The 225022-nt window shown below is 64.3% G+C and carries 216 protein-coding genes, 3 tRNA genes and 1 riboswitch (2 of these 220 cut by a window edge); of the genes, 110 read left to right on the top strand and 109 right to left on the bottom strand.

The window, feature by feature from the left end; genetic code table 11:
• On the top strand, nt 1-118 hold the end of the coding sequence (locus BMW89_RS15950) for a hypothetical protein (RefSeq protein WP_092027928.1). 266 nt of this gene lie to the left of the window's left edge; only the last 118 of its 384 coding nucleotides appear in the window; its start codon lies beyond the left edge, outside the window; it ends in the stop codon at nt 116-118.
• Nucleotides 119-190: 72 nt separating this feature from the next.
• Here the strand turns inward: BMW89_RS15950 and BMW89_RS15945 are convergent, their stop codons facing one another.
• Nucleotides 191-826, bottom strand: coding sequence for a DapH/DapD/GlmU-related protein (locus BMW89_RS15945; RefSeq protein WP_092027926.1), 636 nt, complete (start codon nt 824-826; stop codon nt 191-193).
• 132 nt (nt 827-958) lie between these two features.
• Entirely contained in the window at nt 959-2071 is a 1113-nt protein-coding gene (leuB, locus tag BMW89_RS15940; RefSeq protein WP_092027924.1) for a 3-isopropylmalate dehydrogenase, read from the bottom strand.
• 133 nt (nt 2072-2204) lie between these two features.
• Between leuB and BMW89_RS15935 the strand changes: the two genes are divergently transcribed.
• Entirely contained in the window at nt 2205-3395 is a 1191-nt protein-coding gene (locus BMW89_RS15935; protein ID WP_092027921.1) for a YbfB/YjiJ family MFS transporter, read from the top strand.
• A gap of 21 nt (nt 3396-3416) precedes the next feature.
• On the opposite strand, the gene BMW89_RS15930 is transcribed toward BMW89_RS15935, so the two are convergent.
• From BMW89_RS15930 to BMW89_RS15910, 5 genes are all read right to left on the bottom strand, one after another.
• Nucleotides 3417-3803, bottom strand: a complete 387-nt coding sequence (locus tag BMW89_RS15930) for a hypothetical protein (RefSeq protein ID WP_143062771.1) — start codon at nt 3801-3803, stop codon at nt 3417-3419.
• 85 nt (nt 3804-3888) lie between these two features.
• Nucleotides 3889-4671, bottom strand: coding sequence for a molybdopterin-dependent oxidoreductase (locus BMW89_RS15925; RefSeq protein WP_092027917.1), 783 nt, complete (start codon nt 4669-4671; stop codon nt 3889-3891).
• A 14-nt stretch (nt 4672-4685) separates the two neighbouring features.
• On the bottom strand, nt 4686-5315 hold the full coding sequence (locus BMW89_RS15920) for a cytochrome b/b6 domain-containing protein (RefSeq protein WP_092027915.1): 630 nt from the start codon (nt 5313-5315) through the stop codon (nt 4686-4688).
• A 181-nt stretch (nt 5316-5496) separates the two neighbouring features.
• Complete coding sequence (locus BMW89_RS15915) at nt 5497-6051, bottom strand: fasciclin domain-containing protein (RefSeq protein ID WP_092027912.1); 555 nt, start codon at nt 6049-6051, stop codon at nt 5497-5499.
• Between the two features lie 309 nt (nt 6052-6360).
• Complete coding sequence (locus BMW89_RS15910) at nt 6361-7122, bottom strand: SDR family oxidoreductase (protein WP_092028071.1); 762 nt, start codon at nt 7120-7122, stop codon at nt 6361-6363.
• A gap of 94 nt (nt 7123-7216) precedes the next feature.
• On the opposite strand from BMW89_RS15910, the gene BMW89_RS15905 reads away from it, so the two are divergent.
• Nucleotides 7217-8746, top strand: coding sequence for a malonate--CoA ligase (locus BMW89_RS15905; protein WP_092027910.1), 1530 nt, complete (start codon nt 7217-7219; stop codon nt 8744-8746).
• A gap of 29 nt (nt 8747-8775) precedes the next feature.
• Nucleotides 8776-9273, top strand: coding sequence for a DUF3658 domain-containing protein (locus BMW89_RS15900; RefSeq protein ID WP_177196077.1), 498 nt, complete (start codon nt 8776-8778; stop codon nt 9271-9273).
• 176 nt (nt 9274-9449) lie between these two features.
• Here the strand turns inward: BMW89_RS15900 and BMW89_RS15895 are convergent, their stop codons facing one another.
• On the bottom strand, nt 9450-10310 hold the full coding sequence (locus BMW89_RS15895; RefSeq protein WP_092027905.1) for a sulfite exporter TauE/SafE family protein: 861 nt from the start codon (nt 10308-10310) through the stop codon (nt 9450-9452).
• Between the two features lie 508 nt (nt 10311-10818).
• Here BMW89_RS15895 and sdhC point away from each other — a divergent pair.
• From sdhC to BMW89_RS15845, 10 genes are all read left to right on the top strand, one after another.
• A complete protein-coding gene (gene sdhC, locus BMW89_RS15890; RefSeq protein ID WP_092027902.1) occupies nt 10819-11217 on the top strand; it encodes a succinate dehydrogenase, cytochrome b556 subunit in 399 nt (132 codons plus the stop codon).
• A complete protein-coding gene (sdhD, locus tag BMW89_RS15885) occupies nt 11214-11618 on the top strand; it encodes a succinate dehydrogenase, hydrophobic membrane anchor protein (protein ID WP_092027899.1) in 405 nt (134 codons plus the stop codon). The genes sdhC and sdhD overlap by 4 nt, the downstream gene beginning before the upstream one ends.
• A 3-nt stretch (nt 11619-11621) precedes the next feature.
• Nucleotides 11622-13451: a succinate dehydrogenase flavoprotein subunit gene (gene sdhA, locus BMW89_RS15880; protein WP_092027897.1), complete on the top strand. Its 1830-nt coding sequence runs from the start codon at nt 11622-11624 to the stop codon at nt 13449-13451.
• 24 nt (nt 13452-13475) lie between these two features.
• Nucleotides 13476-14258, top strand: a complete 783-nt coding sequence (locus BMW89_RS15875) for a succinate dehydrogenase iron-sulfur subunit (protein ID WP_092027894.1) — start codon at nt 13476-13478, stop codon at nt 14256-14258.
• Nucleotides 14259-14449: 191 nt separating this feature from the next.
• A complete protein-coding gene (locus BMW89_RS15870; protein ID WP_092027892.1) occupies nt 14450-16588 on the top strand; it encodes a hybrid sensor histidine kinase/response regulator family protein in 2139 nt (712 codons plus the stop codon).
• A 54-nt stretch (nt 16589-16642) separates the two neighbouring features.
• Nucleotides 16643-18613 (top strand): ABC transporter ATP-binding protein/permease, encoded by a 1971-nt coding sequence (locus BMW89_RS15865; protein WP_092027890.1) that lies wholly within the window; start codon nt 16643-16645, stop codon nt 18611-18613.
• Between the two features lie 103 nt (nt 18614-18716).
• The gene (locus BMW89_RS15860; protein ID WP_092028070.1) at nt 18717-19541 is read left to right on the top strand and encodes an FkbM family methyltransferase; all 825 of its coding nucleotides are present in this window, start codon (nt 18717-18719) and stop codon (nt 19539-19541) included.
• A gap of 21 nt (nt 19542-19562) precedes the next feature.
• Nucleotides 19563-19949: a VOC family protein gene (locus BMW89_RS15855; RefSeq protein ID WP_092027888.1), complete on the top strand. Its 387-nt coding sequence runs from the start codon at nt 19563-19565 to the stop codon at nt 19947-19949.
• A gap of 72 nt (nt 19950-20021) precedes the next feature.
• Nucleotides 20022-20264: a hypothetical protein gene (locus BMW89_RS38385; RefSeq protein ID WP_244547606.1), complete on the top strand. Its 243-nt coding sequence runs from the start codon at nt 20022-20024 to the stop codon at nt 20262-20264.
• A gap of 186 nt (nt 20265-20450) precedes the next feature.
• Nucleotides 20451-22499 (top strand): OmpA family protein, encoded by a 2049-nt coding sequence (locus BMW89_RS15845; RefSeq protein WP_092027886.1) that lies wholly within the window; start codon nt 20451-20453, stop codon nt 22497-22499.
• A gap of 78 nt (nt 22500-22577) precedes the next feature.
• Here BMW89_RS15845 and BMW89_RS15840 read toward each other — a convergent pair whose 3' ends face one another.
• The 8 genes from BMW89_RS15840 to BMW89_RS15805 all read right to left on the bottom strand — a co-directional run bounded on the left by BMW89_RS15840 (nt 22578) and on the right by BMW89_RS15805 (nt 30518).
• Nucleotides 22578-23729 (bottom strand): serine hydrolase domain-containing protein, encoded by a 1152-nt coding sequence (locus BMW89_RS15840; RefSeq protein ID WP_143062770.1) that lies wholly within the window; start codon nt 23727-23729, stop codon nt 22578-22580.
• Between the two features lie 70 nt (nt 23730-23799).
• Nucleotides 23800-24483 carry a DUF4019 domain-containing protein gene (locus BMW89_RS15835; RefSeq protein ID WP_143062769.1) on the bottom strand — a complete coding sequence of 228 codons (684 nt, stop codon included), beginning with the start codon at nt 24481-24483 and terminating at the stop codon, nt 23800-23802.
• Between the two features lie 106 nt (nt 24484-24589).
• Nucleotides 24590-25927: an argininosuccinate synthase gene (gene argG, locus BMW89_RS15830; protein WP_092027880.1), complete on the bottom strand. Its 1338-nt coding sequence runs from the start codon at nt 25925-25927 to the stop codon at nt 24590-24592.
• 93 nt (nt 25928-26020) lie between these two features.
• Nucleotides 26021-26797 carry a phosphatase PAP2 family protein gene (locus tag BMW89_RS15825; protein WP_092027878.1) on the bottom strand — a complete coding sequence of 259 codons (777 nt, stop codon included), beginning with the start codon at nt 26795-26797 and terminating at the stop codon, nt 26021-26023.
• A 56-nt stretch (nt 26798-26853) separates the two neighbouring features.
• Nucleotides 26854-27348 carry a hypothetical protein gene (locus tag BMW89_RS15820; protein WP_092027876.1) on the bottom strand — a complete coding sequence of 165 codons (495 nt, stop codon included), beginning with the start codon at nt 27346-27348 and terminating at the stop codon, nt 26854-26856.
• Nucleotides 27349-27513: 165 nt separating this feature from the next.
• Nucleotides 27514-28716, bottom strand: coding sequence for a dual-specificity RNA methyltransferase RlmN (rlmN, locus tag BMW89_RS15815; protein ID WP_092027873.1), 1203 nt, complete (start codon nt 28714-28716; stop codon nt 27514-27516).
• 193 nt (nt 28717-28909) lie between these two features.
• The gene (locus tag BMW89_RS15810) at nt 28910-29572 is read right to left on the bottom strand and encodes an invasion associated locus B family protein (RefSeq protein ID WP_092027871.1); all 663 of its coding nucleotides are present in this window, start codon (nt 29570-29572) and stop codon (nt 28910-28912) included.
• A gap of 106 nt (nt 29573-29678) precedes the next feature.
• On the bottom strand, nt 29679-30518 hold the full coding sequence (locus tag BMW89_RS15805) for an SDR family oxidoreductase (protein ID WP_092027869.1): 840 nt from the start codon (nt 30516-30518) through the stop codon (nt 29679-29681).
• Between the two features lie 221 nt (nt 30519-30739).
• Here BMW89_RS15805 and BMW89_RS15800 point away from each other — a divergent pair, with 221 nt between their 5' ends.
• The 3 genes from BMW89_RS15800 (at nt 30740) to BMW89_RS15790 (ending at nt 34164) form a co-directional block, all read left to right on the top strand.
• Complete coding sequence (locus tag BMW89_RS15800; protein ID WP_092027866.1) at nt 30740-31714, top strand: NADPH:quinone oxidoreductase family protein; 975 nt, start codon at nt 30740-30742, stop codon at nt 31712-31714.
• 566 nt (nt 31715-32280) lie between these two features.
• On the top strand, nt 32281-32994 hold the full coding sequence (locus tag BMW89_RS15795) for a hypothetical protein (protein WP_244547601.1): 714 nt from the start codon (nt 32281-32283) through the stop codon (nt 32992-32994).
• Between the two features lie 18 nt (nt 32995-33012).
• Nucleotides 33013-34164 (top strand): TAXI family TRAP transporter solute-binding subunit, encoded by a 1152-nt coding sequence (locus tag BMW89_RS15790; protein WP_092027862.1) that lies wholly within the window; start codon nt 33013-33015, stop codon nt 34162-34164.
• A gap of 163 nt (nt 34165-34327) precedes the next feature.
• Here the strand turns inward: BMW89_RS15790 and BMW89_RS15785 are convergent, their stop codons facing one another.
• A complete protein-coding gene (locus tag BMW89_RS15785; protein ID WP_177196076.1) occupies nt 34328-34720 on the bottom strand; it encodes a YkvA family protein in 393 nt (130 codons plus the stop codon).
• 101 nt (nt 34721-34821) lie between these two features.
• Nucleotides 34822-35124 (bottom strand): 4a-hydroxytetrahydrobiopterin dehydratase, encoded by a 303-nt coding sequence (locus BMW89_RS15780; protein ID WP_092027860.1) that lies wholly within the window; start codon nt 35122-35124, stop codon nt 34822-34824.
• 152 nt (nt 35125-35276) lie between these two features.
• Between BMW89_RS15780 and BMW89_RS15775 the strand changes: the two genes are divergently transcribed.
• Together BMW89_RS15775 and BMW89_RS15770 are read left to right on the top strand one after the other, a co-directional pair.
• On the top strand, nt 35277-36722 hold the full coding sequence (locus BMW89_RS15775) for a TAXI family TRAP transporter solute-binding subunit (RefSeq protein WP_092027858.1): 1446 nt from the start codon (nt 35277-35279) through the stop codon (nt 36720-36722).
• Between the two features lie 108 nt (nt 36723-36830).
• The gene (locus BMW89_RS15770) at nt 36831-38372 is read left to right on the top strand and encodes an alkaline phosphatase D family protein (RefSeq protein WP_092028067.1); all 1542 of its coding nucleotides are present in this window, start codon (nt 36831-36833) and stop codon (nt 38370-38372) included.
• 3 nt (nt 38373-38375) lie between these two features.
• On the opposite strand, the gene BMW89_RS15765 is transcribed toward BMW89_RS15770, so the two are convergent.
• Nucleotides 38376-38759 carry a response regulator gene (locus BMW89_RS15765; RefSeq protein WP_092027856.1) on the bottom strand — a complete coding sequence of 128 codons (384 nt, stop codon included), beginning with the start codon at nt 38757-38759 and terminating at the stop codon, nt 38376-38378.
• Between the two features lie 196 nt (nt 38760-38955).
• Here BMW89_RS15765 and BMW89_RS15760 point away from each other — a divergent pair, with 196 nt between their 5' ends.
• The 3 genes from BMW89_RS15760 (at nt 38956) to BMW89_RS15750 (ending at nt 43300) form a co-directional block, all read left to right on the top strand.
• A complete protein-coding gene (locus tag BMW89_RS15760) occupies nt 38956-39732 on the top strand; it encodes a Crp/Fnr family transcriptional regulator (RefSeq protein ID WP_177196091.1) in 777 nt (258 codons plus the stop codon).
• Nucleotides 39733-40019: 287 nt separating this feature from the next.
• Nucleotides 40020-41846 carry a translational GTPase TypA gene (gene typA, locus BMW89_RS15755; RefSeq protein ID WP_092027852.1) on the top strand — a complete coding sequence of 609 codons (1827 nt, stop codon included), beginning with the start codon at nt 40020-40022 and terminating at the stop codon, nt 41844-41846.
• A gap of 206 nt (nt 41847-42052) precedes the next feature.
• Nucleotides 42053-43300 (top strand): flavin monoamine oxidase family protein, encoded by a 1248-nt coding sequence (locus BMW89_RS15750; RefSeq protein ID WP_092027850.1) that lies wholly within the window; start codon nt 42053-42055, stop codon nt 43298-43300.
• A gap of 42 nt (nt 43301-43342) precedes the next feature.
• On the opposite strand, the gene BMW89_RS15745 is transcribed toward BMW89_RS15750, so the two are convergent.
• From BMW89_RS15745 to BMW89_RS15730, 4 genes are read right to left on the bottom strand one after another with little or no spacing between them, the layout of a single operon-like run.
• Complete coding sequence (locus tag BMW89_RS15745; protein WP_092027849.1) at nt 43343-43750, bottom strand: thiol-disulfide oxidoreductase DCC family protein; 408 nt, start codon at nt 43748-43750, stop codon at nt 43343-43345.
• A complete protein-coding gene (locus BMW89_RS15740; protein ID WP_092027846.1) occupies nt 43750-45069 on the bottom strand; it encodes an SDR family oxidoreductase in 1320 nt (439 codons plus the stop codon). Before BMW89_RS15740 ends, BMW89_RS15745 begins: the two co-directional genes overlap by 1 nt.
• A gap of 8 nt (nt 45070-45077) precedes the next feature.
• On the bottom strand, nt 45078-45545 hold the full coding sequence (locus tag BMW89_RS15735; protein WP_092027844.1) for a DUF2269 family protein: 468 nt from the start codon (nt 45543-45545) through the stop codon (nt 45078-45080).
• Nucleotides 45542-46444, bottom strand: coding sequence for a dienelactone hydrolase family protein (locus BMW89_RS15730; protein ID WP_092027842.1), 903 nt, complete (start codon nt 46442-46444; stop codon nt 45542-45544). The genes BMW89_RS15735 and BMW89_RS15730 overlap by 4 nt, the downstream gene beginning before the upstream one ends.
• Nucleotides 46445-46710: 266 nt before the next feature.
• Between BMW89_RS15730 and BMW89_RS15725 the strand changes: the two genes are divergently transcribed.
• Nucleotides 46711-47220 carry a GNAT family N-acetyltransferase gene (locus BMW89_RS15725; protein ID WP_014490714.1) on the top strand — a complete coding sequence of 170 codons (510 nt, stop codon included), beginning with the start codon at nt 46711-46713 and terminating at the stop codon, nt 47218-47220.
• Between the two features lie 178 nt (nt 47221-47398).
• Nucleotides 47399-47935, top strand: coding sequence for an inorganic diphosphatase (gene ppa / locus BMW89_RS15720; RefSeq protein WP_092027840.1), 537 nt, complete (start codon nt 47399-47401; stop codon nt 47933-47935).
• Between the two features lie 133 nt (nt 47936-48068).
• Here the strand turns inward: ppa and folD are convergent, their stop codons facing one another.
• Genes folD through BMW89_RS15705 form a run of 3 tightly spaced genes read right to left on the bottom strand, consistent with a single transcriptional unit; the run spans nt 48069 to nt 49613 of the window.
• Nucleotides 48069-48953: a bifunctional methylenetetrahydrofolate dehydrogenase/methenyltetrahydrofolate cyclohydrolase FolD gene (gene folD, locus BMW89_RS15715; RefSeq protein WP_092027838.1), complete on the bottom strand. Its 885-nt coding sequence runs from the start codon at nt 48951-48953 to the stop codon at nt 48069-48071.
• 10 nt (nt 48954-48963) lie between these two features.
• Nucleotides 48964-49308: a DUF167 domain-containing protein gene (locus tag BMW89_RS15710; protein ID WP_092027836.1), complete on the bottom strand. Its 345-nt coding sequence runs from the start codon at nt 49306-49308 to the stop codon at nt 48964-48966.
• A gap of 14 nt (nt 49309-49322) precedes the next feature.
• A complete protein-coding gene (locus tag BMW89_RS15705) occupies nt 49323-49613 on the bottom strand; it encodes a YggT family protein (protein WP_007598721.1) in 291 nt (96 codons plus the stop codon).
• A 220-nt stretch (nt 49614-49833) separates the two neighbouring features.
• On the opposite strand from BMW89_RS15705, the gene BMW89_RS15700 reads away from it, so the two are divergent.
• Nucleotides 49834-49909: transfer RNA gene (locus BMW89_RS15700), tRNA-Ala, on the top strand.
• 106 nt (nt 49910-50015) lie between these two features.
• On the opposite strand, the gene BMW89_RS15695 is transcribed toward BMW89_RS15700, so the two are convergent.
• From BMW89_RS15695 to BMW89_RS15665, 7 genes are all read right to left on the bottom strand, one after another.
• Complete coding sequence (locus tag BMW89_RS15695; protein ID WP_092027835.1) at nt 50016-50828, bottom strand: enoyl-CoA hydratase; 813 nt, start codon at nt 50826-50828, stop codon at nt 50016-50018.
• 125 nt (nt 50829-50953) lie between these two features.
• Nucleotides 50954-51748, bottom strand: coding sequence for a glutamine amidotransferase (locus tag BMW89_RS15690; protein WP_092027833.1), 795 nt, complete (start codon nt 51746-51748; stop codon nt 50954-50956).
• A 127-nt stretch (nt 51749-51875) separates the two neighbouring features.
• Nucleotides 51876-52655 carry an SDR family NAD(P)-dependent oxidoreductase gene (locus tag BMW89_RS15685; protein ID WP_092028066.1) on the bottom strand — a complete coding sequence of 260 codons (780 nt, stop codon included), beginning with the start codon at nt 52653-52655 and terminating at the stop codon, nt 51876-51878.
• A 227-nt stretch (nt 52656-52882) separates the two neighbouring features.
• The gene (locus tag BMW89_RS15680) at nt 52883-53371 is read right to left on the bottom strand and encodes a tellurite resistance TerB family protein (RefSeq protein WP_092027831.1); all 489 of its coding nucleotides are present in this window, start codon (nt 53369-53371) and stop codon (nt 52883-52885) included.
• A gap of 244 nt (nt 53372-53615) precedes the next feature.
• Nucleotides 53616-55025: an adenylate/guanylate cyclase domain-containing protein gene (locus tag BMW89_RS15675; RefSeq protein ID WP_092027829.1), complete on the bottom strand. Its 1410-nt coding sequence runs from the start codon at nt 55023-55025 to the stop codon at nt 53616-53618.
• Between the two features lie 50 nt (nt 55026-55075).
• Nucleotides 55076-56443, bottom strand: coding sequence for a cytochrome P450 (locus tag BMW89_RS15670; protein WP_092027827.1), 1368 nt, complete (start codon nt 56441-56443; stop codon nt 55076-55078).
• Nucleotides 56444-56477: 34 nt separating this feature from the next.
• The gene (locus BMW89_RS15665) at nt 56478-57848 is read right to left on the bottom strand and encodes a hydrolase (protein ID WP_177196075.1); all 1371 of its coding nucleotides are present in this window, start codon (nt 57846-57848) and stop codon (nt 56478-56480) included.
• Between the two features lie 172 nt (nt 57849-58020).
• On the opposite strand from BMW89_RS15665, the gene BMW89_RS15660 reads away from it, so the two are divergent.
• Complete coding sequence (locus tag BMW89_RS15660) at nt 58021-59709, top strand: MFS transporter (protein WP_092027823.1); 1689 nt, start codon at nt 58021-58023, stop codon at nt 59707-59709.
• Between the two features lie 56 nt (nt 59710-59765).
• On the opposite strand, the gene BMW89_RS15655 is transcribed toward BMW89_RS15660, so the two are convergent.
• Together BMW89_RS15655 and BMW89_RS15650 are read right to left on the bottom strand one after the other, a co-directional pair.
• On the bottom strand, nt 59766-59978 hold the full coding sequence (locus BMW89_RS15655) for a hypothetical protein (protein ID WP_092027821.1): 213 nt from the start codon (nt 59976-59978) through the stop codon (nt 59766-59768).
• Nucleotides 59979-60158: 180 nt separating this feature from the next.
• Nucleotides 60159-60464 (bottom strand): hypothetical protein, encoded by a 306-nt coding sequence (locus tag BMW89_RS15650; protein WP_092027819.1) that lies wholly within the window; start codon nt 60462-60464, stop codon nt 60159-60161.
• A gap of 252 nt (nt 60465-60716) precedes the next feature.
• Here BMW89_RS15650 and BMW89_RS15645 point away from each other — a divergent pair, with 252 nt between their 5' ends.
• Complete coding sequence (locus BMW89_RS15645) at nt 60717-61772, top strand: polysaccharide deacetylase family protein (protein WP_092027817.1); 1056 nt, start codon at nt 60717-60719, stop codon at nt 61770-61772.
• Between the two features lie 72 nt (nt 61773-61844).
• On the opposite strand, the gene BMW89_RS15640 is transcribed toward BMW89_RS15645, so the two are convergent.
• The 6 genes from BMW89_RS15640 to BMW89_RS15615 form a co-directional block, all read right to left on the bottom strand.
• Nucleotides 61845-62243 (bottom strand): hypothetical protein, encoded by a 399-nt coding sequence (locus BMW89_RS15640; protein WP_092027815.1) that lies wholly within the window; start codon nt 62241-62243, stop codon nt 61845-61847.
• A gap of 110 nt (nt 62244-62353) precedes the next feature.
• Entirely contained in the window at nt 62354-63979 is a 1626-nt protein-coding gene (locus BMW89_RS15635; RefSeq protein ID WP_244547600.1) for a glycosyltransferase family protein, read from the bottom strand.
• Between the two features lie 151 nt (nt 63980-64130).
• Nucleotides 64131-64206 (bottom strand) — tRNA-Thr (locus BMW89_RS15630).
• A 99-nt stretch (nt 64207-64305) separates the two neighbouring features.
• Nucleotides 64306-66090, bottom strand: coding sequence for a heme biosynthesis HemY N-terminal domain-containing protein (locus BMW89_RS15625; protein ID WP_092027810.1), 1785 nt, complete (start codon nt 66088-66090; stop codon nt 64306-64308).
• A gap of 35 nt (nt 66091-66125) precedes the next feature.
• Nucleotides 66126-67400, bottom strand: a complete 1275-nt coding sequence (locus BMW89_RS15620; RefSeq protein ID WP_502686392.1) for a COG4223 family protein — start codon at nt 67398-67400, stop codon at nt 66126-66128.
• Between the two features lie 65 nt (nt 67401-67465).
• The gene (locus BMW89_RS15615; RefSeq protein ID WP_092027806.1) at nt 67466-68242 is read right to left on the bottom strand and encodes a uroporphyrinogen-III synthase; all 777 of its coding nucleotides are present in this window, start codon (nt 68240-68242) and stop codon (nt 67466-67468) included.
• Nucleotides 68243-68405: 163 nt separating this feature from the next.
• Here BMW89_RS15615 and tsaD point away from each other — a divergent pair, with 163 nt between their 5' ends.
• The 4 genes from tsaD (at nt 68406) to BMW89_RS15595 (ending at nt 72202) form a co-directional block, all read left to right on the top strand.
• Nucleotides 68406-69479 carry a tRNA (adenosine(37)-N6)-threonylcarbamoyltransferase complex transferase subunit TsaD gene (gene tsaD / locus BMW89_RS15610; protein ID WP_092027804.1) on the top strand — a complete coding sequence of 358 codons (1074 nt, stop codon included), beginning with the start codon at nt 68406-68408 and terminating at the stop codon, nt 69477-69479.
• 2 nt (nt 69480-69481) lie between these two features.
• Complete coding sequence (locus tag BMW89_RS15605) at nt 69482-70462, top strand: NAD(P)H-dependent glycerol-3-phosphate dehydrogenase (protein ID WP_092027802.1); 981 nt, start codon at nt 69482-69484, stop codon at nt 70460-70462.
• Between the two features lie 108 nt (nt 70463-70570).
• Nucleotides 70571-71686 (top strand): alpha/beta hydrolase, encoded by a 1116-nt coding sequence (locus tag BMW89_RS15600; RefSeq protein ID WP_092027800.1) that lies wholly within the window; start codon nt 70571-70573, stop codon nt 71684-71686.
• Between the two features lie 102 nt (nt 71687-71788).
• Complete coding sequence (locus BMW89_RS15595) at nt 71789-72202, top strand: EVE domain-containing protein (RefSeq protein WP_092027797.1); 414 nt, start codon at nt 71789-71791, stop codon at nt 72200-72202.
• A 104-nt stretch (nt 72203-72306) separates the two neighbouring features.
• Here the strand turns inward: BMW89_RS15595 and BMW89_RS15590 are convergent, their stop codons facing one another.
• On the bottom strand, nt 72307-73476 hold the full coding sequence (locus tag BMW89_RS15590) for a DNA topoisomerase IB (protein WP_092027795.1): 1170 nt from the start codon (nt 73474-73476) through the stop codon (nt 72307-72309).
• A 410-nt stretch (nt 73477-73886) separates the two neighbouring features.
• On the opposite strand from BMW89_RS15590, the gene acs reads away from it, so the two are divergent.
• Nucleotides 73887-75839, top strand: a complete 1953-nt coding sequence (gene acs, locus BMW89_RS15585; RefSeq protein WP_177196074.1) for an acetate--CoA ligase — start codon at nt 73887-73889, stop codon at nt 75837-75839.
• Between the two features lie 425 nt (nt 75840-76264).
• A complete protein-coding gene (locus BMW89_RS15580; protein WP_092027793.1) occupies nt 76265-76780 on the top strand; it encodes a L,D-transpeptidase in 516 nt (171 codons plus the stop codon).
• 49 nt (nt 76781-76829) lie between these two features.
• Here BMW89_RS15580 and BMW89_RS15575 read toward each other — a convergent pair whose 3' ends face one another.
• On the bottom strand, nt 76830-77420 hold the full coding sequence (locus BMW89_RS15575; protein ID WP_092027791.1) for a thermonuclease family protein: 591 nt from the start codon (nt 77418-77420) through the stop codon (nt 76830-76832).
• Between the two features lie 244 nt (nt 77421-77664).
• Between BMW89_RS15575 and BMW89_RS15570 the strand changes: the two genes are divergently transcribed.
• The 4 genes from BMW89_RS15570 (at nt 77665) to cysN (ending at nt 85181) form a co-directional block, all read left to right on the top strand.
• Nucleotides 77665-79695: a methyl-accepting chemotaxis protein gene (locus tag BMW89_RS15570; protein ID WP_092027789.1), complete on the top strand. Its 2031-nt coding sequence runs from the start codon at nt 77665-77667 to the stop codon at nt 79693-79695.
• 148 nt (nt 79696-79843) lie between these two features.
• A complete protein-coding gene (locus BMW89_RS38620) occupies nt 79844-82315 on the top strand; it encodes an FAD/NAD(P)-binding protein (RefSeq protein WP_177196073.1) in 2472 nt (823 codons plus the stop codon).
• Between the two features lie 20 nt (nt 82316-82335).
• Nucleotides 82336-83286 (top strand): sulfate adenylyltransferase subunit CysD, encoded by a 951-nt coding sequence (cysD, locus tag BMW89_RS15555; RefSeq protein ID WP_092028063.1) that lies wholly within the window; start codon nt 82336-82338, stop codon nt 83284-83286.
• Nucleotides 83286-85181, top strand: coding sequence for a sulfate adenylyltransferase subunit CysN (cysN, locus tag BMW89_RS15550; protein ID WP_092027787.1), 1896 nt, complete (start codon nt 83286-83288; stop codon nt 85179-85181). Before cysD ends, cysN begins: the two co-directional genes overlap by 1 nt.
• A gap of 30 nt (nt 85182-85211) precedes the next feature.
• Here cysN and BMW89_RS15545 read toward each other — a convergent pair whose 3' ends face one another.
• On the bottom strand, nt 85212-85406 hold the full coding sequence (locus BMW89_RS15545) for a DUF1674 domain-containing protein (RefSeq protein ID WP_092027785.1): 195 nt from the start codon (nt 85404-85406) through the stop codon (nt 85212-85214).
• Nucleotides 85407-85596: 190 nt separating this feature from the next.
• Here BMW89_RS15545 and BMW89_RS15540 point away from each other — a divergent pair, with 190 nt between their 5' ends.
• The 3 genes from BMW89_RS15540 (at nt 85597) to purH (ending at nt 90577) form a co-directional block, all read left to right on the top strand.
• Nucleotides 85597-86943 (top strand): RsmB/NOP family class I SAM-dependent RNA methyltransferase, encoded by a 1347-nt coding sequence (locus BMW89_RS15540; protein ID WP_092027783.1) that lies wholly within the window; start codon nt 85597-85599, stop codon nt 86941-86943.
• A gap of 157 nt (nt 86944-87100) precedes the next feature.
• On the top strand, nt 87101-88819 hold the full coding sequence (locus tag BMW89_RS15535) for a heparinase II/III family protein (protein WP_177196090.1): 1719 nt from the start codon (nt 87101-87103) through the stop codon (nt 88817-88819).
• A 58-nt stretch (nt 88820-88877) separates the two neighbouring features.
• Nucleotides 88878-88959: riboswitch (ZMP/ZTP riboswitch) on the top strand.
• 25 nt (nt 88960-88984) lie between these two features.
• Nucleotides 88985-90577, top strand: coding sequence for a bifunctional phosphoribosylaminoimidazolecarboxamide formyltransferase/IMP cyclohydrolase (gene purH / locus BMW89_RS15530; protein ID WP_092027778.1), 1593 nt, complete (start codon nt 88985-88987; stop codon nt 90575-90577).
• Nucleotides 90578-90622: 45 nt separating this feature from the next.
• Here the strand turns inward: purH and BMW89_RS15525 are convergent, their stop codons facing one another.
• A complete protein-coding gene (locus BMW89_RS15525) occupies nt 90623-92011 on the bottom strand; it encodes an MFS transporter (protein ID WP_092027776.1) in 1389 nt (462 codons plus the stop codon).
• Between the two features lie 113 nt (nt 92012-92124).
• On the opposite strand from BMW89_RS15525, the gene ggt reads away from it, so the two are divergent.
• Entirely contained in the window at nt 92125-93876 is a 1752-nt protein-coding gene (ggt, locus tag BMW89_RS15520; RefSeq protein ID WP_092027773.1) for a gamma-glutamyltransferase, read from the top strand.
• Between the two features lie 100 nt (nt 93877-93976).
• Nucleotides 93977-95272 carry an MFS transporter gene (locus BMW89_RS15515; RefSeq protein ID WP_092027771.1) on the top strand — a complete coding sequence of 432 codons (1296 nt, stop codon included), beginning with the start codon at nt 93977-93979 and terminating at the stop codon, nt 95270-95272.
• Between the two features lie 10 nt (nt 95273-95282).
• Here BMW89_RS15515 and BMW89_RS15510 read toward each other — a convergent pair whose 3' ends face one another.
• Complete coding sequence (locus BMW89_RS15510) at nt 95283-95948, bottom strand: glutathione S-transferase family protein (RefSeq protein ID WP_092027769.1); 666 nt, start codon at nt 95946-95948, stop codon at nt 95283-95285.
• Nucleotides 95949-96099: 151 nt separating this feature from the next.
• Between BMW89_RS15510 and BMW89_RS15505 the strand changes: the two genes are divergently transcribed.
• The 4 genes from BMW89_RS15505 (at nt 96100) to panE (ending at nt 99883) form a co-directional block, all read left to right on the top strand.
• Nucleotides 96100-96696 (top strand): DUF2239 family protein, encoded by a 597-nt coding sequence (locus BMW89_RS15505; protein WP_092028062.1) that lies wholly within the window; start codon nt 96100-96102, stop codon nt 96694-96696.
• Between the two features lie 89 nt (nt 96697-96785).
• Nucleotides 96786-98135: an MATE family efflux transporter gene (locus BMW89_RS15500; RefSeq protein ID WP_244547599.1), complete on the top strand. Its 1350-nt coding sequence runs from the start codon at nt 96786-96788 to the stop codon at nt 98133-98135.
• Nucleotides 98136-98237: 102 nt separating this feature from the next.
• On the top strand, nt 98238-98846 hold the full coding sequence (locus tag BMW89_RS15495) for a 2-hydroxychromene-2-carboxylate isomerase (RefSeq protein WP_177196072.1): 609 nt from the start codon (nt 98238-98240) through the stop codon (nt 98844-98846).
• Between the two features lie 113 nt (nt 98847-98959).
• On the top strand, nt 98960-99883 hold the full coding sequence (gene panE / locus BMW89_RS15490) for a 2-dehydropantoate 2-reductase (RefSeq protein WP_092027764.1): 924 nt from the start codon (nt 98960-98962) through the stop codon (nt 99881-99883).
• A 16-nt stretch (nt 99884-99899) separates the two neighbouring features.
• Here the strand turns inward: panE and BMW89_RS15485 are convergent, their stop codons facing one another.
• From BMW89_RS15485 to BMW89_RS15465, 4 genes are all read right to left on the bottom strand, one after another.
• Nucleotides 99900-100493, bottom strand: coding sequence for a c-type cytochrome (locus BMW89_RS15485; RefSeq protein ID WP_092027763.1), 594 nt, complete (start codon nt 100491-100493; stop codon nt 99900-99902).
• 188 nt (nt 100494-100681) lie between these two features.
• Complete coding sequence (locus BMW89_RS15480; protein ID WP_092027761.1) at nt 100682-101950, bottom strand: PQQ-dependent sugar dehydrogenase; 1269 nt, start codon at nt 101948-101950, stop codon at nt 100682-100684.
• A 241-nt stretch (nt 101951-102191) separates the two neighbouring features.
• Entirely contained in the window at nt 102192-103187 is a 996-nt protein-coding gene (locus BMW89_RS15470) for an NAD-dependent epimerase/dehydratase family protein (protein ID WP_177196071.1), read from the bottom strand.
• Nucleotides 103188-103263: 76 nt separating this feature from the next.
• Nucleotides 103264-103338: transfer RNA gene (locus tag BMW89_RS15465), tRNA-Gly, on the bottom strand.
• A 274-nt stretch (nt 103339-103612) separates the two neighbouring features.
• On the opposite strand from BMW89_RS15465, the gene trxA reads away from it, so the two are divergent.
• The gene (trxA, locus tag BMW89_RS15460; protein WP_177196070.1) at nt 103613-104533 is read left to right on the top strand and encodes a thioredoxin; all 921 of its coding nucleotides are present in this window, start codon (nt 103613-103615) and stop codon (nt 104531-104533) included.
• A gap of 79 nt (nt 104534-104612) precedes the next feature.
• Nucleotides 104613-105290 (top strand): LON peptidase substrate-binding domain-containing protein, encoded by a 678-nt coding sequence (locus tag BMW89_RS15455; RefSeq protein WP_092027754.1) that lies wholly within the window; start codon nt 104613-104615, stop codon nt 105288-105290.
• Between the two features lie 2 nt (nt 105291-105292).
• Here the strand turns inward: BMW89_RS15455 and BMW89_RS15450 are convergent, their stop codons facing one another.
• The 3 genes from BMW89_RS15450 to BMW89_RS15440 all read right to left on the bottom strand — a co-directional run bounded on the left by BMW89_RS15450 (nt 105293) and on the right by BMW89_RS15440 (nt 106752).
• Nucleotides 105293-105886, bottom strand: a complete 594-nt coding sequence (locus BMW89_RS15450; protein ID WP_092027753.1) for a cytochrome b/b6 domain-containing protein — start codon at nt 105884-105886, stop codon at nt 105293-105295.
• A gap of 35 nt (nt 105887-105921) precedes the next feature.
• Entirely contained in the window at nt 105922-106200 is a 279-nt protein-coding gene (locus BMW89_RS15445) for a PepSY domain-containing protein (RefSeq protein WP_177196069.1), read from the bottom strand.
• 201 nt (nt 106201-106401) lie between these two features.
• Entirely contained in the window at nt 106402-106752 is a 351-nt protein-coding gene (locus BMW89_RS15440; protein ID WP_092027748.1) for a hypothetical protein, read from the bottom strand.
• A gap of 105 nt (nt 106753-106857) precedes the next feature.
• Here BMW89_RS15440 and BMW89_RS15435 point away from each other — a divergent pair, with 105 nt between their 5' ends.
• Together BMW89_RS15435 and BMW89_RS15430 are read left to right on the top strand one after the other, a co-directional pair.
• Nucleotides 106858-107388: a TetR/AcrR family transcriptional regulator gene (locus tag BMW89_RS15435; protein ID WP_092027746.1), complete on the top strand. Its 531-nt coding sequence runs from the start codon at nt 106858-106860 to the stop codon at nt 107386-107388.
• A 45-nt stretch (nt 107389-107433) separates the two neighbouring features.
• Nucleotides 107434-107631, top strand: a complete 198-nt coding sequence (locus tag BMW89_RS15430; protein ID WP_092027743.1) for a Trm112 family protein — start codon at nt 107434-107436, stop codon at nt 107629-107631.
• A gap of 208 nt (nt 107632-107839) precedes the next feature.
• Here the strand turns inward: BMW89_RS15430 and BMW89_RS15425 are convergent, their stop codons facing one another.
• Nucleotides 107840-109060, bottom strand: coding sequence for a ubiquinone biosynthesis hydroxylase (locus BMW89_RS15425; protein ID WP_092027741.1), 1221 nt, complete (start codon nt 109058-109060; stop codon nt 107840-107842).
• Nucleotides 109061-109196: 136 nt separating this feature from the next.
• Between BMW89_RS15425 and tesB the strand changes: the two genes are divergently transcribed.
• Nucleotides 109197-110060 carry an acyl-CoA thioesterase II gene (tesB, locus tag BMW89_RS15420; protein ID WP_092027739.1) on the top strand — a complete coding sequence of 288 codons (864 nt, stop codon included), beginning with the start codon at nt 109197-109199 and terminating at the stop codon, nt 110058-110060.
• A gap of 17 nt (nt 110061-110077) precedes the next feature.
• Here tesB and BMW89_RS15415 read toward each other — a convergent pair whose 3' ends face one another.
• The 4 genes from BMW89_RS15415 to BMW89_RS15400 are packed head-to-tail and all read right to left on the bottom strand — an operon-like array spanning nt 110078 to nt 115051.
• Nucleotides 110078-111040: a Bug family tripartite tricarboxylate transporter substrate binding protein gene (locus tag BMW89_RS15415; RefSeq protein ID WP_092027737.1), complete on the bottom strand. Its 963-nt coding sequence runs from the start codon at nt 111038-111040 to the stop codon at nt 110078-110080.
• A 48-nt stretch (nt 111041-111088) separates the two neighbouring features.
• Nucleotides 111089-112312: a CaiB/BaiF CoA transferase family protein gene (locus BMW89_RS15410; protein ID WP_092028061.1), complete on the bottom strand. Its 1224-nt coding sequence runs from the start codon at nt 112310-112312 to the stop codon at nt 111089-111091.
• 24 nt (nt 112313-112336) lie between these two features.
• On the bottom strand, nt 112337-113476 hold the full coding sequence (locus tag BMW89_RS15405; RefSeq protein WP_092027735.1) for an FAS1-like dehydratase domain-containing protein: 1140 nt from the start codon (nt 113474-113476) through the stop codon (nt 112337-112339).
• Between the two features lie 15 nt (nt 113477-113491).
• Nucleotides 113492-115051: an acetate--CoA ligase gene (locus tag BMW89_RS15400; RefSeq protein ID WP_092027733.1), complete on the bottom strand. Its 1560-nt coding sequence runs from the start codon at nt 115049-115051 to the stop codon at nt 113492-113494.
• A gap of 168 nt (nt 115052-115219) precedes the next feature.
• Here BMW89_RS15400 and BMW89_RS15395 point away from each other — a divergent pair, with 168 nt between their 5' ends.
• Nucleotides 115220-115999: an IclR family transcriptional regulator gene (locus BMW89_RS15395; protein ID WP_092028060.1), complete on the top strand. Its 780-nt coding sequence runs from the start codon at nt 115220-115222 to the stop codon at nt 115997-115999.
• Between the two features lie 92 nt (nt 116000-116091).
• On the opposite strand, the gene BMW89_RS15390 is transcribed toward BMW89_RS15395, so the two are convergent.
• Entirely contained in the window at nt 116092-116988 is an 897-nt protein-coding gene (locus tag BMW89_RS15390) for a DUF4339 domain-containing protein (RefSeq protein ID WP_092027731.1), read from the bottom strand.
• Nucleotides 116989-117249: 261 nt separating this feature from the next.
• On the opposite strand from BMW89_RS15390, the gene BMW89_RS15385 reads away from it, so the two are divergent.
• The 12 genes from BMW89_RS15385 to xth all read left to right on the top strand — a co-directional run bounded on the left by BMW89_RS15385 (nt 117250) and on the right by xth (nt 129177).
• Entirely contained in the window at nt 117250-117588 is a 339-nt protein-coding gene (locus BMW89_RS15385) for a P-II family nitrogen regulator (protein ID WP_007604102.1), read from the top strand.
• Nucleotides 117589-117711: 123 nt separating this feature from the next.
• Entirely contained in the window at nt 117712-119013 is a 1302-nt protein-coding gene (locus BMW89_RS15380; protein WP_092027729.1) for an ammonium transporter, read from the top strand.
• Nucleotides 119014-119055: 42 nt separating this feature from the next.
• Entirely contained in the window at nt 119056-119370 is a 315-nt protein-coding gene (locus BMW89_RS15375; RefSeq protein WP_092027727.1) for an ArsR/SmtB family transcription factor, read from the top strand.
• The gene (locus tag BMW89_RS15370; protein ID WP_092027725.1) at nt 119367-119720 is read left to right on the top strand and encodes an SRPBCC family protein; all 354 of its coding nucleotides are present in this window, start codon (nt 119367-119369) and stop codon (nt 119718-119720) included. The genes BMW89_RS15375 and BMW89_RS15370 overlap by 4 nt, the downstream gene beginning before the upstream one ends.
• 41 nt (nt 119721-119761) lie before the next feature.
• The gene (locus BMW89_RS15365; protein ID WP_092027724.1) at nt 119762-120364 is read left to right on the top strand and encodes an ATP-dependent Clp protease proteolytic subunit; all 603 of its coding nucleotides are present in this window, start codon (nt 119762-119764) and stop codon (nt 120362-120364) included.
• Between the two features lie 446 nt (nt 120365-120810).
• Nucleotides 120811-121149 (top strand): P-II family nitrogen regulator, encoded by a 339-nt coding sequence (locus tag BMW89_RS15360; protein WP_008142813.1) that lies wholly within the window; start codon nt 120811-120813, stop codon nt 121147-121149.
• Nucleotides 121150-121187: 38 nt separating this feature from the next.
• The gene (locus BMW89_RS15355) at nt 121188-122636 is read left to right on the top strand and encodes an ammonium transporter (RefSeq protein WP_092027722.1); all 1449 of its coding nucleotides are present in this window, start codon (nt 121188-121190) and stop codon (nt 122634-122636) included.
• Between the two features lie 205 nt (nt 122637-122841).
• The gene (locus tag BMW89_RS15350) at nt 122842-123246 is read left to right on the top strand and encodes a GFA family protein (RefSeq protein ID WP_092027720.1); all 405 of its coding nucleotides are present in this window, start codon (nt 122842-122844) and stop codon (nt 123244-123246) included.
• A 336-nt stretch (nt 123247-123582) separates the two neighbouring features.
• Complete coding sequence (locus BMW89_RS15345) at nt 123583-124797, top strand: aminotransferase class I/II-fold pyridoxal phosphate-dependent enzyme (RefSeq protein ID WP_177196068.1); 1215 nt, start codon at nt 123583-123585, stop codon at nt 124795-124797.
• Between the two features lie 9 nt (nt 124798-124806).
• Entirely contained in the window at nt 124807-127290 is a 2484-nt protein-coding gene (locus BMW89_RS15340; RefSeq protein ID WP_092027717.1) for a DNA translocase FtsK, read from the top strand.
• A 152-nt stretch (nt 127291-127442) separates the two neighbouring features.
• Complete coding sequence (locus BMW89_RS15335; protein WP_092028058.1) at nt 127443-128198, top strand: outer membrane lipoprotein carrier protein LolA; 756 nt, start codon at nt 127443-127445, stop codon at nt 128196-128198.
• Between the two features lie 163 nt (nt 128199-128361).
• Nucleotides 128362-129177 carry an exodeoxyribonuclease III gene (gene xth / locus BMW89_RS15330; RefSeq protein WP_092027714.1) on the top strand — a complete coding sequence of 272 codons (816 nt, stop codon included), beginning with the start codon at nt 128362-128364 and terminating at the stop codon, nt 129175-129177.
• A 2-nt stretch (nt 129178-129179) separates the two neighbouring features.
• On the opposite strand, the gene BMW89_RS15325 is transcribed toward xth, so the two are convergent.
• Complete coding sequence (locus BMW89_RS15325; protein WP_092027712.1) at nt 129180-129623, bottom strand: cyclic nucleotide-binding domain-containing protein; 444 nt, start codon at nt 129621-129623, stop codon at nt 129180-129182.
• 59 nt (nt 129624-129682) lie between these two features.
• A complete protein-coding gene (locus tag BMW89_RS15320; RefSeq protein WP_008142830.1) occupies nt 129683-130369 on the bottom strand; it encodes a response regulator transcription factor in 687 nt (228 codons plus the stop codon).
• 202 nt (nt 130370-130571) lie between these two features.
• On the opposite strand from BMW89_RS15320, the gene BMW89_RS15315 reads away from it, so the two are divergent.
• The gene (locus BMW89_RS15315) at nt 130572-131141 is read left to right on the top strand and encodes a L,D-transpeptidase family protein (protein ID WP_177196089.1); all 570 of its coding nucleotides are present in this window, start codon (nt 130572-130574) and stop codon (nt 131139-131141) included.
• Nucleotides 131142-131147: 6 nt separating this feature from the next.
• Nucleotides 131148-131933 (top strand): 2-keto-4-pentenoate hydratase, encoded by a 786-nt coding sequence (locus tag BMW89_RS15310; protein WP_092027707.1) that lies wholly within the window; start codon nt 131148-131150, stop codon nt 131931-131933.
• 133 nt (nt 131934-132066) lie between these two features.
• Here BMW89_RS15310 and BMW89_RS15305 read toward each other — a convergent pair whose 3' ends face one another.
• Nucleotides 132067-132756, bottom strand: a complete 690-nt coding sequence (locus tag BMW89_RS15305; RefSeq protein WP_092027705.1) for a YggS family pyridoxal phosphate-dependent enzyme — start codon at nt 132754-132756, stop codon at nt 132067-132069.
• A 109-nt stretch (nt 132757-132865) separates the two neighbouring features.
• On the opposite strand from BMW89_RS15305, the gene BMW89_RS15300 reads away from it, so the two are divergent.
• Nucleotides 132866-134563 carry a sensor domain-containing diguanylate cyclase gene (locus BMW89_RS15300; protein ID WP_177196067.1) on the top strand — a complete coding sequence of 566 codons (1698 nt, stop codon included), beginning with the start codon at nt 132866-132868 and terminating at the stop codon, nt 134561-134563.
• Here the strand turns inward: BMW89_RS15300 and BMW89_RS15295 are convergent, their stop codons facing one another.
• Nucleotides 134564-135604 carry a GGDEF domain-containing protein gene (locus BMW89_RS15295; RefSeq protein WP_177196088.1) on the bottom strand — a complete coding sequence of 347 codons (1041 nt, stop codon included), beginning with the start codon at nt 135602-135604 and terminating at the stop codon, nt 134564-134566. It lies immediately after the preceding gene.
• A gap of 193 nt (nt 135605-135797) precedes the next feature.
• Here BMW89_RS15295 and leuS point away from each other — a divergent pair, with 193 nt between their 5' ends.
• The 3 genes from leuS (at nt 135798) to holA (ending at nt 140065) form a co-directional block, all read left to right on the top strand.
• Entirely contained in the window at nt 135798-138434 is a 2637-nt protein-coding gene (leuS, locus tag BMW89_RS15290) for a leucine--tRNA ligase (protein WP_092027701.1), read from the top strand.
• Nucleotides 138421-138972 carry an LPS assembly lipoprotein LptE gene (gene lptE, locus BMW89_RS15285; RefSeq protein WP_092027698.1) on the top strand — a complete coding sequence of 184 codons (552 nt, stop codon included), beginning with the start codon at nt 138421-138423 and terminating at the stop codon, nt 138970-138972. The genes leuS and lptE overlap by 14 nt, the downstream gene beginning before the upstream one ends.
• 64 nt (nt 138973-139036) lie before the next feature.
• Nucleotides 139037-140065, top strand: a complete 1029-nt coding sequence (holA, locus tag BMW89_RS15280) for a DNA polymerase III subunit delta (RefSeq protein WP_092027696.1) — start codon at nt 139037-139039, stop codon at nt 140063-140065.
• A gap of 173 nt (nt 140066-140238) precedes the next feature.
• On the opposite strand, the gene BMW89_RS15270 is transcribed toward holA, so the two are convergent.
• The 7 genes from BMW89_RS15270 to hemJ all read right to left on the bottom strand — a co-directional run bounded on the left by BMW89_RS15270 (nt 140239) and on the right by hemJ (nt 148830).
• A complete protein-coding gene (locus BMW89_RS15270; RefSeq protein WP_177196066.1) occupies nt 140239-141126 on the bottom strand; it encodes a ParB/RepB/Spo0J family partition protein in 888 nt (295 codons plus the stop codon).
• A gap of 95 nt (nt 141127-141221) precedes the next feature.
• Complete coding sequence (locus tag BMW89_RS15265; RefSeq protein ID WP_092027689.1) at nt 141222-142076, bottom strand: ParA family protein; 855 nt, start codon at nt 142074-142076, stop codon at nt 141222-141224.
• A gap of 29 nt (nt 142077-142105) precedes the next feature.
• Nucleotides 142106-142738, bottom strand: coding sequence for a 16S rRNA (guanine(527)-N(7))-methyltransferase RsmG (gene rsmG, locus BMW89_RS15260; protein ID WP_244547605.1), 633 nt, complete (start codon nt 142736-142738; stop codon nt 142106-142108).
• 150 nt (nt 142739-142888) lie between these two features.
• The gene (gene mnmG / locus BMW89_RS15255) at nt 142889-144769 is read right to left on the bottom strand and encodes a tRNA uridine-5-carboxymethylaminomethyl(34) synthesis enzyme MnmG (protein WP_092027685.1); all 1881 of its coding nucleotides are present in this window, start codon (nt 144767-144769) and stop codon (nt 142889-142891) included.
• Nucleotides 144770-145240: 471 nt separating this feature from the next.
• A complete protein-coding gene (mnmE, locus tag BMW89_RS15250; protein ID WP_092027683.1) occupies nt 145241-146566 on the bottom strand; it encodes a tRNA uridine-5-carboxymethylaminomethyl(34) synthesis GTPase MnmE in 1326 nt (441 codons plus the stop codon).
• Between the two features lie 314 nt (nt 146567-146880).
• Nucleotides 146881-148146 carry a transcription termination factor Rho gene (rho, locus tag BMW89_RS15245; protein ID WP_092027681.1) on the bottom strand — a complete coding sequence of 422 codons (1266 nt, stop codon included), beginning with the start codon at nt 148144-148146 and terminating at the stop codon, nt 146881-146883.
• Between the two features lie 249 nt (nt 148147-148395).
• Nucleotides 148396-148830: a protoporphyrinogen oxidase HemJ gene (gene hemJ, locus BMW89_RS15240; RefSeq protein WP_092027679.1), complete on the bottom strand. Its 435-nt coding sequence runs from the start codon at nt 148828-148830 to the stop codon at nt 148396-148398.
• 455 nt (nt 148831-149285) lie between these two features.
• Between hemJ and BMW89_RS15230 the strand changes: the two genes are divergently transcribed.
• The 4 genes from BMW89_RS15230 to dnaQ are packed head-to-tail and all read left to right on the top strand — an operon-like array spanning nt 149286 to nt 152112.
• Nucleotides 149286-150125, top strand: coding sequence for a pyruvate, water dikinase regulatory protein (locus BMW89_RS15230; protein WP_092027675.1), 840 nt, complete (start codon nt 149286-149288; stop codon nt 150123-150125).
• Between the two features lie 8 nt (nt 150126-150133).
• Entirely contained in the window at nt 150134-150742 is a 609-nt protein-coding gene (locus BMW89_RS15225) for a Maf family nucleotide pyrophosphatase (protein ID WP_092027673.1), read from the top strand.
• A 23-nt stretch (nt 150743-150765) separates the two neighbouring features.
• Nucleotides 150766-151365, top strand: a complete 600-nt coding sequence (gene coaE, locus BMW89_RS15220) for a dephospho-CoA kinase (RefSeq protein ID WP_092028056.1) — start codon at nt 150766-150768, stop codon at nt 151363-151365.
• Between the two features lie 30 nt (nt 151366-151395).
• The gene (gene dnaQ / locus BMW89_RS15215) at nt 151396-152112 is read left to right on the top strand and encodes a DNA polymerase III subunit epsilon (protein WP_092027671.1); all 717 of its coding nucleotides are present in this window, start codon (nt 151396-151398) and stop codon (nt 152110-152112) included.
• Between the two features lie 8 nt (nt 152113-152120).
• On the opposite strand, the gene secB is transcribed toward dnaQ, so the two are convergent.
• A complete protein-coding gene (gene secB, locus BMW89_RS15210) occupies nt 152121-152606 on the bottom strand; it encodes a protein-export chaperone SecB (protein WP_092027669.1) in 486 nt (161 codons plus the stop codon).
• Between the two features lie 417 nt (nt 152607-153023).
• On the opposite strand from secB, the gene BMW89_RS15205 reads away from it, so the two are divergent.
• The 3 genes from BMW89_RS15205 to BMW89_RS15195 are packed head-to-tail and all read left to right on the top strand — an operon-like array spanning nt 153024 to nt 155825.
• Entirely contained in the window at nt 153024-153731 is a 708-nt protein-coding gene (locus BMW89_RS15205; protein ID WP_092027667.1) for a Tim44/TimA family putative adaptor protein, read from the top strand.
• Nucleotides 153709-155238: a murein transglycosylase A gene (mltA, locus tag BMW89_RS15200; protein ID WP_177196065.1), complete on the top strand. Its 1530-nt coding sequence runs from the start codon at nt 153709-153711 to the stop codon at nt 155236-155238. The genes BMW89_RS15205 and mltA overlap by 23 nt, the downstream gene beginning before the upstream one ends.
• Nucleotides 155235-155825: a Smr/MutS family protein gene (locus tag BMW89_RS15195; RefSeq protein ID WP_092027665.1), complete on the top strand. Its 591-nt coding sequence runs from the start codon at nt 155235-155237 to the stop codon at nt 155823-155825. The genes mltA and BMW89_RS15195 overlap by 4 nt, the downstream gene beginning before the upstream one ends.
• On the opposite strand, the gene BMW89_RS15190 is transcribed toward BMW89_RS15195, so the two are convergent.
• The 4 genes from BMW89_RS15190 to hslV are packed head-to-tail and all read right to left on the bottom strand — an operon-like array spanning nt 155822 to nt 159514.
• Entirely contained in the window at nt 155822-156946 is a 1125-nt protein-coding gene (locus tag BMW89_RS15190; protein WP_092027663.1) for a hypothetical protein, read from the bottom strand. The genes BMW89_RS15195 and BMW89_RS15190 overlap by 4 nt on opposite strands.
• A 28-nt stretch (nt 156947-156974) precedes the next feature.
• Entirely contained in the window at nt 156975-158279 is a 1305-nt protein-coding gene (gene hslU / locus BMW89_RS15185) for an ATP-dependent protease ATPase subunit HslU (RefSeq protein ID WP_092027661.1), read from the bottom strand.
• A gap of 49 nt (nt 158280-158328) precedes the next feature.
• Nucleotides 158329-158949: a DUF2585 domain-containing protein gene (locus BMW89_RS15180; protein WP_092027659.1), complete on the bottom strand. Its 621-nt coding sequence runs from the start codon at nt 158947-158949 to the stop codon at nt 158329-158331.
• Nucleotides 158950-158953: 4 nt separating this feature from the next.
• Nucleotides 158954-159514, bottom strand: a complete 561-nt coding sequence (gene hslV, locus BMW89_RS15175; protein WP_092027657.1) for an ATP-dependent protease subunit HslV — start codon at nt 159512-159514, stop codon at nt 158954-158956.
• A gap of 241 nt (nt 159515-159755) precedes the next feature.
• Here hslV and hisB point away from each other — a divergent pair, with 241 nt between their 5' ends.
• The 8 genes from hisB to BMW89_RS15135 all read left to right on the top strand — a co-directional run bounded on the left by hisB (nt 159756) and on the right by BMW89_RS15135 (nt 164849).
• Nucleotides 159756-160349 carry an imidazoleglycerol-phosphate dehydratase HisB gene (gene hisB / locus BMW89_RS15170; RefSeq protein WP_092027655.1) on the top strand — a complete coding sequence of 198 codons (594 nt, stop codon included), beginning with the start codon at nt 159756-159758 and terminating at the stop codon, nt 160347-160349.
• Between the two features lie 64 nt (nt 160350-160413).
• Nucleotides 160414-160944, top strand: a complete 531-nt coding sequence (locus tag BMW89_RS15165; RefSeq protein ID WP_092027653.1) for a DUF2628 domain-containing protein — start codon at nt 160414-160416, stop codon at nt 160942-160944.
• Complete coding sequence (hisH, locus tag BMW89_RS15160) at nt 160941-161591, top strand: imidazole glycerol phosphate synthase subunit HisH (protein WP_092027651.1); 651 nt, start codon at nt 160941-160943, stop codon at nt 161589-161591. Before BMW89_RS15165 ends, hisH begins: the two co-directional genes overlap by 4 nt.
• Nucleotides 161588-162325, top strand: a complete 738-nt coding sequence (gene hisA / locus BMW89_RS15155) for a 1-(5-phosphoribosyl)-5-[(5-phosphoribosylamino)methylideneamino]imidazole-4-carboxamide isomerase (RefSeq protein ID WP_092028054.1) — start codon at nt 161588-161590, stop codon at nt 162323-162325. Before hisH ends, hisA begins: the two co-directional genes overlap by 4 nt.
• 9 nt (nt 162326-162334) lie before the next feature.
• Nucleotides 162335-163111, top strand: a complete 777-nt coding sequence (gene hisF / locus BMW89_RS15150; RefSeq protein WP_092027649.1) for an imidazole glycerol phosphate synthase subunit HisF — start codon at nt 162335-162337, stop codon at nt 163109-163111.
• Between the two features lie 91 nt (nt 163112-163202).
• The gene (locus BMW89_RS15145; protein WP_092027647.1) at nt 163203-163529 is read left to right on the top strand and encodes a phosphoribosyl-ATP diphosphatase; all 327 of its coding nucleotides are present in this window, start codon (nt 163203-163205) and stop codon (nt 163527-163529) included.
• A 21-nt stretch (nt 163530-163550) separates the two neighbouring features.
• Nucleotides 163551-164507, top strand: a complete 957-nt coding sequence (gene coaA / locus BMW89_RS15140; protein ID WP_092027645.1) for a type I pantothenate kinase — start codon at nt 163551-163553, stop codon at nt 164505-164507.
• Nucleotides 164508-164609: 102 nt separating this feature from the next.
• Entirely contained in the window at nt 164610-164849 is a 240-nt protein-coding gene (locus BMW89_RS15135; RefSeq protein ID WP_092027643.1) for a hypothetical protein, read from the top strand.
• Between the two features lie 46 nt (nt 164850-164895).
• Here BMW89_RS15135 and BMW89_RS15130 read toward each other — a convergent pair whose 3' ends face one another.
• From BMW89_RS15130 to BMW89_RS15115, 4 genes are all read right to left on the bottom strand, one after another.
• Entirely contained in the window at nt 164896-165525 is a 630-nt protein-coding gene (locus tag BMW89_RS15130; protein WP_177196064.1) for a histidine phosphatase family protein, read from the bottom strand.
• A gap of 105 nt (nt 165526-165630) precedes the next feature.
• Nucleotides 165631-167850, bottom strand: a complete 2220-nt coding sequence (locus BMW89_RS15125) for a PAS domain-containing hybrid sensor histidine kinase/response regulator (protein ID WP_177196063.1) — start codon at nt 167848-167850, stop codon at nt 165631-165633.
• A gap of 125 nt (nt 167851-167975) precedes the next feature.
• Nucleotides 167976-168449 (bottom strand): hypothetical protein, encoded by a 474-nt coding sequence (locus BMW89_RS15120; protein ID WP_092027639.1) that lies wholly within the window; start codon nt 168447-168449, stop codon nt 167976-167978.
• 109 nt (nt 168450-168558) lie between these two features.
• Nucleotides 168559-170097: a YifB family Mg chelatase-like AAA ATPase gene (locus BMW89_RS15115; protein ID WP_092027637.1), complete on the bottom strand. Its 1539-nt coding sequence runs from the start codon at nt 170095-170097 to the stop codon at nt 168559-168561.
• 226 nt (nt 170098-170323) lie between these two features.
• Between BMW89_RS15115 and BMW89_RS15110 the strand changes: the two genes are divergently transcribed.
• Nucleotides 170324-170569 (top strand): PilZ domain-containing protein, encoded by a 246-nt coding sequence (locus BMW89_RS15110; protein ID WP_045004729.1) that lies wholly within the window; start codon nt 170324-170326, stop codon nt 170567-170569.
• 79 nt (nt 170570-170648) lie between these two features.
• On the top strand, nt 170649-171425 hold the full coding sequence (locus BMW89_RS15105) for a tetratricopeptide repeat protein (RefSeq protein WP_092027636.1): 777 nt from the start codon (nt 170649-170651) through the stop codon (nt 171423-171425).
• Nucleotides 171426-171506: 81 nt separating this feature from the next.
• On the opposite strand, the gene BMW89_RS15100 is transcribed toward BMW89_RS15105, so the two are convergent.
• The 7 genes from BMW89_RS15100 to rsmI all read right to left on the bottom strand — a co-directional run bounded on the left by BMW89_RS15100 (nt 171507) and on the right by rsmI (nt 178606).
• A complete protein-coding gene (locus BMW89_RS15100; RefSeq protein ID WP_092027634.1) occupies nt 171507-172796 on the bottom strand; it encodes a CpaE/TadZ family protein in 1290 nt (429 codons plus the stop codon).
• Nucleotides 172793-173527 carry a CpaD family pilus assembly protein gene (locus tag BMW89_RS15095; protein ID WP_092027632.1) on the bottom strand — a complete coding sequence of 245 codons (735 nt, stop codon included), beginning with the start codon at nt 173525-173527 and terminating at the stop codon, nt 172793-172795. Before BMW89_RS15095 ends, BMW89_RS15100 begins: the two co-directional genes overlap by 4 nt.
• 64 nt (nt 173528-173591) lie before the next feature.
• Complete coding sequence (locus BMW89_RS15090; protein WP_092027630.1) at nt 173592-175112, bottom strand: type II and III secretion system protein family protein; 1521 nt, start codon at nt 175110-175112, stop codon at nt 173592-173594.
• A 10-nt stretch (nt 175113-175122) separates the two neighbouring features.
• Entirely contained in the window at nt 175123-175950 is an 828-nt protein-coding gene (gene cpaB / locus BMW89_RS15085; protein ID WP_092027628.1) for a Flp pilus assembly protein CpaB, read from the bottom strand.
• Between the two features lie 365 nt (nt 175951-176315).
• A complete protein-coding gene (gene gshB / locus BMW89_RS15080; RefSeq protein ID WP_092027626.1) occupies nt 176316-177260 on the bottom strand; it encodes a glutathione synthase in 945 nt (314 codons plus the stop codon).
• Nucleotides 177261-177270: 10 nt separating this feature from the next.
• Nucleotides 177271-177669, bottom strand: a complete 399-nt coding sequence (locus BMW89_RS15075; RefSeq protein WP_092027624.1) for a YraN family protein — start codon at nt 177667-177669, stop codon at nt 177271-177273.
• On the bottom strand, nt 177656-178606 hold the full coding sequence (gene rsmI, locus BMW89_RS15070) for a 16S rRNA (cytidine(1402)-2'-O)-methyltransferase (RefSeq protein ID WP_092027622.1): 951 nt from the start codon (nt 178604-178606) through the stop codon (nt 177656-177658). Before rsmI ends, BMW89_RS15075 begins: the two co-directional genes overlap by 14 nt.
• 340 nt (nt 178607-178946) lie before the next feature.
• Here rsmI and BMW89_RS15065 point away from each other — a divergent pair, with 340 nt between their 5' ends.
• Nucleotides 178947-180200, top strand: a complete 1254-nt coding sequence (locus tag BMW89_RS15065) for a penicillin-binding protein activator (protein WP_244547598.1) — start codon at nt 178947-178949, stop codon at nt 180198-180200.
• Nucleotides 180201-180282: 82 nt separating this feature from the next.
• Here the strand turns inward: BMW89_RS15065 and hemW are convergent, their stop codons facing one another.
• Genes hemW through rph form a run of 3 tightly spaced genes read right to left on the bottom strand, consistent with a single transcriptional unit; the run spans nt 180283 to nt 182784 of the window.
• Nucleotides 180283-181437 carry a radical SAM family heme chaperone HemW gene (hemW, locus tag BMW89_RS15060; RefSeq protein WP_092027620.1) on the bottom strand — a complete coding sequence of 385 codons (1155 nt, stop codon included), beginning with the start codon at nt 181435-181437 and terminating at the stop codon, nt 180283-180285.
• Nucleotides 181424-182059 carry an RdgB/HAM1 family non-canonical purine NTP pyrophosphatase gene (rdgB, locus tag BMW89_RS15055; RefSeq protein ID WP_092027618.1) on the bottom strand — a complete coding sequence of 212 codons (636 nt, stop codon included), beginning with the start codon at nt 182057-182059 and terminating at the stop codon, nt 181424-181426. Before rdgB ends, hemW begins: the two co-directional genes overlap by 14 nt.
• An 11-nt stretch (nt 182060-182070) precedes the next feature.
• Nucleotides 182071-182784 carry a ribonuclease PH gene (gene rph / locus BMW89_RS15050; protein ID WP_092027616.1) on the bottom strand — a complete coding sequence of 238 codons (714 nt, stop codon included), beginning with the start codon at nt 182782-182784 and terminating at the stop codon, nt 182071-182073.
• Nucleotides 182785-182952: 168 nt separating this feature from the next.
• Here rph and hrcA point away from each other — a divergent pair, with 168 nt between their 5' ends.
• Together hrcA and grpE are read left to right on the top strand one after the other, a co-directional pair.
• Nucleotides 182953-184041, top strand: a complete 1089-nt coding sequence (gene hrcA / locus BMW89_RS15045; protein WP_092027614.1) for a heat-inducible transcriptional repressor HrcA — start codon at nt 182953-182955, stop codon at nt 184039-184041.
• 96 nt (nt 184042-184137) lie between these two features.
• Nucleotides 184138-184743, top strand: coding sequence for a nucleotide exchange factor GrpE (grpE, locus tag BMW89_RS15040; RefSeq protein WP_092027612.1), 606 nt, complete (start codon nt 184138-184140; stop codon nt 184741-184743).
• Between the two features lie 16 nt (nt 184744-184759).
• On the opposite strand, the gene pncA is transcribed toward grpE, so the two are convergent.
• Together pncA and BMW89_RS15030 are read right to left on the bottom strand one after the other, a co-directional pair.
• Nucleotides 184760-185482: a bifunctional nicotinamidase/pyrazinamidase gene (gene pncA / locus BMW89_RS15035; RefSeq protein ID WP_092027610.1), complete on the bottom strand. Its 723-nt coding sequence runs from the start codon at nt 185480-185482 to the stop codon at nt 184760-184762.
• 93 nt (nt 185483-185575) lie between these two features.
• Nucleotides 185576-186517, bottom strand: a complete 942-nt coding sequence (locus BMW89_RS15030; protein ID WP_177196062.1) for a hypothetical protein — start codon at nt 186515-186517, stop codon at nt 185576-185578.
• A gap of 394 nt (nt 186518-186911) precedes the next feature.
• On the opposite strand from BMW89_RS15030, the gene dnaK reads away from it, so the two are divergent.
• From dnaK to BMW89_RS14985, 8 genes are all read left to right on the top strand, one after another.
• A complete protein-coding gene (gene dnaK, locus BMW89_RS15025) occupies nt 186912-188813 on the top strand; it encodes a molecular chaperone DnaK (protein ID WP_092027607.1) in 1902 nt (633 codons plus the stop codon).
• A gap of 260 nt (nt 188814-189073) precedes the next feature.
• Nucleotides 189074-190207, top strand: a complete 1134-nt coding sequence (dnaJ, locus tag BMW89_RS15015) for a molecular chaperone DnaJ (RefSeq protein WP_092027605.1) — start codon at nt 189074-189076, stop codon at nt 190205-190207.
• Between the two features lie 88 nt (nt 190208-190295).
• Nucleotides 190296-190895 (top strand): class I SAM-dependent methyltransferase, encoded by a 600-nt coding sequence (locus BMW89_RS15010; RefSeq protein WP_092027603.1) that lies wholly within the window; start codon nt 190296-190298, stop codon nt 190893-190895.
• Nucleotides 190896-190952: 57 nt separating this feature from the next.
• A complete protein-coding gene (locus BMW89_RS15005; protein WP_092028050.1) occupies nt 190953-191531 on the top strand; it encodes an NADPH-dependent FMN reductase in 579 nt (192 codons plus the stop codon).
• Between the two features lie 6 nt (nt 191532-191537).
• Nucleotides 191538-192248 carry an orotidine-5'-phosphate decarboxylase gene (gene pyrF / locus BMW89_RS15000; protein WP_092027601.1) on the top strand — a complete coding sequence of 237 codons (711 nt, stop codon included), beginning with the start codon at nt 191538-191540 and terminating at the stop codon, nt 192246-192248.
• A gap of 26 nt (nt 192249-192274) precedes the next feature.
• Nucleotides 192275-192586 (top strand): DUF1330 domain-containing protein, encoded by a 312-nt coding sequence (locus tag BMW89_RS14995; RefSeq protein ID WP_092027599.1) that lies wholly within the window; start codon nt 192275-192277, stop codon nt 192584-192586.
• A 232-nt stretch (nt 192587-192818) separates the two neighbouring features.
• Entirely contained in the window at nt 192819-193634 is an 816-nt protein-coding gene (dapB, locus tag BMW89_RS14990; protein ID WP_092027597.1) for a 4-hydroxy-tetrahydrodipicolinate reductase, read from the top strand.
• A gap of 84 nt (nt 193635-193718) precedes the next feature.
• The gene (locus BMW89_RS14985; protein ID WP_092027595.1) at nt 193719-194342 is read left to right on the top strand and encodes a 2,3-bisphosphoglycerate-dependent phosphoglycerate mutase; all 624 of its coding nucleotides are present in this window, start codon (nt 193719-193721) and stop codon (nt 194340-194342) included.
• Between the two features lie 40 nt (nt 194343-194382).
• Here BMW89_RS14985 and BMW89_RS14980 read toward each other — a convergent pair whose 3' ends face one another.
• On the bottom strand, nt 194383-195279 hold the full coding sequence (locus BMW89_RS14980; protein ID WP_092027594.1) for a methylated-DNA--[protein]-cysteine S-methyltransferase: 897 nt from the start codon (nt 195277-195279) through the stop codon (nt 194383-194385).
• Between the two features lie 56 nt (nt 195280-195335).
• On the bottom strand, nt 195336-195869 hold the full coding sequence (locus BMW89_RS14975; protein WP_092027592.1) for a DUF2244 domain-containing protein: 534 nt from the start codon (nt 195867-195869) through the stop codon (nt 195336-195338).
• Between the two features lie 22 nt (nt 195870-195891).
• On the opposite strand from BMW89_RS14975, the gene nth reads away from it, so the two are divergent.
• The 3 genes from nth to BMW89_RS14960 are packed head-to-tail and all read left to right on the top strand — an operon-like array spanning nt 195892 to nt 199439.
• Nucleotides 195892-196650, top strand: a complete 759-nt coding sequence (gene nth, locus BMW89_RS14970) for an endonuclease III (RefSeq protein ID WP_177196061.1) — start codon at nt 195892-195894, stop codon at nt 196648-196650.
• A gap of 37 nt (nt 196651-196687) precedes the next feature.
• Entirely contained in the window at nt 196688-197824 is a 1137-nt protein-coding gene (locus BMW89_RS14965; RefSeq protein WP_092027587.1) for an HlyD family secretion protein, read from the top strand.
• Complete coding sequence (locus BMW89_RS14960) at nt 197811-199439, top strand: MFS transporter (RefSeq protein WP_092027586.1); 1629 nt, start codon at nt 197811-197813, stop codon at nt 199437-199439. The genes BMW89_RS14965 and BMW89_RS14960 overlap by 14 nt, the downstream gene beginning before the upstream one ends.
• Nucleotides 199440-199445: 6 nt before the next feature.
• On the opposite strand, the gene BMW89_RS14955 is transcribed toward BMW89_RS14960, so the two are convergent.
• A complete protein-coding gene (locus BMW89_RS14955) occupies nt 199446-200186 on the bottom strand; it encodes a sulfate transporter family protein (protein ID WP_092027584.1) in 741 nt (246 codons plus the stop codon).
• A gap of 86 nt (nt 200187-200272) precedes the next feature.
• On the bottom strand, nt 200273-201445 hold the full coding sequence (locus BMW89_RS14950; RefSeq protein ID WP_092028049.1) for a phosphorylase family protein: 1173 nt from the start codon (nt 201443-201445) through the stop codon (nt 200273-200275).
• A gap of 267 nt (nt 201446-201712) precedes the next feature.
• On the opposite strand from BMW89_RS14950, the gene BMW89_RS14945 reads away from it, so the two are divergent.
• Nucleotides 201713-203356, top strand: a complete 1644-nt coding sequence (locus tag BMW89_RS14945; protein WP_092027582.1) for a S53 family peptidase — start codon at nt 201713-201715, stop codon at nt 203354-203356.
• A gap of 113 nt (nt 203357-203469) precedes the next feature.
• On the opposite strand, the gene BMW89_RS14940 is transcribed toward BMW89_RS14945, so the two are convergent.
• Entirely contained in the window at nt 203470-204882 is a 1413-nt protein-coding gene (locus BMW89_RS14940) for an MFS transporter (protein ID WP_092027580.1), read from the bottom strand.
• 306 nt (nt 204883-205188) lie between these two features.
• On the bottom strand, nt 205189-206121 hold the full coding sequence (locus BMW89_RS14935) for a LysR family transcriptional regulator (RefSeq protein ID WP_092027578.1): 933 nt from the start codon (nt 206119-206121) through the stop codon (nt 205189-205191).
• Nucleotides 206122-206226: 105 nt separating this feature from the next.
• Here BMW89_RS14935 and BMW89_RS14930 point away from each other — a divergent pair, with 105 nt between their 5' ends.
• Together BMW89_RS14930 and BMW89_RS14925 are read left to right on the top strand one after the other, a co-directional pair.
• Nucleotides 206227-207402, top strand: a complete 1176-nt coding sequence (locus tag BMW89_RS14930) for a CoA transferase (RefSeq protein ID WP_092027576.1) — start codon at nt 206227-206229, stop codon at nt 207400-207402.
• Nucleotides 207399-208346 (top strand): hydroxymethylglutaryl-CoA lyase-like TIM-barrel protein, encoded by a 948-nt coding sequence (locus BMW89_RS14925; RefSeq protein WP_092027574.1) that lies wholly within the window; start codon nt 207399-207401, stop codon nt 208344-208346. Before BMW89_RS14930 ends, BMW89_RS14925 begins: the two co-directional genes overlap by 4 nt.
• Before the next feature lie 168 nt (nt 208347-208514).
• On the opposite strand, the gene nikR is transcribed toward BMW89_RS14925, so the two are convergent.
• Both nikR and BMW89_RS14915 read right to left on the bottom strand, forming a co-directional pair.
• Nucleotides 208515-208961, bottom strand: coding sequence for a nickel-responsive transcriptional regulator NikR (gene nikR / locus BMW89_RS14920; RefSeq protein ID WP_092027572.1), 447 nt, complete (start codon nt 208959-208961; stop codon nt 208515-208517).
• A gap of 57 nt (nt 208962-209018) precedes the next feature.
• Nucleotides 209019-211478 (bottom strand): heavy metal translocating P-type ATPase, encoded by a 2460-nt coding sequence (locus BMW89_RS14915; RefSeq protein ID WP_177196060.1) that lies wholly within the window; start codon nt 211476-211478, stop codon nt 209019-209021.
• Nucleotides 211479-211542: 64 nt separating this feature from the next.
• On the opposite strand from BMW89_RS14915, the gene BMW89_RS14910 reads away from it, so the two are divergent.
• Complete coding sequence (locus BMW89_RS14910) at nt 211543-211818, top strand: metal-sensitive transcriptional regulator (protein ID WP_092027570.1); 276 nt, start codon at nt 211543-211545, stop codon at nt 211816-211818.
• 120 nt (nt 211819-211938) lie between these two features.
• On the opposite strand, the gene BMW89_RS14905 is transcribed toward BMW89_RS14910, so the two are convergent.
• Nucleotides 211939-212913 carry a YiiX/YebB-like N1pC/P60 family cysteine hydrolase gene (locus BMW89_RS14905; RefSeq protein WP_092027568.1) on the bottom strand — a complete coding sequence of 325 codons (975 nt, stop codon included), beginning with the start codon at nt 212911-212913 and terminating at the stop codon, nt 211939-211941.
• A gap of 190 nt (nt 212914-213103) precedes the next feature.
• Between BMW89_RS14905 and BMW89_RS14900 the strand changes: the two genes are divergently transcribed.
• Complete coding sequence (locus tag BMW89_RS14900; protein ID WP_092027566.1) at nt 213104-214492, top strand: flavin monoamine oxidase family protein; 1389 nt, start codon at nt 213104-213106, stop codon at nt 214490-214492.
• A 5-nt stretch (nt 214493-214497) separates the two neighbouring features.
• On the opposite strand, the gene BMW89_RS14895 is transcribed toward BMW89_RS14900, so the two are convergent.
• From BMW89_RS14895 to pheS, 4 genes are read right to left on the bottom strand one after another with little or no spacing between them, the layout of a single operon-like run.
• Nucleotides 214498-215268, bottom strand: a complete 771-nt coding sequence (locus BMW89_RS14895) for a sulfite exporter TauE/SafE family protein (protein WP_092027564.1) — start codon at nt 215266-215268, stop codon at nt 214498-214500.
• A complete protein-coding gene (gene pheT / locus BMW89_RS14890; protein ID WP_092027562.1) occupies nt 215265-217673 on the bottom strand; it encodes a phenylalanine--tRNA ligase subunit beta in 2409 nt (802 codons plus the stop codon). Before pheT ends, BMW89_RS14895 begins: the two co-directional genes overlap by 4 nt.
• Nucleotides 217670-218227, bottom strand: coding sequence for a hypothetical protein (locus BMW89_RS14885; RefSeq protein ID WP_092027560.1), 558 nt, complete (start codon nt 218225-218227; stop codon nt 217670-217672). The genes pheT and BMW89_RS14885 overlap by 4 nt, the downstream gene beginning before the upstream one ends.
• On the bottom strand, nt 218227-219309 hold the full coding sequence (gene pheS / locus BMW89_RS14880) for a phenylalanine--tRNA ligase subunit alpha (RefSeq protein WP_092027558.1): 1083 nt from the start codon (nt 219307-219309) through the stop codon (nt 218227-218229). Before pheS ends, BMW89_RS14885 begins: the two co-directional genes overlap by 1 nt.
• 150 nt (nt 219310-219459) lie before the next feature.
• Here pheS and BMW89_RS14875 point away from each other — a divergent pair, with 150 nt between their 5' ends.
• Nucleotides 219460-219885: a hypothetical protein gene (locus BMW89_RS14875; protein WP_092027556.1), complete on the top strand. Its 426-nt coding sequence runs from the start codon at nt 219460-219462 to the stop codon at nt 219883-219885.
• Between the two features lie 8 nt (nt 219886-219893).
• Here the strand turns inward: BMW89_RS14875 and rplT are convergent, their stop codons facing one another.
• Nucleotides 219894-220253 carry a 50S ribosomal protein L20 gene (rplT, locus tag BMW89_RS14870; protein ID WP_092027554.1) on the bottom strand — a complete coding sequence of 120 codons (360 nt, stop codon included), beginning with the start codon at nt 220251-220253 and terminating at the stop codon, nt 219894-219896.
• Between the two features lie 79 nt (nt 220254-220332).
• Nucleotides 220333-220533, bottom strand: coding sequence for a 50S ribosomal protein L35 (gene rpmI, locus BMW89_RS14865; protein WP_007598540.1), 201 nt, complete (start codon nt 220531-220533; stop codon nt 220333-220335).
• A 276-nt stretch (nt 220534-220809) separates the two neighbouring features.
• Here rpmI and BMW89_RS14860 point away from each other — a divergent pair, with 276 nt between their 5' ends.
• On the top strand, nt 220810-221226 hold the full coding sequence (locus BMW89_RS14860) for a hypothetical protein (RefSeq protein ID WP_092027552.1): 417 nt from the start codon (nt 220810-220812) through the stop codon (nt 221224-221226).
• A 125-nt stretch (nt 221227-221351) separates the two neighbouring features.
• Here the strand turns inward: BMW89_RS14860 and infC are convergent, their stop codons facing one another.
• On the bottom strand, nt 221352-221891 hold the full coding sequence (infC, locus tag BMW89_RS14855) for a translation initiation factor IF-3 (RefSeq protein WP_092028047.1): 540 nt from the start codon (nt 221889-221891) through the stop codon (nt 221352-221354).
• A gap of 250 nt (nt 221892-222141) precedes the next feature.
• On the opposite strand from infC, the gene BMW89_RS14850 reads away from it, so the two are divergent.
• Nucleotides 222142-222942, top strand: a complete 801-nt coding sequence (locus tag BMW89_RS14850; RefSeq protein WP_092028046.1) for an alpha/beta hydrolase — start codon at nt 222142-222144, stop codon at nt 222940-222942.
• A 35-nt stretch (nt 222943-222977) separates the two neighbouring features.
• Nucleotides 222978-223445 carry a nuclear transport factor 2 family protein gene (locus BMW89_RS14845; RefSeq protein WP_092027550.1) on the top strand — a complete coding sequence of 156 codons (468 nt, stop codon included), beginning with the start codon at nt 222978-222980 and terminating at the stop codon, nt 223443-223445.
• Nucleotides 223446-223456: 11 nt separating this feature from the next.
• Here BMW89_RS14845 and BMW89_RS14840 read toward each other — a convergent pair whose 3' ends face one another.
• Together BMW89_RS14840 and queG are read right to left on the bottom strand one after the other, a co-directional pair.
• The gene (locus BMW89_RS14840; protein ID WP_092027548.1) at nt 223457-224254 is read right to left on the bottom strand and encodes an acyl-CoA thioesterase domain-containing protein; all 798 of its coding nucleotides are present in this window, start codon (nt 224252-224254) and stop codon (nt 223457-223459) included.
• A gap of 168 nt (nt 224255-224422) precedes the next feature.
• Nucleotides 224423-225022 carry the 3' portion of a tRNA epoxyqueuosine(34) reductase QueG gene (gene queG, locus BMW89_RS14835; RefSeq protein WP_092027546.1) on the bottom strand. Its footprint extends 576 nt past the window's final position, so only the last 600 of its 1176 coding nucleotides appear in the window; its start codon lies off the right edge, out of view; the stop codon is at nt 224423-224425.

Below are 225022 nucleotides of genomic sequence, written 5' to 3'. Positions count from 1 at the left end.
GCCGGCCGTCGGCTATCCCTCCTTCGCCCGCGAGAACAACAACCGCCCGGTCGATCGCCAGCCGCTCCCCACGCCGGCCGATCTCGGCGGCTATCCGCAGAATTTCCCGCTGTACTGAGCGCGGACACGACCGAATCAAAATGGCCGGGCTCACGCCCGGCCATTTTTGTTTACGAAAGACGCAGCCGCTTTATGCGTTGGCGGCCGGATCGTAGCGCCTGCAAAACTCTTCGATCGCCTCGGAGCGGAAATCGCCGAGCCGCTCGAAGATGAGCTCGTCCGGCCAATTCCACCAGGCGATACGGCGCAGGCTCTCCGCAACGGAAGCGTCAAAGCGCTTGCGGATGGCGCGCGCGGGAACGCCGCCGACGATGGTGTAGGGCTCGACATCGCGGCTGACGACCGCGCCCGCGGCGATCACCGCGCCGTCGCCGACGATCACGCCCGGCAGCAGGATGGCGGCGTGGCCGATCCAGACATCATTACCGACGATCACGCGGTCGCCGCGGCGATCCGCGAAGAAGTCGCGGTCGCGCGTTGCGCTCGCCTCGTAATATTCCGGGACATAGGTGAAGCGATGCTGCGACGGCCGGCCCATCGGATGGTTCGGCGCGCCGATCCTGACCGAATTGGCGATGGCCGTGAACTTGCCGATGACGGCATCGGCGACCTCGCAATTCTCGCCGAGATAGGAGTAGTCGCCGAGCGAGGCATATTCGATGCGGGTATGGCTGAGGATCTCGCAGCGCCGCCCGATCTGCGCCTCGCGCTGGCGCACCGTTTCATGGATGATCGTTTCCGCGATCTTGGGGCGGGGCGCGTCCATAAGGTGGCTCCGAGAGCAGGTGCCGTAGGGTGGGCAAAGGCGCGGAGCGCCGTGCCCACCATCTTTCGGCAATCGCGATAGACATGGTGGGCACGCTTCGCTTTGCCCACCCTACGACAGCGTTGCTTGCCGTTACGCGTGCAGCTTCTGCAATTCCTTCAGAATCGCATCGCCCATCTGCGTGGTCGAGGCGGCCGTCGTGCCTTCCGACTTGATGTCGGCGGTACGCAGGCCGCTGGCCAGCACGGCGGCGATCGCGGCGTCGACCTTGTCGGCGACCGCGCCCATGTCGAAGGAATAGCGCAGCGCCATGCCGAAGGACGAGATCATCGCAATGGGATTGGCGAGGCCCTTGCCTGCTATATCAGGCGCCGAGCCGTGCACGGGCTCGTACAACGCCTTGCGCTTCTTGCTCTTGACGTCGACTTCGCCGAGCGAGGCCGAGGGCAGCATGCCGAGCGATCCCGTCAGCATCGCCGCGATGTCGGAGAGCATGTCGCCGAACAGATTGTCGGTGACGACGACGTCGAACTGCTTCGGCGCCTTCACCAGCATCATGCCGCCGGAATCGGCGAGCTGATGCTCGAGCGTGACGTCGGGGTATTCGCGCTTGTGGACCGCCGTCATGACCTCGTTCCAGAGCACGCCCGACTTCATGACGTTGCGCTTCTCCATCGACGTCACCTTGTTCTTGCGCTTCCTGGCCAACTCGAAGGCGACGCGGCCGATGCGCTCGATCTCATAGGTGTCGTAGACCTGGGTATCGATGGCGCGCTTCTGGCCGTTGCCGAGATCGGTGATGGTCTTGGGCTCGCCGAAATAGACGCCGCCGGTGAGCTCGCGCACGATCATGATGTCGAGGCCCTCGACCGCCTCGCGCTTCAGGCTGGAAGCGTCGGCCAGGGCCGGATAGCACACGGCCGGACGGAGGTTGGCGAACAGGGCGAGATCCTTGCGCAGACGCAGCAGGCCGGCTTCGGGGCGCACCTCGTAGGGCACCGCATCCCATTTCGGGCCGCCGACCGCGCCGAAAATGATGGCGTCGGCAGCAAGCGCCTTGGCCATGTCGCCCTCGGAGATCGACACCTTGTGGGCGTCATAGGCGGAGCCGCCGACGAGGCCCGTGTCGGTCTCGAATTTGGCGATCCCGGCCGAATTGAGCCAATCGATCAGCCGCTTCACCTCGCCCATCACCTCGGGGCCGATACCGTCGCCGGGGAGCAGCAGCAGTTTGTGGGTCGCCATGGTCGTTTCCTCTGAGATCGAATTTCGGGCGGAGTGCTAGAGCGGCGTTGCGCGCTTGGCAAGACACCATTGCCGCCTCGCGGCTGTGCAAGGCGGGCAGGGCCTGCCACACTGCCGGCGCCGGAGTACCCCTTTGCACGCGCCTGACCGTCCCCCACCCGACGCACACCCCGCGCGGCTGATCCTGACCCTGTCGCTGGCGGCGACGGTCGGGCTCGGCATCGGCCGCTTTGCCTATGCGCTGGTGCTGCCAGACATGCGGGAGGACCTCGGCTGGTCCTACTCGGCGGCCGGGTTCATGAACACCATCAACGCCGTCGGCTACCTCGTGGGCGCGCTGGTCGCGTCCCGGCTGATCCAGCGTGTCGGCTGGTCTGCGGCGATCCGCGGCGGGACCCTGGCCTGCCTCGCCGCGCTCGCCACTTGCGCGCTGACAGGCAATTTCGTCGCGCTGAGCCTGGCGCGGCTCGTGCTCGGCCTCGGGGCCGCGGCCGGCTTCGTCGCCGGCGGCGCGCTGGCCGCGACCATCGCGCAGTCGCAGCCCGCGCGAGCCAATTTCCTGCTCAGCCTCTACTATGCCGGCCCGGGCATCGGCATTCTCGCATCCGGGCTGATCGCACCGTTCACGCTGCAGCATTTCGGGCCCGGCTCGTGGTGGATCGTCTGGTGGGCCCTGACGCTGCTCTCGGCCATCATGACCGTGCCGCTGTTCCTGGTCCGCATCGAGAGCGGCGCGCGCTTCTCGGAAGGCGGCCACGCCGCCTTCGCGATACTGCCCGTGCTGATCTATCTCGCCGGCTACTTCCTGTTTGGCGCCGGCTACATCGCCTACATGACCTTCATGATCGCCTATGTCCGCGACGGCGGCGGCGGGGCGGCAGCACAGGCCGCGTTCTGGAGCCTGATCGGCCTCAGCGCTTTCGTCACGCCGTGGGTCTGGCGCGGCGTGCTCGCGCTCGATCGCGGCGGGCTTGCAACCGCGATCATCCTCGGCACCAACGCGCTCGGCGCCGCCTTGCCGATGCTCGGACATTCGCCGACGTGGCTCGCGACCTCGGCGGTGGTGTTCGGCGTCGCCTTCTTCGCCGTCGTCGGCTCGACCACGGCTTTCGTGCGCTTCAACTATCCGCCCGAGACGTGGCCGCGCGCGATCGCGGCGATGACGATCTCGTTCGGGGTCGGCCAGACGCTGGGGCCGATCGTGGTCGGCGCGATCACGGATGCGCTGGGGAGCTTGAGTTACGCGCTGAATGTCTCGGCCGGATTGCTGGCGTTGGGGGCGGTGCTATCGCTGCTTCAGCGGAAGCTCAAGCAGCAAGCCTGACGTCCCTCTGGCGGCGAGGCCTCATCGCGGCACGGCGAAAAACTGATTGTTCGTTGCGAGCACCATCCATATCGCCACTTGAACGAGAAAGCTCAGCGAGAACAAGCCGAGGAAGCCGGCGAACATCCAGAGTCCAGCGACGCGTCTCGTCCGCCACAGATAATAAGGCAGATACGGCACCCAAAACACGGACAGGAGAAAACCGTAGTCGAAGGGACGTTCAACTTGCGGGTGATCCCTTTGGTCAGCCATGATCCACATCACGAGCAAGATCGTCGACACGGTGTCGGCAAGAGCAGCGCTCACAGGCCTGCCGTATACGCCGTGCCAATAGAAAAGGCCGTCGAACAGCGCGGATATCGCCAAAACGCAAATCAGCGACACCGCCAGCCATGTCTTGTGGGTCATTCCGATCGCTGAATTCGAACTCATACGGCCCGCAAAATAGGGCCGGTGCAGCGATCATGTCCAGTGGCACCCTACGGCAGCGGGACTAGCTGCCGCTGAACGAATTGTACCCCTGGTCTTCCCAATAGCCGCCCTTGTAGTCGTTGGTGACTTCCATCGACACCACGTATTTCGGGTTCTTGAAGCCGAGTTTTGTGGGCACGCGGATCTTCATCGGGAAGCCGTAGGCACGGGGCAGGGTCTCGCCCGCATATTTGAACGTCATCTGCGACTGCGGATGCAGGGCCGTTCGCATATCAAGCGGCGAGTTGTAGCCATCCTTGTCGGCGCACTGGAACCAGACATATTTCGCGCGCATGTCGGCGCCGATCAGCTTGAGGAAGTCGCGGAGCGGCGTGCCGGTCCAGCTTCCGACCGCGCTCCAGCCCTCGACGCAGATGTGGCGGGTGATCTGGGTCACCTGCGGCAGCTTGGTGAGCTCGGCAAGCGTCCATGACTTCTTGTTGTCGACGAGGCCGCGCACCTCGAGCTTCCAGTTGTCACCATCGACTTCCGGCGCGTCGTCGAGATCATAGTAAGCGTTGAACGGAAACGGCTTCGTGATCGCGCTCTCGGGGAAGGTCGGCGCCAGCGCATCGGGATTGAAGATGAAATCCTGCACGGCGTCGTTGAATTTCGAGATCTTCGCCAGCAAATTGTCGGCCGAAGACGAGTCGATCACGTCGCAGCCGGCGAGCAGCGTCAATGCACCAAGGCTGGCGCCACCTGCGATGAAGCGGCGGCGGGCGAGATCGGGCATCACCTTGATGGAGTCCTTGATCAGCAGCCGCTTGTCGACGCCGGGGATCAGGAATGAGCGCTTGGCCATGATGGTTCTCCTAATCAGCGGCCAATGATCATCGCGCGCAGGCTCTTCGGCACCAGCAGCGCGAGGATCACGTGAATGACGAGGAACGCGCAGATCGCGGCCATGCAGAAGAAATGGATGTAGCGCGCGGTCGGATAGTCGCCGAACAACATCGCCAGCCAGTGCAACTGCACCGGCTTCCACATCGACAGGCCCGTCAGCACGATGAGAATGCCGACCACGATGATGCCGGCATAGAGCACGCGCTGCACGGAATTGTAGACGGTGAGATCGTCATGGCTGAGCTTGAAGGTCAGCGCCGCCCTGACGTCGTGGATCACGCCCGCCGGCGTGATCGGCAGCAGCTTCTTGCGGAAGCGGCCGGTTGCAAAACCGGTAATGAGATAGGCGAGGCCGTTGATCATCAACAGCCACATCGCGGCAAAGTGCCAGAGCAGCGCGCCGCCGAGCCAGCCGCCGAGCGTGATGTCGTGCGAGAACCGGAAGTCGAATAGCGGCGAGGCGTTGTAGATCTGCCAGCCCGACATGATCATCAGGACCATGGCGACGGCGTTAGTCCAGTGCATCGCACGGACCCAAGCCGGCTGGATCACCTTGGCGCGCGTGGCGTCGATGGGCTGGTCGGTGGCGGTGAGGCTCGACATGGTGGTTCCGTCCTGTGGGTCGCGTAACGGATTATACGCCGGTCCTTCCGCTTTCGTTACGCCCCACCGGACATCGAATCGATGCCTGCGGAGCATCTTGGTCACAATAAAGCGAGCCGGGTTGCCCCGGCTCGCCTTGCCGCTCGCCCCTGTCAGGGGGACTATACAGGGGCGCCCGGTATCAGCTCGCCGGCATCAGCACGGTGTCGACCACGTGAATCACGCCGTTCGACTGGTTGACGTTCGGGATCGTGACAGTGGAAGAGCCGCCCTTGGCGTCCACGATCATCACGGACCCGCCGGACTTCTTGACGGTCAGTTCCTCGCCCTCGACGGTCTTCAGCTTCTTGCCGTCGGTGAGGTCGGAGGCCTCGAGCTTGCCGGCCACGACATGGTAGGTGAGGATCTTGGTCAGGGTCGCCTTGTTCTCGGGCTTGACCAGATTATCGACGGTGCCGGCCGGCAGCTTGCCGAAGGCGGCGTTGGTCGGCGCGAACACCGTGAACGGGCCCTTGCCTTCCAGTGTCGGCACCAGGCCGGCTGCCTTCACGGCTGCGACCAGCGTAGTGTGGTCCTTCGAGTGGACGGCGTTCTCGACGATGTTCTTGGACGGGAACATCGCGGCGCCGCCGACCATGACGGTCTTTTCCTCTGCGCGGGCGGGCGCGACGACGGTCGCGGTGATGGCCAGCGCGCTGAAGGCCGCAGCGGTGAGATAGGCAATGCGCTTCGACATGGAGAAACTCCCGATTGAATTGTGACCGGCGATTGCCGGCGTTTGCGTTGGGGCAACAACGGCGCCTGCGACAGTTTGACGTGAAGCAGTAGCGCGTCGTTGACCGAACTACGGGAGGTTCAGCGAAGGGGTTTCGAACAAAAATTCTTTGTGATGCGTGAAACTATGGGTGAGGCCGTTCGTGAGGCTACGCAATTATAGCTGCCGTAGGGTGGGCAAAGGCGCGCAAGCGCCGTGCCCACCATCTCTTCGTGATTGAGTATGAATGGTGGGCACGCTTCGCTTTGCCCACCTACGACATCGCGCGATTCAATCCCTGTTGTGCGGCGTCTGAATGAACCCGCGATTGTGCGTCGGGCTGATCAGCAGCTCGTTGATGCAGACGCGCGGCGGCATCGACGCGATGAACGCGATGGTGCGGCCGAGATCTTCGGATTGCAGCATCTTGGCCTGCTCAGCCTCGCTCGGCACCACCGGGCGCAGCTTTAGAATCGGCGTCGCCACCTCGCCCGGCATCAGGCAGCAGGCACGCAGGCCATTGACGCATTCGTCCATGTTGAAGGAATGGGTCAGGGCCAGCACCGCATGTTTGGTGGTGGTGTAGGCCGGGCCCGGCATCTTCGAGACGTGGCGGCCGGCCCAGGACGAGACGTTGATGATCGAGCCGTCCTGCTGCTTGCGCATCGTCGGCAGCACCGCATGCATGCAATAGAGCACACCGTTGAGATTGACCTGGACGAGCTTGTCCCAGCCGTCCAGTTCCATGTCCTTCCAATTGCGCTTGGGGACATTGATGCCGGCATTGTTGACCAGCAGGTCGATCCGGCCGTGCTTGGCGACGATCTGATCGGCGACCTTCCGGGCATCGGCCGCGACGGCCACGTCCAGCGCAATGGCCTCGGCCACCCCGCCTGCCTTGGTGATCTTCCCAACCACGGTATCCAGGGCGTCCTTGCGGCGGCCGGAGACCACCACAATCCAGCCATCGGCCGCGAGCGCCTCGGCGCCGGCCTCCCCGATCCCGCTGCCCCCGCCCGTCACCCAGGCCACGCGTTTCCCGTTTTTGGTCATGCAAACTGTCTCCGTTGCTTCATTGGGGCGGTTTTTGCTAATCCAACCCTCGGTTTTGACCGGCCTTGTTGCCTTGCGGTCGAGGAAATCTTGCATGAACCAAGCAGCCAACGCCAATCTGTTTTCCCGCCTGTTCGACGGCCTGGACGATCCCAAACGCCTGGCGATCGAGACGCAGGACGGCGCCCATATCAGCTATGGGGACCTGATCGCGCGGGCCGGGCAGATGGCGAATGTGCTGGTCGCGCGCGGCGTGAAGCCCGGCGACCGCGTCGCGGTGCAGGTCGAGAAATCCGTCGCCAATATCGTGCTGTATCTGGCCACGGTGCGGGCCGGCGCGGTCTATCTGCCCCTCAACACCGCCTATACGCTGAACGAGCTCGATTACTTCATCGGCGATGCCGAGCCGTCGCTGGTGGTCTGCGATCCCTCCAAGGCGGAAGGGCTCGCCCCGATCGCCGCCAAGGTGAAGGCGGGGGTCGAGACGCTCGGGTCCGACGGCAAGGGCTCGCTGACGGAGGCCGCCGATAAGGCGAGCCGCGAGTTTACGACGGTGCCGCGCGAAAACGACGATCTCGCCGCGATCCTCTACACGTCGGGCACCACCGGCCGCTCCAAGGGCGCGATGCTGACCCACGACAATCTGGCGTCGAACTCGCTCTCGCTCGTCGGCTACTGGCGCTTCACCGACAAGGACGTGCTGATCCACGCGCTGCCGATCTACCATACGCACGGCCTGTTCGTGGCGACCAACGTGACGCTGTTTTCGCGGGCGTCGATGATCTTCCTGCCGAAGCTCGACCCGGATCTGATCATCAAGCTGATGGCGCGCGCCACGGTGCTGATGGGCGTACCGACGTTTTACACCCGCCTGCTCCAGAACCAGGCGCTGTCGCGCGACACGACAAAACATATGCGGCTGTTCATCTCGGGCTCGGCGCCGCTGCTCGCCGAAACCCATCGCGAATGGTCGGCGCGCACCGGCCACGCCGTGCTCGAACGCTACGGCATGACCGAGACCAACATGAATACGTCGAACCCGTATGAGGGCGAGCGCGTGCCCGGCGCGGTCGGCTTTCCCCTCCCCGGCGTTTCCGTGCGCGTCACCGAGCCGGAGACCGGCAAGGAGCTGCCGCGCGAGGAGATCGGCATGATCGAGGTGAAGGGCCCGAACGTTTTCAAGGGCTACTGGCGGATGCCGGAGAAGACCAAGGCCGAATTTCGTGACGACGGCTTCTTCATCACCGGCGACCTCGGCAAGATCGACGCCAAGGGCTACGTCCACATCCTCGGCCGCGGCAAGGATTTGGTGATCTCCGGCGGCTTCAACGTCTACCCCAAGGAAATCGAGAGCGAGATCGACGCCATGCCGGGCGTGATCGAATCTGCGGTGATCGGCGTGCCGCATGCCGATTTCGGCGAGGGCGTCACGGCGGTGCTGGTCTGCAACAAGGGTGCTGAGGTCAGCGAAGCCGCGGTGCTGAAGGCACTCGACGGCCGGATTGCAAAGTTCAAGATGCCCAAGCGCGTGTTCGTCGTGGAAGAGCTGCCGCGCAACACCATGGGCAAGGTGCAGAAGAACGTCCTGCGGGATACGTATAAGGATCTTTACGCGAAGAAGTAGGGGCGCAGATGCTCCGGGGGCTGAGGGACATGAAGCTCGATGAGGCGGTCCGGATCAATCATCACCTGCTTGATGCCTGCGCGGCACTGGATCGAGCCCGAATGGCTATTGCCGGGCTCGGCAAAGCCGAACGGATCAAGCTGGAAGAGAGCTTTTACGGTATCGTTGGCGCTTTGGAGAACGAGCTACTCCAGCCGATCTACGAGCAGTACCCGGATCTTGAGCCCCCAAAGTCCGACCGGGAACCATACGCATATATCTGCGAGCTTACATGGGATGAGGTGAAGCTCCCGCCGGGAGTGACCGAGCAGCAATTCGACGAGATCATTTTCTCGGTCATGAAGCCGACTTGGCGGAAAACCTCGATGATGGTCACCTACGTGATGAACCGCTGCAAAGAGCTTGGATTGGCGATCGAAGGCGAAGTGATTGCCGCGCGACTGAAAGTGCTTTCCGATTCCGATCGCATCGAAGGCATCGGCGATCTCCGATCGTGGCTCCATAGCGAAGTGCGATTGAAGGATTAACCGCACCCGATCAGCCCTCACACCGTTCCGTCGTCTACTGCGACGATAGGATTGGCATCGCGAGCACTCCCAACGCCGTCATTGCGAGGAGCCCTTGCGACGAAGCAATCCAGACTGTCTCGGCGGAATGATTCTGGATTGCTTCGCTACGCTCGCAATGACGGAGCTTGTGGCGCCTACTGTCCCCCCAACAAGCTCATCGCAAACCTGCTGCCGACGACGAACAAATAGCAGCCGAACGCGACCTCCAGCGTCCGCTTTGACATCGCATGCGCGGCTCTGACACCCAGCGGCGCCGTCACGAGACTCATCGGCATCACCAGCACCGCGCCGATCAGCGAGACATAACCGAGTGCGAATGGCACTTGCAGCGCTGCCACGGCGGGATAGGTCGCCGCCGCCGGCCAGCCGGCATAGATGTAACCGAGCGCGCCGGGGATCGAGATCAGCACCGCGAGTGCCGAGGAGGTCGCGACCGCCTGGTGAATCGGCCGGCCGTAGAAGGTCATCAACAGGTTCGAGAACAGGCCGCCGCCGATGCCCATCAGCGTCGAGAGGATGCCGACGCAGAAGCCGTAGACACGCATCAAGGGGCCCTTCGGCAGGTCGTCGCCGAGCTTCCAGGTGTCGCGCGCAAAAATGAGACGGGCCGACGCAGAATAGGCGACGCAGACGAACACGATCTTGAACAACCGCTCCGGCGCGTAACGCGCGACCACGCTGCCGGCGACGACGCCGATCAGGATCGGCAGCCACCATGCGCGCAGGATCGACAGGTCCACGGCGCCGCGCTTGTAGTGCGCCTGGAACGAGCGGATCGAGGTCGGGATGATCACCGCCAGCGAGGTGCCGATGCAGAGCGGCATCCGCACCTCGAGCGGCACGCCGGCAATGCGGAAGCATTCATAAAACACCGGAACGAGGATCGCGCCGCCGCCGATGCCGAACACGCCGGCCAAAAATCCCGAGAGCGCGCCGGTTGCGATCAGCAACAGCGCGAGCTCGACGATCTCCTTGATATCAAGACCTGCAATCACCCCTGACCTGCCCCGGCGACTGGTCGCAACTTCTCCGACACGTCGGCGCGGAAAGCTGCGTGCGGAGCTTTAGGCGATCTGATTCGCGCGGTCGACAGGCCGAGCCTCCCGGCTGGGGTGGATTGCATGATGCGCATATCCGGGCCGAACCAAACGGGTTCGGATGGAGGGCGGGCCAGCGCCCGGCGGACGGGTTGGCGAGGCGACCGACCGACCCCCTCAGCAGTTTGGACGGCATGGTCCGTTTAGAGGTGTTCCAATAGTGATTTCAATGCGCCTCGACGATCCCAACAAAGAGTGAATTAATATCCCGTTCTTTATCGACACACCATCGCTCTGGTATACCAAGCCGCTGATTGGCCTTGTTACATCAATGGTGTAGTGCTGAACCGCGGTTCGATTTATGGCGATTTGGTGATTGCGCAGGCGAAATCGACTCCGTAAATAGAGCCGACCTTTCGCGATCCCCGCGTGCCCCCTGCCGGGCCGCCATAAACATCAAAAGCCCATGACCGCACGGATCGAACGACCGCTTTCCCCACACATGCAAGTCTACCGCTGGACGTTGACGATGGCGCTGTCCATCGTCCATCGCGCCACCGGCATCGCACTTTACGCCGGCACCCTGCTGCTGGTCTGGTGGCTGGTCGCCGCGGCCTCGGGCCACACCGCCTATGCCACCGTCCAGGCGTTCACCGGCAGCATCATCGGCCGGCTGATCGTGTTCGGCTACACTTGGGCGCTGATGCACCATATGTTGAGCGGCATCCGACACTTGGTGTGGGACCTTGGCTACGGCTTCAAGGCCAATGAGCGCGAGGCCCTGACCTGGGGAGCCCTGATCGGCGGTATCGTGCTGACGATTCTGATCTGGATCATTGCCTACGCGATCGGAGGTGTACGATGAGCGCACCCGACACCCCGAAGCGCAGCATGCGCACCCCCCTCGGCCGCGTCCGCAATCTCGGCGCCGCGCATTCCGGCACCTCCGACTTCTGGCGTCAGCGCATCACCGCCGTCGCGATGACCCTGCTGATGCTGCCGGTGATCGTCGTCGTCATGATGACGCTCGGCAGCAACCAGGCCGGCGCCAAGGTGGTTCTTGGCTCGCTGCCGATCGCGGTCATCATGCTGCTCTTCATCCTCGCCAGCACCTGGCACATGAAGATCGGCATGCAGGTGGTGATCGAGGACTACGTCCATAACGAGAAGCTGAAGCTCATCTCGGTCATGCTCAACAATTTCTTCTCGATCGCCGTCGCGCTCGCCGCGACCTACGCGATCATCAAGATCTCATCCGGAGTGTAGGCCATGGCCACAGAGACGAATGGCAAGGGCGCTCCCGCCACCAACGGCAAAGCCTATCCGATCGAAGACCACACCTATGACGTCGTCGTGGTCGGCGCCGGCGGCGCGGGCCTGCGCGCCACGGTCGGCTGCAGCGAGGCCGGCCTGAAAACCGCCTGCATCACCAAGGTCTTTCCAACCCGCTCGCACACCGTCGCGGCACAGGGTGGCATCTCCGCCTCGCTCGGCAACATGCACAAGGACGACTGGCGCTGGCACATGTACGACACCGTGAAGGGGTCGGACTGGCTGGGCGACCAGGACGCGATCGAATACATGGTGCGCAACGCGCCCGAGGCCGTGTACGAGCTCGAGCATTGGGGCGTGCCGTTCTCGCGCACCGAAGACGGCAAGATCTACCAGCGCCCGTTCGGCGGCATGACCCTGGACTACGGCAAGGGCCAGGCGCAGCGCACCTGCGCCGCCGCCGACCGCACCGGTCACGCCATGCTGCACACGATGTATGGCCAGTCGCTGCGCCACGCGGCCGAGTTCTTCATCGAGTTCTTCGCCATCGACCTGATCATGGACGACCAGGGCACCTGCCGCGGCGTCATCGCACTCAAGCTCGATGACGGCACGCTGCATCGTTTCCGCGCCCAAACCGTGATTCTCGCGACCGGCGGCTATGGCCGCGCCTACGCCTCCTGCACTTCGGCGCACACCTGCACCGGCGATGGCGGCGGCATGGTGCTGCGCGCCGGCCTGCCGATGCAGGACATGGAGTTCGTGCAATTCCATCCGACCGGCATCTACGGCTCGGGCTGCCTCGTCACCGAAGGCGCGCGCGGTGAAGGCGGCTATCTCGTCAACTCCGAGGGCGAGCGCTTCATGGAGCGCTATGCGCCGTCGGCGAAGGACCTCGCCTCGCGCGACGTCGTCTCGCGCGCGATGACCATCGAGATCCGCGAAGGCCGCGGCGTCGGCAAGAAGAAGGACCACATCTTCCTTCATCTCGACCATCTCGATCCCGCGGTGCTGGCCGAGCGGCTGCCGGGCATCTCCGAATCCGCAAAAATCTTCGCCAATGTCGACGTGACGCGCGAGCCGATCCCGATCGTGCCGACCGTGCATTATAACATGGGCGGCATCCCCACGAACTATCATGGCGAAGTGCTGACCAAGCGGAATGGCGACGACAACGCCACCATTCCGGGCCTGATGGCGATCGGTGAAGCCGCCTGCGTCTCCGTGCACGGCGCCAACCGTCTCGGCTCCAACTCGTTGATCGACCTCGTCGTGTTCGGTCGTGCCGCAGCGCTGCGGCTCGCTGAAAAGCTCACGCCCAATGCCAGTCAGCCGGAGCTGCCGGCGAGCTCATCCGACCTAGCGCTCGGCCGCCTCGACCACTATCGCTACGCTTCCGGCGGCACGCCGACCGCAAAGCTGCGCGACAGCATGCAGCATGTGATGCAGAACAATTGCGCGGTGTTCCGCACCGGCGACATTCTGAGCGAAGGTCAGAATTTGATCGAGAAGGTCCACAGCGGCATCACCGACATCGCGGTGTCCGACCGCTCGCTGGTGTGGAATTCCGACCTGATCGAGACTCTCGAATTCGACAATCTGATCTCGCAGGCGGTGGTGACGATGAACTCGGCCGCCAACCGCACCGAGAGCCGCGGCGCGCATGCGCGCGAGGATTTCTCCGATCGCGACGACAAGAACTGGATGAAGCACACGCTGGCCTGGCTGGAGGACTCCGGCAAGGTCAAGATCGAGTACCGCCCGGTTCACGACTACACCATGACCAACGACGTGCAGTACATCCCGCCCAAAGCGCGCGTGTACTGAGCGAACAGCGAAAGCCTTATCGAAATGGTTGAATTCGCACTTCCGAAGAACTCGAAGATCACCGGCGGCAAGACCTGGCCGAAGCCCGCGGCCGCGACTGAAACGCGCGAATTCCGCGTCTATCGCTGGAATCCCGACGACGGCAAGAATCCGAGCGTCGACACCTATTACGTCGACACCCATGATTGCGGTCCGATGGTGCTCGACGGCCTGATCTGGATCAAGAACCACATCGACCCGTCGCTGACCTTCCGCCGCTCCTGCCGCGAAGGCGTCTGCGGCTCCTGTGCCATGAACATCGACGGCCAGAACACGCTGGCGTGCACACGCTCGATGCACGACGTGAAGGACGGCGCGGTCAAGATCAATCCGCTGCCGCACCAGCCGGTCGTGAAGGACCTCGTCCCTGATCTGACCAATTTCTACGCGCAGTACGCCTCCATCGAGCCGTGGCTGAAGACGACCTCGCCGACGCCACAAAAGGAATGGAAGCAGAGCCACGAGGACCGCGAGAAGCTCGACGGCCTCTACGAGTGCATCCTCTGCGCCTGCTGCTCGACCTCGTGCCCGAGCTATTGGTGGAATAGCGACCGCTATCTTGGTCCCGCTGCGCTGCTTCAGGCCAACCGCTGGGTCTCGGATTCCCGCGACGAGGCCACCGGCGAGCGGCTCGACAATCTCGAGGATCCGTTCCGGCTCTATCGCTGCCACACCATCATGAACTGCTCCAAGGCCTGCCCGAAGGGCCTCAACCCGGCCGAAGCCATCGCCGAGCTCAAGCTCAAGATGGTCGAGCGCCAGATCTAGGCCGCCTTCACGTCTCGACCCCCGGCCCAATGGCCGGGGCATTCTACGGCCAGTGCGGATTTTAGGAAATTTTTCTCCCTATCCGGGCTACGCGCGCGCCGCCGGATTGCAACCTCCGGTTCCCGCCATAAGCCGCTTCCTTCCCGGCGCGAAATTCAAGTAAGCTCTGCGGTCGGGGGACCGGAGCGACCGTGCAGGGCGCGCAACGCAATTCGCTGAGACTGTTGCAGTGGATGATGGCTGCATCCCTGGCGCTTCCGATTGCGCTGTTCGGCATCGCTTCCACGATCTCCTACACATCGACCAAAGACATCGCCGACCGCGAGATCGAGCGCACGCTCGATGTCGCGCATGAACACGCGCTCAAGGTGTTCGAGACCATCGACCGCAGCCTTGCCGAGATCAACGAGGTGGTGCGCGGCCTTCCCGACGAGGTCATCCGCGCGCGTGAGCCGGCGCTCTACCAGCGCCTGAAACGGCTCAGCGATTCACTGCCGCAACTCAAATCGGCATGGATTTTCGATGCGAACGGAAGATCGCTGGTCAACAGCCTCGCCTCCCCGCCGCCGGAGCAGAGCTTTGCCGACCGCGATTATTTCTATGCCCATGTCGACCAGAACATCGGAAGCTTCATCGGGGCGTCGCTGACGCCGCGCCAGCCCTATCAGGGCGCGCGCTTCTTCGGCGTGAGCAGGCGGCGCGACACCGATGACGGCAGCTTCATCGGCGTGATCCAGGCCTCGGTCCTGCCGGAATATTTCGAGAGCTTCTACGCCCGGATCGGCTCCGATCCCGGCAGCTTCTTTGCGATGGGACGCACCGACGGCGTGCTGCTGGCGCATTTCCCGCGGCTCGACGGCGACCTCCGGCTCGACCCGAATGGGCCGGTCGGGCGCGAGATCGCCGCGCACCCCGCCCACGGGCTCATGACGATGGCCTGGCCATCGGACGGGATCGAGCGCCGCATCGGCTACAGGCGCGTCGCCGAATATCCGATCTATATCAGCGCGGGGCTCGAGACCTCCGCGATCCGCGCGCGCTGGTTCGCCACCATGGGCCAGCATCTGGTATTCGGCATCCCGGCCACGGCGCTGCTGTTTCTGCTGCTCGCCTTCGCGTTCCGGCGCACCCAGCATCTCCAGCTTGAGGCTGCAAAGCGGCGCGAGGCCGAGGAGGCGCTCAAGCACAGCCAGCGCCTGGAGGCGCTCGGCCAGCTCACCGGCGGTGTCGCGCACGACTTCAACAATCTGCTGACCGTGATCCGCGCCTCCGTCGATTTGTTGAACCGGCCGCAGCTGACGGAGGAACGGCGGCAGCGCTACATTACCGCGATTGCGGATGCGGTCGCACGCGCCGCCAGGCTGACCTCGCAGCTGCTCGCCTTTGCGCGGCGCCAGACCCTGAAACCCGAAGTGTTCGACGTCGGCGAGCGGATCCAGTCGCTGCACGACATGCTCGCCACGCTGCTCGGGCCGGCAATCGAGATCACGATCCGGCTGCCGCCGGAGCCATGCCTGGTCAATGCCGATGCCAGCCAGTTCGAGACGGCGCTGATCAACATGGCAACCAATGCGCGCGATGCCATGCAGGGCAAGGGAAGGATCGCCTTCAAGGTCGCGGCGGCAAGTGAAGTTCCGGAGACCGTAACCCATCTAACCGGCAGTCATGGCTTCGTCCGCGTCGCCGTCGGCGACACCGGGATCGGCATTCCCGCCGCGCGACTGGGGCGCATCTTCGAGCCGTTCTTCACCACCAAGCAGGTCGGCCACGGCACCGGCCTCGGCCTCTCTCAGGTGTTCGGCTTCGCCCGGCAGTCGGGCGGCGAGGTGACGGTCACGAGCGAAGTCGGACAGGGCAGCACGTTCTCACTCTATCTGCCGCGCGTGCCGGCGGATTTGCTGCCGCAACAGCAGGCGCCGAACACGGCCCCCGCAGCGGCCGGCAGCGGCATGTCGGTGCTGGTGGTCGAGGACAATATCGAGCTCGCCAATTTCGCTGCCGACGGTCTCACTGAGCTCGGCTACAGCATCACGCTGGTCGACAACGCCAACGACGCGTTGGCGGAATTGGTCGTGGACGCGGATCGGTTCGACGTCGTGTTCTCGGACGTGGTGATGCCCGGGATGACCGGGCTCGATCTCGCGCATGCGATCCGCGATCGCGGCATCGGGGTGCCGATCGTGCTGACCACCGGTTTCAGCGAGGCGCTGTCGCAGGAGGGAAGCCTCGGTTTCGATCTCGTGCAAAAGCCCTACTCGATCAAGGAGCTGTCGCGCGTGCTGCACACAGCGGCGCGACTGCGCCGGGTGCGCGACGGCGCCGCCGAATGACCACCGGGCGCGGAACCCGCGGGAACCGTTTGATTTCTTTTGCGTTATCCGGCCATGCAAAAGCCGGCCGGAAAGCGCGAACAGGACAAGAAGCAGGGCAGCAAGCCGCCCATTGTCGAGATCAAGGGCGAGAACGGCGACGAGGTCGCACCGCCGCCGCCGGAGGTCGTTGAGCCAGACCCGGAGCTCTCGCCCGAGGAGGCCGAGCAGGCCCGCAAGGACTATTTGCTAACGCGCTTCTGGATCAGCGCGCGCGGCTTCTGGGGCCGTAATGGCGACCGGCTGGCGTGGCTCTACTCGATCGGGCTCGGCGTACTGATCGTCCTCACCGTCGGCTTCCAATACGGCATCAATGTCTGGAATCGCGCGATCTTCGACGCCATCGAGAAGCGCGAGGCGGCAAGCGTGTTTCATCTGACGGCGGTGTTCTTCCCGCTCGCAATCGGCAGCATCGTGCTCGGCGTGGCGCAGGTGTTTGCGCGCATGGGCATCCAGCGGCGCTGGCGCGCCTGGCTCACGGCAAGCGTCTTGACGCGCTGGCTCAAGAACGGGCGCTATTACCAGCTCAATCTCGTCGACGGCGACCACAAGAATCCGGAGTACCGGATCGCGGAGGACCTGCGCATCTCGACCGATTCGCCGGTCGATTTCCTCGCCGGCGTCACCTCGGCACTGCTGTCGGCCGTGACCTTCATCGTCGTGCTCTGGACCATCGGCGGCGCGCTCACCGTGACGCTCGGCGGCTCCAACATCACCATTCCGGGCTTCCTCGTGATTGCCGCGGTCCTCTATGCAGCCATCGCATCGGGCTCGATCCTGACGATCGGCCGACAGTTCGTGCAGGTCTCCGAGGACAAGAACCAGGCCGAGGCTGACTTCCGCTACACGCTGACGCGCGTGCGCGAGAACGGCGAGAGTATCGCGCTGCTCGGCGGCGAGGAAGAAGAGCGCGGCGGCATCGACCGCAACTTTACCAACGTGCTGCGGCAATGGGCGCGGCTCGCCGGCCAGCACATGCGCACCACGCTGGTGTCGCAGGGCTCGAGCCTGGTTGCACCGGTGGTGCCGCTGTTGCTCTGCGCGCCAAAATTCCTCGACGGCAGCATGACGCTGGGGCAGGTCATGCAGGCGGCCTCCGCCTTCACCATCGTGCAGAGCGCGTTCGGCTGGCTGGTCGACAATTATCCGCGGCTCGCCGACTGGAACGCCTGCGCCCGCCGCATCGCCTCGCTGATGATGTCGCTCGATGGTCTCGAACGCGCCGAACAGGGCGACGGTCTTGGCCGCATCAAGCGCGGCGAGACCAGCAATGACGCCATGCTTGAAATGAAGGATCTCTCCGTCACGCTCGACGACGGCACCGCAGTGGTCGGCGAGACCGAAGTCGTCGTTGAACCGGGCGAGCGGCTGCTGGTCGCCGGCGAATCCGGCACCGGCAAGAGCACGTTGGTACGCGCCATCGCAGGCCTCTGGCCGTGGGGTGGCGGCAGCGTCAATTTCCATCCCGACCGGCGGCTGTTCATGCTGCCGCAGCGGCCCTACGTCCCCTCAGGCAGCTTACGCCGCGCCGTCGCCTATCCCGGTGCCGAGGACGACTGGACCGTCGAGGAGATCGGCGAGGCCCTGCACAAGGTCGGCCTCGATCATCTCAAGGAGAAGATCGAGGAAGAAGCGCCGTGGGATCAGACATTGTCCGGCGGCGAGAAGCAGCGCCTCGCCTTCGCGCGGCTGCTGCTGCACAACCCCGACATCGTCGTGCTCGACGAGGCGACCTCGGCGCTCGACGAGAAGAGCCAGGACAAGATGATGAAGATGGTCACAAGCGAGTTGCCGAAAGCAACCATCGTCAGCGTCGCGCATCGCGTCGAGCTGGAGGCCTTCCACAGCCGCAAGATCGTGCTGGAGCGCCGCAAGGGCGGCGCAAAACTCGTCAGCGACATCGACCTGATCCCGCGCAAGGGCAAGCGCAAGCTGCTCGGCCGCTTCCTGCGCCAGCGCAAGCCGGCACCGAAGAGGGCGGCGTGATACTCTCTTCGCCGGGACGACACTGAGATTGTGGCTCGGATCGAAGATTGGAGTCCTCACCAAAACCGGCTATGCATGCGCCGCCTGCAATGAGGATCGCCGCTTGACGCCCGACAATGCCCCTTCGACCGCGCCATTCGGCGCGTTTGCGCCGAATGCGGCACAGGCCGCGATCATTCGCCTCACGCAGCAATCGGGGCTGAAGCGCGGCGCGTTCCGGCCATGGATGTCGCGGCTGGTGAACCTGCTGCGCAGCGGCCCCCTCGACGTCCAGTATCAGGGCGCCTCGTTCCGCTTCTACCACCAGGGCAGCGCAACCGAACGCGGCGCGCTGTTCAATCCGGACTACAATCTCGACGAGCTCGACTTCCTGCGCCAGCACACACCGGCGGGCGGCACGTTCGTCGATGTCGGCGCCAATGTCGGCACCTTTGCGCTGGTGATGGCGCGGCAGGTCGGCGCATCCGGCAAGGTGGTCGCGATCGAGCCGCATCCGCTGACGTTCGGACGGCTCTCGTTCAACCACGCCGCATCGAACGCGACGCAGGTACGCCTGGTGCAGGCCGCCGCCGGTGACAGCGACGGCGAGCTGATGATCGAGAGCGGCGGCGGCAATCTCGGCGCCACGCACGTCGTCACCGGCACGGCGAGCGCTGAGGCGATCAAGGTGCCGTCGCTGCGGCTGACGCGCATCCTCGACGAGGCGGGCATCGGCCACGTCGATTCGCTCAAGATCGACGTCGAGGGTTTTGAGGACCGCGTGCTGATCGGCTTCTTCCGCGACGCGCCGCAATCGCTATGGCCGCGTGCAGTGGTGATCGAGCATTTGTCACAAAACGAATGGCAGCAGGATTGTATTGCCGACATGGTCGCGCGCGGCTTTGCGATCGCGCGCAAGACGCGGAGCAATACGTTCCTGTCGCGCTGACAACGAACCACGGAGGTTGTGATGATCGACCATTTGGGCTTCCCCGTCTCCGATTATGAGCGCGCGAAGGCGTTCTACAGCAAGGCGCTGGCGCCGCTTGGCTACAGCCTGATCATGGAAGTAACGCAGGAGCAGACCGGCCACGATGCGGCCGCGGGTTTCGGCGCCGACGGCAAGCCGGACTTCTGGATCGGCGGCGAAGGCGCGCTGAACAAGCCGGTGCATGTCGCGATCCTCGCGAAAGACCGCGCGACCGTCGATGCGTTCTACGAGGCCGCGATGGCCGCCGGCGGCCGCGACAATGGCGCGCCCGGCATCCGCCCGCATTATCATCCGAACTATTACGGCGCATTCGTGCGCGATCCCGACGGGCACAACATCGAGGCCGTCTGCCACGCGCCGGAATAGGACCACCCGATGCGGAACATCGGCGCGGCACCCTCGTTGTCATTCTCCGAACAACTGATCTCGATGATGCCGATGCCGATCGAACCGCCCGAGATTCCGCCGGCAACACCGGGGACTCCGACCGAGCCGCCACCAGGAATTCCGCCGGGCAATCCGCAGCCTGAAATTTCGCCGCCGGTGCGCGAGCCGGGCGAGTCGCCGCGGCCCGACGAGTTGCCGGGGCACACGCCTGAAGAGATTCCATCGCGCGGGCCGAATGGCCCGCTCACGCCAAATCCTGCGACGGACGCAATGCCGCAGCGAGATCATGGATGAGGCGAAGCATCACATATGAAGCGATTGCAACCAGCGTCTGAATGCGCAATGAACGTCGCCATAGTGACGTGATTTGCATGCAGAAATAAATCGGGCCGCGACCCCTTCGCCCGCCACAATCCGGCCTAACGCGTAGCTGTTCATCAAAACACTTCGTCAAAGAACCTTCCGGGGAAGTTGACCATCATGACCAACCTTCGTTTCGTGCTGCTTGCCACCACGGCTCTGACCGCGATGCAATTGGCAAACACCGCATCGCATGCGCAGAGCGCGTCGCCGCTCGTCGTCGCGCAGGCGCAGACACAACCGCCAGAGAACGACAAATCGAAGCAGCCTCCGCCCAAGGGCCCGCCGCCCGCTGCGCGTCCGGCTCCGCCGGCCGCAGCACCGCCTGCAGCGCCCGCGCGCCCCACAGCGCCGCCGCCCGCGGCTGCACCGCCGCATCCTCCCGCCGCGCCGCCACCTGCCGCACCGTCACGCCCGACGCCACCACCTCCCGCGGCCCCGACTCATCAGGCACCGCCGCCGCCTCCCCCGCCACCTGCTGCACCCAAGGCACCGACCCCGCCTCCAGCCGCGGCTCCGCAACAGCACGCACCGACACCGCCGCCTCCGGCACCGCCCGCGGCACGTCCGGCTACGCCTCCGGCCCCGCCGCCCGCGGCTGCTCCTATTGTGCGGCCCGCGCCGACGACAGCGCCGGCCCCCACGACAACGCCAGCTCCGGCACCCGTGGCTCCCGCAGCGCGCCCGGCTACGCCTGCCGCACCGACCGCAACGCCGGCTCCGGGCGGCACGCCTGGCGCAGCGCCCGCTGGACGCCCCGGTGGGCCGCCGCCTGGCGGACGCCCCGGCACACCTCCGACTGCTGGATCACCATCGACGGCTCCGGGAGCCGCGCCCGGTGCCACGACCGCTCCGCCCCCCACGCCTGCACCTGGCGCAACACCGCTGCCGACAGCAACACCGGCTCCCGGCGGCGCTGTGATGCCTCCGCCCGGACGTCAGGGTGGAGCGCCTCCTGCCGGCGCGCCCGCAGCCGGAGCTCCGCCGACCCAGCCGCAGGCGGGCGTCCCGCCCCGGCCGGCAGCACCTCCCGCAGGCGTCGCGGCACCGAGCACCGTCTCGGGCTCGGCGGCCGCAGCGCCGCCGCCCGGCAGGGCGCAATACGCTCCGCCGACGGTCGCGCCGGCCTTCCGCGCCGCGCCCACGACCACCACGCCCCTACCGCCTGCGCCGCGCCCGCAGCAGCGTGACCTGACACCGCTCGCAATTGGCGCGGCCGTCGTGGGCGGCGCCGTGATCGGCGCCACCATCGCCGACTATCGCAACCAGCGACGCGAGAGCATCGAAGGTGGCCGCACCGTCTACACCGAACCGGACCGCATCATCATCCGCGATCCGGGCGGGCAGACCTATGTCCGCGGCAACGATCTCTATCGCTTCCGCTACGGCGCCCGCGACATCCGCACCGATACCGTTGGCGGCGATACCCGCACCGTCGTGATCCGTCCCGACGGCAGCGAAATCATCACCGTGGTCGGTCCGGACGGCCGGTTGCTGCGGCGGATCCGCAGGGACCAGGGCGGGCGGGAGCTCGTCATCATCGACAACAGCTACCGCGATCCGCAGTCGGTCGGCGGCTTCTATGTCGACGCGCCGCCGCCGGTCGTGAACATTCCCTACGACCGCTACATCGTCGATGCCCAGGAGGCCTCGCCGGACGTAATCTACCAGACGATGGTGGCCCCGCCGGTGCAACGGATCGATCGCCGCTACACGCTCGACGAGATCCGCTACAGCCCGAATGTTCGCATGCAGATGCCGAGCATCGATCTCAACACGATCAACTTCGAGACGGGATCGTGGACCATCCCGCCGGACCAGGCGGCGAAGCTGCAGGCGATCGCCGACGGTCTCAACCGAGCGATCCAGGCTAACCCGCGCGTGGTGTTCCTGATCGAGGGACACACCGACGCGGTCGGCAACGACGTCGACAATCTGTCGCTGTCGGATCGCCGTGCGCAGTCCGCGGCCGAATTGCTGACGCAGCAGTTCGGTGTGCCTGCGGAGAACCTGACGTCGCAGGGCTATGGCGAGCAGTACCTGAAGGAGCAGACGCAAGGACCGAGCGCGATCAACCGGCGCGTCACCGTCCGCAACATCACGCCGCTGCTCAACGGCGGGCAGGCTTCGCTGCCGCCGCCCCCGCCCGGCACCGCGCCGCCGCGCTGAGGCGAGCCACAAATGCAAAATGGCCGGGAGCAATCCCGGCCATTTTCGTTGATAGCCTCTGCTGCAGATCGGTCGGCTTCAATTCATGGCAGCGAGGATATTCCGGCCGAAAACCGCAATGTCGGCCGCTGCATCGCTGTTCACGAGCACGGTAACGGAGGCCCACGAACTACCGGCTTGGACGATTCCGTTGTACGCACGGAATCCGCTGATTTCGCCGTCATGTTCGAGACGTCGCATTCCTCCGGGAAGCTGGCATATGAACCAACCCATTGCATAGGCGCATCCGGTGTAGTTCCCCGGCGTCGAAACGGGCGCAGCAGGATTGGTCAGGGTAACCAGCGACGGACTGCTCAAAACGACCCCCGACATCAGCGCGATATTCCATCGCGCCATATCGGCAACGCTTGCCACAATATCGCCAGCACCCAACGGCCAATCCGGCTTGTCGAAAAAGGGCGGAGACAGGTAGATCGGTTGCGCGTCGATCACCCCTGCGGGCGCGGGCTCGCCGATAAATCCCGCCGACTTCATCCCTGCCCTTCCGAATATTCGGGACCGAACATAGTCGTGAAAAAACGGAATGGACGAACTTTGGTTGGCCCCTTTTGTGGTTTGAACGATCTGCGAAAGAAGAAAGTAGTTCGAGTTGCTGTAGTCGAAAGCGCCGGGTGGCCCCTGCAACGGAAACGTCTTTATCCTTTGGACCATATTGTTGCGGTCGATTGGATTTTGACCCGGTACAAAGCCGACGTTCGGGTCGATCATAATGGCCGACTGATCGGCTGTGTAGCTGGGGATATTCGAGGTCATGTTCAGCAGTCGACGGATCGTCATCGGCTGCACCGTCGACCATTGGCCGATGTTCGAAAGATAATCGTCCAAACGTGTATCGAGCGAGAGCGGCTTGCCAGTGAACGGCACCTTCTCACTATCCTCGATCAACGCGAGTATGCTGCTGGCGGTAAATTGCTTGGTGACAGAGCCGATGCGGAAGCGAATATTCGCGCCATTGGGAATGGCGGCACCGCCTGGACCGATCGCGCCGGTATATACCGTTGCCCCGTTCACGGTAACCGCGATTGCTATCGTCGGCTGACCTCGTTGAGCCTGATACTGCCTGGCAAACTGATCCAGCTGATTTTGCCGGCCAGTATCCCAGGTAAATGCTTGTCCCGAACCGCTTGCCGACAGCAAGAAAAACAGCACCGAAAAAAAGCGAGAGAACATGAAGCCCTCCAGTCTGGAAATCGGACAGCGCCGGGGCAGCGTATGATGAGTCCCGTCGCCGGCCTCGCCTTCAGCAATCAATGTCGGTGACGCCAATGTTATTTTGGAGTACGCGCCACTTCTTGTCCTGGGTCGCGCGCAAGGTCACCGATTCCGGGCGGCAGCCCTTTAGATTGGAAAACTTTGTACGAAAACCCAGCGTAGTATAGAGCCCTGCTGGAAAGCCGGGCGGAGATTCAGCCGAACCAAATCCAAATGGATCGCGCTTGACCACGGTGCCCATCGGCTTGCGAAAGTCGTCGTAGAGCTTCTTCAGCTGATCCTTGTCCTTGAAGCTGACCCCGTAAGCGGTGGGGTCAAGCTGTCGCCACATGCTGTCAACATCGCCGGCGTCGAGGGCCGCCAGATAGGTGGCGGCAACCGGCTCGGGCGGCTCGGCAGGAGGGACATAGCGAACGGCGTGTTGCTCGATCGCCGGCTGATTCAAATAGACCAGCGCAACGAGCGCGAGCGCGCCTCCGGCCCGGACACCAGACTTGTACTTGATATCCAGTTTGCCCGGCAGGATCGCTCCAAACCCGCCGGCCGCAAGCGCCAACACCGTAATGTACACACGAAGCTGAAATGGCTCCGGATTCGGAAAGTTGACCGCGAACACGAGCATCGTGACGAGAAACGCGACGCCGCACACGAAGCCCAGAAGAATGTTAATGTCTATTGCGCCCGAAATAATTCCGTGGGCTGGCCTGTTCATCGTGCCCCCTTCCCGAAAGAAGAGGAAACTTATCAACCCTAGGGTATTCCGCAACAAGGCGTTGGAATCCACGCGGCATGGGTCCCGTCGTTCGCCAGGACGACAATCAGCCCTTGTCGCTCTCGAGCTTGAAGATCTGCGAGCCTTCGCTGCCGGACAAGAGGCCCGTGTCGCTATAGAGCTTCAGCTTCGTCCGCGTGTCGGCGATGTCGAGATTGCGCATCGTCAGCTGGCCAATACGATCGGCCGGCGTGAACGGCGCGTCCTCCACCTTCTCCATGCTGAGCCGCTCCGGCGCATAGGTGAGGTTCGGGCTTTCCGTGTTTAGAAGCGAGTAATCGTTGCCGCGGCGCAGCTCCAGCGTCACCTCGCCGGTGACGGCGCGCGCGACCCAGCGCTGCGCGGTCTCACGCAGCATCAGAGCCTGCGAATCGAACCAGCGACCCTGATAGAGCAGACGGCCGAGACGCATGCCGCTGATGCGGTATTGCTCGATGGTGTCCTCGTTGTGGATGCCGGTGACGAGGCGCTCATAGGCGATGTGGAGGAGCGCCATACCCGGCGCTTCATAGATGCCGCGGCTCTTGGCCTCGATGATGCGGTTCTCGATCTGGTCGCTCATGCCGAGGCCATGGCGGCCGCCGATGGCGTTGGCTTCGAGGAACAGCGCGACGGGATCAGAGAAGGTCTGGCCGTTCAGCGCCGTGGGCTGGCCTTCCTCGAACCGCACCACGACCTTCTCGGCTTTTACGGCGCAGTCGTCGCGCCAGAACGGCACGCCCATGATCGGGTTGACGATCTTGATGCCGCTGTCGAGGCTCTCGAGATCCTTTGCTTCGTGCGTGGCGCCGAGCAGATTGCTATCGGTCGAATACGCCTTCTCGGCGCTCATCTTGTAGGCAAAGCCCTGGGCGGTCATGAACGCCGACATCTCGGCGCGGCCACCGAGCTCGTCGATGAACTGCTGATCGAGCCAGGGCTTGTAGATCTTCAGGCCGGGATTGGTCAGCAGGCCGTAGCGGTAGAAGCGCTCGATGTCGTTGCCCTTGAAGGTCGAGCCGTCGCCCCAGATGTTGACGCCGTCTTCCTTCATCGCCGCGACCAGCATCGTGCCGGTGACGGCGCGCCCGAGCGGCGTGGTATTGAAATAGGTGATGCCGCCGGTCGAGATGTGGAAGGCGCCCGACTGGATCGCGGCGATGCCCTCGTGAACGAGCTGCATGCGGCAATCGACCAGCACCGCTTTCTCGGCGCCGAACTCCATCGCCTTGCGCGGGATCTCGTTGTAGTCGGCTTCATCAGGCTGGCCGAGATTGGCGGTATAGGCGTAGCAGCGCGCGCCTTTCTGCTTCATCCAGAGCAGCGCCGCGCTGGTGTCGAGGCCGCCCGAAAAAGCGATGCCGACTTTCTCACCCTTGGGCAGGCTTTTCAGGATCGTGGTCATGGGGCTTCCAATCGGGTCTCGAAGGGCTGATGTGAGGGCGAACTTGACCGCGCGAATATCAAATTTCGCAGGCCTCGGCACGCATTTAATGGCTCAAAGCGAGGGCTCGGCCCCCGTCTTGCGGCCGAACAGGCGCTGGCGGAGCCGGTAGGCGGGCATGTTCAGCCGGGTCAGGACGGCATCGACCGCCTCGTCCGAGAACCGGGTCCGCGGCCAGCGGTAAATCAGCGCGTAGGCGAACCAGATCACGACGAAGGTGACGAGGCCGGCGATCGACACGTCGGTGAAGAAGTGGCCGCCGAACGCCATCCGCAGCCCGCTGGTGACGGCGCCGAAGACAACCGCACCGGCATAGGCGAGCGGCCGCCATGCCGGCGGCGCCAGCGCAGCGGGCGCGAGCGTCCAGAACGCGGTCGCGCCTTCGCCGGAGAAGAACGAGCAGTTGCGCGCGCAATCACCGCGCGGATCCCACCACGGCACGAACTGCTGATCGCCGGCAAACTGCGTCACCACCACCGGGCGCGGCCGGCCCCAATAGGTCTTGAAGGTGAGATTGGTCAGGATGCCGGCCGACAGGATGATGGTGACCAGCAGAAACACGATCGCGCGCCCCGACACCATGAGGGGACGGTCGGGCCGGATCATCTTGACCACGAGCGCGACCAGCGGCGGCAGCACGAAGGCCCAGGAGACCCACATCGCCGCGTCACGCGCGACGCCGGCCCAATCGTTCAGCTTGAGCGGAAACGTCTTCGTCTCCGGGTCGAAAAACAGCGCGGCGAGCTTGAGATCGAGCTCGGGATAGAGGCCGAAAACGACGCCGATCACGAGCCACAGCGCCAGGGCGATGAAGAGTCCGGTACGGTTCATGGCGCGCGGTTTAGCGGAGTGGAGGAAGGATGAAAACCCCGGAATGACGGCACAAACTACCGTACATCCGGCCGTGAATTCGACGGCAGCGGCGGGGGTGGTTTGCGCGGGGGCGGCGGGTTGCGCCAGGCGCCGGCGTTGCGGCCGGCGATCAGCCAGTAGACGACGCCGGCGACGATACCTGCGCCGGTCATGATCTCCAGATGACGCCGCACAATGCCCTCGAACTGCAAAGTATCGGAGTGAAAGGGAACGAGGCCGAGATAGCAGGCGAGCCCGACGAGGCCGCCGCCAACGGCATAAGCCAGCGCACTGCGGATATAGAGCGCCTCGGTGATCGCGACGATCACCGCCGCCGGAACCAGGGCGAAGCCCGAGACGAAGATGAAGCCGAAGCCCAGCAAAATATCGATCGTGCCCTGATCGACGGGCCCGGCGCCGAGATCGGAAAATTCCGGAAACAGCAGCGCGACGACCACGATCATGCCGCCGACGAAACAGGCGGCGAGAAAGCCGATAAAGATGACGATGAGGCGGCCGATCAGGGACATGCGCGGAAAGCCACCGTAGCCGTCATTGCGAGGAGCCAGCCGGTCCCGCCGCCGGCGGGCCGGATGACAGGCTCCGCGACCAAGCAATCCAGACTGCCACGGCGGAAGGATTCTGGATTGCTTCGCTGCGCTCGCAATGACGGGGATGCGAGAGCGCGCATCAACTCAATCCGTCACCGCCATGGCGCGCAGCGCCTGGCGTTCGCTGGCCGACAGCTTCTCCGTTTCCGACTTGAGCTGGCCGCAGGCGGCGAGGATGTCGCGGCCGCGCGGGGTGCGCACCGGCGAGGAATAGCCGGCGTTGAAGATGTATTCGGAGAACTTTTCGATCTGGTCCCAGTCCGAACACTCATAGGCGGTGCCGGGCCAGGGGTTGAACGGAATGAGATTGATCTTGGCGTGAATGCCCTTGAGCATCTTCACCAGCAGTTTTGCATCGTCGAGCGAATCATTGACGCCCTTGAGCATCACATATTCGAAGGTGATCCGGCGGGCGTTCGAGGCGCCGGGATAGTCGCGGCAGGCCTGCAGCAGCTCCTTGATCGGATATTTGCGATTGAGCGGCACCAGCTCGTTGCGCAGTTCGTCGCGCACGGCGTGCAGGGAGATCGCAAGCATCACGCCGATCTCGTCGCCGGCGCGCACGATGTTCGGCACCACGCCGGAGGTCGACAGCGTGATGCGGCGGCGGGAGATGCCGATGCCTTCATTGTCGCCGACGATCAGCAGCGCATCGCGCACCGCGTCGAAATTGTAGAGCGGCTCGCCCATGCCCATCATCACGACGTTGGTGACGCGGCGCGTGCCGTCCTCGCGATCGGCCCAGTCATTGAGGCGATCGCGGGCCACCATGATCTGACCGACGATCTCGCCGGCGGTGAGGTTGCGCACCAGGCGCTGCGTGCCGGTGTGGCAGAACGAGCAGTTCAGCGTGCAGCCGACCTGCGAGGAGACGCAGAGCGTGCCGCGATCGGTCTCGGGGATGTAGACGCACTCGACTTCGTGCGCCCGCTCGACATTGTCGCCGCTCGGTAAGCGCAGCAGCCATTTGCGGGTGCCGTCGTTGGAGATCTGCTCGGCCACGACTTCGGGACGATCGACGGTGAAGTGCTGCGCGAGCTCGGCGCGAATGCCCTTCGAGACCGAGGTCATATCGTCAAAACTTTGGGCGCCGCGGAAGTACATCCAGTGCCAAAGCTGCTGCACGCGCATCTTGCGCTGCGCCGGTGCCACGCCGATCTCGCCGAGGCGATCGGCAAGCTCGGTGCGCGACAGGCCGATCAGCGACGGCTTTGCCGGCGGCACATAGGTTTCGAGTGGAGTCTTCTCCACGAGGATTGCGTTGTGCGGCTCGGTCGTCGGTTGCATTGAATGGACCTAATGGCTTGGTCGTTCCGGGATGGTCCGAAGGACCAGACCCGGAACCTCGAGACTCCGGGCTCGATGTACCTGGGACGCGCTTGCGTCCCGTCGCATCGCCCCGGAATGACGGAAGAAATCTGGAACCGCCCCTATATAGCAACCGAAACCGCCGATTGCGACCGTGATCCCGCTTGCAGCCTTAACGCCTGCAATCCTGAGAAATCCGGTCCAGCGCCTGGGCGAGGCCCTTCAGCGAGAAGGTGTCGGTCGTCTCGGTGCCCTTGGCCGAGACGCCCTTGACCACGAGATCGGCGGATTTGCGCATGGCCTCGACCATCCGCTCCTCCTCGGCCGCATTCTTGATCCAGAGGCCGTCACCCTGCGTATACATCGAGAAGGCGGCACCGCCGACCTCAACCGAGGATTCGGAGCCCGGCTTCAGCGCATAGCCGATCATGACCGAGACTTCGTTGTTCACCTTTTCCGCCGGCCGGGTCGAGACGAAGGCATAGGCGGGATCACGGGGCCGGTTCGGCGGGTTGGTCTTCGACGACGAGGGTTTTGCCAGCGCGAAGCAGACCTTCTTGCCGTTGGGCGTAGCCGAATAGGCGCCCCAGGTGCCGAACTGGCCGATCAGGGTCGGCTCCGCGCCGCCCGCAACCGCTGCGGGCGGGGCCACCGGTTTGCTCTCGGGCTTTGCTGCCGACTTGGCCGTCGTATTTGCCGCCGGCGCTGCCGCTTTCGGTGCGGCCTCTTTCGGTGCAGATTTGGGCGCCGGTTGTGCCGTCTGCGCCCGCGCGGAATCGGTGATTCCCCACGCCGTCACGCCAATTATCAAAGCCAAAAATAGCGCCCGCCACATGCTGGAGTGGTTCCCTCAATATTGTGACTGGAAGATGGCCCGGCCGTGCTTTGTCCCCGAGGCAGGGATAGCCGGGAAAGTCCAATTTGGGAAGGCAGTTAGCGGGTCAGCCTTTGGATCGCGCGGCACGCTGGTCGGCCCATTGCGCGTCAGTCCAGCGCAACAAATCCTCGGCGCCGGAACTGCGCAGATGCGCGCCGCCATCGATCACCACCATCTCGCCATTGATGTAACCGGCACGATCCGAAACCAGGAAGCTGGCGAGGTCGACAAGTTCGCTGTGCTCGCCGGTGCGCCCCATCGGATTGCGCGCGGTCCAGCCTTCGTCGCGGCCCTCGGGGCGGAGCTGGCCCGAAGCGCCTGCGGTCGGGAACGGACCCGGTGCGATCGCGACGGTGCGGATGCCCTTCGGACCCCACTCGACCGCGAGGCTCTTGGTCATCGCCAGCACCGCCGACTTCGCCATCGCCGACGGCACGGTGAAGGCGCGACCGGTGATGGTCGAGGTCGAGAGGATCGAGAGCACGACGCCATTATGCTTGCCGTCGATCCAGCGCTTGCCGGCAGCGAGCGTGCAGTACATCGCACCATGCAGCGTCGGCGCCAGGATCGCATCCGCGGCACGGAAGGAGAGATGCTCGCTCTGCGCAATGAAGGTCGCAGCAGCATTGTTGACGAGAATATCGAGCGGCGCCTCGCGCCAGATCGTGTCCATCATGCTGTCGACAGCGGCACCGTCGCGGATATCGCAGGCGATGGTGGTGACCTTGCCGCCGGTCTGCGCGCGCATCTCGCTTGCGGTTGCTTCCAGCCGGTCGGGCTTGCGGCCGCAGATCACGAGCTCGGCGCCGAGCGTGAGGAAGCGACGCCCCATCGCGGCGCCGAGGCCCGAGCCACCACCGGTGACGAGGATGCGCTTGTCCTTGAGCAGACCCGTTTCAAACATCGTTTGAACCCTTTCTCCGCGGATTTCGTCGTTGCGAGCGCAGCCAAGAAATCCAGACTATTTCCGCAGGACGGATTCTGGATTGCTTCGCTCCGCTCGCAATGACGCGAGGATAGGCCAGCGAGCCGCTTTCGACAAAGAATCCGGATTGTCGCCCGTGCCTAAATCCGGCAGAAACAGATCAACTATAATTCCACATCGAAACGCCCCAAGGTGCCGCCATGAAAGCCATTCTCTGCTCGCAATATTGCCAGCCCGACGATCTCGTGCTTGCGGACGTGCCCGATCCGGTGGCCGGTCCCGGCGAAGCCGTGATCGCGATCAAGGCGGCGGCGCTGAACTTCTTCGACATCCTGATGATCCAGGGCAAGTACCAGATCAAGCCGCCGTTCCCGTTCTCGCCGGCGGCCGAAGTTGCGGGCGTGATCGAGAGCATCGGTCCCGGCGTGACTGAGGTGAAGGTCGGCGACCGCGTGGTCGCCTCCTGCGGCCATAACGGTGCGCGCGAGAAGATCGCATTGCCGGCGGCATCGATCGTGAAGATTCCCGACAATCTCGACTACGACCGCGCGGCGGGCATCATCATCATCTACGGCACCGCGCTGCATGCGCTGGAAGATCGCGCCAGCCCGAAGCCGGGCGAGACGCTTGCGGTGCTCGGCGCGGCCGGCGGCACCGGCTTAGCTGCCTGCGAGCTTGGCAAGCTGATGGGCCTGAAGGTGATCGCCTGCGCCTCGTCGGACGAGAAGCTGGAATTCGCCAAAGCACACGGCGCCGAGCTGACGCTGAACTACGGCAAGGAAGATCTGAAGGAAGGCTTGCGCAAGCTCACGGGCGGCAAGGGCGTCGATATCATCTTCGATCCGGTTGGTGGTACGTATGCCGAGCAGGCGCTGCGCTCGATCGCCTGGGAAGGCCGCTTCCTCGTGATCGGCTTTGCCGCCGGCGACATTCCGAAGATGCCGCTGAACCTCGCGCTCTTGAAAGGCTGCGACATCCGCGGCGTGTTCTGGGGCGCCTGGACCCGGCTCAATCCGGAAAAGAACCGCGCCAATCTCGAGAAGCTCGTGAAGTGGACCGCGGAAGGAAAGATTTCATCGCATGTCGACCGCACCTTCCCGCTGGCCCAAACCGCGGATGCGCTGAAGGTGCTCGCGGGACGCCAGGCCATGGGCAAGGTGATCCTGCATCCGTGAGGATGTCGGCGACGTTGCACGCACGCTCGCCACACATGAAACTGTCGTCGTCCGGCTTGACCGGACGACCCAGTATTCCAGAGACAGCAGAGACTTAGCCGAGAAGCCGCGGCGTACTGGATTCCCCGCCTTCGCGGGGAATGACAGCGCAGTTTGTGGCAGGCGACGCAACGCCTCCCGCTTTTCTTACGAAGTTGCGCAGCGCGCCACCTGGTGAAAATCCCCTCAATCATCGTGGCCAAAATTGCGGTGCATTCCGCCGCCTCGCCGTAATCAAACCCAAATATCTCCCGATTCGCGCAAACCGCCGTCGCTTTTTGGGCTGAATCGGACGGCGATTTACCGGTTCCAGTTTGCGGGGCGCTTCTGGACAACAAAAAGAAGACTGAAGCCGGGACTGTCCCTGCGTTGCGTCAGTAATGGGGAGCATCACCATGGAGACGACGGCATACCGTCCGTCCAGGGAGTCGAGGGCGTTCGACTCCAACCGATCTGCATCACAAGAGCCCACCGCGTCCTACATCCGTGCGCGCGCCAGCCGCGCCGATCTTCCGCAGGACGATCCAATGCCGCTGTTCCTGTCCGACCCGCTCGGGGCACCGGACCCGCTTGAATATGCGCCGCTGACGTTGCGCCCCGGATCCAGGATCGTCCCGCGCCTTCTCGCGGCTGTGTTCGCGATATCCGCCGCCGCGATCCTGGCGGCGCTGTTTCAGTCCGACCTGCGCAGCCTCATTGTGGCCAATGCCGGCAGCCCGACGGGCGCGGCTTCTGATCAAACCATCGCTCCGGCCAATCCGCCGGTCATGCGGCAAGCTCCGCTCAAGGATCCGGCGCGCGTGACCAACACGAGGCTGGCGAGTGCCGAGAGGGAGGATCTCCCTGCACCGCCGAGCCGTGACACCATCGCGGCCGCTCATCAGATCGCATTGCAGGCGCAGATGCCGGTGCCCGTCGTGGCACGGCCCGCGTCACCGGCACCACCTGAGCCGGTCAGGACGCTCGACGCCGACACGCTGACGGGGCTGATGACGCGCGCGAGGAGCCTGATCGGTGTCGGCGACATCGCCGCGGCGCGCCTGCTGCTCGAGCGCGCAGCCAATGCGCAAGATGCAACGGCCGCGCTCCTGCTGGCGCAAACCTATGATCCGGCGGTGCTGGGCATCAGCGACGCGCGGAGCATCATCGCCGACGCATCAGTCGCACGTGACTGGTATCAGCGCGCGGCAAGCCTCGGATCGGCGGAGGCACGACAGCGCCTCGCCCGGCCATCTCACTAAAACTCTTCAGGGGACATCATGCGTAACGCTTTGAGCATGGCGCTTGCCGCCATCATGACGATCTGCGCCTTCTCGGCACGAGCTGAGCAGACCGAATACGATCCGGCAAAAGTGTCGGACAGCCTGAAAGCCATCTTCCAGTTCGGCTCGACCACAACCAAGCAGGCGCTGAACGCCAACACCGTCACGCTGATCACCGGCACGATCGGCGGCACTTATGTGCAATTCGGCGCCGACCTCGCCTCGGTGCTCGACGACGGCAACAAGATCCGCGTGCTGCCGATCGTCGGCCGCGGCTCGGTGCAGAGCGTCGCCGACATCCTGTTCCTGCAAGGCGTCGATCTCGGTGTCGTGCGCGCCGATACGCTCGACTATCTCGAGCGCAAGGGCTTTGCCAAGGACATCAAGCGGCAGTTCACCTATGTGACAAAACTCTACAACGAGGAGATGCAGGTGATCGCGCCGAAATCGGTCGCGACGCTGAAAGACCTCGAAGGCAAGACCGTCAGCGTCGACCTACCGAACGGCGGCACCTTCGTCACCGCCCTCACCGTGTTCGAGCGGCTCGGGATCAAGGCGAAGTTCGTCTATGTCGAGCAGCGTATCGCAATGGAGAAGCTGAAGGCCGGCGAGATCGACGCCGTCATCGTGGTCGGCGGCAAGCCGTACAAATCGGTCTCGACCTTCGGCAATGACGGCCGCTTCCATCTTGCGAGGGTCGACTATGCCAAGCCGCTCCAGAGCGACTATCTGCCGGCGACGCTGACGGCCAAGGACTATCCGAACCTGATCAAGGACGGCGAGAGCGTGGACACGATCGCGGTGCCCGCGGTGCTCGCGGCCTATAATTGGGCGCCCAACACCGAGCGCTATCGCAAGCTTGCGCTGTTCGTGGACGCGTTCTTCACGAAATTCCCCGCGCTGCAGAACCCGCCGTTCCATCCTAAATGGAAGGAGGTCTCGCTCGCCGCACCGCTGTCCGGCTGGAGCAGATTGCCGGTGGCGCAGCAATGGCTCGACAAGCACGGCATCGAGCCGGTGGCCCGGCAGCGCTTCGAGGCGTTCTTGAAGCAGACTCCCGCGGCTGCAAACGTGTCCGACGCGGACAAGGAGACGCTGTTCAAGCAATTCCAGGCGTGGGACGCGGAGAAGGCGCGGGCGCAGAAGTAAAGGGCGCGCTTGGAGCAAGCGCCTTCCACACATTCGGTGTCATCGCCCGGCTTGGCCGGGCGATCCAGTACTCCGAGACGGTTGTGGTTTAATCGATGGGCTGCGGCGTACTGGATTCCCTGCCTTCGCGGGGAATGACAGCGGAATGCGCGGCAAAAGGCGACTACGCGGCTTCTACATCCGCCTTAACCTCATCCACCCCACGCTTCAACACAGCACGGGCGGCTTCGCGGTGCTCATTCGTGATATGGCCAGCAACCATGCGGATGGCAGTGGCGAGCACGGCGGCATCATCGGTGAAGCCGAGGACCGGCATCACGTCAGGGATGAAGTCGAACGGCAGGATGAAATAGGCGATCGCGCCCAGTAGCGCCGCCTGGACGTGGCGCGGCGTCTGCCGGTCGAACGCACAATAATAGGCGGCGAGCAGATCTTCGGCGAACGGCAGTTGCGCGGCGACACGCTTGAGCTTGCGCCAGAAACGGCGGCGCACGCTCTCACGATCTTCCGCGAGCCGATCGGCCGGCTCGAAGCCGACGCTGTGTTCGGCAGCCATGGTTGGAAACTCCCCGTTCAGCCAAGGATGGCATCGGCGCGGCGGATGGCCGCAGCTCCTGCCGGTCACAACATGGGGATGCAGCGACGCCTCGCAAGATGTCAGGCTGGTGTCAGCATGGCGATGGCGTTCATCGCCATGGCGAGCTCGATGTCGAGCTTGGTGACGCCGCCGGCGTCATGGGTCGCCAGCACCACCTCTACCGTCTTGTAGACGTTACGCCATTCGGGGTGATGATCGATCTTCTCGGCCACCAGCGCCGCGCGGGTCATGAACCCGAAGGCCTCGTTGAAATCCTTGAAGACAAAGGTTTTCCCGATCGCGTCGCGACCCTGAACCTCGGTCCAGCCCGGGATGCTGCCCAGCGCCTGTTTGCGCGCTTCCGCCGTCAGCCGCTCAGCCATGATTTGCCTCCGTTTTCAGGGGAACTTTACCCTAACGCCGTGCTTACGCCCCGGGTTCATACGGGATTTCGCCCATCCGCTAACCATGACGGAGATGTAACCCCGCAGGACAAGAAATTTGCTACAATTGCCGGCGTAAATCGCTGGCCAAGATGAAACTGAGCCTCAAGCGCCTGTTTGGGAGATCGATGACCGGGGGATTGGACCTGGCCGAAGCGCCCGTACCGACGTCGCCGCGATCAGCGGCGCGACGGACTGCGCTTGTCTCCCTCGCATTGGTGCTCGCCATCGCCGGTGCGCTGGTCGGCGGCTATTATTTTGCCATGCGACCGGTGACGCTGAAGGTCGCGGTCGGTCCCGCCAATAGCGACGATGTCAAGGTCATGCAGGCACTGACCCAAGGCTTCGCCCAGCACAAGAGCTATGTACGACTGCGTCCGATCCAGACCGACGGCGCCACTGCCAGCGCCGATTTGCTGGCGGAGGGCAAGGCCGATCTCGCCATCGTGCGCGGCGACGTCGACGTGCCGAAAAATGCGCAAGCGGTCGCGACCCTGCGCAAGAACGTCGTGGTGCTGTGGTCCGTGCCCGGCAAGGGCAAGAAGAAGGGCGCGAAGATCACCAAGATCGCGCAGCTCGCCGGCCATAAGGTCGGCGTGGTCGGCCGCACCCAGGCCAACGTCAATCTGCTCAAGGTGATCCTCCAGCAATACGGCATCGATCCCGCCAAGGTCGAGATCATCCAGTACCCCGCCAACGAAGCCGCCGAGGCGATCAAGGCCCAGAAGGCCGATGCCTATCTCGCGGCCGGTCCCGTCAACAGCAAGATCACGTCGGATGCGATCGCCGCCTCGTCGAAGGATACCGGCACGCCGACTTTCCTCGCGATCGATTCGGCGGATGCGATTGCGCAGAACCACCCGGTCTATGAAGCATCCGAGATCCCCGCGGGCACATTCGGCGGCTCACCAGCTCGTCCCGACGACGAGGTCAAGACGATCAGCTTCTCGCACCATATCGTGGCGCGCAAAGGCTTGTCGGAGACAAACGTCGCGGCGTTCACGCGGCAGCTCTTCGCCGTGCGGCAGCAATTGGTGACGGAATTCCCGCTGGCGGCGAAAATCGAGACGCCCGACACCGACAAGGATGCGGTGATCCCCGTGCATCCGGGTGCGGCCGCCTTCGTCGACGGCGAGGAGAAGACCTTCCTCGACAGATACAGCGATTACATCTGGTGGAGCCTGATGGCGCTCTCGGCCATGGGCTCGATCGGCGCCTGGTTCGCGGGCTACCTGAAAAAAGACGAGCGCGATAACAACAGTCATCTGCGCGACCGCCTGTTCGACATGATCACCGCGGCGCGCAAGAGCGAGACGACCGAAGAGCTCGACCAGATGCAGACCGAGGCCGACGAGATCCTGCGCGACACGCTGCGCTGCTTCGACCACGGCGCCATCGAAGAGGCTGCACTCACCGCCATCAACATCGTGCTCGACCAGTTCCACGCGGCGGTCGCCGACCGCAAGGCCGTGCTGTTCAGCATGCCGCAGAACCTGCAACGCGCAGGCGCGCAGTTCAGGGCCGCCGGCAACGCTTGAACGCTTGCGCACGTAATTGCTGCGTCACATTGCCTCAATATAGCGTCTGGCTTGATCGTGATGGCTGCCGTCCTGGCGGTCGCGCCACGCAATATCGAGAGCATCGCCATGAAGATCAAATTCTCCCGCCGCCGCTTCCTCACCACCGGTGCTGGTGCTCTCGGCGCGATCGCGATGCCGCATCTGTCGCGCGCGGCCGACCGGCCGGCGGTGACCCATGGCGTGCAGTCGGGCGACGTCACCGTCGATGGCGGCGTGGTGTGGGCGCGTGCCGACCGCCCGTCGCAGATGCTGGTCGAGGTCGCCACGACGGAGTCCTTCAAGGACGCCCGCGCGCTGCCGCCGATCCCGGCGCTGCCCGAGAGCGATTTCACCGCCAAAATGCTGATCGAGAACCTGCCGGGCGGACAGGACATCTTCTACCGTGTTCGCTTCCGCGATCTCTCGCATACCGCGGTCGAAGGCGAGGCGGTGGTCGGCCGTTTCCGTACCGCGCCGGCCGACCGCCGCGACGTCAGTTTTATCTGGGGCGGCGATGTCGCTGGGCAGGGCTGGGGCATCAATCCAGATGATGGCGGCATGGTCAGCTTCTCCGCCATGCGCAAGCACCGTCCGGATTTCTTCCTGCATTCCGGCGACACCATCTATGCCGACGGCCCGATCGAATCCGAGGTCAAGCTCGCCGACGGCAAGATTTGGAAGAACGTCACGATCCCCGAAAAGGCCAAGGTCGCGGAGACGCTGGACGAGTACCGCGCCGCGCACAAATACAATTTCACCGACGACAACGTCCGCGCCTTCAATGCCGAGGTGCCGATCTTCGTGCAGTGGGACGACCACGAGGTGACCAACAACTGGTCGCTGTCGAAGGAGTTGCCGGCGACCTACAAGGTGCGCGACATCTCGCTGCTCGCGGCGCGCGCGGGCCGCGCCTTCCACGAAATGTATCCGATGCGCGAAAGCATCGTCGAGCCGGGCCGGGTCTATCGAAAAATTTCCTACGGCCCGCATCTGGACGTGTTCGTGCTCGACGAGCGCAGCTATCGCGGCCCGAATGGCGCCAATCTCGAAACGGAATACGGCCCGGCCAGCTACTTCCTCGGCCCCGACCAGATCGCCTGGCTCAAGCGCGGCCTGCTCAACTCGCGCGCGACCTGGAAGGTGATCGCCTCCGACATGCCGCTCAGCCTGGTCGTCGCGGACACGCCGAAGGGCGGCTCGGAAGCGATTGCGCAGGGCGACGGTCCGGTGCGCGGCCGCGAGTTCGAGATCGCCGACATCCTGCGCTTCATCAAGATGGCGCCTGTTAGCAACACGGTGTGGCTGACCGCGGATGTGCATTACGCCGCCGCGCATTACTACGATCCGAACAAGGCCCAGTTCCAGGAGTTCGAGCCGTTCTGGGAATTCGTCTCCGGTCCGTTGCACGCCGGCACATTCGGTCCGAACGCGCTCGACAATACGTTTGGGCCCGAAGTGCGCTTCGTCAAGGCGCCGGGCAAGGACAGCCAGAACCTGCCGCCGTCCGCCGGCATGCAGTTCTTCGGTCACGTCAAAATCGACGGCGCCTCGGGCCAGATGATTGTGACCTTGCGCGACCGCGCCGACGTCGCGCTGTGGTCGACCACGCTCGATCCGAAACGCGGCTGATTGCTAATCGACGGCGCGAACCTGGAGCGCTGCCTCCAGCGCGTCGCTTGAGCACGGCTTCTGCAAACGGGGCCGGCTGGCGAATTCGGGCGGAATACGAGCGTCGTTGCCGTAGCCGGTGACGAAGACGAACGGAATCTTGAGCGCCACCAGCCGTTCGGCGATCGCAAAGCTCTTCTCGCGGATCAGCTCGACATCGAGCAGTGCGAAGTCGGGTGCCCGCTTGGCGATCGCGTCCAGTCCCTGCGTCACCGACCCGACCGTCCGCACGCTCGTCACGCCAAATCCGATGAGACGGTCCTCGAAATCGATCGCAATGATGGGGTCGTCCTCGACGATCAGAACGTCGGCAGGCCGGCCTGAGCGATCGGGAAGTGCGGGTGCCATGATCGGATCTCGAACGTGAGGTTTTTGGGTGTGAGGGTTTTCAGATCAGGACTGCCGCGACACGATGCCTGCGCCCAGCGCATCGGAGGGTTCCCGGAACGAAACCCACCACATCAGAGTTCTCCAGTCTGTCCACTTGTGCACACAAGGAACGGACGCAACTCGCTAGTGTGAGGAGAGGATGGCGGGGATCACGATGGACGCGCGTATCGACAAGGCAAGCGAGGTCGACAGCCGGCCGGCCAACAATCTGCTGCGGCGCTTGAGCCAGGCGGATTACGCGTTGCTGGCGCCGCATGTCACCGTTGAAAACACCGCGGCAAACGACCTGCTCTACAATCCCGGCGACGATGTCCAGGTCGTCCACTTCCCTTGCGGACCGTCGCTTGCGACGTTTCTCGTCCCCAACGAGGACGGCCGCGACGTCGAGACCATTCTGGTCGGGCGCGAGGGCGCGGTGGGCGGCATCGTCAGCGAAGGCTTCCTGCCGGCCTACACCCGCATCTGCGTGAAATTTGGCGGGCCGTTTGCGCGCGTCAATGTCGCCAGGCTGGAAGCGGCCAAGCAACGCTCGACGTCGCTGCGCCATGTCTTTGCCCGCTACGCCGATTGCATGCTGGCGCAGATCTTCCAGTCCACCGCCTGCAACGCCATCCACTCGATCGAGCAGCGCACGGCCAAATGGATTTTGGCGGCGATGGAGCGGACCGGCGACGAGAACAGCGTGCCGCTGACTCACGAGCAGCTTGCCACGCTGCTCGGGGTAGGACGCAGCTATGCGAGCCGTGTGCTGCAGTCGTTCAGGGCGGAAGGCGTGCTCGAGACCAGGCGCGGGTCGATTCTGGTCCGCAACCGCGATGGCCTGCGGCTGCGCGCCTGCCTCTGCAACGACGCCGTGAAGATGCATTTCGAGGAAGTTTTGCGCGGGGTCTACCCGACCGCGGAGCCGAGCAGCAGCCCGGTACGGGGCTGATCGAGGCACCTCGGGCCAAAGGACCGGTTTGGTGCCGGATTGCCCCTAACCCCCGGGAATTCCCGGACAAAATTCAATCAACCAACCCCGAAAGAACGCATTGTTTTTTGGCGTTTTTTGCCTATATTGCGCTGCAAACGTACAGGGTGCCCGGTTGATCTAGCCGAGCGGCCCTTTTGGGCGTAATAGGCCCCGTTTTCCACGTTTCAGCGTTGTCCGTGAAGAGGTCCCGGCTTGACCGGCGAGATCGCGCTTAACCCATTGTTCGACCGCAAAGAAGCTCACTCATGAACCTCCGCAACATCGCCATCATCGCCCACGTCGACCACGGCAAGACCACCCTGGTCGACAAGCTGCTGCAGCAATCCGGCACCTATCGCGACAACCAGCGTCAGGTTGAGCGCGCCATGGATTCCAACGATCTGGAACGTGAGCGCGGTATCACCATTCTGGCCAAATGTACCTCGGTGCATTGGAAGGATACCCGGATCAACATCGTCGACACCCCCGGCCACGCCGATTTCGGCGGCGAGGTCGAGCGCATCCTGTCGATGGTCGACGGCGTGATCGTGCTGGTCGACGCCGCCGAAGGCCCGATGCCGCAGACCAAATTCGTGGTCGGCAAGGCGCTCAAGCTCGGCCTGAAGCCGATCGTCGCCATTAACAAGGTCGACCGCCCCGACGCCCGCATCACCGAAGTCGTCAACGAGGTGTTCGACCTGTTCGCCGCCCTCGACGCGACCGACGAGCAACTCGATTTTCCGATCCTCTACGGGTCGGGCAAGAACGGCTGGATGGCGACCTCGCCCGACGCCTCGCACGACGTCGGCATGACGCCGCTGTTTGACCTCGTCATCAAGCACGTGGCGCCGCCGGTGGTCGAGGAAGGCCCGTTCCGGCTGCTCGGCACCATTCTCGAGGCCAACCCCTATCTCGGCCGCATCATCACCGGGCGTATCGCGTCTGGCACCGTGAAGCCGAACCAGGCCGTGAAGGTGCTGTCGCGTGACGGCAAGCTGGTGGAAAGCGGCCGCATCAGCAAGATCCTGGCGTTCCGCGGCCTCGAGCGGCAGCCGGTCGAAATCGCGGAAGCCGGCGACATCGTCGCCATTGCCGGACTGCCCAAGGGCACCGTGGCCGACACCTTCTGCGATCCCACGGTCGAGACGCCGATCCAGGCGCAGCCGATCGATCCGCCGACGGTGTCGATGTCGTTCATCGTCAACAACTCGCCGCTCGCCGGCACCGAAGGCGACAAGGTCACCAGCCGCCTGATCCGTGACCGCTTACTGCGCGAGGCCGAGGGCAACGTCGCGCTGCGCGTGGTCGAAGCCCAGGACAAGGACGCGATGGAAGTGTCCGGCCGCGGCGAATTGCAGCTCGCAATCCTGATCGAGACCATGCGTCGCGAGGGCTTCGAGCTCTCGGTGTCGCGTCCGCGCGTCGTGTTCCAGAAGGACCCGGAGACCGGGCAGACCCTGGAGCCGGTCGAGGAAGTCGTGATCGACGTCGACGAGGAGCACTCCGGCGTCGTCGTGCAGAAGATGAGCGAGCGCAAGGCCGAGCTGATCGAGATGAAGCCCTCCGGCGGCAACCGCCTGCGGCTGGTGTTCTACTCGCCGACCCGTGGCCTGATCGGCTACCAGGGCGAGCTGATGACCGATACCAAGGGCACGGCGATCATGAACCGCCTGTTCCACAACTACCTGCCTTACAAGGGCGCGATCCAGGGCCGCCGCAACGGCGTCCTGATCTCCAACGACCAGGGTGAGGCGGTGGCCTACGCCATGTTCAAGCTGGAAGATCGCGGTCCGATGATGATCGAGCCGGGCTGGAAGGTCTACAAGGGCATGATCGTCGGCGAGCACACCCGTGACAACGATCTCGAGATCAACGTGCTCAAGGGCAAGCAGCTCACCAACATCCGCACCACGTCCAAGGACGAAGCGGTGCGCCTGACCCCGCCGATCCGCATGACTCTGGAAAAGGCGCTGGCCTATATCGAGGACGACGAGTTGGTCGAGATCACGCCGAAGTCGATCCGTCTGCGCAAGCGGCACCTCGACGCCAACGAACGCAAGCGCGCGGAAAAGTCCAAGGAAGCGGTGGCGTAACAGCCACCGCTCTCGTGCCCCGGACGCAGCGCAGCACGCCTTTCGCGGTGCGCTGCTGAGCCGGGGCCCAGATACTATCACCACCTACACATCACCTTGGGTCCCGGCTCTGCGGAGCGGCGTTACACGCCGCACCGCGTCCGGGACACGAGAGACGTATATCTGTCCGGCTTCAGCACACCCAGCGAACGTGCTAGAGCCCGCCCATGACCTCCCTGCCCTCCTCCGTCGACGTCGCGATCATCGGCGCCGGTGCCGCCGGCCTCGGTGCCGCGCGTGCGCTGGAGGGCTCCGGCCTCTCCGTCATCGTGCTGGAGGCGCGTAACAGGCTCGGCGGCCGCGCCTGGACGGTGCAGGCCTCGCCTGAAGTGACCTTCGACGTCGGCTGCGGCTGGCTTCACTCGGCCGACAAGAATTCCTTCGTTCCAATCGCAAGACAACTCGATTTCGAGGTCAACAAGGACCTGCCGCCCTGGCGCGAGCGCGCCTTCGGCAACGCCTTTCCGCAAAACCAGCGCGACGATTTTATGCGCGCGATGGACGCGTTCTACGAGCGGCTCTGGCAGTCCGCACAGAAGGGCAAGGACGAGCCCGCGAGCCGGAGCCTGGAGCCCGGCAATCGCTGGAATCCGATGATCGACGCGATCTCGACCTATATCAACGGCTGCGAACTGAAGGACATGTCGACGCTGGACTGGGACGCCTATGAGGACACCAACGTCAATTGGCGCGTCCGCCGCGGCTACGGCGCACTCATCGCAGCCTACGGCGCGCCCTGCCCGGTGGCGCTGAACCGCAACGTGACGCTGATCGATCATTCGGACAAGCGCATTCGCATCGAGACCTCGCTGGGCACGCTGACCGCCGACAAGGTGATCCTCACCGTGCCGACCAATCTGATCGCGGACGAGGCCATCCGTTTTTCGCCGCCGCTTCCGGCGAAGGTCGATGCCGCAGCCGGCCTGCCGCTCGGCGTCGACGACAAGGTGACGCTGGCGCTCGACGATGCCGAAGCCTTCCCCAGGGAAGGCAATCTGCGCGGCGCCACCATGCGGACCGAAATGGGCACCTACCACATCCGCCCGTTCGGCCAGCCCTGCATCGAGGGCTTTTTCGGTGGCAGTTTTGCCCGCGAGTTGGAAAACGCCGGCGAAGGCGCCATCGCCGCGCACAGCATCGACGAGATCGCGAGCCTTTTGGGCAATGACATCCGCCGCAAGCTGAAACCGCTGTACGCGTCGCGCTGGGCGCATGATCCCTTCGCGAGAGGCTCGTATTCACACGCGCTGCCGGGGCATGCGGGGGACCGCGCCGTGCTGGCCACGCCGGTGGATGGGAGATTGTTCTTCGCGGGGGAAGCGACGTCGCCAACCTTCTTCACGACGGCGCATGGCGCGCGGGACAGCGGGGAGCGCGCGGCGAGGGAAGTGTTGGCGGTAATCGGAAAATCGTAGCCGCGATCTCCGTCATTGCGAGCGGAGCGAAGCAATGACGAATTACTCGATCACCCGCGCCCGCAAATCAGCATCAGGCACGAAGCACGCGTCATACTTGCCGAAGATGCGATAGCGGTTGCGCGCGATGAGGCTGTACACCGCATTCCGCAGCGGCTTCGGCACCGCGAACAATATTCGCGTCCAGCGCCATCCCGGGAGATGCGACAGCACGGTCAGCGCGGCGTCGGACTTCATAAACACCTCGCCGGCATGGACCACGGCATTGGTGTCGGGATCGTCCGGATCGATGCCAAACGTGCGTGCGAGCTTCGTTCCATAGTCTGACTGAATCGGTGTGAAACGAAATCGCTTCGCCGCGTCGCGCTGCGCGACGAAGCGGACCCAGCGCGAGCAGAAGATGCAGACGCCGTCGAACAGGATCACGTCGTCGTCGGGCCATTTTTGCATCAGCGATTATCCAGCATCAACAGCGCAACGAGCATCAGCACGATCGCCGGTCCGGTCTTCACCAGCGCGCCGAGTGGCTCAATCCAGAGATCGGGCGTGAGGATCGCTGCGCCGAACATATAGCCGAGCGAAGCGACGATGCCTGCGACCAGCCCGACCCCCGCGGTGCGGCGGAAGGCGATCAGCCCACCAATACTCATGTCCATCAGGCTGGTGCCGATGGTGATGGGATCGACCAGTGCCGGCGGAAAATTGTGCGCACTCAAGATGCCGACGGCGGCGCGGTAGGAGACGAACAGCGCGATGAAGCCGGATACGAGCCAGAACGCAACCAGGCTGGCGAAGATCAGCGCCTTGATCAGAAACAGCCGCGCGAACCATTTGTCCTGGATGGTGGCGGGATGTCGCCCAAGCGTATCCGTCAGCGTCTTCGGCGCTATGCCCGTGGCGGCGATCCACGCGGAGGGATCGCCGGTCACGCCGCGGCGAAGCTCGGCGATGGCGGTGGAGCGCATTGGTGGCATCCAGCCGAGATAATTAGCAAGATCGCCGATCTTTGCGCCGAGATCGAGCAAGAAAGACGGCATCGCGATACGCGCCCAGCCGGCGGTGCCGAATGCGAGGCGGAACTGCTTGATGACGCCGGCCATGGTGATCGGCTCTGATAGCATCAGGTCCCAGCTCACCGCTTTGACGGAGGCATCGTCGATATCGCGCGCGGCGAGCCAGGCGATGGTCGCCGAAATATCGTCGACCGCGACGGGCTGGAACGGGGTCACCATCTCCGCAGTCGGCAGATCGAGCGGAAAGGCGGCGAGCGCGCGGAGCATGGCGCTGCCGCCATAGGCTGACGGCGCCACAACGAAGCCGGGCCGCAGGATGGCGTGAGGAATTCCGGACGCCGCGATCAACCGCTCCGCGTCACGCTTGGTCGTGGCGAAGGCGGTGCGATCGGCTTCCGCCGCTCCAGGAATCGAGATGTGCACCAGCCGGATCGCGCGACCGCTGTCAGGGATCGCCTGAAGCAGGCGCGCGACGAAATCGCGATGCACGGCATTGGTGTCGCTGCCGGGGCCATCCTGGAGCACGCCGAGGCAGTTCACAACGAGATCCACCGCGCGCTCCTTCAGCAGGCGTGTCAGCGCGGCAGCATCAAGCGAGAGAATTGGCAGCTCGATATCCAGCGCGCTCATTGTCTGCGCCGGCGACAGGCTGCGTGCCACCCCCACCACGCGAAAACCTCGTGCGCGAAGATCGTCGGTGACGAAGCGGCCGATCAGGCCGGAGGCGCCGAGCACGAGAATGCTTCGCTGATCCATCGTATTCCTCAGAACGGTTTTGCGATCATCAGCCACAGAATCAGCATCGTCGCGCCGAAGCCGGGGAAGCCGAACGCGAACCAGCGGCGGAAGAGCACAAAATAGCGCTCCGGCAGCGCGCCGCCCTGATCGGCCGCCTTGCGTGCGAGATCGCGCATCTCGATCTGCATGAACACGACGGGGATCCAGAACACGCCTGCGATCACGTAGAGCGCCAGCGACGCAACGATCCAGCGTTCCGTGATCGACGTCGCCGACAGCATCATCAGCAAGCCGCCCGTGACCGGCTGGAAGATCACGGCCGAGAACGTGAAGATCGCATCCGCGGTCACCACCACCGATGCCGTGCGCGCGATGAACGGCGCATCGTGCGTGCGATGCGCCATCAGCATGAAGAAGGCGATGCCGGTTCCAGTGCCGAGGATGACGATGGCGCCGAGCACATGCAGATATTTGACCAGGAAATACAGCGTCATGGCTTTTTCACCGCCACCGGCTTCAGCACGCGATCGAGCTCGCTGCCGGCGGCTTTGACGCCCGCTTCAGTCTCGATCATCCAATGCCCATCGCTGCCCACCGCCGGCAACATGTGGAAGTCGACCTTGCCGCCGCTGCCGCGAAACGCATCGACCAATGTCTTCGAGAACGCCGGCGCGAAATAGCTGTCATTGGCGGCGACGAGCCATGTAACGGGAATGCGTGCGGCCTTGCCGAACTCAGCCGCAGCGGCAACAAGCGTATGCGGCGCGCAGATCCGGTTCGGCTCATCATTGGCGTGGCCGCCGCGCCCCGGCGCAAACACTGTGATCGCCGAGATCGCCTTCGGGTCGGCAGTCGCGAGCGCAAGCGCGCCCCAGCCGCCGGCGGAATGGCCGATCACGACCGCGGCATCCTTGCGCACGAAATCCTGCTTTCGCAAATAGTCCAGCGCGAGCGAAATTTCTTCGGCGGTCACACGGCCCGAGCGCGCGTAATCCGCTTCGTCACATCCGCCCTGGTCTTCGACATAGCGGCCGCCGGTCGCACCATGGCCGAGCCGTTCCGGCACCAGCACGGCGAAGCCGCGCGCGACGAGGAACGCTGCGAGTGCGCGGTATTCCGACTGCGGCATTTGCGCGCGACGCAATACGTTCTGTGTCGAGGCGTGCGCGATCACCGCGAGCCGGAACGGACCGGCGCCTGCGGGGCGAAACAGCAGCGCATGCGCGGCAATGTCGGTATCCGGCGACGGCACGCGCCATTGCTGCCGGCGAAACGGTTCGCCCTCCCCGCCCGACGAACCGAACGTGACCTGAGCGCACAGAGGCGACGCGGTCAGCAGGGCCAGCAGAGGCAGGAGCGCAAGGCCGCCGAAAAGGGTGTTGAAGAGCCGCATGAATTGCCGGAGGCGAACACGGAGAGTGACCACCAAACTAGTCGGAACGAATCAGTATCGGCGGATTTTTTGCGTTGCCATCGCGGTTCATTGGTTGCCGTAAGGCAGTTTTGCACCGACGCATGGCAGGCCGGTGCCCTTCGAAATGGCGCGCTGTCTTTTTTCGGTACAACATGGTTAAAATACTGATGCAGAAAGTCCACAGGTTAACCGATAATTAACGATAGGTCTTGCCGCCAGCGCGGCGACTTGGTTTGATTGCGCCCATGAGCACAACCCTGATCGAGGTCCGGCCGGCCAAAGCTGCAGATGCAACTGCGGTGGCGTCCACCCATGACGAAGCCTGGCGCTCCGCCTATCAGGGCATCATTCCCGGCGGCGAGCTGGAGAAGCTGATCAACCGCCGCGGTCCGCAGTGGTGGGACAGTGCGATCCGCAAGGGCAGCCGCGTCAGCGTGCTGGTGTTCGGCGACAAGATCGCCGGCTATGCGAACTATGGTCGTAACCGCGCCCGCAGCCTGCACTTCGACGGCGAAATCTACGAGCTCTATCTGCGCCCCGAGTTTCAGGGCCTCGGCTTCGGCCGCCGCCTGTTCACAGCCGCCCGCCGTGACCTGATGCAGAGCGGGCTGAAGAGCATGGTGGTGTGGGCGCTCTCGGACAACGATCCCGCGACCGAGTTCTACCGGGCGCTGGGCGGCCGCATGGTGGCGCGGTCCTCGGAACGTTTCGGGCCAAAGTCGCTCGACAAGGTTGCCTTCGCTTGGACCAATTGAGCTGCTGAAACCTTAGCCGGCAGCACTTCCCATCCGTCGATACCGTTGCCTCTTGCGCCGGTGATCGCTGGATTCATTATTTCACAAAAACACGATGGATTGGGGGGCCAAGCCCGCGTATGACAGCGCCAAAATCGCTGCCGGGCGCGATTTAACCTCGGCAACAACGGAGCCTTGAATGCGTATCGATGCGGTCTCGATCGGGAAAAACGTCCCCCACGACGTCAACGTCATCATCGAAGTTCCCGTGGGTGGCGAGCCGATCAAATACGAGATGGACAAGGAAGCCGGCACGCTGGTGGTCGACCGCTTCCTGTACACGCCGATGCGTTACCCCGGTAACTACGGCTTCATCCCGCACACGCTGTCCGATGACGGCGACCCCTGCGACGTGCTGATCATCAACACCCGCGCCATCATCCCCGGCGCCGTCATGAGCGTGCGCCCGGTCGGCGTGCTGATGATGGAAGACGAAGCCGGCGGCGATGAGAAGATTCTTGCCGTGCCCTCCTCGAAGCTGACGCAGCGCTACGACAAGGTGAAGTCGTACTCCGATCTGCCGGATATCACGCTGCAGCAGATCCAGCACTTCTTCGAGCACTACAAGGATCTCGAACCGGGCAAGTGGGTGAAGATCTTGCGCTGGGGTGGCCCGGAAGAAGCACAGAAGCTGATCCTCGAAGGCATCGAGCGCGAGAAGAAAAAGAAGGGCTAGGTCTCGTGTCCCGGACGCGGTGCGGCATGCAATGACGCACCGCTGAGCCGGGACCCATGCCGCCACTCACACTGGGCCCCGGCTCAGCAGCGCACCGTTTCACGCTGCGCTGCGTCCGGGGCACACGTGCTCACTACACCGCCGGCTTCGGCAGGCCCGCAATCGCGCAGGCCGCGCGCAGCGTATTCACCAGCAGGCACGCTACCGTCATCTGGCCGACGCCACCGGGCACCGGCGTAATAGCGCCAGCGACAGCTAGCGCTTCCTGATAGGCGACGTCGCCGACGAGACGCGTCTTGCCATCCTCTTTGGGGATACGATTGATGCCGATGTCGATCACGGTCGCGCCCGGCTTCAGCCAGTCGCCACGCACCATCTCCGGCTTGCCCACCGCGGCGTAGACGAGGTCGGCGCGCTTCACGAGCCCGGGCAGATCACGCGAGCGCGAATGCGCAATGGTCACCGTGGCGTTCTCGTTCAGCAGCAATTGCACCAGCGGGCGGCCGACCAGATTGGAGCGGCCGATGACGATGGCGTTCATGCCTTCGAGCGAGGCGTGCACGCTCTTGCTCAGGATGATGGAGCCGAGCGGCGTGCAAGGCGACAGCGCTTCGAAGCCGCCGGCGAGCCGGCCGGCATTGTTCGGATGCAGGCCGTCGACATCCTTGGCGGGATCGATGGCATTGATGACGGCTTCGGTGTTCAGGCCCTTGGGCAGAGGCAGCTGCACGAGAATGCCGTGCACGGCGGGATCGCGGTTGAGCTTGGCGACGACCGCCAGCAGGTCGCTCTGCGAGACGTCGGCCGGCAGCTTGTGCTCGAACGAGGCCATGCCGGCGGCCTGGGTCTGGGTGTGCTTGGAGCGGACATAAACCTCGCTGGCGGGGTCGTTGCCGACCAGCACGACCGCAAGGCCCGGCACCAGATTGTGCTCGCGCTTGACGCGGGCGACCTCGTCGGCGACGCGAGCGCGAAGTTCCGCGGCAATGACTTTTCCATCGATGATCTTGGCGGTCATGTCAGTTCCCTCAGTCTGTCGATTTGGCCGCAGCAAGCTTGCGCAGGGCTTCGCCAAGCCGCGCCGGATCGCCATCGACCGCAATCTGCTTCAACCGCGAGGTCGCTCCCGAAAGCAGTTTTACACTGGCCTTGGGGACGCCGAGCGATTTCGCCAGCAGCACCAGAACGGCCTTGTTGGCCTCGCCGCCATCGGCAATCGCGCGCACGCGTACCTTGAGTACGCTGCGGCCATCGGCCAATTGCTCGATCCCGTCGATATCGTCGCGGCCGCCGCGCGGCGTCACCCGCAGCGCGATGCTGATTCCGGTGGCCGCGTAACGCCAAGGTTCCCTAGGAGCTTCCTTCGCGACCAAGGCGCTCCGCCCGCTTAGATCACGTTCGGGTAGATGTAATACAGGATCACCCGCTCGATGAACATGATGAGCAGGATCAGGATGATCGGCGAGATATCGAGGCCGCCGAGGCTGGGCAGGAAGTTGCGAATCGGGGCCAGCACCGGCTCAGTGATCCGGTACAGGAACTCCGCCACCGCCGAAACGAACTGGTTGCGGGTGTTGACGACGTTGAAGGCGATCAGCCAGGACAGGATCGCGGAGGCGATCAGCAGCCAGACGTAGAGATCGAGCACGATGATGACGATGTCGAGAACGGCACGCATGATTTTTGACGACTCTGGCTTTTGAAGACTCTGGCTTTTGAAAACTCTGGCTGCGATCGAGATTGACGCCTTTTGCTAGATATCGGTTCCCCCCCGCCCAAACAAGGGAAGTCGGTGCCCGGATGGCTAAAACCGCTTTTACACCCGTCCTTGACTTGACCCTGCCGGGGACTTAAATGGCCCCCGGTTGTCGGCCGCATTAACCAGAGCGGCCCGCAAAGGGGCCATAGCTCAGCTGGGAGAGCGCGTCGTTCGCAATGACGAGGTCGGCGGTTCGATCCCGCCTGGCTCCACCAGCCTTCGCAGGCTAAGCCTGCTTCGGCTCGGCAAGCCGCTTCGTAGCGAAGGCTGCCGCGGCGTAGCCCGAAGGGCGAAGCCGGGCTACCTGCTCAGATCTCCGCCCTACCTCCCCGTAAACCGTGGCGGCCGCTTCTCCATGAAGCTCGCCACCCCCTCCCTGAAATCACTCCCGTTCAACGCCACCATCATCTCCCGGTTGGCCTCGATCGTTGCTTCGGCCAGGGTCTGGAACGGCACCTCGTAGAGCTGCCGCTTGATCACGGCCATCGCGCTCGGAGAAACCATGTCCGCGAGGTCGCGCGCATAGGCATACGTCTCCTCGCGCAGCTTCTCGGGCGAGCAGAGCCGGTTGACCAATCCAATCCGCAGCGCTTCCTCGCTCGACACGCGCCGGGCCGAGAGCAGCAAATCCATCGCATTGGCGTGGCCGACGATATGCGGCAGCATCCACGACATGCCATGCTCGGCGATAAGCCCACGCCGCGCGAAAGCTGTCGTGAACACGGTGTTGTCGGCGGCGAAGCGCAGGTCGCAATAGAGTGCGTGAACAAGACCGATGCCGGCGGTCGCGCCGTTGAGCATGGCGATGACGGGCTTTCCGATCGACGGATAGAAGCCGTAGCGCGTCTGCCAGTCCGGACGGCGGTTCATGTCGAAGGGCGGCAAATGCGATGCGCGCCTGACATCGTTGGGATCGAGTCCTTTCAGCGCATCCATGTCGGCGCCGGCGCAGAAGGCGCGGCCCGCGCCTGTCAGCACGATGACGCGAACATTGTCGTCAGCGCTCGATGCCTCCATCGCGTGACGCACGTCGCGTTCCATCGTCGGCGTCCACGCATTCATGCGGTCAGGGCGGTTGAGCGTGATGGTCGCGACCTTGTCGCTGACGTCATAGAGAATGTGTTCATAGGTCATCGCGCTCTCCCTTTGTTTGCCGGCACGCGTTCGCGCGCGCTCGTTTGCAGCGAGCCTAGCATATTCAGGAATGAAGCAAGGACTTGCGCCAAGGACCTGCGCCAAGGATCCGCGCGAAGGCGCGATCACTCGGCGGCTTGCGCCAGTACCGGCCGGTGCGCCAGCCAGCCGTCGATGAAATGGTCGAGCCAGGCACGTTCCGCCGCATCGTAGACGGCGCGGTCCGCGAAATGATGATGCCGCTCGCGCGCGCCGGGCGCGCTGAGGCCATCATAGCCGCGCGTGGTCCAGCAATGCATCATCGCGTAGGTCACGTCGGGGTGGAACTGCACGCCGAAGGCATTGCCGGTGCGATAGGCCTGGATCGGAAAATCGTCGCCTTCCGCCAGCAATTCGGCGCCGATGGGTAACTGAAATCCCTCGCGATGCCAGTGATAGACTTGCGCGGGCCAGTTCGGGCAAAGCGCGTGGCCCGCCGCAGTCGGGCGGATCGGGTAGTAACCGATCTGGGTCAGCGCCTGCGCATGCGGCGCGACACGCGCACCGAGCTGCATCGCGAGCATCTGCGCCCCGAGGCAGATGCCGAGGAACGGCCGCTGTTCGCGGAGCGGAATGTCTATCCAGTCGATCTCGCGGCGGATGTAGTCGTCGGGATCATTGGCGCTCATCGGACCGCCGAAGACCACGGCGCCGGCATGCCGGTCGAGCGTCTCGGGCAGGGGATCACCGAAGCGGGGCCGGCGGATGTCGAGGCGATGGCCAAGCGCGCGCAACGCATTGCCGACGCGGCCGGGTGTCGAGGATTCCTGATGCAGAATGATGAGAACCGGCAACTTTGTTTCGGAAGCGGCCGCGCTCGGCGTCCTTCTGGTGAAGGGCACCAATTCTGCGCTACCAAACCTGTTCGCCCGGAACGACATGGCCTCTGCGAGTGCTATCGGTTCAAGCCGCCAGCATAACTAAGCGACGGTTAACATCGTGTGAGTTCGCGCACACAAGCTCCCAAATATGGAAGCAAGCTCCGGGCCAATACGGTCGCTTCGAGCTTTAGTGCCTCTGCCGCTGGAACCGGCTGGTGGCGGACAGGATGAAGCCGCGCGGGAAGAAACGCAGCGCGAACGGCACAATCTTGATGCCGAGGCCGGGCAGCACTGCCCGTTTGTTGGCCATCAGGCCACGATAGCCCTCTCTTGCAACATCGGCGGCAGAGACGTTGAGAATGGCCGTATCGTGCCCGGATCCAACGCGGGCCCGCGCCTGGAATTCGGTGGGCACCGGACCCGGGCAAAGCACGGTGACGCGAACGCCGCGCGGCGCAAGCTCCGCCCGCAACGCTTCGGTGAAGGAGATCACATAGGCCTTGGAGGCGTAGTAGACGGCCATGCCGGGGCCGGGCAGAAAGCCGGCGACCGATCCGACATTAAGAAGACCGCCCTTGTTCCTGATGAGCTGATCAGCAAAGCGCAGCGACAGATCGGTCAGAGCCCGAACGTTGACATCGACGATGCCGACCTGCTCGCAGCGGTCGCGCTCGATCGCGTCGCCGAACACACCGAAGCCGGCATTGTTGACGAGATTGTCGAGCTCGACACCTTCGCTCGCGAGCGCGGCGGCGATCTTGTCGCCGGCGTCGGCTTCCTGGAGATCGCAGGCGATCACGATCGGCCTCTTGCCGCCCTTGGCGGCGAGCTCGTTCGCGAGCGCCTCCAGCCGGTCTGCGCGCCGTGCCGTCAGCGCGAGCCGATGCCCGTTGGCTGCGAATACACGCGCCAGCTCCGTGCCGATGCCCGCCGACGCACCAGTGATCAACGTTACCCGCTCGGTCACGATCAAGTCTCTTGAATTGAAGTTTTTTGGCCCCGTAATGGCGGAACGAGAGCATAGGCCGGGCGCGACAGGCAAGCGGCGCTGGCGGCATGGCCGTCTGAATACGCCACAGGGAGAGTAGTAACCTCCCGGATCTACAGGCGAATCCGGAACCAGGCCGGTCAGGAGTTACATTAAAGTTTCGTCATGTGGCCCGCACAACCGGCAATTGGCCACCTCGGTGCAGCTCAGCCGCCGACCGCGCCGTCCTTGACCTGCCCGCCGGCGCGCTCCGCGACCGCATGTTTCAGGTCGATCCGGTCGCGCTGGGAAATCCCGAGCAGGTCGGAAGCGCGCCAGAGGACATTGTCCTCGAACTCGGAGACCTGGCCGTCGGCATAGACCAGCTCCCACATCATCTGGACGATGCGTTTGCGGCCCGCTTCGTCGAGCGAGCGCATGATGACGCTGGTGAAATGATAGAGATCGACCGCCTCGCCCTCGACCTCCGTCGCATCCGCGATCAAGCGGTCTGCGGTGCCGCGATCGAGCCCGAAATGGTTTTCGATCAGGTTGTGCAGCTTGCGCTGCTCGGCCGCGGTCGGCTCACCGTCCAGCGAGACCACGTGGACCAGCAACGCGGTCGCCGCAAGCCGGTAATCGCTATCGCCGAATGCACGATCCCCGGCATGGGGAGCAACAATGTCGGCGATGAATTGGCGCAGGCCGTCGAGCATAGGGTCCACCCGAAATCGATGACGCCGCGGGGGCGCGGCCGTTACCAGCATTATATGAGCGGGAAACTCAACCAGCGCAACGTGCGTCAGTTCCGCGCGCTGATTACGTTTCGGCAATCTGTTCCACCTCCGTCATTGCGAGCGGAGCGAAGCAATCCAGACTCTCTCCGCGGAGGGATTCTGGATTGCTTCGTCGCAAGGGCTCCTCGCAATGACGGAGTGTGTGGCGGCATCGCCCCGTCCCTCACGGGATCTCGTACACCACCATCTTGTCGGCGATGCCGCGCAATGCGGCCTGTTTCTGGATCGGCTTGATCGCGCGCTGCTCGAGCACCGCGGCGACCGCGGGTGCGTCCAGCACCGGGCCGGTGATGTGAATCTCCTGCGCGGTCGAGAGGCTCTGCACGCGAGCGGCGATGTTGACGGTCTGGCCGAAATAATCCTGCCGCTCGTTGAGCATCACCGCAAGGCACGGACCTTCATGGATGCCGATCTTGACGATGAGATCATCAGTCTCGCGCTTCTTGTTGAGCTCCTCCATCGCCGAGCGCATCCGCAAACCCGCGACGATCGCATGCTCGGGACGGACGAAGGTCGCCATCACGGCATCGCCGATCGTCTTCACCACGGCGCCCTTCTCCGAGGAGATGATTTCGAGCAGCGCATGGAAATGCGCGCGAACGAGATCGAAGGCGGCGAGATCGCCGACGCGCTCGTAGAGCGCAGTCGATCCCTTCAGATCGGTGAACAGGAAGGTGAGCGAGGTGATCTGGAGCCGCTGGTCGAGGCTGAGATTGTCCGCCTTGAACACATCGCGAAAGGTCTGGTTCGACAGCATCCGCTTGGCCGTGAGGAACGGCTTGCGTTGGCCGATGAGGTGGTGAAGCGCCTCGGCCGCGATGAACACCGACGGCAGCACGCGCACGCCGGCCTGGTTCTCCAGCGACAGCCGCAGCGGGCCCGGCCGCATCGTCGTGGTCCCCGTCGGCGCCTGCACCCTGTTGTACATGATGGCGAGCTGCTGGCGGTCCTTGGTCGGTTCGCCCTGCACGTCGATGAAGTGTGCGGCGTGCGTCACCGGCTCGAAGATGATGATGAAGTCATTCGGCAGTTGCAGCGACATGGTCGCCTTCTCGCCGGCCGGCAGCTCCATCGTATCCAGCGTCACCTCGTTGGCCAGCGTCGCAAACGATTCCTTGTTGAAGTCGACGCCGGAGCTCCAGAACACCTGCTTGAAATACTCCCACACCGGAAGCGTGTCGGGGTCATGCGCCGCGATGCGTCGCACACGCGGGTTCACGGTGAAGGAGACCTCGACCTGATCGTCGACGGAGGCCTTGTAGCCGCAGGCGCAAAGCGCGCAGTGATAATCGTCCGGCTTGAGCGCCTTCAGGGTCGAGTGGGCTCCCAGCACACCACCGCAGCCCGGACACAGCACGTTCCAGCCGAGATCGAACAGCCCGAGTCGCGCCGAATGCAGAAAGCCCGAGATCGCCTGCTCTTCGTCGAGACCATGCTGCGTAGCGAAGTCGAGAACGTTGACGCGGTTGAGCTCGTGATCCTCGCCGTCCTCGATCAGCCGCGCGATCGCATCGGCCACCTTCGCATCCGCGGTCTGCTTCAAAACGGAAAACTGGGCCTGGATGTCGCTCATGGCGTAACTCTATCTGTGTTGGATCACGTCATCGGCCAGACGCATGTCTGTCACCGACGCGTGATGCTGAAGAGGGGTGAGCGGTCCGGCTGGGTCGTGACGACGCCAAGCGGAACCACCGGAACCCTGTCGGCCAGCTCGACACGGAACGCACCGATCAGCCGGGCCAGTGCCACCACGGATTCGGCTTGCGCAAACGGCGCGCCGATGCAGACGCGCGGCCCCGCGCCGAACGGCAAATAGGCGAACCGGTCGGGCGCTTCTTTCGACATGAAGCGCTTTGGAATGAACGCGTTCGGCTGATCCCACAGCTTCTCGTGCCGGTGTAATAGCCATGGCGCGATCATGATGATGTCGCCCTTGCCGATCTCGATGCCGGCCGCATTGTCCTTCGCGCGCGCAGCGCGCGCGACCAGGAAGGCGGGGGGATAGAGCCGCACGGTCTCGTCGATCACCGCGCGGGTGAATTTTTGGCGATCGATGTCGGCCATGCTGTCGAGATGCTCGCCGCGGGTCTCGGACGCCACCTCTTCCTGGGTATCCGGATCGAGCGCGAGTAGATAGAGCGCCCAGAACAGTGCGGTCGCGGTCGTCTCATGACCGGCGAGAATCATGGTCGCGACCTCGTCGACGAGTTGCGCGTCGGAAAAGCCCTTACCGGTTTCAGGGTCGCGCGCCTCGTCCATGAGATCGAACAGGTCGCGCGGCGGCGCGCCCTCCTTCTTGCCCATCGCGCGCCGCTCGGCGATCAGCATCGCGACGAATTCGGTCCAGCGCTTGCGGAAGCGGCCGCGAGCCCGATCCATCGGGGTCGGCCAGGACACCGGCAGCAGCATGTCGAGGACATACGGCCGTCCCAGCCGCTCGCCATATTCCATGACGAAGTTGCGCAAGGTGGGGCCGTGCCGGTCCATGCCGAACGAGAACATCGTGCGCCCGGCGATCTCGAGCGTCATGCGTTGCATGATCTCGCGCAGATCGACCGGCGCGCCTGTTTGCGCATCAAGCTTTGCGATGGTCTCGTCGAGCACCGCCGTCATGTGCGGGACGAGGTTTGCGGTCGCGCGCGGCGTGAAGGCCGGTGCGAGTGTGCGGCGCTGAAACGTCCAGTCGTGACCTTCGGCGATCAGGAGGCCGTCGCCGAGCACGGGGCGCAGCATGCGGATGCCCGCCGGCGTCCGCGAATAATTCTCGTAATTGCTGAGCAGCACATGCCGGATCGCATCCGGGCGGTTCAGGATAAAACTGTTGTGGAGGAAGAAACGTCCCTTGATGACGTCTTCCTCATAGGCGCGCTGCCCCCAGGTTGCGATCATGTTCTGCCGGAGGAGCGCGACCCGGCCGAAGAACGACATGTCGTCGGGTGCACGCGGCGGCGTCGGAGGGATGATGGGCCGACGCACGCTGGCGATGTTCATGGCTCTCTCCCGCAGATGTGGCGCAGGCAAATAGCTAGTAAGTCAGCTCGGCAATCGCAATCCTGTTCTCGGCGGCGGGCCAGAGGCGTGCCACAATTCGTTCCTCGTTGAATTGGGCCACGATGTTACGCCCAACCTCGCCGATTGGAAGCCGCAAGGTTGCTGCCGGATCCGTGGGCACACCCGGCTTGACGTCGGCGGGCTCCTTGCCGTCGAGCAGCACGACGTCCCGCGGCAGGCCCAAATAGCCCCGCGGCCGCGACATGATCACGACAGCTCCGGCATCCTTGTCGGCCGGTCCGAGCGGGCGGGCGGCGCGCAAATGCACGACGTCGGACGAGCGCGGGAAAGGCGAGCGGTAGATGTGTGTCGTCGGCGCATCCGGCGACGCGAGGGCGAATTCGAGCGACCAGGAGGGCTCGACCTGCGCCGGCCCCCAGTGGCCGTCGGCGCCGGTCTTTGCGCTATGCACGGCATTGCCCCTACGCTCACCGGTATCATGATCGACGCGGAAAATATCGACGGTTGCACCGGCCACCGGGCGATTGGTCGACACGCCGCCGGGCGTGCCCGTGACGAGGCCACTCAACCTGACACTCTGTTCCGGAGTGATCGCGATGCGTGCGGGCTCGTGCCCTGCAATGAATTTATAGATCTCGCGGAAGGCACGCGGATGAGACGCCGTCTCGCGATGGTCGAGCGCGCCGAGCACCAGATTGGTGGCGCCCTTCAACTCCGGCCCTTCGACCGTGACACCGGTCGGCGTGCCGGGCTTGCCGATGAAGCGGCCGTCGGCCTGGGCGTATTTGTCCATGCCGTCGCTGCGAAGCGTAAGGAAGGCCGTGCCCGGCGTCACCTCGCTCTCGCCCTCGTTCAAGCCGCGCAGGAATACGCCACGGCCGTTGAACTCGTTGTTCGGCTGATCGTCGGTCGCGAACACGCCGTGATTGGGCGTGCCACAGAGCACGGCGTGGCTGACATCGCCGGCGCCGCCGTTCTTGATGACGTTGCGGATCGCATAGCCGCCGCGCGAGCTGCCGACCAGCGCCACGCGCGCCGCCCCGGTGCGGCGCTTCAATTCAGCGATGGCAGCTGCAAGTTCGCGGCGCTGGTCCTCGGTCGAGGAGCGGTTGGCTTGCTCGACCTTGTCGTCGCTCCGTGCATTGGGATCGGTGAAATTAATCGCCAGCATGCGATCGCGCGCGATGCCGTTGGATTCCATCCGCCACATCGTGGTCATCCAGAGCGCGTCGTAATCGCCATTGCCATGGACGAACAGGATCGGCGGCACGTCGGCAGACTGCGCCGTGGGCGCGGCTTGAGCGAAAGCATCCCTCCGTGCGCTCGCAAGTGCGAAAGGCACGCTGCCCGCCCCCAGCAAGATCGTCCGTCGCGACAGCTTCATCTGTTCCTCCCGGCAAAACCTGCGTCTTTGCACCGCTTATAGCGGCCTAACCACTGGACAGCGAAGGACTTTCGCAGGCATCACTGAACTTGCCGGAATCACCCAAAGACAACTCCAAGATCACTCCAAGATCACTCCAAGACCACTTCTGCCAGCCCATTTGGAAGGGGATATGACCGAGCAGACGAACCGTCAGAAAATTGCGGCCGACGGCATCACCGCGCCGCTGCGGTACACCGTGTTCCGGCGCATCTGGCTCGCCAGCCTGCTCTCCAATCTCGGCCTGTTGATCCAGGGCGTGGGCGCGGCGTGGGCGATGACGCAGATGGCGGCTTCGGCGGACAAGGTCGCACTGGTGCAGACCGCCCTGATGCTGCCGATCATGCTGATCTCGATGCCGGCCGGCGCCATCGCCGACATGTATGACCGCCGCATCGTGACGCTGATCGCGCTCGCGATCGCACTGACCGGCGCGACGGCGCTGACGGTGCTGGCCTGGCTCAACCTCATCACCCCTGAATTGCTGCTCGCCTTCTGCTTCGTCGTCGGCAGCGGCAACGCGCTGTTTGGCCCGGCCTGGCAGTCCTCGGTCAGCGAGCAGGTGCCGCCCGATGCCTTGCCGTCGGCCGTCGCGCTCAACGGCATCAGCTACAACATCGCGCGCAGCTTCGGGCCCGCGGTCGGCGGTGTCATCGTCGCCTCGCTCGGTGCTGTCGCGGCCTTTGCCTGCAATGCGATCCTCTATTTGCCGCTGCTGGTGGTGCTGCTGCTCTGGCGGCGCAACACCGAAGCGTCGCGGCTGCCGCGGGAAAAACTCAACCGCGCCATGGTTTCGGGCTTCCGCTACATCACCAATTCGCCGCCGATCAAGATCGTGCTGTTGCGCACATTGGTGATGGGCCTGTGCGGCGGTGCCATCATGGCGCTGATGCCGCTGGTGGCGCGCGATCTCCTGCATGGCGGCGCGCAGACCTACGGCATCATGCTCGGCGCCTTCGGCATGGGTGCCGTCGTCGGCGCGCTCAATATCCACGAACTGCGCAAGCGCATGAGCGGCGAGGCCGCGATCCGCGCCTGCACCATTTCCATGGCGTTCGCGATGGCTGCGCTCGCGGTGAGCAGCGAGCCGGTGCTGACCGCGGCCGCGCTGGTGCTCGCCGGCGCGGTCTGGATGGCGGCGGTGGCACTGTTCAATATCGGCGTGCAGCTCTCGGCGCCGCGCTGGGTCGCGGGCCGCTCGCTCGCCGCATTCCAGGCCTCGATTTCCGGAGGCATCGCCATCGGTGCCTGGGGCTGGGGCCATCTCACCGATTACGCCGGCGTCGAAGTCGCGCTGCTGACGGCGGCCAGCCTGATGCTGATCTCACCGCTGCTCGGATTCTGGCTCACGATGCCGCGTGTCGGCGCGCGCAACGAGGATGCCGACGTGCTGGCCGATCCCGAGGTGAAGCTGTCGATCACCGGGCGCAGCGGGCCGCTGGTGGTCGAGATCGAATACCGGGTCGCCCAAGAAAATGCGCGCGCGTTCCACAATGTGATGCAGGACGTGCAGCTCTCCCGGCAGCGCAACGGCGCTTACGGCTGGTCGATCGCGCGCGACATCGCCGATCCGGAATTATGGACCGAGCGCTATCACTGCCCGACCTGGTTCGATTATTTGCGCCAGCGCAACCGCTCGACCCAGTCCGAACGCGCGCTGCATCAGCAGGCGATCGATTTCCACGTCGGCCCCGCTCCGATACGGATCCGCCGCATGCTGGAGCGTCCGTTCGGCTCGGTACGCTGGAAGGAAGAGACGCCGGACCGTGCCAGCGCGGAAGTGCTGCCGGTGGTCGCGACCGCGGCGGGGAGCAGTACGTAATTCTTACTTCGTAGCCCGGATAGAGCGCAGCGCAATTCGGGCTACGCCGCCGCGTCCTACTGGCCGTGGTCCGTCAGCACCTTGTCGCAGCCTTTGCTGAGCCGCGTACGATTCTGCTTGAGGCAGGCGAGCACGGCTTGATCGCCATTGTTCATCACCGGGCGGCAGAAGCGCGTGACATCGCGCGCGCAGGCATCGTGGCCGGGCTGCTGCGCGGATGCGCTGGATGCGCACAGGAGCAAAGGAAGAATGAAAAGAAATCTGGTCATCGCGTAATGCCTCTTACCCGGAAGAATGTGCGGGCGAAGCTAGTGCGACGATCCCTGAGCCGCAACGGCTTTATTGGCAGGCTGGATGGCGCCATCGCGTGGCCCCGGCTTGACGCCGGGGCACATCGCGAGGGTGCTAAGCAAGGGAGCTAACCGACGCAACGATCTTGAGTTGCGCTCTTACTGGTCCTGGGCGTCAGCGACCTTGCGCGACGCGCCCTTGGCGAGGTCCTTGTCCATCACCGCACGGCAACCGGCACTCAGATCCGTACGATGCTTCATCATGCACGCGGTGATCTTCGGGATGTTGGGGATTTCCGACGAGCACAGACGGAAGGCGTCGCCGGTGCACTGCTGCTGCGCTTCGGCCGAGAAGGCGAAGCTCGAGGTCGTCGACACGATCGAGATGATGGCGGCAAAGCCCAGAGCCAGGCTGGTGTCGCAGATCTTGCTAGTCAGGGACTTGGTGGTCAGCGAATTGGTCATTTGAAGCTCCCATTGGCACCGCTCGGCGGGGCCCGTTGTTGATGGGAATGACGATGCTCCACCAAAACAGTTTCTACTGTGATGATGGTCACGGGCCGTGCCCCAACTGTGACCTCGGTCACGTTCGCGCATCTCGCTGAAAATCCGGCGCAAACGCTGTCGTGTTGGTGTCACGTTAACTGTTCCTTCGCATTAATGGCTCGTCGCGCGGGGAATTCCGCAGGTTTGGTTGCGTAATTGGAAAGAGTAGCGATGCGTAATGCGTTGGGCCTGATGCTGGCCAGTGTCCTTGCGGCGGTCGTGATCGCCGCCGGCGGTTGGTTTTATTATTCCTCGCGCGCCGATCAGGGCGCTCCCAAGACGATTGCCGCCCGTGCCGCCGATCAATTGCCGGCACAGGCCAAGCTCGCCGCCAAGGACGACGTTTCGACCACCGCGACCGTCGCGGACAAGCCGACGACACTTGCGCAGGCACCCGCACCCGCTCCGGCCATGCCGGTTCAGCAGAAGCAGGCCTGCGCCAATCCGAATGCGCTGGGCGTCTCCCGCGTGGTCGAGATCGACACCACAGGCGGCCCCGGCTTCGGCTTCGAAACTTTCAAGCAATTCGACTTCCTCACCGACAAGGAGGTCGTGCTGACCTTCGATGACAGCCCCTGGCCGGTGAACACGCCCGCGGTGCTGAAGGCGCTTGGGGAAGAATGCACCAAGGGCCTGTTCTTCTCGGTCGGCAAGCACGCGATGTGGCATCCGGAAATCCTGCGCCAGGTGCTGGCCCAGGGCCACACGGTCGGCACGCACACCTGGTCGCATCTCAATCTCAACAGCAAGAAGATGACGGAGCAGCAGGCCAAGGACGAGATCGAGAAGGGCTTTAGCGCCGTGAAGCTCGCGCTCGGCACCAACCCGGCGCCGTTCTTCCGCTTCCCGCAACTTCAGCACAATCCGGCAATGGTGAGCTATCTCGGCACCCGCAACGTCGCGATGTGGTCGACCGATCTCGATTCCTTCGACTTCAGGAAGGGTGCCACCCCTGAGAAGATCGTCGAGACCGTGATGACCAAGCTCGACAAGCTCGGCAAGGGCATCGTCCTGATGCACGACTTCCAGAAGCACACGGGTGAGGCGCTGCCGACGCTGCTCGCGCGGCTGAAGGCCGGCGGTTACAAGATCGTGCAGATCAAGGCCAAGACGACCTTCCAGTCGCTGCCAGAATATGACGAGGCGGTGCTGAAGGATCTGAAGGTGCCGACCGCAAGCACGACCACGCGTCCGATCTCGAGCGTGGTGCAGACCGTTTCGCAGTAACGAAACCGCCGCTTCAATACGTGCATGGCCGGGCTTTCGCCCGGCCATTTGCATTTGGAAGGAAGCGGCGGCTTACCAATAGATGCCGTGACGATGCAGCTCGCTGATGATGCGGCGCTCGGTCGAGGCGCGCTGGTGCTTCGGCTTGCTGGATTTCGCGGATGTCTTCGACGCTGGCTGAGTTGCAGTCGGTGCTGAAGCCGTCGTGGTCACGGCAGGCGCGGTCGCTGCAGCGGGCGCAGGGGCGGCGGCGGGAGCCGAAGGAGCCGGGATTGCCGGCGGACGATCGACATATTTCGGAGCCTCGACGGCCGGCGCGATTTCGCTGATTTGCGTCGTGGTGGCCGCCGTCGTGGTGATTTGCGAGGCGGAGGTGTGGTCAGTCGCCGCCGACATCGACAGGCTGCGGTCGCCTGCCTGAGCAGATGCGGAGGCCAGGACCATGGCAGCAACCAGAATGATCTTGCGCATATGAAATCTCCCCGTGTTTGCGTGACCGGGACAGTACGGCAGGCCCGTCCGGGGTTATGTGATCGAGATCACGCAGGCTGCGATGCGATTTCGAACCCGCCAGGCCGCGGTCAGCAGCCGCGGCGATAGACCCGCAGCGTCACGTCAGGAAATGTCTGGGTATCGAGCAGGCAAAAGCCCTTTTCCGCATCCATGCGGGCGATGAGTTCGTCGCCAACCCGCGGCCCGAGCAGCGTGTGCGGTATCGAGCTCGAGAGCACGAGGATCTCCGACTTCAACAGCGCATCGCCCGTCGCCTGCGCAGTCCGGTGATAGAGCTCGTTGCGCATGACGAAATTCATCTTTGCCTGTTCGGCATAGAGCTGGATGGTCGCCGACGTAACGGGATAGGGGCTCGAGAAGGCGACAGTGAGCGGGCCGGCTTTTTCCGGCCTCATGTCGCGTAAGAGCGACCAGAGCCGCTCGGTCGCAAGGCGGATACTCTCCTGCTGCTGCGCGCTCAGCGGCGTCGCCGTGCTGATTGGACCGACGACCACGTGCCTGACGAACAGCTGGACGACGAATACGAGCACGAGCACCCGAGCGGCTGTGAGTGCGTGGCGGCGGATATCGCTGCCGAGACCAAAGCGGGCGAGCAGCGTTTCGGCAAGCATCAGGCCGGCGCAGCCATTGAGGACCATCGCGACGATGAACAGGCCATAAAACATCGCACCGAAGTAATAGGTCTTGATCTCCGCGACGGAGGGAATGGCATAGGCGATCAGCACAGCCGCCAGCAGAACGGCAGCGTCCAGCAGCGCGTCCCTGCCATGGATGGCGGCGAGCACGAGGCGAAGCCCCATCAGGCCCAGCCCGATGACCAGCCAATAGTGCAGGCCGAACTGTCCCTCGCCACCGATCGAGAAGCGCAGCAATCCGGCCCAGAAACTTTCGCCGGTGGTCCAGAGATCGCGCTGGCCGACGAACACATTGAGGATGTAGGTGACGGTCTCGACCAGGGCCGGCCCAATCAGCACCGCCGTGGTCGCGATCAGCGGCAGCACGAACCACAGCAGCGCGCTGAGCGCGGTGCGAAGCGACGGCCGCAATCCGCCAGCCTGGATGCAATCGGCAAATAGCCGGATCGCAAAGGCACTGCCAAGAAGCGCAAGCGCGGCAGGGAATGACGTCGGCTTGATGCTGACCGCCAGTGCGCAGGCAACGCCCAGAGCGGCGAGCGCGCGCGCGCCGCGATCGAGTACGCCGCGGTAGACGATCGCCCCAGCCGCAAGACCGATGGCAAGACCCGAAGGCAGATCGGGGCGCGCTTCAGTGACCGTGTGCCACAGCACCGGCACACAAGGCACCGCAATCAGGCACGCCGCGATCTCGAGCACGGGCCGGCGCCGAACCAGCCAGACGATCCCGAGCAGAAATGCAAAGACGACAACGGCGTGGACGAGATAGGGTCCGATGTAGCTGCCGGGAAACAACGCAAGCCCGATGATCGCCACCAGCGTCGCGAACGGCGCGTGGTGATGCAGCAAGCCCCACACGCTGGCAAAGACGCTTTGGTCTTTTGCCGCATTCATCCACCGCACAGCGTCGAGGAAATAGGAGACGTCGTCATAGAGCGGCGGGACGGACAGCCGGCTATGCAGACGCGAGACCTCGAGCGATCGCGAGGCTACGATGAATGTGACGCTTGCGGCAAGAATGACGAGACCCGAGATTCGCAACCATGCGTTCTGGTCCACCCCAGCCTTGCTATCCGTACCCACCACTTGCCCCGTCACCCGCATGTCCCATCGGCGCATCGTAGAGACACACGCGTGGAGCGCAACGCGCATGCGCCCGGTTTCAGTGGGCAGGAAGCTGGCTTGTGACGATCGGATGAAGTTAAGGCGCTGGTGCCGCAAGAGGGACTCGAACCCCCGACCCCGTCATTACGAATGACGTGCTCTACCAACTGAGCTATTGCGGCGAACCCTGCCGGGGCCCGGCGAAACCGGTCCCGATACGCGCGCTCCTGATATCGGGCATGGCCCGAATTGGCAAGGTGGAGCCGGCTTCGAAATGCGCCTCACGCGCCCCAACGGGACCAGAATCCGCGCCAGCCGCCGGCCTGGGCCTTCGAGGTACCGATTTGTTCCGTAAATTCATCGCTTGGGCCCTCGTCATCGATCCCGGGATCGTCAGGGGCGCGGATGATCGGGATGACGGCCTGGCCAGGTGCTTGCGCGGGCTTGCCGAGGTCGGCGCGGGTCCGGAACACCGGGGTTGCCGCCACGGGCGATGATTCGGCCGCTTCGGGGGCGGGCTTGACCGGCTCGACGGGCGCCGCCGCCAGCTCTTCCTTGACGGCTTCCTTGACGGCTTCCTCGACGGATTCCTTGACGGCTTCCTGGGCCTCACGGGGTGAATTGTCCTGCGCGGCCGGCACGGGAGCCGGTACCGTCACGGCCGGTTCCGCCGTGCTTTCGCTTGGGGCCGCCGTCACCCGTTTCGGCGGCGGGGCCGCCAGCATCGCTTCCTCGAAGGCCGAGGCTTCGATCGTGGCGCCCTTGTCGGACGGAAGGCTCGCGACCGGGGTCTGCCACTGGAAGGCGTCGAGCCGGCCGGTGACCGGGGAGACCGGGCGCCAGCGATCGCTGACATAGCCGTCCGCAGTCCAGGCCGGATCGTGGCGGGCGCGCACCGCACGCAACGTCCAGGCGCGGGCGCGACCACTGTCGCCGTGCTCGATGCGCTCGAGCTCGGCCATCAGCAGCGCGACACGCTGGGTCGGATCGTTGACGTAAGGCGCGAGCGCCGCGCGCGCACGCGCGAACTCGGAGGCATCGATCGCGGCGCGGGCGAGCGCGAGTTGGCCTTCGACATGGCCGGGCTTGTCGGCGGGCGTCTTGGCCGCGAGCGTCTCGACCCGCTGCAAGCGCTGCCGCGTGGAGTCGCCGAGCTTCACATGCGCATAGGCGTCGGCGAGATCGGGATGCGGATTGGCGAGCCAGGCGGCTTCCACCAGCTTCATGGCGCGGCGCACCTGATGCGCCTCGCTCTCGAATTTTGCGGCGAGCACCGCGGCCGGCACCAGCGTCGGCGCGAGCTTGATCGCCTCCATCACGCTCTCGCGCGCGACGTCGCGGTCCATGGTTTCCAATTCAAGCGCGCGCGCCGTCAACAGCACGCCGCGCTGGCGGCGATAGGCCGCCTTGTCGATCAGGCCGGCGGACAGATTCGAATCGAGGATCGCCAGCGCGCCGCTCCAGTCGCCGCGGGCGCAGCGGAAGCCGAGCACCGCATGCGAAGCCCAGGTCGAGGACGGCGACAGCTTGATAGCCTCCTCCGCGATCATCACGGCGCCGACCGCATCGTCGGCGCGCTGCGCTTCGATGAACAGGCCGCGCAGGCCGAGCAGCCGCGTATCCTCACGCTCCGCCATGGCGCGGAAGGCGCGCTGCGCCTCGTTGCGATTACCGTCGAGCTGCGCCGACTGCGCATGCAACAGCAGCGCGAGCGGATCATCGGGCGCGTGACGTCGCGCCGCGTCCGCGTGCCGACGGGCGAGCGCGGTGTCGCCATGGCCGATCGCGAGCAGGCCGTGGGTGATGGCGTGACGACCACGCGCATGACGCTTGTCATGACGGCGGCGGCGCATGCGCCCCGGCGTGCGCCAGATCGTCGTCACGATGCTCCAGAGCAAGACGATCGCGACTGCGAATATGCCGAGGCAGAGGACAAATACCGGAATGCTCGGTGAGGCGCGATAACTCCCCCACGTCATCACGACATTGCCGGGCTGGTCGGCAACCCAGGCCGCGCCGGCGCCGGCGAGCGCAATCAGGACGAGGAAAAGGACGATGCGAAGCATGGCTATTCCTATACGCGCTGATTGTTGCGCGAATCTTATTGAGCAGGCCTGGCGAGACTTGCCATGGCGTCGTCGGCGAATTTGCGGGAGGCCGCGAGCGCGGCATCGCGGGCATCGGCCTTGTCCAGCCACGCCTGCGCAGGCGCGCGATCGGTCTCGGACAACGTCTTCAGCTCGCGGCGCGCCTCGACGAAGTCGTTGCGCAGCGCCGCTGCCGTGATCCGCGCGACAATGGCGCCGCGATCATTGCCGACGCCGTCGGTGCGCTCGATGCGGACGAGTTTTGAGGCTCCCGCCTGAAGGCGCTCGACGATGCCGGTACCGCTGGTCTGCGCCTCTGCCGGCGGCGACAGTTTCGGCACGATGTTGAGGAGCTCGCGGCTCAGCGCGACCGGCGTCGGAATGCCGGCGGCAGCGAAACTATCGAGCGGTTTCAGCACCTCGGGCTTGGCTGCAAGCGACCGCGCAGCAGAGAGCTGCGCCGCATAGGGGTCGTTATGGCGAACGGCAACGTCGAGCAGGGTGGCGGCGACCACGTGGCGCAACGGCTTGTCGTCCATCACCTTGGCATCGGCGATCTTTTCGCCCTGCTGCGCGAGCTCGGCACGGGCGGTCGTGCTGGCGCGCTCGAGCTGCGAGAGGCGGTCGTCGAGGGCGGCAAGACCGGGCGAGGCCACCGCATCGCGCGGCGTGGATTTCGCATCGTTCAATGCGCCCGCAGTCTTGTCGGACTGTGCGCGCAAATTGGCGATGTCGCCGCGCAAAGTGCCGACGGATTTCTCCAGCGCATCGAGCCGCGCCACCATCGCCTGATCGGCCGTGGGCTTACCGGCTTTCGCTTCGACCGCGGCCACGCGACCGCTCAGCGCCTCGACCGCAGCGCTTGTCACTTGCGGCGAGGCCGGCGGCGCCTGCACCGCGGGCCAGCCCAGCGCCCAACCGACCGCGATCACGACCGCGGCGGCGGCGGCGCCGGAAAATGGAGCGATCACCCAAGGCGATACAGCTGCAGACGCGACGGGAGCCTGTTCCTCGGCGGGCTGTGCCTCGGGTCTGGCTTCCTCGGCCTTGGTCTCTTCAACCGTGGCCTGATCATGCGCAGCCTGCTCGACCGATGGCTGCGCCGCCGGCTCGCCCGCCACGTCCTGCGGCTGGGTGGAGACTTCGGTCGCCTCGAGGTCGATGGTGGGCGGGGTCCGCTTGGCGCGGCCGGACTCGGGGGGCATTCCCAAGTCTTCAGGGCTGCCCAAGTCTTCAGGCCTAACTACGTCTTCAGGCTTGCCTGCGTCTTCAGGCTTGTCGTCGGCCATCGTGACGGTTCCTCACACTTACATGCCCAAAATGGACCCGATTGCGTCGGATTCGGCCCGACCTCTTACGCCAAACGGGTGCGCAAAGCACGCTCCAAGGTGCCAAATAAGGCGTTTTCGTCCGGCGACGCGGCCACCAGAACCTGCGACGCCCCGGCATCGCGCAACACCGCCGCGACGGTCTCGGACAGGCAGCATTGCGGAATCGCCAGCGCCGAGATTTCGACACCTTCGTCCCGTGCCGCCTCCAGGAAGGCCCGCGCGCTGCGCCGGGAGTAATGCAGCACCGCCCTGATGCCATGCGCGGCAAAGCCGTCGCAGACGTCGCGCGGGAGAATCTTGACCGGGGCCATGCGATAGGTGGTCTGCGTGACCACGCTGAATCCTTCGGCTCCGAGCTCACCACCGAGATCGCGCGACAGATCAGCGCCGGCGAGGTAGAGCAACGTACCCTTCTTTTTCAGCACCTTCTCGCGCACACTTTGAATGACCTTGTCGCGCAAGGAAGCGGCATCGCCGCCGGCAATGATCACCTCGCCAAAGCCGGCATCGCGTGCGGCAGTCGCAGTGTGCTCGCCGACCGCAAACAGCGGCAGCTTGAGGAGGCCAAGGTCCTTTAAGCCAGGATCTTGTAAGCCAGGATCTTGCAACAACGGCGCGACGGCGCGGATCGCATTGGCCGACGTGACGATGATGGCGCTATAATTCGCCTCGCTCTCGTCGTGAAAAGCGACCGGCTCGAACTTGAGCACCGGCGCTAGCAACACCACATGCCCTCGTGCGCGCAGATTGTCCGCCGTCGCCTCGTTGTCGGGATGCGGCCGTGTGACAAGGATGGACATCGCTGGTGTTCCCGAACCGCGTGACGGTGACGCATTCGCGAGGGAAGGCTGCGCGTGACGATTGCGCAAGCCGACCCCGGAATGCTACCGCGTTACCAGAACTCTGCTTTGCGGATGAGCGCAAGGGGGGTGAGAAGGGCGCAAATTGGATAACAATTCGCCAATGCTGGTATTGGGCATCGAAACCACCTGCGACGAAACCGCCGCGGCCGTGATCGAGCGCGCGCCTGACGGCAGCGGCAAGATCCTGTCCAACATCGTGCGGTCCCAGATCGAGGAGCATGCCCGCTTCGGTGGCGTGGTGCCGGAGATCGCCGCCCGCGCGCATGTCGAAATGCTCGACGGCATCATCGACCGCGCCATGCACGAGGCCGGCATCGACTATGCCCAGCTCAACGGTGTCGCGGCGGCTGCGGGGCCAGGCCTGATCGGCGGCGTCATCGTCGGGCTCACCACCGCGAAGGCGATCGCGATGGTGCACGACACGCCACTGATCGCGGTGAACCATCTGGAGGCGCATGCGCTGACGCCGCGCCTCACCGACGGCATCGAATTTCCCTATTGCCTGTTTCTCGCTTCGGGCGGCCACACCCAGATCGTCGCGGTCACCGGCGTCGGCCAATATGTGCGGCTCGGCACCACCGTCGATGATGCCATCGGCGAAGCTTTCGACAAGGTCGCGAAGATGCTGGGCTTGCCCTATCCCGGCGGTCCGCAGGTCGAGCGCGCGGCAGCAAGCGGCGATGCCACGCGCTTTGCGCTGCCGCGGCCGATGCAGGGCCGCCCCGACGCCAATTTCTCCCTGTCGGGATTGAAGACAGCGGTCCGCACCGAGGCGAGCCGGCTGACTGAGATCACACCACAGGACATCAATGATCTCTGCGCGAGTTTCCAGGCCGCCGTGCTGGATTCCACGGCCGACCGGCTGAGGGTTGGCCTGCGGCTTTTCCGCGAGCGGTTCGGCGCACCGCATGCGCTGGTGGCCGCCGGCGGCGTCGCCGCCAATCAGGCGATCCGCCGCGCGCTGGACGACGTTGCCAAGCAGGCGCAGACGCAATTGATCATGCCGCCGTCTGCGCTCTGCACCGACAATGGTGCGATGATCGCCTGGGCCGGCGCCGAGCGCCTCGCTCTCGGCCTGACCGACACGATGGAAGCCCAGCCCCGTGCGCGCTGGCTGCTCGATGCAAATGCGACGGCGCCCGCGGGCTACGGCAAGACGCGGGCGGGATACTGACCATGACCGCGTTCCAATCCGTCGCGGTGATCGGCGCAGGCGCCTGGGGCACGGCGCTGGCGATGGTGGCGGCGCGGGCCGGACGGAACGTAACGCTGTGGGCACGCAACGCCGAGCATGCGGCGCGCATCGCTTCGACCCGCGACAATCCGCGGCTGCCCGGTGTAAGACTGGCGCCGGAGATTGTCGTTACGAGCGATCTGGCGCTCGCGGCGCGCGCGGACATGCTGCTGATCGCAACACCGGCGCAGCATCTGCGCGGTGCGGTCAACATGCTGGCCTCGCACATTGCAAATCCGACGCCGGTCGTCGCCTGCGCCAAGGGCATCGAGCACGGCACCCACAAATTCATGACCGACGTGATCGCGGAGGCCGCGCCCCATGCGCAGCCCGCGATCCTGTCGGGTCCGAGTTTTGCCGACGACGTTGCGCGCGGCCTGCCGACAGCGGTGACGCTGGCGGCAAAGGACGAGGCCTTAGCCAGCGCGCTCGTGCAGGCACTGGGCTCGGCGACCTTCCGACCGTATCACACGACGGACGTCCGCGGCGTCGAGATCGGCGGCGCGGCCAAGAACGTGCTGGCGATTGCCGCCGGCATCGTGGTCGGCCGCAACCTCGGCGCCTCCGCGCTCGCCGCACTGACCACGCGCGGCTTCAGCGAGCTGGCGCGGCTCGGCCGTGCCTACGGCGCGCGCACGGAAACGCTGTCGGGCCTTTCCGGCCTCGGCGACTTGCTGCTGAGCTGTTCGACCGCGCAATCGCGCAATTTCGCGCTCGGTCTTGCGCTCGGACGCGGGGAAGCCGCGCCGGCGGGCAAGCTTGCGGAAGGTGCGTTCACTGCGCCGGTGCTGGTCGAGCTCGCGGCGGCTGGGAATGTCGACATGCCGGTCTCGCAAGCGGTGGCCGCCATCCTGGACAACAGGCTGACGATCGATGCAGCGATCGAGGGGCTGCTGACGCGGCCGTTCAAGGCCGAGGAATAGCCGCGCCCCTCACGGCGGTACTTCACGAGCTTTGCTCGCTGGTCTAGCCTAGCGGCACACCGCAGGATCCCGGTCCAACAACAACGAAACGGATCCAGGGGAAAACGCATGCGCAAACCGCATCGCGCGATCGTTTCGATCGCCATCATCACACTTGCCGCCGTTATGCTACCCAACGCCGTCCGCGCCCAGGCCGCACTCTCCTATGACGAGCTCGCCAGGAACGAGGCGGCGGCCAATGCCGAGAACGGCAAGCGGGTCGCTCCCGTCAAGTCGATCATCAATCCTTCGAACGACGTCAGCTCCGACATGCAGGCCATGATCGGCGCGCCGTTTCCGCCGCATTTCAATGCTGACCCGAAAAGCCCGGCCGAATGGAAGGAGCTGATAGATCGCCGCGCAAAACTGTCAATCGCCGGCATTCCCGCGATGAAGGAGAAGCTCGGCGTCAAGGTCGAGGAGACGAAGATCGCCGGCGTGCATTGCTTCATCGTCACGCCGAACAAGATCCCGCCGGAGAATCGTCGGCGCCTTCTGCTCCATGTCCACGGTGGCGGCTATGTGTTCGGGCCCGGCGAAGCCGCACTGCCGGAAGCAATCATGATGGCCGGTTTCGGCGGCTTCAAGGTGATCTCGGTCGACTACCGCATGCCGCCAGATTTCCCCTATCCCGCCGCGATGGACGATGCGATGGCGGTCTGGAAGGAGGTCACCAAGGAGCACGATTCGCGCCGGATGGCGATCTTCGGCACGTCGACAGGTGGCGCGATGACGCTCGCAATGGTGCTGCGGGCGAGGGACGAGAAGCTGCCAAAGCCGGCGGCGATCGCGCCGGGCACACCGTGGTCCGATATCGACAAGCTCGGCGACACCTATGCCAGCAATGAGTGGGTCGACAATGTGCTGGTGACCTGGGATGGCTGGCTCGGCCGCGCCGCGAAACTATACGCCAACGGGACAGATCTGAAGACTCCCTACATCTCGCCAATCTATGGCGACTTCAAAGGCTTCCCGCCGACCATCCTGACCTCGGGCACGCGCGACCTGTTCCTCAGCAACACGGTCCGCACGCATCGCAAATTGCGCCGCGCCGGCGTGATCGCCGATCTCAATGTCTATGAAGGACAGTCTCACGCGCAGTACCAGTTCAACATCAACGTGCCGGAGACGAGGGAAGCTTTCACCGATATCGCAAAGTTCTTCGATCGATATCTGAAGGAGTGAGTGCCGCAATGGATATCGGCTGCCCGCGCTTGTCCCGGGCAGCCGCGCCGCTATAACATCGCGGCACGCGGGATGGCGTTTCCGAGATTGGGGCAAGTTGCGATGAACTACTGGCTGGTGAAATCCGAACCGTCGGTGTGGTCCTGGGACCAGCAGGTCGCGAAGGGCGCCAAGGGCGAAGCCTGGACCGGCGTCCGCAATTACACCGCGCGCATCAACCTCGTGAACATGAAGAAGGGCGACAAGGCGTTCTTCTATCATTCCAACGAGGGCAAGGAGATCGTCGGCATCGCGGAGATCATCAAGGAGGCCTACCTCGACCCGACCGACAAGACCGCAAAATTCGTCTGCGTCGACATCAAGGCCGACAAGCCCCTGAAAACGCCGGTGACGATGGCCGCGATCAAGGCCGACAAGAAGCTCGCCGACATGGCGCTGGTGAAATATTCGCGTCTGTCGGTGCAGCCGGTGACGGCCGAGGAATGGAAGCTCGTTTGCAAGATGGGCGGGGTTTAGGCGCTGCCGTAGCCGGATGGAGCGAAGCGCAATCCGGGAAAGTCTTCACGCCGCACGAACCCGGATTTCGCTTCGCTCCATCCGGGCTACGAGCATGAAGTTCGCTACACCGCCGCGGTCGCGACCACCTGCTGCAACAGCTGCTCGCGCCTCGCCTGCGAACGCTGGCCCTTCATGGTCGCCGCAAAACGTTCGAGGATGCCGTCCTCGAAGGCGGTGACGATGGTGTCGTGGACATAGCTCTTGCGGCAGATCGCCGGCGTATTGGAGAGCTGGTCGGCCGCGGCGCGGATCGCGTTCAGCACTTGCTTCTTGCGGCCACGCTGGCTGACCGCCGGCGTGATCCGTGACAAGGATTCCACGACGACGGCCGAGGCCATCAGCGTGCGGAAATCCTTCAGCGAAATCTTGATGCCGGCAATCTCGCGCAGGAAGGCATTCACCTGCGTGGTGCTGACCGCGCGCACGATGCCGTAGGCATCGCGATACTGGAACATCCGCTTGCCGGGAACGCCGTTCAAAATGCCGATGGCACGCACCAGCTTGGCCGCGTCGCATTCCTTGCGTACCGCCTTGCCGCCCTTGGCCTTGAAGGTCAGCACGAAGCTGTCGTCTTCGAGCGTGACGTTCGACTTCAGCATCGTGGTCGCGCCGCGGGTGCCGTTGAGGCGAGCGTAGGATTCATTGCCGGGACGGATCGCGGTCCGCGCGATTAGCTCGATCACGGCCGAGAGCGCGAATTCACGCGTCGGTTCGTCGCCCGACAGGAACGCCGACACCTTGCGCCGGATCTTTGGCAGCGCCCCGACGAGCTTTTCCAGGCGATGCGCCTTGCGATGCTCGCGGACCTTCTCCCAATCGGCGTGATAGCGATATTGCAGCCGGCCCGCGGCATCGCGACCGACCGCCTGGAGATGGGTGGTCGGATCGGCCGAGTAGCGCACCTCGCGATAGGCCGGCGGCACCGCCATGGCGTGCAGGCGGCGAATGGTGCGGGCGTCGCGGACATGGGCGCCGTTGGGACGGACGAAGGAATAGCCCTTGCCGCGCTTGATGCGCCGGATTTTCAGCTCGTTTTGGTCGCCGAGCCGCAGGCCCAGCTCCTTGGCGAGGGCCTCGACCGTCGCCGCGGGCGCCGTGTCGAAGATTTTTTTCGGGCTCGGACGGCTGGAACCGGCCGATTTCGGCCATTGTCCGAGGGCTTTGGCCAGCGCAATGGCAGCAGGATCGGCCGAAGCGGGCCGCATCGTCCCGAGATTCTGCTGATCCATCATAGTGTTAAGCCTTAGCCCTGCCTGTTACCGTTCAATGCCGCTGTTCTGATGTTTGTTCCAAGGGGTTCTTGGACGGTCTCTTGGGACCCGGGTTAGCCAATTAGGGTGTTCCGAACCGTATTGCGAGTCCCGAATCGGTGAGGAACGGTTCCTAAATACCTCCAAGGGCGCATGGGGCTCTGCGCCGGGCTATTCCCAAGATTTGGGTAAAGAGCCGAAAGCAGCCTTTCGGCCTGTTTCAGATTTGCGACAGCCGGCCCGTGCAGCTTGATTCTCCGCATGGCCGGCGGCTCGCCGAAGGTCCAGCTTGTGCACCTTGTCGGGTCCGGTTAGCCCGACGCATAATCGTTCAACGATCAAAGTCGGCTGGCCAATCGCTTATGCTCGGCTTGCCGTATGTGGAGGGAAACATGTCCGAGAAGATCTACGACGTCCCCGCGGAATGGACCAAGCGCGCCTGGATCGACCAGGCCAAGTACAAGGACATGTACGCGCGCTCGATCGCGGACCCGAACGCGTTCTGGGCGGAGCAGGCCAAGCGTATCGACTGGATGCACGCGCCGACCAAGATCGAGAACGTCTCCTTCGCGCCCGGCAACATCTCGATCAAATGGTTCGAGGACGGAATCCTCAACGTCGCCCATAATTGCATCGACCGGCATCTGCACAAGCGCGCCCACCAGACCGCGATCATCTGGGAAGGCGACGATCCCTCGCAGTCGAAGCACATCACCTATAAGGAGCTGCATGACGAGGTCTGTCGGATGGCCAACATCCTGCGGACCCGCAACGTCAAGAAGGGCGATCGCGTCACCATCTATCTGCCGATGATCCCGGAAGCGGCCTACGCGATGCTGGCCTGCGCGCGGATCGGCGCGGTCCATTCCGTCGTGTTCGCCGGCTTCTCGCCTGACAGCCTTGCCCAGCGCATCAACGACTGCCAGTCCAAGGTGATCATCACCGCCGATGAAGGCCTGCGCGGCGGCAAGAAGGTGCCGCTGAAGGCCAATGTCGACGCGGCGCTGGCCAAAGCCGACGGCGTCGACTGGGTCGTCGTGGTCAAGCGCACCGGCGGCACGGTCGACATGAATCCGACCCGCGACCTCTGGTATCACGAGGCGGCGGCGATGGTGACGACGGAGTGCCCGGCCGAGCACATGCACGCCGAAGATCCGCTGTTCATCCTCTATACGTCGGGCTCGACCGGCCAGCCCAAGGGCGTGCTGCACACCTCGGGCGGATACCTCGTGTTCGCCGCGATGACGCATCAATATGTCTTCGACTATCACGACGGTGACATCTACTGGTGCACCGCCGACGTCGGCTGGGTCACCGGTCACAGCTACATTCTCTACGGGCCGCTTGCGAACGGCGCGACCACGCTGATGTTCGAAGGCGTGCCGAATTACCCTGATAATTCGAGATTCTGGAATGTCATCGACAAGCACAAGGTCAACATCTTCTACACCGCGCCGACCGCGATCCGCGCACTGATGCAGTCGGGCGACGAGCCCGTGACGAAGACGTCGCGCGCCTCGCTCCGCCTGCTCGGCTCGGTCGGCGAACCCATCAATCCGGAAGCCTGGGAGTGGTATCACCGCGTCATCGGCGACGGCCGCTGCCCGATCGTCGACACCTGGTGGCAGACCGAGACCGGCGGCATTTTGATCACGCCGTTGCCGGGCGCGACAAAACTCAAGCCGGGCTCGGCAACGCAGCCGTTCTTCGGCGTGGTGCCCGAGATCGTCGACGCCGACGGCAAGGTGCTGGACGGCGAGACATCAGGCAATCTGTGCCTGACGCGGTCATGGCCGGGTCAGATGCGAACGGTCTATGGCGATCACGCCCGCTTCGAGCAGACCTACTTCTCCACCTACAAGGGCAAGTATTTTACGGGCGACGGCTGCCGCCGCGATGCCGACGGCTATTACTGGATCACCGGCCGCGTCGACGACGTCATCAACGTCTCCGGCCACCGCATGGGCACCGCGGAAGTCGAGAGCGCGCTGGTCGCGCACGAGAAGGTGTCGGAAGCCGCCGTGGTCGGCTTCCCGCACGACATCAAGGGCCAGGGCATCTACGCCTATGTCACCCTGATGGCCGGCATCCAGCCCTCCGAGGAATTGCGCAAGGAGCTCGTCACCTGGGTGCGCAAGGAGATCGGCCCGATCGCCTCGCCCGACCAGATCCAGTTCGCCCCAAGCCTGCCGAAAACCCGCTCCGGCAAAATCATGCGCCGCATCCTGCGCAAGATCGCCGAGGACGAGCCGGGCAGCCTGGGCGACACCTCGACCCTGGCCGATCCCGGCGTTGTCGATGACCTCGTCAGTAACCGGCAGTACCGAAAGCAGACGCCGGCGTAAGGCACGGCTTCGTGCCCCGGACGCAGCGCAGCGCTTCTTCAGCGGTGCGCTGCAGAGCCGGAGCCCATGCCTCCACGTGCAAAGAACTGGGTCCCGGCTCCGCGTCGCGTCATGACATGCCGCGCCGCGTGCTGGACACGAGATCGCGTCACGTGCTGCCGCTCCCCCCGAAACAACCCCCGTTCACATCCTCACGCTCTTGTCAGCGCGCGTAGCGGCACGGCTGTATCTTTCCCGCCGAGTGTTGTTTTCAGGTCATTTACTTTGTTTCGAACATTTCCTTTGTTCCCTCTGCTGGCTGACCCTCGGCGGCCGCGCGTGGAAACCATCCGGTTAACAAGCGCGGTTAAGAATGTCGGGGTGAGCGGGCAATTGCCGGTTTTGCGTGAATTTGGACGATCCGTTCGGGGCTGAGGGGAAAATTGATGTCGATGAAGATTGCATTGGCGCTGGCCGCCACCATCGGGGCAGGGGTCTTGATGTCGACGGCGGCGCAGGCGCGGCCGGAAATGGTGGGGTCGCATGTGGCCAATTATTCGCCGGGCACCATCGTGGTCAAAACCAGCGAACGCCGGCTCTATCTCATTCTCGATGACGGCCACGCGGTGCGCTATCCGGTCGGCGTCGGCAAGTCCGGCAAGCAGTGGGCCGGCACCACCCGCATCGACGGCAAATATCGCAACCCGGCCTGGTCACCGCCCGCCGAAGTGAAGCGCGACAAGCCGAGCATCCCCGACGTCATTCCCGGCGGCTCCCCGCACAACCCGATGGGCGTTGCGGCGATGACGCTGGCCGGCGGCGAATATGCCATCCACGGCACCAACGTGCCGGGCTCGGTCGGCGGCTTCGTCTCCTACGGTTGCATCCGCATGCTCAACGACGACATCACCGATCTCTACAGCCGCGTCTCCGTCGGCACGACGGTGGTCGTGGCGCGTTGAGCAAAGAGATCAGGACAGCGAAAGCCGCGTCATTTGACGCGGCTTTTTGTTACCAGAAGCGCCAGCCGCGCGTGCACCAGCCGTCGCGATGACCGCCATTGTAGCTGCGCGCGTAACCACCCGCGAGCAGCGCGGCCGAGACGTTGGCGGTACGTTTGGTCGCGACATCGGCAAGAACGCGCCCATATTTTTCCGTGCCGAGATTGCTGATCGTGACGCCACCCTCGCGGAGCAGCCCGCGTAGCGCCTCGGTGGCCGCCTCAGCCTTATCCAGCTCTTCCCGGCACGACGCCTTCATCTCGGGCGCATCGATGCCGCGCAGGCGAACGCGCGCGACGAGATCGCGGCCATCGCGTTGGTGCACGCGCGCAAGGAAGGTGTCGCCGTCGATGGTGCGGATGACGTCGATCGATTGGCGGCTGTCGGGATTTCCGGACTGCTGAAGGATGATCTCCGCGTCCTGCGACCGGCTGTCGACTCCGTGCGGGATTGGCCAGTTCGCTCCGTGCCGGAAGGTGAGCACGACCGCCACGACAACGCCGACCACGAACATCCATGGCAGCAGCCCAGAGAAGCGGCGGCCGAACAGCGAGCCGCCGAACTGCGGCCGAGAGGCATTGGGGCGATCCTGGAAAAGCATCAGCTCACGCTAGGGCTGAGTCGGGGAAACCGGCAAGGCACGATCGGGAACCCGGCCGGATGGGTCATCACTCGGTCGCGGCGACCACCGGGATCGTCTATCCGGCGGAAATCGCACCTATGTGCTGCACGCTGTTCCAAACACTCTCCAATCGATACCTCCTGTAGTTGTACGGAGTTTAATATTCACGCGCTATTTAGTAATAGGGCGGAGTACTCGGTTTGCGTGTGGGGGAGCGGTAAGCATGCCATCGTTCAGGTTTCGCATCGGTACAAAGCTCGGACTGACCGCGAGTGCGGGCGTCCTTCTGGTCGGCGGCATGCTCGGCAACCAGCTAGTCAGAAACGAGCAGATCGCGGACCTGAGCCGACTGGTGGTCATCAACACCGCCAACAAGGCCAATGCCCAGGGCGCCGAGCTCGCAGTGACCCGCGCACGCCTTGCCATCGCGGAAATCGGATCTGCATCCTCCGCCGAGAGCCTCGCCAAACATCTCGACGTGCTGCGCGGCTCCATCGCCAGTGCCACGACCGAAATGGACGCCGCATTGGAGCGGTCCAAGCGCGCCGAAGCCAAAGAGCTCTGTCGCGAGGTGAAGACCCTGCTCGACGCCTCTCTGAAGGCCGGCAGCGATCTTGGTCAGGCTCGTGGCACCGCCGTCGCCGAATTCGCCGCGGCAAACCAGATCGAGGAGGCCTGGAACAAGGCCCTCGAGAAACTGCTGGCGTCGCCCGCAATCGCTGCGTCACAGAACCAGCTCAACATCGAGGTCGCGTTGCGCGAAGCCGACGCGTCCTTCAAGGCGGCCAGCGCCGCCGATTGGCATTTCACGGCAACGGGCGACGTCGAGCAAAAAGATCGTGTCTCCGGACGCGCCGACGCCATGATCCGCGTCCTGAAACAGGTCCGTCAGTCCGCCGGTGACAAGGAGATCGCAGACGGTATAGACACGCTTGCCGCACTCGCCGGACGCTATAAGGTTGCAACTGGCGCAGCCGTGAAGGCGGAGGAAGCCAAGAGGCGCATTCTCGACGAGCGGGTGCTTCCGGCAGCCAGGGAAATCAGCACGCGGATCGACAAGCTGGTCTCCGCCAACAATGAATACACGGCTCTGCGGCAGAGCCAGCTCATGTCCGCGCTGGAGCAGGCAACCCAGGTCAGCCTGGCCGTCGGTGTCCTCGTGATCCTGGTTCTGGCCGGCTCGGCCCTGTTCTCGGTGCTGAGCATCGCGCGGCCGATCCGGCGCATCGGCGACGTGCTGCTGCAGCTCGCCGGCGGCAACAAGGCCGTCGAGATTCCCTACACCGCCCGCGGCGACGAGGTCGGCGACAACGCCCGTGCGGCCCGCACCTTCAGGGACAATCTGATCCGCATCGAGCAGATGGAGGCCGAGCAGAAGGATCAGGAGGCCGCGGCCGCCGCACGGCGCAAGCAGGAGATGGTCCGGCTGGCGGGTGCGTTCGAGGATTCGGTCGGCGGCATCATCAACTCGGTGTCATCGGCCTCCCAGCAGCTCGAAGCCGCCGCCGGCACGCTGTCGGGGACTGCTGAAGAGACCGAGCAACTCTCCGGAATGGTCGCCGCGGCTTCCGAGGAAGCCTCCGCCAATGTCGGAGCCGTTGCGTCCGCCGCCGAGGAGATGAGCGCATCAGTCGTCGAGATCGGCCGCCAGGTCCACGATTCCAGCCGCATCGCCGGCGAGGCGGTGAGGCAGGCCGAACGCACCGACGCGCGCATCAACGAATTGCTCAAGGCCGCGGGCCGGATCGGCGACGTCGTCAAGTTGATCACGGCGATTGCAGAGCAGACCAATCTGCTGGCTCTGAATGCCACCATTGAAGCAGCACGCGCCGGCGAATCCGGCCGCGGGTTTGCGGTGGTTGCCAGCGAGGTCAAGGCGCTGGCGGCTCAGACCGCGAAAGCGACCGACGAAATCAGCGCGCAGATCGCCGGCATGCAGACGGCGACGGAAGACTCCGTCGGCGCCATCAAGGAGATCGGCGCAACCATCTCCAGGATTTCGGACATCTCCACCACGATTGCGGCCACCATCGAGGAGCAGGGTGCCGCGACCGCCGAGATCGCACGCAACGTCAGTGAAGCCGCCAAGGGTACAGTCGAAGTCGCAGACAAGATCGCCCAGGTCAGTCATGGCGCCAGCGCCACCGGCTCGGCTTCGACGCAGGTGCTGGCATCCGCGCGCTCACTCTCGACCGAGAGTGGCCGCCTCAAGAGTGAGGTCGCGAAATTCCTCGATACGGTGCGGGCCGCCTGACGCCCCGCGCCTCGTGCGGCCGACCTGAGGCCGGCCGCACGTCTTCTAACTGCAAGTCTTCTTTCTGACGCTTCGAATTCAACAACGGCTTTGGGAGGCCCCCATGCCGAGCGGCTGCTCGCGCCTGGGGCAAACAGGGAGTGGAGCGATGATCATCAGCATTGTCGGCGGCGGCGCGACCGGAATCACGATATTGCGCCACCTGGCGGAGCTCGCCGCATCCGGGCGCGACGAGGGCGCGATCGGCGGCATCCAGCTGTTCGACAAATCGGGCTTCGACGGAGGGGTCGCCTACCGCACCCAGAGCGACCGACACCTGCTCAACATGAAGGCCGCGAAGATGTCGATCCGCCCGGGCGACGCGGAGGAGTTTCTGCGCTGGGCCTGGGCGCGCGGCCTCGATTGCGGCCGCAACGATCATCTGCCGCGAATGGTCTATCGGGATTACCTGGATAGTGTTCGCAACGAGGCGATCGCGCGATGCCGTAGCGCCGGCGTGCCGGTTCACGTCGAGCATGCCGAAGTGATCCGCATGCGATTTTCGACGGATCACAATGTCCTGCTGACGACGGACGGCAATATCACGCATATCTCCTCCGTGCTGGTCCTCTGCACCGGACACAATGCGCCCGAGGATCACTACGGCCTTGCCGGGCACCCGAACTACATTCGCGATCCCTACGCGCAATTCAGCTTCACCGACCGCAACGACACCGAGATCGGCATCCTCGGCAGCGGGCTCAGCGCGGTTGATACTGTAACCGCGCTCGCCAAGACCCACGATCGTGTCAGAATGACCTGCCTTTCCAGAAGCGGCCTGTTCCCCACGGTCCAGCCGGTCGCGATCCCTGCGATCACCAACGATTTCCGCGACGCCCTGCATCACTATGTCGTCAACCGCAAACAGGTCGGCGCAGACGCGTTTGCCCACCGACTCTCGGACCTGCTGGTCGAGATCACCGGCCTCGACTGCGATCTGTCGTGCGCGAACATCGCGAGCGATGCGCTGGCCGATCTCGAGCTGAACATCGCGCAGGCCGAGACCAGCGAGCCCAACGTCCACTGTTATCTCGCCAGCATCGCCAACGTGGTATGCGACGCCTGGAGCCGGATGAACGACGTCGAAAAAGCACGGTTCATGGACGTCTACAATTCCGGCTGGCTGCGCAACCGCTCCGCGATGCCTATGGAGAATGCGCTCCGGATCCGCGACCTGATGCGATCAGGGAGGCTGTCGACGCGCGCCCGTCTGCGCACCGTGACCGAGATCGGCAGCCGGTTTCGCGCACATCTCGGCGACGGCGACCATCGCGACATCGACTGCGTCATCGACGCAACGGGACCGTCCTACCGGCTCGACAGCAGCCCGCTCTATCAGGACATGCAGCGGCAGGGCCTCGTTGCCCTGGACGCGCTCGGCGGAATTCGCTGCGGTTATGACGACAGCCGCGTCCACGACCGGCACGGCAATCCCTATCCGAACGTCTACGCGGTCGGCGGCCCCACCAAGGGCGCGCATTTCTTCGCCGGCGCCGTCGATATCAACATGCACCGCGCCGAAGCCGTGATCGAAACCATCCTCACCCCGAGAGATTCGCAGATGAACAGCCTCAAGACCTCCGTGGACGAAACCGACCGTCTCGCCGACCTGGTCCGCCGCGACCATCCTTCGCTCGACACGATGGTGCTGGCGATGGACGGTAAATATCAGACGAGGCCGGCGGCGCTGGACGAACTGATGTGGGAGGTGAGGGACTGCCTCGGCGAAGCGTTCCGGCACTGGAGGCCTGAGGACTTCCCGACGCTCTACTGCGCGTGGGGGCGCTGCCGCGTCGGCTCGACCGCGCTCACCAATCTGTTCGGCGTCGCCGGAATCCCCTCTTATTTCCAACCGGTGAAGGTCGTCCTGCGCCATCGGCTCCTTGGCAATGCGGGCGAGCCATGGGCCGTGCCGCGGGCGTCGGAGCAGCCGCATATCTTCAGCAAGGAAATGGGCGGGCCCTACGTACTGGCCGAAAGCCTGTTCCTGCCGCTCCAACCGCTGATCGAGGCCGGCTGGCCGGCGGACAAGCTTCACATGATCATGCTCGACCGCGACCCCGCCAGCTCGCTCGCGTCCTGGCTGGAAAAATGGTCGGACCGCGTTCCCGAGGATCGACTGATCCAGAACTATGTGATCTCCACGCTGAACGCACGTCGCGTCGAGAGCTATGCAAGGCACCACGGCGTGCCGGTCACGCACTACGTCTACGAAGCGAGCAAGGACGCGACCGGATCGGTGCGAAAGCTTTTCGACCGGCTCGGTCTCGGCGCCCGCTTCACCGAGAGCGCCGTCACCGATTGGAATGAACGCGGGCAGATCGAATCGAAGGGCTCGGGTGTCACGTTCCTCAGTGAGCCCAAAATCTACACCGTGGTCGGCCTTCACGGATCGGATACTGCGTATCGTTACCGGAGCCGCAAAACGGCATCGCTGAGCGAAGCGCAGATCGAGGTCATCGAACGCTACGGCATCGACGACATCTACCGCGCCTCGGTCGCGGCCTGCATCAACGATCTCTCGCTGGACGCCGACACCGCAATTCGCTTGTTCGGCGAACGCCTGGGCACAGCCGCATGACCGGGCAGATCGAGCTTGTCATGGAGGCCTCGCCGGCGCGCTCCGCGCCGGATGAAGCCCCGGCGCACCACCGCACCACCAGCCATCTCCAGCGCCTGGAAGCGGAGAGCATTCACATCCTGCGCGAGACGGCCGCCGAATTCCGCAAGCCGGTGATGCTGTACTCTATCGGGAAAGACTCTTCGGTGCTGCTGCATCTGGCGATGAAAGCGTTTCATCCCGGCAAGCCGCCATTTCCGCTGCTGCATATCGACACGACCTGGAAGTTCCGCGAGATGATCGCATTTCGCGACCAGCGCGCGCGCGAGCTCGGTCTTGACCTGCTCGTCCATACCAACCAGGACGGATTGAGCCAGGGCATCGACCCCTTCACTCACGGCTCGGCTCGCTACACCGACGTCATGAAGACGCAGGCATTGCGGCAGGCGCTGGACCATCACGGTTTCGACGCCGCGATCGGCGGTGCGCGGCGCGACGAGGAGAAATCGCGCGCCAAGGAGCGCATCTTCTCGCATCGAAGCACGGCGCATCGCTGGGACCCGAAGAACCAGCGGCCGGAACTGTGGAGCCTGTACAACACGCTGCTCGCGCCCGGCGAAAGCATGCGGGTGTTTCCGCTGTCGAACTGGACCGAGCTCGACATCTGGGACTACATCCTTGCCGAGAACATCCCGATCGTTCCGCTGTATCTCGCTGCAAAACGCCCGGTGGTCGAGCGCGACGGCGCGCTGATCATGGTGGACGACGGACGGATACCGCTGAATCCCGGCGAACAGCCGCGCTGGCGCTCCGTCAGGTTTCGCACCCTCGGCTGCTACCCCCTCACCGGCGCAACGAGCTCGACGGCGGCAACGCTGCCGGAGATCGTGAGCGAGATGGTGGCGTCACGCACCTCCGAACGGCAGGGACGCATGATCGATCGGGACAGCCCCGCATCGATGGAGCGCAAGAAGGCGGAAGGCTATTTCTGATGTCCTATCACGAGGCCCCCACGATTGCCCCGGTCGACGCGCCGCGGCTGGATCAGGACGACCGGCCGACGTTGCGTTTCGTCACCTGCGGCAGCGTCGATGACGGCAAGAGCACGCTGGTCGGCCGCCTGCTCTACGATTCCAAGACGCTGCTCGACGACCAGCTCGATACGCTGGCCTCCGAGAGCAAGACGGCCGGCACGACCGGCGGCGATCTGGATTTCGCGCTGCTGGTCGACGGCTTGCAGGCCGAGCGCGAGCAGGGCATCACGATCGACGTCGCCTACCGCTTCTTCGCCACCAAGCTGCGCCGCTTCATCGTCGCCGATACGCCGGGACATGCGCAATATACCCGCAACATGGCGACCGGCGCCTCCAATGCCGATCTCGCCGTGGTGCTGGTCGATGCCCGCAAGGGCATCATCACGCAGACACGGCGCCACAGCCATATCCTGTCGCTGCTCGGCATCCGCCATGTCGTGCTCGCCGTGAACAAGATGGACCTGATCGAATTCGACGGCGACCGCTTCGCTTCCATCACCGCCGAATATCTGACCCTGGCCGGGCAGCTCGGGATCTCGCAGGTCCAGTGCATCCCGGTCGTCGCGCCTGACGGCGACAACATCGTCGCCGCGAGTACGCGGATGCCCTGGTACACGGGACCGACCGTCACGGCCTATCTGGAATCGGTGGACGTTGCCGGCGACGTCTCGCAGCGGCCGTTCCGGCTGCCGGTGCAATGGGTGAACCGGCCGCATGCGGATTTTCGCGGTTTTTGCGGGCGGATCGCCAGCGGAACGATCGCGACGGGCGACGCGATTCGCGTGCAACCATCGGGACATCATGCCCACGTCGCACGAATTCTCACACCCGCCGGCGAGTGCGATCGCGCAGCCGCAGGCGAATCGATCACGCTCACGCTCACCGACGAGATCGACGTCAGCCGCGGCGACGTTCTGACCGCCGGGCCCGCACCGCTTGTCTCGGATCAGCTCGCCGCTCATCTCGTCTGGTTCGACGACGAGGCCATGGTCGTGGGCCGGCGCTATGTGCTGAAATGCGGCACGGCCTCGACCGGCGCGATGATCACGACGCTCAAGCACCGCATCGCCATCGACACCATGGCGCAGGAAAGCGCCATCACGCTCGACGTCAACCAGATCGGCTACGTCCATCTCAAGCTCGAACGGGCGCTGGTGTTCGAGGCCTATCGCGACGACCGCGACATGGGCAGCTTCATCCTCGTCGATCCGATCAGCCACCGCACGGCCGCGGCGGGAATGATCGACCTTTCACTGCGAGGGGCCGCCAATATTCATTGGCAGCGGCTTGCCGTGGACAAATCCGTGCGGGCGCGGCTCAAGCAGCAGCGGCCCTGCGTGCTCTGGTTCACCGGCCTGAGCGGTGCCGGCAAATCGACCATCGCCGATCTCGTCGACCGCAGGCTTGCCGAGCTCGGCCGCCATGCCGCGCTGCTCGACGGTGACAATCTTCGCCACGGCATCAACCGCGACCTCGGCTTTTCCAGCGTGGAGAGGATGGAGAATGTCCGGCGCGTCGCCGAGATCGCGGCCCTCTTCGTCGACGCCGGCATGATCGCGCTGGTGGCGCTGATCTCACCGTTCCGCAGTGAACGTGAGACGGCGCGGCATCGGGTCGAGGCGGGTGAGTTCATCGAGATCCATGTCGCGACCCCACTCGCCGAATGCGAGCGTCGCGATCCCAAAGGGCTCTATCGCAAGGCGCGGGCGGGTGAGCTGCCGGTATTCACCGGCATCGACCATCCCTACGAGGCGCCGCAGACGCCGGAGATCACCATCGATACGTCGGAACTGTCGAGCGAGGCGGCCTGCGAGCGCATCATCCGCTACTTGCGGGAGCACCATTACCTGTAGCAGCTGGATCGGGCCGGTCCGGCATAAGGCTCAGAAGTCCGAGGCGATGCCTTTGCGTTCCCAATCGCCATAGCGGGTGGGCTCGGGTCCTTTCGGCCCCTGCAACTCCTTCGGGGCAGCCTCGGCGTGGGCCGCGGCGGCCTGCCGGCGGTCCTCGGCCTCGGCGAGCGCGCGCTGGGCTGCCGGCGGGAGCGGCTTGCGATCGGGAACGGGCTGGTCGCTCATGGTCCGGCTTTCTAGCCCAGGACGACCCATGGCGCGACGTCCAATAACGCATTCCTGAAATCGGACCGGGAGGGCTGAAAAAACCGGAAGCTATTCTTACATTTGGCATATTCGCGTGCCAGAGATCGGTTTCTCAAGGCATGCGCCCATATCGGCGGAACTGCCGCTCGCTCAGAACCTTAATTTCCGCATGCCCTCTCAACGTTTCGCCCCTCCGTCCGAAGTGCCCGGTCTCGCGGCACGGCGGATCGCTGCCGACATCGTCGACGGCGTGCTCCACAAGCACCGAACGCTTGACGAGCAGCTCGATGGTACCGGCGCCCATCCCGGATTGAAGACACTCGCCGACCGTGACCGCGCGCTGATGCGGCGTCTGGTTGCGACCATCCTGCGCCGGCTCGGCACGCTCGGCCATGTGCTGTCGCGCCTGCTCGACAAGGGCATTCCCTCCGACGCACCGCGCGCGCAGAGCGCGCTTTTGATCGGTGCCGCCCAGATCCTATGGATGGACGTGCCCGACCACGCCGCGGTCGATCTCTCGGTTCGCCTCGTGCAATCCGACCGGCGCGCCGCGCGCTATGCCGGCCTCGTCAACGCCGTGCTGCGCCGCTGCGCGCGCGAGGGTCAGGCGCTGGTTGAAGAAGTCGCCGCGCAATCGCTGGACCTGCCGCCCTGGCTGCTCGCGCGCTGGAGCGCACATTACGGCGAGGCGACGGCGCGGGACATGGCGCTGGCGCTCGCTCACGAACCTTCGCTCGATCTGACCGTGAAGTCCGACGCCGCACAATGGGCGAGCCGGCTGCACGGTGAAGTGCTGACGACTGGATCTGTGCGTACTGTCCTGCACGGCGCGGTGACCATGCTGCCCGGCTTCACTGAAGGACAATGGTGGGTGCAGGACGCCGCCGCCGCACTGCCGGTGCGTCTTTTCGGCGACATCAAGGGCAAGTCCATTGCCGATCTCTGCGCTGCGCCCGGCGGCAAGACCGCGCAGCTGGCGCAATCAGGCGCGCATGTCACGGCGCTGGACCGCTCGCCCGCCCGGGTGGCACGCCTGCGTGAAAACCTGACGCGCTTGTCGCTCCAGGCCGAGACTGTCGTCGCCGACGCCGTGGAATGGGCCGGCCCGCCCGAGGGTTTTGACGGCATCCTGATCGATGCGCCCTGCACCTCGACCGGGACGATCCGCCGCCACCCCGATGTGGCTTGGCTCCGGCAGGAATCCGACATCGCCGCAATGACCGTGCTCCAGCAGCGGCTGCTGAAGAAATCCGTCTCGCTGCTCAAGCCGGGCGGCACGCTGGTCTACTGCACCTGTTCGCTGGAACCCGAAGAGGGCGAGCACGCGATCGCCGCGCTGCTGGCCGCAGAGCCTGCGTTACGCCGCGTGCCGATCGAAGCGTCCGAGGTCTCGGGGCTCTCCGAGATCATCACCACTGAGGGCGACCTGCGTACCCTGCCCAGCCATCTGCCGAACGCCGATCCCAAGCTCGGCGGGCTCGATGGATTCTTCGCAGCCCGGCTCGTTAAATCCTGATTTTGCACTGGTTTTTGCGACTACGACACTGATTCGCGCCGTTCAAGGTGGTGTCAGACGGTCGATTTTGGGGTTAATAAGGATTCGTCGGAATCCTCTCCCCCCTACAAGGCAAGGCGTGTCGGTCGCTCAACGCAGACGTATCTCGACGCTGGTGATGAACCGCTTCGCGCGGAACATGCTCGCGCGCGCGAGCGGCGGTTCCGTTGCGTTGTCGCGGGTCTGGCCGGGCCGCGCCGACCGGCTGATCATCGCGCCGCATGATCTGCGCACCGCGGATGCGACCCGCGCCGCCGAGATCTATGCCGGCCGCTTCGTCTTCGCCGGCAAGATCGTCAATTGCCACGGCCGCTCGATCTTCGATCTCGAGCCGCCGTCGGAGGATTGGGAGGTCGCGCTGCTCGGCTTCGGCTGGCTGCGCCATCTGCGCGCCGCCGACACCGCGCTGACGCGGGCCAATGCGCGCGCACTGGTCGAGGACTGGATCGCGAACCCCTCCAACAAGCGCCGCGCCGTCGCGCGGCGCGCCGACGTGCTGGCAAGGCGCGTGATCTCGCTGCTGTCGCAGGCACCGCTGGTGCTCAATGACACCGACAACAAATTCTACCGCCGTTATCTGCGCGCGCTGGCACGCGAGATCCGGCTCCTGCGCTACACCATGGTGGACATCCCGGACGGGGTGCCAAAGCTCCAGGTCCTGATCGCGCTGTGCTACGCGGCGCTCTGCCTCGCCAACCAGGCCGGTCAGATCCGTGGCGTGTCGAAGAAACTCTCGGACGAATTGCAGCGGCAGATCCTGCCTGACGGTGGACACATCTCCCGCAATCCGGGCGCGCTGATCGAGCTGCTGATCGACCTGTTGCCGCTGCGGCAGACTTTTGCTGCGCGCAACATCGCGCCGCCGCCGGCGCTGCTCAACGCGATCGACCGCATGATGCCGATGCTGCGCTTCTTCCGGCACGGCGACGGCAATTTCGCGCTGTTCAACGGCATGAGCGCGACGCCGTCTGACCTGCTCGCGACGCTGCTCGCCTATGACGACACCCACGGCACGCCGATGGCGAACATGCCGCATACCGGCTTCCAGCGCCTCGATGCCGGCCAGACCACTGTGATCGTCGACACCGGCCCCCCGCCGCCGGCCGGCGTCAGCCACGATGCCCATGCCGGCTGCCTGTCGTTCGAACTGTCTTCCGGCATCAGCCGCATCGTCACCAATTGCGGCATGCCGACCACGGGCCGCGACAATTGGCGGCCGTTCGCGCGCGGCACGGCGGCGCATTCGACGCTGACCTATCACGAGACGTCCTCATGCCAGTTCGTCGAGATGTCGGCGATGAAGCGCCTGCTGCACGGATCGCCCGTCACCAGCGGCCCTGTCGAGGTCGAGAGCTATCGCGAGGTGGTGCAGAATGGCACGCTGCTGACGACCTCGCACGACGGCTATCTCGCCAAGTTCGGCGCGATCCATCGCCGTGTGCTGATGATCGCCAATGACGGCGCGCGCATTGACGGCGAGGACACACTGTCGCCGCCGCAAGGCGGACGCTTCAAGGGCGCTGACGCCGATTTCGCGCTACGCTTCCATCTGCATCCCGCGGTGAAGGCGAGCCGGCTGTCGGATGCGCGCGGCGTCATGCTGGTGCTGCCGAACCGCGACGTCTGGACCTTTGAAGCCCTGGACGACAAGGTCGACCTCGAGGACAGCGTCTTTTTGGCCGGCAATGACGGCCCCCGCCGCACCGCGCAGATCGTGATCCGCCAGGACGCGCGGCAGGCGCCCTCGATCCGCTGGAGTTTTGTGCGCTCCACCGCTTCGCCGGCGATCACCAATGCCCGCCGCAACGCCCGGCGCGAGCCGGAACTTCCGCTGTAAATGCGCATCTGCCAGTCCTGTCCGGCGTTGTGAAACTGGCTGAAAACTGCTATCGAGCCCTCGCTCGCGCGACTGGCGACCTTGGATGGAGCACCATCGGGAAGCGCGGGACTGAGAAGCCGCGCGCCTGGGCATAGACACTCCTTAAGACAGAGGATCTTGCTCATGACTGACCATCCCCGCCGCGTCACCCGCGCCCTTCTCTCCGTTTCCGACAAAACCGGCCTGATCGAATTCGCAAAGGCGCTCGCCGCGCATGATGTCGAGCTGGTCTCGACCGGCGGCACCGCCAAAGCAATCGCCGCGGCCGGCCTCAAGGTGAAGGACGTGTCCGACCTCACCGGCTTTCCCGAGATGATGGACGGCCGCGTCAAGACGCTGCATCCGAAGGTACATGGCGGCCTGCTCGCGATCCGCGACAACAAGGAACATGCCGAGGCGATGAAGACGCACGGCATCGCGCCGATCGATCTGCTCGTCGTCAATCTCTATCCGTTCGAAGCGACCGTCGACAAAGGCGCGGGCTTCGAGGATTGCATCGAGAACATCGACATCGGCGGCCCCGCGATGATCCGCGCCGCCGCGAAGAACCATGACGACGTCGCCGTCGTGGTCGAGGCAGACGATTACAAGGCCGTGCTCGACGAGCTCGCCGCCAACAACGGCGCGACCACGCTGAAGCTGCGCCGGCGGCTTGCCGCAAAGGCCTATGCACGCACCGGCGCATATGACGCTGCGATCTCGAACTGGTTCAACCGCCAGCTCGAGATCGACGCGCCCGATTTCCGCGCCTTCGGCGGCAAGCTGATCCAGTCGCTGCGTTACGGCGAGAATCCGCACCAGACCGCGGCGTTCTATGCGACGCCCGACAAGCGGCCGGGCGTCTCGACCGCGCGGCAGCTCCAGGGCAAGGAACTCTCCTACAACAACATCAACGACACCGACGCGGCCTATGAATGCATCGGCGAGTTCGACACCAAACGCACCGCGGCCTGCGTCATCGTCAAGCACGCCAATCCCTGCGGCGTCGCAGAAGGCTCGAACCTCGTTGACGCCTATCGCAAGGCGCTGGCCTGCGATTCCACCTCGGCGTTCGGCGGCATCATCGCGATGAACCGCGCGCTCGATGCCGACACCGCGCGCGAGATCACAAAAATCTTCACCGAGGTGATCATCGCGCCCGATGCCAGCGAGGAGGCGATCGCCATCATCGGTGGGAAGAAGAATTTGCGCCTGCTGCTCGCCGGCAGCCTCCCCGATCCGCGCGCGCCGGGCCTCACCGCCAAGACGGTGGCCGGCGGTCTCCTCGTGCAGAGCCGCGACAATGCCGTGGTCGACCACATGATCTTCAAGGTCGTGACCAAGCGTGCGCCCAGCGACGCTGAAATGCGCGACCTCAAATTCGCGTTCCGTGTCGCAAAGCACGTCAAGTCCAACACCATCATCTACGCCAAGGATCTCGCCACCGTCGGTATCGGCGCGGGCCAGATGAGCCGCGTGGATTCAGCGCGGATCGCGGCGCGCAAGGCGCAGGATGCGGCGAACGAACTGAAGCTCGCCGAACCGCTCACCAAGGGCTCGGTCGTGGCATCGGACGCGTTCTTCCCGTTCGCTGATGGCATGCTTGCCTGCATCGAGGCCGGCGCCACCGCCGTGGTGCAGCCCGGCGGCTCGATGCGTGACGACGAAGTGATCAAAGCCGCCGACGAGCACGGCATCGCCATGGTGTTCACGGGGACGCGACATTTCAGGCACTAACCCTCCGCGAGTCGTCCCGGCGAAGGCCGGGACGACCGCAGCGTTTTATTGCTCCCGCACGCGCATCAGCAGCGCGAACCCCGCAACGAAGAACACCACCAGCACAGCCATGCCGGCTTTCTGGCTTGCCGTCACCGCGGTGATCACGCCGATCAGCAGCGGGCCGATGAAGGACGTGACTTTTCCGGTCAACGCAAAGAGGCCGAAATACTGCGCGATGCGGTCTTTCGGTGCGAGGCGGATCAGCAGCGTGCGTGAGGCGGCCTGAAGCGGGCCGCCGGCAGCGCCGATGAGACAACCCAGCACGAGATAGGCCCGCTCCGCGGCGCTCGAGAACATCGGGGCGCCCGGCAGCGGCGGCGCGACCTTGACGAACAGGACGCTGTCCCGGTCGACCAGAAGGATCGCCGCCACGGCGAGCAAAAGAACAAGCATGCTGCCGGCGATGACGCGCTTCGGCCCGAGATGATCGTCGAGCTTGCCGCCGAGCCATGCGCCAAAGGTGCCGGCAATCGCCAGCATGATGCCGAAGGTGCCGATCTGGATCGTGTGCCAGCCGAAGGTGCCGGCCGCATAGATGCCGCCGAACGCGAACAGTGACACCAGGCCGTCGGTGTAGATCATGTTGGCGAGAAGGAATGCGGCGAGCGACTTCTGCTGCGGCAAGCTCCTGATCGATTGCTTCAGCTCAGCAAGGCCTGCGTGCAGCGCCTCGCGCACCGGACGCTTCGCCGGGTAGTCCGGCGTGAACAGGAACAGCGGCGTCACGAAGATGATGAACCACAGCCCGGTCAGCGGTCCCGCGGCGCGGTCGCCCTGATGGGTTGCGGGATCGAGCCCGAACAGCGGCGTGAGGCCGAGCAGCGTGCGTCCGGTCTCTGGATTGGCCGCGAGGAAGCCGAGCACAATGATCAGGCTGACGATGCCGCCGATATAGCCCGTAGCCCAGCCGGTGCCCGAAAGCCGGCCGATCCGCTCCGGCGGCACCAAAGTCGGCATCATCGCATTGTTGAAGAGGGTGGCGAATTCCGCGCCGACGCTGGCGAGCGCGACCGCGGTGAGCAGAGGCGGAATGATGCCGGGATCGCCGGGCTTGCCGATCCACAGGGTGCAGGACGCCAGCACCAGCAGCGCGCCGAATCCTGCGATCCACGGCTTCCTGCGGCCCGAGGCATCGGCGATGGCACCCAACAGCGGCGACATCAGCGCGATGGCGAGACCTGCAGCCGCCATCGCAAAGCCCCACAGCGACTGTCCGGTGGCAGCATTTGGCGCGATGCTGGTGGCAAAATAGGGCGCGAACACGAAGGTCGTGATCAGCGTGAAATAAGGCTGCGCGGCCCAGTCGAAGAAAATCCAGCTGACGACGGCTGCGCGCGGCGGATAGGTCCGCTGCGCGCCGGCCAAGCGCGCATCCGGGGCGATCGTCGTCATTCCATAGTCCTCATCACGAACAGTTTTGTCTCTCTCGGGGCAAACCGTATAGCATTGCAGTGACGCGTGTGAACTGGCCCAGAGAAAGACTGAGGGCCAACGGCGGAAGTTTGATGATGTCGTCATTTTCGACACGGCGGACATTTTTCGCCTTCGTTGCCACTCTGGCGTTTGGTCTTGCGCCGGCCACCGCACAGGATGCGCGGCGGGCCTATCTCCCGCCCGCGCTCGACACGGTGCATGCCGTTCCCGCCGAGCACGGCATGGTGGTGGCGCAGGAGAAGATCTCCGCACAGGTCGGCGCCGACATCCTGCGACGCGGCGGCAATGCGGTCGATGCCGCGGTTGCGACCGGCTTTGCGATGGCAGTGACCTATCCGCGCGCCGGCAATATCGGCGGCGGCGGTTTTATGGTGATCCATTCGGCCGAGCGTCACGAAGACATCACGATCGATTATCGCGAGACCGCACCGGCCGCGACCACGCCGCAGATCTTCCTCGACGCCGATGGCAAGCCTGATGCGGAGAAGTCGCGAGATTCCGCACTCGGCGTCGGCGTACCCGGCACCGTCGCCGGTCTTTCCCTGGCGCTTGAGAAGTACGGCTCGGGCCAGTTCACACTGGCACAGTTGATAGAGCCTGCAATCGCGCTCGCCCGCGACGGTTTTGTCCTCACCGACGATATGGCCGACACGCTGCCGGGCTTGCACCGGCGGCTCGCGCGCTGGCCATCCTCGGCTAAAATCTTCTCACGCCCTGATGGCACGCCGCTCGGTGAAGGCGACAAGCTGGTGCAGAGCGATCTCGCCGAAACGCTGGCCGCCGTCGCTGCACAGGGTTCGCGCGGCTTCTATGAAGGCGCCGTTGCAAACAAGCTCGCCAAGGCGATCTCCGATGCCGGCGGCATCATGACGCCGGCCGACCTGAAATCCTATCAGGCAGTGATCCGCGCGCCGGTGCGCGGCACCTATCGCGGCTACGACATCGTCTCGATGCCGCTGCCGTCCTCCGGCGGCATCGTGCTGGTGGAGACGCTCAACATCCTCGAAGGCTATCAACTCGCCGATCTGAAGCAGGGCTCGCCGGCGTCGCTGCATCTGCTGATCGAAGCCATGAAGCGCGCCTATGCCGACCGCGCGCGTTATCTCGGCGATCCCGCCTTCGTCAACGCGCCGATCGAAACGCTCACCGCGAAGGACTATGCCACCAAGCTGCGCGCCGGCATCTCCACCGATCGCGCCACGCCGTCGAAGCAGATCGTGTCCGCCCCTCCCGCGCCGCGCGAGGGCACCAACACCACGCATTACTCGGTCGTCGACAGTCGCGGCAACGCCGTCAGCAACACCTACACGCTGAACTTCAGCTATGGCGTCGGCCTGGTCGCCGAAGGCACTGGCGTGCTGCTCAACAACGAGCTCGACGATTTCACCGCGGCGGTCGGCGCTTCCAACGCCTACGGCCTCGTCGGCTACGAGGCCAATTTGCCCGGACCCGGCAAGCGGCCGCTCTCGTCGATGTCGCCGACCATCGTGCTCAAGGACGGCAAGCCGGTGCTGGTGACGGGATCGCCCGGCGGCAGCCGCATCATCTCGACCGTGCTGCAAGTGATCGTCAACGTCCTCGACTACAAGATGGACGTGGCTGCCGCCGTTGCCGCGCCGCGGTTGCATCATCAATGGCTGCCGGACGAGGTGCGCATCGAGCGCGGCTTCCCCGACGATGTCCTGTTCGAGCTGAAGGCGATGGACCACCTCATCGTCGAGCCGATGGGGCAGACCTCGGCCAATTCGATCGCGATCACGCCGAACGGGCCGCTCGGCGCGCCCGATCCGCGCACGCGTGGCGCGGAAGCTGCGGGACAGTAGCCTCGCCGTGGCATGGCATTGGAGCACGCACGGCTGCTTGCGCCGGTCGACATGCGTGCTACCACCGAGCAATCTTCAAGAAACTGCCGGGGAAACGCACATGGCCACGACCGATCCGACCGGGCGCATCGAGCGCGCCGAGATCGAAGACACCAGCCTGCTCGCTTTCTATCGCGACATGAACGCGCCGGAACGGCGGACGTTCTGGGCCTGCGCCGCGGGCTGGGCGCTAGACGGCATGGACTTCATGATCTATCCGCTGGTGATCGGCACCATCATCGCGCTGTGGAAGGTCAATGCCGCCTCTGCGGGTCTCGCCGGCACCGTGACGCTGCTGGCCTCCGCGATCGGCGGCTGGCTCGGCGGCTATCTCTCCGACCATATCGGCCGGGTCAGGACGCTCCAGATCACCATCATCTGGTTCTCGTTCTTCTCGCTGGTCTGCGCGGTCGTACAGAATTTCGAGCAACTGTTGATCGCGCGCGCCGTGCTCGGCCTCGGCTTTGGCGGCGAGTGGGCGGCGGGCGCCGTACTGATGGGCGAAGCGATCCGACCGCAATATCGTGGCCGCGCGGTCGGCTCGGTGCAGTCGGGCTGGGCCGTCGGCTGGGGTCTCGCCGTGCTGTCGCAGGCGATCCTGTTCTCGGCATTGCCGCCCGAGACCGCGTGGCGCTGGATGTTCGTGATCGGCGCGCTGCCGGCGCTGCTGGTGTTCTACATCCGCCGTTCCGTCACCGAACCGGAGGTTGCGGTCGCGGCGCGCGCGAAGCATGCGGCGAGCGGCGATCGTCCGGCGCTCTGGGAGATCTTCTCCGGCCCGATCCTGAAGACCACGATTTTGGCGTCGCTGATGGCAACGGGCTGTCAGGGTGGCTATTACGCCGTCACCTTCTGGGTGCCGCAGTTCCTGACGAAAGAGCGGCATCTATCGATCGTCGGCTCGACCGGCTATCTCTCGACGCTGATCATCGGCTCCTTCATCGGCTATCTCACCGGCGCCTGGCTCGCCGACCGGATCGGCCGGCGCAATCTGTTCCTGATCTTCTCGATCGGGGCCATGGCGGTGGTGCTGCTCTACACGCAGCTGCCGCTCACCAACGAGATCCTGTGGGTGCTCGGTTTCCCGCTCGGTTTCTTCGCCTCCGGCTATTTCTCCGGCATCGGCGCGTTCCTGACCGAGCTCTATCCGACGCGGCTGCGCGGCTCCGGCCAGGGCTTTTGCTACAATTTTGGCCGCGGCATCGGCGCGCTGTTTCCGTTCCTCGTCGGCTCGCTCTCAGCGTCGACGTCGCTTGCAAATGCGATCGCGATGTTCGCGGTCGTGGCCTACGCGCTGTTCTTCATGGCCGCGTTTGCGCTGCCGGAGACGAAGGGCCGCGTGCTGCACGCGGACTAGTGAAAGCGAGCTAGCGTCCGATCTGGTACGGCCCGCCCTTCTCGAGGGCGCGGCTGTACGCTGGCCGCGCGTGGATGCGCTCCAGGAACGCCATCGCCTTGGGATGGCCGAGCTCGAGACCGCCGCGTGCTTGGGCTGCTTCGAGCGGAAAGCTCATCTGGATGTCGGCGGCGGTGAACTCGTTGCCGGCGAACCACTCGCTCTTCGCAAGCTCGCCTTCCCAATAATCCATGTGCTGCTTGAGTTGCGGATTGACCAGCGTGGTCAGCGCCTGGTTCGAGACTTTTCGCACCAGTGGTCGCAGCAGCGCCGGCGCGCGCTTTGGCATCAGCGTGAACAAGAGCTTCAGCAGCAGCGGCGACATCGCGGATCCCTCGGCATAGTGCAGCCAGTAAGTGAAGCGCAGCCGCTCCGGCGTGTTCGGCGGCGGGATCAGCCGGCCGTTGCCGTAGGTGGCGATGAGATATTCGATGATCGCACCAGATTCAGCGACGGTGTTGCCGTTGTCGGTGATGACGGGCGACTTGCCGAGTGGATGGATCGCGCGCAGCTCCTTCGGCGCGCGCATGTCCGGCTGGCGCTCGTAGCGCACGATCTCGTAGGGCACGCTCAACTCTTCGAGCAGCCACAGCACGCGCTGCGAGCGGGAATTGTTGAGGTGATGAACGGTCAGCATCGCGTGGTCCCCGGGGCTAGGCGTGGTCGATCAGCCGCGCGTTGGTGCCAGCCCGGGAACGCAATGTCGAGCCGTCCGGATGGATATTTTCACCCGGGTATATTGACCCCATGGATTTACCCGGGTATTAAAGCGGCCAACGATGATCAATATGGCAATGATTTCAATGCAAAAGACTTTCACCGCCTTCCAAGGGCAGCGTCGCTTGGTGTCCGGGCCGGCAGGAGAAGTCGCGCTGGTCGTCAAGCGGATGGCGCCGCGGCCGGATGAACCCATCACCATCTTCGAGGACGGCACGGGCCGATCGATCGACTTCGATCTGCGCGGCGGGGATCGCGAGGTGCTGGCACGTCTGGCGAAGCTGATCCCGCCGCCGGTTGAGGAGACCGCAGCACCGACCGAGCCGCGCGGGCGCGGCCGGCCAAAGCTCGGCGTGGTCGCGCGCGAGGTGACGCTGTTGCCCCGGCACTGGGAGTGGCTCAGCGCGCAACCTGGCGGCGCTTCGGTCGCGCTGCGAAAACTCGTCGACGAGGCAAGGCGCGTCAGCGGCGACAAGGACCGTGAGCGGCAGGCGCGCGATGCGGCCTATCACTTCATGTCGACCATGGCCGGCAACCTGCCGCAATTCGAGGAGGCCTCGCGCGCCCTGTTCGCGGATGACCGGCGGCGCTTCACCGGACTGATTGCTGACTGGCCGGCCGACATCCGCGACCACATCGTGAAACTCGCCACCAGCGACCGCGCCTAGGCGCAGCACTTCTCACAATCCCATCGACGGCCGGGCCGCGCGTCCTTCGCGCGGCAACGGCCTCGCACGCCCTGATGAAAGGCCAATCCATGTCCGCCGCAAAATCGCTCTGGACGACATTCCTGCGCTTCCTCGCACCGTTGATGCTGAGCAATGCGCTGCAATCGCTGTTCGGCACCGTCAGCAATGTCTATCTCGGTCAGATGATCGGCGTTGAGGCACTCGCAGCCGTCTCGGTGTTCTTCCCGGTGATGTTCTTCTTGTTCGCCTTCGTCATGGGCTTGAGCACCGGCGCCACGGTGCTGATCGGCCAGGCTTTTGGGGCAGGCGAACATGGCAAGATCAGGAGCGTCGTGGGCACGACACTCGCCGTTGGCCTGCTGCTGTCGATATCGATCGCGCTGATAGGCGGACTGTTCAGCCGGCAACTCATGATGATGCTCGCGACGCCCGCGGACATTCTCGACCAGGCCAGCGCCTATGCCCGCATCATGCTGCTGACGATGCCGCTCGGCTTCGTCTTTCTGCTGATGACGGCGATGATCCGCGGTGTAGGCGATGCGCTCACGCCGCTGCTGGCGCTGGCGTTGTCGACGACAATCGGCCTGATCCTGACGCCGATCCTGATCCGCGGTTCGTTTGGATTGCCCGGGGCCGGCATCACCAGCCCTGCATGGGCGGCCGCGATTGCCAACGCGCTGACGCTGCTCGTGCTGACGGTCTATCTGCTGCGGAAGAAGCACGCGCTCGCACCTGATGCCGCATTGCTGCGCCATCTACGGCTCGATCGTACTGTGCTCGGAAAAATTCTCGGCATCGGACTGCCCAGCGCGATCGGCATGGTGGTGATGGCGATCGCCGAGCTGGTGCTGCTCGGCCTCGTCAACTCTTATGGGTCGGACGCCACCGCCGCCTATGGCGCGGTGAACCAGGTGATGGGCTATACGCAGTTCACGGCGATGTCGATTTCGATCGCGGTCTCGATCCTCGGCGCGCAGGCAGTCGGCGGCGGGGACAGGACGAAGCTCGATGGCATCGTACGCACTGGGCTGGTATTCAACCTCGTGCTGACCGGCGGGCTTGTGGCGCTGATCTATCTCGCGCCGCGCGTCGTGCTCGGCATCTTCATCACCGACGGCGCTGTGCTCGATCTGGCCGAGGGACTGCTCACCATCGCCTTGTGGAGCTCGGTGCCGTTCGGCCTCGCCACCACGTTTTCGGGCGCGATGCGTGCCGCCGGCGTAGCGCTGGCACCGATGCTGCTGTCGATCTTCGCCATTGTCGCAATCGAACTGCCAGCCGCGGTGATCCTGAGCCGCACCGTGGGCCTGAAGGGCGTGTGGGCCGCCTATCCGATCGTCTTCTGCGCCATGTTCGTTTTGCAGATGGGCTATTACCTGCTGGTGTGGCGCAAGCGGGCGATCCGGCGTTTGATCTGATCATCAAGATATTATGACCATCATTAAACGGTGGACCCGTGGCGCGCGCTGCGCCACAATGGATGAAAAGCCAGATCAAAAGCCAGGTCAGGGAGAATGATTTTGACCCGCACAGCCCCGCAATTCCTGTTCGATTTCGGCAGCCCGAACGCCTATCTCAGCCATCTCGCGATCCCCGCGATCGAAAGCCGCATCGGCGTCAAGTTCGAATATGTGCCGATCCTGCTCGGCGGCATCTTCAAGTCGACCAACAACAAGTCGCCGGCCGAGACGCTCGCCGGCGTCAAGAACAAGCGCGAATTCCAGGCGGTCGAGACCGAGCGCTTCGTCAAGCGCTTCAAGGTCCAGCCTTACGTCTTCAATCCCAACTTCCCCGTCAACACGCTGAACCTGATGCGCACGGCGATCGCGGCACAGCTCGAAGGCGTGTTTGAGAAATACGTCGACGCCGCCTTCCACCACATGTGGCGCGAGCCGAAGAAGATGGACGACCCAGAGGTTGCAGCCAAGGCGCTGGCATCCTCCGGTCTCGATGCCCAAAAGCTGTTCGCTCGCGCGCAGGAGCCCGAGGTGAAGGGCAAGCTGATCAAGAACACGGAGGAAGCCGTCGCCCGCGGCGCGTTCGGCTCGCCGACCTTCTTCGTCGGCAACGAAATGTTTTTCGGCAAGGAGCAGCTGCGCGAGGTCGAGGAGATGGTGAAGGGCGAATAGCACCTTCTTTCCTCAGCGACAGAATGTGATCGCGGTAGCATTCTGGATTGCTTCGCTTCGCTCGCAATGACGACTATAGATAGACCGCCAATAGCAACAATAAGGACAATTCCATGCGCATTCTCGTGGTTGGCGCCGGCGCCATCGGCGGCTATTTTGGTGGCAGGCTGTTGCAGGCCGGCCGCGATGTCACCTTCCTGGTCCGGCCACGGCGCGCCGGTGAGCTCGCAAGCGCGGGCCTCGTCATCAAGAGCCCGAATGGCGATGTGACCTTGAAAAATCCGCCGACCGTGCAGGCCGAGGCGCTCAAGGACAAGTTCGACGTCGTGCTGCTCAGCTGCAAGGCGTTCGATCTTGACGACGCCATCAAGTCGTTTGCGCCGGCGGTCGGGCCTGATACCGCGATCATCCCGATGCTGAACGGCATGAAGCATCTCGACACGCTCGACGCAAAATTCGGCAAGGAGCGCGTGCTCGGCGGCCTCTGCGCCATCGCCGCGACATTGAACGAGAAGCGCGAGGTGGTGCATCTCCAGCCAATGCAGTCGCTCAATTACGGCGAGCGCGACGGCAAATTGTCGGACCGGGTCAAGGCGATCGACGAGGCCTTCAAGAGCGGCATCAATGGTGCCACCGCCAGCCAGAACATCATGCAGGACATGTGGGAGAAGTGGGTGTTTTTGTCCTCGCTGGCTGCGTCCACCAGCCTGATGCGCACCTCCGTCGGCAACATCCTCGCGGCTCCCGGCGGCAGGGATTTTCTGCTCGGCATGCTCGATGAGACCAGTGCGATCGCGACCGCGTCGGGCTACACGCCGGGCGGCCCGTTCTTCGAGCGCGTCAAAGGCATGATCACCACCGAGGGCTCGCCGATGACGGCCTCGATGTTCCGCGACATCAAGGGGGGCTTTCCCGTCGAGGCCGATCACGTGATCGGCGATCTCATCGCACGTGCGGATGCGGCCAAGGTCCCGGTGCCGAAGCTGCGCATCGCGTACACGCATCTGAAGGCGTACGAGAAGCAGCGGGCTGGTTAATCACACTCGCCCAGCCCTATTTGAAATACGCAAGATAGTGCGCGACGGCGGTGATTTCCTCGTCGCTCATGTGATAGGCGACATCGGCCATCGCGGCACCGCCGCCACCCACGCGCTGGCTGCTCTTGTAGTCGTGCAGCGCCTTGACCAGATATTCCTCGCGCTGGCCCGCGAGCCGCGCGACGGCCTTGGTACCGGCAAAACTGTCGGTGTGGCATGAAGCGCAGCGGCGGCCGACGGCGACTTGCGCGCCCTTTTTCGACAGGTCCGGATCCCCGTCTTCTGCGGCCTTCGGCGGCGTCATCGCCGCGAAATAGGCGCCGAGATTGCGGACGTCCTCGTTGGTGATTTCCTCGGCGATCGGCTGCATCTGGTCGTTCTTGCGCGAGCCGGCGCGGAAGAACACGAGCTGCCACTGGATGAATTGATCGGGCTGGCCGGCCAGCGAGGGAATGTTTTCCGTCTGCGAAATGCCGTTCTCGCCGTGACAGCCGGAGCAGACCGCGGCCTTCTCCTTGATTGCGGCATTGTCGGCGGCCTGGGCCGGGACGAATGCGAATGCTGCGAGCGATAGCGCGCCGATGACATACGAAGAAAACTGGCGGCGCATGATTACATCCTGAACTGACAAGCACGTCACTCGCCTCGGGAGAGACCCGCAGTCCATAACCACCAGTCGGGGTTATGGGTTCCGGATTGCGCGCAGGTCGCGCGCAATCCGGAACGACAGTGTGTGATTTTGAAATGAAAGAGGCTGCGGCACCTCCCGGCCACCGCAGCCTCCGTTTCGCCCGTGCGCTACTTCTTGCTGTAGCTGATGCGATAGATCGCGCCGGCCCAGTCGTCGGCGACGAGGATCGAGCCATCCTTGGCGAGGATGATGTCGTCGGGGCGGCCGAGATAGCCCTGGTCGCCCTCGATCCAGCCGGAGGCAAACACCTCCTGCTTGGGGTTCTTGCCGTCGGGCCCGACGATCACGCGCATGATGCGGCCGCCCTGGTACTTGTGGCGGTTCCAGGAGCCGTGCTCGGCGATCAGGATGTTGTTCTTGTACTCAGCGGGGAACTGGTCGCCGGTATAGAACTTCATGCCGAGCGGAGCGACGTGGGCGCCGAGGTTCAGCGCCGGCGGCGTGAACTCGGAGCATTTGTGGCCCATCGCGAACTTCGGATCGGGCAGGTCGCCCTGATGGCAATAGGGATAGCCGAAGTGCTCGCCCATCTTCGAGATCATGTTCAGCTTGTCGCTGGGCAGATCGTCGCTGATCCAGTCACGCGCATTCTCGGTGAACCAGTACTTGCCCGTACGCGGATCGACGTCGCCGCCGACCGAGTTGCGGACGCCGAGCGCCACGGTTTCAGCGTTGCCGGTCTTGGGATCGACTCGCCGGATCTGCGAGACGCTGGTCGGCGGAATGCCGACATTGAAGGGCGGTCCGAACGGAATGTAGAACCAGCCTTCCTTGTCGACCGCGATGTACTTCCAGCCATGCGCGGCATAGGACGGCATGTCGTCATAGACGACCTTGCCGTCGCCGAGCTTGTCCAGATTGGCCTCGGCGTTGTCGTAGCGGATCAGCTTGTCGACGGCGATGACGTAGAGCGCGCCGTCCTTGAAGGCGAGACCGGTGGGCATGTTCAGCCCCTTGAGAATGGTCTTGACCTCCTTCTTGCCGTTGTTGTCCTTGATGGCATAGACGTTGCCGAGGCCGAACGAGCCGACGAACAGCGTGCCCTTGTCACCCCAGGCCATCTGCCGCGCAGCCAGCACGCCCGAGGCATAGACCTCCATCTTGAAGCCTGCCGGCAGCTTGACCTTCTTGACGATGTTGGCGAGCTCGGCGTCCGACGCACCGGTCGGCGGACCCGACGGCGGCGCGAGGCCCTTCTGCGCCTCGGTCTCGTCGCCAAGGAACCAGTCATCCGGCGGATGGGTCCAGAATTCCTTGGTGCCGGATTCGTATTTCTTTAGCGGTTTGCTCTTGTCCTGCGCATTGCCGATGCTGGTCCCCGCAAGAAGGGCCACGGCCGCAAGCGCCAACACGGATCGATGGAACATCGATGTCATCGCGTCACTCCCCTATGGCAGCCGTCAGGGCTGCACGTTATTTTGTTATGGCTAGTCGAGAGGCGAAGTTTTGAGTCTGTCGAGAGGCAGACGCAAAAAGGTTAGCACATCTGCCGGCGGTGAGAAGCGCGTCGCGTGCGCAGCGGTTGCGCTCAATAAAAATTGAGACGGATTTTCTCTCGCCGCGCATGCAGCAGCGGCAATGATCTCGCTGCAACGCGGAATCGAAATGGCGCGTGGCTTAATTTGGAGGCAGCCGGACGGGGTAGGGCCCGTCGTCAAACGTTGTCTCGTGATAACCTTTCGACCCGACCTCGCGCGCCAGCGTGCTGCGAAAGTCCGTTCCGGCACGCAGGCTGTTCAGCACATGAGCAAAGTCGAATTCAGGCCGCCAGCCGAGATCGCGCCGCGCGCGCTCGTTGACATAGACGCGGTCGATCCCCGGGAACAGCCGCCAGCCGCGCGCCGCGTAAAGCTGCGCACTCTCCGGATAAAGCTCGCCCACGACGCTGGCGGCGTCATGTGCCAGCGCCGCGAGATGGCGCTGCTCGAACGGGCTCGTGGCCGAGACGATGTAGCGGGCGAAACCGATCTTCGGTGTACGTTCGACGGCGAGCAAATGTGCGCTCACCGCATCCGCTATATCCAGCCGTCTATAGAGCAGCTCATTGGCCTGCGCGTTCTCCAGCGGGTAAGCCGACCGCATCGCCGGATCGTCGTCGTCTTCGGGGAAGAAGCGCGAGGTCCGCAAGACGATCACCGGCAGGCCGCGCTCGCGGAAGAACAGCTCGCACAGGGTCTCCGCCATCAGTTTTGTGGTGCCGTAGATATTCTTCGGCACCGGCGGCAGGTCCTCGGTGACCCACACCGCAGCCTGTCCGGCCTCGGCGCGAAGCTGCGAACCGAACGCGCTGGTGGTGCTGGTGAAAACAAAGCTACGTACGCCGGCGACGGCCGCCGCCTCGAGCAGATTGAGCGTGCCGGTGACGTTGGTGTCGACAAAGTCCTGCTTGCTGTGGGTCGCCACATGCGGCTTGTGCAGCGTCGCGGAATGGATCACGGCGGTGACGCCCTCCATCTGTCGCCGCACGAAATCTGGGTCGACGATCGAGCCGGTGGCATCGGTGAAGAGAGAGGGCTTCAGATCAATTCCGCGCACAGGGGAGCCGCGCCCGCGAAGCGTGCGGAGGATCGCCTCTCCGAGGTGGCCTGCACTGCCCGTGACCAGAATTGTCATGTGGGACCCAAGGCAGCCACCCGCGGCGTGGCGAACCACGGCCCGACCCGGTTTGGCTGGATGCTCTGGGAAAAATTGGAGCGGGCGAAGGGGCTCGAACCCTCGACCCCGACCTTGGCAAGGTCGTGCTCTACCACTGAGCTACACCCGCATCCTGTGTCGACCGCGTGACGCGCCCGGCAACGGCTGTCGTATGCCAAAACCGGGCGGGGAATGCAACAGCTACCGGCGGGATAGATTCGCAATCCGGGCCCTATATGGACCCGAATGCGGCCAAATGGCCCGGAAATACCCCGGAACGGGCGAATCGGCTCCGATGGATTGAAATTCGGCCGTCCCGGCCCAATTTAGAAGCCGACAGCGAAGCATATGCATTGGCGACGTGCTAAAGAGCCGCCGTTCCAGACATCAGACGAGGGGATCCCGTGACGATCATCGACCAGGGTAACGGAGCGGGCCCGGCTGCGGCCGATCTGATCAAGGACACCACCACCCAGACCTTCGTGAAGGACGTCATCGAGGAATCGAAGCTCCAGCCGGTGCTGATCGACTTCTGGGCGGAGTGGTGCGGCCCCTGCAAGCAGCTCACCCCCATTCTGGAAAAGGCCGTCAAGGCGGCCAAGGGCAAGGTCAAGCTGGTCAAGATGAACATCGACCAGCACCCGGCGATCCCCGGCCAGATGGGCATCCAGTCGATTCCGGCCGTGATCGCTTTCGTCAACGGCCAGCCCGCCGACGGCTTCATGGGCGCGGTGCCGGAGAGCCAGATCAACGCCTTCATCGAAAAGGTCACCAAGGGCGTCACGGCGCCGGGCGAGCCGAACATCGCCGAGATTCTGCAGGAGGCCGAGGCCGTGCTCGCCGAGGGCGATGCTCCTGCGGCCGCCCAGATCTATGCCGAAGTGCTCCAGCATGAATCGACCAACATCGCGGCCCTCGCCGGTCTCGCAAAATGCTACGCCGTCTCCGGTGCGATGGAGCAGGCCAAGCAGACGCTGGCCATGGTGCCGGAATCCAAGCGCAGCGATCCCGCGGTGAAAGCCGTGCAGACCGCGATCGATCTCGCCGAGCAGGCGGAGCAGCTGGGGCCGGTGGCCGAGCTGGAACAGAAAGTCGCCGCAGACCCGCTCGATCATCAGGCGCGCTTCGACCTCGCCACCGCGCTCAACGCGCAAGGCAACCGCACTGCTGCCACCGAGCAGCTGCTCGCGATCGTCAAGCGCGACCGCAAATGGAACGACGACGGCGCCCGCAAGCAGCTGGTGCAGTTCTTCGAGGCCTGGGGCGGCACGGATGATGCAACCATCGAGGGGCGCAAGCGGTTGTCGATCGTCCTGTTTTCATAGGCGTGTTCGAGCATGATCTATTCGGAAACCCGCTGCCCATTTTCACGTATCATCCTCTAGTAACGTCAGCGGGGACCAGATGCCGATCAACATCGAATATCGCGGGCCCGCCGACCTTCCGGAGATCATTCCGGTGTTTCCGCTGCCGGGCGCGCTTCTGTTGCCCCGCGGCCAGATGCCGCTCAATGTCTTCGAGCCGCGCTACCTCGCGATGGTCGACGATTCCTTCCGCGACGGCCATCGCCTGATCGGCATGATCCAGCCCGACATCGCGCACTCGCCGAAGAACTCCGACAAGCCGACGCTGTTCAGCGTCGGCTGCGTCGGCCGCATCACCCAGCTCGCCGAATCCGGCGACGGCCGCTACATCCTTGAGCTCACCGGCGTCGCGCGCTTCAAGGTGGTCAAGGAGCTCGAGGTGCTCACCGACTACCGGCAGTGCAAGGTGGATTTCTTCGCCTTCGTCGACGACTTCACCGCGCGCATGGGCGAGGACGAGGTCGATCGCGAGGCGCTGCTGGCGGTGCTGGCGGACTTTTTGAAGGCCAACAATCTCAAGGTCGACTGGGAAGGCGTCGAGAGCGCCCCCAACGAGGCGCTCGTCAATGCGCTGGCGATGATGTCACCGTATGGCTCCCCGGAGAAGCAGGCCATGCTCGAGGCGATGGACCTGAAGACCCGCGCCGAGATCTTGATCGCGGTGACCGAGATGGATCTCGCGAAGAAGCGCACCAGCGGCGATCCGCCGTTGCAGTAACCTCAGCTATGATGCCGGATGCGCTTGCGTCCGGTGATCATCGCGCGGATCAAATTCTCGCGCTGAAGAAGTCCCATCAGCACCACGCCCAGGACGTGCAGCACGACCAGCATGATGACGACGTCCGATGCGACGGCGTGGGTGTCCTCGATCCACCAGACGCCGAAGAAGGTCACGGTCACCGACATCGCGCCGGTGACGGCCGAGACGGCGATCGACAGCAGTAGCGCCACCAGCATCAAGGTGCCGGCGGGATTGAGTCCGATATAGCGGCCGGTGATGCCGCGCCTGAGGTTCCAGAGATAGCCCGGCGCGGCACGAAGCCTGATGCCGACCATGCGGAAGCGCGAATAGCGGCTTCCCCAAACGCCCCAGACCAGACGGAAGGCCAGGAGCCCGAGCACCGTATAGCCGATGATGCGGTGCAGGCTGTCGTAGACGGTGGGGGTGAACCACGCGGCCAGAATGCTGGCCGCGAGAGCCCAGTGCCAGAGGCGTAGCGGGAGGTCCCAGACTGCGACCGTCCGCGATCCAGTTCGATCCGCGGGGGTCCTGTCGGACACCCCACGCGCTTCCGGTACCGCTTCGTCGATCAAGCCGGGACTATCCTCAAAGCCTTACTTGGCGCAGATCACTTGGCAATCGTGTGCTTGAGGCTGAGATCTTCGGGGCTGTAGAACAGCTCGTAGAGCTTGCCTTCCTTGACGCCGTAGACTTCATAGCACGAGCCTTCGATCTTGGAGCGTCGCACTTCGTAACCCAGCGCTTTGGCCTTGGCTTCGGCTTCGCTAGCCGGCTTCCACGACGCTTTGTCGAGCTTGGTGCAGTCCTTGAACCCGTCGGCCATGGCCGCCGAGCTCATCCCAATCCCGATCGTCAGTGCGATGGCAACAACACGAATGACCTTCACGAACGTCTCCTCTTCTGTCGTGTGCGCGCGTGGCGCGAAGCGGGACCGAAGGAAGCAAAGCAGAGGGTGAAGTCAATCCGGTTCGGAGCCAGCAGGCTTTAGAGTTATTCTAACGATCCGAAAAAGGTCAGCGCGCTCCGTAGGCAGCACGCATTTGAACGGCCGCTGCGGCCTTACGTCTCACGGGCAAGAGCCGCGTTGCTAGTAGCCGGCAACCGCGAGCGCGACGACGGCACTGAGCGCCATCCAGCCAAAATGGCGGCCACGCGTCGCCCATGCGTTGGCGAGCGCGGACAAGCCGTATACGCAGGCCATGGTGATGACGATCCAGCGGCGCGCCGGCTCCGAGTCCATCCAGGGCGCCGCGATCAGCAGCACGCCACCGCCGATCCAGGCGACGGTCGAGGCCTGCCAGACCAGGCGGATCAACGTGCGGAGCCGTTCCGGCTCGATCCGGGCGCGGGGAAACACCTTGGTCTCCCCGAGGATGCCATGGATGACGGCGACGGCGATGGCGGCGACGCCGGCACATTGGAGCAAGAGATCACGCATCGACAAAGCTCCCGAGGATCTGTCCATACATCTATGTATGGTGAGATAGGCGCTGGTCCATCGCCTGTCAATACACTAGTGTATGGCCGGATTCCGGGACCCGACATGACCGAGCAGCTCTCCGCCGACGACTGGATCAGGGAAGGCCTGAAGGCGCTCGCCAAAAATGGCTTCACGGCCCTGAAGGCCGATCCGCTCGCAAAAGCTATGCGCGTCTCGCGCGGTAGCTTCTATTGGCATTTTGCCGATCTCGGCGCGTTCCATGCCGCAGTGCTGAAGCGTTGGCGCGAGATCGCGGCGGAGCAGATCATCGCCGATGTCGAGGCCGGAAGCGACGAACCGCTGCAAGCGCTGCTACAGCGCACCTTCGGCGCGCGGCTCGATGTCGAGCGTGCCGTGCGCAACTGGGCGGCGTTCGATGCAGCCGCGCAAGCCGCGGTCCGCGCGATCGACCGCCGCAGGATCGATTATATCGAGCAACTCCTCGGGAAACGCGGGCTTGCCCCGGCAACAGCGCAGGCCCGCGCGCAGATCCTGTACTGGACGTTTCTCGGCTTTGCCCTGTCGGGCACGCCGGTGCCGGCGGCTCGGCTCCAGGGTCTGCTTGACGAAATTATGCGGATGGTTTCCGCCTAGACCGCGATTTTCTATGCTAGAGGCAGGCGACCGCCGGAGACCACGATGAACGCGCCCACCGAACGCCCCGAAAACAGCGTCGATCCCAAGCTGCTGGAGATCCTGGTCTGCCCGCTGACCAAGGGCCCGCTGGAGTACGATTCCGCGAAGCAGGAACTGATCTCGCGCAGCGCCAAGCTCGCCTATCCGATCCGCGACGGCATCCCGATCATGCTGCCGGAAGAGGCGCGCAAGATCGATTGAGGACGCGTAGCCCGGAGTTGTTTCGCGAAGGCTGTGCAACAAATTCGCTGTCATCCCCGCGAAGGCGGGGATCCATAACCACAGGGAGTAGTTTGGGGGAAGCCGGTAACTCCTGGTCTTCGCAAAATGATTGCTGCGGCGTATGGGTCCCGGATCTGCGCTTCGCTTGTCCGGGACGACAGCGGCGATTGTAGCGACAACGAAAATCCTACAGCGCCTCGCCCTTCAGCAACCTTGGTATCTCGCCCGTCAGCCCTGCAGCCTGGCGGATGAAGAGATTCTTCAGCGGCGGGGCGCGATCGACGATCCCGAGGCCGATGTCGCGCACCGTGCGCAGCAGCGTCGACTGGTTGGAGAACAGGAAGTTCAGCGAGTTGGTGGCAACGCCCATCGCCATGGTGTCGAAACGGCGCCAGCGCTGGTAGCGCTCCAGCACGTCGGCGCCACCGAGATCCATGCCGAGCCGCGCGGCATCGACCACGACCTCGGCCAGAGCTGCGACATCCTTCAGCCCCATGTTGAGACCCTGGCCCGCAATGGGGTGAATGACATGCGCGGAATCGCCGACCAGCGCGAGGCGCTCGGCGATGAAGGAGCGCGCGACGAAATAGGACAGCGGGAACGCACGCGGCTTGTCGAGCGCCTTCACCTCGCCGAGATGCAGGCCAAAACGCTGCTCGAGCTCGCCATGAAACTCTTCGTCGCTCAGTCCAATGATGCGCGCGGCCTCGCTGCGGCGCTCGGTCCACACCAGCGACGAGCGCTTGCCCGAGAGCGGCAGAATCGCGAAAGGGCCCGCCGGCAGAAAGTGCTCCTCCGCGCGGCCCTCATGATCGCGCTCATGGCCGACGGTGACGACGATACCGGATTGGTCATATTCCCAGCCATGGGTGGCGATGCCGGCGCGCTCGCGCAGCTTCGACTTCGCGCCATCGGCGGCAACGAGGAGGCTGGCCGCGATCACGCTGCCGTCGCCAAGCGTCACGTCGATGCCTTCGGCGCGCGCGTCGTAGGATGCCACGGTGGTGGCGCGGAGATCGATGCCCTCGGCCTCGGCGCGCAGCACCAGCGCATCGATCAGGCGGCGGTTCTCGACCATGTGCGCGAAGGGCTCGCCGGGCGCGACATCGCCGGCAAAATTCAAAAACACCGGACGGGTGGCGTCTTCCAGCTTGGAATCGGTCACGACCATGTCGAGGATCGGCTGCGCCTCGCCCTTGACGTCGTCCCAGGCGCCGATCGCCTCGAACAGGCGGCGGCAGGCGGCCACGATCGCAGTGGCGCGTGGGTCGCGGCTCGGCCGTTGGCTGAGCGCCGGGTCGGCGACGATGACGGGAATCTCAGGTCCCAGCCCCTGACGCAACGCCAGAGCCAGCGCGAGGCCGGCAAACGCGCCGCCGCCAATGACAATGCTACCCTGTACCGACATACCAAAATCCCAGTCAATTCTCGGTCTTGCTAGCAGACTATAGCTGGGCGAAACAGTGAGGTGAAACAAGGGCGGAAGCCCCTATTGTATCATTCCGGAGCATCCGACCCGGAATGACGGCAAGAAAGTTCACGCCATGTCCAAGAGCCTGTTCGACCTGATTTCGATCCTCGACCTCGAACAGCTCGAGGTGAATTTGTTTCGCGGCAACAGCCCGAAGACGGACTGGCAGCGGGTCTTTGGCGGCCAGGTGATCGGGCAGGCGATGGTTGCGGCCTGCCGCACCGTCGAGGGCCGGCTGCCGCATTCGCTGCATTGCTATTTCATCCTGCCCGGCGACCCGCAGGTTCCGATCATCTACCAGGTCGAGCGCCTGCGCGACGGCAAGAGCTATTCGACCCGCCGCGTCACCGCGATCCAGCACGGCAACGCGATCTTCTCGATCATGGTGTCGTTTCACGCCGAGGAGGAAAGCGCGTTCGATCACCAGGACAAGATGCCTGATGTGCCGCCGCCGGAAAAACTGACCGCGGAGGAGGTTGCAAAGCAGCCGCAGTTCAAGGAGATGCCGGAGTTCATCCGCCGCTATTATGAGATGGATCGCCCGATTGAATTGCGACCGGTCGAGATCGGCCGCTATTTCGGCCAGAAGGTCGATGACGGCCGCATCCATATCTGGATCCGCACGGCCGCAAAACTTCCTGATGATCCCGCGCTGCATCTGTGCGCGCTCGCCTACGCCTCGGACTTCTCGCTGCTCGACGCGATCATGGCGCGCTACGGCCGCACGCTGTTCGACAAGCGCATGATGCCGGCGAGCCTCGATCACGCGATGTGGTTCCACCGCCCGTTCCGCGCCGACGAATGGCTGCTCTACGCCCAGGATTCGCCGAGCGCGCAAGGCGGACGCGGCTTGAGCCGCGGCCTCATCTTCAAGCCGGATGGGACGCTGGTGGCTTCAGTGGCGCAGGAAGGCTCTGTGCGCGAGCGCAGAACCTGATCTCGCTGCAAGGGGCATCAGCCGCCCTGTAGGCCCGTGGCCTTGATCACAGGGCCCCATTTGAGCCGCTCCCGTTTCTCGAATCGGGCAAGGTCCGTCGGCGTGCCGCCGGCCGGATCGAATCCGAGCTCCTGGAGTCGTTTCCGCGTCTCGGGCAGGGCGAGCGCCTTGGCGAACTCGCCGTTCAGAAGCTCGATGATGGCCTGCGGCGTGTCGCGGGGCGCGTAGAAGGCATTCCATCCCGCCATCTCGAAATCCGGCACGCCCTGCTCGGCGACCGGTTTCACGCCCGGCAACAGCTCGCTCGGCTTCAGCACGGTGACGCCGAGCGCCTTCAGCTTGCCATCCTCGATCTGGGTGCGCACCGCGGTCACCGTATCGATCAGCAGCGGCACCTGTCCGCCGAGCACGTCGGTCATCGCCGTTGCCGAGCCCTTGTAGGGAACGCCGAACATCGGCGCGCCGGTCACATCCTTGAGAAACTCGAAGATGACACGCGCCGTCGTGCTCGGCAGGGCGATGTCGATCCTGTCGGGCTTCGCCTTGGCGGCTGCGATCAGGTCGACCACGTTGTTTCCGGCAAACGACGGACTGGCCGTGATCACCAGCGGAAGCTTGCCGACCAGGATGATCGGAGCAAAGTCCTTGTCGGGCGCGAAACCCATCGAAGGATACATGAATTCGTTCATGGTCTGGGTGGCATTGGTGCCCATCAGCAGCGTGTAGCCGTCGGGCTCCGAATGCGCCGCCTGTTCGGCACCGATATTGCCGCCGGCACCGGGCTTGTTCTCGACATAGAAGCGCTGGCCCAGCGTGCGTGACAGATGGTCGGCGAGGTATCGCGCCACGACGTCGGTGCCCTGGCCGGCCTGATAGGGAACGATGATCCTGACCGGCCTGGTCGGATAGTTTTGCGCAAGGCTCGCGCAACTCCATAGCAGGGCCAGCAATCCCACGGCCCATCTCGCGGATTTCAGCATGATCGTTTCCTCTCACTATTTATTTTGATTATTTTCCTAGTCGCCTTCTTATCGTTGCGCGGTGTCCTTCCTTTGCGGCATGACGATGCCTGCGTCGATCAGGCGGTCGATCATCGCCTCGTCAAAACCGGCATCCGCCAGAATTTCGCGGGCATGCTCGCCAAAGCGCGGCGGCCGCCGCCCGGTGCTGCCCGGCGTCTGCGCCAGCTTCACGGGAATGCCGGGTGCGCGATGGCCCTCGCTTTCGACCAGCATATCGCGGTGGGCGACGTGGGCTTGCGCGAACGCCTGCGGCACCGTGTTGACCACGCCCGCGGGAACACCCGCCTGCATCAAGTCTCGGCAGAGATCGTCGGACTTGAATCGGGCCAGTGTACGCTCCAGCTCGGTGCGAAGCGCTGCTACGTGACGGAGCCGATCGGCGTTGGTGCGGAAACGTGGGTCGTCCAGCAGGTCTCCGCGTCTTACCTTCTGGCAGAAGCGGCGGAACTGGCCGTCATTGAGGATGCCGAGAAATATCTCGCCGTCGGCCGCCGCGAACTTGTCGTAAGGCGCGATGTTGGGATGGGCGCTGCCGAGGCGGCCCGGCACATTGCCAGAGCAGATCCAGTTCGCCGCGTGTGGCACCAGCAGGCCGAGCGCGGTGTCGAACAGCGTCACCTCGACGCGCTGCCCCCGTCCGGTCCGTTCGCGCGCCGCGAGCGCCAGCAATACGCCGGTGAGCGCATTGTAACCGGTGACGTAATCGACGATGGGAACGCCGACGCGCGTGGCGCCCGAATCCTGCGTCCCGTTAATGCTCATCAGGCCGCACATGGCCTGGAGCACGGCATCGTAGCCGGGCAATCCGCCGAGCGGCCCGTCAGCGCCGAAGCCCGAGATCGCGCAGTAGATCAATCGCGGGAAGCGCGCCGACAAATGCGCCTCGTATCCGAGCCCCCAGCGCTCCATGGTGCCGGGCAGGAAATTCTCCACCAGCACGTCGGCGTCCTTCAACAGGGCGTCGAGCACGGCGCACCCCTCCGCGCGCGACAGGTCGAGCGCCATGCCGCGCTTGCCGCGGTTGACGGCGCCAAAATACGCCGCTTGTCCGGCCGCATCGAACGGTGGCCCGAGACCGCGGGTCTCATCGCCTGACGGTGGCTCGATCTTGACGACGTCGGCGCCATGATCGGCCAGCATCTGCGTACACAGCGGCCCCGCCAGCACGCGCGAGAGATCGACGACCTTGAGGCCGGTCACCGCTCCGCGCGTGAGATCAGGTTCGGGCATGTTCATTCGCCCAGTTGGTATTTGTCAGCTGCGGCTTGGCAATTCCACGATGCCGGTGCCGAGCACGGAGAGCTCATCGTCCTGGTTGCGCGCTTCCTGTTCGATCTCGACGAGGTGACGGCCGTTCTCGACGAACTTGCGCTTCACCTTGCCCTTGATGAACAGGATGTCGCCCTCGGGATTGTGCCGGCGGATCTTGCAGGTGGCGCGGCGCAGGAAACCGTCATCGCCCATCCAGTTGGTGAGGTGATGGGTCAGCCAGGAGCAGCGCTCCGGACCGTAATCATAGGCGCCGGGTGCGCCGACTTCGAGCGCGAACTCTTCTTCCCAGTGCACGCGCTCGGGACAATCGGGGATATTGAAGCGGTTCGGAATGCCGAGACCGCGATGGGCGTCCTGCAGCTTCCAGGCGAGCTTGTTGGCGCGGATATAGAGACCGCCCCAGCCTTGCGCATAGGCGATGAAGCCGGTGACCGTCATCGGGCCCTTCAGCATCACCGGCAACGCCTCGCCTTCGGTGACGTCCTGCCAGTAGCGCGGACGCGAGCCCTGAATCCGCTCGTCGGCATAGTGCTTGTAGGCTGCGGCAAGCTCCTCGTCGCTGTACCGGCGCGGCGCACGGGCCTTGACCTCGCTGTATTTGGTGCCCTGGTCGCGCGCGTGGTCGCGCTCGGTCCTGAAGCACCAGCTGTCGGCTTCGGCGACGAGGTCGCCCTGCTGGTTGAAGAAATCGACGTGATAGGTCTGCTGGATCGCCCGGCCGGCAAAGCGCGTCTGATGCTCGACGAGATCCTTCAGCTTGGCCTCGGTCGAAATCACGTCGTTGCGCCTGACAGCCTTGTGCCACGTCCAGTCCGCGCCCGACCACATCGCGTGGACGCCGGGCATGCCGCCGACATAACCCGACACGATGCGGCTGGTCGAGAACAGGAAGCTCGGCAGCGCGACGATGCCGCCATAGCTGGACTTGGCGGCGTAATCGGGATCGCACCAGAGCGGGTTATCGTCGCCGATGCCGTGCGCGTAGTGACGGATGTTGTCGCGCGTCGCCTCGTAGCACCAGGGCTCGGCGGTCACGCCGATGGTGACGCCGATGCGCTTGCGCAAATCGTCGAGGCCCTCTTCGGTGATCTTCGGAAATCTGGTTTCGATCTTGTCCAGCATGTGACGTTCCTTCCTCTAGCTCGTTGCTTCTGATTGTTTGATCGCTTCGCGGTCGCGCAGCACCTTGCGATTGACCTTGCCGGCCGGCGTCTTCGGCAACTCCGTGACGAAGCTGACGAGGCGCGGATATTCGTGATGGCTGAGGCGCTGGCGCACGACGTCCTGGATCTCGTGCTCGAAGGCCGTATCGCCCGGCCGTTCCGTGACCACGAAGGCCTTCACCACCTGACCGCGCAGCGGATCGGGGACGCCGATGGCCGCGGCCTCGCGGACCTCTGGATGCTTGAGGATCGCATCCTCGATTTCGACCGCGCTCATGGTCCAGCCCGCCGAGATGATGACGTCGTCGGCCCGGCCGCCGTGATAAAAGTACCCGTCCTCGTCGATGCGCCCGAGGTCCTTGGTCGCGATCCACGCGCCACGGCGCCAGACCTTCAGCTCGCCGGTCACACCGGTCGCGCATGGCCGCCCTTCGGCGTCTTGCACCTCAACGCGGCCGCCGGGGATCGGCTTGCCGAGGGATCCCGGCTTGACGACGAAATCGCGCGCGCCGGGATAGCTCACCAGGATCACGCCGATCTCGGTGGTGCCGTACATGCTGCAGACCTGGTGGCCGAAGGTGTCGTTGACGAAAGCTGTCGTCTCGCTGTCGATCGGCTCGCCGGTGAACGACAATTTCTCCAGCGCGTAGCGGTAGCGCGGGGCAGCGCCTGAATTCCGCATCATGCGGTAATGCGTGGCGGCCGCCGAGATGTTGGTGAATTGATGCTGCTCCAGCGCAGCCAGCAGGCGCTCCGGATTGAACTTGCCGGCATAGGCGCCGATGGTGATGCCGAGCGCCAGCGGCGCCAGCGTGCCGTGCCAGAGCCCGTGTCCCCATGCCGGCGACGACGGGCAGATGAAGCGATCGCCCGGGCGCAGGCCGGTGCCGTACAGCGCGGCGACCATCAGCGTCACGATCGAACGATGGGTGTGCTTGACCGCCTCGGGCAATTCGCGCGTCGTGCCCGACGTATACTGAAACAGGGCCATCGCGTCGGCCGCCGTGTCGGGCGTGAAGTGCGGCGCGAAGCGTTGCAGCTCGTTGAGGAAAGCGTCGTCGGCGACCACCACCTCGGTGCCGATCCCGGCGAGCAGCTGCGCCTTCTCCGCATTGGTCACGATCAGCCGCGGCTTGCAATCGTCGACGCGCAGCTTGACGCCATCAGGCCCGAACAGCGTGAACAGCGGCACCGCAATGGCGCCGGCTTTCATGGTGCCGAACACCGACACGTAGAAGGCGCGTGAGGGTTCGAGCATGATCGCGACGCGATCGCCGGCCTTGATCCCGCGGCTCACCAGATCATGCGCGAAGCGCGAGGACGCTTCCGCGAGCTCGGCAAAGCCCAGCACCTCGTCCGGCCCGTCCGCGCGAACGACGATCACGGCCGGATTGGAACGGCCGGCGTGCCGGTCGATGCATTCATGCGCGATGTTCAGCTGCGCGCGATTGCCGTCGAACAATTCCCAGAGCTTCTCCGGGGAGAAGATCGTCTGCGCGGCGGCGTAGCTTGTGTAGTCGGTCAGCTTGGTCATGGCCGGCAAGATACCGACGACGCGCTAATTGTCAAATAGCACCACCAATTGTACATATACAATCCTCCTTCGATCGCTGCCGCGCGACCGGAGCGATCTAAGCGGAGCAGGCGCCGCCGCGATGAGATGATGTTGTTGCGCTCCGGCCGCTGTTGTACCGATACGCTCATGCCGAATGCCAAATCACCCCGCGTCCGTGCCGTCCCCGCAGTCACGCGCGCCGTCGCCATCCTCCGCCTGCTCAGCCGCAGCCCCACGCCGCAGAGTCTCAAGACGATTGCGGAAACTCTCGATTTGGTGCCGAGCACGGCGTTGCACATCGTGCGCGCGCTGCTGGCGGAGGATTTGCTGCAGGTCGATCCGCAGACCAAGCGCTACAGCGTCGGCGTCGGCATGCTGCCGCTGGCGCGCGCCGTGCTCGAGAATGCCGCCGACTTTCCCAGCCTGATGCGGCCGAAGCTCGAAGAGTTATCGAGCCGCTACGGCGTCATGGCGATCGGTGTCGAGGTGCCGGATCTGGACAACATGATCGTCGTCGCGCTGGCGCGCAGCCAGGCGCCGGTGCGGCTTCATGTCGACATCGGCAGCCGCTTTCCGGCGTTGATCAGCGCTACGGGCCGTTGCGTCGCTGCCTTCAGCGGCCAGCCGGAGAAAGAGATCGAGAAGCGTTTTCGCCTGCTGCGCTGGCACAACGCGCCGACCTATGATGCCTGGCGCAAGGAAGTCGACCAGGTGCGCAAGCAGGGATTCAGCATCGATCGCGGCAATTACATTGCCGGCGTGACGATCGTCGCGGTACCTGTCCTGAACTCAAGGGGGACGATCTCGCACACCGTCGCGGCCGTCGGCCTCGGCAGCCAGCTGGACCGCGCCACCTCGCTGGCGCTTGCGCGCGACATGCGCGCGGTCGCGCAAGCGATCGCCGGACAACTGGCCATTCACGCCTGAGACGTCGTGCGCGGCCGGGAACGACCGCAAGTCGGATGCCATAGCGGTGGTCTCCGCTCGCGCTGAAAGGCTCCGTGCGCGAGCGGAAGTAATCAGAAGCCGCGAGCGGCAGCGCCGCGATCGGTGAGCGCGAATTGCGACACGTACCATCGGCCATACCAGCGCAGCATCCACGGAATGGGGATGATGAAGCTCGAGGCGAGCGAGAAAACCACCGTACGCCACAGGATCTGCCAGCCGGTGCCGTTGAACGCGATCTCGCGCCGCGTGCCCATGGTGTTGCGGCAGATCCAGCGCATCCAGTACGCCAGCACCCAGGCCCAGCCGATGACGGTGATGGTCGAGAGGAGCATCAGAAGATACCAGCCGACATAGCTGATCGCGCTGCCCTGGAACGAGATCGGCAGCCGTTCGCCATTTGAGGTGAGATTGGCGACGATCCAGCGGAGAATCACCCAAGCGAGAAACGCATTGATGATCATCGCAACGAGCGGTGCGTAGGAAATGCCGGTGGCCCCGGCATAAGTCAGCAGCGCGTTGCCCATCAACGCCCACCAGATGTCCATCGGCTGGCCGCCGAAGCCGAAGTTCGGGCGGCCCGGCACCCGAATGTGCGACGTGATGTATTGATAAAACCAGACCGCGACCCACGGCGCCGGAATGACCAGGATCATGCCGATCACGAAAACGACGGTCCGGCCGAAAAGGCCCAGCAGGTCGAAATCAGCCGTCAGCGATCCGCCTCCGCCGCCGACGCTACCATAGCCACCGCCACCCATCATCGGCGGGCCGCCGGCCGGGATCATTGGGGGCGCACCGCCGCCGCCGATCAGGCCGGGGATTTCGGCGGCTTTCTGCCAGCCGGCCATGCCCTCGGACCACACCAGCGTATCCGGGCGCACAATCCCTTGCGCGACCAGGTCGCGGAATTGCCCGTCCGGATAGGGCCCCTGCTGTTTGCCCTCGGATGCGTAGAACCAGCTCGCCATGAAACGTCCCCCTCAAACATACTTATGTACCGGCTGAGACGCTTAGGTTCACCGCTTCGGTTCACTGCATCCATGCCAAAAATGCATTGTGATGGACAAATCGCTGCCCTGTACAGAGGCGGCCGTTCACACGACCGCCCTTGGCCAAACGTTTTTCCGCTTCAACCTGCAACATTTTTATGCCATTTGCCCGGAAAGATGCCAGATTGACGCGGCGCCGGGGACATACGGCGCGGCGCATCCCGGGGAATAGGCCTGACCATGAAACTCGTCGTCGCGATCATCAAACCCTTCAAGCTCGATGAAGTCCGCCAGGCGCTGACGGCGATCGGCGTCCACGGCATGACCGTGACCGAGGTGAAGGGTTATGGCCGCCAGAAGGGCCACACCGAGATCTATCGCGGCGCGGAATATGTCGTGAACTTCCTGCCCAAGCTCCGGATCGAGATCGCGGTCGCCTCCGACATCGCCGAGAAGGCCGTCGCCGTGATTACCGCGACGGCGCGTACCGGGCAGATCGGCGACGGCAAGATCTTCGTCACGCCGATCGATCACGCGATCCGCATCCGCACCGGCGAAACCGACAGCGACGCACTCTAAACTTTTGTTTGACGCGTTTTCTTCACGCGAACCGGTATCCACTTCGCTCGAAAACGCTCTGCTTCGATCGCACCGGGCAACGACGCCAAAGCGTGCGACGTCATCACTGCTGGGGGAAACGACATGGCGGGATTGTTGCGCCGCGCAGCTGCTATGGCTGCGGGAATCGGATTTGCGTCGGCTATTGCCGCACCCGCCTACGCCGCGGATTCCCAAATCAACACCGCCGACACCGCCTGGATGATCGTCGCCACCGCGCTGGTGCTGATGATGACGATCCCCGGGCTCGCGCTGTTCTACTCCGGCATGGTGCGCAAGAAGAACGTGCTCGCGACCATGGCGCAGAGCCTTGCCGCCGTGACGATCATCTCGATTCTCTGGGTCGCGTTCGGCTATTCGTTGTGCTTCGTCGGCGACGGGCCGTGGATCGGATCGCTCGATCGCTGGTTCCTCGCGGGCATGACGATGGACAGCGTCAATCCGGCGGCCAAGACGATCCCGGAAGCGCTGTTCATGCTGTACCAGATGACGTTTGCGATCATCACGGTGGCGCTGGTCGCGGGCGCGGTCGCCGACCGCATGCGGTTCTCCGCCTATCTCGTGTTCTCGGTCGCCTGGTTCATCTTCGTCTACATTCCGCTGGCGCATTGGGTGTGGGGCGGCGGCTTCCTCGCCAGCATGGGCGTGCTGGATTTCGCCGGCGGCCTCGTCGTGCATCTGTCGGCCGGCACCGCCGGCCTCGTGGCGGCCAAGGTGATGGGGCGCCGCCATGGCTACGGCACCGAAAATCTCTCGCCGTTCGATCTGTCGCTCGCGGTGATGGGCACCGGCCTGCTGTGGGTCGGCTGGTTCGGCTTCAATGGCGGTTCGGCGGGCGCGGCCAATTCGCGCGCAGTGCTGGCTATCATCGCGACGCATCTTGCGGCTTGCTCCGGCGCGCTGACCTGGGGCGCGATCGAATGGTCGACGCGGCGCAAGCCCTCGGTGCTTGGCATGATCTCCGGCGCAGTGGCCGGCCTCGGCACCATCACGCCGGCCTCGGGCTTCGTCGCGCCGTGGCATGGCATCGTCATCGGCATCATCGCAGGCGCGGTCTGCTACTGGGCCTGCACCTGGCTGAAGCACCGCTTCAACTATGACGACTCGCTCGACGTGTTCGGCGTCCACGGTATCGGCGGCCTGACCGGCACCTTGCTGGCCGGCGTGTTCGCCACCAGTGCGATCGGCGGCACGGCGGGCCTGATCGAGGGCCATCCGCAGCAGCTTCTGATCCAGGTTTACGGGGTCGCCGTCACTTTCGTCTGGGCGGCGGGCGTGAGTTTTGTGCTGCTCAAGCTGGTCGCGCTGTTCGTGCCCCTGCGTGTATCGCGCGAGCATGAGCTCGAAGGGCTCGACATTTCGCAGCACGGCGAAGCTCTTCAGTAATCGGGGCTTGCACGACACATAAGCACGTGCTTATGTGTCGCCATGATCGAAGCCGACATCTTCAAGGCGCTGGCCGACCCGACGCGCCGCAAGGTCTTTGAGAAGCTCGCTGGCGGAAGCCTGAACGCCAGCACCTTGCGCGACGGGCTCGAGATCAGCCAACCGGCGATGTCGCAGCATCTCGCGGTGCTGCGCTCAGCAGGCCTGGTGCGCGAACAGCGGCAGGGCCGCTTTGTGAATTACGAAGTCGATCCCGAAGGAATCGTCGCCATCGGGGCTTGGCTTGCGCGCTACCGCGCCTATTGGCCGAAGCGCATGGACGCACTCGCCGATCTCTTGAAGGATATGGATCAATGAGCGACGCTGTGAAGCCTGATCGCCCCGGCGCTACCCTCGTGCTCGAATATGAATTCGATGCACCGCCGGCAAAAGTCTGGCGCGCCGTAACCATTCCGGCTTTGCGCGAGCGCTGGCTGCCGGATTGTGACCTCGCAGGCGCCGAACCGGAATCATCGATCGCAGGCGAAGAGGTGCGCTTCCGGCTTCGCGATTCCGAACCGCCGTTTCGCGAAAGCCACGTCATCTTCCGGATCGAGCCGAACGAGGACGGCGGCACCCGCTTCCGCATCATCCAGCAAGCCTGCGACGATCAAACAAAGCTGCCGCAGGCGGCCAACGCCAATTGCTGCCTGATGCTCGCCGCCTAACAGCAAACAGACTTCATCCCCTGCAGACATGGAGGTCGCCGATGCGCGACATGCTTCAGCTCGTCCCTATGGTTGTCGAACAATCCGCCCGCGGCGAACGATCCTTCGACATCTACTCGCGGCTGCTGCGCGAGCGCATCATCTTCCTCAACGGCGAGGTCAATGACGCGATGTCGGGCCTCGTCTGCGCGCAACTGCTGTTCCTGGAAGCGGAGAATCCGCATAAGCCGATCAATCTCTACATCAATTCCTATGGCGGCGTGGTCACCTCTGGTCTCGCGATGTACGACACCATGCAGTTCATCAAGGCGCCGGTTCATACGCTGTGCATGGGCACGGCGCGCTCCATGGGCTCGTTCCTGCTGATGGCGGGCGAGCCCGGTCACCGCGCCGCGCTGCCCAATGCGAGCCTTCACGTGCATCAGCCGCTCGGCGGCTTCCAGGGCCAGGCGTCCGACATCCTGATCCACGCCACCGAAATGCAGGAAACCAAACGGCGCCTCATCCGGCTCTACGCGCAACATTGCGGGCGCCGTGAGGAGGAGGTGGAACGGACCCTGGACCGCGACCACTTCATGACCGCGCAGCAGGGGGTCGAATGGGGACTGATCGACCGGGTGTTTGCGGAGCGCGACGCCGCCTGATGGCCGACAGCGGCCTCCAGCCGGATACCTCCAGCAAGCGTGATCCTGCTCAAGGCGGCCGATCTGTTGCGCGTATCTGCGCGTATCCCGTGAGCACGACCACGAAGTGCGCGATATTTCGCAGCACGGCAAGGCTCTCATCCTATATTCAGATACCTTCGGGCTGCCCGACGCGTGAGCAGCATTGTGTCGGCAGCCTGTCGTGCCCTAATTTTAATCAGTCATGGTCACGCATTGAGCGCGACGTAATGGCGCACTGCGCAGCAATACGCGTCAAACGCGAAAACACCCGTTTTCATAGTCCGTTAGGCAAGCCGCCCGATCTGGCACGGCATTTGATTCTATGGGTCATGGCTGTGCCCGCGTAGTGAACTTTCTCCCTCGTGGCGAACCAGTCGAGAAACGCCCGGCCACGTCCGGACCGGGCCCAAGCGGGGATAGGACCCATGAAAATTGTTATGGCGATTATCAAGCCATTCAAGCTGGAAGAAGTCCGTGACGCCCTGACCGCCATCGGCGTTCACGGTCTTACGGTGACGGAAGTCAAGGGATATGGCCGCCAGAAGGGCCATACGGAAATCTATCGCGGCGCTGAATATGCCGTGAGCTTCCTGCCCAAGATCAAGATCGAGGTCGCTGTCGCCTCCGACCAGGTCGACAAGACCATCGACGCCATCACGTCCGCTGCGAAAACCGGACAGATCGGTGACGGCAAGATCTTCGTCATCAACCTCGACCATGCGGTTCGCATCCGCACCGGCGAGGCCGATGCCGCGGCCCTCTGATTTCGTGCTCAACCAAAATTCAATCAGGAGTAAACAATATGACGTTTAAGCGTCCCTATGGCGCGGGATTGGCGGCTCTCGCAGTCGGCCTGTTCGCTGCGACCGCAGCCTATGCCGAGCCAACGGTCAACAAGGGAGACAACGCCTGGATGCTGACATCGACAGTGCTCGTGCTGTTGATGACCATCCCCGGCCTCGCGCTGTTCTACGGCGGCCTCGTCCGTTCCAAGAACATGCTCTCCGTGCTGATGCAGGTGTTCTACACCGTCTGCGTCGTCACCGTGATCTGGGCTGTGTACGGCTACAGCCTCGCTTTCACCGGCGGTTCCGACTTCATCGGCGGCTTCTCCAAGGCCTTCATGATGGGCGTCACCACCGACTCGAAGGCCGCGACCTTCTCGGTCGACGCCAACATCTCGGAGCTCATCTATATGTGCTTCCAGATGACCTTCGCCGCGATCACGCCCGCCCTCATCGTCGGCGCCTTCGCCGAGCGCATGAAGTTCTCGGCGATCGCTCTCTTCATCCCGCTCTGGGTCACGCTGATCTACTTCCCGATCGCGCACATGGTTTGGTACTGGCCCGGCCCGGACGCGATCCAGGATGCAGCCAAGGCTCTCGCTGCTGCGGCTGATGGAGCGGCGAAGACCGCGGCTCAGGCCAAGCTCGACGAGATCAACGCCGACGCCGGCTGGATCTTCAAGAAGGGCGCGATCGACTTCGCTGGCGGCACCGTGGTGCACATCAACGCCGGCATTGCAGGTCTCGTCGGCGCTCTGCTGATCGGCAAGCGCACCGGCTACGGCAAGGAGCTGATGGCTCCGCACTCGCTGACCATGTCGATGATCGGCGCCTCGCTGCTCTGGGTCGGCTGGTTCGGCTTCAACGCCGGCTCCAACCTCGAAGCCAACGGCGGCGCTGCGCTTGCCATGACCAACTCCTTCGTCGCCACCGCAGCCGCCGCGCTGTCGTGGATGTTCGCGGAGTGGATCATCAAGGGGCACCCGTCGGTCCTCGGCGTCATCTCCGGCGCTGTCGCGGGTCTCGTGGCCGTCACCCCCGCCGCCGGTTTCTCCGGCGTGATGGGTGCGATCGTCCTCGGTCTCGTGGTCGGCGTGGTCTGCCTGTTCTTCTGCACCGTCGTGAAGAACGCGCTCGGCTACGATGACTCGCTCGACGTGTTCGGCGTGCACTGCATCGGTGGCATCATCGGCGCCCTCGGCACCGGCATCCTGGTGAACCCGGCTCTGGGTGGTGCAGGCATCATCGACTACACGGCGATCCCGCCGAAGGTTGCCGATTACGACTTCACCGCGCAGATGATCTCGCAGATCGAAGCCGTCTGCACCACGCTGGTGTGGTCGGGCGTCGGTTCGGCGATCCTCTACAAGGTCGTCGATGTGATCGTTGGCCTCCGCGCCAATGTCGAGACCGAGCGTGAAGGTCTCGACATCACCGAGCACACCGAGCGCGCTTACAACATGTAACGATCCTCCCGGGCGCGGCTCTCCTCGGGGCCGCGTCCACAACTACGGTTTGGGCACATACCCGGCAATGCCCCGACCGTTGAGGGGCTCCAGCGCAAGTTGGAGCCCCTTTCTTTTTGTCTCGCGCGCAGAAGAAAAAGATTGCCATTCCAGATTGCCGGCGCAGAAATACCGACCACAACGAACAATAAACAGGGAGGTCGTCATGCATTTGGAAGGCGGATGCTATTGCGGCGAAGTGCGCTATGTCGCCGAGGGCGATGCGATGATGCAGGCCCAATGTCATTGCCGCGAGTGCCAGTACATCTCGGGCGGTGCGCCCAACACCTTCATCGCAATGCCGGCGGCCGGCTTCAGCTACATCACCGGACAACCCAAGCAATTCACCCGCAAGGACCTCGAGCGCGCCGTGACGCGCGAATTCTGCGCCGAATGCGGCACGCATCTGGTGACCAAGGTTCCGGGATTGCCGGCAGCGATCCTGAAGGTCGGCACGCTGGACGAACCAAAGCAGTTCCACCCGCAGATGGCGATCTACACCTGCGACAGCCAGGATTTTCACACCATTCCCGCAGGCATGGCGACGTTCGAGAAGCTGCCGGGGCACTGAGCGCTCCAAACATTGCGGGACTCGTCATGCCCGGGCTTGTCCCGGGCATCCACGTTCTTGAGCGCGGCAGGAGAGGCCGTGGATGGCCGGGACAGGCCCACGGCCATGACGTCGCTGAAACTCCACGTTCCCCGCAGGATCACGATCAAGAGCCGTGTGCAATGAGAAGCGAGGGCCTCGCATCCCGTTGTTATCCGGCCTCAATATTCCCGCACTGGACGGACCGGCCAGCCGATGGTTAATCGCGTCTTAACCTCGCCCTATCTATGGTGAACTGAACCGCTTCCCGCCGGCGCCTTGGTGCGACCGGCTGTTCCAAGAGTGCTGGCGTCCAGAATGGTCATGACCGCTTCATCCCGTGCGCCGCAGGCCAGTGGAAGCTCCGATAGCGAGCGCTCGCCCTTCGTCCGGCTGAACGAGCTGCTGGCCCCGCATCAGCCGGGCAAGCCCCTGATTTCGCTCGCGGTCGGCGAGCCCCAGCATCCCGTGCCTGATTTCGTCGGCCCGGTGCTGGCCAAGCACATCGCCGATTTCGGCCGCTACCCGATGAACCAAGGAACCGAGCCGTTCCGCAACGCGGCCAGCGCCTGGCTGTCGTCGCGCTTCCAGCTGCCGCGGCCGCTCGACCCCAAGACCGAGATTCTCGTCCTCAATGGCAGCCGCGAGGGGCTGTTCCTCGCCGCGATCGCGGCCGCGCGCTATGTCGGCCCGCGCCCCGGCAAGCCCGCCATCCTGATGCCGAACCCGTTCTATCCGGTCTATGGTGCCGGCGCCGGCGCCGCGGCCTGCGAGCCGGTCTATCTGCCGACCACGGTCGAAAACGGCTTCCTGCCCGATCTCGACGCCATCGACGAAGCGACGCTGGCGCGCACCGTGGCGTTCTATCTGGCCTCGCCCGCCAATCCGCAAGGCTCCGTCGCCAAGCCCGATTATTTCAGGCGGTTGAAGCAACTCGCCGATCGCTACAACTTCATGATCCTCAGCGACGAGTGCTACTCCGAGATTTACACCCGCGAAGCCCCCGGCAGCGCACTCGAATGCGCCGGCCCCGACTTCACCCGCGTGGCTGCGTTCCAATCGCTGTCGAAGCGCTCCAACCTCCCGGGCCTGCGCGTCGGCTTTGCCGCCGGCGACAAGAAGTTCATCGGCATGTTCCTCGAGCTGCGCAATATCGCAGCGCCCCAGGTGCCGGTGCCGCTCCAGCATGTCGCGACCGTTGCCTATGGCGACGAAGCACATGTCGAGGAGAACCGCCGGCTCTACCGGATCAAGTTCGATCTCGCCGACCAGATCATCGGCAATCGTTACGGCTATCGCCGGCCCGACGGCGGCTTCTGCGTCTGGCTCAACACGTCTGAGCTCGGCGACGACGTGTCGGTGTGCCTAAAACTCTTCAAGGAAGCAGGCGTGCGCGTGGTGCCCGGCAGCTTTTTGGCGCGGCAACAGCCTGACGGCTTCAATCCCGGTGCGGGCTACATTCGCCTCGCGCTGGTGCAGGATGGCGAGACCACGGCGGCAGCGCTGCACCGCCTGGTCGAGACTCTGGGTTAGGCGGGGCCCGTGAGCATGTCGGCAATCGAACGTGTCATTCCACTGGTCGGCCATCTGCCGCCATCGATCCGCGAGGCGTTGACGCGGCGCGTGCGCGAGCTGACCGGCTTCGGCCTGATCACGCTATCGGGCGTCGCCTCGGCGGCGATGATGACCTGGTCCGTGCAGGATCCGAGCCTCAGCCACGCCACCTCGCGGCCGATCCGCAACATCCTTGGTTACGCCGGCGCGATCGGCGCCGATCTTGCGATGCAGATCCTCGGGCTCGGCGCCATCATGCTGGTCCTGACCGTTGCGGTCTGGGGCTGGCGCATGATGACGCACCGCCCGTTCGACCGAGAGGCGCTGCGGCTCGGCTGCTGGATCCTCTGCACGGTGATCGCGGCTGGCTTTGTCAGCTGCTGGCCGCATGGCGGCGCATGGCCGCTGCCGACCGGCTTAGGTGGCGTGGTCGGTGATGCCCTGGTGCGCGCGCCTGCGGTGATTTTCGGACCGCCCGGCACGATCTATCGCACGGCACTCGGCATGATCCTGTTCGCAGGCCTGGCCGCGACTTTCCTGATCGCCTGCGGTCTCGGCGCGCGAGAGCACGACGAGGAACTCGCGGACATCGAGGATGACGACAAGCCGCTCGACGAAAACGAAGAGAGCGATCGCGGCTCGGTGTCGCTGGGCTGGTTGTTCCACGCGCTGATGAGCACGAAGGCACGGCTGATCTGGCTGTGTGGTGCCGCTTACCGCTCGCTGGTCTCGAGCGGGCCGAAGACCAAGGCGATCGCGTTCAGCCGCCAGGAGCCGAAGCTCGGCGGGGGCCGCGCCGCGCCGTCGATCTCACCGCAGTCCGAGGACGAGGACTACGAAGACGCGCACGAAGAGGAAGCGGACGACGAGGAGGAAGAAGAGGAAGAGCCCACCGCGCGTGCCCCGCGCAAGAAAGCTGCGCCAAAAGCCGCTTCCAAAAAATCCTCCGACAAGTTCGAGCTTCCATCCGTCTCCGTGCTGGCCGCGCCCAAGGCCGGCGATCGCCAGCCGCTCAGCAAGGCCGAGCTGGAAGCCAATTCGCGCGCGCTCGAAGGCGTGCTGCAGGACTTCGGCGTGCGCGGCGACATCGTAAAGGCCCATCCGGGTCCCGTGGTCACGTTGTACGAGCTGGAACCGGCCCCCGGCATCAAGTCGTCGCGCGTGATCGGCTTGGCTGACGACATCGCCCGCTCGATGAGCGCGCTGTCGGCGCGCGTCGCAGTCGTACCCGGCCGCAATGCCATCGGCATCGAGCTGCCGAATGCGCATCGCGAAAAGGTCTATCTGCGCGAATTGCTGGTCGCCAAGGAAACCACGGAGTCGGTGGCGAAGCTGCCACTGTGCCTCGGCAAGACCATCGGCGGCGACCCCGTCATCATCGACCTCGCACGCACACCGCACATGCTGATCGCCGGTACCACCGGCTCCGGCAAATCGGTCGCCATCAACACCATGATCCTCAGCCTGGTCTACCGGCTGCGCCCTGATCAGTGCCGGCTGATCATGGTCGATCCGAAGATGCTCGAACTCTCCGTCTATGACGGCATTCCCCATCTGCTCACCCCCGTCGTGACCGATCCGAAGAAGGCGGTGGTCGCGTTGAAATGGGCCGTGCGCGAGATGGAAGAGCGCTACAAGAACATGGCCAAGCTCGGTGTGCGCAACATCGACGGCTACAATACGCGCTTGGGCGAACTGAAGGCCAAGGGCGAAGAGCCGACGCGCACCGTGCACACCGGCTTCGACAAGGAAACCGGCAAGGCGATTTACGAGGAAGAGAAGCTCTCGCTCGACCCGCTGCCCTACATCGTCATCATCGTCGACGAAATGGCCGACCTGATGATGGTCGCCGGCAAGGACATCGAGGGCGCGGTGCAACGCCTCGCGCAGATGGCGCGCGCCGCCGGCCTGCATGTGATCCTGGCAACGCAGCGTCCCTCGGTCGACGTCATCACCGGCACCATCAAGGCGAACTTCCCGACCCGCATCGCCTTCCAGGTCACCTCGAAGATCGACAGCCGCACCATCCTGGGCGAGATGGGCGCCGAGCAATTACTCGGCCAGGGCGACATGCTTTACATGCAGGGCGGCGGCCGTATCAGCCGCGTGCACGGACCCTTCGCGTCGGACGACGAAGTCGAAAAGGTGGTGCGTCACCTCAAGACGCAGGGCCAGCCGGAATATCTCGAAGCTGTTACCGCCGAAGAGCCGACCGAGGACGAGGACGGCGGCGCCGTGTTCGACGCCAGCGGCATGGGCGCGGATGGCGGCGGCGATCTGTTCTCGCAGGCCGTCGCCATCGTCAAGCGCGACCGCAAGGCCTCGACCAGCTACATCCAGCGCCGCCTGCAAATCGGCTATAACCGCGCCGCTTCGCTGATGGAGCGCATGGAACTGGAAGGCATCGTCGGACCCGCCAACCACGCCGGAAAACGCGAGATTCTGGTCGAGGAAGAAGACAGCCATATGTGAGGCGAGGAGCCTCGCAACATTATTTCACGCGAAATCGTTATCTGCTTTTGCCCGAAATCACGCTAAAACGACGCCCAGCCACACAGGACGACGCGTTGATCAAACATCCGGACATTCGATTCGCTGCCTCCATCGCCGCGCGAAGCGCGCGCGTGGCCGGCGTGCTTCTCGTCACCGCCGCGATGGTGACCGCGACGTCGTTTGCGCAGACCGTGCCGGTGCCAAAACCCGCGCCGAAGGGCCGCGATGGCGCGGCATCGGCGAGCGGGCCCGCTGTCACCGGCGCGACCCAGACGCCGCCGAATCCGGTGATCCCGGATCCGCGCCGCAACGTGCCGAGCAGCATCTTCCAGACTTTTGACGCCAACCAGAAGGCGCAGGCCGCCAAGGTCAGTGCCTATCTGTCGTCGCTGTCGACGCTGGTCGGGAATTTCGTTCAGGTCGGTCCCGACGGCAGCAAGACGCAAGGCGATTTCTACATCCAGAAGCCGGGCAAGGTGCGCTTCGAATATGACGCGCCAAGCCCGATCGACATCGTCGCCGACGGATCGTCGGTCGTGGTGCGGGACCGCAAGCTCGCCACGCAAGACGTCTATCCGTTGTCGCAAACACCGCTGCGCTTCCTGCTGTCGGATCGCATCGACCTGATGAAAGACACCAACGTCGTCAACGTCACCGCGGACGACATATTCATCAGCGTTACGATCGAAGAGAAGCAGGCCCTCGTCGGCACCAGCCGCCTCATGCTCATGATCGGCGCCAAGGACGGCCAGTTGAAACAGTGGACCGTCACCGATCCGCAAGGATACGACACCACGATCGCGGTCTACAATCTCGACGCGACCAAGAAGCTCGATCCAGGCATGTTCAAGATCGACTTCACCAATTACGGCCCCGCGCCGGGATGAGCTCTCTGCTCCCGTAGGGTGGGCAAAGGCGCAAAGCGCCGTGCCCACCATCTCTCTTCTTCGCGGTAGGCATGGTGGGCACGCTTCGCTTTGCCCACCCTACGATTCCACGGCTGTGGACAAGCATTTTCCCCGCGCCAATCCATGCTAAGACGCATTCCTCATGCGTTTTTCCCTGACAACCTGGAACATCAATTCGGTGCGGCTGCGCATCGAGCTGGTCGCGAAGTTTCTCAAGAGCGCGCGGCCGGATGTGCTGTGCCTCCAGGAAACCAAGTGCATCGACGATGCCTTTCCGCTGAAGCGCTTCAAGCAGCTCGGCTACGAGCACGTCGCGCTGAACGGGCAGAAGGGCTATCACGGCGTCGCCATCGTTTCGAAGATTCCGTTCGAGTCCACCGACATCCGCACCTTCTGCGACAAGGTGGATTCGCGCCACATCTCGGTGTCGTTCGGCGAGAAGGCTGACATCGCAAAGCCGCTGGTGCTGCATAATTTCTATGTGCCCGCCGGCGGCGACATTCCCGATCCCGCACTGAACGAGAAATTCGACCACAAGCTTCGCTTCCTCGACGAGATGAAGGCCTGCGAACCGCTGCATCCGCGCGGTGAGGATCGCCACATCCTGGTCGGCGATCTCAACGTCGCGCCGCATGAGAACGACGTGTGGTCGCATAAGCAGCTGCTGAAAGTGGTCTCGCACACGCCAATCGAAACCGAGAAGCTGCAAGCAGCGCTGGCCGCCGGCGAATGGGTCGACGTCGCGCGCGATCGCATCCCGATGTCGGAAAAGGTCTATACGTGGTGGAGCTACCGCTCCGCCGACTGGACCGTCGGCGACCGCGGCCGCAGGCTCGACCACATCTGGGTCTCGCGGGCGCTGAAGGATGCTGTCAGCGATTTCAAGATTCTTCGCGATGCGCGGAGCTGGGAGCGTCCGTCGGACCATGTGCCTGTCACGGTGACGCTGGAGGTGTGACCTCAGGACGTCAGCTTCGCACCGGCCATCAATATATCGCTCGCAATCTGGCTGGAGCGCACCGCGAATTCGTCGCGCAGACGGACCGCCGCGGCGGGGTCGCTTTCGAGCACGCGCTGGAACAGGCTGCGCGCGACGCGGATGACGGAGGCGTGCTCGATCGCGATCGCGCTCGACGGCCGCTTCATCGGCACCACCAGCGCAAGCTCGCCGATCAACGCGCCGGGGCCTGCAATCATCTCGGCGCCGGCGCCGTCGTCGACCCGGAATGCGCCGCGCTCGACCACGAAGCCGGCATCGGCATCGTCGCCGAGGTTGAACAGGACATCGCCGCGAACAAAGTTACGCTGCTCGGAGCCGATCGCCAGCATGCGCAACGACGCGTCTCCCAACAGGCGCAGTGTCGGGACACGCTCGAGAAGCGCTACGTCGTCGTCGATTGACATTCAGGTCCGAGGCTCAGGGGCTCGCGATCTAAAACGATTCGCGGACCCTAAAGAACCTATCACGGCACCAGCTTGTAGCCACCGGCTTCCGTGACCAGGATCTCCGGGTTGGCGGCGTCCTTCTCGATCTTCTGGCGCAGGCGGTAGATGTGGGTTTCCAGCGTGTGGGTGGTGACGCCGGAATTGTAGCCCCAGACCTCCTGCAGCAGGGTCTCACGCGAGACCGGCATCTGGCCGGCCCGGTAGAGGAAGCGGAGGATGGCGGTTTCCTTCTCGGTCAGCCGGACTTTTCGCGCATTGGCCGCGGTCAGCATCTTCGAGCCCGGGCGGAAGGAATACGGGCCGACCGAGAACACCGCGTCCTCGCTGGCCTCGTGCTGGCGGAGCTGGGCGCGGATGCGAGCCAGCAGCACGGCAAAGCGGAAGGGCTTTGCGACATAGTCGTTGGCACCGGATTCCAGGCCCAAAATCGTGTCGGAATCGGTGTCATGCCCGGTCAGCATGATGATCGGGGCCTTGAAGCCACCCTTGCGCAGGGAGCGGACCACCTCGCGGCCGTCGGTATCGGGCAGGCCGACATCCATCAAGACGAGATCGGGGGAATTGGCCTTTGCGGCGCTGGCACCCTTGGCGCCGGTATCGACGGCGGAGGCTTCAAATTCTTCGTGCAGCGATAATTGCTCCACCAACGTATCGCGCAGATCGGTATCGTCATCCACGATCAGGATCTTGCGGGCATTGGCCATGGGGTATCATCCTTTTGGAGTCCAGCTCGGCGCGCATGCATGCCGCGCCCAGCCGCGAGGGGAAGTTTAAGGTCGCCGTTATTATTGTTGTTCGTGTTGAAGTAGTGGGCTGTTACCGATTCACAAGCCAGAAGCACTCTAACTCAAAATAGCAGGGCGTTTTGATGAATGTCCTGTAATGAATTCGACATCGCACGTTCACATGAAAAACAAAGCTGCTTCAGTCAGTTATAACAGAAATCGTCGCTCCGGACCAGTATCCGCGATCCGCGTTAAGCCTGCTGCCGGGAATCCGCGCCGGGGCTGGCTGACGGCCGGCGCGCTGACAATTCCGGTGGCGCTGGGGCGCGGCGGCATTTTGGCGAACAAGCGCGAGGGCGATGGCGGCACTCCCAGGGGCAGTTTTCATCCCAGGCAATTGTGGTGGCGGGGCGACCGGCACAGCCGGCCGCAGACTTTCTTGCCGGCAAGGACCATCGGCGACACCGACGCCTGGTGCGAGGACCCCAACGACCGCCATTATAATCAGGCTATCCGGCTCGACCGGGAGCAGGGCGGTGACCGGCTCAAACGGGCCGACCATCTCTATGACTTCATCATCGAAATCGACCACAACACCAGACCGCGCAGCGCCGGCCGCGGCAGCGCGGTGTTCTTGCATCTGGCCCGTGACAATTTCGGGCCGACCGCGGGCTGCGTCTCCATGACCAGGGCGGCGATGCTACAATTGCTGCGGCGGCTGGGACCAAAAACAAAAATCATCATCGGGTGAGGGCACATGCTCGACAAGGATCAGATCGCCACCGCTTCGCACGTCCTGGTGAAACATTGGCGCGACGGCAGCAAGATTGACGCGCTGGAGACACGGTTGCGGCCACAGAGCCGTGCTGATGGCTACGCGATCCAGGCCGCGCTCGAAACGCAATCGCTCGGAAAGCTGTTCGGCTGGAAGATCGCGGCGACGAGCGAGTCCGGACAGAAGCACATCAATGTCGCGGGCCCGCTGGCCGGCCGCATCATGACCGACACATTGATCGCCGATGGCGGCACCGCGTCGATGAGCGGCAACGAGATGCGCGTCGGCGAGCCGGAATTCGCCTTCCGCATGGGCCGCGATCTGCCGCCGCGCGCGGCACCCTACGCCGTCGATGAGGTGCTGGCCGCCGTCGACAGCCTGCATCCCGCGATCGAGATTCCCGATTCGCGCTTTTCCGATTTCGCCGGCGCCGGCGAGGCGCAGCTCATCGCCGACAATGCCTGCGCCCATCTGTTCGTGCTGGGCACGGCGACATCGGCGAATTGGCGCGCGATGGATCTCGTCGAGGAACGGCCGCAGATCACGCTGCGCGGCCAGCACTATCTCGGCCACGGCAAGAACGTGCTCGGCGATCCCCGAATTGCCTTGGCCTGGCTTGCCAACGAGCTGCGCGGGCTCGGCACCACCTTGCGGGCAGGGGAGGTGGTGACGACAGGCACATGCCATCCACCGCTGCCGATCCAGGCCGGCGATCGTTTTGCGGTGGATTTTGGGGTGCTCGGGAAGGTGTCGGTGGGGTTCGCGTAACTGGCCCCATCCGTCATTGCGAGCGTAGCGAAGCAATCCAGACTGCCGCTGCGGAAAGATTCTGGATTGCTTCGCTGCGCTCGCAATGACGAAATCAATAAACGTTACTCGACGCGACCGGCGCTAACGGCTCCTACCGGTGCCCGAAGATCGCGCTCCCCACGCGCACATGGGTGGCACCTAACATGATGGCTGTGGCGAAATCCGCGCTCATGCCCATCGAGAGATTTTTCAAGCCATTGCGTGCCGCGATCTTGGCGGTCAGCGCGAAATGGGCCGCCGGCGGCTCGTCGACCGGCGGGATGCACATCAACCCCGAGATCGTCAGCCCGTAGGTGTCGCGGCAGCTCGCGAGGAAGGCGTCGGCGTCGCCGGGCGCGATTCCGGCCTTCTGCGGCTCCTCGCCGGTGTTGATCTGGACGAAGAGCTGCGGGTGCTTTTTCTGGGATTCGATTTCCTTGGCTAACGCCTGGCAAATGCTCGGACGGTCGACCGAATGGATGGCGTCGAACAGCGCCACCGCTTCTTTCGCCTTGTTGGATTGCAGCGGCCCGATCAGATGCAGCACAACGTCGGGGTAAACGGACGTTAACGCCGGCCACTTGCCTTTGGCCTCCTGCACCCGATTCTCGCCAAATACGCGCTGTCCGGCGGCGATGACCGGGGTAATTGCATCCGCGTCGAAAGTTTTCGACACCGCGATCAGCGTGACGGAGGCGCGATCGCGACGCGCTTCCTTGCAGGCACGTGCAATCTCGGCCTCGACCGCGGCGAGCGCGTTTGGTGAATGGCCGGTTACCGGCGCGGCGTTTTCTTCTGTCATGACTTCGGATCGGACTTGATTGTTGCGGAGCTAGTTCTAATTTTACCGAGTTAAAGAAAGAGTTTTTGAACCCTTCGCTTTACCTTGGCCAGTGGGGTGGGTAGCGAAGATGGCAAACGTCAGTTTCAACCGCAAACGAGCGAAACTCAAGCAGGTTCTCGGAATCCGGGCGCGGCTTGCGTTGCTCGCGGTGATTCTGGTGACGCCCTTGATGTTCGAGCGCGTCCGTTCCCTCGAGGATGCGCGCGCGAAGCAAATCGCGCAGGCCTCAGCCGAATTCAACACCGTCGCAAGGCACAGCGCCGATGCGCAGCGCGAGGTGATCTCGTCGGTCGAGACCATCCTGAAATCGGAAGCCTTCATCCGCGCCTCCGCCGGCGGCATCAGCAAGAGCTGCGACGTGCTGCGCGCGAGCCTGCCGTCGAACCTGCCCTGGATCCGCACGCTGTTGATCGCCGGCCAGGACGGCCGCATCCAGTGCGCCACCAACAACATGTATGTCGGCCTCGATCTCAGTGACCGGCCTTACTTCCAGCAGGCGCAGGAAACCGGCCGTTTCGTGCTGAGTGACTTCATCCTGTCGCGGCCGGTGCCGTCACCGACCGTCATGGCGGTTTACCCGGTGTCTGCGTTCAGCGGCGTCGCCGATGCGGTCGTGCTCGCCACCGTGAACCTCGACTGGATGTCGAAGGTCATGAACAATCTCGGCGGCCGTGCCGGCATCACTGCCGTGCTGGTCGACAGCGCCGGCACCGTGCTGGCCGCACCGGCTGACCAGCACAGCGCGATCGGCCGTCCCCTCGACAACATGCCGCTGATGTCGGCGATTGCCGACAAGGCGCTGCGGTCGGACCAGGACGAAGGCTCGCTCTCTTTCCTCGCCGCCGACGGCTCTCGCCGCGCAGTGAGCTATATCCGCATCGCCGGCACCAACGCTCGCCTGATCGCCAGCATCGACGAGGACAAGGTGTCCGCGGCGGTCAGCCGCGATATCCGCACCGCCTATCTCCAGCTCGCTTTCGTCGTCCTGTTCGTCCTGCTCGGCGCGCTCATCGCCGCCGAGAAGCTCGTGATCAAGCCGATCGAGATGCTGGCCGACATGGCCAAGCGCCTCGGCCAGGGGGATCTGTCGGCGCGTGCCGCGCGCAACCGGCTGCCGGCCGAGTTCGTGCCGCTGGCCCGCGCGTTCAACGCGATGGCCGCGCAGCTCAGCCAGCGCGAGCGCGAGCTGATCGCCAGCAACGACCGACTGACCGTGATGGCCTCGATCGACATGCTATCGGGGCTCAACAATCGCCGCGGCTTCCAGAGCCGGCTCGATTTCGAATGGATGCGCGCGCAGCAATACGACAGCGACCTTGCGCTGCTGATGATCGACGTCGATCACTTCAAACTGTTCAACGACACCTATGGCCATCTCGAAGGCGATTCCTGCCTGACCAGGCTCGGCGAGTCCCTGTCCGGCATCGCCGCCGACACGATGGGCTTTGCGGCCCGCTATGGTGGCGAGGAATTCTGCCTGCTGCTGCCGAACACGGATGTGAACCGCGCCGTCGCGATTGGCGAGCAGGTGCGCGCGGCCGTGCTGAGGCTCTGCCTGCCGCACATCACCTCCGCCCACATGATCGTCACCGTCTCGATCGGCGTCGCCGCGACGAAGCCGAATGAGAGTCTGCGCCCCGGCGATTTGATCGAAGCCGCCGACGCCGCGCTCTACGCCGCCAAGCATCGCGGCCGCAACAACGTCGTCGAGCACGGCATCACCGTGATCGACAATGGCGCGGCCGAAATCATGATGGCGGGCTGATTAGCCCGCAGCTCCGGCGCGATCGAACTCGATCTCCGTCACCACGCGATTGCGGCCGCCGCCCTTAGCGAGATAGAGCGCGCGGTCGCAGCGCTCGATGAGATCCGTGATCGCCTCGCCCGCACGATACTGCGCCACACCGATTGACACCGTAATGCTGGGCAGGATTTCGCCGGTCGAGCGGCGCGTGATCGTGCATTCGGCAATCGCGTGCCTGATGCGCTCGGCGGTCTCGGCGCAAGTGGCAAGATCGGCGCCCGGCATCACGATGAGCAGCTCCTCGCCGCCATAGCGGGCCGGCAGATCCTGCTCGCGGACCTTTTCGCGCAGCACCTTCGCCATCAGGCGCAGCACCTGGTCGCCGACACCGTGGCCGAAATCGTCGTTGAAGGTCTTGAAGCGGTCGATATCGAGCATCAGCACGCTGAGCGGCTCGCCCCAGTCCGCGGTCACCTGCGCCTTGCGCAGAAACTCATCGAGTGCCCGCCGGTTCGCCAGCCCCGTGAGCGTGTCGGTCCGCGCGCGCTCCTCGGATTTGGAAAGCGAATCTCTGATGACGTCGAGCTCGCGAGCCTTTTCGGCAAAGCCCGCCTCCAGATGCGTCGCCCGGGTGGCGGCGCGGGCGAGCTCGTCCATGAGCTGGGCGACCAGCGCCTTCGGGTCGACACCGGCCTTGCCCTGGTCGGCAACCTCGCTGATCGCCTGCATTTGCGAATGGTTGTCGGCGATCGCGGTCGCCAGAAACTCCTTCGCGGCGCCCATCAGGGCATGCAGCCGCTCCGACGTCCCGGCGGCGGCCGCCTGGGGCGCGACATAGGTCTCAAACAGATCCTGATTGGTCCTGATATCGAAGGGGCGGTTGTGGTCGATCAGGAGATCGATGGCGTTGCGCAAATCGTCATGGCTGCCTGCGAAATATTGGAACCAGACGGCAAAATTGGTCGGCGTCGGCGGAATCCGCTGCTCGGCCATGCTCCGCACCGCCCGTCCGGCGATGGACGCGGCATAGTCGTAATCGAGATCGTCGAAGCCTGAATCCATCGCCTGGCGGGTGCTGTTGAAAGCCAACCTCGCACCGACCCCTTAATCCGACCCCAATAGGCCGCTCCGTACTTTTGCGGACCAGCCTTGCCGGGGTGCAGCAGCCTGCGGCAACCCATTGACCCCCCGAGGACTTCTATGGCCTAGTCCGGCCTCTTTTAGACGGCCGAATCCACGAAAACCCAACGATTCCATGACCTCCGAACGCTATAACGCCCGCGATTCCGAACCACGCTGGCAGGCTGCCTGGGACCAGCAGGCGATCTTCGTCTCGAAGAACGACGATTCGCGGCCCAAATACTATGTGCTCGAGATGTTCCCCTACCCGTCCGGGCGCATCCATATTGGCCATGTCCGCAATTACACGCTTGGCGACGTGCTGGCCCGCTTCAAGCGCGCCATGGGGTTCAACGTGCTGCACCCGATGGGCTGGGACGCATTCGGCCTGCCGGCCGAGAACGCCGCCATCGAGCGCAAGGTGGCCCCTAAAGCCTGGACCTACGACAACATCGCCGCGATGAAGAAGCAGCTCCGCTCGATCGGGCTGTCGCTGGACTGGTCCCGCGAATTCGCGACCTGCGACCCCAGCTATTACAAGCATCAGCAGAAGATGTTTCTGGACATGCTCGGCGCTGGCCTGGCCGAGCGCGAGAAGCGCAAGCTGAACTGGGATCCGGTCGACATGACCGTGCTCGCCAACGAGCAGGTGATCGACGGCCGCGGCTGGCGCTCGGGTGCCGTGGTCGAACAACGGGAAATGAGCCAGTGGGTCTTCAAGATCACGAAGTACTCGCAGGAGCTGCTGTCCGCGCTTGATGGCCTTGATCGCTGGCCCGACAAGGTGCGGCTGATGCAGCGCAACTGGATCGGCCGCTCCGAGGGCTTGCTGGTCCGCTTCGCTCTGGATCAGGCGACGACGCCTGCCGGCGAGAGCGAGCTGAAGATTTTCACGACGCGGCCCGACACGCTGTTCGGCGCGAAATTCATGGCGATCTCGTCGGATCATCCGCTGGCGCAGGCGGCCGCCGCGAAGAACCCGAAACTTGCGGAGTTCATCGCCGACATCAAGAAGATCGGCACCGCACAGTCGATCATCGACACCGCGGAGAAACAGGGTTTTGACACCGGTATTCGCGCGGTGCACCCGTTCGATCCGAGCTGGAAGCTGCCGGTCTATGTCGCCAACTTCGTGCTGATGGAATACGGCACCGGCGCGATCTTCGGCTGCCCCGCGCATGACCAGCGCGACCTCGACTTCGTCAACAAATACGGTCTCGGCAACGTTCCCGTCGTGTGCCCCGAGGGCCAGGATCCCAAGACATTCGTCGTCACCAACACCGCCTATGACGGTGACGGCCGCATGATCAATTCCCGCTTCCTCGACGGCATGACCATCGATCAGGCCAAGGACGAAGTCGCAAAACGCCTTGAAAACGAGCTGCGCGGCAACGCGCCGGTCGGCGAGCGCCAGGTCAATTTCCGCCTGCGTGACTGGGGTATTTCACGGCAGCGCTATTGGGGCTGCCCGATTCCGGTGATCCACTGTCCGACATGCGACGTCGTGCCGGTGCCGGATGCCGACCTGCCGGTGGTGCTGCCGGAGGACGTGAGCTTCGACAAGCCGGGCAACGCACTCGACCATCACCCGACCTGGAAGCACGTCACCTGCCCCAAATGCGGGGCTAAGGCGCTGCGCGAAACCGACACCATGGACACCTTCGTGGACTCGTCCTGGTATTTTGCGCGCTTCACCGATCCCTGGAACGAGAACGCGCCGACCACGCCAGAGGTCGCCAACCGGATGCTGCCGGTCGACCAGTATATCGGTGGTGTCGAGCACGCGATCCTGCATCTGCTCTACAGCCGCTTCTTCACCCGTGCGATGAAGGCGACCGGGCACATTGCGCTGGATGAGCCGTTCGCCGGCATGTTCACGCAGGGCATGGTGGTGCACGAGACCTACCAGAAGGCCGACGGCAGCTGGGTGCAGCCCGCCGAGGTGAAGATTGAGGTTGGTGGCAACGGCCGCCGCGCCACGCTGCTGACAACCGGTGAAGACATCGCGATCGGTGCGATCGAGAAGATGTCGAAGTCGAAGAAGAACACGGTCGACCCCGACGACATCATCGCGACCTACGGCGCCGACGTCGCCCGCTGGTTCATGCTGTCGGACTCCCCGCCTGACCGCGACGTGATCTGGAGCGACGAACGCGTCCAGGGCGCCTCGCGATTCGTGCAGCGGCTGTGGCGGCTGGTGAACGATGCCGAGGACCTTTGCAAGGAACTCGGCAAGGCTGCCCCCGCGGCCCGGCCGGCTTCGTTCGGCGCCGACGCGCTCTCCCTGCGCAAGGCCGCCCACGGCGCGCTGGACAAGGTCACCACCGGCGTCGAACGGTTGCACTTCAACGTTTGCCTCGCCCATATCCGTGAATTCACCAATACGTTCGCGGAGGTGCTCCAGCGCCCCGGCCAACCCGCCCCCGACCTCGCCTGGGCGATCCGGGAGGCCAGCCAGATCCTGGTCCAGCTGTTCTCGCCGATGATGCCGCACCTCGCCGAGGAGTGCTGGCAGGTTCTGGGTCAGACCGGGCTGGTTTCGGAGGCCAATTGGCCCCAAATCGAACGCGATTTGCTGGTTGAAGACAGCGTGACCCTGGTGGTCCAGGTCAACGGCAAGAAGCGGGGCGAGGTCACAGTTGCAACAGCGGCCCAGAATCCGGAAATCGAGGCTGCCGTTTTGGCCCTTGATGCGGTAAAGTTGGCCCTGGATGGCAAGCCCGTCCGTAAGGTGATCATCGTCCCCAAGAGGATCGTGAATGTTGTCGGCTAGGATCCGCATCGCAGCCCGCTTGCTGGCGGTCGCCGCTCTGGCGGCGCTGACGGCTGGCTGCTTCCAGCCGATGTATGCCGAGCATACCGACGGCACCCCCGGCCTGCGCGAGAAGCTGATGGGGGTCGACCTTCCGCCGATCAACAAGGCCAATGCCTCCCGCGAGGCCCGCGTCGGCGTCGAGGTCCGCAACGCCCTCGCCTTCAAGCTCTACGGCACGGCCACGGGCATGCCGCCGACGCACCGCCTGGAGATCCGTTTCTCGTCCAGTCGTTCGTCCCTGATCGTGGATCCCAATACCGGCCTGCCGACCAGTGAAAACTACGGTATCGACTGCCAGTACAATCTGACCGAGGTCGTGAGCGGCAAGTCGGTGATGACCGGCACCACGTTCTCGCGCGTGTCCTATGACATGCCCGGTTCCTACCAGCGCTTCTCCCGCAACCGCGCCGTGCGCGATGCGGAGGATCGTGCCGCCAACGAGATTGCCGAGAACATCAATACCCGGCTCGCCTCGTTCTTCACCGCGGGCACTTAGTTCAGTTCATTCCCGTTATCTCGGCGCGCCCCCAAGGCGCCCCGGATGACGCGCTTGAGGCGGCATGGTCGCGCTACGCGGAAAAGAGATCGACGCCTTCCTCGCCCGTCCCGATTCGGGCCGTCCGATCATCCTGCTCTACGGTCCCGACGCCGGCCTCGTGCGCGAGCGCGCCGATGCGCTGATCGCCTCCGCCGTCGACGATCCCAACGATCCCTTCTCGCTTGTAAAGCTCGACGGCGACGAGCTCTCCGCCGAGCCGTCGCGCCTCGTCGACGAAGCCATGACAGTGCCGCTGTTCGGCGGCCGCCGCGCCATCCGCATTCGCGCCGGCTCGCGCAGCTTTGCCAGCGGTGTCGATACGCTGGCCGAGATGGGCGTGAAGGATTGCCGCATCGTGATCGAGGCCGGCGAGCTCCGCCCGGAGTCACCGCTGCGCAAAGCCTGCGAGAAGGCCAAGACCGCCGTGGCGATCGGCTGTTATCCCGACACCGAGCGTGACCTCGCCAAGCTGATGGAAGACGAGCTCCGCATCGCCAATTTGCGCATCGCGCAGGATGCCCGTGCAGCGCTGATGTCGTTCCTCGGCGGCGACCGCCAGGCCTCACGCAACGAGCTGCGCAAGCTCATGCTCTATGCGCATGGCAAGGGCGAGATCACGCTGGATGATGTGATGGCCGTGGTCGCCGATGCCTCCGAGCTGAAGCTCGATCCGATCGTCGACGGCGCCTTCGCCGGCCGGCCCGATATCGTCGAGACCGAATTCGCGAAGGCCATGATCGCCGGCACCTATCCCGGCGTCATCATCTCCGCGGCGCAGCGCCAGGCGGCATGGCTGCACAAATCTGCACTTGCGATAGCCGACGGCACGCCGGCGTCCACCGTGCTCGACGGCGGCTATCCGCGGCTGCACTTTTCACGAAAGCCGGCGGTCGAAACGGCGCTGCGCAATTTCAGCGTGGCGCGGCTCGCCGGCATCATCGAGCAGCTCGCAACCACTGCGCTCGACACCCGCAAGCAGTCGACGCTGGCCGCCGCCATCGCCCAGCGCACGCTGATGGCGATCGCCGCGAACGCGAAGCGGCGCGGCTGAACTGCCGCTCCCCGTCATTGCGAGGAGCCCTTGCGACGAAGCAATCCAGAATCCCTCCGCGGAAAGATTCTGGATTGCTTCGCTACGCTCGCAATGACGTGTGGACGGACGTGCGTACCACACACTCCACTGTCGTCCCCGCGAAGTTCGCCAGGACGACACCGAGGGTGCGGCTACAGCGCGCCCTTCGCGAGCCGCTTCATTACCTCGTCGAGCTGATCGAGGTTGCGGTAGTTGATCTGCACCGAGCCGCCGGGATCGCGGTGACTGACGGTGACCTTGAGGCCGAGCGCATCGCTGACGCGCTTTTCGAGATCGACCGTATCGGCGTCCTTTTCCTTACCGCCGGTGGCACGCGCCTTTTGCGGCTTGCGCTCCGGCACGCCCTCTTCATGCGCGAGCGCTTCGGCCTGGCGGACGTTAAGACCCTCCTCGACGATGCGCTTGGCAGAGGCGAGCGGATCGGGCACGCCGATCAGCGCGCGGGCGTGGCCGGCGCTCAGCTCGCCGCTCGTGATCAGCGCCTGCACCTCGGCCGGCAGCTTCGTCAGCCGCATCATGTTGGCGATGTGGCTGCGGCTCTTGCCGACGACCTTTGCAATGTCGTCCTGGCTCCGTTTGAACTCGTTGGCGAGCGCATGATAGCCTAGCGCCTCTTCCATCGGGTTGAGATCTTCGCGCTGCACGTTCTCGACGATCGCGAATTCCAGCGCATCGCTGTCGCTGATGTCGATCGGCACGATCGGCACGTCGTGCAGACCGGCCATTTGCGAGGCGCGCCAGCGCCGTTCGCCGGCGATGATCTCAAAGCGATCGTGCGTGCCCTTCACCGGCCGCACCACGATCGGCTGGATCACACCGTGCTGCTTGATGGACTCGCTGAGCTCTTTGAGCTCGGTGTCCGAAAAGGTGCGGCGAGGGTTGCGCGGATTGGGCTTGATGAATTCGATCGGCACCTTGCGCTGTGCGCGCGGACGATCGACATGCTGCGCCTCGCCGCCGACATCACCGATCAGACTTGCAAGACCCCGGCCCAGTCGCGAACGCGCTTCGTCGGCCATCGCCAGCTCCCTTGGATTCACGGTGCAGCACTCCAGAACTGAATTTCGAATCGGAGGGTGGGTTACGCCTTCGGCTAACCGACCCTACGGCATCGTCAATGCGTGACGCGCAGCTCGCGCTCGCGCTGGATCACTTCCGTGGCGAGCCGCAAATAGGCTTCGCTGCCGACGCATTTGAGATCGTAGACCAGCACCGGCTTGCCGTAGGACGGCGCCTCCGAGATGCGCACGTTGCGCGGGATCATGGTCTTGTAGACCTTCTCGCCCATGAACTGCCGGACGTCGGCGACAACCTGGTTCGAGAGGTTGTTGCGCGAGTCGAACATGGTCAGCACGATGCCGTGGATCGACAGGGTCGGATTGAGCGTCGAGCGCACCTGCTCCACCGTCTGCAGCAATTGCGACAGACCTTCGAGCGCGAAGAACTCGCACTGGAGCGGCACCAGGATTGCGTCCGACGCGGCCATCGCATTCACGGTGATCAAGTTGAGCGATGGCGGGCAGTCGATCAGCACGTAGGTGTAATCGGCATCGGGCGAGACGTTGTTGTTGAGCGCGCTGATCGCGTCGCGCAGCTTGTACGCACGACCGGGCGTGGTGCCGAGCTCGAGCTCGAGGCCGGAGAGGTCCATGGTCGAGGGCGCGATGTGCAGCCGCGGCACCGCGGTCAACACCACCGCTTCGCGCAGGCTCGCCTCGCCGATCAGCACATCATAGGTCGAGCAGGAGCGGTTGCGGCGATCGATGCCGAGGCCGGTCGAGGCATTGCCTTGCGGATCGAGATCGACGATCAGGACGCGCTCGCCAATCGCCGCGAGCGCCGTGCCGAGGTTGATCGCTGTGGTTGTTTTTCCCACGCCGCCCTTCTGATTCGCCAGCGCCAGGATGCGCGGGTGTCCCTGCGGGACCTCGGAGGCCTGTCCTTGCTGCGGTTCGTCAATCGCGGTCATCGAAATTCCCCACTCAACCCCTGAACGCCTCAGCCGCGCCGTTGGACGGAAGTCAGCTCGACGATCCAACCATCACCGGTACGGCTTTGGTGGAGCTGTGGCTGAATATTCCAATATTTAGCGGCTTCGGTCAATTCAGCCTCTACATCTTGACCTTTGAGAAATAACGCCTTTGCGCCCTGGCGCATCAGCGGCTCCGCAAAGCCGATGAGTTGATGTAGCGGAGCCAGCGCGCGCGCGGTGACGCAATCGACGGGACCGGTGATTCTATCCACATTATCCCCGATCTCAGCGAGATGTACGACTCCCGGAGATGTGGTGACGCGGATCGCTTCGCGCAAAAACGCAGCCTTCTTGGCGGTCCTCTCGACGAGATGGACGCTCGCGCCCGACATCAAAGCCATCGCACAAGCCAAGACGACGCCGGGAAACCCGCCGCCGCTGCCGAGGTCGGCCCAGCGCTTTGCCGTGGGCGCGAGATCGACGAGCTGAAGCGAGTCGGCGATGTGCCGGGTCCAGAGGTTTGGCAAGGTCGAGGGCGCGACCAGATTGGTCTTGGCCTGCCACTCCCGGAGCAGCGCGATATAGCGATCGAGCCGGGCTTCCGTTTCATGTGAAACGGGCGCGAGCTTCAGCGCTGCGCGTTTGTCGGCGGCGATGATGGCATCGAGCGACCGATCGTTGGCGCTGGCCTTGTCGATCTTCGGCCGGGCCGGCTCGGGCTCCGGTCGATGAATGACGCCCTCGCCCACTCCGGGTCGTCGCGATAGCGGTTTGTCCCCGCCAGGTCCGCGCTGTTTCACGTGAAACGCCTATGCGATTGCTTTGGAAGTCTTTCGAGCCTCACGGCGGAGATAGGCCGCGAGGATACCGAGTGCCGCCGGCGTCATGCCGTCGATCCGGCCAGCCTGGCCAACCGTGAACGGTCGCGCCTTCTCAAGCTTGGCGCGAACCTCATTGGAGAGACCGGGGACGAGGCTGTAATCGACCTCAGACAGCACCATCCCTTCGTCGCGCCTGAAGGCTTCGACGTCGGCACTCTGGCGCTCCAGATAGGCGTCGTACTTGGCGTCGATCTCGAGATGGGTGGCGATAACGGGGTCGATGGTCGACAGCTCCGGCCAAATCGCGCGGACCTGGCTCCAGCCGATATCAGGATAGGCCATCAGCTCGAAGGCCGATCGGCGCTGGCCATCCCGGTTCAAGGTCAGGCCGTGCTTGATCGCCTCGTTCGGAGTGATCGTCAGCGACTTCGAGAGCGCCCTGGCAGCGTTCAGGGCCTCCATCTTGGCCCGATGATGCTGCGTCCGGGCGCTGCCGACGCACCCCAAAGCGATGCCCTTCTCGGTCAGGCGCTGATCGGCGTTGTCGGCCCTCAGCGTCAGCCGGTACTCGGCCCTGGAGGTGAACATCCGATAGGGCTCGCTGATCCCGCGGGTGACGAGGTCATCGATCATCACCCCGAGATAGCCGTCTGCACGGTCGAACACGGTCAAAGCGGCCCCGCTGGCGGCCAAAGCCGCGTTCAGACCGGCCACGATGCCCTGTCCGGCGGCTTCTTCATATCCGGTAGTGCCATTGATCTGCCCGGCCAGGAACAGACCGCGCAGACGCTTGGTCTGGAGGGTCGGATCGAGCTCACGGGGATCGATGTGGTCGTATTCGATGGCGTAGCCCGGACGGACCATTTTGACCCGCTCCAGGCCCGGAATGCTGAAGAGGATCGCTTGCTGAACTTCTTCCGGCAGCGAAGTCGAGATACCGTTGGGATAGACGGTCGTATCGTCGAGCCCTTCTGGCTCCAGAAAGATCTGATGGCCGTCGCGATCGCCAAACCGGACGATCTTGTCCTCGATGGAGGGGCAATAGCGCGGCCCGGAGCTCTTGATCTGGCCGGAGTACATCGGGGAGCGATGCACGTTGGCCCGGATCACCTCATGGGTCGCGGAGGTCGTCCGTGTGATGCCGCACTGGATCTGCGGGGTCGTGATCCGCTCGGTCATCACCGAGAACGGCTCCGGCGGCTCGTCTCCGGGCTGCATTTCAACCGCGGACCAGTCGATCGTGCTGCCGTCCAGGCGCGGCGGCGTCCCCGTCTTGAGCCGCCCAAGAGTGAAACCGGCGCGCTCGAAGGAGGTCGAAAGGCCCATGGCCGGCGCTTCACCGACGCGGCCGGCGGGCCAATTTTTCTCGCCGAGGTGGATCAGACCGCGAAGAAAGGTGCCGGTGGTGACGATAATCGCCCCTGCCCGAAGCTCCCGGCCGTCCGCCAGGCGCAGTCCGGTCACCCGTCCCTCGACAACGATCAGCTCATCCGCCTCGCCTTCGATGACCGAAAGACCCTCGGTCTCACCGATCGCGGCCTGCATGGCAGCGGCATAGAGCTTCCGGTCCGCCTGAGCCCGCGGACCACGGACAGCGGGACCCTTCCGGCGATTGAGGACGCGAAACTGAATGCCGCCGGCATCGCCCACCCGGCCCATCAGACCGTCGAGAGCGTCGACTTCACGGACCAGATGACCCTTGCCGAGGCCACCGATCGCGGGGTTGCAGGACATCGCGCCGATGGTCGCGAAACGATGCGTCACCAGAGCGGTGGCCGCGCCCATCCGAGCGGACGCCGCCGCAGCCTCACAGCCGGCGTGGCCACCGCCAATCACGATGACGTCGAAACTCTCTCGCTCTGGTCGCATGGGCGGACTTCTATCCCAGAGCCGGAAAAGCCGGAAGTGGAAACTGGGTGAGGCGGTTGTTTCACGTGAAACGGGACGCGGGCGGGGTAGCGGAACTCATTTTTACGAAAACAACCCCATGCACAGTAGAGAGCACGTTAAACCGACTACTGTTTCACGTGAAACAATTAGCTCGCGCGGGACGGAATGGTTTGAGCCGTCAATTTGGCGCTACCGCTGCGAACTCCGTCATTGCGAGCGTAGCGAAGCAATCCAGAATCTTTCCGCGGAACCAGCCTGGATTGCTTCGTCGCCAGGGCCCCTCGCAATGACGAGTTTGGGGCGCGCTCCGCTCCCAACCACCGCCGCTCGCGCTGCCGGAGTCAAATCAGCCGTATTTCACGTGAAACAGCTTGGAACCGCGCCCCAGTCACGTTTCACGTGAAACACAAACAATGGAACAAGCGCTAGTTCTACATTGAAGAACTAGCGCTACTTTCCGATGCAGAATTTCTGGAAAATGGCCCCCAGGACGTCCTCGACATCCACCCGACCCAACAACCGGCCCAGGGCATAGGCGGCGGCGCGCAGCTCTTCGGCGGCGAGTTCCTCGCCGTCTTCTACAAGCTCCAGGCTTCGGCGCAAGCTGTCTGATGCCCGATGCAAGAGATCCCGTTGGCGGGTTCGGGTCACCAGGGCGCCCTCGCTGGTTCCAAAGAACTCGGCCGCAAATTCGACCAGCGCATTGATCAGCTCCGGCAATCCGTCCCCTCGCCACGCTGAGATCGCGAAGGACCTGTCGGCGTCCATCCCGACCGCCGAGACGCCGAGATCGATCTTGTTGCGGACCATCCAGACCGGCGCGGTCCCGGTCGCTCGCTCTTCGATCTTCTCCTCGGGACCCGTGAGCCACAGCACCAGGTCGGCATCCTCGGCCCGCGCCCGTGCCCGGCGTACACCCTCCTGCTCCACGGGATCATCGGTCTCGCGAATACCGGCCGTGTCGATCACCGTGACGGGATAGCCGTCGAGATCGAGCTGCACCTCGATCACGTCGCGCGTGGTGCCGGCATGCGGCGAGACGATCGCGACCTCGCGGCGCGCGAGCTGATTCATCAGCGTCGATTTGCCGACGTTCGGCGGACCGGCGATCGCAACCACCAAGCCGTCGCGCAAGCGTTCAGCTTGTCCCTGTGCCGCAAGGACTTTTGCAATTTCGTCATGCAGGGCTTTGATCGCCTTGACCGCCGGCGCCCGCAATTCGGCAGGTACATCGCCCTCATCGGAAAAATCGATGCCAGCCTCGATCAGCGCTGATGCCTCGATAATGCGCTCGCGCCAGTCGCGCGCGCGGTCGCCGAGCAGGCCCTTCAACTGCCGCAGCGCCTGCCGCCGTTGGCGGTCAGTGTCAGCGTGGATGAGATCGTCGAGGCCCTCGGCTTCGGTGAGATCGAGCTTGCCGTTCTCGAACGCGCGCCGGGTGAACTCGCCGGGCTCGGCCGCACGAGAATTTGGAATATCAGAAATAGCTCCAAGGAGCGACGACAGCACCGCCCGCCCGCCGTGGACATGAAATTCGGCGACGTCCTCGCCGGTCGCGCTTGCCGGCCCCGGAAACCAGAGCACGACCGCGTCGTCGATCGGCTGGCTCGCACCATCGCGGAGCAGCCGGCGGCTGGCTTGCCTCGGCGCCGGCAACTTGCCTGCGAGCGTCGTCAGCACCAGGCCGGCTTGCGGGCCCGAGACGCGCACCACGGCAATCGCGCTCGGCGCACGGCCGGACGACAGCGCAAAGATAGTCTGGTCTCGCGGATGCATGGCTTATTTGTCTGGCTGGCGCGGAAAAGGCAAACGGCCCATTCCAGGCGGCTGCAACGCCCATTTTGCTGCGCTCCAGCCTGCAGCAATTACGATATTGCACTGCAATATAACCCGCCGAATTTGCTGCAAAACTCTTCGCCCGGGCTCGACCGGTTTTCCCTCGAGCCAATTATTATGAAGATATATCAACAGCTTCCCAGAAATCCGGCTTGGCGCCCCGACTAGCCGCTATGCTGCACCTTCCCCGCAGCAAAGCCGCACAAAGAAAAAGGGCGCCCGAAGGCGCCCTCTGATCTCATGCTGCACCGCAATCAGGTGTTCATCGAGTCGAAGAACTCCGAATTGCTCTTGGTCGAGCGCAGCTTGTCGAGCAGGAAGTCGATTCCGTCCATCGTCCCCATCGGGTTCAGGATGCGGCGGAGCACGTACATCTTCTTCAGGACCAGCGGATCGGTGATGAGCTCCTCCTTGCGGGTGCCGGAGCGGGAGATGTCGATCGCCGGGAAGGTCCGCTTGTCCGAGACCTTGCGGTCGAGGATCAGCTCGGAGTTACCGGTGCCCTTGAACTCTTCGAAGATGACTTCGTCCATGCGGCTGCCGGTATCGACCAGCGCGGTCGCGATGATGGTCAGCGAGCCGCCCTCCTCGATGTTACGAGCAGCGCCGAAGAACCGCTTCGGGCGCTGGAGCGCGTTGGCGTCGACACCGCCGGTCAGCACCTTTCCGGATGACGGCACCACAGTGTTGTAGGCGCGGCCGAGGCGCGTGATCGAATCGAGCAGGATGACGACGTCGCGACCATGCTCGACCAGGCGTTTTGCTTTTTCGATCACCATCTCGGCGACCTGGACGTGACGCACGGCGGGCTCGTCGAAGGTCGACGACACGACCTCGCCCTTCACCGAGCGCTGCATGTCCGTGACTTCTTCCGGACGTTCGTCGATCAAGAGCACGATCAGATAGCATTCGGGATGATTGTGCGCGATCGAATGTGCGATGTTCTGCATCAGCACGGTTTTACCCGTGCGCGGCGGCGCGACGATCAGCGCGCGCTGGCCCTTGCCGATCGGCGCGACGATGTCGATCACTCTTGCAGACAGGTCTTTCCGGGTCGGATCGTCGATTTCCATGCGGAAACGCTGATTCGGAAACAGCGGCGTGAGGTTGTCGAAATTGACCTTGTGCTTGGCCTTTTCCGGGTCCTCGAAATTGAGCGTGTTGACCTTCAGCAGCGCAAAATAGCGCTCGCCCTCTTTCGGGCTGCGGATGTGGCCTTCGATGGTGTCGCCGGTGCGCAGGCCAAAACGGCGGATCTGCGAGGGCGAAACGTAAATGTCATCCGGGCCCGGCAGATAATTCGCATCGGGCGAGCGGAGGAAGCCGAAGCCGTCGGAGAGCACCTCGACGACGCCCTCACCGACGATATCGGTTTCGGCCAGCGCCAGCTGCTTGAGGATGGCGAACAGCAGTTCCTGCTTGCGCATCGTGCTGGCGTTCTCGACCCCGTGCTCTTCCGCGAACGAGACGAGCTCGGCCGGAGTTTTCGACTTGAGGTCCTGGAGTTTAATTTCCCGCATTGGGGTGGTCCTGTGGGGTAACCTAAGGGAGGGGGTGCGAGGAGGCTCTGAAATGCGGACGTCAGAAAGATAAGGTCCGCAGGTCTGGCAAGGTGAGTGCCGGTGAGGCTTCAAACCTGATGGGGTGTCCGGCCTCTGGAAAGCTCAGACACAACCACATCCGCCTGCGTTGGGTGGGATGTCCCCAATATAGAAAATCGCTTCCCACTCCGCAAGCCGAAGCGCTGAGCGATCGTTCACGATCCCTGCCTAGAACGGCTTCACGATCACCATGATGACGATCAAAATCATCAGAACGGTCGGCACCTCATTGATAATCCGATAGAATTTCTGGCTCCGCGGGCGCCGATCGGCGGCAAAGTCCTTCACCCAGCGGGAAAAAAAGCCGTGGACCGCGGACATCGCCAGGACCAGTGCCAGTTTTACGTGCAGCCAGCCGAATGTGAACCAATGGCCGGACCAGGCGAGGTAGAGCCCGAAGAGCCAGGTGACGATCATGGCGGGGTTGATGATGGCCTTGAGCAGCCGGCGCTCCATCACCTTGAATGTTTCCGACTGCTTCGAGCCAATTTCGGCTTCGCAGTGGTAAACGAACAACCGCGGCAGATAGAGCATGCCCGCCATCCAGGAGATGACGGCGATTACATGCAGCGCCTTGATCCAGAGATAGACGTCTTCGAACATGTTCTGCGCCCGGATTGCTGCCAGCGAATGGAACTGGGGATAGTAAGAACTCGTTAAGGTCTTACCCTGCACACTTATCCGTCCGTAGCGCCTTCCTCAAATAAGAATCTTAGATTCTTAAGGTTTGAGTCTATGTGACCGTGGATTTGACTCACAAGATTCCATCCGCACGTTCACGCGCGCTTGTTCACATCCATCCACATATCCCGGGCAGCCCTGGCGGCTTTCGATAAGTTGGCCAGCTTCAAAGGCTTGCGCGTCTCTGTCGGTGGCTTATCAAGCGGGTTGTCCGCACAATCCCGTTTCCCTCTCGGCAGCCCCTCAGACTTATCCTGATGGGCAGTGGTGTGAACAAAATCGGCACTTATCCCGCCGCTGGTGTCGCACATCCCTTTCCAAGGGGTTAAGCTCCACAGAAATCCACAGACCACACCGTCCTCATACAAAGAGTTTTTGTGCCGACCTCGACCAATTATTTCCATCTCCACCTGGTCTCCGACTCCACCGGCGAGACGCTGATTACGGTCGCACGCGCCGTCGCGGCGCAGTACGCCAATGTCACCCCGGTCGAGCATGTCTATCCGCTGGTGCGTAGCCAGAAGCAGCTCGACCGTGTGCTCGACGAGATCGAGGAGGCGCCGGGGATTGTTCTGTTCACACTGCTGGAGAAGGATCTGGTCTCCCGGCTCGAGGACAAGTGCAAGGGCATCAACGTTCCGAGCCTGTCGATCATCGGTCCGGTGATGCAACTGTTCGAAGCCTATCTCGGCGCTGCCACGACGGGTCGTGTCGGCGCCCAGCACGTCCTCAACGCGGAATATTTCAAGCGCATCGACGCGCTCAACTACACGATGATCCATGACGACGGTCAGCACGTCGAAGGTCTCGACGATGCCGATGTGGTGTTGGTCGGCGTGTCCCGCACCTCGAAGACACCGACGTCGATCTATCTCGCCAATCGCGGCATTCGCACCGCCAATGTGCCACTGGTTCCGGGCATTCCGGTGCCCGCGCAATTGGAGACGCTGACGCGGCCGCTGGTGGTCAGCCTGCATGCCACGCCGGAACGGCTGATCCAGGTCCGGCAGAACCGTCTGCTCTCGATGGGCGCCGATTCCAGCAGCGACTCCTACACCGACAAGCAGTTGGTCGCCGAGGAGGTCGCGTTCGCCCGCAAGCTGAGCGCCAAGCACGACTGGCCGCTGCTCGACGTCACGCGTCGCTCGATCGAGGAAACGGCGGCCGCGATCATGAAGCTCTACAGTGACCGTCAGCGCAATCGGCCCACGGAATAGTTTTCGCGATGGGTCTGTGGCTCGGCACATCTCCGTTGATCCTGGCTTCGCAAAGCAGCGCGCGCAAAATACTGCTGGCCAATGCCGGGCTCGAATTCGAGGCTGTGACGGCCGATATCGACGAGCGCGGCATTCAGGCCGCTTCCAAACTTTCCAATCCGCGCGAGATCGGCCTGCTGCTGGCGCGTGAGAAGGCCAAGGCGGTCTCGGCGAATCGTCCCGGGAGCTATGTGATCGGCGCCGACCAGACGCTGGCGCTCGGCGATCGTCTCTTCAACAAGCCCGCCGGCCGCGCGCAGGCGCTGGCGCAATTGCGGGATCTCGCCGGCCATATCCATGAGCTGAATTCCGCGGTGGCCGTCGCGCATGACGGCGAAATTGTTTTCGAGGACGTCTCGGTGGCCCGCATGACTGTGCGAAAAATGACCGAGGCGGGGCTTTCAGCCTATCTCGATGCCGCCGGCGATGCCGTGACAACGAGTGTGGGCGCCTATCAGCTCGAAGGTCTCGGCATTCATTTGTTCGAGCGCATCGAGGGCGACCATTTCACCATTCTCGGCCTGCCGCTGCTGCCGCTGCTTGCGTTCCTGCGCAGCGAGCAGCTAATTGCGGTGTGAACGATAAAAATGGCTGGGCGCTGATGCGGATCCTGGGACTGACCGGCTCGATCGGGATGGGCAAATCCACCACCGCAAAATTGTTCGCGGAAGCCGGCGTGCCCGTCTACGACGCCGATGCTGCCGTCCACCAGCTCTACGAGGGCGAGGCCGCGCCTGCGATCGAGGCCGCTTTCCCAGGCACCACCGTCAACGGCAAGGTTGACCGGCCAAAGCTCTCGGCGCGTGTCGTGCACGATCCCGCCGGGATCAAGCAGCTCGAGCAGATCGTCCATCCAATGCTCGGTGCCTCCCGGCAAAAATTCTTCGCCGACGCGGAAGCGGCCAAGGCGCCGGTCGTGGTTCTGGATATTCCGCTGCTGTTTGAAACCGGCGGCGAGAAACGGGTCGATGCCGTGGTCGTTGTCTCGACCTCGCCAAAGGTTCAGCGCGAGCGGGTGCTGGCGCGCGGCACGATGGATGAAGCAAAACTCGATGCCATCATCGCCAAGCAGACGCCGGATGCCGAGAAGCGCAAGCGGGCCGATTTCGTAGTGGATACGTCACACGGACTTGAACCCGTGCGCGCCCAAATCACGCACATCCTGGCCGAGGTCGTTAAGATGCCGCAGCGGCGAACCTGATTCGCCGCCTTAAAACGGCGTCTTAAAATTATGCGTGAAATCGTTCTCGATACCGAAACCACCGGCCTCGATCCGCTCCGCGGCGATCGTCTGGTCGAAATCGGCTGCGTCGAGATTCTCAACCGCATGCCGACGGGACAGACGTATCACGTCTATATCAATCCCGAGAGGGACATGCCGGCGGAAGCGTTCGCGGTGCATGGGCTGTCGGCTGAATTCCTGTCGACCAAGCCGTTGTTCCACGAGGTCGTCGATGCGTTTCTGGAATTCATCGGCGATGCGCCGCTGGTGATCCACAACGCCTCGTTCGACATCGGCTTCATCAATGCCGAGCTCGACAAGATCAAGCGTGTGGCGATCCCGCGTGAGCGGCTGGTCGACACGCTGCTGCTGGCGCGGCGCAAGCATCCCGGCGTGTCGAACCGGCTCGACGATCTCTGTTCGCGCTATTCGATCGACAATTCACGCCGCACCAAGCACGGCGCGCTGCTGGACGCCGAATTGCTGGCCGAGGTCTATGTCGATCTGGTGGGGGCGCGGCAGTCGCAACTCCTGCTGGCGTCGGAAGGCGAGGGCATTCGCGTTAATACCGCAGGCGATACGCCGCGGCGGCAGCGGACAGTGCCGCTCGCGCCGCGGGTTTCCGATGCCGAGCGCGAGGCCCACCGGGCTTTCATCGCAACGCTCGGCGACAAGGCGATCTGGAGCGAGTTCCTGCCCGCTCCAGCCGCTTCTCCGGCTGGTTAGCCTGCAGGTTAAGCCTGGCCCGCGGGGGTACCGGCGGCCATTTGCCGCTCCATGTTCTGACGATAGAGACCGACGAAGTCGACCGGATCCAGCATCAGGGGCGGGAACCCGCCGTCGCGGACAGCGGTCGCGATGATCTCACGGGCGAACGGGAACAGCAGACGCGGGCATTCGATCATGACCAGCGGGTGCATATTCTCCTTCGGCACGTTGGCGATTCGGAACACGCCGGCATAGGCGAGCTCGAACGAGAACATGATCTTGCCCGCGGTCTCGGCCTTACCCTCGACCGACAGCGTCACCTCGAACTCGGTATCGCTGAGGTTGTTGGCGCTGACATTGATCTGGATATTGATCTGGGGCGGCTGGCCCTGCTGCTGGAGCGAGGTCGGCGCGTTCGGATTTTCGAACGAGAGGTCCTTGGTGTACTGCGCCAGCACGTTGAGCTGGGGAGCCTGGGCCGCCTCGGGAGGGGTGCCGTTACCGTTGGTCATCGAAGTGTCTCCTTACCCGATTGGGGCTGAATTTCGCGGCGGTTGGCTAACATAGGGCTGCCTCGTTCCACAAGGACGAACGGTCCCGGACGGGGGATACCAACCGTGCCCACAACTGTGACGTTCAGGCCGGCCTTCCGGCGAAATTGCGCCTTAAATGCTTGAAGATGCGCGATTTCCGGGCTGGATCGGGTTTCCCCTTAAGCATAAAACGCGCTACAATCGGCGCTGTGCCAAAAGGCGCCATTGGCCGGGCAGGATTTCGTGCCTACATCCCACGGACCTGACGCGCGGACCTAAAATGGTGATGTAGACTTGCCGTTCCCGTATGGAACGGTCTACTGGCCGGATTGATTTTCCCGGCGACGACCCCTTCTAGTCGGCCCCTTCTCGAGTAGACCAGAAAGCGAATACGACGTGGATATCTACACCATCATCTTCCTGGCGCTGGCGGTCTTCATCTTTCTGAGGCTGCGCAGCGTGCTGGGGCAGCGTACGGGCAACGAGCGGCCGCCGTTCGATCATACTGCCGCCCGCAACGCGCTGGGGGGTGCCCAGGACAAGAACGTCGTGACCATGCCGGGCAAGGTGATTGACCAGGCGCCGCTGGCGCCGACGGCCGAGCCAACCCCGCCCGCCGACCGCTGGAAGGGCCTGACTGAACCGGGCACCGCGCTCGCCCAGGGTCTCGACGCCATCGTCGACAAGGATTCCACCTTCGACCCCCGCCATTTCATCTCCGGCGCCCGCGGCGCCTATGAGATGATCGTGCTGGCCTTTGCCAATGGCGACCGCCGCGCGCTGCGCGAGTTGCTGTCGTCGGAGGTCTATGACAGCTTCGATTCCGTCATCAAGGACCGCGAAAAGAACGAGCAGAAGACCGAGACGCGCTTCGTCTCGATCGACAAGGCCGAGCTCGCCGGCGCCGAGCTGCGCGACCGTACCGCCCAGCTCACCATCCGCTTCGTCTCGCAGATGATTTCGGCCACCCGTGACAAGGCTGGCAACATCGTCGACGGCAGCGCCGACACGGTTGCCGACATCACCGACATCTGGACTTTCGCCCGCGACGTCACCTCTCGCGATCCGAACTGGAAGCTGGTTGGCACCGGAAGCGCGAATTAAGGCGTTCCTGAAGAACAGCGCGACGGCGCTTTGCGCTGGTGTCGTGGTGCTGTCGTCGTTTTCACTCGGCGCCGAGGCTGCGCGGCGCCACTATCGCAGCCATCACCATCATCTCCCGGAATTGCCTGCGATACCTGCGCGGGCGTTGCCCTATCCTCCGCTCCCCCTGCCGTTCGAAATTCCCGGTGCGCAATATCTTCCGCTGGCTTGGGCAGATGTGAAGGGCTGGAGCGATGATGACCATCTCGCCGCGTACAAGACGTTTCGCGCAAGTTGCCGAACGATCAATGCGCAGACCGGCGCAGCCGAGCCGAAGGCGCTGGCCGGCTCACTGAGCGAACCCTGCCGGGCGGCCAAGACGCTCGAGCTCGCTGACGATGCGAAAGCAAAAACTTTCTTCGAGGAGAACTTTTCGCCGCTGCGCATCTCACGCCTCGGCGAGCCCGATGGTTTCGTCACCGGCTATTACGAGCCGGTGCTGGAGGGCTCGCGGACGCAGACCGAAATCTACAACGTTCCGGTCTATCGCCGCCCATCGAACCTGTTCGTGCGCGGCTACAAGCAGGATTCGGTCAGCCTGCCCAACAAGGGACCTGTTTACCGCAAGATCGGCCGCCGCAAGCTGGTGCCCTATTACGATCGCGGCGAGATCGAGGATGGCAAGATCGCCGGACGCGGGCTCGAGATCGCCTGGCTGAAGGACCCGACCGATTTGCTGTTTGCCCAGATCCAGGGCTCGGCGCGGATTAAGTTCGATGATGGCGCGACACTCCGGCTCAACTACGATTCCTATAACGGCTTTCCCTATACGGCCGTCGGGCGCATCCTGATCGAACGCGGCATCATTCCGAAGGAAGAGATGTCGATGCAGAAGATCAGGGAGTGGATGGCGCAGACCCCTGACGGTGCCAAGGAGCTGCGCCGCCAGAACCGCTCCTACATCTTCTTCCGTGAGGTCAACCTCTCCGACAAGGACGAGGCGGTAGGTGCGCAAGGGATTCCGCTCACGGCCGGCCGCTCCATCGCGGTCGATAAATCGCTGCATGTCTATGGCACGCCGTTCTTCATCGAGGGCGAGCTGCCGATCGAGTCCGATCGCGCCAAGACGCCGTTCCATCGGCTGATGATCGCGCAGGACACGGGTTCAGCCATCATTGGACCTGCCCGCGCGGATCTCTATTTCGGTGCCGGCGCGGATGCCGGCCGGGTCTCGGGCCGGCTGCGCCATCCCATGCACTTTGTCATGTTGGTGCCGAAGGGCCTCGATCCCAGCGTGCGTGCCGCGAAGCTGCCGGTGCCGGACCCGCGGCCCTCGGAGAAGATCGCAAGGCTGTTTCCGCAAACCGATCAGGCCAAGCCGGCGGCTCCGGCCGCGGCCGTGGCGCAAGGCAAGAGTGAGACGGTCGCTGTCGCTGGTCCAGTCCCGTTGCCGGTGCCGCGACCCGTGATAGAGCCTGCTCCCGAGCCGCGGCGGCCCGCGAAGAATCGTCCCCATCGGCAACAATGAAGCGATCGTCCCGTCCGCCCGTGCTGGAGCCTCGCCCCTCGCCGCGCCGCCGCGCGCTGAGCGAGGAGGAGCGCGAGCTGTGGGACACGGTCGCAAAGCAGGTCAAGCCGCTGAGAAAGCATCGCGTGGCGAAGGCGCATGCACCGCCGCGCGCTGAGCCCTCACCCGCAGCGCCGGCGACGAGACCTGCGCCATCACCGCGTCCGACCGCTGCTGCGCCGCCGCTGCGCGTGACAAAACCAGCAATGCCGCCGCTGGCCCCGCTCGGCAAGCGCGAGCGCACAAAACTGTCGCGTGGCCGCAGCGAGATCGAGGCACGGCTCGACCTGCACGGCATGACCCAGCTACGCGCCCATCGCGCGCTGACCGGTTTCCTGCACCGCGCCCATCATGACGGCCTCACCTTCGTGCTTGTTATCACCGGCAAGGGCCGCAGCGGCGGCGAAAGCGGCGTGCTGCGTCGGCAAGTGCCGGAATGGCTGAGCCTGCCGGAATTCCGTGCTTTTGTGGTCGGGTTCGAGGAGGCTGGGATCGGTCACGGCGGCGAGGGCGCGCTTTATGTGCGGATCAGGCGGGCGCGATTCTAGAACGGCCGCACGATTCCGACGCGCGGGATGAGCGTCACGAAAAGGCCGAAGAGATTCGTGTTGCGATCCTCCGCCGGAATCGGCGGGACCTCACGCGCGGCCGGCAGCATCTTCACCGCGTGCAGGATCAGGAACATGCAGACCGCCCAATTCGAGATCCAGCGCGAATAGTCGAACACCATCGCGAACATCACGAGATAGGCGAGGCTGACGCCGATCAGCGCCGCGATGACGAGGCGGCGGTGCGCCTCGCTCGCGAGCGCGCCGATCAGGTTCGCAAAATAGCGCCACAGCGGCATGTGCAGCCAGATCAGCAGTGCGAACACGGGCACGCCAAGGATGTTGTGCGGCAAGCGTCCCCAAGTGTCCGAAATCTCCCTGGCCAGCGGTTGGTACCAGATGTAGGCGAATTGCAGCAGATCGGTCCGTGACGGATCGGCCATCCGGCTCTTCAGGTATTCGACGAAGTCTGCCTCCGGAATCGGCATCGTTCCCAGGAATTGCGCCGCGAAGAACAGTGCGGAGACGAGGGCGAAGGCGACGATGCCGAACGCCACGTTGCTGCGATTGCAGCCGTAGGCGAGATAGTGCCTGATCACGACGATGGTGATGATCGCAGGCACATACATCAGCAGATGGATGTGATGGATCAGCACGAGAATGATCGAGAACAGCGCGGCCAAGGCCACGAACAGCAATGAGCCCGCCGGCATCAGCAGCAGGACGAGCGCCAGTGCGCAGCCATAGATGTCGAAATGGCCGAGCGTGTGCATGAAATTCTTCAGGAAGAACGGCGAGCCCGCGATGAAGACGAACAGCGGCAGCGTTTTCGCGGTGAAGCCGAAAATCTTCTGAAACAGTTTTGCGTACAGGGCGAGCGTCACCAGCCATGTCACGCCGCCGAGCGCGAACACCAGCCAGACCGGCACCTTGTCCGTGAACAGCGCGACGATGGCGCCAACCAGCGCGCGCTTGATGAAGCCAAAATGGTAGTCGACGAGGAGGTGGATGTAGGGGACGTAAGGCGGCAGCTGGATCTTGTGGACGAATACGCCGACGATTACGGCCGCGTTGATCGCGAGCAGCAGGCGCCAGGGGTTTTGCAGGATGCGTGCGGTCACGCGGCATCAATAGCGCGACCGCCCAAAATTACAAAATAAACCGGCTCAGATCCGCGTTCTTGGCGAGGTCGCCGACGTGCTTCTGCACGAAATCGGCATCGACCTTGACGGTCTCGCCGCTGCGGTCGGGGGCGGTGAAGGAGATCTCGTCCAGCACCCGCTCCATCACGGTCTGGAGCCGCCGCGCGCCGATGTTCTCGACGGTGGAATTGACGGCCACCGCGACGTCGGCCAGCGCGTCCACGGCGTCGTCGGTGATGTCGAGCGTGACGCCCTCGGTCTGCATCAGGGCGACATATTGCTTGATCAGCGAGGCCTCGGGCTCGGTCAGGATGCGCCGCAGGTCGTCGCGGGTCAGCGCCTGCAATTCGACGCGGATCGGCAGGCGGCCCTGCAATTCCGGCAACAAATCGGACGGCTTGGCGACGTGGAACGCGCCCGAGGCAATGAACAGGATGTGGTCGGTCTTCACCGCGCCGTGCTTGGTCGAGACCGTGGTGCCCTCGATCAGCGGCAGCAGATCGCGCTGCACGCCCTCGCGCGAAACATCGCCGCCGACCCGGCCGTCGCGGGCACAGATCTTGTCGATCTCGTCGAGGAACACGATGCCATTGTTCTCGACCGCGCTGATCGCCTCCAGCGTGAGCTGCTCGGTGTCCAGCAGCTTGTCGGACTCTTCGTTGACGAGGATCTCGTGCGAGCTCTCGACCGTCAGCCGCCGCGTCTTGCTGCGGCCGCCGAGCTTGCCAAAAATGTCGCCGATCGAGATCGCGCCCATCTGCGCGCCCGGCATGCCCGGGATTTCGAACATCGGCATGCCGCTGCCGCCGCCTTGCGTCTCGATCTCGATTTCCTTGCCGTTGAGCTCGCCGGCGCGGAGCTTCTTGCGGAACGAGTCCCGCGTCGCCGCGCTGGCATTGGCGCCGACGAGAGCATCGAGCACGCGCTCCTCGGCGGCGAGCTGCGCGCGTGCCTGCACGTCCTTGCGCTTCTTCTCGCGGATTTGGGCGATCGCGACCTCGACGAGATCGCGCACGATCTGCTCGACGTCGCGGCCGACATAGCCGACCTCGGTGAACTTTGTGGCTTCCACCTTCAGGAACGGCGCGTTCGCGAGCTTTGCCAATCGCCGCGCGATTTCCGTTTTGCCGACACCGGTGGGGCCGATCATCAGGATGTTCTTCGGCAGCACCTCCTCACGCAAGGAGCCTTCGAGCTGCTGCCGCCGCCAGCGGTTGCGCAGCGCGATCGAGACGGCGCGCTTGGCGTCGGCCTGGCCGACGATGTAACGGTCAAGTTCGGAAACGATTTCGCGGGGGGAGAGGTCTGTCATGTCTGTTTAGCTAGGGCGGGAGGTGCTCAAGGACAAGCCGCATTTTAGGTCAGATGATGGGCGGACCCGATTGCCATTGTTTCACGGCCTCGATCGGATGGATCAGCATCAATATATTGAGCGTCAGATTGTCGCGAATGTGAAGCGCCAGCATGATCTCGAAGGCGAGCCCGAGCAGGACGGTGATCGAGACCGGCAGCACGCGCGCGGCGAGGAACCCCAGCACCATGGACAGATTGTCAGAGACCGAATTGACGATGCTGTCGCCAAAATAATCCAGCGAGATCGTGCCGGCGCGGTAGCGCTCGATGATGAACGGCGAGTTCTCGACGATCTCCCAGGCGCCTTCGATCAGCATCGCGATGATCAATCGCGCCGGCCAGGATAGCCGAAAGAGCGGCAGGCGCGCGAACAGCAGCCAGGTCAATCCATAGAACAGGAAGCCGTGCAGGATATGCGAGAAGGTGTACCAGTCCGCGATGTGCTGCGAATTCTCCGAGCTGTTCACCACGCCATGCCAGAGCTTGACGTAGCCGCAGGTGCAGATCGGCACCCGCCCCATCGCGAACAGGATCGAGGCCTGTAGCGCCAATAACAGCAGCGCGATGCCGACCCAGGCGAGCGGCGGAAATGCGGGTTGGGTCGAGCCGGTGCTGCGGGCCAATGTCATCCGCTCAGCCGGCCGACAGGGCTTCGATGGTCACGTTGCGGTTGGTGTAGACGCAGATGTCGGCGGCGATGTCGAGCGAGCGGCGGACGATGGTCTCGGCGTCCTTGTCGGTGTCGAGCAGGGCGCGGGCTGCGGCCAGGGCGTAATTGCCGCCGGAGCCGATCGCCATCACGCCGGCCTCGGGCTCGAGCACGTCGCCGGTGCCCGTCAGCACCAGGGAGACGTCCTTGTCGGCCACGATCATCATGGCCTCGAGCCGCCGCAGGTAGCGGTCGGTGCGCCAGTCCTTGGCAAGCTCGACCGCGGCCCGGGTCAATTGCCCCGGATATTGCTCGAGTTTGGCTTCCAACCGCTCAAACAGTGTGAAGGCGTCGGCGGTGGCGCCAGCAAAGCCGCCGATCACGTCGCCCTTGCCGAGCTTGCGGACCTTTTTGGCGTTGGACTTGATCACGGTCTGGCCGATCGAGACCTGGCCGTCGCCGCCGACCACCACTTTGCCGCCCTTGCGGACCGTCAAAATCGTGGTGCCGTGCCAGACCGGCGAGCTGTTCTGGGAGTCCTGCATGTAATACCTCGTTGTCCGGCCTGATTTAGGCGGTCGGGGGCAGCGGCACAACGGGCCGCTCCGGGCCCAATTTCGCTCACCATAGGCAGAAGTAGAGGCCCCACCGGCCGTTCCCGCAGTAGCGAAGGCGTCATTTGGCTGTTAAAAGACCGGCGTTTTCGGCCCAAACAGCATGATCCGGAAAAGTGGGCACCGGTTTTCCGAGAAGGATCATGCGCAAATTTAAGAGCGAAAGCCTTCAATGCGCACCGCGACGATCAAGCGCAAGACCAAGGAAACCGACATCGAGGTCACCGTGAACCTCGATGGCACCGGCGTGGCCAATATTGCGACCGGCATCGGCTTTTTCGACCATATGCTCGATCTCCTCGCCCGCCATTCCCGCATCGACCTCACGGTCAAGGCGGTCGGCGACCTGCACATTGATCATCACCATACCACCGAAGACACCGGCATCGCGCTCGGCCAGGCCATCAAGCAGGCGCTCGGCAACATGGCGGGCATCACCCGCTATGCCGGCGTGCACATGCCCATGGACGAGACCCTGTCGCGCGTGGTCATCGACATCTCGGGCCGCCCGTTCCTGGTGTTCAAGGCCGATTTCCCCCGCGACAAGATCGGTGAGTTCGACACCGAGCTGGTGCGCGAGTGGTTCCAGGCCTTCGCCATGAATGCCGGCGTGACTCTCCACGTCGAGACCCTATATGGCGATAACAGCCATCATATCGCCGAGTCCTGCTTCAAGGGTCTGGCGCGGGCGCTGCGCACCGCGGTCGCGATCGATCCGAAGGCTGTGGGCGAGATCCCGTCCACCAAGGGCTCGCTCGGCGGCTGACGTCTCGGGCTGGTGGCAAACGCTGCTGGCCGCATCACTGAATTCCTAGGAACGGGGCATCACCATGCCTGTCTACACAGTTCATGCTCCCTCTCCTGCCGGAGCCGATCTGCGCGCGACCGACAAGTTCGTGTTCGTGCGCGACGGTTTTCATCTCTGGGCGATGGTGTTCGGCCCGATCTGGCTGCTCTGGCACCGGCTCTGGCTGGCGCTGATCGGCTGGGTGATTTTCCTCGCTGCGTTTGATGGCGGGCTGCATAGCCTCGGCGTCGGCCGCAGCGCGATCTTCTTTGCCAACACCATTGTTGCACTGCTGATGGGTTTTGAGGCCTCCAGCCTTCGCCGCTGGACGTTGTCGCGTGGCAAGTGGCGCCAGCTCGATGTCGTCGTCGCCGATGATGAGGATACCGCCGAACGGCGCTTCTTCGAGCGCTGGAGCCAGAAGCAGCGCGGCATCGTCAACGATCAATGGGCCGTCGATCGCGGCGGCCCGCCGCCGACCCGCGGTGTGCCGGGTCAGCAATTCTCCAACCCGCCGCCCATTCCGGCCGGCGGCATCATTGGATTATTTCCAGAACCGGGAGGGTCAAGATGAGCGTCGCCATCATCGATTACGGTTCCGGGAATCTGCATTCCGCCGCGAAAGCCTTTGAGCGCGCCGCGCGCAGCCTCGAGATTCCGCAAAAGGTCTTCGTCACCAGCGATCCGGATCAGGCCTACAGCGCCGACCGCCTGGTGTTGCCTGGTGTCGGCGCCTTCGCCGATTGCCGGCGCGGGCTCGATGCCGTCAACGGCATGGTCGAGGCGATCACCGAGGCGGTGCGCGTCAAGGCGCGGCCCTTCTTCGGGATTTGTGTCGGCATGCAGCTGATGGCGAGCCGCGGCAAGGAGCACGTCGTCACCGAAGGCCTGAACTGGGTCGGCGGCGATGTCGAAAAGATCACGCCGCGCGACGAGAGCCTGAAGATCCCGCACATGGGCTGGAACACGCTCGAGGTGCTGCGTGAGCATCCGGTGCTGGAACGGCTGCCGCTCGGCCCCAAGGGCCAGCACGCCTATTTCGTGCACTCCTACCACCTCAACGCTGCCAACGAGGCGGACGTGCTCGCGCGCGCCGATTACGGCGGGCCTGTCACCGCGATCGTCGCCAAGGACACCGCCATCGGCACTCAATTCCACCCCGAGAAGAGCCAGCGTTTTGGGCTGGCCCTGATCTCGAACTTTTTGCGATGGAAACCGTGATTCTCTTTCCCGCGATCGATCTCAAGAACGGCCAGTGCGTGCGCCTCGAGCAAGGCGACATGGCGCGTGCGACCGTGTTCAACCTCAATCCAGCGGCACAGGCCGAGAGCTTCGTCGAGCAGGGCTTTGAGTATCTCCACGTCGTCGATCTCGACGGTGCCTTCGCCGGCAAGCCGGTGAACGCGCAGGCGGTCGAGGCGATGCTGAAGACCATCAAGATCCCGGTGCAGCTCGGCGGCGGCATTCGCGATCTCGCCACCGTCGAAGCCTGGCTCGACAAGGGTATTACGCGCGTCATCATCGGCACGGCTGCGGTGCGCGACCCTGAGCTGGTGAAGGCTGCGGCCAAGAAATTCCCCGGCCGCGTCGCGGTCGGGCTGGATGCCCGTGACGGCAAGGTCGCGGTTGAAGGCTGGGCCGAGACCTCGCAAGTGACCGTGCTGGAGATCGCACAGCGGTTCGAGGATGCCGGCGTCGCCGCCATCATCTTCACCGACATCGCGCGCGATGGTCTGCTCAAGGGCCTGAATCTCGACGCGACCATTGCGCTGGCCGACGCCATCTCAATTCCGGTGATTGCCTCGGGGGGCCTCGCCTCGATCGAGGACGTCAAGGCGATGCTGACGCCGCGCGCGAAAAAGCTCGCCGGCGCGATCGCCGGGCGCGCGCTTTATGACGGCCGGCTCGATCCCACGGCTGCCCTCACTTTGATCCGCAACGCGCGCGCGGCCTAGGAGATATCCATGTTCAAGGTGCGCGTGATCCCCTGCCTCGACGTCAAGGACGGTCGGGTCGTCAAGGGCGTCAACTTTGTCGATCTGCGCGATGCCGGCGATCCCGTCGAGGCCGCGATCGCCTATGACGCCGCCGGCGCCGACGAGCTGACTTTTCTCGACATCACCGCAACCCATGAGAACCGCGGCATCATGCTGGACGTGGTCCGGCGCACGGCGGAGGCCTGCTTCATGCCCGTGACCGTCGGTGGCGGCGTGCGTGAGGTCAACGACATCAAGACGCTGCTGCGCGCCGGCGCCGACAAGGTCTCGATCAACAGCGCGGCGGTGTCGCGGCGCGAGTTCGTCAAGGAAGCGGCCGAAAAGTTCGGCGGGCAGTGCGTGGTGGTCGCAATCGACGCCAAGCGGGTCAAGCGCGCCGGCGGTGGCGAGCGCTGGGAGATCTTTACCCATGGCGGCCGCAACTCGACCGGCATCGACGCCATTGAATATGCCCAGGAGGTGGTCTCGCTGGGGGCTGGTGAAATCCTGCTCACCTCGATGGACCGCGACGGGACCCGGCAGGGCTTTGACATCCCGCTGACCCGGGCGATCGCCGACAGCGTTCCCGTTCCCGTGATCGCCTCGGGCGGCGTCGGCAATCTCGACCACCTCGTCGACGGTATCCGCGACGGGCATGCCACCGCCGTGCTGGCCGCCTCGATCTTCCACTTCGGGGAATTCACCATCCGCGAGGCCAAGGAGCATATGTCCCGCCGGGGCTTGCCCATGCGCCTCGATGCCTGACGACTCCTGCTCATAAAAATGCTACACAGGCCGTGCAGGGAATGGCCTCCGTGGCCAAGTTTATTGCCAGATGTGTTTCCGAGTAAGTCCGATGCCGCGTTTCACGATCCACGATCTGGCCGAGACCATCGACGCGCGCGCCGCGGCTGGCGGCGAGGTCTCCTATACCCGCAAGCTCCTGGACAAGGGCGCCGAGCATTGCGCCAAGAAGTTCGGTGAGGAAGCAGTCGAAACCGTCATCGCAGCAGTCGAAAACGATCGCGCGCATCTGATCGCCGAGGGGGCCGATCTGCTCTATCATTTCCTTGTGCTGCTCAAGGTCCGCGGCGTAAAGCTGGAAGAGGTCGAGGCCGCGCTGGACAAGCGGACGAACATGTCAGGGTTGGAAGAAAAGGCGTCGCGCAAAAGCGGCAACTAGCCGAGGTGGAGAAGTCGCGTCATGGATATTCGCGCACCCGAGCAGCAATATAATCCCTACCGCGTCTATACGCGCGAGGACTGGGCGCGACTTCGCGACGATACGCCGATGACGCTGGAACCGGGTGAGTTCGACCGGTTGCGTTCGCTGCACGACCGCCTCGACTTGCAGGAGGTCGAGGACATCTACCTGCCACTGTCGCGTCTCCTGTCGATTTATGTCGATGCGATGCAACGCCTGTATTACGCAGAGCGCCAGTTCCTCAACATCCGCGACCGCAAGATGCCCTACGTCATCGGCGTCGCCGGCTCGGTCGCGGTCGGAAAGTCCACCACGGCCCGCGTGCTCCAGGCGCTGCTGGCGCGCTGGTCGCCGCGCCCGAAGGTCGAACTGATCACCACCGACGGATTTCTCTATCCCAATGCGGTGCTCGACCGGCAGGGCATCATGCAGAAGAAGGGCTTTCCCGAGAGCTATGATCTGCCGCTGCTGCTGAGTTTCCTCTCCGACATCAAGGCCGGACGTCGCCACGTGCGCGCGCCGGTCTATTCGCATTTGACCTACGACATCGTGCCGAGCCAGTGGGCCGAAATCGACCAGCCCGACATCCTGATCGTCGAGGGCGTCAACGTGCTGCAGACCGGCAAGCTGCCGCGCGACGGCAAGGCCGTGCCTGTGGTCTCCGACTTCTTCGATTTCTCGGTCTATATCGATGCCGACGAAGCGGCGCTGCGGCAATGGTACATCCGGCGCTTCCTGTCGCTGCGCGACACCGCGTTCACCAACCCAAAATCCTACTTCAACCGCTATGCGCTGCTGTCAGACGAGGAAGCGACCGCCACCGCGATCGCGATCTGGGAACGCACCAACCTCGCCAATCTCGAGGACAACATCTTGCCCACCCGCCCCCGTGCGACGCTGATCCTGAAGAAGGGCGCGGACCACAGGGTGGAGAGCGTGGCGCTGCGAAGGCTGTAATCGCGCCAGTCGGCGCGGCCCTGGCTAATTGGGGCAGAGTGTCTTTTTGTTGCAGACCGGCACGAGGTCTTCAGCTATGACCTTCGAAGACGCGAGGGCTCCATGGTTGACCGTCTCAGAAGTGCTGCGGAGCAGCTTGAAGCACCGACCTGCCCGGACTGCCATATCGAGATGAGGTGGTACCGTTCGGAACTGCTCGCGGACGAGCCGGTTCCGATCATCGCGCATCTCTTCGTGTGCCCGCATTGCAAGCGCGCCGAGCAGACGAACACCGTCTTCAAGGGAAGACAGGGGCCGCCTGACAAGCTCTCCGCGCCGCGTTTTGTTGCTTACGCCGCGTAGGCCGCTGACCCCATACCCTTGTTGATGCGCATCGTCGGTGTGCGGTTTACTTGTCGGCTTTCATGGTCCAATCCGCAGGCTTGATGCGCCCCGCAAAGATGGCGGCACCAGAGCTTTGGGCTTGGTAGATAAAGGCCTCCCCTTCCTGCACGTCCCCGGCGTCCTTGCCGAAGGCGTCGGCGAAGTTTGTCTTGTGGGTTACGAGGACCGTGTTCGTGCCTGGCTTCGGAGGCGCATCGACGAGCTGACGCATGACCTGTCCGGCCTTCGCATTTGCGCCGGCCGGGTTTGCCATCCCCGAGGCGCTGGCGTTGCTGCTGTCCGTCAAGGCATCGACGGGTTGAACATCGCGGCCGGAGATCAGCTTGCCGGCCTCGACCGCGCGATTCAGCCGGCTCGTGAAGACATCGCCGATCGGGATCGCGAACGCCTTGACCGCTGCGCCGATCTGGCGCGCCGTGTCCCGGCCCTTTTCACTGAGCTGACGCTGAGCGCTCATGTCGTCGAACTTGAAAGGGTAGACGTCCTTTTGACTGTCGTCGGTCGCGGTGTGCCGAAAAACCAGGACGTAGCCGCCTTGCTTGAGCGAGGCGATGAGCTGCGCCGTATCAGCCGCGGCGGATCGAGACATTCCAGCGAGAAGAGCAATGAATGCGAGCCGGCAAAGCGCGTTCATGCGCGAAATCCTCCTGCAAATGCCCCAGAGGATCGTGGCGCTCAACGCGGGCGAATTCAATTACAGATTGCCGGCCCCAAAATCAGGTTCCCGTGAATTTCTCAATCAGACCGCCAGGTGCCGTGACGCCGCCAGCCCGGCCAGCGCCTCTTCCAGCTTGTCGCGATCGAGCGGCTTGATCAAAAATCCATTCATGCCCGCCTCGAAGCAGGCATAGCGATCCTCGACCAGCGTATTGGCGGTGAGCGCCAGGATCGGCGTGTGGTGGCCGCCTGTGGCGGCTTCGTGGACACGGATGCGCTTTGTCGCCTCGATGCCGTCGAGCTGCGGCATCTGGATATCCATCAGCACGAGATCATAGGGCGTGCCGGCCGATGATGCGGCCAGCCAGGATTCCAGCGCGGCCTCGCCATGGACGGCGATCACGACGCGATGGCCGAGTTTCGTCAGCAGCGAGCGCATCAACAGCGCGTTGATCTCGTTGTCTTCGGCGACAAGGATCGAAAGCCCCTTTGCCGGTGCTTGACGCGTGGTTTCAGGCAGCGGCTCCGGTGCGAGGTCGGGCGAGGCGACCTCAGGCGTCAGCGCGAGGCGTGCGGCAAGCGAGGCCGCGCGCAGCGGTTTCACCAGGAAGCCGGTGAAGGTCGGCGAGATTTTTTCGTGGCGCGAGCTCGATGTCAGCAGCACCAGCCGCTGTGGCGCATGCGCGCGGGCGACCTCGCCAAGATGGTCGGTGGCGCCAATAGCACGATCGACCAGCACCGCATGCCATGAGCGTTCGGGCAGGAGGGCCTCGGCGACCGTCGCATCCGAGACGAGGCAGGTCTGACCGCCCCAGCGCTCCAGGCGTCGCGCGATCAGCGAGGCCTCGATGCCCTCGGCGACCAGCAGGATCGATTTGCCGGTGAGATCGGGACTCGGGAACGCCGTCTGCCCGGCGTCGGCTTGCGATGGCGCGAGCGGCACGGCGACCTCGAAGGTCGAGCCCTTGCCCGGCTCGCTCGTGAGCGTGATGCGGCCGCCCATGCGTTTGACGATACGCTCGCTGATGGCGAGCCCAAGTCCTGTGCCGCCATAGGTGCGGGCGACGCGCTCGTCGGCCTGCTCGAATTCGCGGAAGATGCGCTGTTGCGCGTCCGTGGCGATACCGATGCCGGTGTCGCGGACCAGAAAGCTGATTTCGTTCGGCCAGATGCCGGGCTCGACGATCAGCGCGACGCCGCCGCTCGCGGTGAACTTGATGGCGTTGCCGGCGAGGTTGAGCAGCACCTGGCGCAGCCGCGCGGCGTCGCCGACGACCTCCAGCGGCAGCCGCTCGTCGACATAGGCGGCGATCTCGAGTGTCTTGGCCTGCGCGCGCGGCGCCAGCAGTTCGGTGATCTCCTCGATCAGGGTGGAGAGCGCGAAAGGGCGCTGTTCGAGATCGAGCTTGCCGGCCTCGATCTTGGAATAGTCGAGCAGCTCCTCGATCAGCGCCATCAGCGCTTCGCCGGAGGTTTTCACCGCGCGGGCATAGGTCGCCTGCTCCGGCGTCAGCGTGGTGTCGAGCAGGAGGCCGCCCATGCCGATGATGCCGTTCAGCGGTGTGCGGATTTCATGTGAGGCCATCGCGAGGAAACGCGATTTGGCGCGGTTGGCGGCGTCGGCCTGGTCGCGTGCGTCGGTCAGCGCACGTTCGGTCTCGGTGCGGTCGGTGACGTCGCGCCCGACGCTTTGTAATTCGGCGGGCTGGCCGGCATCGAGCCGGACATAGCTCTCGCGCCAGGCGATCCAGCGCGCGCCGAGTGGCGTGGTGATCCTCTGGTCGTGAATGCGCGTGCCGTTGCTCTCGCGGGCGTCGTCGCCCTGTTCCAGCACGTCGAAGTCAAAGCGCGTGCCGACCAGCGCCCCACGTTCCTGGCCAGCGAGCACGCAATAGGCATCGTTGGCGAAGGTGATGCGGCCCTGATGATCGCGCAGCACGATGAGGTCGCCCTGTTGTTCAAAAAGGTTGCGGGCGCGTTCCTCGGCTTCCTTCAGCTCCCAATTGCGGTCGATGAGCGCCTCGTTGTGGGCGGCGAGCGCGCGCATCCGCTTGTTGACGAAGCGCAGCCGCATGCTCAGCGTGGCGAGGCCAAGGCAGGCGAGCGCGAACAGGAAGCTCGCGCCGATCGCGAAGGTGTTGGGGTCGTAGCCGGAATTTTCCGAGCGGCTGCCGGAGACGAAACCGTAGGCGCCGCCAAACGTCGCCGAGAAGATCATGAAGGAGCGGATCGCGAAGGCGATGCGGGGATACTGTCGCCTGAAGCGGCGCATGCGCACCTTGATCCGGAACGTCCGATCCATCGTCACCGATCCCGACTCATGTCCGAAATCCCGCCACCGCCGCGTGCGAAGATGTCTCGCCGACCTTGCGAACAGCTTGAGGCTTTGGGTCGGCCTCCAAACAAGGCTAACGAGGTGTTAATGCCTCAGAGCGAGGCCGCCTGGAGCGGGAGCGGGCGTTGGCCGCCATGGGCGCCGACGATCAGGGCTGCGGCCTCGCGCTGCGAGAACGTCTTCGAGCGCACATAGATGCGGTAATCGGCCGGCCCGTCGGTGGAGAGATAGATCACCGGGCCGCCGTCGACGGGTTGCGCGGCAATCGTGATCAGCCGTGTCGCCGGATTGGCCTGACAGGAATCCGTCTCGGAACCGAGGCCGTCGTCCACGACCGCGAAGTCCGCTTCGTCGGCGTCGTCGGTGATCCGGACCCGCACCGTGGCCCGCGACAGATCGTCGGTGAAGGCGACATGGACGCCGGCCGTCCAGAACAGGGAAGTCAGCTCGGCCGAGGTGTCGCCCAGCGCGATGCAGGGATGCGAGACCGACCCGATCTCGCTGCGGGCGAACACCGCAGCCGCCAACAGGGGAACAACCGAGGCCAGGATCTTGAAACGCAACATGACACTCTACTCGCCAAGGCCGCTCGGGAACTGTCCCCTGGAACTCATGGCCTTATGGTTTGCAGAGCGTAAAGGAAACTCGTTACCGCCGGGTTGATGCGCGGAATGATCACGCCATCTGGCGCACATCCTCCGCGAGTGCGCGGTAGGACAGGGCTTCGGCGAGATGCAGCCGGCCGATCTTGTCGGCACCGTCGAGGTCGGCGAGCGTGCGCGCCACCCGCAGCACGCGATGATAGCCGCGCGCCGACAGCCGCATGGTTTCAGCAGCGTCGCGCAACAGCTTGGCGCCTTGCGCGTCGGGTTTTGCGATCTCCTCCAGCACCGAGGCGGGCGCTTCGGCATTGGTGCGGACTTTGGGCAGCCCCGCATCGGCGTAACGCAAGATCTGGATATCGCGCGCCGCGGCCACGCGTGCGGCGACCTCGGCAGAGCCTTCCGCCGGCGGCGGCAGGATCAGATCGGCTGCGGTCACCGCGGGAACCTCGATGCGCAGATCGATGCGGTCCATCAACGGACCGGAGATACGCGCCTGATAGTCGCCGGTGCAGCGATCGATGCGGCCGCGCTTGCAGGCATAGCCGGGCTCGAATGCATGGCCGCAGCGGCAGGGATTCATCGCCGCAATCAGCATGAAACGCGCAGGGTAGGTGACGCGGTGATTGGCGCGCGAGACCGAGACCTCGCCGTTTTCCAGCGGCTGGCGCAGCGAATCCAGCACGCGCGGATCGAACTCCGGCAACTCGTCGAGGAACAGCACGCCCTGATGCGCGAGCGATATCTCGCCTGGCCTGGCGCGCATGCCGCCGCCGGTGAGCGCGGCCATGCTGGCGGAATGATGCGGCGAGCGGAATGGCCGCTGCGACGTTAGTGCGCCGCCTTTGATCTCGCCGGCGACGGAGGCGATCATCGAGACTTCGAGCAGTTCGCCCGGCGACAGCGGCGGCAGGATCGAGGGCAGGCGCGCGGCCAGCATCGATTTGCCCGCACCGGGCGCGCCGATCATCAAGAGATGATGTCCACCGGCGGCTGCGATCTCCAGCGCCCGCTTGGCGCTCTCCTGGCCCTTGATGTCACGCAGATCGAGTGTGGAGGTGGCGGCCTCATGCACCTTCGGGGTGGGCCGCGACAGCACCTGCGTGCCCTTGAAATGGTTGGCGATCTGAATCAGCGAGTGTGCGGCGATGATCTGGATATCCGGGCTCGCCCACGCCGCTTCAGAGCCGCAAGACGCCGGACAGATCAATCCTTCCTCACGCACATTGGCGCCGATCGCTGCGGGAAGAACGCCGGCCACGGGCGCGATCGAGCCGTCGAGGCCGAGCTCGCCGAGCACGGTAAAACCCGTCAGCGCATCCGGCGGGATCGCGCCGATCGCCGCCATCAATCCGAGCGCGATCGGCAGGTCGTAATGGCTGCCTTCCTTGGGCAGATCGGCGGGCGCCAGATTGACGATGATCCGCCGCGCCGGCAGCGCCAGGCCCGAAGCGATCAGCGCTGACCGAACCCGCTCGCGTGCCTCCGACACCGCCTTGTCCGGCAGGCCGACGATGGCAAAGGCAGGCAGGCCCGGCGCGACCTGCACCTGCACGTCGACCGCGCGGGCCTCGATCCCCTCAAAGGCGACGGTAGAAACCCGTTGAACCATGCCTGAACCAGCCTGCCCCTTCGTACAATTAGGGGTAGCAGAACGAGGCGCCCACCGCAAGAACAATACATGAACGATTCGAGGGCCGCGCAAGCCCTAACCAGTCGTAAACGCGCTCCCGACACTACGCCTCGAATGCGAGCGGCTGTTCTCAGCACATCCCAACGAATGTTCGCTACTCCTAGGGGTGCGGGATGGGCCGTGGTCTAACGGGTGAACAGTTCAAATGCTTGCAAATCGCCGCAGAAGCGAACGACGGGGATGCACCCGGCTCGCCAAGATTCATTTTGGCGCGGGCTCGCTGCCGAGGGACTGCACGATCACGGATATTTCGGATGGCGGCGTGAAAGTCGTGGCGGAGTTTCTGGAAGTGCCGCCGCAATTCACCATCATCTTTGCGCCCGATTATTCCCGCCAATGCCGGCTGCGCTGGCGCATCGGCTGCGAATTCGGTGCCGAATTCACCGATTGAGACCCGAGCGCCTGCGTCCTTAACGGGACTTTAGCGTTAATCGGTAAGCATCTCTGATCAGTTGCCGAGTGATCAGAGTATGTCCAAGCGTTCGTCCCTCGCCTCTCCCGCGGCGAGATTCCTGCTTCCCGCGCTCCTGGTGCTCGTCCTCGGCGGCTGCCAGACCATGAGCCTTGACGATGTGACGGGCGCGCTCGGCAGCAAATCGGAAACCGCAAGCAAGGCTGACGGCAGGCCGGACCTGGACGGCTTACGCGAGCGTTACCGCGCCAAGCCCAGCGATCCCGCCATCGCGCTCGAATACGGCAAGGCGCTGCGCGACACTGGCCAGCGCGGCCAGGCGGTCGCGGTGATGGAGCAGGCCGTGCTCGCCCATCCCAGCAACAAGGCGCTGCTTGCCGGCTACGGCCGCGCGCTCGCCGACAACGGCAATTTCCAGCAGGCTTTCGACGTGCTCAGCCGCGCGCATACGCCTGAGGATCCCGACTGGCGCATCCTGTCGGCGCAGGGCGCGGCGCTCGATCAGCTCGGCCGCAGCGAGGACGCGCAGCAATATTACGCCTCCGCGCTGAAGATCGTGCCGGACGAGCCGCAGGTCTTGTCCAATCTCGGCCTGTCCTATGTGCTCCAGAACAATTTGCCGCGGGCCGAGGAAACGATGCGCCGCGCCTATGAGCGCAATCCCAATGATTCCCGCGTGCGCGGCAATCTTGCGCTGGTGGTGGGGCTGCAAGGAAAGCAGGCCGAGGCCGAGACCATCGTGAAGGGCGATCTGCCGCCGGATCAGGCCGCCGCCAAGGTCACCGCGCTGCGCCAGCTGCTGACGAAGAAGCAGCAGCAGCGGGCGGACAAATAGTCCGCCCTCTTTCTGGGTTCTTTTTCGACGCGTTTTCCTGACGCGAGCCGGTATCCACCTTGCTCGAAAACGCTTTGGTCCCTACGAAGCCTTGCGATGCGGGGCGGACGGGCGGCCCGACCGGCCCTTCAGCCTTTTCAGGAGCGGTCCGAGCAGCGAGCGCTTCGGCTTCTTGACCTCGCCGCGCCCGGCGAGGCGATTCGCCATGTTCTGGAACAGCTCGGTGGTGCGGTGGCCTTTGGAGACCTCCGCGATCATCTGGCCGTTATTGGCGGCAGTCGAGAACAGTTTTGAATCGAACGGGATCACCGCGAGCGGCTGGCTCTCCATCGTCTTGGTGAACGCCTTGACGTCGATCTCCGCGCGCTTGTGCATGCCGACCTGGTTGATGCAGTACAGCGGCGGCCGGTCGTTCGGCCGCGCGGCTTTCAGCACGCCCAGCATGTTCTTGGTATTGCGCAAATTGGCGAGATCGGGCTCGGCCACGATCACGATGTCGTCGGCATTGACCAGCGCACGCCGCGTCCAGCCCGACCATTGGTGGGGAACGTCGAGCACGATGCAGGGCGTGGTCATGCGCAGCGTGTCGAAGATCGCATCAAAGGCTTCGGCGCCGAAATCGTAGACGCGATCAAGTGTGACAGGTGCAGCAAGGAGGCTGAGGCGCTCGGTGCATTTGGAGAGCAGGCGCTCCATCAGCGCCGTGTCCGGGCGGTCCTGCGACAGCACCGCATTGGCAATGCCCTGAGCGGGATCCTGGTTGTAGTCGAGGCCCGCGGTCCCGAAGGCGAGGTCGAGATCGATCACGACCGAATCGAGCGCGAGGTCGCGCGCAATGGTCCAGGCCAAATTGTGCGCGACAGTGGATGCGCCGACGCCGCCCTTGGCGCCGACCACCGCGATGACGCGGCCGGTGATGATGGTCTCAGAGGCCGAGAATAGACTGCAGATCGAGCGGACCACGTCGAGGGTTTCGACCGGTCCGACCACGTAGTCGTTGACGCCGCGGCGCACCAGCTCGCGATAGGGCGCGGTGTCGTTGGGATTGCCGATCACGACGACGCGGGTGCCGGGATCGCAGACGCCAGCGAGATCGTCGAGGCCTTCGAGGATGTCGCGCGTGCCGTCGGATTCGATCACGATCACGTTCGGCGTCGGCATCGTGTCATAGACTTCGATGGCCGCAGCAAGGCCGCCGCTCTTGGCGGTGAGATGCGCTTTGGCGAGACGGCGATCCTGCCCGGCCGCGGTGATCGCGGCGAGCGTCTGATCGGTCTCGCAAAAGGCCTGCACGGAGATGCGAGGAACCGGAGCGATGTGTTCCTCGGGGTGCCGCGGGTCGTCCGCTTCTTCGTCGTTGACGCCGGTCATTTGCCTGTTTCGCTGAGTTTGGCCTTATCGGCGTCAGGATTGGGAGTGGAAATCGGGGTGCCCTTGCGATAGCGGTCGAAGGCGATGTCGCGCCGCGCGGTATAGACCGGTGTTTCCGCACGCGGCTGCTCGAGGTCGGCGGGATTGTCGATCATCGCCGCGAGATTGCGCTGGGTGGCGCAGCCGAGATTGAAGTACGGCCGGTTCTCGTTGTAGCCGGGGTCGAGGATGGACGGACCGACGTCTTCGGGCCACAGCCCGCAGGGGCCGGCGACCGCGGCGATCCGGGAATAGCTCAGGCGGATGGTCGGCAGCAGGCCGGGATCCTCGGGGCGATAGGGATGCCGCATGATCGCACGCGACGGCACGCCGCCGGATGCGAGCACGGAACGGATCTCCTGATAGGTTGCGGACGCGGCGCGCGCATTCGCGGTGTCGACAGGCACGTCGACGACGACGGAGCCGGTGCCTTCGCGCCCCCAGTCCCGGGCGATGCCCTCGACGTCCGCATGCTGCGCGGCCGAGAGGCCGCCGCGGGCCTTGCCGACGAAGATCACGATCGACTTCTTGGCTTCCTGCACCGCGATCGGATGACGCTGGCGATAGTCGGTCGGCACCGTCTGGGTGACGATCTCGCCGGTGGTGTTGCACGCGCTCAGCATGACGGAGAGGCCCGTCAGCGCCAGCGCGACGCTAAAGTTGCGACGTCGATCAGCTGTCGTCTTCGTCATCGCTTGATCCCCTCTTGCCCCATGTCCTGTCCGAAGTCCTGTCCCGGTCCCCAAACCGTTCGCCTCAGTCGATGATGAAGCCGAAATCGCCGGGCGTGCTGCTGATCGGATCGGCGCGGCGGGCGATGCCGTAGAGGCGGTTCATGCGGCCGAGCAGCGCCGTCTGCGCGTCCGAAGCCGGCGCGAAGCCATCATCGGGCCGCGACAATTCCTTCTGGGCAACCGCGCGCACCACATAGGGCGTCACGATCACCATCAGCTCGGTCTCGTTGTTGACGAAGTCCTGGCTGCGGAACAGCGCGCCGAGGATCGGCACCTGGTCGACGCCGGGCAGGCCGTTGACCGCCTGCTTGGTCTGCTGCTGGATCAGGCCGGCCATCGCCATCGAGCCGCCGGAGGGAATCTCCAGCGTGGTCTCGGCGCGGCGGGTCTGGACCGACGGGATGGTGATGGAGCTCGACGAGGACGAGGACAGCGCCTGTGTCACCGTGATGGCGTTCTGGTTCGACAGCTCCGAGACTTCCGTCATCACCCGCAGGCTGATCCGCCCTTCGCTGAGCACGACCGGCGTGAAGTTCAGGGAGATGCCGAATTTCTTGTAGGTGATCTGGGTGGTGCAGACGTGGGTAACCGGATCGCAGGAATAGCCTGCGGGAATCGGGAATTCGCCACCGGCGATGAAGGTCGCCGATTCACCCGAGATCGCCGTCAGGCTCGGTTCGGCCAGCGTCCGCATCACACCGGCGCTCTCCATTGCGCGCATCGTGGCGTTGACGGTGACCATGCCCTTGGCGAGGCCGCTAACGCCAAGTCCATTGCTGCTGACCAGTGGTCCGCCACTCACCGAGAACGGATTGGAATTGTTGAAATTCACCACCGCGGTGCCGGCGTTCAGGCTGGCGCTGAGATCGACGCCGAGCTGCTTGACGATGTCGCGGCGGACTTCGCCGACGACAACCTTGAGCATCACCTGGTCGCGGCCGCGCACGACGATGTTGTTGACGACCTTCTCGGAGCCGCCGACGAGTTTTGCGGCGACGTCGCCCGCCTGCTGGGCCTCGACCGGGCTCGACACCGAGCCGGTCAGCATCACGCTGTCGCCGACGCCTTCGATCTGCACGCCCGGCAGCGTCGAGTGCAGCGCGGCACGCATGCCGTTGAGGTCGCGCTTGACCGCGATGTCGTAGGCGGCGACTTGCTGGCCGTCGGCGGAGAAGAACACGACGTTGGTCTGGCCGACCTGGCCGCCGATGATATAGGCGCGCTGGGCCGAGCGGACCACCGCGTTGGCGATCTTGGGATCGGCCACCAGCACGTCCTTGACCTCGCGCGGCAGGTCGATGACGACGGATTTGCCGACGCCAAGAGAGAGAAATCGCGTCTTCGCCGGCGCGATCGATCCGACCGACGATATGCCGAGATCCGGCGCCTGCATCGGTGCCTGGTCGCCGACCGGCGCATCTGCAGCAGCGCTGACCATGCGAGGCGCCGCAAGCAGCCCCAGCATCAGCATCGTCCCCGTCCAGAACGAGCGCGCGCGCTTCCCCCGAATGCGCATGCCCGTCCGATCATCCCCGTAGTTCATGATGTCCCCATCACTTCTGTGACGTCAGTTGTCGTGTCTGCACCCCGTAGCGGATCACGTTGACGCCGCCGGCGGGACGCTTGATCGCCTGGTCTTCGGCCGGGCTGTCGACTGCGTTGGCGTCGACGAGGCTTCGCAGCGCAAGCTGAAGCGTGCCGCCCTGGCGCGAGGCCGCGAGGATCGCGATCTGGTCCGGCTTGAGCTCGAGCGTGACGGTCTTGCCGACCACGGCGTTCTGGCCGTCTTTTTCCTTCGGCGCCTGGTCGATCGCGAGCACGCGGATGTTGGTCAGGATGACCTCGGACAGGACGAGGTCGTTGCCGCCGGTCGGGCCGTTGTTGTTGTTCGCGCCATCGGGGTTCTTGAGGCGGCGGGTCAGGACGATGTCGACGCGGTCGTTCGGCAGGATGAAGCCGCCGGCGGCGGTCTCGGCTGAAATCTCGGTAGAAACGGCGCGCATGCCCGCGGGCAGGATCGCGGCCATGAAGCCGGAGCCTTCGGCCCTGACCAGCTTCTGCTCGCGGATCGGTTCGCCCTGCATCAACGGCACGCGCGCGATCGAACCTGCGATCTGGGTCTGCGCTTCGGGCCTGTTGTCGCGGCGGATGAAGGCGCTGCTGGCGGTCGCCGCCGGCCAGGACTGCCATTGCAGGTCGTCGGGCTTCACGGCCTGGCCGAGCTGGATGTCGTTCTTCGCGACCAGGACCTCGACCGTCGGCAGCTTCTCGGCGATGGCGAGGACGGGTGCGGGTGCGTTCTGATAGCCGCTCGCCAGATACGCGGCGACGCCGCCGGCGCCCAGCGCGATGACGAGAACGATGATGCGTGCGGTGTTCATACGCTTCTACTCTTACGCGGGGTACTCGAACCGCACGTGGCGGGTTCCCCATGTCGATGAGTAGGCAGTAAAAGTATAAGGGGTGTTGCGAGGCCGAGTGTGATGGGCAGTGATGATGCGCGTTCTAAGCAGATGGTGAACGCCGCGTTATCCGGTCGGCCAGTGGCCCCGTAGAATCACGCAAGCGCGCTCGTGCATTCGAATGACGCGCGCGGCGTCATGGTGAATGGGTGGTTAGTGATGGGCGGCTGGAGCAGCGCTCGCAGTGTTGCAATTGATGCCGTAGCCCGGATGAGCGAAGCGACATCCGGGATGTTGTTTCCCCGGATGTCGCTTCGCTCATCCGGGCTACGAAGTGACGGGCCCTACTTCGCCCGCTTCTGCTCGATGACATCCCAGACCTTCGCCGCGACATCAGGCCCGCCGAGCTTTGCAATCGCGCGGATGCCCGTCGGTGAGGTCACGTTGATTTCGGTGAGGTTGCCGTTGATGACGTCGATGCCGACGAACAAGAGGCCACGCTCGCGCAGCGCCGGACCGACGGTGGCGCAGATCTCGCGCTCGCGCGGGGTGAGCTCGGTCTCCTTTGCCGCGCCGCCGCGCACCATGTTGGAGCGGAGGTCGTCGGCGGCCGGCACGCGGTTCACCGCGCCGGCGAACTCGCCATTGACCAGGATGATGCGCTTGTCGCCGAGCTTCACCTCGGGAATGAACTGCTGGATTACCCAGGCTTCCTTGAAGGTGACCGAGAACATGTCGAACAGCGAGCCGAAATTCATGTCTTGCGGCAGCACGCGAAACACCGCGGCGCCGCCATGGCCGTGCAGCGGCTTCATCACGACGGCGCCATGCTTGTCGCGAAAGGCGTTGATCTCGTCGAGGTCGCGCGAGATCAGCGTCGGCGGCATCAGCTGCGGAAAGTTCATCACGAACAGCTTTTCCGGCGCATTGCGAACCGACGCGGGATCGTTGACGACAAGCGTCTTCGGATGGATGCGCTCGAGCAGATGCGTCGAGGTGATGTAGGCGAGATCGAACGGCGGATCCTGGCGCAGCAGCACCACGTCAAAGCCGTTGAGCACCTCGCGCCTGGGCTCGCCGAGCGTGAAATGATTGCCGGGCTCGTCGCGCACGGTCAGGAGCTGGACGGGCGCGACGATCTCCTCGCCGACCATCGAGAGCTTGTCGGGCGTGTAATAGGACAGGCCGTGGCCGCGCTTCTGCGCTTCCAGCAGCAGCGCGAAGGTGGAATCGCCCTTGATGTTGATGCGGGCGATGGGGTCCATCTGGACGGCGACGTTGAGTTTCATGGTCTGCCTTTCAGGTCGAGGCGTCGAATGCCGCCAACACATGGCGCGGAAGTGAGCGCGGCGCAATCAGCATGGCGTCGAATCGCAATTCGAATTCGGCATGCTCGGGATGCGCTACGAGCCAGCCTTGCGCAGCGTTGACGATGCGCTGCTGCTGGCGCGGCGTCACGGCATAGGCGGCCTCATCGAGGCTGGCGCGGGCCTTGACCTCGACAAAGGCAATGAGGTTGCGGCGGCGCGCCACAATGTCGATCTCGCCATGCGGCGTGCGATAGCGTTTGGCGAGGATGCGGTAGCCCTTGGCCATCAGGAAGGCTGCGGCACGGCTCTCGGCGGAGATACCGGTGCGGAACGCGGCGACGCGCTCGGGCGAGGCGGTTTTCGGCTCCGCGCCCTCAGTCTTCGCCATCGTCGCCCCTTAAGTCTTTGGCGAGTTCGAGCGCGCGGGCATAGACCTCCCGGCGCGGCCGGCCTGACAGTGCGACGGCATGCGCGACCGCATCCTTGACGCTGTGCGCGCCAAGCTGCTCGCGCAGCAGATCGTCCAGCGCATCCGATGTCAGCATCTCGGCGTCGGCCGGCGGCGGAGCGATCACCAGCACGAATTCGCCGCGCGTTTCCAGTGCATCGGCGTCGCGCGCCAGCTCGCTTAGAGTCGCGCGCGAGATTTCCTCGTGCAGCTTGGTCAGCTCGCGGCAGATTGCGGCCTCGCGCGTGCCCATGATCTCGGCGAGTTCGGCGAGCGTGTCCTGCACGCGGTTGCCGGAGTCGAACATCACCAGCGTCGCATCGATGCGCGCGAGCTCGGTGAGGCGCGATTTTCGCGCAGCGGATTTTGACGGCAAAAAGCCTTCGAAGAAGAAGCGGTCGGTCGGCAGCGCCGCGACCGACAGCGCCGCCAGCACCGAGGACGGGCCGGGCAGCGCATAGACTGCGTGGCCGGCGGCGCAGACCTCGCGCACCAGCTTGAAGCCGGGATCGGAGATCAGCGGCGTGCCGGCGTCCGACACCAGCGCGATCGAGCCGCCTGCCGCAAGCGCCTCCAGAATCTTTGGACGCGCGGCTTCGGCGTTGTGCTCGTGATATTGCTTGAGCTGGGCCGTGATGGCGTAGCGCTCGGTCAGGCGTCGCGTGATGCGGGTGTCCTCGCAGGCGATGACATCGACGCCGGCGAGGGTCTGAAGCGCCCGCAGTGTGATGTCGCCGAGATTGCCGATCGGGGTCGCGACCAGGTGCAGCCCCGGCGCCGCCTTCGGCGCGGTGAGCCGATGGGCGTCGATGGAGAAACCGCGCGAGGCGGGATCCGTAGTTTCAGGTGTATTTATCGGGGCCGGCTTTGCGCGCATAATGAATCGAACTTAGGCATGATCCCCGGGACTGGGAACCGGTCCTCCGAAAAAGATCGGGCCGAGGTGAGGGGTGGGAAGGCTGGAATGTGATCCGTGAGGCATCACATTCGAGAGGGAATGAGCCGTCAGCGCCATATTCAGGGCGGAAACGCCGCCTTGATGCGGGGTGACGGACGGTGAACAGCTAGCCAGACCTTAAGGTGCGGCCGCGTTAAGCGGTCATTATCCTTTTGTTTTAGTTAACTATTTGTCGACAATATGCCTGAATCCGCGGGTTCTGTCGCGGAAAGAGTTGTTGTGATCGGCCGGCCGACGGCTGGTCAGAAGAGAAGCTGCCATGTTCGGCCCGCGTGATCCCAGATCTTCCACTTCGGAGGAGTCTCCCGTTCAGGGGCCCCAGATATCAGGGGCAACCCGGCGGAGCGCGCTCGGCCTATTGCTTGGCGCGCCGCTGCTGTCGGCCTGCGCCGGCGTGCAGCAGAGCCTCAGCCAGTTCTCCAATCCGTTCAGCAGCTCCTCCCCGCCCCCGGCCCAGCCGGCAGGTCCCCCGCAGCAGGCCACGACCGCAGGCACCGGCGGGGTCAAGGTCGCCGTGATCCTGCCGCTCTCGGCCTCGGGCAATGCCGGCCTCGCCGCGCAGTCGATGCGTAACGCCGCGGAGATGGCGCTGGCCGAGTTCCAGAATCCCAACATCCAGCTCCTGATCAAGGACGACAACGGCAGCCCGCAAGGTGCGCAGGCCGGTGCGCAGCAGGCGGTTGACGAAGGCGCCGAGATCATTTTGGGACCGCTGTTCGCGCAGTCGGTGCCGGCGGTGGCGCAGGTCGCGCGTACGCGCAGCATCTCGGTGATCGCGTTCTCGACTGATTCCAGCATCGCCGGCCGCGGCGTCTATCTGCTCTCTTTCCTGCCGGAGTCCGACGTCAATCGCATCGTCGAATATTCCGCCAGCATCGGAAAGCGCTCCGTAGCCGTGCTCGTGCCTGATAACGCCTATGGCAATGTTGTCGAAGCCGCCGTGAAGGCAGCGGTGCCGCGGCGTGGCGGCCGCATCGTCGCGTTCGAGAAATACGGCGCCGATCGCGCCACGCCGGCGCGCACCGTGGCGCAGCAGCTCGGCGGCGCGGATGCGCTGTTCATTGCCGATGACGGCGACGCCGTGGTCACGGTGGCCGACGCGATGACCGCGGCGGGTGCGAATTTGCGCAATATCCAGCTGCTCGGCACCGGGCTTTGGGACAATCCGCGCGTCTATGCCAATGCGAGCTTGCAAGGCGGTCTCTACGCCGCGCCCGATCCGGCCGGTTTTCGCGCGTTCTCCGGCCGCTATCGTACCAAATACGGCGCCGAGCCGATCCGCACCGCAACGCTCGCCTATGACGCGGTCGCCCTCGTCGCCGCGCTCGCACGCACGCAGGGTCCCACGCGCTTCTCGCCGGATGTGCTCACCAACCCTTCCGGCTTCGCAGGCATCGACGGCCTGTTCCGCTTCCGCGCGGATGGCACGAATGAACGCGGGCTTGCGGTGATGAAGGTGACGACCGGCGGCGGCGTAGCAGTTGCGGGCTCGCCGAAGAGTTTTGGGGCGTAGTTCAGGACAACGGTGCCGTAGGGTGGGTTAGCCGAAGGCGTAACCCACCATGCTTCCGCGTGCACTGGACGAAATTGGTGGGTTACGCCGCGAGATCCGCGACCACCGCGTCTAGCACTGGGAATCCGCTGCTCGTCACACGCAGCCGCCCTGTAGGGTCGACGGTGATTGCACCCTCTTCACGCAGCAGCGTGATGCGCTTGGGATCGAGCGAGCGGCCAGAGAGGGCTTTGTAGCGCTCGGGGTCGATGCCTTCCGCCAAGCGCAATCCCATCAGCAAAAATTCGTCGGCGCGCTCTTCGCTGTTGAGGAGATCATCGGTGACGTTTCCGTGGCCGTTGGTCTCGACGCGCATCAGCCAGGCTTCGGGACGCTTCTCGGTGGCGGTGGCGTGCCTGATGCCGTCGATGTCGAGCCGGCCATGTGCGCCGGGGCCGATGCCGGCATATTCCTCGCCGCGCCAGTAGACCAGATTGTGCCGGCACTCGGCGCCACGCCGCGCGTGGTTGGAAATCTCGTAGGCGGGCAGGCCGAGCTTGTCGCAGGTCTCCTGCGTGACGTCGTAGAGCGCGCGCGCCACCGCTTCGTCCGGCGTCTTCAGTTTGCCGGCCTGGTACAGGCCGAAGAACGGCGTGCCTTCCTCGATCGTCAATTGATAGAGCGACAGATGCTCGGCCGCCTCGCTGATCGCGAGCTTTAGCTCGTCGGCCCACATCGCCGGCGTCTGGTCGGGGCGGGCGTAGATCAAATCGAACGAATAACGATCGAACGAGCGGCGCGCGATGGCGACTGCATCGAGTGCCTCGCGCGCGCTGTGCATCCGACCCAGCGCCTTCAGCGAGGCGTCATCGAGTGCCTGCACCCCGAGCGAGACGCGATTGACGCCGGCTGAGCGATAGCCGGCGAAGCGCGTGGCTTCGACGCTGGTCGGGTTGGCTTCCAGCGTGACTTCGACGTCGCTGGCAACTTTCCAGTGCTTGCCGATGGCGTCGAGCACCGCACCGACGGTTGCGGGCTGCATCAGCGACGGCGTGCCGCCGCCGAGGAAGATCGAGGTGACCTCGCGGCCGGGTGAACGCTGCGCGGTCGTTTCGATTTCGCGCGCGAAGGCTGACGCAAACCGCGCCTCATCGATGGGGGCGTGGCGGACGTGGCTGTTGAAGTCGCAATACGGGCACTTCGACAGGCAGAACGGCCAGTGCACGTAGACGCCGAAGGCTTCGTTAGCGCGGCTCAAGGCAGATCTCCGCCAGTTTCACGAAGGCGCGGGCGCGATGCGACAGGCCGAGGCCGAGCGGCGGCAGGCCGTGCTTCTCGATACTGGTCATCTCGCCGAAGGTGCGGTCGTGTCCATCGGGCAAAAACGTCGGGTCGTAGCCGAAGCCGGCGGTGCCGCGCGGCGGCCAGACCAAGGTGCCGTCAACGCGCGCCTCGACCTCTTCGAGATGGTCATCGGGCCAGGCGACGCAGAGCGCGGAGACGAAATGCGCTTTGCGTTTGTCCGGCGTGGTGGCGCCGCGCTCCTGCAAAAGGCGCTCGATCTGCGCCATCGCCGCGGCGAAGTCTTTGTTCGGACCGGCCCAACGCGCGGAGAAAATGCCGGGCGCGCCGTCGAGTGCGTCGACGACGATGCCGGAATCATCGGCGAAGGACGGAAGCTTGGTCGCCTGCGCTGCGGCGATCGCCTTGATCGCAGCGTTGCTGCGGAAATCGCTACCGGTCTCTTCGGGCTCGGGCAGGCCGAGCTCGCCGGCCGACACCGCCTCGATGCCGTGAGGCGCCAAAAGCTCCTTCATCTCGGCGAGCTTGCCGGGATTGTGGGTGGCGATGACGAGCTTTCCGGTGATTCGGCGGTGCATGGGTCTATTGACTACGCGACAGCCAGTTTCTGCAAGTCCACCAGACGCGCGATGCCCTTCTGGGCCAGTGCCATCAGCGCCAGGAACTCTTCCTGCGTAAACGGCTCGCGTTCCGCCGTGCCCTGCACCTCGATGATGCGGCCATCGCCGGTCATGACGAAATTGGCGTCGGTCTGGGCTTCCGAATCCTCGGCATAGTCGAGGTCGAGCACGGGCGTGCCGTTATAGATGCCGCAGGAGATCGCGGCGACGTTGTCGCGCAACACCTTGGCCTTGATCATGTTGCGCGCCTTCATCCAGTTGAGGCAATCGGCGAGCGCGACCCAGGCACCCGTGATCGAGGCTGTGCGGGTACCGCCGTCGGCCTGAAGCACATCGCAATCGACTGTGATCTGGCGTTCGCCGAGCGCTTCGAGATCGACGATGGTACGAAGCGAGCGGCCGATCAGGCGCTGGATCTCGACGGTGCGGCCGCTCTGCTTGCCGGCAGAGGCTTCGCGGCGGGTGCGTTCGGAGGTCGCGCGCGGCAGCATGCCGTATTCGGCGGTGACCCAGCCGCGGCCCTGGCCCTTCAGCCACGGCGGCAGGCGGTCTTCCAGCGTGGCCGTCACCAGCACATGGGTGTCGCCGAATTTCACCAGGCAGGAGCCTTCCGCATATTTGACCACGCCACGCTCGAGCGTCACGGGGCGCAATTCGTCGGGCGCACGGCGGCTTGGCCGCATGGGGAAATCCTCCAAAACTCTCGGAAAAGGGCTATTCGCGGTGCTTGTAGGGGGGGTGAGTGGGGAGAACAAGGCTTTTTCACCCCCGGTTGTCCACCCCGCAAACGCCACGCTTGTCAGATGCCTCAGGGATGGACAAATTATGAGCGTCTGACAGGAGTTACGCCCGTGGCCCATCACGATCCGATCCATCTGATCGCGCCGCGCGCGGGCCTCGCCCAGCTCAACGAGCGTTCTCGCGACATCTTTCGTCAAATTGTCGAAAGCTATCTCGCGACCGGCGAGCCGGTGGGCTCGCGCAATATCTCGCGGCTGATCGCCATGCCGCTGTCGCCGGCCTCGGTCCGCAATGTCATGGCCGATCTGGAGCAGCTCGGCCTGGTCTATGCGCCGCACACCTCCGCCGGCCGGCTGCCGACGGAACTTGGCCTGCGCTTCTTCGTCGACGCCCTGATGCAGGTCGGCGACCTCAACGACGCCGAGCGTCAAGCGATCCAGAGCCAGCTGACCTCCGTCGGACACGCGCAGTCGGTTGAGGCGGCGCTGGAAGAGGCGCTAACGCGGCTGTCCGGCCTCACCCGCGCCGCGGCCGTGGTGCTGACGCCGAAATCCAATGCGCGGCTGAAACACATCGAATTCGTCCGTCTGGAACCCGAAAAGGCGCTGGTGATCCTGGTCGGCGAGGACGGCCAGGTCGAAAACCGCGTGCTGACGCTGCCGCCGGGGGTTCCATCCTCGGCGCTGACGGAGGCCGGCAATTTCCTCAATGCCAGGATACGCGGCCGGACGCTGGCGGAGGCGCGGCTGGAACTCGAGACCGCGCTTGGCGAAGCGCGCACCGAGCTCGATCAATTGACCCAGAAGGTGATCTCGGCCGGCATTGCCAGCTGGTCCGGCGGCGAGAAAGAGGACCGTCAGCTCATCGTCCGTGGTCACGCCAATTTGCTCGAAGACCTGCATGCATTGGAGGATCTCGAGCGGGTTCGCCTGTTGTTCGACGATCTCGAGACCAAGCGCGGCGTCATCGATCTCCTGGGCCGCGCCGAGACCGCAGAAGGTGTGCGAATCTTCATCGGCAGCGAGAACAAGCTTTTCTCGCTGTCCGGCTCCTCCACCATCATCTCGCCCTATCGGGATGCCGCCGGCCATATCGTCGGCGTTTTGGGCGTGATCGGGCCGACACGGCTGAATTATGCCCGTGTAATCCCGACCGTGGACTACGCCGCCCGCATCGTCAGCCGCCTTTTGGGGGGCTGACCGGCGTTTCCTCCGATCACAGGCGCTTGATTTTCGCACGCTTAGGCACGATATCCGGGCCAACAATCCCTTGAGACCAGTTCGAGAAGAGAGCCGATGACCGATCGAGACGGGCACCCCGACGACACGACCGCTGCAGCCGGCGAGCCCGTGGTGTCAAAGCCCTACATCATGCCCGACGATCCCGAGCCCGGTTCGGTCGAGTTGTTGCAGAAGGAAGCCGCCGAGGCGCGCGACCGCATGTTGCGGACGCTGGCCGAGATGGAAAACCTGCGCAAGCGCACCGCCAAGGAGGTCGCTGACTCCAAGCTCTACGGCGTCACCGGCTTTGCCCGTGACGTGCTCGACATCGCCGACAATCTCCAGCGTGCGCTCGATGCCGTTCCGGCCGATGCCCGCGCCGCGGCCGATGCCGGCCTGACCTCGCTGATCGAGGGCGTCGAGCTCACCGAGCGCTCGCTGCTCAACGCGCTGGAAAAGCACGGCGTGAAGAAGCTCGATCCGCAGGGCCAGAAGTTCGACCCGAACTTCCATCAGGCGATGTACGAGGTGCCCGATGCGTCGGTGCCAACAGGCACCGTCGTGCAGGTCATGCAGGCCGGCTACACCATCGGCGAGCGTGTGCTGCGTCCGGCGCTGGTCGGTGTCGCCAAGGGTGGCGCAAAGGCCGCGGCGGCCGCGAACAGCAACGAGTCGAACTGAGCGGCGTAAGCGCCGCTTACGCGCTCGCCGCGATATCGCCAGACTGAATCCGCTTCACGCCGGCCTTGGCCATATCGGCCCAGGCTTTGGCGAGCGAGCCCTGATTGTCGATGCCGCGGCAGGCGTCTTCCACGACATAAACCTCGAAGCCGGCCTTGCGCGCGTCGAGCGCGGTCCAGGCGACGCAGAAATCTGTCGCCAGCCCTACAACGAAGACGCGCTTGATTTTGCGCCCCTTGAGATAGCCGGCGAGTCCCGTCGAGGTCTTGCCGTCGGCTTCGAGGAAGGCCGAATAGCTGTCGACGTCCTTGTGAAAACCCTTGCGGATGATGAGCTCGGCGTGCGGGATCGAAAGGTCCTTCGACAGTGCCGCGCCGTCGGTGCCCTGCACGCAATGGTCCGGCCACAGCACCTGCTTGCCGTAGGGAAGATCGACGGTCTCGAACGGTTTTTTGCCCGCGTGGACCGACGCAAACGAAACATGACCGGGCGTGTGCCAGTCCTGCGTCATCACCACATTCGAAAACGCTTTTGCCATCTTGTTGATGACGGGCACCACCTGCTCGCCTTCCTTCACCGCAAGGCTGCCGCCCGGCAGGAAGCAGTTTTGCACGTCGATCACGAGCAGTGCGGAGGTATCGTCGGGCTTGATCGAGGCTGCTGCAAAGAGTGCGCTTGGTGCGAGGGCTACGAGGGCCGTCGTTCCAAGCGCCGCCAAGACTTGTCGCCGATCCAGCATCGTTCGCCTCCCCTTGTGAGCCAATGGAGGCGAAGCCTAGTTCCGCGCGCGAGCGAACAGAAGCCCGAAAATGCAGCCTGATCTGTCCAGCAGCTAGCCCTTCGGCTGAATTCCGTCGCGCACGGAACGGAAGCGGGCGAAAGCCGCCAGCCACTGATCACGCGGGGCGCTGGCGATGATGCGGAGCGAGGCGCCGCCGCTCGAGAAGCGGATCCACTGCACCACGGTCACGGGGATCTTGTCCTTGCCGCTGATGCCGTCGATCCGGGTCTCAAAACCCTGCTGGCCGTTGATGCGGATCGGCTCCGACATGGTGACGCGCGATTCGCGAACGCCGGGGATCTGGAGCGCAGCTTCCTGTGCGAAACGGGCGCGGTCGTCGGCGGCTTGCGGGGTGGCACCGATCAGGCCGAGGATCATGAACGGCTTCGACTCATAGCCTGTGCTCTCGTCGCCGTCGGCCAGGATGATGCTGGAGCCCGGCGCCAGCGTGCGGACGTCCTTGAAGTCGGCGAGATCGGTGATCTTGAACGGCATCAGCCCGATCTGCTCGTCGGCCGAGACCTGCTTGCGGGTCACAGTGCTCGCAAACATCTGCCGTACCGCTTCGTCGGTGTAGATCTTGGTCGCATTCTCCGGGATCTGCACCGCGACATAGCCGGAGAAGCCGGCGCCCGGCACAATCATCGAATAGCGCCGCACAGGAGTCTCGCCGGCCTTGCCGCTCTCGGTGGTGAAATAGGCAAGGCCCGCAGGCGTCTCGATCTTGTCCTGCTTGACGCCGTTGGTGCCGGCCGTATTGGCATTGAAGGCGCTCACGACCTCGCCGTAGGCCGCCGGCGGCAGCTCGGTGATCAGCACCTTGACGTTGCCGTCCTCGCTCTCGAAGCCGGGAAAGGTTTTTGCTGTGCTTAAGCCGACCAGCGGCACCATGCCGAGGCGCAAGCCCGGTGGGTAGACGGCGTCGGCGCCGAGGGCCGGAAGTGCTGTGGCAATGAGGAGGGCGAGCGCGGCGAGGGGGCGGATCAGCTTCATGGGCACTCTGATTGGTTCACATTGAGGCCGTTCGATGGTCGGCCATCGGGCCGATTTGTCGCGCGAAGCAGCCTCGTGAGGCTGTCCGGCCGGTCCGCCTTTTAGCGGGTTTGGCCCGCCGGTAACAGGGCCGGGCAGATCATCGTGGCGGGGGCAGGCCGAAGCCTGAACCTGTTAATAAATCCTCACCCGCAAGGGCGGTCCAGCCCGGATATGATCTTCCAAAACCCAATGTTTTCACGGCCGAAACTTGCGTTCGGTCCTTGCGGGCCCCACCCCCCCTCCTATATGAGCGTCAACCATCGCAATATCGCGAATGTTTGATCTTAGGGGGTTCGGTTCGGGTGCCTTCTGGGCCTAGCCAACCTGCCGCAAAAACAAGGATATCAGGACCATGGGAAAGGTCATTGGGATCGACCTCGGGACCACGAATTCGTGCGTCGCCGTGATGGATGGCAAAAATGCCAAAGTCATCGAGAATTCCGAAGGCATGCGCACGACGCCTTCGATCGTCGCCGTCACGGATGACGGTGAGCGCCTCGTCGGCCAGCCTGCCAAGCGCCAGGCCGTCACTAACCCCGAGCGCACCTTCTTCGCAGTGAAGCGCCTGATCGGCCGCCGCTACGACGACCCGATGGTCGAGAAGGACAAGAAGCTCGTTCCGTACAAGATCGTGAAGGCCTCCAACGGCGACGCCTGGGTCGAGGCCGACGGCCAGACCTATTCGCCCTCGCAGGTCTCCGCCTTCATCCTGCAGAAGATGAAGGAGACCGCGGAAGCCCATCTCGGCCAGAAGGTCGACCAGGCCGTCATCACCGTTCCCGCCTATTTCAACGACGCCCAGCGTCAGGCGACCAAGGACGCCGGCAAGATCGCGGGCCTTGAAGTGCTGCGCATCATCAACGAGCCGACCGCGGCGGCGCTCGCCTATGGCCTCGACAAGACCAAGACCGGCACGATCGCCGTGTACGATCTCGGCGGCGGCACGTTCGACGTCTCGATTCTCGAAATCGGCGATGGCGTGTTCGAGGTGAAGTCGACCAACGGCGACACCTTCCTCGGCGGCGAAGATTTCGACATGCGCTTGGTCGGCTATCTCGCTGACGAGTTCCAGAAGGAGCAGGGCATCAACCTGCGCAACGACAAGCTCGCGTTGCAGCGCCTGAAGGAAGCCGCTGAAAAGGCCAAGATCGAGCTGTCGTCGACGACGCAGACCGAGATCAACCTGCCCTTCATCACCGCGGACCAGACCGGCCCGAAGCATCTGACGATGAGGCTCACCCGCGCCAAGTTCGAAGCGCTGGTTGACGATCTCGTCCAGAAGACCGTCGAGCCCTGCCGCAAGGCGCTGAAGGATGCCGGCCTCACCGCCGCCGAGATCGGCGAAGTGGTGCTGGTCGGTGGCATGTCGCGCATGCCGAAGGTCCAGGAAGTCGTGAAGCAGCTGTTCGGCAAGGAGCCCCACAAGGGCGTCAATCCGGACGAAGTCGTGGCGATCGGCGCCGCGATCCAGGCCGGCGTGCTTCAGGGCGACGTCAAGGACGTGCTGCTGCTCGACGTGACCCCGCTGTCGCTGGGCATCGAGACGCTGGGCGGCGTGTTCACCCGCATCATCGACCGCAACACCACGATCCCGACCAAGAAGAGCCAGGTGTTCTCGACCGCCGAGGACAGCCAGAACGCGGTCACGATCCGCGTCTTCCAGGGCGAGCGTGAAATGGCGGCCGACAACAAGATGCTCGGCCAGTTCGACCTGATGGGCATTCCGCCGGCCCCGCGCGGCATGCCGCAGATCGAGGTGACCTTCGATATCGACGCCAACGGCATCGTCAACGTCTCGGCCAAGGACAAGGCTACTGCGAAGGAGCAGCAGATCCGCATCCAGGCCTCCGGCGGTCTGTCGGAAGCCGACATCGAGAAGATGGTCAAGGATGCCGAGGCCAATGCCGAGGCGGACAAGAAGCGCCGCGAGGCTGTCATGGCCAAGAACGATGCGGACGGACTGGTGCATTCGACCGAGAAGGCGCTGGCCGAGCACGGTTCGAAGATTGCCGAGACCGAGCGCCGTTCCATCGAGGATGCCGTCAGCGACCTCAAGGAAGCGCTGAAGGGCGACGATGCCGAAGCGATCAAGGCCAAGACCCAAACGCTGGCTCAGGCTTCGATGAAGCTCGGCGAGGCCATTTACACGCAGCAGGCCGAGGCCGACGCCAAGAAGGATGCGGCCAAGGACGACGTTGTCGACGCGGAGTTCACCGAAGTCGACGACGACAAGACCAACAAGAAGTCCGCCTGAACCCGAAGAGGGTCATGATGCGGGCGGCTTGGACCCCACACGCTCAGTCGGCCTCTCCCCTCAGGGGAGAGGCCTTCGTGCCGGGTTCGACGGGAGCAGGCTCTGTTGAGATCGGCCCCGTTACGATCAATCAATTCCCAGCCGTTATGCTGAACGACACCGTGCTGCCCTCTGCCGATCAGCGGAAGGCTGCTTATATGGTCGCGTGGCGACGTTGTTTCGCCCCGACTTGAATCGCGATTGGATAGGCCGAGTCAGACATGTCCACCAAGCGCTGCTATTACGAAACCCTTGAGGTCGAACGCTCCGCCGACGATTCCGTGCTGAAATCGTCCTTCCGCAAGCTTGCGATGAAGTTTCACCCCGACCGCAATCCCGGGGATGACACCAGCGAAGTCAAGTTCAAGGAACTCAACGAAGCTTACGAGATCCTCAAGGACAAGGACAAGCGCGCGGCCTACGACCGCTTTGGCCATGCGGCCTTTGAGCAGGGCGGCCCCGGCGGCGGTGCTGGTTTCGGCGCCGGCTTCGCCTCCTCCTTCTCCGACATCTTCGAAGATCTGTTCGGCATGGCCGGACAACGCGGCGGCGGCCGCGGCGGCCGCGAGCGCGGCGCCGATTTACGCTACAACATGGAAATCACGCTCGAGGACGCCTTTGGCGGCAAGACCGCGCAGATCGAGATTCCGGTCTCGGTCACCTGCGAGGCCTGCTCGGGCATCGGTGCCAAGGCCGGCACCAAGCCGAAGACCTGCTCAACCTGCGGCGGCGCCGGCCGCGTGCGGCAGTCGCAGGGTTTCTTCACGCTGGAGCGGACCTGCCCCGGCTGCCAGGGCCGCGGCCAGATGATCGAGGATGCCTGCCCGTCCTGCTCGGGCCAGGGCCGCGTCACCCGCGAGCGGAATCTCTCGGTCAACATTCCCCCGGGTGTCGAGGACGGCACCAGGATCAGGCTCGCCAACGAGGGCGAGGCCGGGGTCCGCGGCGGCCCGCCCGGCGACCTCTACATCTTCCTGTCGCTGGCCCAGCACCAGCTGTTCCAGCGCGACGGCGCCGATCTGCATTGCCGGGTCCCGATCTCGATGGTGACGGCCGCCCTTGGCGGGGAATTCGAGGTGCCGACCATCGACGGCGGGAAAGCCAAGGTGAAAGTGCCGGCCGGCACCCAGTCGAGCCGCCGATTCCGCATTGCATCAAAAGGCATGCCGGTGCTGCGCTCGCGCCAGACGGGCGACATGTACGTCCAGGTCGCGGTCGAGACCCCGCAAAATCTCACCAAGAAGCAGCAGGAATTGCTGGCCGAGTTCGAAAAGCTGTCCTCGGGCAATACCCAGCCGGAATCCGTCGGCTTCTTCACCAAGGTCAAGGATCTGTTCAGCAATCGGGCGAGCTGACTCGTCTTGACCGTACCGCCTTCGGCCTATACCTGTTTATGACTATTTTCTGACACGCCGCGTTCCTGCGGTCCCGTCCGGTCCTGACATGCCATTGCCATCGTCCGCGCGTGCGTTGAAGAAACCTCGTCTTGATGACGAGGTGCGCTTTCTCAGATCATGGATCGAAAAGCCCCTGCACATGGGCGCGGTGATGCCGTCAGGCAAGCTGCTCGCCCGCAAAATGGCGCATTACGTCGACGTCGACTCGGACGCTCCCGTGGTCGAGCTTGGGCCCGGCACCGGCGCCATCACCTCGGCCCTGATCGAGCGCGGCGTCGACCAGAAACGCCTCGTCCTCGTCGAATATAATCCGGGCTTCTGCGCCCTGCTGCGCGATCGCTATCCGCAGGCCAAGGTCGTGCAGGGCGATGCCTATCGCCTGCGCGACACGCTCTGGAACGTGCTGAGCGCGCCCGCCTCCGCCGTCGTCTCCGGCCTGCCGCTGGTCACAAAACCGATGCTGACGCGGCTGCGGCTGATCCGCGACGCCTTCACGGCGCTGGCGCCCGGCGCGCCCTTCGTCCAGTTCACCTATGCGGTGGTGCCGCCGATCCCGAAATCGCTGCCCGGCGTGTCCACAGAGGCATCGGACCGGATCTGGATGAACCTTCCGCCGGCCCGCGTCTGGGTGTATCGCAAGGACTAATTCCGCCGGCATCTTTCTTTGCGCGGCGGGCTCGTTTCGCCGAACGCATTGAATTGGATGTCAGCACCCAAAATCCTGGTCATTCCCGGTTCGCTCCGCACCGGCTCGCATAATGCGAAGCTGGCGGCGGTCGCCGCATATGAATTCGCCCAGGCCGGCGTCGAAATCACCCGCATCTCGCTCGCCGATTTTCCGCTGCCGATCTACGACGGCGATCTCCAGGCCAAATCAGGCGTGCCCAAGCACGCGATCAATCTCAAGCGGATGATCGGCACGCATCATGGCGTGCTGTTCGTCTCGCCCGAATACAACGCCTCGGTGCCGCCGTTGCTGAAGAACGCGATCGACTGGGTCAGCCGCGTGCAGGACCCGCACGAGGCGCGCGGCGACGTCTTCCGCAACCGTGCCTTCGCGCTCGCCGGCGCCTCGCAGAGCCGATTGGGTGCGGCCCGCGCGCTCCAGGCGCTCAGGCTGATCCTGACGTCCTGCCACGCCAATGTGATTGCCGGCCAGTTCACGCTCGCTTTTGCCGACCAGGCCTATGACGATATGGACAGGCTGAAGAACGAGAGCGATATCGCTTCGTTGAAAGAGCTGGTGCGGCAGTTGATCGACATTTCCCAACGCATGATGTGAGGTGACATGACGCCAGCCGAAATCGCCCCGAAAGACCGTCTGATCGTTGCGCTCGATCTGCCCAGCGTCGATGCCGCGGAGGCGATGATCGCGAGGCTCGGCGACAGTGTCAGCTTCTACAAGATCGGCTATCGGCTCGCTTATGCCGGCGGCTTGCCGCTCGTTGCAAAGCTCGCCGACAAGGGCAAGAAGGTTTTTCTCGATCTCAAGCTGCACGACATCGGCAACACGGTGGCCCAAGGCGTCGAGAGCATCACCAGATTGGGCGCGACCTTCCTCACCGTACACGCCTATCCGCAGACGATGAAAGGCGCCGTCGAGGGCCGCGGCAGTGCGAGCCTGAAGATTCTCGCCGTCACTGTGCTGACCTCTTACAATGAGGACGATCTGCACGCGGCGGGCTATCGGCTCGGCGTCTCCGAGCTCGTCGAGGCGCGCGCGCAGCAGGCGCAGGTGCTCGGCGTCGATGGCCTCGTGTCCTCGCCCGAGGAAGTCGGCAGCTTGCGCAAGATCGTCGGTCATCAGATGAGCCTTGTCACGCCCGGCATTCGCCCGGCGGGCGCGGCCAGCGGCGACCAGAAGCGCATCATGACGCCGGGCCGTGCGATCAGCGCAGGTGCGGATTATCTCGTCGTCGGGCGGCCGGTGGTGGAAGCCGCCGACCCCAAAGCCATCGCGGAATCCATCCAGGCCGAGATTGCGCAAGCGCTAGGCTAACCACCAACAACACAGGGAGAAGAACAATGGCAAAAGGCTACTGGATCGGACGCGTCGATGTGAGCAATGACGAGGGCTACAAGCCCTATGCCGTCGCCAACGGTCCGATCTTCAAGAAATGGGGCGCCCGCTTCGTCGTCCGCGCCGGCAAGTTCACCACCGTCGAAGGCGCTAGCCGCACCCGCAACGTCGTGATCGAATTCCCGGACTACGAGACCGCGATCGCCTGCTACAACTCGCCGGAATACCAGGCCAACATCAAAGTGCGCCAGCCGCACTCGATCGCCGACCTCATCATCATCGAAGGTTATGACGGCCCGCAGCCATCGGACGGCTGAGGCGCGATCTTTTCTGACCTTCCCGAAACGTACCGGGCCTGCATGGTTCGAGACGCCCGCTTTGGCGGGCTCCTCACCATGAGGGTCTGATATCTCGCCGCAAAACGGACCTCATCCTGAGGGCACGCCGAAGGCGGGCGTCTCGAAAGATGGCCGCGGGCAACCCTGCCCGATCCCCCTCGGTTGCCGGAACTGCATCCCCCCGCTACAACGCACCTGAGAGGATCGCACCATGTCCGACATGCGCTTGATTGTTGCTGGAGCCGGCGGCCGGATGGGCCGCGCGCTGACGCGGGCGATTGCCGAGAGCAAAGGTGCGGTATTGGCAGGCGCGCTGGAGGCGCCGGGCTCCGAGCTGCTCGGCAAGGATGCCGGCGTGCTCGCAGGGCTCCCGGCCAACGGCATCAAGCTCTCCGCTGATCTCTGGGCGATGTCGAAGGAGGCCGACGGCATCCTCGATTTCACCGTGCCGGCCGCGACCATCGCCAATGTCGCGATCGCGGCCGAGCGCGGCATCGTGCATGTCGTCGGCACCACCGGCCTGTCTGGCTCCGACAACGCCGTGATCAAGAGCGTCACCAACCGCGCGGTCGTGGTGCAATCGGGCAATATGAGCCTGGGCGTCAATCTGCTCGCCGCCGTGGTCAAGCGCGTCGCCAAGGCGCTCGACGAAAGTTTTGACATCGAGATCGTCGAAACCCATCACCGCATGAAGATCGATGCCCCCTCGGGCACGGCGCTGATGCTGGGACAGGCGGCCGCTAGCGGCCGCGGCATCCCGCTCGATGAGCATGCCGAGCGTGGCCGCGACGGCATCACCGGCGCGCGGAGGCCGGGCAATATTGGGTTCGCCTCCTTGCGCGGCGGCACCGTCGCCGGCGAGCACAGCGTCAGCTTCCTCGGCCCGTTCGAGCGCCTCACGCTGTCGCATCAGGCCGAGGACCGCATGCTGTTCGCCCATGGCGCGCTGAAGGCGGCGTTGTGGGCGCACGGCAAGAAGCCGGGGCACTACTCCATGGCCGACGTGCTCGGCCTCGCTGATCTCTGAACGAAGGGAGCATGATCCGGAAAAGTATGAAGCGGTTTTCCGACAAGATCATGCTCAAAAGATAAACGGAATGGATAGCAGTCAATGAGCGAACGTCTTCTCGTGCTCGTGCGCCACGGCCAGAGCGAATGGAATCTGAAGAACTTGTTCACGGGCTGGAAGGATCCTGATCTCACCGAGCTCGGCGTGAAGGAAGCCAGCGAGGCCGGCCGCAAGCTGAAGGCGCAGGGCCTTGTGTTCGACGTCGCCTACACCTCGGTGCTGACGCGCGCGCAGCACACGCTCGATCTCATCCTCGGCGAGCTTGGCCAGAAGGGCCTGCCGACCTCGAAGGACCTCGCGCTGAACGAGCGTGACTACGGCGATCTCTCCGGCCTCAACAAGGACGACGCGCGCAAGAAATGGGGTGAGGACCAGGTGCTGATCTGGCGCCGCTCCTACGACGTGCCGCCGCCCGGCGGCGAAAGCCTGAAGGACACGCTGGCGCGCACGCTGCCTTACTATGTGCAGGAGATTTTGCCCGGCGTGCTCAACGGCAAGCGCACGCTGGTCGCCGCCCATGGCAACTCGCTGCGCGCGCTGATCATGGTGCTGGAAAAGCTCTCGCCCGAAGGCATCTTGAAGCGCGAGCTCGCGACGGGTGTGCCGATCATCTACCGGCTGAATGCGGATTCGACGGTGGCCTCGAAGCTGGATCTGGCGGGCTGAGCTTTTCGCCTCTCCCCGCAAGCGGGGCGAGGGAGAAGAATCACTGCATCCCCAACTGCCCGGCTTCCCAGCCCAGCATCGCCTGCTTGCGGGTGATGCCCCAGTGATAGCCGGTGAGCGTGCCGCTTTTGCCGAGCGCGCGATGGCAGGGCACGACAAACGATACCGGGTTCTTGCCGACGGCGGCACCGACGGCGCGCGAGGCCTTCGGGTTGTCGATGTTGCAGGCGATGTCGGAATAGGACACCGCGCGGCCCATCGGGATCTTCAACAACGTCTCCCACACCCGCACCTCGAAATCGGTGCCGATCATGACCACGCGCAGCGGCTGATCCGGTCGCCACAGTTTTGAGTCGAAGATGCGCTGCGCCAGTGGCGCGGTGCCTTCATGATCTTCGACATAAGTCGCGTTCGGCCAGCGCCGCGTCATGTCGGCGAGCGCCGCCTTCTCTTCACCGGGATCGGCGAAAGCGAGGCCCGACAGGCCGCGGCCGGTCGCGATCACGATCGCTGTCCCGAAGGGTGAGGGATGGAAGCCGTAACTCAGCGTCAGGCCGGCGCCGCCGTTCTTCCATTCGCCCGGTGACATCGCTTCATGGGTCACGAACAGATCGTGCAGCCGGCCCGGCCCTGACAGACCGGAGTCGAGCGCCGCGTCGAGGATGCTTGCGGAATCCCGCAGCAGTCCCTTGGCGTGATCGAGCGTCAGCGCCTGCATAAAGGCCTTCGGCGTGATCGAGGCCCAGCGGCGGAACAGATGGTGCAGCTCATCCGGGGTGACGCCGGCCGCATCCGCCATCGCCTCGATGGTCGGCTGCGCGCGCCACTTCTCCGAGATGAAGGCGATCGCCCGGCGCACCGAATCATAATCGCGCAGCGCGGCGTTCTGGGAGCCCGGCCTGGCCAGGCGCTGGTCATGTATGGCGAGTGTCATCATGAGTGGAAATGTAGGAGAGGGCGCGGTTCGAAACCACCCGATTTCCGACCCGGCGATCAGGTGACCGGATTATAGGTCGGGCCGCGCCGGGCGGCGTTCAGCGCCTCGACCAGGCCATTGTAAAAGCTTGCTTTTTCCTCAGGCCCCAAAAAACCGGCGATTTGGATACGGCGGCCGCGCGAGATCAGATAGAGGTGCTCGATGCCAAAATCCTCGTCGATCTCCAGGTCGAGCCGGACCCAGAGCGGGTTGAACGCCCATTCGGCGACCTGGCCGCGATGGCTGACCCGCCGCACCCGTAACTCCGACGGCGTGACGACGATTTCCTCGGTCGCCCGCGCGGCGCGGAAATTGACCTTGAAGGCCCACCAGATCACGAGAACGTCGAGGCCGAAGAAGCCGAACACCGGCCACGCGCCCATCATCAGGAAGGCGAGGCCCGTGACGAAACTGACGACGCTCAGGAACAGCATCAAGGCGAGAAAACCGGTGCGGTTCAGCGAGCGATGCGGCGTCAGCAGCGCCGAGAAGATCTGCACCTCGCGCGGATCTTCAGAATTCTTGCGCTCAATTTCGTTGCCTGTGCTCATCGTCCCTCAGTATATCCCGATCATGGCAAAAATCACCCGCAAGCCGGCCCCGCGCAAAGCGGCCGTGCCGAAGAAAAAGGCAAAGGCAACGGCAACGGTTGCGAAGCCGAAGGCGCCCGCCAAAAAATCACTTAAAGCCATCAAGCCTTGGACGCCGGCCGAGGTCCACGAGGTCTTCGCCCGTTTCCGCAAGGCCAATCCGGAGCCGAAAGGCGAGCTCGAGCACGTCAATCCGTTCACGCTGCTGGTCGCCGTGGTGCTGTCGGCGCAGGCGACCGATGCCGGGGTCAACAAGGCGACGCGGGCATTGTTCGAGATCGCCGACACGCCGCAGAAAATGCTCGACCTCGGCGAGGAACGCCTGCGCGAGTACATCAAGACCATCGGCCTTTATCGCACCAAAGCGAAGAACGTGATCGCGCTGTCGGCAAAAATGCTCAGCGATTTCGGCGGCGAGGTGCCGCGCACGCGAGCCGAGATCGAGTCGCTGCCGGGCGCAGGACGCAAGACCGCCAACGTGGTGCTCAACATGGCCTTTGGCGAGCACACCATGGCGGTGGACACACATGTCTTCCGCGTCGGCAATCGCACCGGGATGGCGCCGGGCAAGACGCCGCTCGAAGTCGAACTCGGTCTCGAAAAAATGATCCCGGCCGAGTTCATGCTGCATGCCCATCATTGGCTGATCCTGCACGGCCGCTATACTTGCCTCGCACGCAAGCCGCGCTGCGAGGTGTGCCTGATCAACGATCTCTGCCGATGGCCGGAGAAGACGGTGTGAGAACGGCGTTTGGTCAAAGTGGTTTTGGGGGCCTATCGTGAGTCAGCAGGAACAAGTCTCGTCGCCGCCACCTGCCGCCGTACCGGCCCCGCCACCAAAACCGACACAGCGGCCGGCGAGCTCGCTGTGGAGTCGGCTTGCGCTCCCTCTGTTCGCCGTCATCGTCGCGCTCGGTTTTGTCGCGCTGGCGACGCTGCGCTTCGACGAATGGGTCGGCAATGCCGTGGTCCAGACCACCAATGACGCCTATGTGCGTGCCGAGCTGACGCGGCTGGCGAGCCGCGTCTCCGGCGAGGTCCTGACCGTAGGTGTCACCGACTTCCAGCGCGTCAAGGCCGGCGACCTCCTGATCCAGATCGATCCCGCCGACTACGAGGCACAAGTCGCGCAATCGGAGGCCGCCGTCGCGGCATCGCAAGCCGTGCTCGACAATCTGGGCAACCAGATCGAGCTGCAATATGCGACGATCGCACAGGCCGAAGCCGCGCGGCTGTCGGCGGAAGCGCTCGAGGTCGAGGCCAAGCAGGAGCAGGAGCGTCAGCAATCGCTGTCGCAGACGGAGTCCGGCACGCGGCAGCGGTTCGAGCAGGCGGTCGCGGGTCTTGCCAAGGCGCAGGCCGATGTGCGGGCGAGCCGTGCCGTGATCGCGGCCCAGCAGCATCAGCTCGAAGTCCTGCAAGGCACCAAGAAGCAGCGTGCCGCCGATCTCGACGCCACCAAGGCGACGCTGGCGAGCGTCAAGCTCAAGCTTGGGTACACCAAGGTATCGGCGCCGTTCGACGGTGTCGTCGGTGAGCGACAGGTGCAGCCCGGCGACTACGTCAATATCGGCACCAACCTCATCAACGTGGTGCCGCTGCCGAAGGTGTATGTGATCGCGAACTACAAGGAGACCCAGCTCACTCATGTGCAGCCGGGCCAGCCGGTCGAGATCACCGTCGACAGTTTTCCACGGGAGAAGCTGCGCGGCCGGGTCGAGCGTATCGCGCCGGCAACCGGCGCGCAGGTTGCGCTGCTGCCGCCGGATAATGCGACCGGCAATTTTACGAAAGTGGTGCAGCGCATTCCCGTGCGGATCCAGCTCGACGGCAACCAGCCCTTGCTGGCGCGGCTCGTGCCGGGCATGTCGGTCGTCACCAGCATCGATACGAAGGACGCGAATGGCGGCAAATGACGATGCCGGCCGCGGACCCGTCTCGCGCGGCGGCGTCGCGCCGCAGCCGCTGTTTGCGGTGGCAGCCGTGCTGCTCGGCTCGTTCCTCGCAAATTTCGACAGCCGGCTGACCACGGTCGGATTGCCCGATCTGCGCGGCGCGTTCGGGCTCTCGTTCGACGAAGGCGCCTGGCTTTCCACGGCCGGCATCGGCTCGCAGATACTCATCGCGCCGGCGGTGGCCTGGCTTGCGACCGTGTTCGGCCTGCGCCGCGTACTCGGCATTCCGAGCCTGGTCTACGCCGCGGTGTCGCTGATCATTCCTCTTGTCAGCGACTACACGACACTGATGGCGCTCAGTGTCGTGCATGGCCTGTTGCTCGGCACTTTCGTGCCGGCGGCGCTGATGATCATCCTGCGCAACTTGCCGATCCGCTGGTGGTTACCGGCGATCGCGCTCTACTCGATCCGGGTCGGCTTTGCGCTCGATACCTCGTCCTCGCTGGTCGGCTTCTATGTCGACCATCTCGGCTGGCAATGGCTGTATTGGCAGGGCGTCGTGGTCGCGCCCTTGATGGGCCTGATGGTCTATCTCGGCACGCCGAGCGAGCCGGTCAACCGCGCGCTGCTGCGCGAGGCCGATTGGGGCGGCATGTTGCTGCTCGGCGCGTCGGTCGCGATGATCTATGCCGGCCTCGACCAGGGCAACCGGCTGAACTGGCTCGGCTCCGGCACGGTGATGGCGCTGCTCGCCGCCGGCGGGGGGCTGTTCGTGGGCTTCCTCGTCAACGAGTCGCTGGTACGACAGCCGTGGGCGCATGTGAACGTGCTGTTCTCGCGCAATATCGGATTAGGGCTGATCTTGATCCTGCTCTACACGCTGACAAGCCTGTCCAACGCGTCGCTGGTGCCGAATTTCCTCGCCGCCGTCGGACTGCTCAGGCCCGAGCAGAGCGGCCTGCTGCTGCTCACTTATGGCGCTTTGCCGATGTTTGTGCTGGTGCCGCTCTCGATCTGGCTGCTGCGGCATTTCGATACGCGGACGGTGTTGGTCGTGGGATTTGCCTGCTTTGCTGCGGCCAATCTCTGGGGGACCCAGCTCACTCACGATTGGGCACGCGAGGATTTCATCGGCATCGTGCTGCTTCAGGCGATCGGGCAGTCACTGATCTTGCTGCCGATTATCATCACGCTGCTGTCCAACATCGATCCGAGCCGCGCGACATCCTTTGCCGCCTACATCCAGATCATGCGGCTCGGCGGGGCCGAGATCGGCGTGGCGCTGATGGGGACGTGGTTGCGCGTCCGCGAGCAGGTGCATTCCTTCTATATCGGCCAGAACATCATCACCGGCGATTTCGACGTGGTTCTAAAGCTGAAGCAGCTTGCCGAACATTTTGCTCCCCATGGCGCGGGATCGGCACAGGCGCGCGCCGTCGGCACGCTCGCCGGCGTCGTGCAGCGCGAGGCCAACGTGCTCGCCTATATCGATGGATTCTGGTTGTGCTTCTGGCTCGCGATGGCCGCGCTCGGTGTCATCGCGCTGATCACCCGCGCCCCGCCGGGCCCGTTTACACCGGCGCCGTTCGGCTTCGCCAAGATGCTGCTGCGCAAATGCGGAGTGCAGGTGAGCTGATCGAGGTCACCGCATCTGCCGTGCCGGCTCGATCAGCTCCGGCCGCGGGCCTGATAGCCGCTTGTGCATGTGGACCATGAAGGCCATGCCGAAGATCGGCGTCGCCAGGTTCACGATCGGGATCGAGACGAAGGCGGCGATGAAGAGGCCGGCGGTGAAGATGGTGGCTGCGTTGTCGCGCCGCATCGCCTTCGCCTCCTCCGGCGAGCGGAAGCGCATCGCGGCGAGCTCGAAATATTCGCGCCCCAACAGCCAGGCGGCGGCGACGAAGAAGATCAGGAAGCCGGCGCCGGCGAAAAGAACCAGCGGCAGCGCGACGAGATAGACCAGGATCGTCAGGAGCGCGGTCTTGATGCCCTCGGTGATCGCCTGGTTGAACGGCAGTGCAACGCCGGGCCGCTCGGCGGGATAATATTCGCGTTCGACGACATCGGCGACGTCGTCGACGAAGAAGCTCGCCACCAGCGAGGTGATCGCGGGCATCAGGAAAACGCTGCCGAACACGACGCCAAGACCGGCGGCAATCGAGATGATCCAGGCAAGCACTTCGAGCGAGGAATGCCAGCCGGGTCCGAGCAGGCCCTCGAGCCAAACCTCGCCATAGGTCGCAAACCAGCTGAGGAGCCGCTGCAATCCGATCGCCAGCACGACGATCAGCACCAACGCAAGCCCAACCGATCGCCACAGGATCGAGCGCATCGCCGGCGACATCATTTGCGACAGCGCCTTAATGGCGGCATCCAGCATCGGGAACCCTCTCACGAAATCACCCGCGAGAGGTAGACACGGAAAGCCGCTTCGGCAAGGGACGCTGACCTGTCGCCGCCTGCGGCTTATGGTTCCGCCGCGATGCTGGCCCAGCAGGTGATGGCGCTACAGACCGTGCTCCATCGACCGAAACCCTTGTAGATCTGGGCGGCGACCTGCTCCTGCTGCTTCAGGGTGCCCTCGGCCTTGATCTGGGGATCAGAGACGTTGCGGATCGCGAGCCAGCGCGGCGCCTTGGTACCCATCTCCTGCGCGACCAGGCCGAGGATGGCGTCGCCCATTTCCGAGACGTCGCCGAGCCCCTGGAGATGGAAATGATTGTCCGAGGTATCGAAGCCGAAGAAGTCGGTGGTGACCACGGAGGAGGACAGCCCGCTCGGCTTCACCACAAAGATCTTCGGTGCCCTGGTGTTGTCCTTCGGTAATTGCGCGGCATTGGCCTTGAACAGCGTCTTGGCCTGCGTGAACTTCTTCGTCACCGCGGACTTGCTGGAAAAGTGCTCCTGCGCGAAAGGCTCTTTCTTGAACTTCGACAGGCAGTCGAAGCGCACGATCGGTGAGACGACGACATCGCCGACCTCGAATTCCTTGCCGATGCCGCCGGCCGTGCCCGTGGTGATGACCAGCGTCGGCTGCACTTCGGTGATGATCTGGCGCCAGACGTCGACGTTCGGCAATTGCGGGCCGTCCTGCGACATGTGCGAGTCGGATTTGAAGATCACGCATTTCTTCTTGCCGATCGTCGTGGTCCAGTAGGTGCCGAGCCGCTTCAGCTCCTTGGCCGGGCAACCATTGCGCATCTTCTTGGAGATCGTTGCGTAATTGTGCGTGTACGGCAGGTAATCGTTCCGCGAGTCCTTGCCCGGCGTCAGCACGCGGCTGAGCGCGTGGCCCTCGTCGACGGTCCAGGTCACGACCAGCACATCGGCGTGCGGCAGCGGTCCCTTGCCGTTGCCTTTCGGCTTCGGCCCGGTCTGCGGCGCGAGCCCCTTCGGCCAGGGAATGTCGGTGAAGCGCGACAGCCCGGTCGAGGTCGAGAAGGCCAAGAACTCGCGGCCCTCGGTGGATTCGGAATCGAAATCGATGATCTCGCGTCGAAAATCTTCCGCCGTGACCTTTGCGGACTTCTTCACGGCCGCCTTCGCCACGCGTTTCACCGTAAAGGTATCGCGCGGCGGCGGTGTCGTGATCGGATCGAAACCGAGATTTCTCTCAACCCATTTACGGTCGGCCAGCATCGCATCCTCCACAATTGATTTTGACGAACATCTCTCATTGGTCGGCCAAGCGGGCCGACGGTTGCAATCTTAGATCGAAATCATTGTCGCCGAATGGTCCGAGCTATTGACCAATTCTGTGCCGGTTTGAGCCTGCGAAGCATTTCGTCTGCCGAATAAGGATTTTTCTGAAAAAACTTTGCTTATTATCTGAACCAATTGACGGTTCAGATTACACCTATAGTTGAGGTGCGACAATCTGCCTTCCAATCACAAACGGAGGAAGTCATGGCAAGCTCGACTAACCGCGTCGCGCTGGTAAACAGTGCCCGTAAATTGCCGAAGGGGGCCAAGCTCGTCGGCGCGGCCGATCCCAAGCAGGAAATCGAGATCAGCGTCCGGCTGCGCGCCAAGCGTGCCGACGACGAGCAAATGATGGCGCTCGGTGCGCAACCGCCGCGTGAGCGGCAATATCTTTCCCGCGCCGAGTTCGCCGAGCAGATGGGCGCCGATTCCGCCGACGTCGCCAAGATCGACGATTTCGCGCATCATCACGAACTCAACGTCAAGAGCGTACACCTCGCGTCCCGCACGGTGAAGCTGACGGGCACAGTGAAGGCGATGAGCGCAGCCTTTGGTGTCAAGCTCAACAAGGTCAAGCATGACGGCGCGACCTATCGCATGCGCAAGGGCAATGTGCATATCCCGGCCGAGCTCGAAGGCATCGTGGTTGGCGTGCATGGTCTCGACAATCGTCCCGTTGCCCAGCCGCACTTCCGCCGCAAGATCGCGAAGAAGGGTGCGACTGCGCGCGCGGGACAGGGCGGCAGCTTCTCGGTCGACCAGATCGCCCAGCTCTACAATTTCCCCGGTGGCGAGACCGGCGCCGGCCAGTGCATCGCCATCATCGAGCTCAACGACATCGACCAGAAGGGCCACCCGACGGGCGCCGGCTACAAGACGTCCGACTTGAAGACCTTCTTCAAGAAGGCGGGCATTCCGATGCCGCAGATCGCGCCCGCGAGCGTCGACGGCGGCGCCAACAAGCCCGGCCATTCCGATGCCGACGGCGAGGTCGTGCTCGACATCGAGGTCGCCGGTGCGATCGCACCGGGCGCCAAGATCGTGGTCTATTTCGCGCCCAACACCACCAACGGCTTTATCGATGCAGTGAAAGCAGCGGTCCACGACACCGCGCGAAAACCCTCGGTGATCTCGATCAGCTGGGGCGGGCCGGAAGATCCGGCGGGCTCGCAGCAATTCGTCGACGGCCTCAACGAGGCGATCCGTGATGCCGCCGCGATGGGCGTCACCGTCTGCGTCGCCTCTGGCGACAATGGTTCGGCCGACATGAGCGAGGGGTGGGACGGCAAGCCGCACGCCGATTTCCCGGCTTCGAGCCCGTTTGCGCTGGCCTGCGGCGGCACCAATCTGAAGGCCCCGAACGGCCAGATCACCGAAGTGGTCTGGAACGGCGGCCCGCAGGATGGCGCCGGCGGCGGCGGCGTCAGCATCGTATTCCCCAGGCCGGCCTACCAGGCCAACGCCCATGTGCCGAAATCGCCGTCGCATTCGGTGGGGCGCGGCTTGCCCGACGTTGCCGGCGATGCCGATCCTGCGACCGGCTACCAGATCTTCCTCAACGGCGTCGGCATCACCATCGGCGGCACCAGCGCAGTGGCGCCGCTGATGGCCGGGCTGATCGCCCGCATCAACGAGGCCACGACCAAGAAGTTCGGCAAGACCGTCGGCTTCATCAACCCGCTGATCTACGCCTCGCATGCGCAAGGCGTGTTCCGCGATATCACGATCGGCAACAACGACATCACCGGCAGCCTGCACGGCATGTACAAGGCCGGCCCCGGCTGGGATGCCTGCTCCGGCCTCGGCGTCCCCAACGGCGCAGCGTTGCAGAACCTGCTCGCGGCGTGAGTGCGTAGACGCTCTCTCCTCGTCATTGCGAGGAGCTCTTGCGACGAAGCAATCCAGACTGTCTCTGCGGAAAGACTCTGGATTGCTTCGCTGCGCTCGCAATGACGATGGAGCTACACCGCATCCAGCGGTTTGCCGCGCACATTCGGGCCGAACAGCGTCATCGCGATCACCACGATCAGCATCGCTGCGGTGATCAGGCCGAACACGCCGGTAACGCCGGCCTCCTTCAGCATGTAGGCGACGATGAAGCCGGAGAACGTCGCGGAGAGCCGGCTCATGGAATAGACGAGGCCGGACGCCTGCGCCCGGATCTCCGTCGGGAACACCTCGGTCTGGTAGGCGTGGTAAGCGTAGGACATCGTCGTGTTGCAGGCCGTCAGCAGCACGCCGCAGACGATCAGCAGTCCAGGCTCGGTCAATTGCGCGAACGCCATGCCGAAGATGATGATGGCGATGCAGGCCCCCGTGATGATCCAGCGGCGCTCGAACTTGTCGGCGAAGCTCGCGGCGAGCAGCGGCGCGATCGGATAGGCGAACGCGACGATGAAGGAATATTGCAGGCTCTTGGTGACGGTGATGCCCTTCTCCACCAGCAGCGTCGGCACCCAATTGGCAAAGCCGTAGAAGCCGAAAGCCTGGCAAAAATTGAACACCATGAACAGCACGACCAGCGAAAGATAGGGCGGGCGGAACAGGTCGGCGAAGTTGACGTGCGCGACATGTCGGACTTGAAGGGCAGGCGAGATCGGGGGCCGTGAGCCGGCACCACCGCTGGCGGCCTCCAGCGAGCCGAGGATGCGAAGGGCCTCCTCGTTGCGGCCATGCCGCGCCAGCCAGAGCGGGCTCTCGGGCAGGAACAGCCGGAGCACCCAGATGATCATGCTGGCTGCGGCGCCGATCAGGACCACCCAGCGCCAGCCTTCGACACCGTAAGGCGCGAGCGGCACCAGCCACCACGCGAGAAAGGCGACGACGGGAACGGCGATGAACATGATCGACTGGTTCACCGCGAAGGCGCGCCCGCGCATCCGGCTCGGCACCAGCTCGGTGATGTAGGCGTCGATGGTGATGACCTCGACGCCGATGCCGATCCCGGCGAGGAAGCGCCAGAACAACAGGCCTTCCGGAGAGGTCTGGCAGGCCATGATCACGGACGCAGCCGTGTAGCTCAGCAGCGCATAGGTGAAGATCGCGCGGCGCCCGAAACGGTCGGCGAGGAAGCCGAGGAAGAAGGTGCCGACAAACAGGCCGGCAAAGGTCGCGGCGACGAAGGCGCCGATGCCGGAGAAGCCGAAGAAGGCCTGCGTCGTCGTGCTCAAGAGCCCGCTGCGGCTCAGCCCCGGGGCGATATAGCCGGTCAGGAACAGATCGTAGATCTCGAAGCAACCGCCGAGCGAGAGCAAGATGACGAGGCGCCAGACATAGGACGTCCCCGGCATCGCCTCGAGCCGCCGCGAGATCTCGTCAGGTACGGATGGCGCAGCGCCGAGCTCAAAGCCTGTGTCGATCCCGACAACGCTCATGATGTCCTCCCCGTGGCGCGCGGATAGCGCGCGGTTCCCGGCGGCTCATCTCTGTTGCTTGTCGCAAGCTCTGCCGGACCGCGCCATGTTGGCGGGTCAGGAGTGGAAATCCAGAAGAACATATCGATGGGAGCGTTCGAGATTTTCGAACTCGGGGTTCTTCTCCCTCTCCCCGTTCTTACGGGGAGAGGGCGGGGTGAGGGGCTCTATCCGCGAGTCCGGCTGTCGCCGTTTATGCGGAGGCAGCCCCTCACCCCAACCCTCTCCCCGTAAAAACGGGCGAGGGAGCGCACTACCGTTGTGGCCTCACCCGACCAGCTCGGCCTGCCAACTGCCGCCCCGCACCTGCTCGGCGATCAGCGACAGCATCAACCGCCGCATCTCCTCCATGGCGTAGGTCATCGGGCGGTTGCGCAGGCGGCAGAGATAGAGCGTCCGGGTCAGCTTCGGCTCGATCACCTTGCGCGCGACCAGGCGGCCGGCCGCGAGCTCCTCCCGCGCGAACAGTTTCGTCGCGATGGTGCAGCCGAGTCCTTCCACCAGGGCACCGGTCATGCCGGTGATCGAGTTGGCGTGCAGGATGGCGCCGCCTTCCAGCCGCTTGAGCAGGACCGGATCGTCCAGCAGCGCGCGCGAGGACAGGCCGAGGCCGTATCGCAGCAGGATCAGCGGCAGCCGGCTCAGCTCCTCGAACCGGATCGGCGTCTTGCCCTTGCCGACCAGTTTTGGAATGCCGACCAGGAACATTTCCTCTTCGAGCACGGCTTCCGTGATCAGCTCCTTCTCCGAGGGTGGATTGTAGACCAGCGCGAGATCGACGTTGGAGATCATCAAATGCATCAGCGTCGCGCCGGACAGGCTCTCTGTAAGCGACAGCTTGAGCTTGGGATATTTGGTCAGCACAATGCGCATCAGCTCGACGCCGATCGCCTTGACGCCGGAATTGGCCATGCCGATCGAGATATCACCGGCAATGACGCGGGCGCCCTCGCGCACCTCGGTTTCGGCTTCCGCCATCGCGCGCAGGATGATCCGCGCGTGCTCGTAGAGCCGCTCGCCGGCCGCCGTCGGTTCCATGCCGCGCGGCTTGCGCGCGAATAGCGGCGTTGCGAACTCGGCTTCCAGGTTCGAGATATGATGGCTCAGCGCGGACTGCGCGACGTTGACCTGGTCGGCCGCGCGCGACAGGTTGCGCTGCTCGTAGACGGCGATGAAATAGCGGAGCTGGCGCGAATCCATATCGATCTAGCGTTCTAGAACTGCGAAGGTAATCTTCGACAGATTATATTTTTCAGAAGGCTTGTGAAGGCCTAGTCTTCCGGCCGAACGAACAGGGAGTGCCGCATGACAGGGACCGGATTGCCGCTCGAAGGCGTGCGGGTCGTCGAAATGACCCACATGGTCATGGGTCCCACCTGCGGCATGATCCTGGCGCAGCTTGGCGCCGAGGTGATCAAGGTCGAGCCGCCGGCCGGCGACAAGACCCGCTCCCTCGGCGGCATGGGGACGGCGTTCTTTCCGCTGTTCAACCGCGGCAAACGAAGTGTCGTGCTGGACTTCGAGAAGCCTGAGGATCGCGACACCATGCACCGGCTGCTGGATACGGCCGATGTGTTTCTCGAAAATTTTCGCGATGGCCAGCTCGACAAGCAGGGGCTCGGGCCCGAGGAACTGCGCCGCCTGCATCCGCATCTGATCGTGGCCGGCCACAAGGGTTTTCTGTCCGGCCCCTACGAGCATCGCCCCGCGCTCGACGAGGTCGTGCAGATGATGTCGGGGCTCGCCGCCATGACCGGCACCAAGGAGAAGCCGCAGCGCGTCGGCTCCTCCGCCAACGACATCATGGGCGGCATGTTCGGCGTGATCGCGATTCTGGCCGCGCTCTATCAGAAGCGCGGCGGCAAGCACGAGGGCGCCGATATCCGCGTCGGCTTGTTCGAGAACTGCCTGTTCCTGGTCGCCCAGCACATGGTCGAATACGAGATGACCGGCAACAAGCCGCGCTCGATGCCCGAGCGCGAACACGCGTGGCCGATCTACGACATCTTTGACGCCGCCGGCGATGGACGTATTTTCATCGGTGTCGTGACCGAGGGCCACTGGCAGAGCTTCTGCCGCGAGTTTGGCCTTGCGGACCTTCTCGATGATCCCGCCTTGGGCACCACCACCGACCGTATCCTGGCGCGGCCGCGGATTCTCCCGCGCGTGGCCGAGATCATCCGGCAGTGGAACGTCGCAGAGCTGTCGCAAAAGCTCGATGCGCTCAACATCTGCTTCTCGCCGATCAACCGGCCTGAGGATCTCCTGACCGACCCGCATGTGCTGCGGCCGGGTGGCCTCGTCACCAACATCACCGCCGACGGCAAACCGTTCCATGTGCCGGCGCTGCCGCTCGAGTGGAACGGCAGCCACTTTGGCGAAGGCCTGAAGGTCGCGCCGCTGGGCGCCGACACGTCCGCTGTTCGCGCCGAGATCGACAATAACGACATCACGTCAAAAGCCGCTGGGAGGCGCGCATGAGCCGGATCGAGACGATTTACCCAACCGATCGCGTCAGCCTGCGCGAGGTCGGCTTGCGCGATGGACTCCAGCTCGTGAAGAAAATCCCGTCGACCGGGGCCAAGCAGCGCTGGGTGCGTGAGGAATACGCCGCCGGCGTCAGACATTTCGAGGTCGGCTCGTTTCTGCCGGCCAAGACGTTTCCGCAATTCGTCGACGTTCGCGATGTCGTTGCGACGGTCGCATCATTGTCCGGCGCGCATGGCATCGCGCTCGCGCTCAACGAGCGCGGCGTCAATGAGGCCCTCGAATCCGGCGTCGGCGAGATCGCCTCGGTGGTCTCGGCCACGGAAGAGCACAGCCAGGCCAATGCGCATCGTTCGCGCGACGCCGCGATCGCCAATGTGAAGCGGCTCTGCGAGATGCGCGACGCCAGCGCCCACCAGCCGCTGGTGAATGCCGCGATCTCGATGGCGCTGGGCTGCTCGATCACCGGCGCGGTCGATCCCGCGGAGGTGCTGCGTCTGGTCGACAAATGCCTCGAGGCCGGCGTCGATTTCGTCGCGATCGCCGATACCGTCGGCTATGCCGGGCCGAAGCAAGTCGCCGAGCTGACCCGTGCTGCGGTCAAGCTTTCAGGATCGAAGCCGATTTGTATCCATCTCCACGACACCCGCGGCATGGGCATCGCCAACGCGTCCGCGGCGCTGGATGAAGGCGCGCGCATCCTCGACGGCTCACTCGGCGGTCTCGGCGGCTGCCCTTTCGCCCCCGGCGCGACGGGTAACGTCGTGTTCGAGGATCTCGTGTTCCTCTGTGAAGGCAAGGGCTTTGCGACGGGCATCGATATGGAGAAGTTGATCGCGGTGCGATCGATCCTCAAGAGCGAGATGCCGAACGAAGCGCTGTATGGCGGCATGGCGCGGGCGGGTTTGCCGAGCGGGAGTGCGGCGAAAGCGGCGTGATCTTAAAGCCTCAAATGTAGTTCTCGTGTCCCGGACGCGGCGCGGCAGGAAATGACGCGACGCAGAGCCGGGACCCAGGAGCTTGCGCTAGCGGCGAGATGGGCCCGGGCTCTGCAGCGCACCGCTGAAGAAGCGCTGCGCCGCGTCCGGGGCACGAGAAGCTGGTTGCTACTCATGCCTATGCCCATGCTTCCGCACCTTCGCCGGCTTGCCTTCCCCCGTCGGAATCATCACCACGCGCCCGTAGCGCACACCACGCTCCGCGATGATGTGATCAGCAAAGTGCTTGACCTCGTCGGCCGAGCCCTTCAGCGCCGTCATCTCCATGCAATTGTTCTCGTCGAGATGGACATGCAGTGTCGCCAGCGCGAGGTCGTGATGGCCGTGGAATTCTTGCACCAGGCGTTTTGAGAGATCGCGGGCGGCGTGGTCGTAGACATAGACGAGTCCGGCGACGCATTGACCGGTCTGCGCGGTGTCCTCGGTGGATTGCTGCAGCCCGGCGCGCGCGAGGTCGCGGATGATCTCGGAGCGGTTCTGGTAGCCACGTGCTTCGGCCGCGGCATCGATCTCCGCCAGAAGATCGTCCTCGATCGTGATCGTAATCCGCTGCATCAGGTCCTCTCCGCGTGCATCGCCGAATGGACCTGTTTTACACGGATTTCGTCATCATCACAGCCGCGTCGCGCGCAACCGTAGCGCGTTGCCGACGACGCTTACCGAGGACAGCGCCATTGCCGCCGCCGCGATGATCGGCGACAGCAGCACACCGAAGGTGGGATAGAGGATGCCGGCGGCGATCGGAATGCCGGCGGCGTTGTAGATGAAGGCGAAGAACAAATTCTGCCGAATGTTGCTCATGGTCGCCTGCGACAGTTTTCGCGCACGGACGATGCCGACAAGGTCGCCCTTGAGCAGGGTGACGCCCGCGCTCTCCATCGCAACGTCCGTGCCGGTGCCCATGGCGATGCCGACCTCGGCCGCCGCCAGCGCCGGGGCATCGTTGACGCCGTCGCCGGCCATCGCAACACTGCGGCCGGCCTTCTGCAGCTTTGTCACCACCGCGCTCTTCTGGTCCGGCAGCACCTCGGCTTCGACCTCGGCGATACCGAGCCGGCGCGCCACGGCCTCTGCCGTCGTGCGGTTGTCGCCGGTCAGCATGATCACCTTGATGCCCTCGGCCGCGAGCGCCTTCAGCGCCTCCGGCGTCGAGGCCTTGACCGGGTCGGCGATCGCGAACAGGCCGGCCAGTGCGCCATCGACAGCCATGTTGATGACGGTTGCGCCATCGCCGCGCAGGCGTTCGGCCTCCGCGTCGAGTGCCCTGGTGTCGATCCCGATCGATGCAAAGTATTTGGCATTGCCGAGCACGATGGTCTTGCCCTCGACCTTGCCCGTCGCGCCCTTGCCGGTCGGCGAATCGAACCCTTCGACCTGGCTGAGCGTGAGCTGCTTCTCCTTGGCCGCGCGCACGACGGCGTCGGCGAGCGGATGCTCGCTGGCGCGCTCGACGCTGGCCGCGAGCCGGAGGATGTCGTCTTCGGCAAAGCCGGACGCCGGCACGATCGCGACCACCTTGGGCTTGCCTTCGGTCAGCGTGCCGGTCTTGTCGACCACCAGCGTGTCGATCTTCTCCATCCGCTCCAGCGCCTCGGCGTTCTTGATCAGGACGCCTGCCTGCGCACCACGACCGACGCCGACCATGATCGACATCGGGGTCGCCAAGCCCAACGCACAGGGGCAGGCGATGATCAGCACGCTGACGGCGGCGACGAGACCGAACGCCAGCCGCGGCTCCGGCCCGAACCAGGCCCAGGCGGCAAAGGCGGCAATCGCGACGGCGATCACGGTGGGCACGAACCAGCCTGCGACCTGGTCGGCCAGCCGCTGGATCGGCGCCCGCGAGCGCTGCGCGTCCGCGACCATCTGCACGATCTGCGACAACAGCGTCTCGCGCCCGACCTTGTCGGCGCGCATGATGAAGCTGCCCGACTGGTTGAGCGTACCGGCGATGACCTTTGCGCCGCTCTCCTTGGTGACCGGCATGGATTCGCCCGTCACCAGCGACTCGTCGAGCGAGGAACGCCCCTCCAGAATGACGCCGTCGACCGGGACCTTCTCGCCGGGACGAACGCGCAAGCGGTCGCCGGCATGGAGCGTGTCGATCTCGACCTCATGCTCGCCGCCATCGGCATCGACGCGGCGCGCGGTTTTTGGCGCGAGCCGGAGCAGCGCCTTGATCGCACCCGACGTCGCATCGCGGGCGCGCAGCTCCAGCACCTGACCGAGCAGCACCAGCACGGTGATGACCGCAGCCGCCTCGAAATAGACGGCGACCGCGCCTTCATGGCCGCGGAAGTTCGCAGGAAAGATCTGCGGCGCGATGGTGCCGATCAGGCTGTAGACATAGGCAACGCCGGTGCCCATCGCGATCAGCGTGAACATGTTGAGGTTGCGCGTCAGGAGCGATTGCCAGCCGCGGGCGAAGAACGGCCAGCCGGCCCAAACCACCACGGGCGTGGCGAAGACCAGCTGAATCCAGTTCGAGAGCACAGGATCAATCCAGTTGTGCGGGCCGGCGAGATGGCCGCCCATCTCCAGCACCACCGCCGGCAGCGCCATCGCGCCGCCGATCCAGAACCGCCGCGTCATGTCGGCAAGCTCCGGATTGGGTCCGGTCTCCAGGCTCGCGACCTCCGGCTCCAGCGCCATGCCGCAGATCGGGCAGCTGCCGGGTCCGACCTGGCGGATCTCCGGATGCATCGGGCAGGTGTAGATCGTGCCGGCGGGCATCTCCGGCTCGCTCGCCTTGTCCTTGGCTAGATACTTGGCTGGGTCGGCGGCAAACTTGGTGCGGCATCCGGCCGAGCAGAAATGGAAGGTCTCGCCGTGATGGTCGAACCGATGCTTCGAGGTTGCGGGATCGACCGTCATGCCGCAGACGGGATCGCGCACCTTCGCCGTCGCGTCGCCGTGGTCATGATGATGGGTGTGACCTGCATGATCGCCGTGTCCGCCGCAGCACGAAGCGGCTGCGGGTTTCTCGCTCGGCGGCGCTGCGGCCTTGCTTGAACAGCCGCATCCGGAATGAGCATCCGAGTTGTGCTGATGCCTGTGTTCGGGGTCGTTCATTCCAATGCTCCGGCCTTGTCGTTCAGGTCTTGCAACATATACCCTAGGGGGGTATATAGACCCCATGCGCAAGGACATCAAGGCATCCGTCGGAAAACGTCTCGGCCGGATCGAGGGCCAGGTTCGCGGCCTCTCGAAAATGGTCGAGGACGACCGCTACTGCATCGACATCGTGACGCAGATCTCGGCGGTGCGCGCGGCGCTGCGCCGCGTCGAGGAAGAGGTATTGAAGGACCACGTCGCCCATTGCGTCGAGCACGCGATATCGAGCGGCGACAAAGCCGACCAGCGCGAGAAGATCGCGGAGTTGATGGCGGTGATCGGGCGGGCGGAGCGGTAGGTTCTCACCGTCGTCATTGCGAGCGAAGCGAAGCAATCCAGACTTTTTCTGCGGAGGCGGTCTGGATTGCTTCGTCGCTGCGCTCCTCGCAATGACGAGGAGAGAGGGACGAGAGCGGATTTACGCCGCCATCTCCCGCGCACGTCCTCGCGCGCGATACGTCGCGAGTTCGTTCAGCAGCACGAAATGCTCGGAGAACGTGACCGCCATCTCCGCGGCGGCCGCACCCATCATTTGCTCAGCCGAAACTTCAGCCGGCGCTTCTTCGTCAAACGCTTCAGGAACGAGCGGCGGCGCACGGAGCGTTTCTGGAAACACCCCGAAGGAGCCTGCTACCTCCTCGAGCGGCTTTTGCTTGTCGGCCCAGTGCAGGGCCGTGTAGTCGAATCCATTGACGATGGTCGGCTTGACCACCTCGAAATAGGGCGAGATGTCGAAATCGCGTGGCATGTAGAGCGAGGAATCGCGGATGTGCAGGATCTCGCGGCGGGCGGCGCGGCTGCCGGCCTTCGTGATCTTCGGCAGGATCGGATAGCGCACGGCGTCGAACGCCTGCGCGATCAGCGCCGAGCAGATGATCTTGGTCGGATCGCCCGACCCGATCGAGATCATGCGGCGCCGCCAGCGCTGCGGGATCGGCAGCGGAAACAGGAAACGCATCAAATCGAGAATGTTCTTGGTGTCGTAGCCGAAGCCGATGCGGTTGATCGCATAGCGGCACACCGTGGTGCGGTCCTCATAGGACAGCCCGACCGGGCGGCAGACCCTTGTGTGATACGGGAAATATTTCGACAGCGGCGCCGAGGTGACGCCTTCGCCGATATTGGCCTCGATCAGCACATGCGGCTCGCCGTCGGGCTCCTGCGCGCCTTCGACCGGACCGACATAGAGCGCACCATGCGACCAGGTCGACTGCGTCAGATATTTGATGATGCCCGAGATGCGGTTGTTGCCCTCGACCAGCAGCACGTCGCCGGGCTCGATGACGCCGCGCAGGTGCTCCGGGTCGCTCGGCGTGAACGGCTCGTAGCCCGGCACCTCCTTCGAGAGGTACGCGGCAATCAGCTTGCCGACTGAGTCCAGGACCGTCCCCATTTCAAAATCCCCTACGGCCTTTTCCGGCCGTCTTTTTCCTTCTCTATCATGGTCGAAACGTATTGCCATTCGGTTCATCAGTCTGTGAGATCAAGCACGATTGATTCACCATGATGGTTGCCGTGCAACATCAGATGCGGCAAGGTTCGCGGGCTGTTCCTGTTTGCCGCAAGTCTCCGGAAACCATGACATGACAATCACGCGCCGCGGTTTCCTATCGGCGTCGGCGGTTCTTGCCGCCATGCCGGTCCTGCGCGCGACCGCCGCACCCCTGCCGCGCGAGGTTGACATCGTCGTGATCGGCGCAGGGGCCGCCGGGATCGCTGCAGCGCGGCGCATCATGGCGGCCAATCGCAAGGTCGTGGTGGTCGAGGCGGCCTCGCAGATCGGGGGACGCTGCATCACGGATACGACGACCTTCGACGTGCCGTTCGACCGCGGCGCGCGCTGGATGCACAATCCCGAGACCAATCCGATGATCCGGCTGGCGCGCAATGCCGGGCTCGAATTGGTGCCGGCACCATCGGGCCAGAAGATGCGCATCGGCCGCCGCAACGCGCGCGCCGGCGAGACCGAGGAATTTTTGGCGGGGCTGGTGCGGGCCAACCGCGCCATCGACGAAGCCTCGCGCGGCAAGCTCGATACATCTTGTGCCTCCGTGCTGCCGAAGGATCTCGGCGACTGGGCCGGTGCTGCCGAGTTCATGCTGGGCGCGAGCTTTGCCGGCAAGGATTTGAAGGAGCTTTCTGCGATCGACAAGGCCCGTGCGCAGGACCGCAATGCCGCGATCGGCTGCCGCCAGGGACTGGGGACACTGATCAACAAGCTCGGCGAGCAGGCGCCGGTGGCGCTGTCGACGCCGGCGAGCCGAATCGTCTGGAGCAATCGCGACGTCAGCGTCGAGACGCCAGGCGGCAAGATCGCCGCGCGCGCCGCCATCATCACGGTGTCGACCAATGTGCTGACCTCGGGCGCGATCAAGTTCGCACCCGACATTCCCAAGCGCACGCTGGACGCGGTGTCGAAGCTCACCCTCGGTAGCTACGATCGCATCATGCTGCAATTACCGGGCAATCCGCTCGGCCTGTCGCGTGACGATGCTCTCGTCGAGCAGAGCAATTCGACCCGCACGGCGTTGATGTACGCCAATATCGGGGGATCCTCGCTGTGCTCGATCGACGTCGGCGGCTCGTTCGGACGCGACCTCTCCGAGCAGGGCGAAAAGGCGATGGTCGCCTTTGCGAAAGAGTGGATTACGAAACTGTTCGGCAGCGAGGCTGCCGCCGCAGTGCAGAAGACCAGCGTCACTCGCTGGAATGCCTCACCCTTCGTCATGGGCGCAATGTCGGCGTCCTCCCCCGGCGGTCAGCTCTCGCGGAAGGTTTTGGCGGAGCCGATCGGCAACATGTTCCTCGCCGGCGAAGCCAGCCACGAGACGCTGTGGGGCACGGTCGACGGCGCCTGGGAAAGTGGTGAGCGCGCCGCGGATGCAGCCCTGCGCAAGATCGGAGCGCTGAAGGATGAGCCGGCCGATGTGCCGACACAGTCGACGAAGCGCCGCCGCGCCCCGCGGCAGTAGAGCAACTAGCGCAAGATCCGGTCCAGCACCGGCAATCCGGCGACCACCGCGATCGCAATCAGCACGTAGCAGATGCCGCGAAACACCTTCTCGCTGGCGCGGCCGAACAGCGATGCACCGAAGGCGACGCCGATCGCATAGACCGGGCCGACGATGAGCGAGAGCACCAGCGATTCGCGGCTGATCAGGCCGGTCGTCGCATAGCTGACCATCGAGAAGAAATCCGACGCGCCGAAGAACAGCAAGATGTTGGCGCGCGCGACGATCGATGCGATCGGGCGGCCGAGCCAGTAGCCCACGATCGGCGGGCCGCCCGTCTGCGCCAGCCCGCTACAGAAGCCCGAGAGGCCACCGATGCCGACCGAGAGCCAGGCGTGGTCCTTGCCGCGATAGCGCCAGCCCGACAGCAGCAGCAGCAACAGCGCCGCGACAAAGCCGGAGATGATCCAGCGCGTGGTGACGGGCTCGAGTACGCTGAGGAAATAGGTGCCGACGGGCACGCCGACCAGCGCACCCAGCACGATCACGGCGGTGGCCTTGCGGTCGGCCTTGCGCCATGCATCGGGCAACAGCGGCGCTGCTGCGACGAAATCGATCACGAGCAGCAAGGCGGCAACCAGCCGCGGTGCGGCGACGCTGCTCGCCAGCGGCATGAAGATCAGCGCCGAGCCGAAGCCCGAGAAGCCCCGCGCGGTCCCCGAAACAAAGGCGACGGCGCAGAGCGCCATCGCAACGGTGAGGCTGACATCCTTCGGGAGAAAGTCAGTCAGCGTCATCCCCGCAAGACGCCGCCGGTCTTCTTCGTGACCTCCGCGACGATCTTCGCGGCGACGGCTTCGATCTCCTGGTCGGTCAGGGTCTTCTCGCGCGGCTGGATCGTCACGGCGATGCCGATCGACTTCTTGCCGTCGTCGATGCCCTTGCCTTCGTAGACGTCGAAGACGTTGACGCCGGTGATCAGCTTCTTGTCGACGCCCTGCGCGGCGCGCATGATGTCGCCACCCTTCACGCTACGGTCGACGATGAAGGCGAAGTCACGCGTAACAGGCTGGAATGCCGACAGCTCGATCACGGCCTTGGCGCGGGTCGGCTTCTTCTTGGCTTCGGGGACGCGTTCGAGGATCATTTCGAACACCATCAGCGGACCGTCGGCACCGAGTGCCTCGAGCGCGCGCGGATGCACCTCGCCAAAATAGCCGAGCACGTTCTGCGGGCCGATCTGGATCGTGCCGGAGCGACCGGGATGCAGCCAGGCAGGTCCACCGGCGACGATCTGAAGCGCCTGCATCGGCGCGCCGCTTGCTGCCAGCACCGCGAGCGCATCGGCCTTGGCGTCGAACACATCAGCCTGGGCCGAGCCCGTCCAGTGCCGTCCCAGACCTTCCGAGGAGGCAAAGCCGCGACGCACGCCGCTTGCCGCCGTGAACTGATCCTCCGGGCGGTCGCCCCTAAAGATCTGGCCGACCTCGAACAGCGCGACATCGCTCACGCCGCGATTGGCGTTCGCTTGTGCCGCTGCGATCAGGCCCGCCAGCAGGGTCGGGCGCATGTCGGAGAGGTCAGCCGCGATCGGATTGGCGACTTCGAGTTCGCGCTGGCCGCCGCCGAACAGTTTTGCCGCAGACTTGGTGATGAAGGACCAGGTCACCGCTTCGATGATGCCGCGGCTCGCGAGCGCGCGCCTGGCGCGGCGGGTGCGGAGCTGCAGCGTTGTCAGCACAGGTTTGCGCGCGTCCTCGCCGCGCTCGAACGGCGTCATCGGCACCTTGTCGACGCCATAGATGCGGACGACCTCCTCGACGATATCGGCCTTTCCGTGCACGTCGGAGCGCCAGGACGGCACCGCGACCTTCACGACGGGGCCGGGACCCGCCATCATGAAGCCGAGATGGGTGAGGATGAGCTTCATCTCGACCTGCGGCACCTCGATGCCGGAGAGACGCTTGACTTCCGTGAGCGGGAAATCGATCACGCGGTCGTCGCCGAAGGTCTTGCCGACCACAACGTTCTCCGACGGCGTGCCGCCGCACAGCTCCATCACCAGCTTGGTCGCGAGCTCCAGTCCCGGCACCATAAAGGCCGGATCGACGCCGCGCTCGAAACGATACCGCGCATCGGAGTTGATGCCGAGCTTGCGGCCGGTCTGGGCGATGTTGATCTCGTTCCACAGCGCTGATTCGATCAGCACGTCAGTGGTGTTCTCGTCGCAGCCCGAGGCTTCGCCGCCCATGATGCCGGCAAGCGATTCGACGCCGTCCTCGTCCGCGATCACGCAAATCGCGGGATCAAGATTGTAGGCGCGGCCGTCGAGCGCGAGCAGCGCCTCGCCGGCGCGGGCGCGGCGCACCACGAGATTGCCCTTAACCTTCTTGGCGTCGAACACGTGCAACGGGCGCGCGCGGTCGTAGGTCATGAAGTTGGTGATGTCGACCAGCGCGTTGATCGGGCGCAGCCCGATCGCGGTGAGCCGCTTCTGCAGCCATTCCGGCGACGGCCCGTTCTTGACGCCGCGCACCAGGCGCAACGCGAAGCCCGGACATAGCGCGGCGTCCTCGACCGTCACCTTCACGGGGCAGGGGAATTCGCCCTTGATCGGCTTGATGGTGGGGTCTTTGAACTTGCCCATGTCGGCCGCGGCAAGATCGCGCGCGATGCCGTGCACGCCGGTGCAGTCCTGCCGGTTCGGCGTCAGATTGATCTCGACCACGGGATCGCCGAGGCCGGCCCATGCGGCGTAGGCAGCGCCGATCGGCGCGTCCGCCGGCAATTCCATGATGCCGTCATGGTCGTTGGAGATCTGGAGTTCAGCCGCCGAGCACAGCATGCCGCGGCTCTCGACGCCGCGAATGGTGCCGACGCCGAGCGTGATGTCCTTGCCGGGAATGTAGGTGCCGGGCGGCGAGAAAACGCTGACGAGACCCGTCCGCGCATTCGGCGCGCCGCACACGACCTGCACCGGCGCGCCACCGTCACCGGTGTCGACCATGCAGACGCGCAGGCGATCCGCATTGGGATGCTGCTCGGCCGAGATCACCTTCGCGATGGTGAACGGCTTCAGCGCCTTCGCCTTGTCTTCGATGTTCTCGACTTCGAGCCCGATCATGGTGAGCTTCTCGGCGAGCTTTTCCAGCGGCTCGTCGGTGTCGAGATGATCCTTCAGCCAGGAGAGGGTGAACTTCATTTTGTTTCGCTCTCGATCGCGGCGCCGATGGCGCGCATCCCTGAGGATTTAGCTCTCTTTTCGCCTGCACCGGATCCTGCCCAAACAAGTGGGGTATCATCCGGTGCAACCAGAAAATCGATTCTGAATTCTACGGCGCCCTCGGCAAAATCATCGATGCGCTGGTAATCTCTAATTGTACCTTGCCGGTACGACGATTCGGCTTTCGAACTGTGAAGAGCGAGCTTCGCTCCATACCTCATGCTCTTTTGGAGCACCTCCTCCGCAACGACCCAGGACGTACTCCAGAAAGTGCCATCGGAGTTGAACTTCACCCCGCGATCGTTTTGGCAGATAAAATGATATTCCGTAACGAGGTCTCCGATTTCCCTATCGGTTGCCTTCCGCGACCGTGCGGAAGCAGTCGGTTTCCGGAGGTCAATTGCAGAATCGCACATTGCGACAAGGTCAGCGACTCCGTTACGTGATGCGTTCTCGCGGACCACCTTGAGTCTCGCAAGCTCGAGTGCGGACAGTTTTTCGACGGTCCAGGTATGCGCAAGCGCCTTTGCCATCACAAGCTCAGCCCTCCGGCAAGCGTGGGCACTTCCAGCGGCTTGAAGCCGTAATGGGACAGCCAGCGGACGTCGCTGTCGAATAGCTGGCGCAGGTCGGCGATGCCGTATTTCAGCATGGCGATGCGATCGATGCCCATGCCCCAGGCAAAGCCCTGATACTCGTCGGGATCGATGCCGCAGGCGCGCAGCACGTTCGGATGCACCATGCCGCAGCCGAGAATTTCGAGCCAGTCCTCGCCCTCGCCGAAGCGGATCTCGTCCTTGCCGCGGCGGCACTGGATGTCGACTTCCAGCGACGGCTCGGTGAACGGGAAAAACGACGGGCGGAAGCGCATGTTGATGTGGTCGACCTCGAAGAACGCCTTGCAGAACTCGTGCAGGATCCATTTGAGGTGGCCGAGATGCGAATGCTTGTCGATGACGAGCCCTTCGACCTGGTGGAATTGCGGCGTGTGGGTCGCATCCGAATCGATGCGGTAGGTGCGGCCCGGGCAGATCACGCGGATCGGCGGCTTCTGGCTCAGCATCGTGCGCACCTGCACCGGCGAAGTGTGGGTTCTGAGCAGCATGCGCGAGCCGTCCTCCTTCGGATGGAAGAAGAACGTGTCGTGCATCTCGCGCGCGGGATGGCCTTCCGGGAAGTTGAGCTTGGTGAAGTTGTAGTCGTCGGTCTCGATATCGGGACCTTCGGCGACCGAGAATCCCATGTCGGCGAAGATCGTGGTGACCTCGTCCCAGACCTGGCTCAGCGGATGGATGCGGCCGGCCTCAGCCGGCGCGTCGCGCAGCGGCAGGGTGACGTCAACGGTCTCGGATGCGAGCCGCGCATCGAGCGCGGCCGATCTCAACACGTCGCGCCGTGCGGCTAGCGCCTCGGTGACCTTGTCCTTGGCCTGATTGATCGCCGCACCTTGCGTCTTGCGCTCGTCGGGCGACATCTTGCCGAGCGTGGCAAGCAGTGCCGAGATCGAGCCCTTCTTGCCGAGGGCCGCGACGCGCACGGCTTCAAGGGCGGCTTCGTCGCCGGCGGCGGCGATCTGGTCGAGGATGGATGTTTCGAGCGTTGCGAGGTCGGACACTGTCAAATCCTTGGCTCTAAATTCGGCTGGGTTGTCGCCGCCGGAAGGCCGTAACGTCAAGCGAAAAGCCGGTCATTTCGAGCCTCCGACCAACTGGGTTGAACCTCACGCGGGGGCCCGGCACCAAGGGGGATACGGGGAGACTTCGCGATGCTTTCGAAATCCTGCCTTGCTGTTTTTCTTGCCGTTCCGGCCGTCGTCCTGTCGGTCGCCGGCACCCCGGCGCGCGCCATGGTCTGCATGGACAAATCCATGACGCTGGACGAAGTCGCGGGCACCATCAGCGCCCAGAAGAGCTGCGAAAGCGCGATGAAGCTGTTCAGGGATTGCGAATTGACCGCGAGCGGCGATGTCCAGCTCGGCGCCGCCGTCGAAAAGAAATGCGAGGCGGACTTCATGCCCGGCCTCAGTGCCGCGCGGAAACACGCCTACCAACGCGAGATGCGCGTGTGCGACAGCAAGTACCGGAACAAGTCCGGCACCATGTATCTCTCGTTCACGGCATTTTGCCGGGCGGAGGTCGCCCAGCGTTATTCGCAACGCGCGCTGAAGGCTGCGGGCCGGAAGGCCCGCTAGCTTAGGCTTCAGGCCGCAAGGGCGGCTTTGGCCTTCTCGGCGATCAGCTGGAACGACGCGGGCTCGTTGATCGCGAGATCCGACAGCACCTTGCGGTCCACGGTGATCCCGGACTTGGCCATGCCGTCGATAAACCGGCTGTAGGTCAGGCCGAACGGACGAACGGCAGCGTTGATGCGCTGGATCCAGAGCGCGCGGAACGTCCGCTTCTTGCGCTTGCGGTCACGGAAAGCATACACCAGAGCCTTCTCGACGGCCGGCTTGGCGGTGCGGATCGTGTTCTTGCGGCGGCCGCGGAAACCCTTGGCGGCCTTGTAGACTTTCTTGTGCTTGGCGTGTGAGGTCACACCGCGTTTGACGCGAGCCATGACAAATTTCCTTCAAGATGACTTGGTTTTCGGATCGCCGCACGAGGTGCGGCGGAGATGGCAATGATCGTGGATGCGGTCAGGCGTTCGGCAAGAAGTACTTCTTGACGTTGTCGCCGTCGGTCTTGAACAGCACCGCGGTGCCGCGAAGCTGACGGATCTGCTTCTTCGTCCGCTTGATCATGCCGTGACGCTTGCTGCGATGAGCGAACATCACTTTGCCGGTGGCAGTCACCTTGAAGCGCTTTTTAGCGCCCGATTTGGTCTTCAGCTTGGGCATTTTGCTCTCCTATGGCCATAACAGAATGCCGCCCGTGAAGGCGGCTGGCCGTCTAAAATGCTCGTTAGAGCGTTGATTGTGCTCAGGTTTTTACGAACTAGCGCAAAACCCGCACGAAACACCGCCGCGGCAGCCCTTAATCAGCCGGGCGATGAAGGCTGGGCTTATGACAGAGGACAAGCCAATTGGCAACGATGAACCGCCTGAACTTGGCCCGCGACTATCCGGAATTGCCACCCCATATGTCCAAGCCGTGTCGCCTGGAGCAGGACCAAAATGGCCCATTTTTCCCAATCGCTTTCCTCTCTGACTGAATTCGCCCGCCCGCGCCATCTGGCGCGCTTGTTGGCGCCTTTGGCCGTGCTCGTCACAGCCGCGCTGCCCTCGACGGCCGATGCCCGCGCTGGCGGTTATGACGGCATCTGGAACGTCACCTTCGCCACCACCCGCGGCAATTGCAGCTCGGGCTACAGCGTCCCCTTCACCGTCACCGGCAGACGGGTGTCGTCCGCCGGCGGCGGCCGGGTCTCCGGTACCGTCAATCGCGGCGGCGCCGTCGCGGTCGAGGTCTCGGTCGGCGCGTCCCACGCCACAGGCGGTGGCCGTCTCGCCGGCGTGGCCGGTGCCGGCTCGTGGCGAGGCATCATCTCCGGCGACCAATGCAGCGGCACCTGGCAGGCGACGCGGTCCTGAATTCGAGCCGAACCATCGCCACAAGGACGGTACGCTCCCTCCACCGCCCGCGAGGGAGGGAAAAACAAAACGGCCCGCCGGAGATCCGGACGGGCCGTTGAACTTTCAGTCCTGGCGAGCTGCGCTCAGCGCGGCGCCAGCACCATGACGACCTGACGGCCCTCGAACCTGGCGTCCTGCTCGACCTTGGCGAGCTCGGCGACGTCGGTTTTGATCTTGTCGAGCAGCTTGGTGCCTATCTCCTGGTGCGCCATTTCGCGGCCGCGATAGCGCAGTGTGATCTTGACCTTGTCGCCCTCTTCGAAGAACCGCTGCATCGCGCGCATCTTCACTTCGTAATCATGGTCGTCGATCATCGGGCGGAGCTTGATCTCCTTGATCTCGACGATCTTCTGCCGCTTGCGGGCTTCGGCGGCTTTTTTCTGGGCGGAATACTTATACTTCCCGTAGTCCATGATCTTGCAGACGGGAGGGCTGACGTTCGGCGAGATCTCGACCAGATCCATGCCGGCTTCCTGTGCCATGCGGATGGCCGCAACCGTCTCGATCGTGCCCAGGTTGTCACCGGCCTGATCGATCAGCTGGATCTGCGCATTGCGGATATCGTCATTGATGCGCGGCCCGTCTTTGGCGGCAGTGGGCGGCGCTTTATTGGGACGGCGAATGGGTGGTTCTCCAAGATTGTGAAAGAAGCGGCTATTTTGCAGGAAGATGCGTTTGCCGGCAAGCAATTCGCTCAGGCGGGAAGCGAAAAACCCTCAAATGCGCGGCATTTTGGCCACGCCCATGGGCACGCTGCACGACATAGACACCTTGCTTCTGTTCCGCAAGCGTCCCAAGGGACAATGCCGACGTCCGGTTGCGCCGCGGACCACCCCCGGACGGCTCAAACTGCACAGCCAGGGTAAACGTTCCATGACCAATGCAAGTCCCGACGCAAGTCCCGATGCCGTGCTCGACTTCATCGATGTGGGCGTGGGCCCGTCCGCGCGGAAAATCGCGGTGCGCAGCCGCGCTGGCCGGGGACCGGGCTTGGTCTGGCTTGGCGGGTTCAAATCGGACATGCAGGGCGGCAAGGCGGTGGCGCTGGATGGCTGGGCCAAGGACCACGGCCGCGCAATGGTCCGGTTCGACTATTCCGGTCACGGCGAATCCGGCGGCGATTTCGCCGATGGAACCATCGGAAGCTGGCTCGAGGATAGCGTGGCGGTGTTCGAGCGCTTCTGCGACGGCCCGCAGGTCCTGATTGGCTCCTCCATGGGCGGCTGGATGGCGCTGCTGCTCGCGCGCGAGATCAGGAAGCGTTCCGGGAAGGCGTCGCTGGCGGGCCTCGTGCTGATCGCGCCGGCGCCCGACTTCACCGAGGAGCTGATGTGGAAGGATTTTTCAGCTGAGGTGAAGAAGGAGATCGAGACCAAGGGCTTCTGGCTGCGGCCGTCGGACTATGGCGATGGCTCGCCCTATCCGATCACGCGGAACCTGATCGAGGAAGGGCGCAATCACCTCGTGCTCGGCAGCGCCATCGATCTCGGCTGCCCCGTCCGCATCCTGCAAGGCGCGCAGGATCCTGACGTGCCCTGGCAGCACGCCTTCGCGCTGACACATCGTCTGCCGGCCGACGACGTCGTGCTGACCATGATCCAGGACGGCGATCACCGCCTGTCCCGCCCGCAGGACATCGCGCGCATTCTTGCCGCGGTGGCGGAGATCGGGTGAGGGTGTAGCCAAACGTCAAGCCGGGAGAAACGCCGATGCCCACCGCCACCATGCTGCGCGCCTTCTGCGACGCTGTCGAACAGCGCAACGGCAAAGCGTTCGCCGACTTGTTCACCGAGGACGGCATCTATCATGACGTCTTCTACGGCGCGTTCGCTGGCCGCAAAAAGATCGCCGCAATGATCGACGACTGGTTCTATCGCACGGCGACCGATTTCCGCTGGGACATGCACGACCCCGTCACCAATGGCACCACGCTCTATGCGCGATACACGTTCAGCTATCGCTCGACCTTGCCGGAAGCGAACGGCGCGCGGGCGATGTTCGAGGGCGTCGCGATCATGACGCTCCGCGACGGCAAGATCGCTGGGTATCACGAGGTCGCCAACACCGCACCGGCGTTCGTTGATTTGAAGTTTGCAGCCGAACGGATTGCGAAGATCATCGGCAAGCAGGGTGCGGAGTTGAAGGCGCGGCCGGAGATGCAGCGGCATTTGGCCTGACGGCGGAGCCCCTACGGCGTCGCCGGCTTCGCCATCGGCTTGCGCTGCGCCAGCGCTGCGACCGTGGCAGTGCCGATCGGGCCCTGCTCATCATAGAGCCAGCATTCGCCGATCGCGACACCGTCGGTGGCCTGGTGGTTCACCACGTCGAAGCCGATCCAGTTCGTCACCGGCAGGCGGTGCAGATAAATCGTGACGTCGCTGTTGATATAGCCGAGCCCCTTGTCGCCGGCATTGGCAAAGGGGCTCGCGAAATCGGCGCCAACAGCGACATGGACGAACGGCGTCATCGGCACGCCCGCGACGAGCTCGCGTACCTCACTCATCCAGAGTTTTCGTGGCCCTAGCGAACCCATGTGGCCGACGATCGGTCGCGTCGTCCATTTGCCGTTCATGCCGAGCCGCGGATCGGTCGGCGGCGGAATGTCGGCGGGCTTCGGCACCTCCCAGTTCGGCGGCGACCACACGTTGCCGTCCGGATTCTGTGTTCGTCGCAGCAGCTGGCACGAGGCGCGCGCCATGCTGACGCCGCCGGAAACGAACTCCGCCTCGACCACGCGGATACGCATGCCGTCGCGCACCAGGCGCGTCGTCACTTCGATCGGCTTGTCGATGGTCGGTAGCCGAAACATGTCGACGGTGAGCCGCGCCGGCACGAATTCGGGGCCCGAATGGCGCTCCTCGATGGCAAAGCCGAGCAGGCCGACGATGACCCGCCCGTGCAGCGATTTCGGATCCCACGGACCATTGGCGACTTCCGTCGGGTGGAATGTATCGCCGTCGCGGGTGAAGAAAGGCATGTTTGTCATGATGCGCGACTTTGCGGGAACGCGCGGGGAAATCAAGTCTCTGCCCCTCATGGTGAGGAGGCGCGAAGCGCCGTCTCGAACCATGCAGGCCCCCGCTGCAGCAGATCGGCCTCGATCCTTCGAGACGCCGCTGCGCGGCTCCTCAGGATGAGGGGAAAGAGCGGAGCGCTAGGAAACCCCCTGCCACTCCTCACGAACGCTCTCATCTTGCTCGCCGGCAGTCGCATCCGTCTTGATCGCCGCGAACTCTTGATCAGGCAACAGTTGTCCCAACGCCCACACCGCGGCCCCGCGCACCAGCGCGCTCTCATCACCCAGCAATCGCCGCGCCTCCTCGGCCAGCGCCACCTCGCCAGAGTTGCCGATCGCAATCAGCACATTCCGCAAAAAGCGATCGCGACCGATCCGCTTCACCGGCGACTTCGTGAACAGCACACGAAACGCGGTATCATCAAGCCGTGACAACTCTGCAAGCGACGGCGCGCGCAATTCGTCACGTGCCGCGAGCTTGGCCTCGCGGCCCTCCTGCGCAAACTTGTTCCAGGGACACGCCGCAAGGCAATCGTCGCAGCCATAGATGCGGTTGCCGATGGCCTTGCGAAATTCGCGCGGGATCGGTCCCTTGTTCTCGATTGTGAGATAGGAGATGCAGCGCCGCGCATCGAGCTTGTAGGGCGCGGGGAATGCCGACGTCGGGCAGATGTCGAGGCACGCCTGGCACGAGCCGCAATGATCGATCTCGGCGCCATCGCGCGGCAGCGCCAGCGT

Source organism: Bradyrhizobium sp. OK095 (assembly GCF_900109945.1).
Classification (GTDB): Bacteria; Pseudomonadota; Alphaproteobacteria; order Rhizobiales; family Xanthobacteraceae; genus Bradyrhizobium.
This window is presented reverse-complemented; position numbering and strand designations above follow the sequence as displayed.

Bases quoted from the DNA above. Each gene is read 5' to 3' on its own strand.
- BMW89_RS15945 (WP_092027926.1), bottom strand. From the start codon at position 826: ATGGACGCGCCCCGCCCCAAGATCGCGGAAACGATCATCCATGAAACG.
- BMW89_RS14960 (WP_092027586.1), top strand. From the start codon at position 197,811: ATGGCGGCAAATGACGATGCCGGCCGCGGACCCGTCTCGCGCGGCGGC.
- rho (WP_092027681.1), bottom strand. From the start codon at position 148,146: ATGCGGGAAATTAAACTCCAGGACCTCAAGTCGAAAACTCCGGCCGAG.
- BMW89_RS15425 (WP_092027741.1), bottom strand. From the start codon at position 109,060: ATGTCGGTACAGGGTAGCATTGTCATTGGCGGCGGCGCGTTTGCCGGC.
- BMW89_RS15310 (WP_092027707.1), top strand. From the start codon at position 131,148: ATGCTCGACAAGGATCAGATCGCCACCGCTTCGCACGTCCTGGTGAAA.
- BMW89_RS15780 (WP_092027860.1), bottom strand. From the start codon at position 35,124: ATGGCTGAGCGGCTGACGGCGGAAGCGCGCAAACAGGCGCTGGGCAGC.
- BMW89_RS15595 (WP_092027797.1), top strand. From the start codon at position 71,789: ATGAACTACTGGCTGGTGAAATCCGAACCGTCGGTGTGGTCCTGGGAC.
- pncA (WP_092027610.1), bottom strand. From the start codon at position 185,482: ATGCTGGATCGGCGACAAGTCTTGGCGGCGCTTGGAACGACGGCCCTC.
- BMW89_RS15725 (WP_014490714.1), top strand. From the start codon at position 46,711: ATGAGCACAACCCTGATCGAGGTCCGGCCGGCCAAAGCTGCAGATGCA.
- BMW89_RS15820 (WP_092027876.1), bottom strand. From the start codon at position 27,348: ATGTCCCTGATCGGCCGCCTCATCGTCATCTTTATCGGCTTTCTCGCC.
- BMW89_RS14985 (WP_092027595.1), top strand. From the start codon at position 193,719: ATGAGCGAACGTCTTCTCGTGCTCGTGCGCCACGGCCAGAGCGAATGG.
- tesB (WP_092027739.1), top strand. From the start codon at position 109,197: ATGTCCAAGAGCCTGTTCGACCTGATTTCGATCCTCGACCTCGAACAG.
- BMW89_RS15505 (WP_092028062.1), top strand. From the start codon at position 96,100: ATGGCAATGATTTCAATGCAAAAGACTTTCACCGCCTTCCAAGGGCAG.
- BMW89_RS15345 (WP_177196068.1), top strand. From the start codon at position 123,583: ATGGTCATGACCGCTTCATCCCGTGCGCCGCAGGCCAGTGGAAGCTCC.
- tsaD (WP_092027804.1), top strand. From the start codon at position 68,406: ATGCTGGTATTGGGCATCGAAACCACCTGCGACGAAACCGCCGCGGCC.
- BMW89_RS15865 (WP_092027890.1), top strand. From the start codon at position 16,643: ATGCAAAAGCCGGCCGGAAAGCGCGAACAGGACAAGAAGCAGGGCAGC.
- BMW89_RS15805 (WP_092027869.1), bottom strand. From the start codon at position 30,518: ATGTTTGAAACGGGTCTGCTCAAGGACAAGCGCATCCTCGTCACCGGT.
- BMW89_RS15690 (WP_092027833.1), bottom strand. From the start codon at position 51,748: ATGTCGTTCCGGGCGAACAGGTTTGGTAGCGCAGAATTGGTGCCCTTC.
- BMW89_RS15615 (WP_092027806.1), bottom strand. From the start codon at position 68,242: ATGTCCATCCTTGTCACACGGCCGCATCCCGACAACGAGGCGACGGCG.
- BMW89_RS15295 (WP_177196088.1), bottom strand. From the start codon at position 135,604: ATGGATTCAGGCTTCGACGATCTCGATTACGACTATGCCGCGTCCATC.
- BMW89_RS15840 (WP_143062770.1), bottom strand. From the start codon at position 23,729: ATGTTCTCTCGCTTTTTTTCGGTGCTGTTTTTCTTGCTGTCGGCAAGC.
- BMW89_RS15125 (WP_177196063.1), bottom strand. From the start codon at position 167,850: ATGGATCGGACGTTCCGGATCAAGGTGCGCATGCGCCGCTTCAGGCGA.
- panE (WP_092027764.1), top strand. From the start codon at position 98,960: ATGCGCATTCTCGTGGTTGGCGCCGGCGCCATCGGCGGCTATTTTGGT.
- BMW89_RS38620 (WP_177196073.1), top strand. From the start codon at position 79,844: ATGATCATCAGCATTGTCGGCGGCGGCGCGACCGGAATCACGATATTG.
- BMW89_RS15350 (WP_092027720.1), top strand. From the start codon at position 122,842: ATGCATTTGGAAGGCGGATGCTATTGCGGCGAAGTGCGCTATGTCGCC.
- hisF (WP_092027649.1), top strand. From the start codon at position 162,335: ATGTTCAAGGTGCGCGTGATCCCCTGCCTCGACGTCAAGGACGGTCGG.
- BMW89_RS14885 (WP_092027560.1), bottom strand. From the start codon at position 218,227: ATGGCAAAGGCGCTTGCGCATACCTGGACCGTCGAAAAACTGTCCGCA.
- BMW89_RS15525 (WP_092027776.1), bottom strand. From the start codon at position 92,011: ATGACGACGATCGCCCCGGATGCGCGCTTGGCCGGCGCGCAGCGGACC.
- BMW89_RS15100 (WP_092027634.1), bottom strand. From the start codon at position 172,796: ATGACCGGCGTCAACGACGAAGAAGCGGACGACCCGCGGCACCCCGAG.
- BMW89_RS15120 (WP_092027639.1), bottom strand. From the start codon at position 168,449: ATGTTGCGTTTCAAGATCCTGGCCTCGGTTGTTCCCCTGTTGGCGGCT.
- BMW89_RS15105 (WP_092027636.1), top strand. From the start codon at position 170,649: ATGTCCAAGCGTTCGTCCCTCGCCTCTCCCGCGGCGAGATTCCTGCTT.
- BMW89_RS15570 (WP_092027789.1), top strand. From the start codon at position 77,665: ATGCCATCGTTCAGGTTTCGCATCGGTACAAAGCTCGGACTGACCGCG.
- BMW89_RS15605 (WP_092027802.1), top strand. From the start codon at position 69,482: ATGACCGCGTTCCAATCCGTCGCGGTGATCGGCGCAGGCGCCTGGGGC.
- BMW89_RS14925 (WP_092027574.1), top strand. From the start codon at position 207,399: ATGAGCCGGATCGAGACGATTTACCCAACCGATCGCGTCAGCCTGCGC.
- BMW89_RS14850 (WP_092028046.1), top strand. From the start codon at position 222,142: ATGACCAATGCAAGTCCCGACGCAAGTCCCGATGCCGTGCTCGACTTC.
- BMW89_RS15600 (WP_092027800.1), top strand. From the start codon at position 70,571: ATGCGCAAACCGCATCGCGCGATCGTTTCGATCGCCATCATCACACTT.
- BMW89_RS15750 (WP_092027850.1), top strand. From the start codon at position 42,053: ATGACCTCCCTGCCCTCCTCCGTCGACGTCGCGATCATCGGCGCCGGT.
- BMW89_RS15665 (WP_177196075.1), bottom strand. From the start codon at position 57,848: ATGAAGCTGTCGCGACGGACGATCTTGCTGGGGGCGGGCAGCGTGCCT.
- BMW89_RS15010 (WP_092027603.1), top strand. From the start codon at position 190,296: ATGCCATTGCCATCGTCCGCGCGTGCGTTGAAGAAACCTCGTCTTGAT.
- BMW89_RS15115 (WP_092027637.1), bottom strand. From the start codon at position 170,097: ATGGTTCAACGGGTTTCTACCGTCGCCTTTGAGGGGATCGAGGCCCGC.
- BMW89_RS14910 (WP_092027570.1), top strand. From the start codon at position 211,543: ATGCGCAAGGACATCAAGGCATCCGTCGGAAAACGTCTCGGCCGGATC.
- BMW89_RS15855 (WP_092027888.1), top strand. From the start codon at position 19,563: ATGATCGACCATTTGGGCTTCCCCGTCTCCGATTATGAGCGCGCGAAG.
- hisB (WP_092027655.1), top strand. From the start codon at position 159,756: ATGCGCACCGCGACGATCAAGCGCAAGACCAAGGAAACCGACATCGAG.
- BMW89_RS15390 (WP_092027731.1), bottom strand. From the start codon at position 116,988: ATGGCGAGCTGGTTCTACGCATCCGAGGGCAAACAGCAGGGGCCCTAT.
- BMW89_RS15360 (WP_008142813.1), top strand. From the start codon at position 120,811: ATGAAAATTGTTATGGCGATTATCAAGCCATTCAAGCTGGAAGAAGTC.
- BMW89_RS14840 (WP_092027548.1), bottom strand. From the start codon at position 224,254: ATGACAAACATGCCTTTCTTCACCCGCGACGGCGATACATTCCACCCG.
- BMW89_RS15910 (WP_092028071.1), bottom strand. From the start codon at position 7,122: ATGACCAAAAACGGGAAACGCGTGGCCTGGGTGACGGGCGGGGGCAGC.
- mnmE (WP_092027683.1), bottom strand. From the start codon at position 146,566: ATGCATCCGCGAGACCAGACTATCTTTGCGCTGTCGTCCGGCCGTGCG.
- BMW89_RS15875 (WP_092027894.1), top strand. From the start codon at position 13,476: ATGGTTGAATTCGCACTTCCGAAGAACTCGAAGATCACCGGCGGCAAG.
- BMW89_RS15090 (WP_092027630.1), bottom strand. From the start codon at position 175,112: ATGAACTACGGGGATGATCGGACGGGCATGCGCATTCGGGGGAAGCGC.
- coaA (WP_092027645.1), top strand. From the start codon at position 163,551: ATGGATATTCGCGCACCCGAGCAGCAATATAATCCCTACCGCGTCTAT.
- rsmI (WP_092027622.1), bottom strand. From the start codon at position 178,606: ATGCGCGCAAAGCCGGCCCCGATAAATACACCTGAAACTACGGATCCC.
- BMW89_RS15400 (WP_092027733.1), bottom strand. From the start codon at position 115,051: ATGACCAAGCTGACCGACTACACAAGCTACGCCGCCGCGCAGACGATC.
- BMW89_RS14940 (WP_092027580.1), bottom strand. From the start codon at position 204,882: ATGAGCGTTGTCGGGATCGACACAGGCTTTGAGCTCGGCGCTGCGCCA.
- BMW89_RS15130 (WP_177196064.1), bottom strand. From the start codon at position 165,525: ATGAACGCGCTTTGCCGGCTCGCATTCATTGCTCTTCTCGCTGGAATG.
- BMW89_RS15510 (WP_092027769.1), bottom strand. From the start codon at position 95,948: ATGCTGACCGTTCATCACCTCAACAATTCCCGCTCGCAGCGCGTGCTG.
- dnaJ (WP_092027605.1), top strand. From the start codon at position 189,074: ATGTCCACCAAGCGCTGCTATTACGAAACCCTTGAGGTCGAACGCTCC.
- BMW89_RS15430 (WP_092027743.1), top strand. From the start codon at position 107,434: ATGAACGCGCCCACCGAACGCCCCGAAAACAGCGTCGATCCCAAGCTG.
- cpaB (WP_092027628.1), bottom strand. From the start codon at position 175,950: ATGAACACCGCACGCATCATCGTTCTCGTCATCGCGCTGGGCGCCGGC.
- BMW89_RS14900 (WP_092027566.1), top strand. From the start codon at position 213,104: ATGACAATCACGCGCCGCGGTTTCCTATCGGCGTCGGCGGTTCTTGCC.
- BMW89_RS15545 (WP_092027785.1), bottom strand. From the start codon at position 85,406: ATGAGCGACCAGCCCGTTCCCGATCGCAAGCCGCTCCCGCCGGCAGCC.
- coaE (WP_092028056.1), top strand. From the start codon at position 150,766: ATGCGGATCCTGGGACTGACCGGCTCGATCGGGATGGGCAAATCCACC.
- BMW89_RS15320 (WP_008142830.1), bottom strand. From the start codon at position 130,369: ATGGCCAATGCCCGCAAGATCCTGATCGTGGATGACGATACCGATCTG.
- ggt (WP_092027773.1), top strand. From the start codon at position 92,125: ATGATGTCGTCATTTTCGACACGGCGGACATTTTTCGCCTTCGTTGCC.
- BMW89_RS15835 (WP_143062769.1), bottom strand. From the start codon at position 24,483: ATGAACAGGCCAGCCCACGGAATTATTTCGGGCGCAATAGACATTAAC.
- holA (WP_092027696.1), top strand. From the start codon at position 139,037: ATGGTCGCGCTACGCGGAAAAGAGATCGACGCCTTCCTCGCCCGTCCC.
- cysD (WP_092028063.1), top strand. From the start codon at position 82,336: ATGGAGGCCTCGCCGGCGCGCTCCGCGCCGGATGAAGCCCCGGCGCAC.
- BMW89_RS15795 (WP_244547601.1), top strand. From the start codon at position 32,281: ATGCCGCTGTTCCTGTCCGACCCGCTCGGGGCACCGGACCCGCTTGAA.
- sdhC (WP_092027902.1), top strand. From the start codon at position 10,819: ATGACCGCACGGATCGAACGACCGCTTTCCCCACACATGCAAGTCTAC.
- secB (WP_092027669.1), bottom strand. From the start codon at position 152,606: ATGACCAACGGTAACGGCACCCCTCCCGAGGCGGCCCAGGCTCCCCAG.
- BMW89_RS15640 (WP_092027815.1), bottom strand. From the start codon at position 62,243: ATGCGCAAGATCATTCTGGTTGCTGCCATGGTCCTGGCCTCCGCATCT.
- BMW89_RS14975 (WP_092027592.1), bottom strand. From the start codon at position 195,869: ATGAGCACAGGCAACGAAATTGAGCGCAAGAATTCTGAAGATCCGCGC.
- BMW89_RS15005 (WP_092028050.1), top strand. From the start codon at position 190,953: ATGTCAGCACCCAAAATCCTGGTCATTCCCGGTTCGCTCCGCACCGGC.
- BMW89_RS15075 (WP_092027624.1), bottom strand. From the start codon at position 177,669: ATGGCGAAGACTGAGGGCGCGGAGCCGAAAACCGCCTCGCCCGAGCGC.
- pyrF (WP_092027601.1), top strand. From the start codon at position 191,538: ATGACGCCAGCCGAAATCGCCCCGAAAGACCGTCTGATCGTTGCGCTC.
- hemJ (WP_092027679.1), bottom strand. From the start codon at position 148,830: ATGTTCGAAGACGTCTATCTCTGGATCAAGGCGCTGCATGTAATCGCC.
- BMW89_RS15500 (WP_244547599.1), top strand. From the start codon at position 96,786: ATGTCCGCCGCAAAATCGCTCTGGACGACATTCCTGCGCTTCCTCGCA.
- BMW89_RS15370 (WP_092027725.1), top strand. From the start codon at position 119,367: ATGAGCGACGCTGTGAAGCCTGATCGCCCCGGCGCTACCCTCGTGCTC.
- BMW89_RS15455 (WP_092027754.1), top strand. From the start codon at position 104,613: ATGCCGATCAACATCGAATATCGCGGGCCCGCCGACCTTCCGGAGATC.
- BMW89_RS15810 (WP_092027871.1), bottom strand. From the start codon at position 29,572: ATGTGGCGGGCGCTATTTTTGGCTTTGATAATTGGCGTGACGGCGTGG.
- typA (WP_092027852.1), top strand. From the start codon at position 40,020: ATGAACCTCCGCAACATCGCCATCATCGCCCACGTCGACCACGGCAAG.
- nth (WP_177196061.1), top strand. From the start codon at position 195,892: ATGGCAAAAATCACCCGCAAGCCGGCCCCGCGCAAAGCGGCCGTGCCG.
- dapB (WP_092027597.1), top strand. From the start codon at position 192,819: ATGTCCGACATGCGCTTGATTGTTGCTGGAGCCGGCGGCCGGATGGGC.
- BMW89_RS15135 (WP_092027643.1), top strand. From the start codon at position 164,610: ATGGTTGACCGTCTCAGAAGTGCTGCGGAGCAGCTTGAAGCACCGACC.
- BMW89_RS15670 (WP_092027827.1), bottom strand. From the start codon at position 56,443: ATGAACATCGCCAGCGTGCGTCGGCCCATCATCCCTCCGACGCCGCCG.
- purH (WP_092027778.1), top strand. From the start codon at position 88,985: ATGACTGACCATCCCCGCCGCGTCACCCGCGCCCTTCTCTCCGTTTCC.
- acs (WP_177196074.1), top strand. From the start codon at position 73,887: ATGTCCGAGAAGATCTACGACGTCCCCGCGGAATGGACCAAGCGCGCC.
- dnaQ (WP_092027671.1), top strand. From the start codon at position 151,396: ATGCGTGAAATCGTTCTCGATACCGAAACCACCGGCCTCGATCCGCTC.
- sdhD (WP_092027899.1), top strand. From the start codon at position 11,214: ATGAGCGCACCCGACACCCCGAAGCGCAGCATGCGCACCCCCCTCGGC.
- BMW89_RS15410 (WP_092028061.1), bottom strand. From the start codon at position 112,312: ATGCCCGAACCTGATCTCACGCGCGGAGCGGTGACCGGCCTCAAGGTC.
- BMW89_RS15925 (WP_092027917.1), bottom strand. From the start codon at position 4,671: ATGGCCAAGCGCTCATTCCTGATCCCCGGCGTCGACAAGCGGCTGCTG.
- folD (WP_092027838.1), bottom strand. From the start codon at position 48,953: ATGACCGCCAAGATCATCGATGGAAAAGTCATTGCCGCGGAACTTCGC.
- hisH (WP_092027651.1), top strand. From the start codon at position 160,941: ATGAGCGTCGCCATCATCGATTACGGTTCCGGGAATCTGCATTCCGCC.
- BMW89_RS38385 (WP_244547606.1), top strand. From the start codon at position 20,022: ATGCCGATCGAACCGCCCGAGATTCCGCCGGCAACACCGGGGACTCCG.
- dnaK (WP_092027607.1), top strand. From the start codon at position 186,912: ATGGGAAAGGTCATTGGGATCGACCTCGGGACCACGAATTCGTGCGTC.
- BMW89_RS15625 (WP_092027810.1), bottom strand. From the start codon at position 66,090: ATGCTTCGCATCGTCCTTTTCCTCGTCCTGATTGCGCTCGCCGGCGCC.
- BMW89_RS14845 (WP_092027550.1), top strand. From the start codon at position 222,978: ATGCCCACCGCCACCATGCTGCGCGCCTTCTGCGACGCTGTCGAACAG.
- BMW89_RS14860 (WP_092027552.1), top strand. From the start codon at position 220,810: ATGGCCCATTTTTCCCAATCGCTTTCCTCTCTGACTGAATTCGCCCGC.
- BMW89_RS15065 (WP_244547598.1), top strand. From the start codon at position 178,947: ATGTTCGGCCCGCGTGATCCCAGATCTTCCACTTCGGAGGAGTCTCCC.
- sdhA (WP_092027897.1), top strand. From the start codon at position 11,622: ATGGCCACAGAGACGAATGGCAAGGGCGCTCCCGCCACCAACGGCAAA.
- BMW89_RS15225 (WP_092027673.1), top strand. From the start codon at position 150,134: ATGGGTCTGTGGCTCGGCACATCTCCGTTGATCCTGGCTTCGCAAAGC.
- BMW89_RS15440 (WP_092027748.1), bottom strand. From the start codon at position 106,752: ATGCGTGATCTCTTGCTCCAATGTGCCGGCGTCGCCGCCATCGCCGTC.
- BMW89_RS15540 (WP_092027783.1), top strand. From the start codon at position 85,597: ATGCCCTCTCAACGTTTCGCCCCTCCGTCCGAAGTGCCCGGTCTCGCG.
- BMW89_RS15535 (WP_177196090.1), top strand. From the start codon at position 87,101: ATGAACCGCTTCGCGCGGAACATGCTCGCGCGCGCGAGCGGCGGTTCC.
- BMW89_RS15655 (WP_092027821.1), bottom strand. From the start codon at position 59,978: ATGACCAGATTTCTTTTCATTCTTCCTTTGCTCCTGTGCGCATCCAGC.
- leuS (WP_092027701.1), top strand. From the start codon at position 135,798: ATGACCTCCGAACGCTATAACGCCCGCGATTCCGAACCACGCTGGCAG.
- BMW89_RS15775 (WP_092027858.1), top strand. From the start codon at position 35,277: ATGAAACTGAGCCTCAAGCGCCTGTTTGGGAGATCGATGACCGGGGGA.
- BMW89_RS15415 (WP_092027737.1), bottom strand. From the start codon at position 111,040: ATGCTGAAATCCGCGAGATGGGCCGTGGGATTGCTGGCCCTGCTATGG.
- BMW89_RS15825 (WP_092027878.1), bottom strand. From the start codon at position 26,797: ATGAACCGTACCGGACTCTTCATCGCCCTGGCGCTGTGGCTCGTGATC.
- BMW89_RS14895 (WP_092027564.1), bottom strand. From the start codon at position 215,268: ATGACGCTGACTGACTTTCTCCCGAAGGATGTCAGCCTCACCGTTGCG.
- xth (WP_092027714.1), top strand. From the start codon at position 128,362: ATGCGTTTTTCCCTGACAACCTGGAACATCAATTCGGTGCGGCTGCGC.
- BMW89_RS15760 (WP_177196091.1), top strand. From the start codon at position 38,956: ATGGACGCGCGTATCGACAAGGCAAGCGAGGTCGACAGCCGGCCGGCC.
- BMW89_RS15395 (WP_092028060.1), top strand. From the start codon at position 115,220: ATGCCGAATGCCAAATCACCCCGCGTCCGTGCCGTCCCCGCAGTCACG.
- BMW89_RS14930 (WP_092027576.1), top strand. From the start codon at position 206,227: ATGACAGGGACCGGATTGCCGCTCGAAGGCGTGCGGGTCGTCGAAATG.
- BMW89_RS15300 (WP_177196067.1), top strand. From the start codon at position 132,866: ATGGCAAACGTCAGTTTCAACCGCAAACGAGCGAAACTCAAGCAGGTT.
- BMW89_RS15680 (WP_092027831.1), bottom strand. From the start codon at position 53,371: ATGCTCGACGGCCTGCGCCAATTCATCGCCGACATTGTTGCTCCCCAT.
- BMW89_RS14915 (WP_177196060.1), bottom strand. From the start codon at position 211,478: ATGAACGACCCCGAACACAGGCATCAGCACAACTCGGATGCTCATTCC.
- lptE (WP_092027698.1), top strand. From the start codon at position 138,421: ATGTTGTCGGCTAGGATCCGCATCGCAGCCCGCTTGCTGGCGGTCGCC.
- grpE (WP_092027612.1), top strand. From the start codon at position 184,138: ATGACCGATCGAGACGGGCACCCCGACGACACGACCGCTGCAGCCGGC.
- BMW89_RS15580 (WP_092027793.1), top strand. From the start codon at position 76,265: ATGTCGATGAAGATTGCATTGGCGCTGGCCGCCACCATCGGGGCAGGG.
- BMW89_RS15905 (WP_092027910.1), top strand. From the start codon at position 7,217: ATGAACCAAGCAGCCAACGCCAATCTGTTTTCCCGCCTGTTCGACGGC.
- BMW89_RS15645 (WP_092027817.1), top strand. From the start codon at position 60,717: ATGCGTAATGCGTTGGGCCTGATGCTGGCCAGTGTCCTTGCGGCGGTC.
- BMW89_RS15650 (WP_092027819.1), bottom strand. From the start codon at position 60,464: ATGACCAATTCGCTGACCACCAAGTCCCTGACTAGCAAGATCTGCGAC.
- BMW89_RS15315 (WP_177196089.1), top strand. From the start codon at position 130,572: ATGAAAAACAAAGCTGCTTCAGTCAGTTATAACAGAAATCGTCGCTCC.
- mnmG (WP_092027685.1), bottom strand. From the start codon at position 144,769: ATGCGACCAGAGCGAGAGAGTTTCGACGTCATCGTGATTGGCGGTGGC.
- BMW89_RS15735 (WP_092027844.1), bottom strand. From the start codon at position 45,545: ATGACGCTGTATTTCCTGGTCAAATATCTGCATGTGCTCGGCGCCATC.
- BMW89_RS15790 (WP_092027862.1), top strand. From the start codon at position 33,013: ATGCGTAACGCTTTGAGCATGGCGCTTGCCGCCATCATGACGATCTGC.
- BMW89_RS15265 (WP_092027689.1), bottom strand. From the start codon at position 142,076: ATGACCGCGATTGACGAACCGCAGCAAGGACAGGCCTCCGAGGTCCCG.
- BMW89_RS15590 (WP_092027795.1), bottom strand. From the start codon at position 73,476: ATGATGGATCAGCAGAATCTCGGGACGATGCGGCCCGCTTCGGCCGAT.
- BMW89_RS15405 (WP_092027735.1), bottom strand. From the start codon at position 113,476: ATGCTGGACAAGATCGAAACCAGATTTCCGAAGATCACCGAAGAGGGC.
- argG (WP_092027880.1), bottom strand. From the start codon at position 25,927: ATGACCACGATCCTGAAAAGCCTGCCCAAGGGTGAGAAAGTCGGCATC.
- BMW89_RS15355 (WP_092027722.1), top strand. From the start codon at position 121,188: ATGACGTTTAAGCGTCCCTATGGCGCGGGATTGGCGGCTCTCGCAGTC.
- BMW89_RS15195 (WP_092027665.1), top strand. From the start codon at position 155,235: ATGAAGCGATCGTCCCGTCCGCCCGTGCTGGAGCCTCGCCCCTCGCCG.
- BMW89_RS15800 (WP_092027866.1), top strand. From the start codon at position 30,740: ATGAAAGCCATTCTCTGCTCGCAATATTGCCAGCCCGACGATCTCGTG.
- rph (WP_092027616.1), bottom strand. From the start codon at position 182,784: ATGCGGCCAAGCCGCCGTGCGCCCGACGAATTGCGCCCCGTGACGCTC.
- rpmI (WP_007598540.1), bottom strand. From the start codon at position 220,533: ATGCCCAAGCTGAAGACCAAATCGGGCGCTAAAAAGCGCTTCAAGGTG.
- BMW89_RS15660 (WP_092027823.1), top strand. From the start codon at position 58,021: ATGACCGAGCAGACGAACCGTCAGAAAATTGCGGCCGACGGCATCACC.
- BMW89_RS15765 (WP_092027856.1), bottom strand. From the start codon at position 38,759: ATGGCACCCGCACTTCCCGATCGCTCAGGCCGGCCTGCCGACGTTCTG.
- BMW89_RS15305 (WP_092027705.1), bottom strand. From the start codon at position 132,756: ATGACAGAAGAAAACGCCGCGCCGGTAACCGGCCATTCACCAAACGCG.
- BMW89_RS14905 (WP_092027568.1), bottom strand. From the start codon at position 212,913: ATGGGGACGGTCCTGGACTCAGTCGGCAAGCTGATTGCCGCGTACCTC.
- BMW89_RS15165 (WP_092027653.1), top strand. From the start codon at position 160,414: ATGCCTGTCTACACAGTTCATGCTCCCTCTCCTGCCGGAGCCGATCTG.
- BMW89_RS15675 (WP_092027829.1), bottom strand. From the start codon at position 55,025: ATGAGCGACATCCAGGCCCAGTTTTCCGTTTTGAAGCAGACCGCGGAT.
- BMW89_RS15110 (WP_045004729.1), top strand. From the start codon at position 170,324: ATGCTTGCAAATCGCCGCAGAAGCGAACGACGGGGATGCACCCGGCTC.
- BMW89_RS14995 (WP_092027599.1), top strand. From the start codon at position 192,275: ATGGCAAAAGGCTACTGGATCGGACGCGTCGATGTGAGCAATGACGAG.
- BMW89_RS15375 (WP_092027727.1), top strand. From the start codon at position 119,056: ATGATCGAAGCCGACATCTTCAAGGCGCTGGCCGACCCGACGCGCCGC.
- BMW89_RS15435 (WP_092027746.1), top strand. From the start codon at position 106,858: ATGACCGAGCAGCTCTCCGCCGACGACTGGATCAGGGAAGGCCTGAAG.
- rlmN (WP_092027873.1), bottom strand. From the start codon at position 28,716: ATGCAACCGACGACCGAGCCGCACAACGCAATCCTCGTGGAGAAGACT.
- ppa (WP_092027840.1), top strand. From the start codon at position 47,399: ATGCGTATCGATGCGGTCTCGATCGGGAAAAACGTCCCCCACGACGTC.
- hslV (WP_092027657.1), bottom strand. From the start codon at position 159,514: ATGCAGGACTCCCAGAACAGCTCGCCGGTCTGGCACGGCACCACGATT.
- BMW89_RS15745 (WP_092027849.1), bottom strand. From the start codon at position 43,750: ATGCAAAAATGGCCCGACGACGACGTGATCCTGTTCGACGGCGTCTGC.
- BMW89_RS15900 (WP_177196077.1), top strand. From the start codon at position 8,776: ATGAAGCTCGATGAGGCGGTCCGGATCAATCATCACCTGCTTGATGCC.
- BMW89_RS15740 (WP_092027846.1), bottom strand. From the start codon at position 45,069: ATGGATCAGCGAAGCATTCTCGTGCTCGGCGCCTCCGGCCTGATCGGC.
- BMW89_RS15695 (WP_092027835.1), bottom strand. From the start codon at position 50,828: ATGACCTATGAACACATTCTCTATGACGTCAGCGACAAGGTCGCGACC.
- BMW89_RS15930 (WP_143062771.1), bottom strand. From the start codon at position 3,803: ATGACCCACAAGACATGGCTGGCGGTGTCGCTGATTTGCGTTTTGGCG.
- BMW89_RS15515 (WP_092027771.1), top strand. From the start codon at position 93,977: ATGGCCACGACCGATCCGACCGGGCGCATCGAGCGCGCCGAGATCGAA.
- BMW89_RS15575 (WP_092027791.1), bottom strand. From the start codon at position 77,420: ATGCTTTTCCAGGATCGCCCCAATGCCTCTCGGCCGCAGTTCGGCGGC.
- hslU (WP_092027661.1), bottom strand. From the start codon at position 158,279: ATGACAGACCTCTCCCCCCGCGAAATCGTTTCCGAACTTGACCGTTAC.
- BMW89_RS15385 (WP_007604102.1), top strand. From the start codon at position 117,250: ATGAAACTCGTCGTCGCGATCATCAAACCCTTCAAGCTCGATGAAGTC.
- BMW89_RS15480 (WP_092027761.1), bottom strand. From the start codon at position 101,950: ATGACATCGATGTTCCATCGATCCGTGTTGGCGCTTGCGGCCGTGGCC.
- leuB (WP_092027924.1), bottom strand. From the start codon at position 2,071: ATGGCGACCCACAAACTGCTGCTGCTCCCCGGCGACGGTATCGGCCCC.
- BMW89_RS14955 (WP_092027584.1), bottom strand. From the start codon at position 200,186: ATGCTGGATGCCGCCATTAAGGCGCTGTCGCAAATGATGTCGCCGGCG.
- BMW89_RS15380 (WP_092027729.1), top strand. From the start codon at position 117,712: ATGGCGGGATTGTTGCGCCGCGCAGCTGCTATGGCTGCGGGAATCGGA.
- BMW89_RS15785 (WP_177196076.1), bottom strand. From the start codon at position 34,720: ATGGCTGCCGAACACAGCGTCGGCTTCGAGCCGGCCGATCGGCTCGCG.
- BMW89_RS15705 (WP_007598721.1), bottom strand. From the start codon at position 49,613: ATGCGTGCCGTTCTCGACATCGTCATCATCGTGCTCGATCTCTACGTC.
- BMW89_RS15915 (WP_092027912.1), bottom strand. From the start codon at position 6,051: ATGTCGAAGCGCATTGCCTATCTCACCGCTGCGGCCTTCAGCGCGCTG.
- BMW89_RS14935 (WP_092027578.1), bottom strand. From the start codon at position 206,121: ATGGATTCGCGCCAGCTCCGCTATTTCATCGCCGTCTACGAGCAGCGC.
- BMW89_RS15485 (WP_092027763.1), bottom strand. From the start codon at position 100,493: ATGCGCCGCCAGTTTTCTTCGTATGTCATCGGCGCGCTATCGCTCGCA.
- rdgB (WP_092027618.1), bottom strand. From the start codon at position 182,059: ATGCACCGCCGAATCACCGGAAAGCTCGTCATCGCCACCCACAATCCC.
- BMW89_RS14945 (WP_092027582.1), top strand. From the start codon at position 201,713: ATGGCAAGCTCGACTAACCGCGTCGCGCTGGTAAACAGTGCCCGTAAA.
- BMW89_RS15270 (WP_177196066.1), bottom strand. From the start codon at position 141,126: ATGGCCGACGAAGCGCGTTCGCGACTGGGCCGGGGTCTTGCAAGTCTG.
- gshB (WP_092027626.1), bottom strand. From the start codon at position 177,260: ATGAAACTCAACGTCGCCGTCCAGATGGACCCCATCGCCCGCATCAAC.
- BMW89_RS15730 (WP_092027842.1), bottom strand. From the start codon at position 46,444: ATGCGGCTCTTCAACACCCTTTTCGGCGGCCTTGCGCTCCTGCCTCTG.
- BMW89_RS14875 (WP_092027556.1), top strand. From the start codon at position 219,460: ATGCTTTCGAAATCCTGCCTTGCTGTTTTTCTTGCCGTTCCGGCCGTC.
- nikR (WP_092027572.1), bottom strand. From the start codon at position 208,961: ATGCAGCGGATTACGATCACGATCGAGGACGATCTTCTGGCGGAGATC.
- BMW89_RS15365 (WP_092027724.1), top strand. From the start codon at position 119,762: ATGCGCGACATGCTTCAGCTCGTCCCTATGGTTGTCGAACAATCCGCC.
- BMW89_RS15325 (WP_092027712.1), bottom strand. From the start codon at position 129,623: ATGTCAATCGACGACGACGTAGCGCTTCTCGAGCGTGTCCCGACACTG.
- BMW89_RS14950 (WP_092028049.1), bottom strand. From the start codon at position 201,445: ATGCTGGCCGACCGTAAATGGGTTGAGAGAAATCTCGGTTTCGATCCG.
- rplT (WP_092027554.1), bottom strand. From the start codon at position 220,253: ATGGCTCGCGTCAAACGCGGTGTGACCTCACACGCCAAGCACAAGAAA.
- BMW89_RS15095 (WP_092027632.1), bottom strand. From the start codon at position 173,527: ATGACGAAGACGACAGCTGATCGACGTCGCAACTTTAGCGTCGCGCTG.
- BMW89_RS15620 (WP_502686392.1), bottom strand. From the start codon at position 67,400: ATGGCCGACGACAAGCCTGAAGACGCAGGCAAGCCTGAAGACGTAGTT.
- BMW89_RS15145 (WP_092027647.1), top strand. From the start codon at position 163,203: ATGCCGCGTTTCACGATCCACGATCTGGCCGAGACCATCGACGCGCGC.
- BMW89_RS15920 (WP_092027915.1), bottom strand. From the start codon at position 5,315: ATGTCGAGCCTCACCGCCACCGACCAGCCCATCGACGCCACGCGCGCC.
- BMW89_RS15470 (WP_177196071.1), bottom strand. From the start codon at position 103,187: ATGACAATTCTGGTCACGGGCAGTGCAGGCCACCTCGGAGAGGCGATC.
- BMW89_RS15180 (WP_092027659.1), bottom strand. From the start codon at position 158,949: ATGACATTGGCCCGCAGCACCGGCTCGACCCAACCCGCATTTCCGCCG.
- BMW89_RS14980 (WP_092027594.1), bottom strand. From the start codon at position 195,279: ATGATGACACTCGCCATACATGACCAGCGCCTGGCCAGGCCGGGCTCC.
- BMW89_RS15030 (WP_177196062.1), bottom strand. From the start codon at position 186,517: ATGAAGCTGATCCGCCCCCTCGCCGCGCTCGCCCTCCTCATTGCCACA.
- BMW89_RS15770 (WP_092028067.1), top strand. From the start codon at position 36,831: ATGAAGATCAAATTCTCCCGCCGCCGCTTCCTCACCACCGGTGCTGGT.
- pheT (WP_092027562.1), bottom strand. From the start codon at position 217,673: ATGAAGTTCACCCTCTCCTGGCTGAAGGATCATCTCGACACCGACGAG.
- cysN (WP_092027787.1), top strand. From the start codon at position 83,286: ATGTCCTATCACGAGGCCCCCACGATTGCCCCGGTCGACGCGCCGCGG.
- BMW89_RS15845 (WP_092027886.1), top strand. From the start codon at position 20,451: ATGACCAACCTTCGTTTCGTGCTGCTTGCCACCACGGCTCTGACCGCG.